General features: G+C 54.5%; 167 protein-coding genes, 1 tRNA gene and 8 riboswitches. Of the genes, 60 read left to right on the forward strand and 108 right to left on the reverse strand.

Annotated features, from left to right (window positions below):
• Positions 1 to 137: 137 nt before the first annotated feature.
• From WC562_06865 to nuoE, 4 genes are all read right to left on the reverse strand, one after another.
• Entirely contained in the window at positions 138 to 863 is a 726-nt protein-coding gene (locus tag WC562_06865; protein MFA5055870.1) for a hypothetical protein, read from the reverse strand.
• 174 nt (positions 864 to 1,037) lie between these two features.
• A complete protein-coding gene (locus WC562_06870; GenBank protein MFA5055871.1) occupies positions 1,038 to 3,167 on the reverse strand; it encodes an FAD-dependent oxidoreductase in 2,130 nt (709 codons plus the stop codon).
• Positions 3,164 to 4,918: an NADH-ubiquinone oxidoreductase-F iron-sulfur binding region domain-containing protein gene (locus WC562_06875; GenBank protein ID MFA5055872.1), complete on the reverse strand. Its 1,755-nt coding sequence runs from the start codon at positions 4,916 to 4,918 to the stop codon at positions 3,164 to 3,166. Before WC562_06875 ends, WC562_06870 begins: the two co-directional genes overlap by 4 nt.
• Entirely contained in the window at positions 4,918 to 5,391 is a 474-nt protein-coding gene (gene nuoE / locus WC562_06880; GenBank protein MFA5055873.1) for an NADH-quinone oxidoreductase subunit NuoE, read from the reverse strand. Before nuoE ends, WC562_06875 begins: the two co-directional genes overlap by 1 nt.
• Before the next feature lie 426 nt (positions 5,392 to 5,817).
• On the opposite strand from nuoE, the gene WC562_06885 reads away from it, so the two are divergent.
• Complete coding sequence (locus tag WC562_06885) at positions 5,818 to 7,137, forward strand: folylpolyglutamate synthase/dihydrofolate synthase family protein (protein ID MFA5055874.1); 1,320 nt, start codon at positions 5,818 to 5,820, stop codon at positions 7,135 to 7,137.
• A 51-nt stretch (positions 7,138 to 7,188) separates the two neighbouring features.
• Here the strand turns inward: WC562_06885 and WC562_06890 are convergent, their stop codons facing one another.
• Positions 7,189 to 7,338 carry a DUF3096 domain-containing protein gene (locus WC562_06890; GenBank protein MFA5055875.1) on the reverse strand — a complete coding sequence of 50 codons (150 nt, stop codon included), beginning with the start codon at positions 7,336 to 7,338 and terminating at the stop codon, positions 7,189 to 7,191.
• Between the two features lie 130 nt (positions 7,339 to 7,468).
• Positions 7,469 to 7,590, forward strand: a riboswitch (molybdenum cofactor riboswitch).
• A 174-nt stretch (positions 7,591 to 7,764) separates the two neighbouring features.
• Positions 7,765 to 7,884, forward strand: a riboswitch (molybdenum cofactor riboswitch).
• 222 nt (positions 7,885 to 8,106) lie between these two features.
• On the opposite strand from WC562_06890, the gene nuoF reads away from it, so the two are divergent.
• The 3 genes from nuoF (at position 8,107) to WC562_06905 (ending at position 13,130) form a co-directional block, all read left to right on the forward strand.
• Positions 8,107 to 9,828, forward strand: coding sequence for an NADH-quinone oxidoreductase subunit NuoF (nuoF, locus tag WC562_06895; GenBank protein ID MFA5055876.1), 1,722 nt, complete (start codon positions 8,107 to 8,109; stop codon positions 9,826 to 9,828).
• Positions 9,829 to 9,877: 49 nt separating this feature from the next.
• Positions 9,878 to 12,565 carry a formate dehydrogenase subunit alpha gene (fdhF, locus tag WC562_06900; protein ID MFA5055877.1) on the forward strand — a complete coding sequence of 896 codons (2,688 nt, stop codon included), beginning with the start codon at positions 9,878 to 9,880 and terminating at the stop codon, positions 12,563 to 12,565.
• Positions 12,566 to 12,674: 109 nt separating this feature from the next.
• The gene (locus WC562_06905; protein ID MFA5055878.1) at positions 12,675 to 13,130 is read left to right on the forward strand and encodes a ferritin family protein; all 456 of its coding nucleotides are present in this window, start codon (positions 12,675 to 12,677) and stop codon (positions 13,128 to 13,130) included.
• Between the two features lie 73 nt (positions 13,131 to 13,203).
• On the opposite strand, the gene WC562_06910 is transcribed toward WC562_06905, so the two are convergent.
• The 12 genes from WC562_06910 to WC562_06965 form a co-directional block, all read right to left on the reverse strand.
• On the reverse strand, positions 13,204 to 14,055 hold the full coding sequence (locus tag WC562_06910; GenBank protein MFA5055879.1) for a class I SAM-dependent methyltransferase: 852 nt from the start codon (positions 14,053 to 14,055) through the stop codon (positions 13,204 to 13,206).
• A gap of 108 nt (positions 14,056 to 14,163) precedes the next feature.
• Complete coding sequence (locus tag WC562_06915) at positions 14,164 to 14,706, reverse strand: C-GCAxxG-C-C family protein (protein MFA5055880.1); 543 nt, start codon at positions 14,704 to 14,706, stop codon at positions 14,164 to 14,166.
• A 28-nt stretch (positions 14,707 to 14,734) separates the two neighbouring features.
• Complete coding sequence (gene trsM / locus WC562_06920) at positions 14,735 to 15,466, reverse strand: DVU_1556 family methyltransferase (GenBank protein MFA5055881.1); 732 nt, start codon at positions 15,464 to 15,466, stop codon at positions 14,735 to 14,737.
• Positions 15,459 to 16,802, reverse strand: coding sequence for a DVU_1553 family AMP-dependent CoA ligase (locus WC562_06925; GenBank protein MFA5055882.1), 1,344 nt, complete (start codon positions 16,800 to 16,802; stop codon positions 15,459 to 15,461). The genes trsM and WC562_06925 overlap by 8 nt, the downstream gene beginning before the upstream one ends.
• Before the next feature lie 19 nt (positions 16,803 to 16,821).
• On the reverse strand, positions 16,822 to 17,226 hold the full coding sequence (locus WC562_06930; GenBank protein ID MFA5055883.1) for a NifB/NifX family molybdenum-iron cluster-binding protein: 405 nt from the start codon (positions 17,224 to 17,226) through the stop codon (positions 16,822 to 16,824).
• A gap of 45 nt (positions 17,227 to 17,271) precedes the next feature.
• Positions 17,272 to 18,672: a radical SAM (seleno)protein TrsS gene (trsS, locus tag WC562_06935; GenBank protein ID MFA5055884.1), complete on the reverse strand. Its 1,401-nt coding sequence runs from the start codon at positions 18,670 to 18,672 to the stop codon at positions 17,272 to 17,274.
• A gap of 11 nt (positions 18,673 to 18,683) precedes the next feature.
• Positions 18,684 to 19,763: an XdhC/CoxI family protein gene (locus tag WC562_06940; GenBank protein MFA5055885.1), complete on the reverse strand. Its 1,080-nt coding sequence runs from the start codon at positions 19,761 to 19,763 to the stop codon at positions 18,684 to 18,686.
• A gap of 36 nt (positions 19,764 to 19,799) precedes the next feature.
• Positions 19,800 to 20,435 carry a histidine phosphatase family protein gene (locus tag WC562_06945; protein ID MFA5055886.1) on the reverse strand — a complete coding sequence of 212 codons (636 nt, stop codon included), beginning with the start codon at positions 20,433 to 20,435 and terminating at the stop codon, positions 19,800 to 19,802.
• 6 nt (positions 20,436 to 20,441) lie between these two features.
• Entirely contained in the window at positions 20,442 to 21,566 is a 1,125-nt protein-coding gene (locus tag WC562_06950; GenBank protein ID MFA5055887.1) for a DVU_1551 family NTP transferase, read from the reverse strand.
• Positions 21,567 to 21,589: 23 nt separating this feature from the next.
• A complete protein-coding gene (locus tag WC562_06955) occupies positions 21,590 to 21,790 on the reverse strand; it encodes a DVU_1557 family redox protein (protein ID MFA5055888.1) in 201 nt (66 codons plus the stop codon).
• Complete coding sequence (locus WC562_06960) at positions 21,777 to 24,125, reverse strand: pyridine nucleotide-disulfide oxidoreductase/dicluster-binding protein (protein MFA5055889.1); 2,349 nt, start codon at positions 24,123 to 24,125, stop codon at positions 21,777 to 21,779. The genes WC562_06955 and WC562_06960 overlap by 14 nt, the downstream gene beginning before the upstream one ends.
• A 119-nt stretch (positions 24,126 to 24,244) precedes the next feature.
• Entirely contained in the window at positions 24,245 to 27,118 is a 2,874-nt protein-coding gene (locus WC562_06965; protein MFA5055890.1) for a molybdopterin-dependent aldehyde oxidoreductase, read from the reverse strand.
• Between the two features lie 74 nt (positions 27,119 to 27,192).
• Positions 27,193 to 27,314: riboswitch (molybdenum cofactor riboswitch) on the reverse strand.
• 174 nt (positions 27,315 to 27,488) lie between these two features.
• Here WC562_06965 and fdhD point away from each other — a divergent pair.
• Positions 27,489 to 28,184, forward strand: a complete 696-nt coding sequence (fdhD, locus tag WC562_06970; protein MFA5055891.1) for a formate dehydrogenase accessory sulfurtransferase FdhD — start codon at positions 27,489 to 27,491, stop codon at positions 28,182 to 28,184.
• A 170-nt stretch (positions 28,185 to 28,354) separates the two neighbouring features.
• On the opposite strand, the gene WC562_06975 is transcribed toward fdhD, so the two are convergent.
• From WC562_06975 to WC562_07010, 8 genes are all read right to left on the reverse strand, one after another.
• A complete protein-coding gene (locus WC562_06975) occupies positions 28,355 to 30,541 on the reverse strand; it encodes a molybdopterin-dependent oxidoreductase (protein ID MFA5055892.1) in 2,187 nt (728 codons plus the stop codon).
• A gap of 261 nt (positions 30,542 to 30,802) precedes the next feature.
• On the reverse strand, positions 30,803 to 30,940 hold the full coding sequence (locus tag WC562_06980; protein ID MFA5055893.1) for a hypothetical protein: 138 nt from the start codon (positions 30,938 to 30,940) through the stop codon (positions 30,803 to 30,805).
• 53 nt (positions 30,941 to 30,993) lie between these two features.
• Positions 30,994 to 31,530: a hypothetical protein gene (locus tag WC562_06985; protein MFA5055894.1), complete on the reverse strand. Its 537-nt coding sequence runs from the start codon at positions 31,528 to 31,530 to the stop codon at positions 30,994 to 30,996.
• A 39-nt stretch (positions 31,531 to 31,569) separates the two neighbouring features.
• The gene (locus WC562_06990; protein ID MFA5055895.1) at positions 31,570 to 33,249 is read right to left on the reverse strand and encodes an FmdE family protein; all 1,680 of its coding nucleotides are present in this window, start codon (positions 33,247 to 33,249) and stop codon (positions 31,570 to 31,572) included.
• Position 33,250: 1 nt separating this feature from the next.
• Positions 33,251 to 34,216 (reverse strand): formate dehydrogenase accessory protein FdhE, encoded by a 966-nt coding sequence (locus WC562_06995; GenBank protein ID MFA5055896.1) that lies wholly within the window; start codon positions 34,214 to 34,216, stop codon positions 33,251 to 33,253.
• Between the two features lie 26 nt (positions 34,217 to 34,242).
• Complete coding sequence (gene fdnG, locus WC562_07000) at positions 34,243 to 37,308, reverse strand: formate dehydrogenase-N subunit alpha (GenBank protein MFA5055897.1); 3,066 nt, start codon at positions 37,306 to 37,308, stop codon at positions 34,243 to 34,245.
• Between the two features lie 60 nt (positions 37,309 to 37,368).
• Positions 37,369 to 38,076, reverse strand: a complete 708-nt coding sequence (locus WC562_07005) for a cytochrome b/b6 domain-containing protein (GenBank protein MFA5055898.1) — start codon at positions 38,074 to 38,076, stop codon at positions 37,369 to 37,371.
• Position 38,077: 1 nt separating this feature from the next.
• The gene (locus tag WC562_07010) at positions 38,078 to 38,866 is read right to left on the reverse strand and encodes a 4Fe-4S dicluster domain-containing protein (GenBank protein ID MFA5055899.1); all 789 of its coding nucleotides are present in this window, start codon (positions 38,864 to 38,866) and stop codon (positions 38,078 to 38,080) included.
• Between the two features lie 93 nt (positions 38,867 to 38,959).
• Positions 38,960 to 39,081, reverse strand: a riboswitch (molybdenum cofactor riboswitch).
• 195 nt (positions 39,082 to 39,276) lie between these two features.
• Positions 39,277 to 39,397, reverse strand: a riboswitch (molybdenum cofactor riboswitch).
• A 451-nt stretch (positions 39,398 to 39,848) separates the two neighbouring features.
• Positions 39,849 to 39,969, forward strand: a riboswitch (molybdenum cofactor riboswitch).
• Between the two features lie 101 nt (positions 39,970 to 40,070).
• Positions 40,071 to 40,190, forward strand: a riboswitch (molybdenum cofactor riboswitch).
• A gap of 81 nt (positions 40,191 to 40,271) precedes the next feature.
• Here WC562_07010 and modA point away from each other — a divergent pair.
• The 7 genes from modA to WC562_07045 all read left to right on the forward strand — a co-directional run bounded on the left by modA (position 40,272) and on the right by WC562_07045 (position 46,557).
• Positions 40,272 to 41,078: a molybdate ABC transporter substrate-binding protein gene (gene modA / locus WC562_07015; GenBank protein MFA5055900.1), complete on the forward strand. Its 807-nt coding sequence runs from the start codon at positions 40,272 to 40,274 to the stop codon at positions 41,076 to 41,078.
• Positions 41,079 to 41,105: 27 nt separating this feature from the next.
• Entirely contained in the window at positions 41,106 to 41,792 is a 687-nt protein-coding gene (modB, locus tag WC562_07020) for a molybdate ABC transporter permease subunit (protein MFA5055901.1), read from the forward strand.
• A 52-nt stretch (positions 41,793 to 41,844) separates the two neighbouring features.
• Complete coding sequence (locus tag WC562_07025) at positions 41,845 to 42,924, forward strand: ATP-binding cassette domain-containing protein (GenBank protein ID MFA5055902.1); 1,080 nt, start codon at positions 41,845 to 41,847, stop codon at positions 42,922 to 42,924.
• A 382-nt stretch (positions 42,925 to 43,306) separates the two neighbouring features.
• Positions 43,307 to 43,440: riboswitch (molybdenum cofactor riboswitch) on the forward strand.
• Positions 43,441 to 43,513: 73 nt separating this feature from the next.
• Positions 43,514 to 44,395, forward strand: a complete 882-nt coding sequence (locus WC562_07030; protein MFA5055903.1) for a substrate-binding domain-containing protein — start codon at positions 43,514 to 43,516, stop codon at positions 44,393 to 44,395.
• A 21-nt stretch (positions 44,396 to 44,416) separates the two neighbouring features.
• Positions 44,417 to 45,145, forward strand: coding sequence for an ABC transporter permease (locus tag WC562_07035; protein MFA5055904.1), 729 nt, complete (start codon positions 44,417 to 44,419; stop codon positions 45,143 to 45,145).
• A 42-nt stretch (positions 45,146 to 45,187) separates the two neighbouring features.
• A complete protein-coding gene (locus WC562_07040; GenBank protein MFA5055905.1) occupies positions 45,188 to 46,267 on the forward strand; it encodes an ABC transporter ATP-binding protein in 1,080 nt (359 codons plus the stop codon).
• Between the two features lie 80 nt (positions 46,268 to 46,347).
• The gene (locus WC562_07045; protein ID MFA5055906.1) at positions 46,348 to 46,557 is read left to right on the forward strand and encodes a TOBE domain-containing protein; all 210 of its coding nucleotides are present in this window, start codon (positions 46,348 to 46,350) and stop codon (positions 46,555 to 46,557) included.
• 24 nt (positions 46,558 to 46,581) lie between these two features.
• Here the strand turns inward: WC562_07045 and WC562_07050 are convergent, their stop codons facing one another.
• From WC562_07050 to pdxS, 12 genes are all read right to left on the reverse strand, one after another.
• A complete protein-coding gene (locus tag WC562_07050; GenBank protein ID MFA5055907.1) occupies positions 46,582 to 46,998 on the reverse strand; it encodes a secondary thiamine-phosphate synthase enzyme YjbQ in 417 nt (138 codons plus the stop codon).
• A 101-nt stretch (positions 46,999 to 47,099) separates the two neighbouring features.
• On the reverse strand, positions 47,100 to 47,852 hold the full coding sequence (locus tag WC562_07055) for a dihydroorotate dehydrogenase electron transfer subunit (protein MFA5055908.1): 753 nt from the start codon (positions 47,850 to 47,852) through the stop codon (positions 47,100 to 47,102).
• The gene (gene carB / locus WC562_07060; protein MFA5055909.1) at positions 47,849 to 51,139 is read right to left on the reverse strand and encodes a carbamoyl-phosphate synthase large subunit; all 3,291 of its coding nucleotides are present in this window, start codon (positions 51,137 to 51,139) and stop codon (positions 47,849 to 47,851) included. The genes WC562_07055 and carB overlap by 4 nt, the downstream gene beginning before the upstream one ends.
• A 74-nt stretch (positions 51,140 to 51,213) precedes the next feature.
• Positions 51,214 to 52,296, reverse strand: coding sequence for a glutamine-hydrolyzing carbamoyl-phosphate synthase small subunit (gene carA, locus WC562_07065; GenBank protein ID MFA5055910.1), 1,083 nt, complete (start codon positions 52,294 to 52,296; stop codon positions 51,214 to 51,216).
• Positions 52,297 to 52,616: 320 nt separating this feature from the next.
• Entirely contained in the window at positions 52,617 to 53,942 is a 1,326-nt protein-coding gene (locus WC562_07070) for a dihydroorotase (GenBank protein MFA5055911.1), read from the reverse strand.
• Positions 53,943 to 53,944: 2 nt separating this feature from the next.
• Entirely contained in the window at positions 53,945 to 55,357 is a 1,413-nt protein-coding gene (gene pyrB, locus WC562_07075; GenBank protein MFA5055912.1) for an aspartate carbamoyltransferase, read from the reverse strand.
• Between the two features lie 36 nt (positions 55,358 to 55,393).
• Positions 55,394 to 55,942, reverse strand: a complete 549-nt coding sequence (gene pyrR / locus WC562_07080; GenBank protein MFA5055913.1) for a bifunctional pyr operon transcriptional regulator/uracil phosphoribosyltransferase PyrR — start codon at positions 55,940 to 55,942, stop codon at positions 55,394 to 55,396.
• A gap of 298 nt (positions 55,943 to 56,240) precedes the next feature.
• Complete coding sequence (gene tmk / locus WC562_07085) at positions 56,241 to 56,849, reverse strand: dTMP kinase (GenBank protein ID MFA5055914.1); 609 nt, start codon at positions 56,847 to 56,849, stop codon at positions 56,241 to 56,243.
• A gap of 271 nt (positions 56,850 to 57,120) precedes the next feature.
• Entirely contained in the window at positions 57,121 to 58,629 is a 1,509-nt protein-coding gene (locus WC562_07090) for a R3H domain-containing nucleic acid-binding protein (GenBank protein ID MFA5055915.1), read from the reverse strand.
• Between the two features lie 8 nt (positions 58,630 to 58,637).
• Complete coding sequence (locus WC562_07095; protein MFA5055916.1) at positions 58,638 to 59,561, reverse strand: hypothetical protein; 924 nt, start codon at positions 59,559 to 59,561, stop codon at positions 58,638 to 58,640.
• Complete coding sequence (gene pdxT / locus WC562_07100; GenBank protein MFA5055917.1) at positions 59,558 to 60,142, reverse strand: pyridoxal 5'-phosphate synthase glutaminase subunit PdxT; 585 nt, start codon at positions 60,140 to 60,142, stop codon at positions 59,558 to 59,560. Before pdxT ends, WC562_07095 begins: the two co-directional genes overlap by 4 nt.
• A gap of 54 nt (positions 60,143 to 60,196) precedes the next feature.
• On the reverse strand, positions 60,197 to 61,099 hold the full coding sequence (gene pdxS / locus WC562_07105) for a pyridoxal 5'-phosphate synthase lyase subunit PdxS (GenBank protein ID MFA5055918.1): 903 nt from the start codon (positions 61,097 to 61,099) through the stop codon (positions 60,197 to 60,199).
• A gap of 427 nt (positions 61,100 to 61,526) precedes the next feature.
• Between pdxS and WC562_07110 the strand changes: the two genes are divergently transcribed.
• From WC562_07110 to WC562_07125, 4 genes are all read left to right on the forward strand, one after another.
• Positions 61,527 to 62,438, forward strand: coding sequence for a hypothetical protein (locus tag WC562_07110; GenBank protein MFA5055919.1), 912 nt, complete (start codon positions 61,527 to 61,529; stop codon positions 62,436 to 62,438).
• Positions 62,439 to 62,618: 180 nt separating this feature from the next.
• Entirely contained in the window at positions 62,619 to 63,680 is a 1,062-nt protein-coding gene (locus tag WC562_07115) for a CARDB domain-containing protein (GenBank protein ID MFA5055920.1), read from the forward strand.
• Positions 63,681 to 63,892: 212 nt separating this feature from the next.
• Entirely contained in the window at positions 63,893 to 65,134 is a 1,242-nt protein-coding gene (locus WC562_07120; protein ID MFA5055921.1) for a thiolase family protein, read from the forward strand.
• Positions 65,135 to 65,265: 131 nt separating this feature from the next.
• Positions 65,266 to 65,341: transfer RNA gene (locus WC562_07125), tRNA-Lys, on the forward strand.
• Positions 65,342 to 65,366: 25 nt separating this feature from the next.
• Here WC562_07125 and WC562_07130 read toward each other — a convergent pair.
• Positions 65,367 to 67,811 carry a hypothetical protein gene (locus WC562_07130; GenBank protein MFA5055922.1) on the reverse strand — a complete coding sequence of 815 codons (2,445 nt, stop codon included), beginning with the start codon at positions 67,809 to 67,811 and terminating at the stop codon, positions 65,367 to 65,369.
• A gap of 253 nt (positions 67,812 to 68,064) precedes the next feature.
• Here WC562_07130 and pyk point away from each other — a divergent pair, with 253 nt between their 5' ends.
• The 5 genes from pyk (at position 68,065) to WC562_07155 (ending at position 73,470) form a co-directional block, all read left to right on the forward strand.
• A complete protein-coding gene (gene pyk / locus WC562_07135; GenBank protein ID MFA5055923.1) occupies positions 68,065 to 69,483 on the forward strand; it encodes a pyruvate kinase in 1,419 nt (472 codons plus the stop codon).
• A gap of 161 nt (positions 69,484 to 69,644) precedes the next feature.
• Positions 69,645 to 70,865: an acetate kinase gene (locus tag WC562_07140; protein ID MFA5055924.1), complete on the forward strand. Its 1,221-nt coding sequence runs from the start codon at positions 69,645 to 69,647 to the stop codon at positions 70,863 to 70,865.
• A gap of 58 nt (positions 70,866 to 70,923) precedes the next feature.
• Positions 70,924 to 71,523, forward strand: coding sequence for a response regulator (locus tag WC562_07145; protein ID MFA5055925.1), 600 nt, complete (start codon positions 70,924 to 70,926; stop codon positions 71,521 to 71,523).
• A gap of 79 nt (positions 71,524 to 71,602) precedes the next feature.
• Positions 71,603 to 72,226 carry a response regulator transcription factor gene (locus tag WC562_07150; protein MFA5055926.1) on the forward strand — a complete coding sequence of 208 codons (624 nt, stop codon included), beginning with the start codon at positions 71,603 to 71,605 and terminating at the stop codon, positions 72,224 to 72,226.
• A gap of 146 nt (positions 72,227 to 72,372) precedes the next feature.
• On the forward strand, positions 72,373 to 73,470 hold the full coding sequence (locus WC562_07155; protein MFA5055927.1) for an ATP-dependent 6-phosphofructokinase: 1,098 nt from the start codon (positions 72,373 to 72,375) through the stop codon (positions 73,468 to 73,470).
• Between the two features lie 24 nt (positions 73,471 to 73,494).
• On the opposite strand, the gene WC562_07160 is transcribed toward WC562_07155, so the two are convergent.
• The 5 genes from WC562_07160 to WC562_07180 form a co-directional block, all read right to left on the reverse strand.
• Positions 73,495 to 73,923: an amino acid-binding protein gene (locus tag WC562_07160; GenBank protein ID MFA5055928.1), complete on the reverse strand. Its 429-nt coding sequence runs from the start codon at positions 73,921 to 73,923 to the stop codon at positions 73,495 to 73,497.
• 68 nt (positions 73,924 to 73,991) lie between these two features.
• Positions 73,992 to 74,522 (reverse strand): 2-oxoacid:acceptor oxidoreductase family protein, encoded by a 531-nt coding sequence (locus WC562_07165; protein MFA5055929.1) that lies wholly within the window; start codon positions 74,520 to 74,522, stop codon positions 73,992 to 73,994.
• On the reverse strand, positions 74,512 to 75,267 hold the full coding sequence (locus WC562_07170; protein MFA5055930.1) for a thiamine pyrophosphate-dependent enzyme: 756 nt from the start codon (positions 75,265 to 75,267) through the stop codon (positions 74,512 to 74,514). Before WC562_07170 ends, WC562_07165 begins: the two co-directional genes overlap by 11 nt.
• Entirely contained in the window at positions 75,264 to 76,340 is a 1,077-nt protein-coding gene (locus WC562_07175; protein MFA5055931.1) for a 3-methyl-2-oxobutanoate dehydrogenase subunit VorB, read from the reverse strand. The genes WC562_07170 and WC562_07175 overlap by 4 nt, the downstream gene beginning before the upstream one ends.
• Positions 76,333 to 76,542, reverse strand: coding sequence for a 4Fe-4S binding protein (locus tag WC562_07180; GenBank protein MFA5055932.1), 210 nt, complete (start codon positions 76,540 to 76,542; stop codon positions 76,333 to 76,335). Before WC562_07180 ends, WC562_07175 begins: the two co-directional genes overlap by 8 nt.
• A gap of 322 nt (positions 76,543 to 76,864) precedes the next feature.
• Between WC562_07180 and WC562_07185 the strand changes: the two genes are divergently transcribed.
• The 6 genes from WC562_07185 (at position 76,865) to WC562_07210 (ending at position 82,629) form a co-directional block, all read left to right on the forward strand.
• Positions 76,865 to 77,809 (forward strand): magnesium transporter CorA family protein, encoded by a 945-nt coding sequence (locus WC562_07185; GenBank protein ID MFA5055933.1) that lies wholly within the window; start codon positions 76,865 to 76,867, stop codon positions 77,807 to 77,809.
• Positions 77,810 to 77,838: 29 nt separating this feature from the next.
• Positions 77,839 to 78,546, forward strand: a complete 708-nt coding sequence (locus tag WC562_07190) for a queuosine precursor transporter (protein MFA5055934.1) — start codon at positions 77,839 to 77,841, stop codon at positions 78,544 to 78,546.
• 146 nt (positions 78,547 to 78,692) lie between these two features.
• Positions 78,693 to 79,463: a 3',5'-cyclic-nucleotide phosphodiesterase gene (locus tag WC562_07195; GenBank protein MFA5055935.1), complete on the forward strand. Its 771-nt coding sequence runs from the start codon at positions 78,693 to 78,695 to the stop codon at positions 79,461 to 79,463.
• Positions 79,453 to 79,944, forward strand: a complete 492-nt coding sequence (locus WC562_07200; protein MFA5055936.1) for a Mut7-C RNAse domain-containing protein — start codon at positions 79,453 to 79,455, stop codon at positions 79,942 to 79,944. Before WC562_07195 ends, WC562_07200 begins: the two co-directional genes overlap by 11 nt.
• Positions 79,941 to 81,062: an acetoin utilization protein AcuC gene (locus WC562_07205; GenBank protein ID MFA5055937.1), complete on the forward strand. Its 1,122-nt coding sequence runs from the start codon at positions 79,941 to 79,943 to the stop codon at positions 81,060 to 81,062. The genes WC562_07200 and WC562_07205 overlap by 4 nt, the downstream gene beginning before the upstream one ends.
• A gap of 394 nt (positions 81,063 to 81,456) precedes the next feature.
• Positions 81,457 to 82,629, forward strand: a complete 1,173-nt coding sequence (locus WC562_07210; protein ID MFA5055938.1) for a CaiB/BaiF CoA-transferase family protein — start codon at positions 81,457 to 81,459, stop codon at positions 82,627 to 82,629.
• 201 nt (positions 82,630 to 82,830) lie between these two features.
• Here the strand turns inward: WC562_07210 and WC562_07215 are convergent, their stop codons facing one another.
• Entirely contained in the window at positions 82,831 to 83,379 is a 549-nt protein-coding gene (locus WC562_07215; protein MFA5055939.1) for a nitroreductase family protein, read from the reverse strand.
• A 166-nt stretch (positions 83,380 to 83,545) separates the two neighbouring features.
• Between WC562_07215 and WC562_07220 the strand changes: the two genes are divergently transcribed.
• The 5 genes from WC562_07220 to WC562_07240 all read left to right on the forward strand — a co-directional run bounded on the left by WC562_07220 (position 83,546) and on the right by WC562_07240 (position 93,551).
• A complete protein-coding gene (locus WC562_07220; protein ID MFA5055940.1) occupies positions 83,546 to 83,731 on the forward strand; it encodes a hypothetical protein in 186 nt (61 codons plus the stop codon).
• Between the two features lie 374 nt (positions 83,732 to 84,105).
• Entirely contained in the window at positions 84,106 to 86,247 is a 2,142-nt protein-coding gene (locus WC562_07225; protein ID MFA5055941.1) for a hydantoinase/oxoprolinase family protein, read from the forward strand.
• Between the two features lie 198 nt (positions 86,248 to 86,445).
• Entirely contained in the window at positions 86,446 to 88,641 is a 2,196-nt protein-coding gene (locus tag WC562_07230; protein ID MFA5055942.1) for a hydantoinase B/oxoprolinase family protein, read from the forward strand.
• A gap of 5 nt (positions 88,642 to 88,646) precedes the next feature.
• Positions 88,647 to 89,198 (forward strand): acetone carboxylase subunit gamma, encoded by a 552-nt coding sequence (locus tag WC562_07235; protein ID MFA5055943.1) that lies wholly within the window; start codon positions 88,647 to 88,649, stop codon positions 89,196 to 89,198.
• Between the two features lie 156 nt (positions 89,199 to 89,354).
• On the forward strand, positions 89,355 to 93,551 hold the full coding sequence (locus WC562_07240) for a leucine-rich repeat domain-containing protein (protein MFA5055944.1): 4,197 nt from the start codon (positions 89,355 to 89,357) through the stop codon (positions 93,549 to 93,551).
• A 47-nt stretch (positions 93,552 to 93,598) separates the two neighbouring features.
• Here WC562_07240 and WC562_07245 read toward each other — a convergent pair whose 3' ends face one another.
• Complete coding sequence (locus WC562_07245; GenBank protein MFA5055945.1) at positions 93,599 to 94,477, reverse strand: PAC2 family protein; 879 nt, start codon at positions 94,475 to 94,477, stop codon at positions 93,599 to 93,601.
• A 236-nt stretch (positions 94,478 to 94,713) separates the two neighbouring features.
• Complete coding sequence (locus WC562_07250; protein ID MFA5055946.1) at positions 94,714 to 95,445, reverse strand: MBL fold metallo-hydrolase; 732 nt, start codon at positions 95,443 to 95,445, stop codon at positions 94,714 to 94,716.
• Between the two features lie 264 nt (positions 95,446 to 95,709).
• On the opposite strand from WC562_07250, the gene WC562_07255 reads away from it, so the two are divergent.
• A complete protein-coding gene (locus WC562_07255) occupies positions 95,710 to 96,297 on the forward strand; it encodes a hypothetical protein (protein MFA5055947.1) in 588 nt (195 codons plus the stop codon).
• A gap of 93 nt (positions 96,298 to 96,390) precedes the next feature.
• Positions 96,391 to 97,569: a CaiB/BaiF CoA-transferase family protein gene (locus tag WC562_07260; GenBank protein ID MFA5055948.1), complete on the forward strand. Its 1,179-nt coding sequence runs from the start codon at positions 96,391 to 96,393 to the stop codon at positions 97,567 to 97,569.
• A 2-nt stretch (positions 97,570 to 97,571) separates the two neighbouring features.
• Here WC562_07260 and WC562_07265 read toward each other — a convergent pair whose 3' ends face one another.
• From WC562_07265 to WC562_07310, 10 genes are all read right to left on the reverse strand, one after another.
• A complete protein-coding gene (locus WC562_07265) occupies positions 97,572 to 98,528 on the reverse strand; it encodes an ROK family protein (protein MFA5055949.1) in 957 nt (318 codons plus the stop codon).
• 158 nt (positions 98,529 to 98,686) lie between these two features.
• Positions 98,687 to 99,247, reverse strand: coding sequence for a peptide-methionine (S)-S-oxide reductase MsrA (gene msrA, locus WC562_07270; protein ID MFA5055950.1), 561 nt, complete (start codon positions 99,245 to 99,247; stop codon positions 98,687 to 98,689).
• Between the two features lie 9 nt (positions 99,248 to 99,256).
• Positions 99,257 to 99,727 carry a GNAT family N-acetyltransferase gene (locus tag WC562_07275; protein ID MFA5055951.1) on the reverse strand — a complete coding sequence of 157 codons (471 nt, stop codon included), beginning with the start codon at positions 99,725 to 99,727 and terminating at the stop codon, positions 99,257 to 99,259.
• A 27-nt stretch (positions 99,728 to 99,754) separates the two neighbouring features.
• Complete coding sequence (locus tag WC562_07280) at positions 99,755 to 100,240, reverse strand: adenosine-specific kinase (protein ID MFA5055952.1); 486 nt, start codon at positions 100,238 to 100,240, stop codon at positions 99,755 to 99,757.
• Between the two features lie 30 nt (positions 100,241 to 100,270).
• Entirely contained in the window at positions 100,271 to 101,224 is a 954-nt protein-coding gene (locus tag WC562_07285; GenBank protein ID MFA5055953.1) for a hypothetical protein, read from the reverse strand.
• Between the two features lie 93 nt (positions 101,225 to 101,317).
• Positions 101,318 to 101,506: a hypothetical protein gene (locus WC562_07290; GenBank protein ID MFA5055954.1), complete on the reverse strand. Its 189-nt coding sequence runs from the start codon at positions 101,504 to 101,506 to the stop codon at positions 101,318 to 101,320.
• Positions 101,507 to 101,750: 244 nt separating this feature from the next.
• On the reverse strand, positions 101,751 to 102,143 hold the full coding sequence (locus tag WC562_07295) for a YajD family HNH nuclease (GenBank protein ID MFA5055955.1): 393 nt from the start codon (positions 102,141 to 102,143) through the stop codon (positions 101,751 to 101,753).
• 12 nt (positions 102,144 to 102,155) lie between these two features.
• Positions 102,156 to 102,575 (reverse strand): hypothetical protein, encoded by a 420-nt coding sequence (locus tag WC562_07300; GenBank protein MFA5055956.1) that lies wholly within the window; start codon positions 102,573 to 102,575, stop codon positions 102,156 to 102,158.
• A gap of 112 nt (positions 102,576 to 102,687) precedes the next feature.
• Positions 102,688 to 103,917 (reverse strand): SufD family Fe-S cluster assembly protein, encoded by a 1,230-nt coding sequence (locus tag WC562_07305; protein MFA5055957.1) that lies wholly within the window; start codon positions 103,915 to 103,917, stop codon positions 102,688 to 102,690.
• Positions 103,905 to 104,636, reverse strand: a complete 732-nt coding sequence (locus WC562_07310; protein MFA5055958.1) for an ABC transporter ATP-binding protein — start codon at positions 104,634 to 104,636, stop codon at positions 103,905 to 103,907. The genes WC562_07305 and WC562_07310 overlap by 13 nt, the downstream gene beginning before the upstream one ends.
• 131 nt (positions 104,637 to 104,767) lie before the next feature.
• On the opposite strand from WC562_07310, the gene nifS reads away from it, so the two are divergent.
• The 9 genes from nifS (at position 104,768) to cutA (ending at position 113,112) form a co-directional block, all read left to right on the forward strand.
• Complete coding sequence (gene nifS / locus WC562_07315; GenBank protein MFA5055959.1) at positions 104,768 to 105,943, forward strand: cysteine desulfurase NifS; 1,176 nt, start codon at positions 104,768 to 104,770, stop codon at positions 105,941 to 105,943.
• A gap of 22 nt (positions 105,944 to 105,965) precedes the next feature.
• Complete coding sequence (locus tag WC562_07320) at positions 105,966 to 107,030, forward strand: AIR synthase family protein (GenBank protein ID MFA5055960.1); 1,065 nt, start codon at positions 105,966 to 105,968, stop codon at positions 107,028 to 107,030.
• Between the two features lies 1 nt (position 107,031).
• Positions 107,032 to 108,087: a tRNA 2-thiouridine(34) synthase MnmA gene (gene mnmA, locus WC562_07325; protein MFA5055961.1), complete on the forward strand. Its 1,056-nt coding sequence runs from the start codon at positions 107,032 to 107,034 to the stop codon at positions 108,085 to 108,087.
• Between the two features lie 257 nt (positions 108,088 to 108,344).
• Positions 108,345 to 109,292: a cysteine synthase A gene (gene cysK / locus WC562_07330; GenBank protein ID MFA5055962.1), complete on the forward strand. Its 948-nt coding sequence runs from the start codon at positions 108,345 to 108,347 to the stop codon at positions 109,290 to 109,292.
• Positions 109,285 to 109,959 (forward strand): serine O-acetyltransferase, encoded by a 675-nt coding sequence (cysE, locus tag WC562_07335; protein MFA5055963.1) that lies wholly within the window; start codon positions 109,285 to 109,287, stop codon positions 109,957 to 109,959. Before cysK ends, cysE begins: the two co-directional genes overlap by 8 nt.
• A gap of 132 nt (positions 109,960 to 110,091) precedes the next feature.
• The gene (locus tag WC562_07340; protein MFA5055964.1) at positions 110,092 to 111,300 is read left to right on the forward strand and encodes a homocysteine biosynthesis protein; all 1,209 of its coding nucleotides are present in this window, start codon (positions 110,092 to 110,094) and stop codon (positions 111,298 to 111,300) included.
• Positions 111,301 to 111,648: 348 nt separating this feature from the next.
• Complete coding sequence (locus WC562_07345; protein MFA5055965.1) at positions 111,649 to 112,059, forward strand: NIL domain-containing protein; 411 nt, start codon at positions 111,649 to 111,651, stop codon at positions 112,057 to 112,059.
• The gene (locus WC562_07350) at positions 112,059 to 112,784 is read left to right on the forward strand and encodes a UPF0280 family protein (GenBank protein MFA5055966.1); all 726 of its coding nucleotides are present in this window, start codon (positions 112,059 to 112,061) and stop codon (positions 112,782 to 112,784) included. The genes WC562_07345 and WC562_07350 overlap by 1 nt, the downstream gene beginning before the upstream one ends.
• A gap of 1 nt (position 112,785) precedes the next feature.
• A complete protein-coding gene (gene cutA, locus WC562_07355; GenBank protein ID MFA5055967.1) occupies positions 112,786 to 113,112 on the forward strand; it encodes a divalent-cation tolerance protein CutA in 327 nt (108 codons plus the stop codon).
• A 63-nt stretch (positions 113,113 to 113,175) separates the two neighbouring features.
• Here the strand turns inward: cutA and WC562_07360 are convergent, their stop codons facing one another.
• From WC562_07360 to WC562_07390, 7 genes are all read right to left on the reverse strand, one after another.
• Positions 113,176 to 113,943 carry an ABC transporter permease gene (locus WC562_07360; GenBank protein MFA5055968.1) on the reverse strand — a complete coding sequence of 256 codons (768 nt, stop codon included), beginning with the start codon at positions 113,941 to 113,943 and terminating at the stop codon, positions 113,176 to 113,178.
• Complete coding sequence (locus WC562_07365) at positions 113,940 to 114,977, reverse strand: ATP-binding cassette domain-containing protein (protein MFA5055969.1); 1,038 nt, start codon at positions 114,975 to 114,977, stop codon at positions 113,940 to 113,942. Before WC562_07365 ends, WC562_07360 begins: the two co-directional genes overlap by 4 nt.
• A 69-nt stretch (positions 114,978 to 115,046) precedes the next feature.
• Complete coding sequence (locus WC562_07370; GenBank protein ID MFA5055970.1) at positions 115,047 to 115,550, reverse strand: hypothetical protein; 504 nt, start codon at positions 115,548 to 115,550, stop codon at positions 115,047 to 115,049.
• 134 nt (positions 115,551 to 115,684) lie between these two features.
• Positions 115,685 to 116,326, reverse strand: a complete 642-nt coding sequence (locus WC562_07375; GenBank protein MFA5055971.1) for a CocE/NonD family hydrolase — start codon at positions 116,324 to 116,326, stop codon at positions 115,685 to 115,687.
• Between the two features lie 148 nt (positions 116,327 to 116,474).
• A complete protein-coding gene (locus WC562_07380; GenBank protein ID MFA5055972.1) occupies positions 116,475 to 118,610 on the reverse strand; it encodes an alpha-amylase/4-alpha-glucanotransferase domain-containing protein in 2,136 nt (711 codons plus the stop codon).
• 73 nt (positions 118,611 to 118,683) lie between these two features.
• Positions 118,684 to 119,904, reverse strand: a complete 1,221-nt coding sequence (locus WC562_07385; GenBank protein ID MFA5055973.1) for a hypothetical protein — start codon at positions 119,902 to 119,904, stop codon at positions 118,684 to 118,686.
• A 19-nt stretch (positions 119,905 to 119,923) separates the two neighbouring features.
• Complete coding sequence (locus WC562_07390) at positions 119,924 to 121,279, reverse strand: hypothetical protein (GenBank protein ID MFA5055974.1); 1,356 nt, start codon at positions 121,277 to 121,279, stop codon at positions 119,924 to 119,926.
• Positions 121,280 to 121,886: 607 nt separating this feature from the next.
• On the opposite strand from WC562_07390, the gene WC562_07395 reads away from it, so the two are divergent.
• Genes WC562_07395 through WC562_07405 form a run of 3 tightly spaced genes read left to right on the forward strand, consistent with a single transcriptional unit; the run spans position 121,887 to position 124,824 of the window.
• Positions 121,887 to 123,269, forward strand: a complete 1,383-nt coding sequence (locus WC562_07395) for a glycosyltransferase (GenBank protein MFA5055975.1) — start codon at positions 121,887 to 121,889, stop codon at positions 123,267 to 123,269.
• Positions 123,270 to 123,281: 12 nt separating this feature from the next.
• On the forward strand, positions 123,282 to 124,487 hold the full coding sequence (locus tag WC562_07400) for a glycoside hydrolase family 57 protein (GenBank protein MFA5055976.1): 1,206 nt from the start codon (positions 123,282 to 123,284) through the stop codon (positions 124,485 to 124,487).
• A 34-nt stretch (positions 124,488 to 124,521) separates the two neighbouring features.
• A complete protein-coding gene (locus WC562_07405) occupies positions 124,522 to 124,824 on the forward strand; it encodes a hypothetical protein (GenBank protein ID MFA5055977.1) in 303 nt (100 codons plus the stop codon).
• Between the two features lie 147 nt (positions 124,825 to 124,971).
• On the opposite strand, the gene WC562_07410 is transcribed toward WC562_07405, so the two are convergent.
• The 4 genes from WC562_07410 to WC562_07425 all read right to left on the reverse strand — a co-directional run bounded on the left by WC562_07410 (position 124,972) and on the right by WC562_07425 (position 130,198).
• The gene (locus tag WC562_07410) at positions 124,972 to 125,952 is read right to left on the reverse strand and encodes a mechanosensitive ion channel family protein (GenBank protein ID MFA5055978.1); all 981 of its coding nucleotides are present in this window, start codon (positions 125,950 to 125,952) and stop codon (positions 124,972 to 124,974) included.
• Between the two features lie 28 nt (positions 125,953 to 125,980).
• The gene (locus WC562_07415) at positions 125,981 to 127,234 is read right to left on the reverse strand and encodes a glycosyltransferase (GenBank protein ID MFA5055979.1); all 1,254 of its coding nucleotides are present in this window, start codon (positions 127,232 to 127,234) and stop codon (positions 125,981 to 125,983) included.
• Positions 127,195 to 128,568, reverse strand: a complete 1,374-nt coding sequence (locus WC562_07420; GenBank protein ID MFA5055980.1) for a DUF5752 family protein — start codon at positions 128,566 to 128,568, stop codon at positions 127,195 to 127,197. The genes WC562_07415 and WC562_07420 overlap by 40 nt, the downstream gene beginning before the upstream one ends.
• 154 nt (positions 128,569 to 128,722) lie before the next feature.
• Positions 128,723 to 130,198 (reverse strand): trehalose-6-phosphate synthase, encoded by a 1,476-nt coding sequence (locus WC562_07425; GenBank protein ID MFA5055981.1) that lies wholly within the window; start codon positions 130,196 to 130,198, stop codon positions 128,723 to 128,725.
• A 334-nt stretch (positions 130,199 to 130,532) separates the two neighbouring features.
• On the opposite strand from WC562_07425, the gene glgP reads away from it, so the two are divergent.
• The 4 genes from glgP (at position 130,533) to WC562_07445 (ending at position 135,604) form a co-directional block, all read left to right on the forward strand.
• A complete protein-coding gene (gene glgP, locus WC562_07430; GenBank protein MFA5055982.1) occupies positions 130,533 to 132,677 on the forward strand; it encodes an alpha-glucan family phosphorylase in 2,145 nt (714 codons plus the stop codon).
• A 36-nt stretch (positions 132,678 to 132,713) separates the two neighbouring features.
• On the forward strand, positions 132,714 to 134,276 hold the full coding sequence (locus tag WC562_07435; protein MFA5055983.1) for a hypothetical protein: 1,563 nt from the start codon (positions 132,714 to 132,716) through the stop codon (positions 134,274 to 134,276).
• Between the two features lie 41 nt (positions 134,277 to 134,317).
• Positions 134,318 to 135,103 carry an SDR family oxidoreductase gene (locus tag WC562_07440; GenBank protein ID MFA5055984.1) on the forward strand — a complete coding sequence of 262 codons (786 nt, stop codon included), beginning with the start codon at positions 134,318 to 134,320 and terminating at the stop codon, positions 135,101 to 135,103.
• 96 nt (positions 135,104 to 135,199) lie between these two features.
• Positions 135,200 to 135,604 carry a PaaI family thioesterase gene (locus WC562_07445; protein ID MFA5055985.1) on the forward strand — a complete coding sequence of 135 codons (405 nt, stop codon included), beginning with the start codon at positions 135,200 to 135,202 and terminating at the stop codon, positions 135,602 to 135,604.
• Positions 135,605 to 135,861: 257 nt separating this feature from the next.
• On the opposite strand, the gene WC562_07450 is transcribed toward WC562_07445, so the two are convergent.
• Positions 135,862 to 136,119: a hypothetical protein gene (locus WC562_07450; GenBank protein MFA5055986.1), complete on the reverse strand. Its 258-nt coding sequence runs from the start codon at positions 136,117 to 136,119 to the stop codon at positions 135,862 to 135,864.
• Complete coding sequence (locus tag WC562_07455; protein MFA5055987.1) at positions 136,119 to 136,367, reverse strand: hypothetical protein; 249 nt, start codon at positions 136,365 to 136,367, stop codon at positions 136,119 to 136,121. The genes WC562_07450 and WC562_07455 overlap by 1 nt, the downstream gene beginning before the upstream one ends.
• A gap of 131 nt (positions 136,368 to 136,498) precedes the next feature.
• Here WC562_07455 and aroF point away from each other — a divergent pair, with 131 nt between their 5' ends.
• The 5 genes from aroF (at position 136,499) to WC562_07480 (ending at position 139,627) form a co-directional block, all read left to right on the forward strand.
• Positions 136,499 to 137,515, forward strand: a complete 1,017-nt coding sequence (aroF, locus tag WC562_07460) for a 3-deoxy-7-phosphoheptulonate synthase (protein ID MFA5055988.1) — start codon at positions 136,499 to 136,501, stop codon at positions 137,513 to 137,515.
• 49 nt (positions 137,516 to 137,564) lie between these two features.
• Complete coding sequence (locus tag WC562_07465; protein ID MFA5055989.1) at positions 137,565 to 137,783, forward strand: CopG family transcriptional regulator; 219 nt, start codon at positions 137,565 to 137,567, stop codon at positions 137,781 to 137,783.
• Between the two features lie 160 nt (positions 137,784 to 137,943).
• Positions 137,944 to 138,177, forward strand: coding sequence for a CopG family transcriptional regulator (locus WC562_07470; protein MFA5055990.1), 234 nt, complete (start codon positions 137,944 to 137,946; stop codon positions 138,175 to 138,177).
• The gene (locus tag WC562_07475) at positions 138,164 to 138,421 is read left to right on the forward strand and encodes a type II toxin-antitoxin system RelE/ParE family toxin (protein ID MFA5055991.1); all 258 of its coding nucleotides are present in this window, start codon (positions 138,164 to 138,166) and stop codon (positions 138,419 to 138,421) included. The genes WC562_07470 and WC562_07475 overlap by 14 nt, the downstream gene beginning before the upstream one ends.
• Before the next feature lie 18 nt (positions 138,422 to 138,439).
• A complete protein-coding gene (locus tag WC562_07480; protein ID MFA5055992.1) occupies positions 138,440 to 139,627 on the forward strand; it encodes a pyridoxal phosphate-dependent aminotransferase in 1,188 nt (395 codons plus the stop codon).
• 22 nt (positions 139,628 to 139,649) lie between these two features.
• Here WC562_07480 and WC562_07485 read toward each other — a convergent pair whose 3' ends face one another.
• From WC562_07485 to WC562_07610, 26 genes are all read right to left on the reverse strand, one after another.
• Positions 139,650 to 140,936, reverse strand: a complete 1,287-nt coding sequence (locus WC562_07485; protein ID MFA5055993.1) for a DNA-processing protein DprA — start codon at positions 140,934 to 140,936, stop codon at positions 139,650 to 139,652.
• Positions 140,933 to 143,011: a RecQ family ATP-dependent DNA helicase gene (locus WC562_07490; protein MFA5055994.1), complete on the reverse strand. Its 2,079-nt coding sequence runs from the start codon at positions 143,009 to 143,011 to the stop codon at positions 140,933 to 140,935. The genes WC562_07485 and WC562_07490 overlap by 4 nt, the downstream gene beginning before the upstream one ends.
• 159 nt (positions 143,012 to 143,170) lie before the next feature.
• Positions 143,171 to 143,581, reverse strand: a complete 411-nt coding sequence (locus tag WC562_07495) for an amino acid-binding protein (protein ID MFA5055995.1) — start codon at positions 143,579 to 143,581, stop codon at positions 143,171 to 143,173.
• Positions 143,582 to 143,844: 263 nt separating this feature from the next.
• Positions 143,845 to 145,155, reverse strand: coding sequence for a phenylacetate--CoA ligase (locus WC562_07500; GenBank protein ID MFA5055996.1), 1,311 nt, complete (start codon positions 145,153 to 145,155; stop codon positions 143,845 to 143,847).
• Positions 145,152 to 145,766, reverse strand: a complete 615-nt coding sequence (locus WC562_07505) for an indolepyruvate oxidoreductase subunit beta (GenBank protein MFA5055997.1) — start codon at positions 145,764 to 145,766, stop codon at positions 145,152 to 145,154. Before WC562_07505 ends, WC562_07500 begins: the two co-directional genes overlap by 4 nt.
• Positions 145,763 to 147,556: an indolepyruvate ferredoxin oxidoreductase subunit alpha gene (gene iorA, locus WC562_07510; GenBank protein ID MFA5055998.1), complete on the reverse strand. Its 1,794-nt coding sequence runs from the start codon at positions 147,554 to 147,556 to the stop codon at positions 145,763 to 145,765. Before iorA ends, WC562_07505 begins: the two co-directional genes overlap by 4 nt.
• Before the next feature lie 77 nt (positions 147,557 to 147,633).
• Positions 147,634 to 148,392: an ABC transporter ATP-binding protein gene (locus WC562_07515; protein MFA5055999.1), complete on the reverse strand. Its 759-nt coding sequence runs from the start codon at positions 148,390 to 148,392 to the stop codon at positions 147,634 to 147,636.
• A complete protein-coding gene (locus WC562_07520; protein MFA5056000.1) occupies positions 148,379 to 149,236 on the reverse strand; it encodes an ABC transporter ATP-binding protein in 858 nt (285 codons plus the stop codon). The genes WC562_07515 and WC562_07520 overlap by 14 nt, the downstream gene beginning before the upstream one ends.
• Complete coding sequence (locus WC562_07525; GenBank protein MFA5056001.1) at positions 149,233 to 150,315, reverse strand: branched-chain amino acid ABC transporter permease; 1,083 nt, start codon at positions 150,313 to 150,315, stop codon at positions 149,233 to 149,235. Before WC562_07525 ends, WC562_07520 begins: the two co-directional genes overlap by 4 nt.
• Positions 150,312 to 151,199 (reverse strand): branched-chain amino acid ABC transporter permease, encoded by an 888-nt coding sequence (locus tag WC562_07530; GenBank protein ID MFA5056002.1) that lies wholly within the window; start codon positions 151,197 to 151,199, stop codon positions 150,312 to 150,314. Before WC562_07530 ends, WC562_07525 begins: the two co-directional genes overlap by 4 nt.
• Positions 151,200 to 151,292: 93 nt before the next feature.
• Positions 151,293 to 152,486 (reverse strand): ABC transporter substrate-binding protein, encoded by a 1,194-nt coding sequence (locus WC562_07535; GenBank protein MFA5056003.1) that lies wholly within the window; start codon positions 152,484 to 152,486, stop codon positions 151,293 to 151,295.
• A 154-nt stretch (positions 152,487 to 152,640) separates the two neighbouring features.
• Positions 152,641 to 153,147 (reverse strand): methylated-DNA--[protein]-cysteine S-methyltransferase, encoded by a 507-nt coding sequence (locus WC562_07540; GenBank protein ID MFA5056004.1) that lies wholly within the window; start codon positions 153,145 to 153,147, stop codon positions 152,641 to 152,643.
• Positions 153,148 to 153,572: 425 nt separating this feature from the next.
• Positions 153,573 to 154,526, reverse strand: a complete 954-nt coding sequence (locus WC562_07545; GenBank protein MFA5056005.1) for an NAD(P)-dependent oxidoreductase — start codon at positions 154,524 to 154,526, stop codon at positions 153,573 to 153,575.
• A gap of 36 nt (positions 154,527 to 154,562) precedes the next feature.
• Positions 154,563 to 155,516, reverse strand: coding sequence for an NAD(P)-dependent oxidoreductase (locus tag WC562_07550; protein ID MFA5056006.1), 954 nt, complete (start codon positions 155,514 to 155,516; stop codon positions 154,563 to 154,565).
• Between the two features lie 4 nt (positions 155,517 to 155,520).
• Entirely contained in the window at positions 155,521 to 156,489 is a 969-nt protein-coding gene (locus WC562_07555) for an NAD(P)-dependent oxidoreductase (GenBank protein ID MFA5056007.1), read from the reverse strand.
• Positions 156,490 to 156,493: 4 nt separating this feature from the next.
• Positions 156,494 to 157,459 carry an NAD(P)-dependent oxidoreductase gene (locus tag WC562_07560; GenBank protein MFA5056008.1) on the reverse strand — a complete coding sequence of 322 codons (966 nt, stop codon included), beginning with the start codon at positions 157,457 to 157,459 and terminating at the stop codon, positions 156,494 to 156,496.
• The gene (locus tag WC562_07565) at positions 157,460 to 157,720 is read right to left on the reverse strand and encodes a SemiSWEET transporter (protein ID MFA5056009.1); all 261 of its coding nucleotides are present in this window, start codon (positions 157,718 to 157,720) and stop codon (positions 157,460 to 157,462) included.
• A gap of 352 nt (positions 157,721 to 158,072) precedes the next feature.
• Positions 158,073 to 159,554, reverse strand: a complete 1,482-nt coding sequence (locus WC562_07570) for an asparagine synthase-related protein (GenBank protein ID MFA5056010.1) — start codon at positions 159,552 to 159,554, stop codon at positions 158,073 to 158,075.
• Positions 159,555 to 159,591: 37 nt separating this feature from the next.
• Positions 159,592 to 160,269: a corrinoid protein gene (locus WC562_07575; protein MFA5056011.1), complete on the reverse strand. Its 678-nt coding sequence runs from the start codon at positions 160,267 to 160,269 to the stop codon at positions 159,592 to 159,594.
• Positions 160,270 to 160,278: 9 nt separating this feature from the next.
• Positions 160,279 to 161,811, reverse strand: coding sequence for a trimethylamine methyltransferase family protein (locus tag WC562_07580; protein MFA5056012.1), 1,533 nt, complete (start codon positions 161,809 to 161,811; stop codon positions 160,279 to 160,281).
• Between the two features lie 81 nt (positions 161,812 to 161,892).
• Positions 161,893 to 162,696 (reverse strand): dihydropteroate synthase, encoded by an 804-nt coding sequence (locus WC562_07585; GenBank protein ID MFA5056013.1) that lies wholly within the window; start codon positions 162,694 to 162,696, stop codon positions 161,893 to 161,895.
• 79 nt (positions 162,697 to 162,775) lie between these two features.
• Complete coding sequence (locus WC562_07590; protein ID MFA5056014.1) at positions 162,776 to 164,209, reverse strand: trimethylamine methyltransferase family protein; 1,434 nt, start codon at positions 164,207 to 164,209, stop codon at positions 162,776 to 162,778.
• A gap of 1 nt (position 164,210) precedes the next feature.
• Entirely contained in the window at positions 164,211 to 164,894 is a 684-nt protein-coding gene (locus WC562_07595; protein ID MFA5056015.1) for a vitamin B12 dependent-methionine synthase activation domain-containing protein, read from the reverse strand.
• A 655-nt stretch (positions 164,895 to 165,549) separates the two neighbouring features.
• Positions 165,550 to 167,226 carry an NAD(P)/FAD-dependent oxidoreductase gene (locus WC562_07600; GenBank protein MFA5056016.1) on the reverse strand — a complete coding sequence of 559 codons (1,677 nt, stop codon included), beginning with the start codon at positions 167,224 to 167,226 and terminating at the stop codon, positions 165,550 to 165,552.
• A 32-nt stretch (positions 167,227 to 167,258) separates the two neighbouring features.
• Positions 167,259 to 168,995, reverse strand: a complete 1,737-nt coding sequence (locus tag WC562_07605) for an FAD-dependent oxidoreductase (protein ID MFA5056017.1) — start codon at positions 168,993 to 168,995, stop codon at positions 167,259 to 167,261.
• A gap of 340 nt (positions 168,996 to 169,335) precedes the next feature.
• Positions 169,336 to 170,223: a DDE-type integrase/transposase/recombinase gene (locus tag WC562_07610; protein MFA5056018.1), complete on the reverse strand. Its 888-nt coding sequence runs from the start codon at positions 170,221 to 170,223 to the stop codon at positions 169,336 to 169,338.
• Positions 170,224 to 170,419: 196 nt separating this feature from the next.
• Between WC562_07610 and WC562_07615 the strand changes: the two genes are divergently transcribed.
• The 5 genes from WC562_07615 (at position 170,420) to pheA (ending at position 173,415) form a co-directional block, all read left to right on the forward strand.
• Complete coding sequence (locus WC562_07615) at positions 170,420 to 171,001, forward strand: two pore domain potassium channel family protein (GenBank protein MFA5056019.1); 582 nt, start codon at positions 170,420 to 170,422, stop codon at positions 170,999 to 171,001.
• 67 nt (positions 171,002 to 171,068) lie between these two features.
• Entirely contained in the window at positions 171,069 to 171,503 is a 435-nt protein-coding gene (locus WC562_07620) for a universal stress protein (protein MFA5056020.1), read from the forward strand.
• The gene (locus WC562_07625) at positions 171,503 to 171,910 is read left to right on the forward strand and encodes a TrkA family potassium uptake protein (GenBank protein MFA5056021.1); all 408 of its coding nucleotides are present in this window, start codon (positions 171,503 to 171,505) and stop codon (positions 171,908 to 171,910) included. Before WC562_07620 ends, WC562_07625 begins: the two co-directional genes overlap by 1 nt.
• Positions 171,911 to 172,579, forward strand: coding sequence for a TrkA family potassium uptake protein (locus tag WC562_07630; protein ID MFA5056022.1), 669 nt, complete (start codon positions 171,911 to 171,913; stop codon positions 172,577 to 172,579).
• 2 nt (positions 172,580 to 172,581) lie between these two features.
• On the forward strand, positions 172,582 to 173,415 hold the full coding sequence (pheA, locus tag WC562_07635) for a prephenate dehydratase (GenBank protein ID MFA5056023.1): 834 nt from the start codon (positions 172,582 to 172,584) through the stop codon (positions 173,413 to 173,415).
• Between the two features lie 52 nt (positions 173,416 to 173,467).
• Here pheA and WC562_07640 read toward each other — a convergent pair whose 3' ends face one another.
• From WC562_07640 to WC562_07700, 13 genes are all read right to left on the reverse strand, one after another.
• On the reverse strand, positions 173,468 to 174,298 hold the full coding sequence (locus tag WC562_07640) for an MBL fold metallo-hydrolase (protein ID MFA5056024.1): 831 nt from the start codon (positions 174,296 to 174,298) through the stop codon (positions 173,468 to 173,470).
• 106 nt (positions 174,299 to 174,404) lie between these two features.
• Entirely contained in the window at positions 174,405 to 175,967 is a 1,563-nt protein-coding gene (locus tag WC562_07645) for a radical SAM protein (protein ID MFA5056025.1), read from the reverse strand.
• Between the two features lie 120 nt (positions 175,968 to 176,087).
• Positions 176,088 to 177,101 (reverse strand): type I glyceraldehyde-3-phosphate dehydrogenase, encoded by a 1,014-nt coding sequence (gene gap / locus WC562_07650; protein ID MFA5056026.1) that lies wholly within the window; start codon positions 177,099 to 177,101, stop codon positions 176,088 to 176,090.
• A 52-nt stretch (positions 177,102 to 177,153) separates the two neighbouring features.
• Complete coding sequence (locus WC562_07655; GenBank protein MFA5056027.1) at positions 177,154 to 178,203, reverse strand: 2-hydroxyacyl-CoA dehydratase; 1,050 nt, start codon at positions 178,201 to 178,203, stop codon at positions 177,154 to 177,156.
• Complete coding sequence (gene eno, locus WC562_07660) at positions 178,200 to 179,486, reverse strand: phosphopyruvate hydratase (GenBank protein MFA5056028.1); 1,287 nt, start codon at positions 179,484 to 179,486, stop codon at positions 178,200 to 178,202. Before eno ends, WC562_07655 begins: the two co-directional genes overlap by 4 nt.
• Before the next feature lie 10 nt (positions 179,487 to 179,496).
• Positions 179,497 to 179,973: a TIGR00725 family protein gene (locus WC562_07665; protein ID MFA5056029.1), complete on the reverse strand. Its 477-nt coding sequence runs from the start codon at positions 179,971 to 179,973 to the stop codon at positions 179,497 to 179,499.
• Positions 179,974 to 180,051: 78 nt separating this feature from the next.
• The gene (gene pth, locus WC562_07670; protein ID MFA5056030.1) at positions 180,052 to 180,618 is read right to left on the reverse strand and encodes an aminoacyl-tRNA hydrolase; all 567 of its coding nucleotides are present in this window, start codon (positions 180,616 to 180,618) and stop codon (positions 180,052 to 180,054) included.
• Between the two features lie 23 nt (positions 180,619 to 180,641).
• Positions 180,642 to 181,079, reverse strand: a complete 438-nt coding sequence (locus WC562_07675) for a flavodoxin domain-containing protein (protein ID MFA5056031.1) — start codon at positions 181,077 to 181,079, stop codon at positions 180,642 to 180,644.
• Positions 181,080 to 181,350: 271 nt separating this feature from the next.
• Positions 181,351 to 183,351: an NAD-dependent DNA ligase LigA gene (ligA, locus tag WC562_07680; GenBank protein ID MFA5056032.1), complete on the reverse strand. Its 2,001-nt coding sequence runs from the start codon at positions 183,349 to 183,351 to the stop codon at positions 181,351 to 181,353.
• A gap of 28 nt (positions 183,352 to 183,379) precedes the next feature.
• The gene (serA, locus tag WC562_07685) at positions 183,380 to 184,969 is read right to left on the reverse strand and encodes a phosphoglycerate dehydrogenase (protein ID MFA5056033.1); all 1,590 of its coding nucleotides are present in this window, start codon (positions 184,967 to 184,969) and stop codon (positions 183,380 to 183,382) included.
• Between the two features lie 361 nt (positions 184,970 to 185,330).
• A complete protein-coding gene (locus WC562_07690) occupies positions 185,331 to 185,759 on the reverse strand; it encodes an HIT domain-containing protein (protein ID MFA5056034.1) in 429 nt (142 codons plus the stop codon).
• A gap of 98 nt (positions 185,760 to 185,857) precedes the next feature.
• Positions 185,858 to 187,666: a dynamin family protein gene (locus WC562_07695; GenBank protein MFA5056035.1), complete on the reverse strand. Its 1,809-nt coding sequence runs from the start codon at positions 187,664 to 187,666 to the stop codon at positions 185,858 to 185,860.
• 221 nt (positions 187,667 to 187,887) lie between these two features.
• On the reverse strand, positions 187,888 to 188,306 hold a 419-nt coding region (locus tag WC562_07700; GenBank protein ID MFA5056036.1), incomplete at its 5' end, for a hypothetical protein.

Consider the following 188,306-nt stretch of genomic DNA (forward strand, 5'->3'; position numbering starts at 1 on the left):
CATAAAATTACTCATATAGGTGATAATGAAATTGAATCGCTGCTGAGGAACCGCTCTTCTGGAATGTAGGTGCGTAATCATTTATCGGACTCGATTTTGCTTCTAGACTTCGATTCGATAGCTAAGCCGGGGTTCTTTTAGCTTTTCAATATGTATTCGCTCATTGTCGAGGAACGTATCTTGGAAATTTCAAGGAAGGACGAAACGCTGCGCAGCATGCGGTACATGTTCGCGGCCAGCTTGAAGACGTTCGATTTTCCGGCGCCGTAGAACAGTAACGGGTTGGTGTAGTGCTTAACGGATGGCCATGCCTCTTCAACTATGCCCTCGAACGGCGGCGCGTCGGGAGTCAGTGCTTTCAGGACGACATTGCGGATGTAGCGGGCGCGCGGCTGCATGGCCTCCGATACGGGCGACTGCGTGCCGTGCCAGCGTTTTATCCACTCTTCGCGCGGCAGCTTTTTGGGACGCTCCATCAGCGTTATGGCCATGAGAACCGGCGACCTCTGCCCGTCGGGCCAGTCGCGTTTGCGGAAGTGCTTGTTTCCGCCGTACTCCGTATAGATAGATTCTTCCACCTCATATGCCGCATACGTGAAAAAGCCCGACTGAAGTATCATCTCGATATCCTGATGCCGCGCGATATCATCGACCCACAGGGACAGCTCGGCGCTTATCTCAGGCCCCTTATAGAGTTTCGGCGCGGAGGAGCGCACGTTGGAGAACTCGTCGGCGATGTACATGGTGAGCTTTTTCACGCCGGCATCGTAGAGCCTGGGCTGAATCTTTTCCAGCAGAAGCTCTCTTGTTATTTGCCTGGGCTGGCCTTTGGGTGTCCACAGGATATAAATGATTTTTACCATGGGCGACCTCTAGCTAAAGTTTTTCTACTCTATATGAATATCGGGCGCGTGTCAATCCGTTTTTCATTCTCGCTGAAATATCGATTGAGCAAAGTCAATATCCGTAGATTCGCACAACGGTTTTCATCCCATCAAATACGATGCTACTGCGGAAGCTGGATTGTGTGGCGGCGCTTACAGCGGTACGGTGGTGCCCGGCGTTGGCGGCAGCTCCGTATCCCGTTCCGGCATCTGGCCCGGCAGCGGCGCGTGGACTATCTTCAGTCGCAGCTGGCACTGCATGCAGCGTCCGGCCTCGGTTACGGCCTGATCGAGGGTGAGGCTGCCTTCCTCTTGAATGAATCCGCGCAGGCGTTCTTTTGCCGGCGTCACCGGCCTCTCCACGCGCTTCTTGTAGGCGAAACCTTCTTCGCGTCCCAGGCAGGAGAAGTTGTTGTCGGAAGGGGCCAGCTTCTGGTCGATCTTGCCCTTGCCGCCCAGGTATTTATCGATTGAGGCGGCGGCTATCCTGCCCGCTTGAATGGCCTCGATGACGGAGGCCGGCCCGCTAACGATATCGCCGCCGGCGAAAACGTCCTTCCGCGACGAGACCAGCGTTTTTTCGTCCGCGACGATGCAGCCCTTCTTCATTGCTATAGAGAAGCCCATTGGCACGTCGGACGCCTGGCCGATGGCTGCTATCAACCTGTCAACCTCAATGACGAACTCGCTTCCTTCGATGGGTATCGGCCGCGCACGGCCGCTGGCGTCGGGCTCGCCCAGCTTCATGCGGATGCACTCCACGGAGAGCTTATCGCCGCCGGACAGCACCTTCTGCGGCGCCACCAGGTAGCTGATCTTTATGCCCTCGCTCACGGCTTCCGCGATCTCCTCGTCATTGGCCGGCATCTCGCTGCGCGTGCGGCGGTAGAGCATGGTGACCTTCTTCACGCCGATCCTCAGCGCGCACCTGGCGACATCGATTGCGACGTTGCCGCCGCCGACAACGGCGATCTCCTCGCCCAGGTCGACCTTGTCCTTCAGATTTATCGCCTTCAGCACGGATATGCCGTCGAGAACGCGCGGGTCTTCCTCGCCGGCGATGCCCATCTTTGTGCCGTTGGGGGCGCCCATGGCCAGAAAAACGGCGTGGAATCCTTTATCGAAAAGGCTGTCTATCGATCTGACCTTGGTATTAAGCTGAATGTTCACACCGATGTCCTCGATAGCCTTTATCTCACCGTCGAGGATGTTTCGCGGCAGGCGGTATTCCGGTATTCCGGTGCGCATCATGCCTCCGGCTGCGGGCAGCCTCTCGAATACGGTTACTTCATGACCCAGGGTGCGCAGGAACCAGGCCGCGGTCAGGCCGGCGGGGCCTGATCCGACTATCGCAACTTTCTTTCCGGTATCGGGCGCTATCTTGACCTTGGAGCGCCAGCGCCCGCTGTCCTGCTCGGCGGCAAAACGTTTCAACGCCCTGATTGCTATCGGATTGTTCAGCTCGCATCTGCGGCAGACCTCCTCGCAGGGGTGGTGGCAGACGCAGCCCAGAGTGTGGGGGAAGGGCACCGTTTCGCGGATGACCTCAAGCGCATCCTGGAACCGGCCCTCGGCGATGAGTCTGACGTAGCGCGGGATGTCTATACCTGCGGGGCAGGTGTTGCTGCAAGGAAGCAAAACCTTCTCGCGGTCGTCTGCGCTGAAATGTTTCTTGTCTTTGAGCGCTCCCGATGGGCAGACCTCCACGCAGGCCTCGCAGAACCTGCACGCGGCGTCCTCCAGCCTCTGTCCGTATGATGTGCCCACGTAGGTGTCGATGCCGCGGTTGATGAGCCCGATGGCCCCCACGCCGCGCACCTCCTGGCACATGCGGATGCAGCGCTCGCACAGGATACACAGGTTGGGATCGCGTATGAACAGCGGCTCGTCGAGCGTTATCTTGAACCGGCCCGGCTGCGGCTTGAATACGGGGAACAGGTCGCTCACGCCCACGTAATCAACGACCTTTTTTAGCGGCGAGCCCTCCTCCAGTTCCCCCCGGTATTCGCTCAATATCAGCCAGATGATATCCTTCCTCAGGTGTCGCAGTTTAGGCGTGTTTGTCTGGACTATCATGCCCTCCTGGGCCTTGGTGGTGCATGCGGGGTGGTATCCCGGGATGTGCTCTATCTCTACCAGGCACAGGCGGCAGGCGCCGAGGGGGGGCAGCTCGGGGTGGTAGCACAGGTTGGGAATGTAGATGCCGGCCTTGAATGCGGCCTCAAGTATGGTCTTGCCCTCGGCCACCTTTACTTCGGTTCCGTCTATGAATAATTTGATCATTCTATAGCCTTGAAATCGCAGGCATCGATGCATGCCTTGCATTTGATACATTTATCGTTATCGATACGGGCGAACTCCTTCTTCTGCCACCGGATCGCTCCCGCGGGACAGACCCTGGAGCACTGGCCGCACTTGGTACAGGCCTCTTCAATTACCTTGAATTTCGTCAGCGCCGTGCACACATGCGCCGGGCACCTGTGGTCGCGGATATGCTCAAGGTATTCGTCCATGAAATACCGTATTGTGGTCAAGGCGGGGTTCGGGGCGCTGTTGCCCAGGCCGCAGAGCGCCGACTCTTTGATGCTGGTTCCCATCTCCCTGAGGAAGGTGATGTGTTCCTCCTTGCCGCGGCCCTCCGTGATTTCCTCCAGCACCTCCAGTAATCGCTTTAGCCCCACGCGGCAGGGGACGCATTTTCCGCAGGACTCGGCCACGGTGAACGAGAGGAAATAGCGCGCGATGTCAACCATGCAGGTCTTCTCGTCCATGACGACGAAGCCGCCCGAGCCCATGATGGCGCCGGTCTGAGTTATCGTCACGTAATCGATGGGCGTATCGAGGAGCGATGCCGGTATGCATCCTCCCGAAGGGCCGCCTATCTGCACCGCCTTGAGCGGCACCTTTTTCTTGAGCATGCCGCCGCCCGCACCGTAAATTAGATCGTGTATCGGCGTGCCCATGGGCACCTCGACAAGCCCGGTGTTTTTCACCTTGCCGGCCAGGGCGAAAACCTTGGTACCCTTGCTGTACTGCGTTCCTATTGAGCTGAACCACTCCGCCCCTTTATTAATTATGTGGCTTATGTTGGCCAGCGTCTCCACGTTATTTATCACGGTGGGCTTGTCCCACAAGCCTTTCTCAACGGGGAAAGGCGGCCTTGGCCGCGGCATTCCTCTGTGCCCCTCGATCGAGGCGATCAATGCCGTCTCCTCGCCGCAGACGAAGGCTCCGGCGCCGCGCTTGACCGTGATATCGAACGAGTGTTTTGTGTTTAGAATGTTCTTCCCCAGATAGCCTTTCTGCCTGGCCTGCGCGATGGAGATATCCAGCCGTTCCAGCGCCAGCGGGTATTCCTCGCGGCAGTAGATAAAGCCCTGCGATGCGCCGATGGCGTAAGCGGCTATGATCATTCCCTCGATGACCGCCTGCGGGTCGCCCTCGAGTATGCTGCGGTCCATGAATGCGCCCGGGTCGCCCTCGTCCGCGTTGCATATCAGGTACTTCTCATTGCCCTTGGCGCTCCTGGCGAAGTCCCACTTTCTGCCCGTGGGGAATCCGGCGCCGCCCCTGCCGCGAAGACCCGAGTTCTTGATCTCTTCTATCACCTGCTCCGGCGTCATATTGACAGCCTTCTTGAGCGCCATGTATCCGCCGTGCGCTATGTAGTCGTCTATATCCTCAGGGTCGATCTCGCCGCAGTTCTTCAGAACGATACGCATCTGCCTGGCGAAGAACTGTTCGTAGTCACTGCCCGCAAGGAGCGTATGTACAGGATCGCTGTTAAGAAGGTGGTTCTCGACTATAAACGGCACGTCCTTGGGCTTGATGCATTCATAGGTCAGCCTGCCCAGTTCGGGGGTGATGATATCGACCAGCACGTCGCGAAACAGGCCCCGGTCACCGGTCTTGATTATCTTACATTTCTCGCTCAGGTTGTGGCGTTCCAGCTCTTTCCTGAACAGCTCCGCCACCTCGCGGGCGCCGGCCGAGATGCCGCTGGTTCCCATGCATATGAGAATTTTTGTGCTCATTATTTGGTCACCGCTTGCCGATACTTATCGATAAGTTTCTCCACGCTCTGAATCGTACAGCCGCCGTAAAATTCGTTGTCGATCATCACCACCGGGGCCATGCCGCAGCAGCCGAGGCAGGCCACTCGTTCCAGAGTGAACATGCCGTCCTTCGTCGTCTCTCCCACGGTCACGTCCAGCAGACCGGCGATGTAGTCGAGTATGGCCTTTCCGCCCATCACGTGGCAGGCCGTTCCCTGACACACCGTGATGATATGCTTGCCGCGCGGGGTGAGATGAAACTGCGCGTAGAAGGTAAGCACTCCGTAAATATCGATGGGGTAAATCGACAACTCTTCCGCTATCAGCGATACTGCTTCGCCCGGCACGTAGCCGTACTTGGCCTGTATGTCCTGCAGAACCGGTATAAGGATGCCCTTCTTATCGGGGTATTTACTTATCTCTTTCTTTATGTCCGATGCGCTAACTTTCATAAAGGCCTCTTAAAGGGACAAAACAAAAAAGTAGACGCAAGCGTCTACCCCAACTTATATGTTATATCGTCCGGAACTGCCGCAACCGCTACATGAACGCTCAGTTCATCCTTATACATTTCATTCCATTACATCAGTGAATTGTTACGGGATTATTACGATAGAAACGGGATAGGCAAATTGTACACTTTTATCGTCACATTAGCAAGGGGCCGACGGCAAACCCCAATGTGGTAAAAGGGTTGTTTTTCCTATCGGCGTTTTATGTAGGGGCGTATCGCGATACGCCCACGGCGGGCGGTCACAAGGATCGCCCCTACCCAGTGAATAAACCCCCCTTTACGAAAGGGGGACTAAGGGGGATTGTACCAGACAGGGGGTTGATCCCTGCATCTATTTCTTGACAACGATGCTATAATATCCCCCATGACTTACCGCGAGGCCCTGAAATACATCCTCAGCTTTACCGACTACGAGAAGCTCCCCGCCTCATCCTACACCGCCGCCAACTTCGACCTGCGGCGCGTGGAGGAGCTTCTGCGCCGCCTGGGCGATCCGCACCTGGGCCCGCGCACGGTGCATATCGCCGGCACCAAGGGCAAGGGAAGTACCTCTGCAATGATCGCTTTCGCGCTGACCGCCGCGGGCCGCCGCACCGGGCTCTACACCTCGCCGCACCTGCACACCTTCCGCGAGCGTATCCGTATCGACGGAGAGATGATAAGCGAAGACGATTTCGCATCGACGATCGAAGCTATCAAGCCGCACGCGGACGAGGTCAACAACCAGTCGACTTTTGGAAGACTGACCACATTCGAGGTGCTGACCGTCGCGGCCTTTGTATATTTCAAGAAACGTAATGTCGATTTCCTGGTGCTGGAGACCGGGCTCGGCGGACGCCTCGATGCGACCAACGTCGCCAGACCCGAGGTCTGCGTCATCACTCCGATAAGCATGGACCACACCGAGATACTGGGCCGCACCGTGGCCGAGATAGCGCGGGAGAAGGCCGGCATCATCAAGCCGGGCGCCATCGTCATCAGCGCGCCGCAGAACCCCAACGCCGCGGCGGTGATAAAGGAAACGGCAGCGCGGCTCAGGAACAGGCTCATAAACACGGGCGGCGACGTGAAATGGCGCAGGCTCGATTTCAACACCAGAGGCCAGGAGTTCGAGGTCACGACTCCCAAGGGCTCTCTTCGATATGGCATCTCGCTGCTGGGCAACCACCAGATTGAGAACGCGGCCGTGGCGGTAACCGCGCTGGAAGTCATGGGCGTTGACTACGAGTCGATATTCAGGGGGCTGGCCAACGTGCGCTGGCCGGGGCGGCTGGAGATTATTAAGGACGAGCCCATCGTCCTCGTCGACGGAGCGCACAACGCGGACTCGGCGCGGCGCCTGCGCGAGGCGATAGAGGAATACATACGCTACGACGATATGATACTGGTCATCGGGGCTTCATCCGATAAGGACATCGACGGCATGCTGCTGGAGCTTATGCCTCTGGCGAACAAGATAATCGCCACTAAATCGATGCATCCCCGCGCCCTGCCCGTGAACACCATCCTCAACGAGATAGAGAAGCTGGATCGCAAGGCTTCTTATTTCTCGAACGTGACGGATGCCGTCGGTCAGGCGCTGCAAAACGCGTGGCCGCACGACCTGATATGCGTGACCGGCTCGCTCTTCGTCGTCGCCGAGGCCATCGAGTATATCAAGGGCGTCAAGCGCGACAACCTATAAATCGTGTGGGGTGGGTTTAACGAAGTGTAACCCGCTACTTGCTATCTCCGATCAGAACGCGTTAATTACCCAGAGAACCCCTATGACAATAAAGTAGATGCCCACCACCCAGGCGATTATCTTCGGCTTCACTATAACCAGTATGCCGAACAGGATGCTGAGAATACCGATTACGAGGGTCCAAATATTAATGTCGTCCACGATACGCCCCCTTTCTCAAACTAATCTACGGCAGATGGTTTAAATCATTCTACAGGCATTTAAATCTTTGTCAAGTCGCGTATCCGAGAGTTGACACCCCCATTTACGTCGTGCTAAAATCACGGCGGTTTATTAAAAAGCTATCCGAGTTGCCCGGCCTAAACCGATAGAAAGGCACGGCAGGCGACCGATACGGCGCAGATGGAAACGTCTGCACCCCCCATTGCGGAAAGGAGAGCTGCCGATACTTTTATTTGTATTTGAGCGCCTCATCCCAATGAGGCGCTTTTTAATTTGGCCAAAATTGAATATGGACCCTTATAAACCTGCCGTTGAAGGCGGAAGCTTGCCCTGCTTTCCGCCTTCAACCATTTTAGCTTCCAAAATTGACTCTAGTCCTCAGTTCATGTTAAAATTATGAAAGTTTATTACAAAGCAATCCGAGTTGTCTGTACTAAACCGTTAAGCGGCATGGCAGACAGCCATTCGGTGCAGATGGAAACGCTTGCACCCCCCGTTGTGGAAAGGAAGGCTGAGTTTTGTTTTTGTTGTTATATAGCGCCTCTTTAAAATGAGGTGCTTTTTTTATTCCAATTGCAACTACCTCGATTTAGGAGATTCAAAGGAACTTTTTCAGGATCGATGCATTGGAATAGACATTATCTGTCATCGCGATAGTAAGATGATATCCGATAATTCAACGACAACGATGTATTTCCTGATTTAGTGCCAACGGCAGTCAGAACTGTTAAGGAGAGTAGATATATCATGATAGCTAAGCAGGCAGTAAACGAAATCGAAAGGCTGAAGGAGAGCTATCCCAGCAAATATTCGGCGCTCTTGCCGGCGTTGAGCCTGGTTCAGCGGAATCACGGCAATGTGCTAAACATGAAGGACATTCATGACGTTGCGGCACTGTTTGATGTCCCTGTCGGCAAGGTCTATGGTGTAGCGACTTACTATTCGATGTTCAACGTCGATAAAAAAATCGGGAAATATCACCTGCAGGTTGATACCAATATACCGGGCGTATTAGCAGGTGCAAAAGACATTTTAGCCCATCTCGAAAAAGTCCTTGGAATTAAAGCCGGTGAAACTACCGATGACGGATTATTCACTATTAGCGAGGTTGAGTGTCTGGGATCATGCGGTACCTGTCCCGTGATTCAGGTCAACGACGTGTACTATGAGAACATGACTACCACAAAGGTGGACCAGCTTATCAAATCATTACGCAAAGATGTGATGCCGGAACGGAAGGATGATTCGCACTTCGGGACGGTTTGCAACGTTCTTCTGAAGAACAGGGGTGTAAAAGACGCCACCTCGATAAAAACGGCTAAAGCCAATGGCGCATATCAAACCCTGGCCAAGGCAAAGAAGATGAAGCCGGAGGATATCCTTAAAGAGGTTAAGGACGCCGGTTTGCGGGGGCGCGGCGGCGCCGGATTCCCGGCGGGAATGAAGTGGAGCTTCCTGGCGAAAGATACAGGCAAGCCCGTATATCTTATCTGCAATGCCGACGAAGGGGAGCCGGGGACGTTTAAAGACAGACAGATCATGGAATACGATCCCCATCTGCTAATCGAGGGTATGGCGATTTCGGCGCTGGCCATCGGCGCAAAAACAGCCTTTATCTATATACGCGGTGAGTTCGGATGGATTGCCGATATCCTGGAGAAGGCGATTGCGGAGGCCAAGAAAGACGGCCAGCTTTCCGATTTAAATATAATCGTGCATCGAGGCGCGGGTTCGTATGTCTGCGGTGAAGAGACGGCGCTTATCGAATCCCTGGAAGGCAAGCGCGGACAGCCCCGCATACGTCCTCCCTTCCCCGCAGTCTCGGGTGTATATAATTCTCCCACCATAGTTAACAATGTTGAGACGCTGGCAAGCGTTCCGTTTATCGTGGATAAAGGGGCCGCGGAATTCAAGAAATTGGGATCCGAAAATAATTACGGATTTAAGCTGTTCGGCATCAGCGGGTGCGTGAACAAACCGGGCGTTTACGAGTATCCCATGGGGGTTTCTTTCAATGAACTCATTAAAGCCGCCGGCGGCGTCAAAGGAACACTGAAAGCCGCTATAGTAGGCGGACTGTCGGTCGCGATCATGAAGGCGGAAGAGCTAAAAGATTTGAAGATGGATTTTGATTCCTGCGCCAAGAAAGGCACCGGCCTTGGCTCGGGCGGGATCATGGTTATCAGCGATGATTTCTCTATTCCAGAGCTAGCCCTCCGTACGGCGAAGTTCTATGCGCATGAGTCGTGCGGCAAGTGCGTGCCGTGCAAGGAAGGTTCGTACATGCTGGTGAAAATACTGAAGAAGATACTTGCCGGCAACGGGACATCTAAGGATATCGATAACATCATCAAGATAACCAATACGGTGCGGGGAGGATTAAGCCTCTGTCCTACCGGCGAGGCATTCTCTGTTCCGATTGGCGCGATGGTTACTAAATTCCGCGACGAGTTCGAAGCGCTGATTTAAAGATTAGCGCGAATTGAGTTTATTTATCATATAGCGAGGAGAATAAACGATGAAGATCACAATCAATGGGATAACTTGTGAAGCAAAGGAAGGACAGACGGTGCTTCAGGCGGCCAGGGACAACGGGATTTATATCCCATCTCTGTGCTACCACGAAAGGACCGGCGTTGCCGGCAAGTGCCGTGTATGCGTTGCCGAGATTGAGGGCATGCGTGGATTACAGACTACCTGTTCCGTTGAGGCGAAGGACGGCATGAAGGTTGTAACCAACTCGGAGACCGTATTGAACGCCCAGCGTCTGGTCGTCGACCTGCTCTTATCCACAGGCAAACACGATTGTATTTCATGCGAAAAGAACGGCAATTGCGAATTGCAGAATGCGGCTTACTATCTGCATATCGAGCATCCGAGCATCCAGTATGCCGATATAGTGACGGATACGGACGATAGCTCGGCCTTTATTCAGGTGGAACGCAGCAAATGTATCTCATGCGGGCGCTGCGTCGCCGGATGCAACAATACCGTTGTTAACGAGGTGCTCGATTTCGGCAGCCGCGGGCATGGAACCGCCATCGTATTTGATACGAACAAACCCATGGGCGAGTCGACATGCGTGCAGTGCGGCGAATGCGTTCAGATGTGCCCGGTGGGCGCGCTCATCGAGAAGAAGTCTATCGGTAAGGCGCGGGCATGGGAGATCAAGAAGATACGCACCACCTGCCCCTACTGCGGAGTCGGGTGTCAACTTGACCTGCATACCAAAGGCGAGCAGATCGTTAAGGTCACCGGTGTGGAGGATGGCTCTCCAAACAAGGGTCAGCTTTGCGTTAAAGGGCGCTTCGGCTACGACTTCATTTATTCAGAGGACAGGTTAACGTCTCCCTTGGTTAAAGAAAACGGTAAATTCAGGGAGGCTGCCTGGGAAGAAGCCCTCGATATCGTAGCTAATAAGTTTAAGGAGATAATAAAGGAATCGGGCCCGGACGCCATAGCCGGAGTGAGCTGCGCCAGAAGCATCAATGAAGATTCTTATCAAATGCAGAAGCTCTTCCGATCGGTTATCGGCACTAATAACATCGATCATTGCGCACGTACCTGACACGCCCCTACGGTCGCCGGTCTGGCGGCCGCGTTCGGCTCAGGCGCAATGACCAACTCATTCAACGAGCTTGAAAGAGCAAAACTGATATTCTGCATCGGCACCAATATGACGGAAGCACACCCGGTTGCATCGTACTTCCTCAAGCGCGGGGTCAAGAAAGGCGCCAAGTTAATAGTGGCCGACCCGCGCAAACAGCCTCTGGCGGACAGGGCCGATATCTATGCCCAGATAAAGGTTGGTTCGGATGTGGCCTTCCTTAACGGTCTAATGAATGTTCTTATCGCGGAGGACCTGTACGACAAGAAATTCGTTAGTGAGAACTGCGAGAATTTCGATGACCTGAAAGCCAAGGTCATGGAATATCCTGTTGAGCGTGCCTCCGAGATATCGGGTGTGCCTGTCGAGACTATTCAGGAAATCGCTCGTACGATGGCAAAGGTTAAGCCAGGCATGCTGTGCTATACGCTCGGTATAACCGAACATACCTGCGGCAAGAATAATGTTATGTCGACAGCCAACCTTCAGATGCTGCTGGGTAACATGGGGGTCGAGTGCGGCGGCGTCAACCCGCTGCGCGGACAGAACAACGTTCAGGGCGCGTGCGACATGGGCGCCCTGCCGGTGGTTTTCCCGGGATACCAGGGCGTCACGGACCCCGCGATAAGAGAGAAGTTCCAGAAAGCTTGGGGCGTTGCGTCCTTACCGGACAAGCCGGGGCTCATGATCCCGGATATGATGGCCGGACTACCCACGAAGAAGGTCAGGGCATTCTACATTTTCGGCGAGAACCTGGCGAACACGGAGCCGAATATAAAGCATGTAGAGCATGAGCTGGAGTCGGCGGAGTTCATAGTGTGTAACGATATCTTCCCGACGGAAACGACAAGGTTTGCCGACGTAATCTTCCCGGCGGCGGCATGGTCGGAGGACGATGGCACATTCACCAGCAGCGAGCGCAGGGTCAATCGCGTTCGCAAGGTCAAGAGCCCTCCGGGACAGGCTAAGCCGAATTGGTGGATATTCAAAGAGATAGCTAAGAGGATGGGTCACAATTGGGAGTCCAACAGCGCCCAGGAGATATGGGATAATGAAGTATCCGTCCTGGCTCCGGCATACGGCGGGATTAAGTACTCAAGGATTGAAGGTGACGGACTGCAGTGGCCCTGCCCCAATGTAGAACATCCGGGGACAAAGTTCCTGCACAAGGATGGAAAGTTCTCGCGCGGCAAGGGCGCTTTCAAGGGCATCGAGTGGACGCCGCCGGCCGAGGTTGAGGATAAAGAGTACCCGTTCGTGCTCAGCACGGGTAGAAGGCTCTATCATTATCATTCGCGTACGCAGACGATGCGCACCGGATTGGACAAGATACTTTCGGAGGAGACGGCTGATATCTCACCTGCCGACGCAGCGAAGCTAGGTGTGAAGAATAACGAGTATGTGATTGTCTCGTCACGACGCGGATCCGTAAAAGTAAAAGCAAGGGTGACGGAGCAGATTCCGCCGGGCCTAGTGTGGATGGCTTTCCATTTCCGCGACGGCAATGCGAATTGGCTGACGAACAATGTGTTCGATCCTGATACCAAGACCGCGGAATACAAAGCCTGCGCTGTTAAGGTGGAGAAAGCGAAGAAGTAGCGCAGCCATTTAAAAAATTCGATAAAGCGTGATTTATCCGGCGCCCAGCCTGTAACGACTGGACGCCGGATGGTATTTAAGAACTACATGGCAAAGGAGGAGGTTAATCATGAAAAGCAAACTTGGTGACATCATCGGAAAAGCCATCCAGAATGAAGAAGATGCTAGGCTGTTCTATACCGATCTCGCGAAAAAGGTGAAGGATAAAGAGGCCAAAGAAGCCCTGACTTTTATGGCAGGGGAGGAGAAGAAACACAAGGATTTTCTCGTTTCATATCGGGACGGAAAGAATAAGAGCGCGTTGAAAATGGAGGATACCGTCGATTACAAGGTGGCCGAATACAACGAAAAGCCGGATATTAAAGGCGATCTGAAATCCAAGGACGTGTATCTAATCGCCGCCCATCGCGAACTCAACTCACACAATTTCTATAACGCGCTTGCAGAAGCGCAGCCAAAAGGTGAGGTCAAGGACATGCTGCTTACAATGGCCCAAGAGGAGCTCAAACACAAGGAAAAGGTTGAATACCTGTACTCGAACACGGCTTTTACTGAGGCTTGGTAATTAGCTGCTGAAAGACAGGAGTTCTGCTTAACGCATTATTGAGAAGGGGGAAGCATTAATGCTTCCCCCTTTTTTACTCTTGATTTTCTTTCCGCCACCAGATGAGAGCCCATTTCGACTGCCCTTCGTGAGTAAAGACAGACGAGTCTTGTTCTTCGACGAATTTACTCTTCAGAAATTCTCGCAGCTTCTTTTTTTCATCGGTGCTAAAGGGATCGGTTCGCCATTGTAGATCATCTATAGCTTCTTCAACACTCGAGAACTGAGCTTTGACCTTGCAGTAGAGAATCTCGACGTTAGCTTGGATGCCCATCTGAAAAAGCATATTGTAAATGTAAATATATCGCGCATGCCCTTTACCGTATCTGCCTATTGCCTTATAGGCTTCCCAGTCAAAAGGAAGATGCACGATTGGGGAAGTGAGAAAAGCCGCCTGTCTAGTGATGGCAACTATATTTGATAGAGCTTCTTTCATATCACCCGAGCTCAGCGAGCGTGAAGCTACTACGACATCATGATTGCCTACCTGCTTGTTGGCAAAGGCGTCCTGCCAGGAAGAGTTCAGGTATTGGATGTTGCTTAAGCCGCTGCTTTCGGCATCGGACCTCAATCGTTTCAGCATCTCCGAAGAAATATCGAGTGCAGTGACACTCGCTGCCTTCTTCGCTAGAGGAATAGTGAGCGTACCCGGCCCGCAGCCGATATCAAGCACCGTCCACCCGGGCCTGATTTCAATTCGTTCCAGCATTTGGTAGATATAATCATCCTTATCCCTTGTCTCGCCATCCTTAACGTGGTTAACCTTTTTACCGAATCGATCCGCTCTCCTGTTCCATAGTTCCTGCTGTGACGAGTTGTCTTTCAGGTGAGAGTGTCTTGATTCTTGTTGCCACATGGCATTCCAATCTATCGACTTGAAGTCCATAGCTTTCTCCATAAAACGCTATATCGGCATGTTTCTTAAGTACTATTTGATAGTTCCATCCCATCATTACTTTTATTTTGATGAACGATTGTCAATGACCCATCAGTATCACAACTTGCTCAGGATCTCCGCCACCTTGACGGCCGTGGCTCCCGTAAGCTTGGCGCACTTCTCCCGGGTTTCCTCTCCTTTATTACTCATGTAGTGCGTGGCGACCTCGTTCATGTCGAACCAGTTAAGCCCTGTGATCTCGGAGCAGGTGTTGCTTTTAAACATCGACTTGAACCACTGTGCCAGCTCGTGGCACGGAGCAAAGGCAGGCAGGATAGCCTCCAGGCCCTGGTCGATGCTGGACCGCCCTGTTCTGGCGTTGATGAGTACAAAACCCATGGTCAGAGCGCCGCAGGTCAACCCACAGCCTCCCCCTCCCTGAAGCCCTCCCACGGCTTTGAACCAGAAGTCGTCCCTGATCTCGAGGACATCCTGGAAGGCCTGAAATATAGATTGAGAGCAGCCGAAGGATTTCCTATAGTAATCATATGCCAACTCGCCCAGCCGCTCCCGCTCCTCTTCCGAGGTGAGGATATCCTTGACTCTCTCGTCAAAGAGCGCGGAGAAATTGTGTTTGGGGTCAGGTTTATCAGGTGCCATTATTGTCCCCTTTCATCTTCTGTCAGCATCATTTATCGACTTGAGATTTCTTCCACACAGACAGGTAATATCCGATCCTCACGTTCCTGAGTTCGTTTTGTATGCTGCATGCTTTATCGCAAGAGCCCACCAGCGATTCCCAGAATATGCCCATCGATCCGTATTTAATTATAAGTCCGGCGACGAATTCTTTGTAAACCTGCGTCTCGTCCTGCCACTCGATGAGTTGAAATCCGGCCGCTGTGACTTCTTGAATCGTATTTTCCCTTGTGGTGATACCGTTGATGCACGTAGCTATAGGCAGGCCGGAGAATTCTCCCTTCTTATCTCTCAAGTACAGGTCGCTGATAATCAGTTTCCCTCTCTGGGCAAGCACCCGGTGCATCTGCGCCAGAGCTAACGTCCTATCTTCCAGAAGGTTGAAAACACACTCGCAGATTACACCATTCATCGAAGCATCGGCATAAGGAAGCCGGCAAACGTCTCCAATCACCACTTCCAGATTGCTGTTAAGCCTCTTCGCTTTGACAGCCAGGTGCTCGGATATATCGATGCCAGACGACTGCATACCAAGGACGTCTGTCAGGTATTCCACGGTCTTGCCGCAGCCGCTGCCGATGTCCAGGATGTGGCTCCCCTCGGCAAACCCCGCGATTTTCATGGCTTTCTTCGTCAGCTCCAGTCCGCCCGGACGCAGGGCTTCGTTAGCGGCCGTCTGAAAGCCCTCGTTTTCATATAGTCTGATAGCTTTCTTACTCATCTTGAGCCCCCGGCCTTCGGTCAGCGATTGTCCTTTTCGCGGTGCCCTTCGATATCGGCAGTTGAGTGTCGAGTATATTCACGGCAACTTTTACACGTCCTCCGTCCAGGCCCTCCGCAACGGCGGGTATCTGATAAAGGGCTCTCTGCACCTCCTGGCTCAGCGCATCTTTGCCCGTCGGGTTCCCTTCTGCGATTAGTACATCAACTGTCAGTATCTCTTCCCCGTCATCTTCCGATAGTTCGCACTGGAAATTCAATACACCTTCGACCTGAAAGATTGCCTCATCCAGTTCAGCTATGGTGAGAGGCCTCCCCACGAGCTTCTTCATACCAGATACCCTGCCCCTGACAATGTCCATCTGCCGCAGCGTTGAGCCGCAGGGACATGTACCGGGAACGAAACGGCTCAGGTCGCCGATGCGGTAGCGGATCAGCGGCATGCCCTGGCGGGTGAGCGTCGTGAATACTATCTCCCCCGTCTCGCCTTCGGGAAGCGGCCGCCCCGTCCCCGGGTCGATGATTTCAAAGTACAGATCGGCTTCTCTCATGTGATAACACGATCGTGCTGCGCACTGCACCCCGCCGCCAAGGCCCATCTCCGTAGTCCCGTAATGATTGAACACCTTGCAGCCCCATGCGTCCTCGACCGCTCTGGAGATAGAATCGGGCACATGATCCGTCGTCAGCAGGACGCTTTTCATCAGGCCTTTAAGTCTCCCGCCGCTTCGATTACGGGCCATACGCAGGACATGTGTCGGAATCCCAACCATCGAGGTCGCCTTTTGCTTTAAAGCGACGTCGATCGCATCGGCAGCATTGTAGACAGGGCCATAAGGGATTGGATGCGCGCCCATCCTTGTGAGCGCTATCTTTAACAAGTCTCCCACACTTCCCGGCAACTCCCACGGCAGCAGGATCATGATTCTGTCGGATGGCCCGACCAGATTGCGCATGCCATAGTCAAAGAAGTCTATCGTTAGCTCTTGATCTTCTTTAGTAAAATAAAAGCGTTTCGGTTCGCCGGTCGTGCCCGAAGACTGCAGACTGACGATTCGCTCGATCTCCGTCTGTGGAGTGCAAAGCAGTCCATACGGATTAGCTCTGATATCCTGCGGATTAGTGAACGGCAGTTCCGCGAAATGCGTAAAATTGACGATTCCGTCCGGATCGATCCCTGCCAATTGCGAACGATAGAAAGCGCTTCTTTCCTTAGCCAGCGCCACTGTTTTGCGGAGCCGGGCCAGCTGATAGCTCTCGATGGCCTGCCGGGGCAGCGCTCCGGGCGGCAGGCCGATCTTTGCGGCGATCCAGTCATCTAACGGCGTCTTTAACATGAAACACCTGAATATATCTCTAAGCGTAATCCTTGTCGCCTTCACAGTTGGCAGGGCCGTGATTGTGTGTGTCCGGGTCGTATACTTCCCCCTTAGGCACCCGGATGATATCCAGCTTATATGTATCCATAAGATTCAGCGCATCCGCTGCGCTGCGGTTTGCTCCCATGTAGCGGGTTATCTGAGCCGCAGCCAGTTCTTCAAAGGCTTCTTTCTCAATAACGCCGCAGATGACCGCTTCACAATCCTGCTTCAGGATTTCCCTTACCATTGCCATCCCGATGCTTTCCTGACCTTCCGGGTTTTTAAAAGTCTCAAAGCTTCCGTCATCTGTTTCTGCAATCAATAGAAAAGTGCTTTCTTCGAAATTGTCCGGAATCAGGCTATCCATTTTAGCTCCATTGGCCGCAATTGCGATCTTCATTGGTTACATCCCTTCTCTTCAGGGTGCTCTGTCCGGAAGCCGATTCTAGATATCTGTGCTTTTCCCCCGGTACAGAGAATGCCCGTCCCTGCTCGTGATATTATACGCACAAAAAGGTATCGTCTTACCTTTATCGATAATTGAAACGCAGCAGTATTGCAACCGTTCTATGTCCAGGTTTTCAGCATCCTGGAAGGCCATGCAGGTGATACTGAGCCGGTAGTTCCTGATCCTGTCCAGGACGTTGTCCCAGCTATCCTGTTTCTTCGCGCCGTTCTCCGAGCCGCAGCATGCGGGACTATTCAGGATTCGCCATCTGTTTCTTACAAAACTTCGCGATTTCAATACAGATTCCATCCGGTCGCTTCCTCGACCGTAACAGCATGTGTTTTGTTTCTTACTGGAAGGTGTCAGTTTGCCGTCTTTCATATAAATGAAATCCCCGTGGAAAGAACATACGGAGCTTTCACAGTCGGAGGGCGCGAAATCGGCTACCTTAAGCAGGCCGTCCGTCTGTTCTTCAAGCGCTCTGAGCACTTCCGGCAGCGTAAACCTGTCCTTGTCCTCGGGCGGAACCGGATATCTGCCAAAATAGCTGATCGGCTGGAAATGCACTCCCCTGATCACCGGCATCCCTTTCAGGGCATAACGCACGATGTCTCCGATATTATCGGTGTTGATCCCCGGCACAAGAGTCGGCACGAGTACGACCCCCAATTGCTGGCGACCGCAGGCCTCGATGGCTTTCTCTTTCGCTGCAAGCAAGCTCTTCCCGCGCAGATGCTGATATATCTCATCCTTCGTTCCGTCGAACTGTAGAAACACCCAGCTCAGGCCAGCTTCTTTCAAGGCTTGTACATAGTCGTGATCTTCGCCAAGCCTTATGCCGTTGGTATTCAACTGAAAGAACGTGTATCCCAGCGACCGCGCGGCCCTGATGATATCCGGCAGATCATCCCGCATAGTAGGCTCACCGCCGGAAAGCTGGATGTTGCTTTTGCCGGTCGTGTCCCGGACCATTTTCATCTGATCCATCAGCTCTTCTAAGGTAAGGTCTTTGACAGGGTCGTCGCTTACGGCATTGGCAAAGCAGATTGGACAACCGAGATTACAGCGCTGTGTAACTTCTAGTAAAGCGCAGCATATCTGCTGGTTGTGGCTCGGACATAAACCGCAGTCGTACGGGCATCCCTTATCGATCTCTGTCAGACATACATTCGGATGCTCCGGCATCTTGAGCTGCTGCCAGGCCAGATAGTCGGGTTCGCCGCGCCAGATAACGGTCTTGAAGTCTCCATGTTCTTTACAGGTCTTTCTCAGGTAGACGCAGCCGTGCTCCCTGACCCGCTCGGCAGGAATACGTTTCAAGCAGACCGGACAGACGCTCTGCGTCCGGCCGATTATCTCTTCCGTCTGCTGCTTCTTTATATCATGTACTGAAGTCATAACCTTAATCCTTACCGACTTTTTACAGACTCGATCAGCACACTCATGTCACCACCGCAGACCATTCCTTCATCGGCAATACAGCCATTCAAATCGAAGTTCTGGATCAGGTATCCTCCCTTTCTGATAATATCCCGTGCGCTTTGAATCACTTTGCCTTCAGCCAATCCACCGCCTACACTACCCAGGATTCTTCCGTCAGCCCACACCAGCATTTTGGCTCCAGCCCTACGCGGAGCGGACCCTCTCGTGGAGAGCACCGTTGCAAGCGCTCTTTCGCCATTTCTTCCAAGGCTCAATGCTTCTATGACGTCCCGGTCGAATTCCGTCCACATAATCCTGGCGGACTCCCGGCCCATTTTAGGGTTCTCAAGCCGGCGGTAGCTGATCACTTGCCCGAGGATTGATATCGCGAGCTCTCCCGGCGTTACAGCACCTATATCCAGTCCGATAGGTGCATTTACCTTCTCAAGGATTTCGCGGGGAGTTCCCTCGCTGATTAACTGTTCTTTTACACCCTCGACCCGCCGCCTTGCCCCGATCATCCCGGCATAGGCCCATGGCTTCTTGGCAACCTCACGCAGACAAATCAAATCATGCCGGTGTCCTCTGGTCACAATCACTACATAAGTATACGGATTGAACTGTAGAAGTTCGAAAGACTTTTCAAAGCTTTCGCAGATGACCTGATCCGCATCAGGAAAGCGCTCCGCATTCGCAAATTCAATCCTGTCGTCAACCACGGTAATAGAAAAACCGAGCTTTGCGCCAAATTCGCATAACGCTTTGCCGATATGTCCCCCTCCGAAGATGATCAGTCTTGGTTCAGGGAAGAAAGGCTCCGCCACCAGTAGTTTCTTATCCGATGTACTAACAATTTGCAGTTCGCCTGTAGCCAGGGCCTGTTGAATTAATTGCCTTGTTTCGAAGCTGACTCTGACATTGGAACGCGGCGTCTCTAGATCGGCTTCTGTATAATACGCCTTCTTCGACTGGCTCTTTCCACTCTGCTTGGAACCACCCAGTGTCGTTAACATTACAATCTTCTGACCTGTATTCAGCTTTTCGAGTATGTCCTTGTAAATACTCATGTCGAATTCCTCCGTTGTGGTGAGCGCCCGTTACGGCTATGATATCTTATCTCTCAGACTAGACATCAAGCTGCCTAAAGCCATGTTCACCGTGACCACACGATAACTTCCGTTGTTTTCTCGAATGATATTGACCGCGGCATGGTCCTGCGGGATGGAGAAAAGCTCTTCGAGCGGCCGCTGCATAAGGTGGCAGAGTATAACGCGGTTGACGCCGGCATGCGCCACGATCACGAGGTCGCCCTCCGTTTCCTCTGCGACTTTAGTGAAGGCGGGAAGCGCTCTCTTTTGCAGATCGGCGAAACTCTCGCCGCCCGGGGTCCGGTAGTTGGCGATATCCCTACCCCTCTGTTCGTATTCTTCCGGATGCTGGGCCTGGATTTCCTTAATAGCTCTCCCTTCCCATGTCCCCAGGTTTATTTCCCTGAACTCTTTTATCTTCTCGATCCGGCAATGATGGTCGTTGGCGATCAATGAAGCAGTGTTTACCGCCCTGACAAGATCGCTGGTAAAGACCGCTTTAATCGGAAAAGATGTGAATGCCATGCAGAGCTTCTGCGCCTGATTTATCCCGAGAGGGCTCAGGTCGGGATCCTGCTGCCCGAGGTAGCGTTTCTGCTGATCGATCCCGGCAGCTTCGGCATGTCTTACTAAAAAAATTCTCTTCTCCATCGGCGTTTATCTGTTTTCCTTTAAAATATCTTCGATCTTCAAGCCCAGGATGCTTTCGATCTGCTTCTGAAGCGCCATAGCCTGTCCGATTCGTTCCCTTGCGCCCTGCCGAGCGGCTTCTTCGTCAAATCCTTTTAAGCGAGACTCGAGTTTTTCATCGAGGGAAACGGGCCGGCGTCCTATCACCAGTTTATCCGCCAGATAGACGATCGATGTTTCGCTGATCTGGTTGCGGTGCTCAGGTGCAAGTATCATATGGGAGCCAATAACTGCTGCCACCTCGGGGTATCCCAGCCGGGCGACTAGTTGGCTGCCCTTGCTTGTGTGCTCCTTTTCTCCTTTGGCTATATCATGCAGCATGGAAGCCGCCATCACTATTCCTAAATGAAGCCTGTATCCTCTGCTGTTCAGATATTCGGCAATAGCGCAGGCTATTCCCGCAACGGCCTGGACATGTTCCAGAACAGGCTGAGGCGTCCGGTGTTCCCGCAGTATTTCTTGGCATTGCTTGCGGGTGGGGAAAGGCGGCATTATGCCCTTAATCGCTCTCTGATAATCTTCTTCCGAATCCAGGTCGATCAAAATACCCTCATCGTCGGCCTGAATCTCAGCGCTGTTAAGGGCTTCTCTTTCCAACAACTCTTTTAAGCCTCCTTCAGGTTCACATGCCAGGATGCGATCCCGCAGCTTAGCGGAGATTAGGGGCGGATGCCCTCTATTTTCACGATATACCGGATATATCACTTCGAACGAGCTTCCTTGATACGCTCGAAGCATATTGCGAACTGTCTCTGACGACAAAAAGGCATAGTCTGCCGGTAATAAAAAGAATGCTTCGACTTCGCTTTCCAGCGACCTTACTCCCGCTTGAACGGATGTGTACATACCCTGATCATAATCTGGATTCATGATTTTTTTTACGCCTAAGCTAGTAAGGACGGGTATCAGCAAATTCGCTCTATGTCCGACGACAACATGAATATCCTCTATGCCGGCCTGCCGAAATGTGTAAACGGATCTTTCGATTACTAGTGAAGAAGCTATTGGTAGAAGAGGCTTAAAGAAACCTGCTCTGGATGAATAACCAGCCGCAGGAATCAATGCTGCTATCTTCTTTAACTTCTGTTCCATTGTGCATGCTGTTTCGCGTCGATTTACTTGTCTTCCAGCTCAATTTCCAATTCATGCATTTTGCCCAATGCCAGATCCTCAGAAACGAAGGCCTGTCCGCACTTAGGGCATCTTAAAAGCTCGGCATCGAATTTAATACCCTGGTACATGAGCTTTGTCTTGGTCCTGGCAAGAGGAAGCTGACATTTTTCGCAGATAATCTTCTCATCGTCATTTTGTTTCATTATCGTCAGTTTCCTCTACAATCTGTATTCGGTGGCTGTACGTCTTATAAACCTTATAGCTGTCGCCGCTTTGCTCATATTCAACCCAGTATGTTACGTGGCCGATTTTGAGGTGGGCTAGACTGTGCCCGGCCCCTTTGTCAATGAACTTAACGCCGTTCGTCTCAGCGTGATGTATGACCTGTTTGATCTCGTTAAGGAGGATATACCGGTCATCCATCTTCTTTTCAACGTCATCGCCGAGTATCAGCTTGATTTTCTCATGTTCCTGTCTCTGACTTTCCATCTTTTCGCCCCAGAATGTTTCCATCATCGTAGCCTTAAGCTGTCTCCTGTTTTCAAGCCTTCCGGATCGGGTAGGCGGTGTCTTGATGGCGCCATCCGCGCTCCCCTCTCCAAATATCATGTCCAGAAGATGCCAGGTCGGCTTTCCATTACCGGCAAAGTCGTCACGGCAGTTCGGGCAATAGGTCACGTAATCTTTAGCGCTAGCGCTCACTCGCTCATCCCTTATCTCCTGAGCGAGCTTCGGATTCACCGTCGAGATCAGCCCGCCGTAGCTGCAGCACTGCGCATACCTTCCGTTCATCTTTAGCTCTTCTATGGCGTACCCCATGTTGGCGAGCAGATTCCTGACGCTCTTCTGCACATCCGGCACATAGCGGCTGGAACAGGGATCATATAAGGCCATCTCGACGCCATTCCCTTTGCGATACCCATCAGGAAGGCCCTGCTCGTTGATGATATCCCATAAGGACTTCACCGGGACATCGTCAAGATATTTAGTGAACATCTTGTGGCAAGTCGGACACGCGAGTATGACTTCAGGTTTGCCGTGACCTTCCCAATTCTCCCTGAACGTCCGGATATTCTTTTCCAGGATGTCGGTTCGTCCGGACCAATCCGCCGGCGCGCCGCAGCATCCCAGGTACAGCCCGACGCCATCCTTTACTCTTTCCGTGAGGTAGCGATAGGTATTCATCACATAGCTTGGGTCTGATGCGCCCAGCTGGCAGCCGGGGAAGAACCAGTACTTGCTTTTAGAGACGCCGGGTTGGCTTCTGACCAGAAAAAAGTCATCGCCGGCGGAAAACTCCATATCCCGCAGCCAGAAATCATGAAAAGCGGCAGGCATCCTGCCGTCGGCAACGACTAACTTCCTGAGTTCGGTACATACGAGTCCCATATCTAATTCGGTAGGACAAACCTCCTTGCATAGGCCGCATAGACTGCAGGCGTTCAGCTGGTGCTTCCTTCCATGTGCCAGGCGGCCGCCTCCGGCCCCATATGAAACCATAGGCATGGAATACCATTTGACGAATTCATCGATATATACTTTGGGATAGCTCCCGTAATTATTAAGATAGAGGCACTGTCTGTCACATTCCATGCACTCGCACAGCAGGCATCTGGAAGCCTCTTCATGCGCTTCCTCCTTGGTGTACCCCGATATCAGGTCGGAAGGAACAATGGCCTGTTTCTTCTTTTCCCCGGATGTGTTGGTATAGAGACAGGTATCTGTAGAGAGTTCGTTTTCCCTGTTGTGATACAGCGATGTATTTTTAAGATAACGTTCAATAGACCTGGAGGCCTGCAAACCCTGCAAAACCGCAACGATAGAGGAATATTTTTTATCGCTTGCAGCGGGGATGATGAATACACCTTTTTGCAGGGTTTCAAAAGTCACTTTGTACTCGGGGCGAGCTTCGTCTTTCGGGCGCAAACCTGCGAATTCGGCTGACTCGCTGCCCGCTGCTATGAAGATAGCAGCGAAGTCGAGATTATCCAGGCTTTTTATCTCGGTATTCGGGATTACCTCCACCTCTTCGTCATCAAGCCTGCGAATTTCCTCGTCCAGAATCTGCTTAGGCAGTATCGATGGATCAATATCCCTGAGCCTTCCACCAAGCTTTGAGGATTTCTCATACAGAGTCACCGGATATCCCCTGCGCGCGAGGTCGAGTGCGCAGCTCATTCCGCTCAAACCGCCGCCGATTACGCAAACCCTGTGTCTCTTCTTTACAGCCGCGTAACCACCCGCATCCTTCGATTCAGAATAGTCGACGACGGCTTTTTCCAGCAGCCGGATTGATAGAGGATCATCCAATTTTTTTCGGATGCAGCTTCCCTTGCATGGCTCATCGCACACTCTGGAGATAATGCCGGGGAACAGCACCTTCCTGGCATACATTCTGTAGGCTTTGTCGTAATCACCTTCGCGGATGTTCTGCATAAGAAAACGGACGTCAACATGAACCGGGCAAGCCGCTTGACAAAAAGGTGGCTCTTCCTGAATACACTTATCTTTGTATTTAGCTATCTCATCGATGTCCATATGACAAGTCCCCGATAATTACACTGGGAAACACCAACAATCAGACTGCAAGCGAACTCACAGTCTGATTGTTATAATAACGCGTAACTTTGATACGATAAGCTTCAGTGTAAGGAGTTCTATTCCTCTTTCCTGATTCCGCCCTCAACGCTGATGTCAAAGCCGGTCCCCTGCTTCGGGCGATCCGCCATATACTGCATCCTGTCCTTGAACTCCATTCCCAGCCAGTACTTCTTAGGTTTGCTCTCCTTGCCGGCCTCTTTATCCTGAAGAACCTTCAGTACCTTCGCAGGCTTAGCCGGAAGCTCTCTGATCCTGACTCCCGTTGCATTGTAAATGGCGTTAATAACTGAAGGGAATCCCGTTATGAAGCACTCCGCGCAGCCGCTGGAACCGAACGGGCCTTTCGGCCTCGGCGTCTCGATGAAGTTGAGCTCTATATCATCGGGGACGTCCTCAATGAAGGGGATGCCGAGTTTTACTATGTTGACGTCCTTGGCCGGATCGTCGAATCCTTCGGAAAGTGCGTGGCCGATGCCCTGCGCGATACCGCCGTAAGCCTGGCCCTCGACGGCCAGCCTGTTGCCGATGACGCCGACATCGAAACATCCTGTTACTTTGAGCACCTTCGTTTTGCCGGTTTTAACGTCCACTTCAACCTCTGACAGGTATACAGCATAGTTATACTCGGGATTGGGATCTCCCAGGCCGTTGTTCGGGTCTATGTCTACCGTTGTGCCGAGCGTAGGATAATTGCCGCGATATTTGGTTGGGATCCCTTCCTTCTTCATCTCGTCGTAGGTGCGGTAGGTCCCATCCGGCTTGCGCATGGCGTCCATCAGCTGTTTGGCCGCGTTGATGATGGCATTTCCTGCCATATAGTGCTGGGTGCTTCCGGCAGATGCTCCCGTGTTGGGGCACATTTTTGTATCGCTCATGACCAGTCTGATCTGGTCCGGCTTTATGCCAAGAGGCCTCAGCGCCTCATGCGTCAGCGCAACCGATCCGATGTCGCCGCCCTGGCCTTGATCCTCCCAGGCGTTATAGTTGGTGATGGTGCCGTCCGGATTCAGTTCCAGGTCCACATCGGACTGGTCGCCCATACCTCTGCCTACGCTGTATCCGCCGCAGTTGATGCCCACTCCGCGTTTCTTCTCGGCGGTGGATTCTTTCTTGGCCCTCTTGAGCGCTTCCTCATACTTGGGGCGCATCATATCCATCAGTTTGACCATCGGATATACCGACAGCTTATTACCGGTGATACCCAGGTCTCCCTCTCTGAAGACGTTCTTGTAACGGAATTCAAAGGGGTCTATTCCCGACTTTTCCGCAAGCTCCTCGACCAGTTGCTCGTGCGCGGCATATGCCTGCATGGCGCCGAATGCCCTGAAGGCTGTAGTAAACGCATGGTTGGAGCAGGTGCACATCGTTACTCCCTGTATGTTGGGAATCGAATACGGCCAGCCCATGAAACGTATGCCTTTTTCTATCAGAAGGCCGGCGACGTCGGCATAAGCGCCGTGGTCATAAAGCAGTTCATACTCCATGGCTGTTATCTTGCCGTCTTTATCGCACCCCATCTTAATATTGGTGAAGCCCGGGGCGCGTTTCCCCGTGCATACGGTGTGTTCGGCATAATCGAGATCTAGACAGACGGGGTAGCCGTCAACCGCCATTGTTGCGACGGTTATCCAGGCAATTGTATTCCCCGAGAGCGAGTAGCCGAAGGTGGCGCCTACGGGGTTGTTTAGGATTCTCATCGGGCCCAGGGGCAGACCCACGCCGCCCATACAGCAAGCCGCAGCGGCATGGACCAGCAGGCTCTTGCACTGAACGGTATAAACACCATCTTCATCTTTGTATGCAAGCAGCGTCTCCGGCTCCAGAACGGCATGAGGCTGGCGCGGGCTGTAGTAGCTGCCTTCAGCAACGAACGCGGCCGTCTTCATTGCATCTTCGGTCTTTCCTTTGATGATGGGCTGCATCACGTAGAGGTTGGGGAAACCTTCAAATATCTGCTTGGCATCCTCGGCAACCGCTTCCAGACCGGTCATGTATGCCGGCAGTTCCTCAAGGTCCACCTTGACCTTCTCGGCAGCGGCGCGGGCGTGCTTTCTGCTGTCGGCCAGGACGATGGCATAGACATCGCCGTACTGGTATACCCTGTCCTCCACCAGTATCGGACGCTCGAACATATTGCCTTCATAGCGGGCGGACATTATATTCAAGTTGAACATCTTGTTGTCGCCCTGGACGTCTTTGCGGGTGACAACCTTGACCACGCCCGGCATCTTCTCTGCCTCTGAAACGTCGATGTTATTAACCTTCGCGCTCGATACCTTCGCTATGGCTAATGCCGCGTGATAGGCGGTGCCCGGCGGCATCTTGTCATTAACATCCGATCCGTAATCGCAGGTGCCGGTGACCTTGGCCAGCGCCGTAGGCCTTGGATAAGCGGTACCATAGATACGGCCGTCGGCAGGTATCTTAAACTCAAGGTCTTTCATGGTCATTTCGCCGCGCAGCACCTTTGCGGCTGCCATGACCGCATCTACCAGGGGTTTGTAGCCGGTGCATCTGCATGCATTGCGGTTCTTCTGGAACCAGGCCCTGACCTCCTGCCTAGTCGGATTGGGGTTTGTGTAGAGCAGGGCCTTGGCGGAGACGATAAATCCGGGAGAACAGAAACCGCACTGCGCGCCGCCATAGACCATCCAGGCCAGCTGCAGAGGATGCAGATTGGTTGGCGTCCCAATTCCTTCAATGGTCACGATATCTGAAAATTCCTCAACCTTATCCATTTTCTTGGTGCAGGATTTTACAACTTTTCCATCAACGAGCACCGAGCAGGTGCCGCACTGGCCCACTCCGCAACCTATTTTCGTGCCCGTCAGTCCAAGGCCGCGCAGCATATCGGCCAGCGAATCGCCGGGTTCACATACTATCTGGCGTTCCGCTCCGTTGATCCTGAGTATCATTTTTCTTAGTGCCATGCTTTATCCTCCTTACAGATACTTACTTAGTTAAATAAAAAGCGCCTCCATGGAAGGAGGCGCTTAAACGCACACAAAGCTATTGCAGCTCTCCTTTCCACAATGGGGGGTGCAGGCGTTTCCATCTGCGCCGTATGGTTGCTCGCCATGCCTTCTTATATGGTTTAGGCGCGGCAACTCGGATAGCTTTTTAACAACTGTAATGAATTCTAGACTACTTCGTGAGTGCTGTCAACCAGCGTTGACTCAAATTACGCCCATGTGTTACATTGCAGTTCAGTGTTAAGATCGAAACTAGGGGACAACATGTCGGATATATCTGGAAACAATCTTTTATAGGAAGAATCCTTCGTTTTATTGCAAAAAACCTATGCATTTCGATGAATTGAAAATACTAAAAGTCATTGGTGGCAAAATAATATCACGATCGGATGCTGTTATTCGCGAATCTGAGGTTATTATAAAAATCGATGGCAGGATGCACCGGCAGTTGAGTTGTTTGATTGAGAATCTCGAAGAACTTACGCTGGGACATCTGTTTGCCGAAGGCATAGCCTCTCCGTCCGATATCGATATCACTGTTGATGGCAATACCATATCGGTATACCGTAAACGGTGTTCCAGGGCGCAGAAGCCGGCCATTATCGAATCTAGATTACAGGTTACCGATGACCAGATTCTGAGATGGATCAAAGAACTAGACCGGAACTGCCCACTGCATACAAGAACGGGGTGTACTCATATAGTTGGCATAGTTTACAACGATAGCATCTTTTTCGTCGAGGATATTAGCAGACACTGTGCTATAGATAAGGCCATTGGCGCGGCTGTTAGGAAAGGGATTGATCTTTCGGGTTGCGTGATCGTGACTTCCTGCCGCCAGACAATATCGACAATGAGAAAGGCGATAGCGGCAGGCATTCCGATAGTGGCCAGTCTCGCCGCGCCGACAACGCTGTCTGTTAATGAGGCTTTAAAATATGGTGTGACGTTAATCGGGTTCGCGCGCGGCAACGAATTCAACATATACTCTCATCCGGAACGAGTCGTTCCCTGTCGTCGTTGAGACTATGTAAATCAGAGGTTTTAACTTGCCAGGAAAACGTCTCATCACTCCGGTGTGCTGATAGTTGGAAACGTACAACCAATCCCCTTAATCATAGCTTGAGGTGTAAAGTTCATGAGTTCGCTAACGGATTTCTTGAAGGAAGCCTCTATAAAGTAAAAGCCTGATCCCTAAGCCTTATACACCCTGCACCTCTGCCCGCGCAGGATGAAGTTGCCGCTCACCGGGTCGCAGTAATCCGGATCGTCATCCGAGATGGCGTTTACATTCGAACGCCATATACTGTCGACCGACTCATCCTCGGGATACCACCAGCCATGTTCCGCCTGAACAACGTCCGGCTCTATGCCCTCGAAGAGTTTGCACTTGAAGGTAGCCCGGCCTATGGCCGTCTCGATCCACAGCCAGTCGCCGTCCGCGATGCCCATCTCCGCGCCCTTCCGCGGATTAAGCTGAGCCCTCGGCTCCGGCTCCTTCTTGCGGATTGCATCTATCTGGCGGCCCTGGGAATTGTAGTAGCGGCGGTTGCGCGTTCCCGCTATCAGCTTCATGGGATACTCCATCGCCGCCTTCTCCGCATCCATCGCCCCGACCTGCGGCTCCTTCCAGTAAGGAAGCGGGTCTTGGCCCATCCTCTCCAGTAACGTGCAGTACAGCTCGAACTTGCCGGTGGGCGTGCCGAAGCCTTTCGTCAGATATTTGCGCTCGCGCGGAGCCGGGTTGTCGTAACCCTTGCCCTCCATGAACCGGCCAAAGGTAACGCCCATGGGCTCCAGGCGATAGTCGTAGAACTCCTCGATCGTTGTCCAGGGCCAGTACTTCTCCTGCCCTAACCTCATACCGAGTTCGCGCCACATATAGTAGTCGGTCCTGCGCTCGAACAGCGGCTGCACTGCGGCCTCGCTGCCCTGCAGGGCCAGCGCATAGTTGCCGCCCTGCAAGCTGGCCTTTTCGAGCCAGCAGGCGGCCGGCAGCACGTAGTCGGCGAACCGGCACGTCGGCGACATGAACGTCTCCATGACGACATGCAGATCGAGGGCCATCATCCCTTTGGCGATCAGTCTGCCGTTGGGCATACTGAGCAGCGGGTTCTTGGCCAGGGTGATCAGAGCCTTTATCGGATACGGCTTCCCGCTGACCATGGCGCGGTACACCATCGGAGCGTGCGCCAGGCCGGTGACCCACGGCGTGGAGAGAGGCCGCTCCCGCACTCTGTTGATATTCTCCTCCATGGCCTCGAAGGTCGTCCACGAATACAGCTTGAAGCGCTCGCCCCCCATAAGCTTGGCCCTCTGCTGCGGCGAGAGCCGTATCTCTCGCTCCATATCGGCGTCGACGCGATACTTGGGATGAGGCTCCATCATACTGTCGCCACCCGCCACATCGATGTTGCCGGTTATCGCCGCCAGGATATACCTCGCCTGCAGGGCCGGGGTGCAGTTGGCCTGCTCCTCGAGTCCGGTGGTATGGAATATCTGGCTCGGCTTCACGGTGGCGTACATGCGGGCCGCCTCTCGTATCTTATCGGCGGGAACGCCAGTTATCGACTGCGCCCATTCGGGAGTGCAATCCTTCACCCGCTCGGCCACATTATCGAAGCCGTAGCACCACTCCTGCACGAATTCCTTATCGTACAATCCCTCCGCGATGATGTAATGTATCATGGCCATGAGCAGCGCGCCGTCCGTTCCCGGCCTGAGCTGCAGCCAGATATTGGCCTCCTCGGCCACGCCGGTGCGCCTGGGATCGATCACGATGAGCTTGAGCCAGACCTTGGTGGCCTCTTTGATCACGTGCCCCAGCATGGGGCCGGCCTGCGTCGGGTTGGCGCCGATGAGCATGAGGCACTTGGTCTCCGGGCGCAACGTCGGCATATATATCATCCATCCGGACATGAGATGGCTCAGCACCATGCCTATGCCGCAGCTATGCGGTCCGAGGAAGTTGGGGCTGCCGAACAGGTACTGAAATCGGGTACGGTACTCCTCCCCCGTATTCTGCTCGCCGGACGAGGTTATGGCCAGCGCCTCGGCCCCGTACTCCGAGCGGATCTTATCCAGCTTGGCGGCGATCTCGTCCAGAGCCTGCTCCCAGCTTATCCGCTCCCACTTCCCCTCGCCGCGCTCTCCGGCGCGCTTCAGCGGATAGTTGAGCCGGTCGGGGTGATAGAGATAGTCGGCGGCGGCGTTGGAGCGGGGACAACCTGCGATGACCGTATCCCGCATCTTGGCGAACAGGGAATCCTTTTTCACATCGCCGCGGTAGTAGCCTATGACCCTCCCATCCTCCACCTCAACCTTATACCGGCAGTGGCTGGCGCAGAAGCCGCAGACGACCTTCTTTATCTCCGTAACCATCTCACACCTCCGATTCGTCCGAACACCCTGAACGACCTATATTCACATTACTACCGTTGTAAAAACACGAGCCATCCATGTAATCGACGTCTTCAGCAACTATAGACTAACATAAAGTAGTTATGGAAAACAGTAGAATCACTGGTAGCACAATGACAATTTTCGTGAAATCAGACAGATAAGAGCAGCCTTTTGGGAATTGACATGAGCTTGATGAACAGATATATGGTCGACTAGCCGATCATTAAGTCTAGCGGGCGCTCAGTGTCCGAAGGTGCAGAAAGAATCGAGTCCAAGCAATTTGGCCGTCCCCGATATCGTAACGCCGTAGAAGATGACAGGTTTTTTCAGTCCCAGGAAGTTGCCGAGTGTGCCGTTCGCGGCGGTTGTTCCCGTCACGAGAGCGATGTCGCCCCATGCAAGATTATCATCCGTCTTCTCAGGCCCGTCGATTATGATGCCGAATTTCTCTTGCCGATGTTATCGGGATCCATATCCGTGACCTTCATCTCAAACTTTTCGGACAGGGCGCGTATCATCCCGGGCTGGAATCCTACGAAAGCTATCTTGGGACGTCCGTATCTCTCCTCGATCGTTTTCACCAGTTGAAGGCTGCAACGCTTGGGCTCATCGTCCCTGCAATGAACGGTCTTGTCTGCAAGACCCAGATGCCTCATCACGGCATTGAGCGTGGATATAAACACCGCCCGCCTGAAGTTATTGTTCAGTTCCATGGACATGATCTCATCCAGCGTTCCATGAAAGTTGCCTGCCATATCCGTGAAGGCGTGTCCGGACGAGTCCAAAAAGTCCGCCTGAATCATGACCTCCTTGCCTTTTAAAAGGGGGTAATCCTCATCTTCGGGGTTTCCGATGGCCTGTGAGGGACTGAGGGGATTCGCACGGATCAATACCGGCTGATTATTCAGCCCTTTTGACGCAATAATCTCGGAGAACTTCTCTCTGATTGTGTTGTAGAAATCTTCCATCGTCTATCTCTCGTTCGATGGTCAAAAACGCCAAGACATTCATCGTCCGAAAGCGCATTTAGGGAAGCGGCAGGTCTCACACTGCAGGCACAGCCCTCCGTGTCCCAGCGCTGCCAGGTCCAGTCGTGTGATGGACAGCCCAGCCAGAAGCCGCGGCAGCAGGACATCGAACGCCGTCGTTTTGAAATATAGGGCGCAAGCCGGCACCCCAAATACCTGCACCTCGCCGATGCGTCCCAGCAGTATCATGGCGCCCGGGATTACAGGAGAACCATATATCAGATCGGTCGCGCCAGCATCCACCAGTCCCTGTCTTGTGACGTCATCCGGGTCGACGGACAGACCTGCCGTCGTTATCAGCAGGTCGATCCCTTTGGCGCATAGTTCTTTTGTCCCTCTGCATATTTCGTCCCGGTCATCGGGCACGATGCGTGATTCCACGATCCGTCCCTGGTAGGCCTTTATCTTTGAAGAGATGATCGGGATGAACTTGTCCTCCGTGATGCCTTCAAATATCTCGGTGCCTGTGACCAGTATCCCCGCTTTAGATTTGCGCAGCGGGAGCACCTTGAAGAGAGAGTCCTCGGCCAGGATCGCCATGGCGGTGCGGAAATCGGAGGCTGGCAGATAAAGCGGGATGGCGCGCGTGCTGGCGACCTCCTCGCCCTTAGCCACAGGTGAAAAACCTTTCTGGGATGCACCCATTGCTCCCGGAACGTTATTGAATCGTTCTAAGCGCTCTTTGTCGACGATCAGCAGGCCGTTGCGGGCAGCGGTGATTCGAATCCTGCCCTCCCTTGGCGGTCCCTGGAAGGTTGTGCCCTCTCCCGCCATCGCCTTGGCAAACGCCATAGCCGCTTCGTTCTCGTGAACCCAATCCGCGCCTACTGCATTGTCTTCGATAACATAGATATTGCGGCGGCCCATCTGCTGCAAACGGCACATATCGCCTGCGCTGATCTCCTGGCCGCTCTTGAGGGCCGGGCCTTTGCTCTCACCGGGAATGATTTCGGTCATATCATGAAGAGCCGTCTTTCCTACGGCTTGTTCTATCGATACAGTCTTAAGGAGAGGTCCGCTGAAAATTGACGCGGGGTCGAATGCAACGGATTCGTACGGCGCTTCTCCCTGGCATCCCCGGCAGACTGCACCGTCCTGCACGGGATAGGCTTCTCCGCACGTACTGCAGATACCTATTATTCCCTTCGAGTGTTTTCCTAGATAAACGGACTTTATCTTTATGGGATGAAGCGTGTAGATACTGCGGCCCGCCAGCCGTATCTGCTCCTTGAGAATGGCGTCATTCTGCTCACGCTTTCCCTTGAGTTTCAGAAACCACGCTTGAATTTCTTTCCAGTCTTTCAGTTTGTCTGCATCGAGATAGACGCGAACGCCTTCGCCGGTGTACTTGTCGTAGAGGCTTATAGCATAGCGTCCCAGGTTGATTACCCTGAGCCAGCCGTTCCCTACGGTGCACGGTGTGAGAAGCTGGACCGAGTCCGGCAGACAGGAGAAAGTCTCGCAGACAACGTCGAACAGTACTCCCTTGGCGATTTTTTCCATGGCCATATCCACCATGATGCTGCCGATGATCACTCCCGGGGCCGCATAGCCGTGGAAGGATTTGATACGTTCGAGAAACTCTTCGAATGTATATTGTCCTACATGCTCGATGGGGGATGTGGCGTGTGTCTGCTTATTCTTTTTGTGGCCTTCCATCTCATTCTCCTGATTCAGTAACCATATTCCATGCGCAAACGGCGATCGGGGTGAATCCCTTGTCCTGCGCCAGTATGTCTAAGTATATCAGACCGGGGGCAACCGCCTCCGTAGCGGTCTCGGTACTTGCTCCAAGGTCCGTGCCAACGATGTATCTCTTACACTCGGGACAGGACTCGGCCCATTCCTTATTTCGGCCTTCAATATAGTCTAGCTGCTTTCCCTTCTTACCTTCGTAACCGCAATATGGACATTCCGTCCTCTTGAAGCGCCATTCATAACCGCAGAGAGAACATCTCAGCCACCTCTGGCCTTCTTTACCATGAAGGAAGCTTAATTCGGGAGACGACCCGCATATTGGACAGTAGCCCTTAAACCACGGCATTTCTTTGATAAGGTCATGGAATCTCTGAGCCCTTTTCTCGATGAAAGGTTTAGATATCTGAATCAGCAGGAATCGCAGCATATTGGGCTGAATGCCGAGCCGTGAAGCTGTACCATCCAACTCATTATCTTCACCCGTGAAAATCGCCAAAAGGCAATCCTTGACATCGATTTGGCCGGTATCCAGAGCTTGCGTCAGCTTTGTGATTTCCGGCCTTATTTTAGGAAAAGATCTCTCTAAAGCCGAGGCTGAACGCTTCATAGTCTCTCCCCATGTGTCGATAAGTGAGGCGATGGTTTCCGTTTTCAGCATCGGCTCTCCCTTAGCGAACTGCTCCTTGTCCGGCGCTGAAACATCGATATCAGTACGACTGGAAATCTCAGCCTTAATATATTCTCTTTCAATAAGGAGTTTTTTGAAAGGGTCCAGTATGGACTTCAGGGATGGAATCTCTTTAATCCTCTTATCAAAGACTTTTTCTATCCTTCTTACTGCTTCTTCCGGTTTGACCTCTTTGCCCATGAATATCTCCTGACCAGATAAAAGATGCCCCACTTCGTCGAAGTGGGGCATCTTCTTCATTTATTCGTAAACCCCGTACGGTGTGATTATATTTTTCTCACGTTTACCATGAAGGCTTTATACTCAGGGGTCTGTGCGTTTCCATCGCCGACGGTCGCCGTAAGCAGGTTGACGGAGTCGCCGCAGTTCTTCGGGAAAAGCCATCCGTAGTTGAATGGTATGCCTACCTGATGAACTACCTTGGCATTGCCGTTATGGTCCTTCATGTTGTGAGGCTTGAAGCGCTTGGTCACCATGGCCACGCATTCAAGGGAGCCGCGAATCGATTCTACGACTACCTTTTCACCGTTCTGGATGCCTTTCTCCTGCGCCAACTCTTCGCTCATCTCCACATAGACCTCCGGTTGAAGCTCTGTAAGGCGAGGCTGCCATCTTGTATATGCACCGCTACACCAGTGTTCGGTACAGGAGTACGAAGTAGCTACAATCGGGAAATCGGCACTTGCGCTGCGAATCTCATCCATATCGCTGGAGAATAGCTTGATTATCGGGCTGTTCTGCTGCGAGGACATGATATTCTGCTCCAACGGGCTCTCCCTGGGCTCATAGTGTTCAGGGAAAGGTCCGTCAGCCGGGCCATCGGGGCCATAAAGGGAGCCAACGCCGTCCGTCTTCATAATGAAGGGAAGCTTGCCGGCAGGGTCACCTGCAGGAGCTCCGCCGCCGTCCACGACATCGCCGACCCAGGCACTGCCGTTCCATTGCAGCAGGGGTCTGGCCGGGTTCCAGGGGTTGCCTGCGAGATCCACCGACGCGCGGTTGTATATTATGCGCCGGTTATACGGCCAGCAGAACGACCAGTTGGGATAGAGTCCGAGGCCCGTCGGGTCATCCAAACCCCTTCTTTCCATCAAGTTGGTGCCGTCCTTGGTGAAGGAGCCGCTGTAGAGCCACAGACCGCATGACGTCTTCCCTGAATCGTCGAGATTTCCGAAGCCCGGTACAAGCTCACCTGCTTTGTAAGTTGTGGTGCCGATAGTAGTGTCTTCCAGGAAAAATCCGTTCAGTTCATTTGCTGCCTTTAGGGGGCTCCATGAGCCGTTATCGTCATAAGCTTCCTTCATTCTGAGATTCTTTATGGGCTCCGGGAATGTGCCTCCCTCGCTTTCATACAGTTCCTGAAGTTTCAATATCAGCCTGTACATGATCTCTCCGGTATAGAGCGCATCCCCGGGAGGCGTAGCAGCCTGGTATTTCCATTGCATCCAGCGGCCGCTATTGGCCTGACTTCCTTCCTTCTCAACGGACGCCGCGGCGGGAAGCAGGAAGACCTCTGTCTTGACTTCGCTTGGGTCTACGTTGGGCCCCTTCCAGAAGGAGGCCGTCTCATTATCAAAGATATTAACGTGCATCAGCCAGTCAAGGTTCTTCAAAGCCGCACGTACCTTGTTGGAGTTGGGATTGCTGACCGCGGGGTCGGTGCCGACGGTAATGTAGCCTTTCACATTTCCTTTATACATCTCGTCGAACATGGTCATTGTAGATGCATCTTGGGAATCATCGACCTTGGGCACCCATGAGAAGGCGAAGTCATTGTCCGCAGTCGCGCTGGAGCCGAACCATGTCTTGAGCTGACTGACTATATACTTCTTATAGTTCTTCCACCAGTTGATGGATTTTGGCTCTCCCGTGACCGTGTAGCCCTTGGCAACATACTCGGCCAGTGTCTGCTGCCCGGCCTTAGGCGCCTTAAGATATCCCGGCAGATAGTGATACAGCAAAGCCATATCTGTAGATCCCTGAACGTTGGGCTCGCCTCGTAGAGCATTGACTCCGCCGCCGCAGATGCCGATGTTGCCAAGGAGTAACTGTATTATGCCGAAGCACCTGATATTCTGTACCCCTGTGGTATGCTGGGTCTGACCAAGGGCATAGCACATGGTTCCGGACTTGTCCCTGACGCTGGTAGAAGAGTACAGCTCGTAAACGGTGAGCAGGTCATCCTTTGATGTCCCGGTGATAGCCGAGACCGTGTCCAGATCGTAGCGGGAATAATGCTCCTTCAGCTTCTGGAATACCGAGTTGGGATCATCAAGGCTGGCGGCCTTCTCTGTGACGTTGTTGCCATCCCTGTGAATCTTCCACAAGGATGTGTCGTATTTCCTGGTGGCCGGATTATATCCGGCGAAGAGCCCGTCATTAAAGGTATATGTGTCGGGAACTTTGAAAAGGGCATTGGTGTAGTTCTCCACATACTCTTTGAAATACTTGTTGTTATCGATGATGTATTTGATCATCCCGCCGAGGAAGGCGATGTCGGTGCCCGATCGCAGCCGGCAATAGACATCCGCCTTAGCAGACGTTCTGGTGTATCTGGGATCGACATGGATTATCTTGCCGCCACGTTCCTGGGCCTTCAGCGCCCACTTCATGGCGACGGGATGATGTTCCGCCATGTTGCTTCCCTGGATCAGGATGACGTCTGAATTTCTCAGATCGATGTAGTGATTGGTCATCGCGCCGCGTCCGAACGACTCTGACAGAGCCGGTACAGTCGGGCCGTGTCAGACACGGGCTTGGTGGTCTATATACACCAAGCCCATGGCCCTCGCTAAGGTAACCATCATCCAGCACTCTTCTGTGTCTACGTTGGAGCTGCCGTGAAAAGCTACCGATTCAAGCCGATTTACCGTCTTGCCGTCACTATTGGTAGCGATGAAATCGGCATCTCGATTGTCTTTTATCTTTCGTGCTATCTGGGTAAGAGCCCAGTCCCAGTCCTTCTCTTCCCACTTATCGCTGTAGGCGGCGCGATATTGCACCTTTGTCAGCCGGTGTTCATTAGCTGCCGATGTCTCGTAGATGTTTGCGCCTTTGGGACAAAGGGTCCCCTCGCTGATGGGATGGTCCGCATCTCCCTCTACGTGGATAATCTTTCCATCCGAGTCCGTATAGCAGAGCACACCGCATCCCAATGAACAGTAGGAGCAGATTGACGTCGTCTGTTTGGCACTTTTTACCTTGTTGGCCCGCGTCATGTCCATGGCGTAGGCTTTAGCTGCACTGGCGTTAATGCCGAGGGATGCCAGCGTCAAGCCTCCGGCCACGGCGGCGCTGGACCCTTTTAAGAACTGCCGTCGTGTTACTTGCATTCATTCCCCCCTGTTTTTAATATGCTTAATATCATTGATTAAATGACAATTGACTTCACATTATTTCTTATGCTTGGTAACCTCGTCGTACCATTTTTTATGGTGCGATTCGGCGTAATGGGCGGATACTTTTCCGTTTACCATGGACCAGAAGATGCCGCGCATCTTGGGATGGAACACCGAGAGATAAACGTGAACCAGGGCCATGGCAAGCAGCACCACCATACCAAGGGCATGGAATGTGCCCGCCCACATAAAGGCTCCTGATGTCTTGAAGAACATCATGATTATCCCCGTGATAACCATAAGTGCGCCCGCTCCAAGCACCAGCACCCACCACATCTTCTGCCCGGTGTTCATATGATCCTGAGGAGGCATCTTGTCCTCTTTGCCGAAGAAGTAGTATCCCACCGCCGCCTTGGCCCATCCGATGTCGTCTTTGCCCCATTTAAAAGCGAACTTTATCCCTTCCATGGAGCCCTTGGGGTTGAGGACGAAGAATACGCCCGCCCATACGCAGACGATTATCGCAGCCCAGTGATGTAGAAGGGTGGTGATACTGCCCTCCGCCGCGCCGCTGAACGCGGGGACGAAGAGTATAAGTCCTGTAATGAACAATATGGTCCAGGTAATCGCCGTGACCCAGTGCAATATTCGAACCTGCTTGGAATATCGTGTCAGCACTTTCTCGCCTGAACCGGGTTTTGGCCCAAAAATAACTTCGGATGCGGGAGTTGAGCCGGGCTTTGCTTTAGCGCTAGTCGTCATTTTATTCCCCCTTGCTCTTCAGTTGAATCTTTCTCTTAGCAATGATGTAGTTGAGCCCCAGGCCCAGCACGGCAGCGCCGGCCACGGCCCATCCCAGAGGCCTTATAACGTCCTGCCATGCGGTGGCTGCCACGGTTATCTTCGGATCGACCGGCAGTCCGTAAACGCTGGGCTCATCTTCAAGGACATAAAGGACATGCAGTCCGCCGAGCTCGTTCTCGCCGTACAGGTTTGCTTTAGGAGACTTAGATTTGAGAGCGCTCACCCTTGCTTTGCCGAGCGCCAGCATCTCGCTGCGATCCCCGAATTGCAGCGCCCCTGAAAGACACGTCTTGACACAGGCAGGGAGATCTCCCTCCACTACGCGGTCCTGGCACATGGTGCACTTGGTTGTGTGCCTGATGCCTATTGGGCTGCCGCTGGGGCGGGGTACGTTGAACGGGCAAGCCGCCACGCAGTAGCCGCATCCGCTGCATTTGTCTTTATCATAGGCTACAAAACCCATGTCGTGATAATACAGCGCCTTCGTCGGGCAAACCTCAACGCAGCCGGCTTCGGTGCAGTGCATGCAGCTTTGCCGGCCGAACAGCCAACGGAAGTCCCCGTCGTCGCCCACTTCGATAAATCTCATCTTAAGCCAGGTGTTGGGAGATAGATCGGGTGGATTCTCGATGGTACCTCTATTCGTGGTTTTCTCGCCCGGGAGCTGATTCCACTCCTTGCAGGCAATCTGGCATCCACGACAGGCTGTGCATTTTGAGGCATCGTACAGAATAGCCTTTTCCGCCATTATTTCCCTCCGTTACTCTTTCTATATGACATAACCAGTCGTTCTAATTTCACAAAAAAAGCGCCCCTCTGGAAGGAGGCGCTTAAACGCACAAAAAGCTACAATAGCTCTCCTTTCCACAATGGGGGGTGCAGGCGTTTCCATCTGCGCCGTATGGTTGCTCGCCATGCCCTTTTATATGGTTTAGGCGCGGCAACTCGGACAGCTTTTTAATAAACCGCCTTAATCTTAACTCTAAGTTAAGGGTGGTGTCAATCTTAATTGAAGGATGGGATGTAAATTCAAACTTGTATTAATGCTGAAGGCGGAAGCCAGGGCAGACTTCCGCCTTCAACGGCAGGTTTAAGGGTCTTATTTAATTTGGTTAAAATAAAAAGCGCCCCGTTGCGGTAGGCGCTTAATAGTAAACGAAGCTACTAGCAAGCTCTCCTTTCCGCAATGGGGGGTGCAGGCGTTTCCACCTGCGCCGTATGGTTGCCCGCCATGCCTTTTTTGCGGTTTAGGCCGGGCAACTCGGATAGCTTTTTAATAAACCGCCGTGATTTTATCATGACAAAAGAGATGGTGTCAACCGTCGTCTACGCCGGATAGTGTAGTATCATAGTTTAAGGAAGATCTCTTGAATTTTTTCGATTGTCCCTCAAGTCAATTGATAGAAGATGCGTGATACCAACGCCATAGATAGAGCCTTTCGGGGGGGGCACCGCAGGACGAGACCGGTTAGTTGCTTCCAGCTATCTGCTAGTGTAGACCGTATAAGCTATTGAGCGATCATTTGAACGCTTCTCACTCTATTTTGTAGAATAGTGGTTCAGGTATAATCACAGGCACACAGATATTTTCCTAATTCTGGTAATTTAGCTCTGTGATTTGGTGCCAAACCTTGCATAATCACCTAAATACTTGGCACACTTATCTTGACGCTCTCCCTTGTTTATACAAGTTGACAATGCTTACAATGTCGTCTAGAATTTACCTCGGTTGTCTGTAAGCTATCCGAGTCGTTGCGCCTAAACCAAACGCGAAGGCATGGCAAGCGACCTATATGGTACAGATGGAAACGCCTGTGCCACCTGCTGGGAAGGAGAGCATACGGGCATGGCGTATTGCGTAAGCGCCTTTGTGAAAGGCGCTTTTTTTATTGGCATCGCTATGCTGTCGTAGGCGCCTCTCTTCCCGAGGCGCTTTTTTGTTGGCTTAAAAATTGAATATGACGCTCCGAGCCTCATCTCCTAACGGTTTACCCTATGGAGACCGGCCGATGGGTATCGATGGAAACGCCGATGCCTCCCGTGTTTTGGAAAGGAGGAGATAAACTTTTTACGAGCATTTTTATTGAAAGGCGCCCGTGATAAAGTGTCTTTTACTGTGGTTGTTTATTGATAAAAAAGAAAGAGAGCTAAAAATGGCTGTTATTAAAAAAACAAGCTTCATCCTGTCCTTATTGACAGCGTTGATGATATCAGCAGTAGCTTTAACGGGATGTTCGAGCACATCAAATACGGAGACCGAGCCGGTTACAATCAACCTGGCTGCAGCCGCCAGCCTTACCGATGTTATGGAAGAGGTTAATGCACTGTATATGCAACAAAATCCGCACGTGACAATCGTGCCCAGTTATGCCTCGTCCGGGACACTGCAGCAACAGATTGAGCAAGGAGCCCCTGTCGATATATTTATGTCGGCGGGCGCTTCTCAGATGAATACACTACAGAATAAGCAATTGATCGTCAATGATTCGCGCAGAGACCTTTTGAACAATACGATTGTCCTGGTCGTTCCCGATGAAAGCACGCTCGGCATCCACAGCTTCGATGATTTGCTCGGAGATGGCGTGAGTACAATAGCCATCGGTGATCCGGAGTTCGTGCCGGCGGGCAGATACGGCAAGCAGGCCCTGGAGTTCTACGATATGTATTCGCAAGTGCAGTCGAAGCTTGTTCTCTGTTCCGATGTGCGCCAGGTACTGACCTATGTGGAGAGCGGCAATGTCGATGTGGGCATAGTCTATGCGACGGATGCCATGATATCTGATACGGTCCATGTGGTCGCCAAGGGCCCCGATGAAGTGAACTCAACCATCGTTTACCCTGTGGCTCTCATTAAGGATTGTGAGAACCCCGACGCCGCCGAGGAATTCGAGGACTTCTTGTTCAGCGACGAGGCGGGAGAGATTTTTGAGGAGTATGGCTTCACACTGGTCGGAAATTAACTCTGGTTTGAAGTTTAGACAAAAGTTGTGAATGAATATCTAACGCCGCTGTGTGTATCTCTGAAGACGGTGTCCACCACGATGGTGGTTACCGTTATCCTAGGTATCCTGGCGGCGCGCTGGATGGCAAGATATCACGGTAGGCTGAAACCATTGATAGACGGCATCTTCATCCTTCCTCTGGTATTGCCGCCGACGGTGGTTGGGCTGGTTCTGTTGCTGACGTTCGGCAAGAACGGTCCCATGGGGCAACTGTTTTCTCTCCTCGATACGACCGTGGTCTTTTCATGGCCGGCTACCGTGATATCCGCCACGGTGGTGTCCTTCCCGCTGATGTACATGACGGCCAGGTCCGCTTTTGAACTGGTGGATCGTGATATTGAAGACGTCGCCCGCACCCTGGGCGCTGGCAAATGGCATGTCTTCCGCACGGTCACATTACCCCTGGCGCGACCGGGAATAATCGCAGGGGCAGTTCTGTGTTTCGCCCGGTCGCTCGGTGAGTTCGGCGCCACCCTGATGCTTGCCGGCAATATTCCCGGTAAGACGACGACGCTGCCCGTAGCTATTTACTTTGAAATCCAGGCCGGCCATATGGATCAAGCCCTGTATTTAACGGCTATAGTGATCTTCATAAGTTTTACCTCGCTTGTTTGCCTGGCTTACCTGAGGACACCGAGGCGAAAAACGAAAACTGTTCCGGAGATAGTTTAATCTAGATGAATAAGGTAGACGTTGGCAATACTTTTCAATCAGGTGGTGCATCTTGCTAGAAGTTAAAATAAAGAGGGCACTGCCAGGCTTCAGCCTGGACGTCGGTTTTTCCGTTGACGGAGATATACTCGGCATATTGGGGCCGTCCGGATCGGGAAAAACAATGACGTTGAAGTGCATTGCGGGGCTTATCCAACCGGATGAGGGTTTAATAAAACTAAATAACAGAGTTCTGTTCGATTCGTCAAAAAGTTTAAATTTGTCGCCGCAAGTTCGGAAGGTGGGTTTGGTATTGCAGAACTACGGTTTGTTCCCGCATCTTACAGCCTCCAAGAACATCGCCTACGGGATTAGAAATAGCACTCGTTCGGAAATAAACGATAGAGTCAGTGTATTGATAGAGAAAATGGGGTTGAACGGTCTCGAACATCGTTATCCAAGGCAGTTGTCCGCGGGTCAGCAGCAGCGTGTGGCTATAGCGCGCGCCCTGGCCCCCGGGCCCGAGGTGCTGCTTATGGATGAGCCGTTCTCCGCCTTGGATTCCGTAACGAAGGAACAAATGGAACTCGAGCTCCTGGGAATACGGGATTTCTACAAGGGCAGCATCATCTTGGTGACGCACAATCTCGCTGAGGCCTATCGTTTAAGCTCTAGGCTGGCGATATATGAATCGGGCAGGATAGCCCAGTGCGACCACAAGGAAAAAATCATCTGCAGCCCGGCAAGCCGCAAGGTGGCTAAGATGCTGAAGATAAGAAATTATCTGGATGGTTTCGTCAGCGACATAAGTGATTCCAGCGTATGGGTCACGATTCCTGAACTGAATACCAGGCTGATGGTATCAGCCAATGGACGTAATCGTCTAGCAGCGAACCAGCGAGTCACCATCGGCGTATTCCCGGACTATGTCCGCATTGAGGAAGGACCCGGACAAAATGCGCTGCTGAGCTCGCTTGACTATATGAACAATTCGGTCTCCACCGTCAACTACCGCTTCAGTTTGAAAACGGTTTCCGGCAGGGGTGTTTCTATCGAGACCGTGCTGCCGAAGTCGGAGGCACGATTCCTTTTGCCCGGACAGGAGTGCTATCTATATCTGCCGCCGGATCATGTCGCCGTCATAGACAGTTGACCCCCGTTCGATTTGCGGATTGACATCGTTCCACTGCCAGTCAATGTAGCACAGCAATTTAACGTTCGGACTTTCGTCATTTGGGAGCACCAATAAAAACATCAATCTTCGCTCAAGCTCCCGGGCAAACGGTTCGCCGAATCCCTTTACGACAGATATGCCTCGTTATATATGACGATCGGCAACACAAAGCAGTCGTCTGCCTTGTAACACGCCGCCCCTACGAAGAGCTGGGGTTATCCAAAGGGAGTGAAGCTTCCTAAACATTCAAGGCCTCTGCTGCACACGTATTCTAGGGCTCCATGCTGGTTTCTCTTAGTTACTTCATAATCAGACTGGTTTGACACTCATTTTACATACGTGTTAAAATCGCTTCGCATTTGCTCAACAAGCTCTCCGAGTTGGCGGCCTAAATCTTTAAGTGACATGGTCTCCAGCCGGCAGGCGCGAGCCTCGAGGGTGCGAAGGGAAACCTCCACACCTCCCGTTTTGGAAAGGAGGGTATATTATGGATAGTCTGTTGCATTCTACATAGGCTCCCCAGTTTCACGATATACCAGCACATTTTGTACAAGATGGAGGATAAATAATGAAAAGGTTTGCCATATATATACTCACAGTAGTGTTGATCGCGAGCGTAGCGGTGACCTGCTTCGCTTGCTCCAGCTCCACCGACACCGAAGATCAGAGCGGACAATTGCTGCCCAAGCAGGAAAGGTTCCGAGTGGCTACTACTACAAGCCTGTACGACACCGGCCTCTGGAGCCTGTTGGAGCCGCTGTTTGAAGAAGAATACAACGTAGAGATGGATGTTCTATACGCCGGCACCGGCATAGCTATTGCGTACGGGCAGAACGGCGACGTTGACGCCCTGACCGTGCACGATAAGTCCAGAGAACTGACGTTCGTCGCGGACGGCTACGGTGTCGAGCGCGTCCCGTTCGCTTACAACTACTTCCTTATCGTAGGGCCGGAGGACGACCCTGCGGGCATAGCCGGCATGTCGCCCGAGGAGGCATTTGCCACACTGGCCGAGTCACAGAGCGCCTCCTTTGTTTCCCGTGGCGATAACTCGGGCACGCATTCCAAGGAGAAGGCCATCTGGGCCTCCGCCGGATACACGTACAGCGACATTCAGGGCTCCGGATCCTGGTACATTGAGGCCGGGATCGGTATGGGCCCTACGCTTGCAATGGCCAGCGAGGAACAGGCCTATACTCTAAGCGATATGGGAACATACCTGGCTTACAAGGGCGATATCGAGCTGGTTCCGATAGTGGATAGCGGCAGCATCTTACTGAATGTCTACTCGGTTATCGCATGCACGGAAGCGACAAGCCCCACAATGGCGCAGAACCTGGTAGACTTCTTAACATCGGATGAGATTCAGCAGAAGATCGGCGAATACGGCACCGACGAATACGGCGACAGCCTGTTCACGCCGTGCGCCGGCAACGAGCCTAGCAACTAATGATCGGGAGACTCAGAATTATTGGATAGTATCTGGAACCAGTTAGTCTCTTTAGGCTCTGAGACATGGAGCGCAGCCGGGAGGTCGCTGTGGTTCGCAGCGACCTCCTGTGTCATCTCCGTTCTCATCTGCTTTCCTCTCGGAAGCCTTATCCATTTTCGAACATTCCGCGGCAAAGGTTTACTGGTAAGCGTACTGCAATCCCTGTACTGTATGCCGACCGTTCTCGTCGGCCTCATTATTTTTTCTCTGCTGTCGCGCGCCGGCCCACTCGGCGATCTCGGATGGCTCTTCAGCCCCAAGGCTATCATCTTCGGACAGGCTTTGCTCATATCTCCTATTATGATGGGCCTCGTAATCTCCGCGTACAGCGGCGTCGATAAATCGGTAACTGAGACAGCGACTTCTTTAGGCGCCTCAAGCATACAGATGGTCATAGTGGCGGTAAGAGAGGCAAAGTACGCCATGCTGACAATGGTAATAATAGGATTCAGTCGCGCTATATCCGAGTTGGGGATATCGATGATGGTGGGCGGAAACATTAATTTCTATACCAGAACCCTTACCACCGCTATCTCATTGGAAACACAGAAGGGTGAGATTGAAAAAGCCTGGGCTATGGGGATACTTCTGCTTCTGATCGCGCTCGTTATAAATATCACAATATATTCCTTGCAGAAAAGCGGGAGATTAAAGCGCTGGGGCGTATTCCGATTGCTTTTGGATAGAATCAGGGCCTGGGGAGGCTGATTTACTGTAATTTGTAAATTGTAGAGACGGGATTCATAAAAGATGACTTTTCTGCAAATCTCAGACCTATGTAAAACATATAATGAGCGCAGCATCCTGAGAGGCGTCAACCTGTCCATCGATAAGGGGTACGCCTACGCCGTTATCGGCCCGACCGGCGCCGGCAAGACCACGCTTATCAGGCTCATCGATCTGCTCGACACACCGTCGTCCGGCCGGATATTGTTCGACGGCGTCGATGTAACCCGTTCCGGTAAGTCCAGAAACAGCACACGCCGCAGGATGGCGCTGGTTCAGCAGAAGCCTATCGTTTTCAAAATGAACGTTTTCGGCAACATAGCCTGCGGTCTGAAGTGGAGGCGCGAACAAAAACACGCCATCCGAAGTAAAGTCGATGAGGTGCTGGGATTGGTCGGCATGGGAGACTATAGGGACAGGGACGCAAGGACGCTTTCAGGCGGCGAGATGCAGCGCGTGGCTATAGCACGGGCCCTTGTAATCGAGCCGGAGCTTCTCCTTCTGGATGAACCGACCGCCAACCTGGACCCTGTTTCGGTATCCAAGATCGAGGACGTATTGGCGCATATAATCAAGAAACGAAAGACCACCGTCCTGATGTCGACCCACGATATGCCGCAGGGACAGCGTCTGGCGGATAAGATCGCCGTGCTCATAAACGGCGAATTGCTGCAGGTCGGCAGCCCGAACGAGATATTTTGCCAGCCCGCCGACAGGAAGGTGGCCGAATTCGTAGGCGTCGAGAACATACTGCCAGGCACAGTCGCCGGAAAAGAAAACGAACTGGCGATTATCAACGTAAACGGAGAGGATATCCAGGCGATTACCGATTTGGCCTACGGTGAAAACGTCTTTGTTATGATACGTCCCGAGGATATTACTTTCACACGAACCAGGGATGCCTCCAGTGCGAGGAACGTCTTCGAAGGCAGGATCAACAAAATCGTGCCGCTCGGCCCGCTGACACGGATTGAGCTCGACTGCGGTATGCCGCTGCTGGGAGTCGTTACCACAAGGTCGGCAAGCGAGATGGAACTGACAATGGGTTCCAAGCTGTTCGCCAGCTTCAAGGCCACAGCCATCCACGTGATCAAGCGCGCGTAATTGTCCAATGTCCCATATCCATTGACATTATCACGCTTTGTGCTATCATAGTTTCCTCACAGTGGACAAGGAGGAAAGTCATGAAGATCAGCGCGCGCAACGTATTAAAGGGAAAAGTGAAACAGGTTAAGACGGGAGCGGTCAATTCCGAGGTTATTGTGAAGACGGCTAACGGCGACGAGATTGTATCTATAATAACCAACGAGTCGGCAAAGAACCTCAAGCTGGCCAAGGGCAAGGCGGTCTACGCCGTGATCAAGGCTTCAAACGTAATGATCATGACCGACTAGCTGCTGCCGAACTCAGAAACCCACCTATTCACCCACGATTTGCAGGATGATCTCCCGCGAGCGCGGGCGGTTATCGAAATCGACTACGATTATCTGCTGCCACGTGCCGAGCAGCAGCGCCCTGTTGGAGAAAGGAACGACGAGCGACGGCCCCAATGTCGACGCCCTTACGTGCGAGTAGCCGTTGCCGTCGCCCCAGCGCTCGTCGTGTTTATATTGCATATCACGAGGAACGATGCGCTCCCACATCCCCTTGAAATCGCTCACCACCCCCGGCTCATACTCGATGGTGGTCACCCCCGCCGTCGAGCCGCTGATGAAAACAGTCACTGTGCCGGATTCGACGCCAGCTTGAGAAACGATGCGTTCGACATCGGACGTGATATCGACGACGTCGAACTCGCCTTTCGTACGTATCGATATTCTCTCTGTTACGACCACTATCAACCCCCTGACCCCCAATCTTGGGGGAGGAAAAAACTGGGGGACACCCCCAGTTCCCCCGGCAGGAGCTTCTCCTGCACCTCTTTTTCAAAGGCTATTTAAAAAAGCAGCTCATCCAACTCGAACACAGGCCCCTCATCGCACACGCGCTTCATGCCGTGCCTGGTCTTTATCGAGCAGCCGTTGCACAAGCCGAATCCACACCCCATCCTGGCCTCCATGGACACCTGAATGCGCCTGCCTTTAAGGATTTTCATCTGCGACATGGCCTTATACATGTCCGCCGGACCGCAGGCGAATACCTGATCCGTATCATCGATCAATTCGCTCAACACATCGGTGACCATGCCCTTCTTCTCGATCAGGCCGTCCTGAGTCACGGGGATGAAATCGACACCCGCTGGGATAAGCTTTTTCGGATAGACCTGCTTCGCGGTCTTTGCGCCGAACAGGAGCGTCACTTGTCGACCATCGGATACGGAGCGCTCAGCGAGGAATATAAGCGGAGCTATGCCGACCCCGCCCGCCACCAGCAGCAGGCGCTTCGAGTCGACAGAGAAACCGCGCCCCATCGGGCCCAGGATATCGATGTGTTCGCCCTTCTTGCGCTGCGCCAGCCACTCCGTGCCCGCACCGACCACCTCGTACAACAGCGCGATCTCGCCCTTATCGTTCATGCGGTGGACGCCGAGAGGACGCCGTAATATCCTGTCGTTCGTCCCGCTGGCGCGTACCATGACGAACTGACCGGGCTGAGCCGCCTTTGCGACCGAGGGGGCTTTAGCCCAAAGCAGGTATATGTTAGGCATGACCTCGGCGTTCGATTTAACTACCGCATCGACGGGTTTCATTTGACCGCCTCGCGTTTCAGGTAGTCGCGCATGCGCTGAACCGAGAATGTCTGCTCTCCGTTCTGTATCGCGTTGACCACAGCCCGGATGGTATCCAGCGATGTGTAACAGGGGATGCGTTTCTCTATGGCCGTGCGTCTTATCTCGAACCCGTCGCTCTTGGGGCCGCGCTCGCCGGAATCCGTATTAACTATGCCGCGCAAGGTTCCGTCGCGGATGATATCGACGATATTGGGATACCCCTCGCTGAGCTTCTTGCTGATGAATGTCACAGGAATACCCACCGCCTTGAGCAGCGCAGCCGTCCCCTCCGTGGCGTAAAGCTTGAAGCCCAGCTTATGCAGGTCTTTGATTATCGGCAGCGCCTCCGGTTTGTCCTCGTCCGAGATGCTGACCAGCACCGCCTTCTCGGGCGGCAGCATCAGGTCCGCGGCCATCAGCGCCTTGGCCAGCGCCGCGGGAAACGCGTAATCCACCCCCATGACCTCGCCCGTCGATTTCATCTCAGGGCCGAGGTATCCGTCCACACCCCCGAGCTTGGACATGGAGAACACCGGCGCCTTCACCGCGAATAGCTTCTGTGTCGGCCATAAACCGCCCTCGTAGCCCTGCTCCTTGAGGCTCTGTCCCAGCATAACCCTGGTCCCCACCTTCACAATGGGAACGCCCGTGACCTTGCTGATGAAGGGCACGGTCCTGCTGGCGCGCATGTTGGCCTCAAGAACGTACACCGTCGAAGTGCCGTCCTCCTTGCGCATGATAACGAACTGTATGTTCACCATGCCCCTGACCTTGATGGCCAGGCATATCTCGGTGGTGTATCGTACGACTGTGTCTACCTCCTCTTGCGACAGGTTCAGGCCGGGATAGACCGCCATCGAATCGCCGCTGTGCACGCCGGCACGCTCGATGTGCTCCATGATACCGGGTATGAGCACCCGCTCCCCGTCCCCTATGGCATCGACCTCGCATTCCTTGCCTTCGAAATACTTGTCGATGAGCACCGGGCGCTTCGGGTCGACCTCGATGGCGCGGTTCATGTAATGGATAAGCTCCGTGGCGTTGTGCACGATCTCCATGGCCCTGCCGCCGAGGACATAGCTCGGGCGCACCAGCACCGGGTAGCCGACGGCCTTGGCCACGTTCAGCGCGCCCTCGACTGTTGTAGCCGTGCCGCCCGGCGGCTGCGGTATGCCGAGGCGCGCCATCAGGTCCTCGAAGTTGTGGCGGTTCTCGGCCTGATCTATAGCCTCGGCGCTGGAGCCGATTATGGGCATACCGGCGCGATGAAGAGGCTCCGCGAGATTAATCGCCGTCTGGCCGCCGAACTGGACGATGGTGGGAGGGGCCTTACCGTCGACGGTCTCATTCTCCAATATGTCCCTGACGCTCTCCTCATCCAGCGCTTCGAAGTAGAGACGCGTCGAGGTGTCGGAGTCGGTGGAGACGGTCTCCGGATTGGAATTGATGATGATGCTGCTGTATTTAGAATCCTGCAGGGCCCATGCCGCGTGCACGCTGCTGTAGTCGAACTCTATACCCTGACCGATGCGTATCGGCCCGGAGCCGATGACCACGGCCTTGTCGCCCTTTATCGGCTCGGCCTCGTTCTCCTGCTCATACGTGCTGTAGAAATAGGCGGTCTCGGCATCGAACTCGGCGGCGCATGTATCGACCATTTTGTACACGGGTGTTATCTTCCATTCATGGCGCTGGTCCCTTATCTGCTCCGGCAGCCTGTCGGCCAGCGTGCCGATCTGAACGTCCGAGAAGCCCGCGCGCTTGGCCTCGCGCATTATGGTCGGCGTGAGCGGCTCCGAGAGGAGACGTTTCTCCATGCGGATGATGTTCGCGAATTTATTGGTGAACCACGGGTCGATGGCCGTCTTGATCGAAAGTTCATCGGGGGTCATGCCCTTGCGCAGAGAGGCCATCATGGCCCACAGGCGCAGGTCGCCGGGCCAGAGCATATCGTCGCCCTTGCCCCAGTCGGGAGGTTCCCAGAGCAGCGACTTCCCGCCCACCTCGAGCGATCTCACCGCCTTCTGCAGCGCGGCCTCGAAGGTGCGCTCGATGGCCATGACCTCTCCCGTGGCCTTCATCTGGGTGCCTATCTTGCGGTCGCCGGCGGCGAACTTGTCGAAGGGCCAGCGCGGTATCTTGACCACGCAGTAGTCCAGCGCCGGCTCGAACGCCGCCATCGTTTTTCCGGTGACCCGGTTCGGTATCTCGTCCAGCGTCCTGCCCACCGCGATCTTGGCGGAGACGCGGGCGATGGGATATCCCGTGGCCTTGGATGCCAGCGCCGAGCTGCGGCTGACGCGCGGGTTGACCTCGATGACATAGTACGGGGGCAGGCCGCTGTCCAGCTTTTCGATAACTTCTTTGCTGCTGCCGCCCGGAGGCCAGTGCTTCGCCACCATCTTGTGCGGAGCCATGGCGAACTGGATGTTGCACCCGCCCTCGACGCCCAGCGCCTTGATTATCTTGATGCTCGCCGTGCGGAACATCTGGTGCTCCCTGTCGGTCAGGGTCTGCGTCGGCGCGACGACGATGCTGTCGCCCGTATGCACGCCCATCGGGTCGATATTCTCCATGTTGCAGACGGTGATGCAGTTGTCGTTCCCGTCCCGCATCATCTCGTATTCGATCTCTTTCCATCCCACCAGGCTCTTCTCGATGAGCACCTGGTGCACCGGGCTCACCGCCAGCCCGTTGGCCGCGATCGCCTTGAATTTCTCCATCGTCGAGGCGTGTCCGCCGCCGCTGCCGCCAAGCGTGAACGCGGGGCGTATCACCACCGGCAGGCCTATCCTCTCCACCGCCTCCGTCGCCTCTTTCAAGCTCTCGGCGATGATGCTCTCGGGAACGGGTTCGCCGATCTCCTCCAGCATTTCCTTGAACAGTTCGCGGTCCTCGGCTTTGCGTATGGTATCGATGGGCGTGCCGAGTGAGCGAACGTTATATTTATCCAGGATGCCGGCGTTGGCCAGATCGACCGCCATGTTGAGGCCGGTCTGCCCGCCCAGCGTCGGCAGCAGGCCGTCGGGGCGCTCCTTGGCTATGATGCGCTCGATGACCTCCACGGTTATCGGCTCGATATAAACGATATCCGCGATGCCCTCGTCAGTCATGATCGTGGCCGGGTTGGAGTTCACCAGGATCGATATCACGCCCTCCTCGCGCAGCGCCTTGCACGCCTGCGTGCCGGCGTAATCGAACTCCGCCGCTTGCCCGATGATGATGGGCCCCGAACCGATGACCAGCACCTTATTTACGTTCGCCATTCTTCCCCCAATTATTTTTCTTATCGACTATATATACGATCGTCGCCGCGTACTTTTTCGATATGAAATCCTTCTCACGATCCCTTTATCATCTTTACGAACTCCTCGAACAGGTTCACCGAGTCCATCGGGCCCGGCGAGGCCTCCGAGTGATACTGGATGGTGAATATGCGGTGTTCCTTGCTGCACAACCCCTCCACGGTGCCGTCGTTGATATTGATATGGCTCACCGTCAGCCCGCCCTTCACCGAATCGGCGTCGACGGCGTAGCCGTGGTTCTGCGCTGTAATGTGTATACGGCCCGTCTCCGTATCTTTCACGGGATGGTTGCCCCCCCTGTGTCCGAACTTCAGCTTGTAGGTCTTAGCCCCGAAGACGTGTCCCAGTATCTGGTGCCCCATGCAGATGCCCATTATCGGCTTCTTGCCGATCAGCGCGCCGACCGTTTTCTCCAGGTAGGGTCGGTCCGGAGCGCCGGGGCCGGGGGAGAGCAGTATGCCGTCGGGCTTTAGGCCAAGAATGTCCTCCGCCGATGTGTCGGAGGGCACGACGGTGCACTCGCAGCCCAGCGCGCTGAGGTGGCGCATGATGCTGTATTTGACGCCGCAGTCCACGACGACCACGTGGCAAACGGGTTTCCCTTTATACGAACCCTCCCACTTGTACTTTTTCTTGGCTCCGACGAGGCTCACGAAATCGCTCTTGTCGTACTTCGGCAGCTTCTTAATCTTTTTCAGCGCGCTGTCGGGAGATTCCGAAGTGATCATCCCCGGCATCACGCCCTTGTCCCGCAGGTGCCGCGTCAGCGAGCGCGTATCGAGATTGCATATGCCGGGTATGCCGCCGGCCTTGAGATAATCATGCAGGGTGGAGCCTATCTGCGAGTGGCTGGGGGTGTCGCACGGCTCGCGCACTACAAAGCCGGCCACCTTGATGCCATCCGACTGGAAATCCTCCCTGTTGATGCCGTAGTTGCCGATGATGGGATAGGTGCAGACGACGATCTGTCCGACATATGATGGGTCGGTGAGCATCTCCTGATAGCCCATCATGCCGGTATTGAAAACGACCTCGCCGTGCGCCGGCACATCCGCCCCGAACGACGTCCCCTCATAAACCGATCCGTCCTCAAGCACCAGGTTGATATTCTCGCTCACGCGCACCCCTTTCTATTTATGAACTTGCAGACCACTGATAGATTCAACCCCCTGTATCCCCCAATCTTGGGGGATTTTTAAAAAAGGATAGGGGACACCCCTAAAACCCCGTCAGGAGACGAGTCTCCTGTATCTCTCATCGAACACCCCCTCGGCTTTGTAGCTTCCCTCTCTTTACGAAAGAGAAGGCTAGGGTGAGTTCGAGGTGTCCCGTAGGGGCGCTGCTTGCTGCGCCCTCTTTATCGGGCAGGGCAAGCCCTGCCCCTACGGGTTCGTGTTCATTAGGGCGATCACATCCTTCCGGTTCCGGAAGGACGCCCCTACGCCTTAACAACGAACCCCTCATCTTTATAAACCACACGGCCGCCGTATACGGTGGCCATCACTTTTCCTTTCAATTTCTCGCCGGCGAGCGGCGTATTCCTGCCCTTCGATGCGAACTTCACCGGCTCGACAACCCATTCGGCATCCGGATCGAAGATGGTCACGTCGGCCGGGACGCCGACCTGCAAGGTGCCGATGTCGCCCCCCGCCAGCTGGCGGATGCGCGGCAGCGCCCGCGCCGGCCCCGACGTGAGCCTGGCCACCAGCGCCGGCAGGTCGATATCGCCGCGGTGCACCAGCGACATCGCGGAGCCGAGCGCCGTCTCCAGCCCGCTAATGCCGAACGCCGCCGTAGCGAAACCGCCCGACTTTTCGGACCTGGTATGCGGGGCGTGGTCAGTGGCCACGGCGTCGATAACGCCCTCCTTCAACGCGGCGACAAGGGCTTTAACGTCGCGTTCCTTCCGCAGCGGAGGGTTGACCTTGGCGTTGCTGTCGGCTTTCGCCTTGTTCGACGGTAACGCGACGCGCTCTTCGGTCAGCGTCAAATGGTGCGGCGTGGCCTCGGCCGTCACCGCGAACTTGCTGGCTTTGGCGCGGCGCATGAGGTAAACCGAGCCGTACGTGCTGACATGCGCTATGTGCACGTGCGCGCCTGTCATCTCCGACAGGGCTATGTCGCGCGCCACGATTATCTCCTCGGCGGTCTCCGGTATCCCCTTGAGCCCCAGCCTGTCCGCAAGCTCGCCCTCGTTCATCACGCCGCCCGCGCTCAGCTCGGCGTCCTCGCAGTGCTCGATAATCGTCAGGCCGCATTCGACGGCGGCTTCCAGCGCGGCGCGCAGCACCTTGTACTCGGGCACCGCGCTGCCGTCGTCGCTCAGCGCCACTACTCCGGCATCGGCCATCGCTTTAATGTCGACGATATCCTGTCCGGCGCGTTCCTTCGTTATGCAGCCGATGGGCAGCACGCGGACGACGCCGTCCTGCGCCGCCTTCCCGCGCACCAGTGCGACCATTTCCGCGCTGTCGATGGGCGGATTCGTATTGGGCATGGCGCACACCGTGGTGAACCCGCCCCTGGCCGCGGCGCGGGTGCCCGTAGCAATGGTCTCCTTCTTCTCGCCGCCCGGCTCGCGCAGGTGGCAGTGCAGGTCGATGAAGCCGGGACAGACGATAAGGCCTTTGGCATCGATGATTAAGTCAGCCCCGGTCGACGGTTCGGCGATACGGCTGCCGGCGATGAATATATCGCCCACCGCATCGACCCCGGATGCGGGGTCGATGATGCGCCCGCCTTTTATCAGTATCGACTCGGCCATAACTAACGCTTCTTGGCCTCCCTGAAGGCATACTGGCTGGGCGCGAAGCCCTGCGCTCGTGCCGCGGCCTCGGAGCCGAAGACCATCAGGTTCTCCGGCCTTATCTTGTCCAGCATATAGCTGTCCGAGCTGTAGTATTTCTTATGCTCGGCCGTGCCCTCGTGCCATTTGGCGCTGGCGATGTAAGGCGCCTGCGCCTCGTATTCGCAATAGACGCATCGTAATATCAGCGGACGCCCCTTCAGCACCCTGTACTTGTGATGGATATAGCCCTTTTCCGTCTTCTGGTTGGTGACGCACCTGTTATTGGTACAGTTGACATCGAAAACCTGGCCGTACGGTATCTCGACCGTCTTCGACCGGACATCCGTTCCCCCCTGAGGAACCTTGGCCGTCTTGGCCCCGAGCAAGAGCGATATCAGCGCCATCCTTATCGGCACGCCGCTGGCCACCTGCTTGAAATACATGCTGCGCGGGTCCTCATCGACCTCGTAGGCCAGCTCGTCGATGCGCGGCAGCGGGTGCATGACCAGCGCCTCCTTGAACTGCCTGTCCTTCAGCATCTTTTTATCGACGACGGGGTAATCCGAGTCCTTTCCCTCCGAGCCGTCCTCCAGCCGCTCCTTCTGCAGCCTGGTGATATACAGGGCGTCGATGCCCTTCTTCATTTCCACCTCCAGCCTGACGTCGGGCATATTGGTCAGCTGGTGCGGGTTGCTGGGGGTCACATATATGGCATCGAGACGCGAGTACTTATTCTTCACCTCTTTCGCCATGTCGTCGTAGCGCTCGAACACGCCGCCGTAATCGCAGGTCAGCTTGCGTATGACATGCTGCGGCAGGCTCAGTCCGGCCCCGGTGCGGAAGTGGATGCTGGCCCCGAAGCGCGCCAGCGCGTAGGACAGGGAATGCACCGTGCGCCCGTACTTCAGGTCGCCCCAGAGCGCAATCTTGAGCCCCTTCAGGCTCTTGCGCTGGCTTTTTATGGTGTACAGGTCGATGAGCGTCTGCGACGGGTGCTCGTGGCCGCCGTCGCCGGCGTTGATCACCGGCACCCCGGCGTAGTCCGCCACCACCCTGGCCGCCCCCTCCCACGGGTGCCGGATAGCGATGATATCGGCATAGCTGCCCACCACCCGCGCCATATCGGCGATGCTCTCCCCCTTGGAGAGCGACGTGTTGCCTATATCCATGACGGAGATGACCCTGCCGCCGAGGCGGTGCATGGCGGTCTCGAACGACATCCTCGTCCGTGTGCTGGGCTCAAAGAAGAGGCTGGCCAGTATCTTGCCCTGGCACAGGTGCGACTGCTCGCGCAGCGAGGCCGCCATCTCATCGGCGGTGGAAAAAACGGCCTCTATCTCACGGTTCGACAGATCATCGATGGTAATAAGACTCCTGTTCGCCAGGCTCATAGCCAACTCCTTTCGACGACGTACGGCCGCGCCACTCTATTCCTTGACCAGACCGTTCGTTACCAGCAGCACCGCATCGCTCCCGTCGATCTCCTTGAGCCGCACCAGCACCTTCTCTCCCGCGGCCGTCGGTATGTTCTTGCCCACGTAATCGGCGCGGATAGGCAGCTCCCTGTGGCCCCTGTCCACTAGTACGACGAGCTGGATCGACTGCGGGCGTCCGAAGTCTATCAGGGCATCCATGGCGGCCCTGACGGTCCGGCCCGTATAAAGGACATCATCGACGAGGATGATGCGTTTCTCTTCAAAATCCGGGGGTATATCGGTGGGGCGCAGGGGCGTTACGCTCTCGTGGAATGAGAGGTCGTCGCGGTGCAGCGTTATATCGAGTGCTCCGACGGTGCTTTCCTTGCACTCCAGTTTGCCGATGAAGGAGGCGATGCGCTTGGCTAAGGGCACACCGCGGGTGTGAACGCCGATGAAAAGTAAATCTTCGCAGCCGCGGTTCCTCTCCACTATCTCGTGCGAGATGCGGGTGACGGCGCGCCTGATGTCCTGCTCGTCCAGCAGTACTTTTTCAGGCATAAAAAATCCCCTCTGCCACGGATATGGTAAGGGGATATAAAGTTTTAGTTATATGGTTCACTGCGTACTCCCTTTCCAGTCTCACAGGGCTGGTATTAAAAGGTTAACCGCTAAATTTCAGGTAGTATATCACTTATTTACCGGGGGTGCAAGCGAATTTTGGCGGATCGACAGCCATTAGAAAAGAGGTACAGGATTCTTCCTGACGGGGTATTAGGGGTGTCCCCTAATTTAATAAATTTCCCCCAACGTATGGGGGACTAACAGGGGGTTCGGATATCACATCTCTTAAAATCATCTACCGGTTGGGCAGCAGCCCGACCACCTTATCCCAGATGATCCTCTCGATCACGTTCTTGGGAAGAGACCCGTCAACCACCATCCATAGATTGGGGTCGGCCTTAACCATCTCAAGGTATCCCTGCTTCACCCGCTGGTGAAAAACGAAATCCTCCAGCTCAAAGCGGTCCTTGTTGCGCTTGCGGGCCAGGGCCTGCCCCACATCCGTATCGAGGAATATTATCAGGTTCGGCTCCAGCCCGCCCGTGGCGATGTTATTAATCCTGTTTATCAGGTCGAAATCGAGGCCGCGGCCGTATCCCTGGTAGGCGATGGTCGAGTGGTAGAAACGGTCGCAGAGAACGACTTTGCCTTCTTTAAGCGACGGTCGGATGACATTGTTGACCAGCTGCACGCGCGAGGCGTTGAACAGCAATAGCTCGGCAACCGGATCGCTGTCCGCCTCGCCCTTGAGCCACTGCCGCACCTCGCGGCCAAGCGGCGTGCCGCCGGGCTCCTGCGTCAGGATGACCGGCACGCCGGAAGCGCGGATGTTCTTGAACAGCGCCCTGGACTGGGTGCTCTTGCCGCACCCTTCGCCGCCTTCAAATGTTATGAATAATGACAATTGCGACTCCTTTTTACATTGTCATTGTCCGACTTGGTCGGACAATCCAGAAAAGGCGAATGCCATTCGCCCTGATATGTTATCAACCCCCTGCATCCCCCATATTTACTACTGTCATTGCCCGACTTGATCGGGCAATCCAGGCTTCTGGATCATCCGGTCAAGCCGTATGATGACATAGGGGACACCCCTAATACCCCGGCAGGAGAGTATCTCCTGCACCTCTTTTCTTTTCCCCTCTCTTTACGAAAGAGAGGGTCAGGGTGAGGGACTACCCGTGATAAATTCTAACACGCCGGCGCGGCTCGCGGCCTGTGCTTTTCGACCTCAGATCGAACCTCTCGGCAAGCTGATGCTGCATCATCCTGATATAGGAATTCTGCGGGCTGAGCTCAACCTCCTCCTGCCTGCCCTGCGCCACCTGTGATATGGCCTCCTCCGCCTCCTTCATCGCCGGGCTGGAGGAATCCTCGGGCTGCCTGATATCGAATATGTTCATGAGAGACTGTTCCATCTGCGATATCCGGTTGTTCTTGAGAACGTATATCGATATGCCAAGCGCCTCCGCGTCGTGGAGCGGCTGGGGCTTCCTGCGATAGTAGCTCTTGGAGGTCATGACGAGCGTTGCATCCTTGACGCTGTTGGTGATCTCTACCTTGATGCCCAGCTTATCCAGCGTCTGCTCCAGCTTGCCGCGGTTGATGCCGAAGGGGTATATCCTGGCGTCGCTCTCGGTACGCTCCCTCCTGATTTCCTGCCTGGGCGCGACCGCCGCGGGCTTCGTCTGCTCGCGCCGCACCTCCTCGTTCTCATCCACCCAGCGCAGCTCCGGCAATATGGGCCGCCCGCGCAGCATTGAGTCGACAACTTCCGCCACGTCGGCATGAACCGCTACGTGATACCAGTCCTGGATCTCGACAACTATATCGAAGGTGGGAGGAGCCTTGCGCTCCAGTACGGACTTGCGCGTGCCGCGGCGACGCGCCTCCTCGTCGCCCAGCGTAACGCTCTGGATGCCGCCCACCAGGTCGGCCAGCGTGGGGTTCATGATCAAATTATCAAGGGTGTTGCCGTGGGCCGTAGCTACGAGCTGAACGCCGCGCTCGGCTATGGTGCGCGCCGCCTGCGCCTCCAGCTCGGTGCCTATCTCGTCGATGACGATGACCTGCGGCATGTGGTTCTCCACGGCCTCGATCATGACGGCGTGCTGCAGGCTGGGGGTTACCACCTGCATGCGGCGCGCGCTGCCTATGGCGGGGTGCGGTATGTCGCCGTCCCCGGCGATCTCGTTGGACGTATCGACGATGACGACGCGCTTTTTCAGGTCGTCGGCCAGGACGCGGGCCATCTCCCTGAGCATGGTGGTCTTGCCCACGCCGGGACGGCCCATGAGAAGGATGCTCTTGCCCGACTCGATCAGGTCGTCGATGAGCTTGATCGTGCCGTAGACCGCCCGCCCCACGCGGCAGGTGAGCCCCACTATGTTGCCGTCGCGGTTCCTGATGGCCGATATGCGGTGCAGCGTTCGCGCGATGCCGGCCCTGTTGTCGCCGCCGAAAGCCCCGATGCGGCTGACCACGTATTCGATATCCTCAACCGTGATCTCTCTATCGGTAAGCGTGACCTCGTCATCCGGGTAACGCGCCTGCGGAAGACGTCCCATGTCCATGATCACTTCCAGCAGGTCGCCGCGTTCCCTGCGCTTCTGTATCGGCTGCGCGACATTAGGAGGCAACCTGTCCAATAAAGCGTCAAGATCGTCGGTTATTCTCTGAAACATCCTTCACCTCACGCGCGCATGGGCATGAACCTTGGTTCTTCAACCCTGATCGCGTTCTCCCTAAACATCGTCTCGAATTTTATCTTCTGCTCGAACAGCGAGCCCTCCAGCAGGCCGCGCATCTGCCACTGTGCGACGGGGACTATACAGAATATCTGAGCCCTGCCTTCAAGCAAGTTTACAGCATGGCTGACCAGCCATTCCAGTCCCGCGCCCTCTATATGGCGGAAGATTATCTCGAAGCAGCCCGCCCGCCTGGAGACCGAGACCCGCAGGTAACCCTCGAGCGCGCTTTCCCTGTACACGACGAACTCCGTGCGGCGCTCAAACCACGAGCAGCGCCCCGACCTGTCCTGCCATTCTCCAAACGTTAACCCCTCCGCGCTCTTGACGGCGGGCGATGACACGGCGTTGTACAGGCTGTAAAGGGGGTTCTCCTCTCCCTCTGACAGAACGCGTATCGCGTACCGCTCCGGCGCCTGCACAGGACCGGGCACGGAACTGCCTACAAATTTATATATGTAGCAAGTATTATAAGAGCTGAACCCGGCGCGCCTGGCGACATCGATCAAGTTGCCGTTAACGGATAGGTTGATGAAAAGCTTGCGCACGCCCCGCTTCCCCGCCGCGGCGCTCACGTATTCCAGAAGGGCCTGGCAGTTCCTCTCGTCGCTCACCTGCAGATAGTCCACGTACCATATGCTCGACGACCTGTTGCTTTTAACCGATATCAGGCTGTCGATGCGTCCGTCCTCATCCGTGACCCAGGTGCGGCGCCGACCCTTGCCGGGAAGCCAGTGCTCCAGGAAGACCTCCGGCGAGAAGAATCCGCCCCTGCCCGGCACCTCGCGGGAGATGGCCTCGTTGGGACGCTCGAGCGGGGACGGGAACAGGCAGGACAGAACATCGGTACGATATATCGCTCGTATCATCGCTTCACGCTATTACGAACTATATCCAGAAAATAGTCATGTAATCGCAGATCACCGGTGAGCTCGGGGTGAAAGGACAGCGCTATCATATTGCCCTGTCTTGCCGCTACTGCGGTGCCGTCGGCCAGACGCGCCAGCACCTCGACGCCGGGGCCGGTTCGTTCGATGAACGGCGCCCGGATGAACACCCCGTGGTATGTTTCCTCCCCGATCGCAGGGATCGACAAGTCGGCCTCGAAACTGTCTATCTGCCTGCCGAAACCGTTGCGGCGGACATCTATGTCCATCACATCGAGCGCAGGGGCACCTAAATCGGCGGCCCCGCGGGACATGACTATCATTCCGGCGCAGGTTCCCATAACGGGAAGTCCGCTTCTTATGAGCTTTCGCAGCGGAGCGGTCAGGCCGTAATCCCTCATCAACCTCGCCATCGTAGTGCTCTCACCGCCGGGTATGACGAGCCCGCTGAGACCATCGAGCCCTTCCTGCAAACGCACCTCGCAGGGCTCAACCTTCAGGCGACTCAAGCAGGCGATATGCTCTTCGAAAGCCCCCTGAAGGGACAGCACCCCGATTTTGATTACTTTATCTTTCGGCAAAGGGCTCAAATTCTTATTACCGTCTCGATGGAATCGCTACCAGCCCCTGGTCGAAAGGAGGCTGTCCTCCGCTATTTTACCGATTTCCAGTCCGGGCATGGCTTCGCCCAGCCCTTTAGATACTTCGGCGATTATCTTCGCGTCCTGGAAATGGGTGGTAGCTTTTACTATGGCCTTGGCCCTTGCCTCGGGGTTGCTTGATTTGAATATCCCTGAGCCGACGAACACGCCCTCCGCCCCGAGCTGCATCATCAACGCCGCATCCGCAGGGGTCGCTATGCCGCCGGCGGCGAAATTCACGACCGGGAGTTTGCCTTCTTCCCTGACCTCCGTCACGAGAGACAGCGGCACCCTCATCGACTCCGCCTCCATCACAAGTTCATCTCTGGCCATATCCTTCAATCTGATGATGCCGTCCGTGACCGCCCGCATATGCCGCACCGCCTCCACGATGTTCCCTGTGCCAGCCTCGCCCTTGGTCCTTATCATGGCCGCGCCCTCGTTGATGCGGCGCAGGGCCTCGCCCAGTTCGCGGCACCCGCACACGAAAGGAACTTTGAAGTGATGCTTCCAGACGTGGTTACTCTCGTCAGCGGGCGTAAGCACCTCGGATTCGTCTATATAATCGACGCCGAGCGCCTCCAGCACCTGCGCCTCAACGAAATGCCCGATGCGGCACTTGGCCATCACCGGTATCGAGACCGCCTTCATTATGGCTTCTATAACCTGCGGATCGGACATGCGGGCCACGCCGCCCGCAGCTCGGATATCGGCGGGCACGCGCTCCAGCGCCATCACGGCGCAGGCCCCGGCCTCCTCGGCTATCTTTGCATGCTCCGGAGTCACGACGTCCATGATCACGCCGCCCTTGAGCATCCGGGCCAGGCCCGTCTTTACCTTCCAGGTTCCTTTTTCTGAATTGTTTTCCTTAGCTTTCACAAGGATATTCTACTATCAGGGATAGCGTAATGCAAATATCTCGGCATCAATTCAATAGATATCGAAAACAGATCGGCGAAAAAGAGGTGTCCTTCCGCGGAAGGGCTGGGGGAATCGGGGGTGTTGTAAGGGCTTGATTAATCAAGCCCTTACGTCTAAATCCCCCTTTATAAAAGGGGGACTAAGGGGGATTTGGGGTAAAGGGGGTTGATTAAGATTTTTTCAGCAGTCTCGAGAAAGGTAATACGCTATCCGATGTTCCACACAATCCTTTCAACATTCCGGGTTTGGAGGAAAGGCGATTATAAACTGTCTCTACTATACACACGCCCCTTTTTAAAGAAACATCAATTACTTGATTAATGCATAAAACGGAGAAATTTGCCGCTTACCATATTGACAAGTCATTGTAGACATGTGGTTTAATATGGGCAGCAAAAATATAAAAAGGGAGAAAGGAGCTGGCATGAGGATGAAGAGGTTCTCTTTGTTATTGCTTACGCTTGTTATGGTAGCAAGCTTTGCCGTAGTAGGCTGCGGCGGAGGCGGCAACGGGGAGCCGACGCCTACCGCAACCGCTACATCCACCTCGGAACCTACTGCTACGGCAACCGCCACTCAAACGTCTGAGAGCGGATATTGGGAGATAGACTATAAGGCGGTCGAGGGCTCCTACATAGTGCTGAACTACTCCGCCGCAGGCATAACCCCGGTGAAGAAAGTAATAGAATTCGACGAGTCCTTCGGGATCAGGTTCACCATGCAGATAAGTAAAACGGTTGTTGACGGCAAACGTGAGGTCACAATACAGGCAGCTGACTGGGTGTTCCCCGAGTTCGAAGTAGAAAGCATCATGACCGGAATTGACATGGACCTGCTTATGCCTCTGGATGAAGATGCCACGGGTTGGCTGTATGTAGAGGACGGCGCCGGTGATGTTGATATGAGTTCTGAAAGCACAGCCGGCGAAGAACCTATACAGGTGGATACCACCGGCGATGGAACCATGGACCCGGCAGGTTCAATGCTGATACCGCTGGTCCTTCTCGGCGTTTTTGACACATCGGTAGGCCAGGAAGGAGAGCTTCCCTTTGGCCTTATCTTCACTACAGGCCACAGTGACAGTATTGTTCACATAACAATGAATAAGAAGATGGATGGTGCGACTATTGAGAGCGACGGCGTCCCGTTTGAGAAGGACGGTGGTGTAGCTGATTATGTAGGCACTGCGGGTACCATCACAACCACAGGCACCGGCGAGTGTCTGGGGATAAGACTGGTGGGCGTCCGCATCGACTTCCAGACGGAGATCAAGCTGGTTATAGAGCCGGTCGACTAAACTAATCTGAGCTAATTTTGGTTTAAAACCGCCTCATCTATTATACGATGAGGCGGTTTTTTTATTGCTCTTGGGAGGCCGATTCACATACATCCAACTGATCGTTATCCATTCGTGCGCATTGACAAAGGAATAAAATTAATGCTTAACTAAACACACGATTTCACAAGAGGAGGCAGGATGAGGAGAAAGACTGTTCAACTGGTGCTGGCAATCGTTGTACTAACAAGTATAGCTATAGCCGGGTGCGGCGGCAGCGGCGGCGAAGCGGAGTTCGAGCTTTCCAGCCTGATAATCGCTCCCCCTTCCCCATTTGTTAATCAGGATATAATTGTATCTGTAGATATAACTAATACAGGCGAGGCAAGCGGAGATTACACGGCTATCCTCGTGATTAACAGTGACGCGATCGAGAGCAGGGAAATATCACTGGAACCGGATGAGAAACGAACGGTAACATTCACCTATACGCCTACGGTCGCCGGCTCATACTATATCAACATTGGAGGACTAAACGGCATACTGCAAGTACAGAATGAACCTGCAGGTTACTGGTCAACAAACTATAAAGTTACGGGCGGCAAGGTTGTACTCCTCTTTTCCTTATTCGGCGCAACGCCTGAACTCAGGGAAGTATCTTTATCCGAACCACACATCGGAACATTTACACTTTTGGTCAACATGAACTCAGACAACGGGAAACGTGAGGTTATAATTCCAAAAGACTCATGGTATTTCGAGCCCATCTTTGTGGAGAACTGCGTTACAGGCGTGGATATGACTGTAGATATTAGCTTGAGCGGCGACGGCTCAGGCTGGCTTTACACACAGGATAGTGTTGGAGATGTGGATGTAAGTTCGGAGAGTGTATCGGGAAGAGAGCCTGTCCAGGTGAATATTGTCGGTGACGGCACTATGGATTCCGCGGGGTCTATGCTCCTGAACATGCCGCTGCACGGATTTGCTGCGACAACGGCGGGACAGAGTGTAAACTTGCCGTTTGATCTGATATTTACTACAGGCAATATTTACAATAACGTATCCAGGCCCGGCAAAGGCATAGACGGCGCAGAGATGGAAAGCAGCGGCATTCCATTCACTGAAGACGGAGGGCCGTCTCCCTACGTTGGAACAAGCGGAACGATTACTACGACGGGCACGGGAGACTGCCTCAATTTGAAGTTGGCGGGATTTGAGACCGATTTTCAAGCGGAGATATACCTGGAATTGACGCCTGAATAACAAAATTACATCCTGAGAATAAAAAACCCTCCGCAAAACCGCGGAGGGTTTTTTAATTAACTTACATAATAAATAGTGCCTCTGCATAAATAAACCAATTTTTAAATTTTAATGCATAAACTATTGCTAAAATATTTATTATATAGTAAAATAACATACTATTAGGTAATTTTACCCATCATATTTGCCAGAAGCGAAGGAGGAATGCATCCGTGAAAGAGTTGCAGGAAGCAGTGGTTGTTGAGGCGGTTCGTACGCCCGTAGCAAAAGCCAATTGGAAACATAAGGGAACGGAAGGCGCATTCAGTGATGTATCATCTCATATTTTAATAAACTCCGTAGTGACCGCGCTGGTTGACCGTATAAAGCAAAAGAGCCCTAAATTCAATCCATCCGAGATCGAGGACTGCGCGGTCGGCTGCCACTCCGCCATCGGCGAACAAAGCGTTATCGGCAGGATGGCGGTTTTAATTTCCAACCTGCCGGAAGAAGTCTCCGGATGGACGGTGACCAGGTACGGATGTGAAGGCCTCCAGGCCATAATGTCCCAGGCGCAGGCTATAATGAGCGGCTGCGGCGATATCATGATAGCCGCGGGTGTGGAAAACATGAGCAGATATCCCCTGATGTCCCCCCTTGAGGCCGCGCTTAAGAGCGGCTACCCCATGAAGCCGCACCCCAACTTTGAGAAAAGGGGCGGATTCGTCATGATGGGCACTGCCGCCGAGATGATAGGCAACAAGTACAATATCCACAGGGAAGAGATGGATCGCTTCAGCCTGGCAAGCCACCAGAAGGCGGTCAAATCAATAAGAGAGACCAAGTGGTATGAAAAGAGGGTGGTGCCTATACACATCTCCCCTAATGGACACGCGGGCAGAACGGTGATATGCGACGAGGCGCCAAGGTCTCTGGCCATCGATGACCCGGAAACGGCCTGGCAGATGATGGAAGAGTTGCAGCCGCGTTTCAAGGACGGCGGGGAGATAACCGCGGCCAGTTCTGCGACCATGGCTGACGGCGCAGCAGCGGTCATGCTTATGTCAAAACAGAAGGCCAGCGAACTGGGTCTTCAGCCTATGGCCACTATACGTTCCATGGCCGTGGCCGGCAGCGACCCGCACTACCACCTGCTGGCGCCTATACCCGCAGCCAAGAAAGCCCTTAAACGCGCCGGAATCGAGATGGAAGATATCCAGGTGTTGGAAATACTTGAATCCTTCGCCGCGTCCGTACTCGCTTTCTGCAAGGAATTTGGCATCGCCTACGACGACCCGAGGCTGAATCCGACAGGCGGAGCCATCGCGCTGGGCAACCCGATAGGTTCCGGCGGCGTGCTGTACTTCACCGAGATGGTGCACTGGATGGTGCGCAACAACCTCAGGTGGGGACTGGAGTGTATCTCTGGCGTACACGGGGTCGGGGCCGCCGCCGTGGTGGAACGAGAAAGTTAATAGAAATAATCGACATATTCGGGGGTTGCGCTGGCGAGACAGGCAGCCCCTTTATTTTTTACTAATGAATCGATGAGACGAATTATCGACTATTGAAGCTTTACGCCTGTGATGTTACAATCATTTGCTGTGGGCCGCTAGCTCAGTTGGCAGAGCACCGCCCTTTTAAGGCGGGTGTCGGGGGTTCGAGCCCCCCGCGGCTCACCAAGTATTTCTGAAGCGATACAGCAGACTAACCGCAGAGCAACCTCACCGTGGCGATATTCCCCGGCATTAACAGATGTACGACGCCGTTTTCGACATCCAGTCGATTCAGATCACGCTCCCTTGCATCACACAGATACGCATCGACGGCCGTTCGATCCCGCATGCTTATCGCCACCTGCTTTCCGGTTCCCGCATATGTTATCAGACGCACGATAATGCCCTCGCCGCGCGAGGCGGGCTTTACGGCGGCGACAGTGACATCTTCACGGTCAGTCGTCATAAGTCCGTTCACCTGCGCCCGCAGCGAATTCATGTCATCGTCATTCGACACGCCTTGTGCCATCGACAGAACATCGATTCCGTTCTCGCGCCAATCGCCCGATACCGTGAAAAGCAGCGCGTACTCGAAAATGTAGCTGGAACGCTCGTGCCCGGTAGCCGGCATGGCGGGGATCGGTATCAGGCCGTACATCTTCTCACGCACAGCGTTGCGCAGCGCTATAACCTCCACACGTCCCGTCTCATCGCACGATACCGCCCCGGGCAGTGCCGGCAGCAAGGCGACACCGCTATCCGACACGCGGTCGCGCACGTGGACAAAGCGCTGCATCAGCCAAAAAGTGGGATCATACCATTTCTTAAGAGGACGATCTACGACACCGCCGGGAACATCCATCGTCAGCGAATCGGGTGAGAGGCCCGTGTCAAACCTGACGCAGGCCGTACGCTTCTCGGCAGCCCGGCCCTCTACACTCATCCGTATCACGGGCGAATCCTTGAGAAATAACATGCGGCGGCGGATGCTTTGTCCATCTAGATCGACCACGCAGGAAACATCCAACATGCCGTTATGCTCGCGGACATCGAGTTGTGTCGCGCTCCGGCTGGCCTTGCCGACTTCCTTGAACAAGCCGCCCCAGAACTCGTGCCCCATGCGCCACAGCCCGCCGCGGTCATTGTAGCTGATCAGGTCGTTCGAGGGGCCGGCAAGCAGCGGCCTCTGCGTATCCGGATGCCATGCGTCAACGATGCAGCCGCCCGCGTTTTCATCGAGTCTTACGACGTAATGTTTAGTGCGGATATCGAGGATACCGCCGTCCCTGATGTATTCAGGCAGCGACCCGCCCGCGATGGAAAACGTCGAGGACTGCTCCCCCGCCAACTTAGCGATAGCAGCCTTTGCTACACTAGCGACGTCACGGAGCCACGGCACCTGCTCGGCCTCGACGGTGGAATCGGGCGAAGTGCCCGTGATGAAATCGTGATGGTTGGAAGCAGCGATATGCCACCACGAAGCGTGCAGGTCGGATTCGATTGTATCGACCGCGCCGGCGTTACGCGGCAGCAGCGCCGCACCCTCGGCCAGACAGAGCATGTCGGCAGCATCATGGCAACGCTTCTTCAGCGTAGGCCGCGAAGAATAGAAACCCATCCAGTATGGATTCGGATCGAAATCTAATACGGGAAGGCGATCCCTGCAGCAATCGACCAGCGATAAATAGTCATCGAGCCCGGCGTTCAGCGCCCAGGTGCCCGTCGACGGGTAGTGCGCACGGTTGTAACGGTCGAGCAACGATACCAGCCCCGGGATCGGGCCTACGAAATCGCCGCCTACCGGGCAGCACAGATACGGAGTGCGGCCGCATGCGGAGAGGCGGGCGGCAAATCTGCCGATCTTGGATGCGACATTGCGGTCGGAACGATCGGGGAACGCCGTGGGGAAGATGTAGACGCGGGCCACCCCGCGATAGGACAGCATGTCCCCCTGCGAGTAGGTGAAAGCGTTCCAGTGGCACAGCACCTCGCTGCCGTCCGGACCGCGCCAGACGAAATCCAGCGTGCGCTCTTTGTTCATCAGCAGGTCGGCGCTGGAGCCGGGCCGCGGGAAATGCCCCGGAAGCTCTATATCGGCTCCCGGATAGAACATTCCGTCGATGCGCGTGACGGCTGCCATATCGAATCCGGCAGAACGGAGCAGTGAAGGCAACGCGGGCGAGTGCCCGAAGCTGTCCGGGAAATATGCCAGCTTCGGCTCCTGCGTCATGCCGTTCGTGCGCAGCCATTCCTGCCCCAGCAGGAAATCCCGCAGCAGGGCTTCGGTGCGGGGTATCATTGTATCGGCGGTGGTAACCCCGCTGTTGGTCAAGCGCAGGCGTCCCTCATTGACCAGCTTAACGATCGCCTCACGCTTATCCGGACAGTTGTCCCAGTACATACGCAGGAAGAACATGCACTCCACGGAGTAAATGCGGCTAGGCTCTTTCTGCAACTCCTCAAGCGCGCTATCCAGACTGCGCCGCACCAGCCGCTTGAAATACGTCCCCGATGTGAAGCGCCAGTTCGGGTCCCAGTGGCTGGACTCGGGGAAGAATATGACTTTCTCGGCGTCGGGCGGTATGCCGAGCCTGCGTCTCAGCGAAGCTTCGCGCTCTCCCGGGAGGTGTTGTCGAGTTTTTACTTCAGGCGGCATAGAATTTTTCTAAAAACAATACAATCGAATTTCCACATTATACACGCTATTTTTAAAAGGTGACACCCCCGATTCGTATCTGCTATTCTGAATCATCCTTCGTAAGGAAGAGGAATCTCGACGGGATATTTCAGCGTACGCCTCCGCACGACAAGCTGCGAAATAATCCCGCTACACTCGACAAAGTGCTTCCACTGAGGCTACAATTGTGCTATCATTCATTTTCCTCCAATAGATTCACGGCAGACAAATTATGGATAGAAAAACAAAAATAGTTTGCACAATAGGGCCTGCCAGCAGGTCACGTAAGACCATTGAGAAACTGGCGAAGGCCGGCATGAATATGGCCCGCATCAATCTCTCGCACGGGACGCTCGAAGAGCATGCCAAGGCCATCGGCGAGATCCGCAACGTGGCGCGCGAGTTGAGACTCCCCATCGCCGTTCTGCTGGACCTACCCGGCCCCAAGATAAGGACCGGCGCCCTGAAGAACGGCATGGTAACACTCAAAGAGAATAGCTCCTTCGCCCTGGTCAAGGAGAAAATAAAGGGCGATGAAACAAGGGTATCCGTGAACTCCCCGACCTTCTTTAAGGATGTCAGGGCGGGAAAATCGATCTTCGTGAACGACGGCGCTATCGAATTGAAGGTCGTGTCCGCTAACGCGAATAAGATACAGTGTAAGGTCATCGTGGGCGGAGAACTGACCGAGAACAAGGGCGTGAACCTGCCGGGCGTGAAGCTCAATTTGCCCTCGACCGTAAGCGCGAACCAGGAGCAGATGGCTTTCGGTGTGGAACATGGCGTTGATTTCTTCGCCGTCTCCTTCGTGTGCTCGCCCTCCGATATCGCGGAGCGCAGGCGCTTCCTGCACCGGATGGGTGTTAACGTCCCTCTCATCGCAAAGATCGAGAAACCTGAGGCCATAAAGAAGATCGACAGCATAATACGCGAGGCCGACGGCATCATGGTAGCGCGCGGCGATCTGGGTATCGAAATGCCTCTTGAGGAGGTGCCGGTAATCCAGAAATCGATAGTCCGCAAATGCAACAACATGGGTAAACCGGTGATCGTAGCCACACAGATGCTCGAAAGCATGATAGTTTCATCCCGGCCCACGCGCGCCGAGGTCAGCGATGTGGCCAACGCCATATTCGACGGCGCCGATGCGGTCATGCTCTCCGGCGAGACGGCGGTAGGCAAATACCCGGTCCAGGCCGCGGAGATGATGTCCAAAATAGCCGCCGAGACCGAGTGCGCTCTGCCGTACGAGCAGATACTGACGGAGAAGCGCAAACACGCCCAGGCCCAGACCGATGACGCAATAAGCTATGCCGCATGCGCCATATCGCAGCAGATCGGCGCAAAATGCATCGTGGCTTATACGCGCAGTGGCAGCACTGCTCTGCGCGTGTCGAAATACAAGCCGAAAGCTACGATACTGGCCATCACACCGGATGAGCGCACGTTCAGGAGACTGGCCCTGAGTTGGGGCATAGAGCCGTACTTGGACAGGGCGGCCAGGAACGTAGATGCGATGTTCCTTCAAGCGGCCAGGCTCTCGGTGAGCACCGGGCTGGCCAAAAGCGGAGACTTTATCGCCGTGACCGCCGGCATTCCCACGGGTGTTCCCGGCAGCACCAACATGATAAAGGTGCACCGGATCGAATGAAAAGAGGCTCTGGAGAAATTCTCCTGACGGGGTTGCGGGGTTGTAGGGGCAGACCTGTGTGTCTGCCCACAGCGGGCGAACACATAGGTTCGCCCCTACCCGGCGATCAACGTAAGGGGATACAGGGGGTTGATCCCCGGATTTTTTAAATAGGGAGCGACATGAGAGTTCTAGCCATAAACTGCGGAAGCTCAACAATTAAATTCGACCTTTTCCATTTCAGCGACAAACCGAACGGCATAGACCGGCGCATAGCCCACGGCATCGCGGCCGGCATCGGCTTTGGCGGGGCCATCAGCTTCACATCCTCATCGGACGTGCAGATCATAAAAAAAGTGAAACTGACCGATCACAGCGACGCCACGAAAAAGGTGATGTACCTGATGGCGCAGAACGGACTCACGACCTCCGGAAAACCCACCGCCATCGGACACAGGGTGGTGCACGGAGGAAACCGTTTCATAGATCCCGTACTCATCGACGACGATGTGATTAAGGCGATAGAGGATGTGAGCAGTCTGGCGCCCCTGCACAACGAGCCTTCGCTGATTACGATGAAGGCCATGAGGGCAAGAGTAAATCCCGCCGTCCCTCATGTAGCGGTCTTCGATACGGCCTTTCACCGCTCAATGCCGGAGCGCGCCTGGCGCTACGCCATACCGTATGACCTGGCGGACAGGCACGGCATACGGCGATACGGGTTCCACGGCCTGGCCCATCGCTACATGAGCGAGCGCTACGCCGCCATCGCGGGCATGCCGCCGGAATCGCTGAAGCTGATAACGCTCCAGCTGGGCAACGGCTGCTCGGCGGCGGCCATACAGGGAGGACGCCCCATCGATACCTCCATGGGATTCACCCCGCTGGAGGGTCTGGTCATGGGTACTCGCAGCGGAGATATAGACCCGTCGCTGGTTAACTATATAGCGCGATGCGAGAATATCAGCTGCGACCAGGTGGAGGATTTGCTCAACAAGAAGTCCGGCCTGCTTGGCATCTCAGGCAAATGGCGCGACATGCGCGAACTGCTGAGGGACGAGGAAAAAGGAGTCGCCGCCGCGGCTCTGGCCATCGACATCTTCTGTTACCGTGTGCGCAAGTACATCGGCTCCTACCTGGCCGCACTGGGCGGGGCCGACGCGGTAATCTTCGGGGGCGGCATCGGCGAGTTCGCGCTCTCGGTCAGGGCGCGCATCCTGGAAGGAATGGAATGGTGCGGACTGAAGCTCGACAATAAAAGCAATGAGGAAGCGGTCGCCGTAGAACGGTGCATCAGCGCCGGCGGTTCCGATATCAAGGCATTTGTTATTCCCGTCGACGAGGCATCAGTCATCGCCCGCGACACGATGGACTGTATAAAGCGAACAGCAGATGAGAAGTGAATATGTATAAACGGATATTGTTTCTTGACAGCAGGCTACCGTAGCAGAGGAGGATAGAATGAGCGCTGTAGGCAAAGGAAAGATACTTCTCATAGAAGATGATAGCGGATTCAGACGCACGTATACAGATGTGCTTGTGGCTGAGGGGTATACGGTGGTTACCGCCGAGGACGGCGAGCAGGGGCTGGCCATGGTCAGAACTGAAAAGCCCGATGTGGTTTTGCTGGACCTTATACTGCCCAAGCTCCCCGGATTCGAGGTGCTGAAGAGCATCCGGGCTGACGACGAGATCAAGGACACCATAGTTCTCATAATGTCCGTGCTGGGAGAACAGACTCAAATAAAAAAAGGCCTGGAGTTGGGCGCTAACGACTACACGGTTAAGGGTTTTTATAAACCAAATGAAATATTAGGGAAGCTCCAGACATTGCTTACACAGCCCGGCGCAAAACAGCAGGCCGACGTGTATAATCTCTTCGTCAAGGACAACAGGGGCGACGTGTCAAAGCTACGCGGTAATGTAGGCTGGTCCAAGCCGTTCACATGTGCGGTCTGTAATGAGGAGATGCAGCTGGTTCTTACCCCGGATTATGCGCGCTCCGACGCGCATTGGTTCTCCGCACATTTTTCATGCCCGGTATGCGGAAGGAAATTCTAACGCAGAGGCGTTTTCACTATAAAGTAACGGATAAAGCTGCCCTAAAAATCTGCCTGTTTATCTTCGCAAAGGAGGAGAAATGAGCTCCACCGGTAACTATAAGATACTCTTAATAGAAGACGACAGCGCATTAAGACAAACTTATTCAGATATGCTTGTGGCTGAGGGGTATACGGTGGTTACCGCCGAAGATGGCGAGCAGGGTTTGGCCATGGTAAGAATCGAAAAGCCCGATGTTGTCCTGCTGGACATTATCCTGCCAAAGCTCCCGGGGTTTGAAGTGCTGAAGAGCATCCGGGATGACGCCGGGACAAAGGATACGATTATTCTCGTCCTTTCGGTGATGGGAGAACAGAGGCATATACAAAAAGCCATAGACCTGGGGGCCAACGGCTACGCGATTAAAGGCTCCAATACACCTAGTGAAGTTCTGGAAAAAATACGGACATTGCTTGCGCCGCCGGAGATAAAGGAGCAAGTAAAGGAAGAAGTAAAGGAATATGCTAAGTCCTACAATGTCTTTGTTAAAGGAGATAGGGGTGATATGCTGGAGCTTGCGAAAGATATCGGCACTACCAGGCTGCTGGTATGCAAGTCCTGCGGGAGGGAGAGGCAGTTGGTTCTTACTCCGGATACTTCTCGCTCCGACGGGCACTGGTTCTCTGCGCATTTCGCCTGTCTCAATTGCGGCGAGGTGTTTTAAGAATTAGAGAGGTGCAGGATATGAATCTCCTGACGGGGGAACTGGGGATGTCCCGTAGGGGCGCCGCTTGCTGCGCCCTTCTATCGGGCAGGGCAAGCCCTGCCCCTACTAAGCCTAAATAACGATACAAAGTTGGAGATCCGCTGATGGTTAAGAACAAAAGCATCGCTATTATCACAGGAGGAGGAGACTGCCCAGCTACCAATGCAGTAATCCGGGCGGTTGCCAAGAAAGTCATATTGGAACACAAAATGGAGGTCATCGGCATCGAGGACGGCTACGAGGGCATGATCGAAAACCGCTTCCGAAAGCTTGAGTACGGCGATGTTTCGGGAATAGTCACGCTGGGGGGCACAATACTGGGGACATCGAACACAGCCAATCCGTATCGATATCCCGTAAAGTCAGGGAAACAGATGAAATTCAAAGACGTGTCGCGGGCGGCCATAGACAACCTTAAGAAGTTGAATGTGGAATGCCTTGTATGTATAGGCGGCGACGGAACGTTGTCGATAGCCGACAGGCTCTTCAGGGACGGCCTTCCCGTCGTCGGCATCCCGAAGACGATAGATAACGACCTGCTGGGCACAGATATCACCTTCGGCTTCGATACCGCCGTTTCTATCAACACCGAAGGCATCGACAGGCTGCACACGACGGCACAGTCGCACCACCGCGTCATGATCCTTGAGGTCATGGGTCGCTACGCCGGGTGGATCGCCCTGCACGCGGGCAGCGCAGGCGGCGGCGATATTATTCTCATCCCGGAGATACCGTACGACATCGATATCGTGGCTAAGAAGGTCCTGCAAAGAAGCAAACTCGGCAAGAGATTCACGATTGTGGTCGTCTCCGAAGGGGCCAAGCCCAAGGGTGGGGACATTGTGGTGCGAAGGGTGGTCAAAGAGAGCACCGACCCAATTCGCCTTGGCGGCATCGGATTCGTTCTGGGATCCCAGATCGAGAAAGCCACGGGCCTGGAGACGCGCGCTGTTGTCATGGGGCACCTGCAGAGGGGTGGCACGCCGACGTCCTTCGACAGGGTGCTGGCGACAAGGCTCGGCACCAGGGCCGTCGATATGGTGAAAGATAAGAAGTACGGCTATATGGTGGGGATTCAGAACGGCTCGCTCGTCGATGTACCGTTGAAGGAAGTTGCCAGGGGCAGGAAGCTCGTTCCGCTGGATGACCCGCTGATAAAAGCGGCCCGGTCGGTAGGTACCTGTTTCGGCGACCGGTTATAAGCGAATGATTTATATACGGTCGTTCTATAAGCTGTAAATCTCTTCCCCGAAGGTATGAATCCAGTTCTTGTGCAGTATCTCCAACGCCGCCTCTGTCTTATCAACTCCAAGGATTACGATGGGCTGCCAGTCCTCGCCGCGGCCCAGGAACGGGTAGAAATAGTGAACGTTTATCTTGGCATTCTTGAGTGGCTTGAGCACGGCGCGCATTCCTCCGGGGTGGTCCGGGATCTCGAAAGCGATGACCTCGTCGATATGGGTCTTGTAGCCGTTGCTCTTGAGGACGTTGGCTGTTTTCACTGGGTCGTCGGTGACGAACCTGACAGTGCTGCTCTTTGATGTGTCGGCCACGGAGATTGCTCTTATGTTTATGCCCTCATCGCCCAGGCACTCGCTTATGCCCAGAAAAGTGCCGGGCACGTTGTCCAGTGTTATTGATATTTGTTTTACCATCTTCCGACCCCCTGATACCCCGATATTTCAACCGTCGTGTAGGGGCAATTCATGAATTGCCCCTACGATTAAATCGAATTATATCCCGCGTTGATCGCCTTTTCGTTGACGGCGATGAGCTTGGTTTTATTCTTCAGGCCGATCTTAAGACCCTCGATGATTCCTTCCAGCGACACGATGCCGCTCTTCTTGATGTAAGCGCCCAGCATGACCATGTTGGCCGATTTGGCGCTGCCCAGCTCCTTGGCGATGGCGTCCGCGGCGACACGAACGACTTCTACGTCATCGCGCGACGTATTATCCTGTATCAGCGACGAGTTAAGGAAGAGCACGCCGCCCGCTTTTATCTGGTTCTGAAACCTGGTCAGCGAGGGGCGGTTCATGGCGATGACGAAATCCGGAGACGACGCTATAGGCGACGCGATCTCCTCATTTGATATAGCCACGGTGCAGTTGGCCGTGCCGCCGCGCACCTCGGCGCCGTAGGACGGCAGGTAGGTCACATGCCTGCCTTCGGCCATGGCCGCCTGCGCCAGCGTCAGCCCCATGGAGATGACGCCTTGGCCGCCGAAACCTGATATCAGCGTCTTAACCAGCATCCTGCTTACCCGTCCTGTCGAGAATTATGCCGAGAGGGAACTCCTTGGACATGACCTCATCGATCCACTTCCAGCTCTCGGCGGGGCTCATCTTCCAGTTGGTGGGACAGGGAGAGAGTATCTCCACCATAGAAAAGCCCTGGCCGTCGAGCTGGGTCTGGAACGCCTTGCGTATTGCCTTCTTGACCTTCTTTATGTTCGCCGGTGTGCTCACGGCGACGCGCTCGATGTAGGCCGCGCCCTTCACCAGCGCCAGCATCTCGCTCATCTTTACGGGATATCCTTCGAGCCTGCCCTCGCGGCCAAGGGGCGTCGTCGTCGTCTTCTGCCCCGACAGCGTGGTCGGGGCCATCTGTCCGCCCGTCATGCCGTAAACAGCGTTGTTGATGAAAATGGCGGTGATGTTCTCGCCGCGGTTGGCCGCATGTATCGTCTCAGCCGTTCCGATGGCCGCCAGGTCGCCGTCGCCCTGGTAGGTGAAAACGAACGTCTCCGGGCTGGCCCGTTTCAACCCTGTGGCGACAGCCGCGCCGCGTCCGTGCGCCGACTCCGCCATATCGATATCGAGATAGTTATAGGTGAACACAGCGCATCCCGGAGGCGGTATGCCGACGGCCTTGTCCCGCAGGTTCATCTCATCGATGATCTCGGCGATGATGCGGTGCACAACGGAATGCCCGCAGCCGGGACAGTAATGAAATACCGCCTTCTTAAGCGACGCCGGGCGCGAATACACCTTATTCATTTCTTACCCTTAAGTCCCTTCTGGTAGTAGACTCGCGCGATGGCGCGCTGCAACTCGGCGGGCGTGGGTATCACGCCGCCGGTGCGCCCGTAGAACGAGACTTCGGCAGAACCGTTCAGAGCCAGCTTCACATCCTCCAGCATCTGCCCCATGTTCATCTCTATATCAAGGAAATGCTTCTTCTTTTTAGCCAGCGAAGCGATGGCTTCGGACGGGAACGGCCACAGCGTTATCGGGCGCAGCATGCCCACCTTGAGCCCCTCTTTACGGGCGTTTTTTATCGCGCCCCTGGCTATGCGCGCGGCTATGCCGAAGGCGATTACGACGAGCTTCGCATCGTCGATCATAAAGGCGTCGTACGCTACCTCGTCGCGCTTTATTATCTCGTAGCGCCGGAACAGGCTCCAGTTGAGTTCTTCAAGCGACGCCGGGTTCGATGTAAATGTTTTTACGATACGGCTGGGACGGCCTTTGGCCCCGCGCAGGGCGTCCTCGCGCACCGGCAGATCCTTTGACGCCTCATACTTGAATTCCACGGGCTCCATCATCTGGCCCAGCACCCCGTCGCCCAGTATCATAACCGGCACCCTGTACTTGTCGGCGAGATCGAACGCTTTATGCGTCATGTCCGCCAGCTCCTGCACTGATGAAGGGCCGAGCACTATAGTGCGGTAATCGCCGTGCCCGCCGCCGCGCGTAGCCTGATGGTAGTCCGACTGCGCCGCCGCTATGCTGCCAAGGCCCGGCCCGCCGCGCGACATGTTGACGATGACCGCGGGCAGCTCGCAGGCCGCCAGGTAGGAGATGCCCTCCTGCTTCAGGCTGATGCCAGGGCTTGAGGATGAGGTCATGGTCCGCACCCCGGCCAGGCTGGCGCCGAAGACCATATTTATAGCGGCAAGCTCGCTCTCGGCCTGGATGAAGGTGCAGCCCTTCTTACGGCCGAGATGCGCCGCCATGTACTCGGTGAGCTCGTTCTGCGGCGTGATGGGATAGCCAAAGTAGCACTGGCAGCCGGCCCTTATCGCCGCCTCGCCTATGGCGCTGTTGCCGTCCATGAGCACTTTAGTCACGGTATACCTCTATCGCCGCCTCGGGACAGACCAGGGCGCATATAGCGCAGCCGCTGCATTCGCCGCCCTTTACACACGCCGCGAATCTGTAGCCGTTGGCGTTCAGTTCATCAGAGAGGCTGATAATGTCCTTAGGGCAGAACAGTACGCAAAGCTCGCAGCCCTTGCAGTATTCCCGGTCTATCTCTATATAGCCTTTCATAATTAGATGTCTATTGTATAGTTAAAGCCGCCCGTGATGCAAGCTCTCGCACGGGTAGGGAGTAGTAGCGTGTAGGGGCGGAAAATCTTTCGCCCCTACCCTATAACCAACGTCTGGGGGATTATCTCAGGGGGTTCGGTAAATATCCCCGCGGCATGCCGAAAATATAAGATCCACTAATACAACGAGCGGGCGAGATAACCTCGCCCCTACACCATCATCCTAAAATTGGATAGCAAAGGGGGTTGGATATTTACTTCAAAAAGCTTACTATTATCAATATCGATGATTATGCTAAAATTGGGAAACAGATTGATGAGCCATGAACGTTAACGCTCCGCGCCCCGCTGAACTGCATATCGAGACCCTGAAATGGGGGAAGATTACGTGGGTTAACGTAGAGAAGCCCTCCGGCAGGGACATGCATTACCTTGCCAAGAATTATCTCTTCCACCCGTTGGAGTTGGAGGACTGCCTGTCCCGGACGGAGCGTCCCAAGATAGACGAACATGAAAATTACCTCTTCATAGTGGTGCACTTCCCGGTCTACGATAAGAAAACTCTGGTTACCGTTCCCAGCCAGGTTTCGATATTCATTGCCGCCGACCTGCTGGTGACCGTGCACACGGGCGCCCTCAAACCCCTATCTCACCTGTTTAACGATTGTCAGAAGAACGAACCGGCACGGGATGAAAACATGTCGCGCAGCACGGGATATCTTCTCTATCGCATACTGGACCGACTTGTCGACTACTGCTTTCCTATCGTCCGCAAGATAATAAGCAACGCGGAGGAACTCGAGGAAAAGCTGTTCAGCAACCCCGACAAGGATTCGGTGCGCGAGATATCTATACTTCGCCGCGACATCATGTCAACCCGGCGCATCATCCGCCCGCAGCGCACCATCCTTAAATCGCTGGAGATAAAGGACTATACCTTCCTGAAAGAGGACCTGGACGTTTATTTCGGCGACATCGGAGACCATATCGGCAAGATAACCGAGACCCTGGATGAATACGACGAGGTGGTGGAAGGGCTCAACGCCACCAGCGATTCCCTGTTCTCCCATCGCACGAACCAGGTGATAAAGATACTCACTCTGCTGGGAACTATCATCCTGCCCATGCTGGTAATACAGGGGCTCTACAGCATGAACGTGCCACTGCCCCTGCAGGATAGCCCGTGGGCTTTCCTCATAATAATACTTGTCACGATAACGGTATCGGCTTCTATGATAATTTACTTCCGCTATCGGCACTGGATATAGCCTTATCGAAAGTCTTGAGGAAAAACTCGTTGGAATCCAAATACTCTCACCGCTTCATAATAGTCAGCGCCGTCTTCATCACCTGTCTTATTACGGCGAACATAATAGCAGTTAAGATTATCCAGTTCGGTGGAATCTTCCTTCCCGCCGCAATCATCGTCTTCCCTGTAAGCTACATATTCGGCGACATCCTCACCGAGGTATACGGCTACCGAATGGCGAGAAAGGTAATCTGGCTCGGATTCTTCTGCAATGCCATTGCGGTGCTTTTCATCTGGCTTGGAGGTTTGCTCCCCTCAGCGCCCTTCTGGGAAAACCAGCAAGCGTACAACACGATACTTGGATTCGTGCCGAGAATAGTCGCTGCCTCCTTCGTTGCATACCTTGTCGGCGAATTTGCCAACTCATTCGTACTGGCCAAGCTTAAGATAGCGACAAAGGGGCGCTGGCTCTGGACGCGAACCATAGGCTCTACCATAGTAGGGCAGGGACTCGATTCGGTAGTGTTTATCGTTGTCGCTTTCGTCGGCACCGCATCGTTCGATCCGATGCTCATCCTGTACCACTGGCTGATAAAGACAGCATATGAAGCATTGGCGACACCGTTCACATATTGGATCGTGGGTTACCTGAAGAGAAAAGAAAATATTGACACATACGACTATAAGACCAACTTCAATCCGTTTCTGGTGTTCCCTTTCAGCCTGCTGACCAGGCGCAAAGCTAGCGAACAATAGGTAGGGGCGCTCCTTCCTGGGAAGGACTGCGCCCTTCTATCGGGCAGGGCAAGCCCTGCCCCTACCCGTCAACCAACGTATGGGGGATTAACAGGGGGTTCGGAGAATAGCTCCACCCGACAATAAGAGGAAGTTGTATAAACCTTATGGAACTTGAGATACTTGGAGCCCATAACTGCGAATCAGAGAGCGCCAGACTCACCTGCCTGCTGGTCGACGGCGTCCTCGCCATCGATGCCGGCGGCCTGACATCGGCGCTTTCTATCGAGGAGCAGCATCGCCTCAAGGCCGTTCTCATCACGCACCACCACTTCGACCACGTCCGGGACCTGGCCACGCTCGGCATGAACTTCTGGACGGCCGGACCGCTGCCTGTATACGGACTGGAGTCTTCTCTGCAAACTATCTTGAGCAACATCCTCAATGGCGTAATGTACCCGGACTTCACGTCCAGGCCCTCCCCCGATAAGCCCGCGTTCAAATTCCACCCCATCGCGCCTGGCAAGGCCTTCTCGATAGGCGGCTATTCGATCACGCCTTTCCTGGCGAACCACGGCGTCCCGGTGGCGGGATACCAGATCGCCGGCGTTGATGGAAAGAGCTTTGTGTACACCGGCGACACGCATAGGCTCGCTGAGTCGACATGGCAGAGCCTGTCACCCAGGCTCATCGTGACCGAGGTCACAGTGCCCGATATGTACGAGAGCATGGCCAGGGAATCGGGACATCTCACACCCAGACTTTTGAAAGAGGAATTGCTAGCCTTCAAGAGGATACACAGATATATACCGCCCGTAATCGCCGTCCACATCAGCCCGCACCTGGAGGACGAGATTCAAAAGGAGATATCCCGCGTCGCAGAGGAACTGGGCACCGAGATCACCTGCGGATACGAGGGTATGAGAGTTGTCATCTAATGAGCCGCGACCGAAGTTTATCGTCGACGCCAATGTGGGGAAGCTGGCACGGTGGCTGCGGATGCTGGGCTATGATACCATATTCGCAAGCGATATTGACGACGGAGAACTCGTAGACATCGGTTTAAAAGAAGGGCGTGTGTTGCTGACCAAAGATACTCAGCTTATGCTCAGGCGAGCCGTCGCCAGCGGCAAGGTAAAAGCACTGCTTACCACGGAGGACGATCCGAAGAAACAGATGCGTATGGTGATAGCGGAGATGAAGCTGGACAGGGAACGCGAGTTCACGCTCTGTCTGGAGTGCAACGTGCCGCTCGCGCCGAGGAGCAAGGACGAGGTGCGCGACCTGGTTCCGCCATACGTTTTTAAAACGCAGTCCCAGTATTACCAGTGTCCAGGCTGCGGCAGGATATACTGGCGTGGAACCCACTGGGAACATATGAGTAAAGTTCTAGGAATACTGATGGAGGATGAAGCATGAGAAAGGCAGCATTTGTATATGATAAGCTGATGTCGGCGCACGTCCTTCGCGATGACCACGTTTTCAAGCCCAGCCGCCTTCAGCTTACCTATGAGCTGCTCAACAGTTACGGCGCGTTCGACGGCTCTAAACCGGTGAAGCCCAGGACGGCCGAGGAAACCGACCTGATACTTTTCCATAATCCCGATTACGTGTCCGCCGTCCTCGACATCGGCAACGGCGTCGACCGCAGGGACGCGCTGCTTGAATACAATATCAGCCACTACGGCGACAACCCTCCCTACAACGGGATGTATGAGGCGTCTGCGCTTGTGGTGGGAGCATCCCTGACCGCCGCGGACCTCGTGATCAGAGGCAAAGCCGATGTGGCCTTCAATATCTCCGGCGGACTGCACCATGCCATGCCGTCGCGCGCCTCCGGGTTCTGTACTTTCAACGACGCCGCCATAACCATAAAACACCTGGTCAACCGGGGCTATCGCGTGGCCTACGTCGACATCGATGCGCATCACGGCGACGGCGTGCAGCATGCCTTCTATGACAGCAACGAGGTTCTCACCATATCGATGCACGAATCTGGAAGATACCTTTTTCCGGGCACAGGCGAAACGGATGAAATCGGACGAAACCTGGGCAAGGGATACAGCGTCAACCTGCCTCTTTTCCCGAAGACGGACGACGATATCTATCTCTGGGCTTTCAGGGAGATCGTGCCGCCCCTTATAAAGGCGTTCAAGCCGGACGTGCTCGTGACGCAACTCGGCTGCGACACCTACTATATGGACCCCCTGACCGACTTCATGCTCACGACCGACGGGTATACCAGCCTGGTCAGGGAACTGGGGCAACTGTCGAACAAGTGGGTGGCGCTGGGTGGTGGCGGCTATGATATGGACGCGGTCATCAGGCTGTGGACGCTGGCCTACGGCGTCATGCTCGAGCGCGAGTGGCCGGACGAGATACCGGCGGATTTCCGCGATAAGTACGGGATCAAGAAACTGCGCGATGGCGACAAGCCCCATGTCGACGAGGATATGTTAACGATGGCTCGCCAGTTCGCCAAACTTGGCGTGGATGATATCAAACACAACGTCTTCCCCATCCACGGACTGAAATAGCACTTAGGGCGAGATGACCTCGCCCCTACATCTGGATTGCCCGATCAAGTCGGGCAATGACACGGGGTAAAAAGAGGTGCCCCGATTCATCGGGGCCGGTCTTTCCATGATATTTGAGATATATAGAAGGATTAGGGGTGTCCCGTAGGGGCAGACCTGCGTGTCTGCCCATTGTGGGCGACCACGAGGGTCGCCCCTACCTGGTGACCAACGTATGGGGGACTAACAGGGGGTTCGGATAATCGACCGCCTCATGCTTCGACAATGAGAGATGCTATTCATCCTAATCACACTAATTCTCCACAATCAATTTTAGGACCCGCTTTCTAAAGTGCTGCAGTCATGCAGGGCAATGTTATATAATTAGCGGCGGCATATTTCAAGAGGAGTCAGTATGGAACAAACGAAATTAGCCCTTGATGGAATAAAGATACTGAACATGTGCTGGATAGGCCCCGGCGCTTTCTGCACTGAGATGCTGAGCGACCTGGGCGCCGATGTTATCAGGGTTTCCGACGTCAACCAGGCTGAGGGAGCTCTGGCCATGATGGTGTTTAATCAGTGGCCCGGCCTGCGCAATTGCCGCACATTCAGCGTAAACCTCAAGAGCAACGCCGGCAAAGAGGTCTTCATGGACATGGTCAGGAGCGCTGACGTTATTATGGAGGGCTTCCGTCCGGGCGTGGTCAAGCGCCTGGGCATTGATTACGACACGCTCAAAGGGATCAATCCGCGAATCGTGTACGTGTCGCTGTCAGGCTATGGGCAGGACGGCCCCTACCGCGACCTGGTCGGGCACGAACTGAACTACATATCCATCAGCGGTTTGTTAAGCCTTACCGGGCCTAAGGGCGGTAAGCCCTCTATTCCGGGCACGGTTGTCGCCGACTGGTCCGGGGGCATGTCGGCTGGCATCAGCATCCTGGCGGCGCTGCTGGCGCGGGAGCGGAGCGGGCAGGGTCAGTTCCTGGACGTCTCAATTACAGACGCGATAACGGAAGTGACATCGGTACAGAGCAACCCTTATTTGTACAAGCACGATGTTGTCCCGCGCAGAGGCGAGACCATCTGGAACGGGAAGTATCCCTGGTACTTTGTCTACGAGACGAAGGATGAGAAATACGTCGCCATCGCCACGCTGGAGCCGAAGTTCTTTGCAACACTATGCAAACTGCTCGACTGCGAGGAATTCATACCCTATCAGTTCGATGAGGGCGCCAAGCGGGACGAGATGTTTGAATTCTTTGAAGCTAAATTTAAGTCCAGGAACCGCGATGAATGGGTGCAACTGCTGATGTATCAGGAGACGTGCTTCACGCCGGTGCTCGACATCGACGAGTTGGAATCCGACCCGCAGCTGGTCGCGCGGCGCATGATCCTGGAATCAGAGCACCCTGTTGTGGGCCGTCTCAAACAGATCGGCTCGATGCACAAGCTGTCCGACTCCCCGGTGGAGGTGAGGAACTGGGCCACCAGCTTCGGGCAGCATACGGATGAGATCCTGCATGAAATAGGCTACAGCGACGATCAAATCAAGGAATTGCGGCAGACCGGCGCTGTTGGTTAGACCGCCGAGAGATTTCAAGAGAGGTGCCCCGATTCATCGTGGCTGGTCCTTCCATGATATTGAGTTATATGGAAGGATTGGGGTGTCCTGTACGGGCAGGCCTTGTGCCTGCCCGCTGTGGGCGACCACGAGGGTCGCCCCTCCCCTGTGACCAACGTATGGGGGACAGACAGGGGGTTCGGGCAAAATTGTCTTAAATCCCTACCTCTGCCCGTACTTTTCGTGGAAAACAATCTCGCTTAATTCCTTGCGGCCGGGACCTCTAGGCTGTTCATCGGGATAGCCCATAGGGATAAGCTCGACAACTCGAACGTTGGCCGGCATCTGAAGTATCTGCTCCGCCTTCTTTGCGTCGAAATAACCTATGTTCACGGTGCCCAGCCCCAGCGCATGCGCCATCAGCGTGAGGTTCTGCGCCGCCAGCGCGGCGTCGAACATGAACCAGTCCCCCTTGTCCGTGACGGCCTCCCCCTTCTTGATGCCGGCCCGGCCCGTCTCGGCGCAGAGCGCCAGCACCACGGGGACGGTGCGTATAGCCTCGGCGGCGGGGTTTGTGGACGACAACGTCTCGGCCAGCTTCAGCTTAGTCTCGCGATCCCTGACCACTATCCATCGCGCGCACTGCGTGTTGGCCCAGGACGGCGCCCAGCGCGCGGCTTCCAGTATCGTCTCCAGGTCTTTATCGTTGATGGCATCCGGTTTGTATTTGCGAACGCTGCGCCTTCCTTTTATCGCTTCCATCAATTCCATAAATCACCTTCCTCTGATAGAATCACCATCAGATTATAACCAATTCGAATCCGATTTTTAAACCCGCCAAAGCAGTATCAATATTACTTGTGTATTGCGTCCCGCCTGAATTGGCCGTATAATTGCTCAATCCATCGACGGTCGCGGATGGGAACAGGAGAGAGACATGGTGAAACAGGTAGAAAAAAGCGGCAAGGTATATCACGTTTGCGAGTTCTGTAACTGCGCCTACACCGAAGAAGAATATGCGAATCAGTGCCAGGAGTGGTGCAGCGAGTATCACCGCTGCAATATGAAGATAATGAAACACCGCATCGACCTTGAAAAAATCGACCAGGAGGAAGAGTCCTAGCCGCTAATCCCCACTTCGACCCTAGCTCGATACTGCGTATAATTCCCCCGTTTCCTTCAATTAGCGCTGTTGCGCCACCTTATCGTCATTGCGAGAAGTACTTCCATATAGCTCTATCATGGAAGGACGCCGTGGCAATCTCTTTTCTTGCGGTACGGGAAAAGCGTGAGGTTGCTTCGTCCGTCCACAGAGTGAGTTTCGCGGAAGGACTCGCAATGACAGGACGTGAATGACGGAACGCGCGAGGCGATCGAAAAATCGCTCATGTCTTGAGATGTACAATCCCATCGGATATACTTTATACGGTTTGTCCAATCGACCGCATAGGGTCAATTCAAGCATAGTCTTTTAGTTCAATTCCGCGAGGAGGATCAATGGTTAACAAGGTTGAAATAATCGCCAGCGACGCCGGCGGCACCATGACCGACATGATCGTCGTGGACAGCGAGGGCAGCTTCTCCATAGGCAAGGCCGCGACCACGCCGCACGACCAATCTCTGGGTTTCTTTGAATCTTTAAGCGATGCCTTCGAATACTGGGGCGTCGATTTTAATAAAGAAGCGGCTCAAATACTTCCCGCCGTCGATGCCGTCGTATACGCGGGCACGGCTATGCTCAACGCCCTTCTCACCGAGACCGGCAGGAAGATAGGCGTGGTAACGCAACGGGGGGATGAGGATGTATTTCTGCACGAGCGCAGCCGCCAGACCTGGGCCGGATACTCTTACCAGGACGTTTTGCACCACGTAACGCATCGCCACAACCGCCCGCTGGTCTCGCGCCGCATGACCAAGGGCGTCACCGGCCGCATCAATATGTTCGGTTTTGAGGCCATATCGCTGTACGAGGACGACGTGCGTAAGGCCGTGACCGAGCTGCTGGACGAGGGCGCCGAGGGCATCGCTGTGTGCCTCTGGTTCTCTTACATGAATCCGGCACACGAGTTGCGCGTGAGCGAGATCGTCGCCGAGATACTGAAGGAACGCGGCGTCGACATTCCGATATATCTTTCGCACAAGATCGCGCCCATCATGCGCGAGCAGAGCCGCCTGAATACGGTGGCGCTGCATGCACTGGCTGTGGACCCGGGGCGCGAGCAGTTATTCAAGATCGAGACGATGCTCAAGGGCAAGGGTTATAAGAATCCGCTCCAGATAGTGCTGTCGCACGGCGGCGTGGCCAACATCCGCTACCCCAGGCTGCACGAGGCCTGTTTCTCCGGGCCCATCGGCGGCCTGCTCGGGGCGCGCTACCTGGCGAACACGCTGGGCATCGATAACTGGGTCTGCTCCGACATGGGCGGCACAAGCTTCGATGTGGGGCTGATACGGCACGGCGAGCCGATAATGGACCGAGAGGTGGTCATCACGCGCCGGCTGTTCAATATCCCGACGCTGGTCATGGATTCGATAGGCGCGGGCACCGGCATGTATGTAACCATCGATCCCATCACCCGGCGAATAACCCTGGGCCCGGACAGCGCCGGAGCCGACCCCGGCCCGGTGTGTTACAACATGGGCAACGAGACGCCCACGGTAATGGACTGCTGCCTTATCATGGGTATCCTTAATCCCGATAATTATCTAGGCGGCAAGATGAAGCTGGACAAGCAGCACGCCCTGGATCGCATCAAAGCGACGTGCTCCGATGTCCTGGGCGTCGACCCGTACTATCTCGCCGAGGGCGTTTATAAACTGATTAACAGCGCCATGAAGGAGCATATACGCATGGTGCTGCTGACGCGCGGCTACTCCCCCGCCGACTACTGCCTGCTTAACTACGGCGGCGCGGGCCCCATGCACCTGGCCGGATACAGCGAAGGCATGCCCTTCAAGGGCGTGGCCACCGTTCCCTGGGCCGCGGCCTTCTCCTCCTTCGGCGCCGCCTGCGTCGATCTGGGCCATCGCTATCAGAAATCGACGGGCGCGCTGATACCGTACGGCGCCGATGACGGCTGGAAGATGATGATGGCCGGTATTATCAACGCCGGCTGGGATGAATTGGAGAAGGAGGCCGCCGCCGACCTGGCCGCCGAGGGTCTGCCCTGGGACAAGGCGAAACTTCAAACGATCGCCTATATGTGTTACCGCGGCCAGATGGAGGATATCGAGGTGCCCTCGCCGACGCCGCGGCTCAACAGCCCCAAGGATGTGGACGACCTCATCGCCGCGTTCGAGAGGATATACGAGAAGGTTTACGCCGGCGTGGCCAAACACGAGCGCGCCGGCTATCAGATAACGGAGCTGGGGCTGACGGTGACCGTGCCCAAGATAAAACCGAAGCTGGTGAAACGACCTCTGGAGGGGAAGGTGCCGTCGAGCGACGCTGTCAAAGGGAAACGAGAGGTTTATATCGACGGGAAGTGGCAGTCGGCCACTATCTACGATATGGATAAATTAAAACCGGGCAACGAGATCGACGGCGCGGCCGTGATCGAAGCCCCGGCAACCACGTTCTTCGTTCCGCCGGGCCGTCACGTGCGCATGGATGAATGGTCCATCTTGTGGCTGACGTAGAACCGACTTGTAGGGGCGAGGTCGCCTCGCCCGCTATGGATTCCGATTTTCGCCGGAATGACAAATCGATAAAGAGAGGTACAGGAGAGAAGTCTCTCCTGACGGGGTTTTAGGGGTGTCCCCTATTTTCTTAAATATCCCCCAAGACTGGGGGATATCAGGGGGTTGAACGTTATTTCGACACTCGAGGAGAGATAGATGCAGACGACGAACAAGGGAATAGGTGAGAAGGGCGCGACCCTTATTAATATGTTGAACGAGGGCGACCGGCTGTACAAAGAGACCGGCTGCTATCATGGCATCGAAAAGCCGAATTTAATGAAGGACGATCCCATCCGCTACGAGATCTTCCACTCGCGGGTAATGTCTGCGTTGATCTCGGGGCGCGAGACCACACGCATGATCTCAGGCTCGCCCTTCGTGCGCGAGGTGGCCGAGCTGTGCATCGGGCTGTACACGCCGGAGGGCGACAGCGTGGCGCAGTCGACGGGCATCCAGGTGCACGTGCGCTGCATGGGCGAGAACATCAAGTGGATGATCAGGAACAACTGGGAGGGAGAGGTCGGCATCGCCGACGGCGACCTGTTCCTCTGCAACGACAGCGTCATGGGCGCCATGCACCCCGCCGATGTTTATGATATTCTACCGATATTTGTCGACGGCGAGCTCGTCGCCTGGGTCTCGACCGTTATCATGGAGGTCGATATCGGCGCGGTGAGCCCGGGCTGCATGCCCACGGCTAACGTTGAGAGATCGACCGACGGCCTGCGCTGGTGCGGCGAGAAGATCGGCTCCAACGACAGGCTGAGGCGCGACTTCGAGGTCAAGATCGAGATGAGCCTCGATATGCCGGATATCTTCCTGCTCGACCGCAAGGGCGCCATCGCCGCCAACATCCGCGTGCGCGAGGAGATAAAGAGCCTCATCAAAGAGTTCGGCGTCGACTATTTCAAACGGGCCATGCGCGAGCTCATCGAGGAGGAGCGGCGCAATCAGATCGCGCGCATCAAGCAGAGGACGGTGCCCGGCCGCTACCGCGACGTCGTCCCGCTGGAATATTACATGAAAGACCAGCCGGTGACCTGGGTTCCCGCGCGCAAGGATTTCATGCGCCTGGTGCCCATCGAGATGAACATCACGCCGGAGGGTAAGCTGATACTTGATTTCGATGGCGCCGGAGAGTGGGGCTGGCATCCCTTCAACGCCTATCCGGCATCGATATGGGGCGCCTTCTCGGTGACGCTGGTGCAGACGCTGTGCTACGACGGGCGTGCCAACCTCGGGTCGCTCCTTCCCTGCGAGATCAACGCGCCTCTCAATACGATAATGAACCCGGCCGAGCTGCGGCGGCTGGCGACATCGACGCTGTGGGCCCCGCTGCTCGATATCTTCGGGCTGTGGTACGGTATGCTCAGCTCGGCCTACTATTTCCGCGGCTTCCGCGAGGAGATGTTCAACCTGCGGTCTTCTGCGGGATGGCAGATGTACGGCTACGACCAGTACGGCATCAAGCGCCCGCTGATGCTCTCGCCGCTGGGCAACTTCGGGCCGGGCGCCACCGGCGTGTGCGACGGGGTGGAGAACTCGGGATGGGTTGCTACGCCGGAGACGGACATGGGCAACGCCGAGATATGGGAGATGTTCGTGCCCTACCTTGAGGGCGCGCGGCGCTACGAGCCGTACTCTATAGGCTACGGAAAGTTCCGCTCCGGGATGGCGATCTCCCAGGTCTATATCATGAACGGCAGCAGCCAGGCTATAGGCTCCGGGGCCGTGGGCTGCTCGCACGACCGCCTGATCCCCAACCTGGGCATGTTCGGCGGCTATCCCGGCGGCAAGCGGAGCACATTCTTCGCGCGCTATGACGATATCAAGGATGTCATCGCCAGGCGGCAGCCGCTGCTTCAAGAATTCGGCCATCCCAAGGAGTTCGGCAAGGACTTCCCCGGCGAGATGCGAAAGGTGGACTATACGCTGCCGCCGATGGAGATAAAGGACTGGGACTGTCTCATAACGATAAACGGCGCCGCCGGCGGGCTGGGAGACCCTATCGAGAGGAAGCCCGAGTCGGTGAAGGCCGACCTGGACAACTTCCTGGCCACGCAGGAGATCGCAAAGAACATGTACTGCGTTTCGGCGGGCTTCGACGAAACTTCGAAAGAATGGAGTATCGACGATAAGGCAACGCAGAGGCTGCGCAAGTCGAAGCGGCAGCAGCGCCTCAAGCGCGGCGTCCCGGTAAAAGAATGGTGGCAACAGCAGAGGCAGCGGGTGCTTGCGCGCGACCTCGATCCGATGCTCATCGAGATGTACCAGAGCAGTATGAAGATGAGCCCCGGATTCACGCGGGAGTTCAAGGATTTCTGGGCGCTGCCGGAAGATTACGGTATGTGAGGTTTATGATGTCATACGAGATAAACGATCTGAAAGAGATGTTCGACGGGACGCTTCCCTGGTACAAGGTCAAGGAGATAATGAGCCGTCCCAAGGATGACGACCGTTTCGATAAGTACATCCAGATACTGCAGGAGCGGGTCTCATGGCCGGAGCGTATACTGATGCCGCTGGGAGAGCACCTGTACATAGTGCAGAAAGGCGGCGAGCGCATCGTCAAGTGCGATTGCGGGCACGAGTTTGGCGACTGGCGTAAAAACTGGAAGCTGGAGAGCCTGATATATTCCCGCGACGATGCCAAAAAGCTGGGCGAGATCTACCCCGGCATACGCTGCCCCGACCCCAAACTGAACGAGGTGCGCGAATACTATTGCCCCGGCTGCGCCGCACTGCTCAAAGTCGAGAGCGTCCCCGTGGGATATCCAATCATCTTCGACGCCCTGCCCGATATCGACGCCTTCTACCGCGAGTGGCTGGGGCGGCCGCTTCCGGACGAGAAGAAGTTCGAATTCAAGGACCTGAGTCCGGAGGTGACTAAGGGGTGGGGAAGAGAGTAGCATCATATTAAAAGTCGACTTCAAGAGGCGCGTCGTATCACGACGCGCCTCTCTTTTTTTAAGTAATTTTAACCTTCATTGATTGACCTTTTTACAACTACAGGCTATACTGTCCACAATTGGAGTGCTGCTCTATAACCCCAAAAGGCAATTGATATGAAGAGGCTGTTGGTTGTTTTACTGCTAGCCGCTATTATAGTAGGTTCTTGCATCGCGGTATTTACCGGCAGTCCTCTACAGGTATCAGCAGATGATCCCGTCATCACCTTCCCCGATCCCGGCCTTGATGCAGCGATTCGGACAACCATAAACAAGTCGACAGGCGATATATATCAATCGGATTTGGATGGGCTTACATATTTAGATGCCCAAGTTATGAATATCAGTGATTTGACCGGCCTTGAACACTGCACTAACCTGAGCACCCTCTACCTTTCTAACAATCAGATAAACAATATCAGTACGCTGTCAAGCCTCTATAGTTTACAGGAGCTATCCCTTAATAATAATCAGATAGGCAATATCAGTATGCTGTCAGGATTAATTAATCTGCATCAACTTTTTATTGATAGTACCAATATAAGCGATATCAGCCCTCTATCAGGCCTTACTAACCTGCAGTGGCTGTGTGCTGAAGAGAATCAAATTGCCGATATCTCTTCCTTGTCAGGTCTAACTAACCTCCAAAAGCTATATCTCGGGAGCAACCAGGTAAGCAACCTATCTGTGCTATCGAGCTTAACTAACCTGCAATGGCTTTACCTTGGGGATAACGGACTGACCAATATAAGCTCACTCCCGGTGATTACCAATCTGCAATTCCTCGACCTTGGGAACAATCAAATAAGTAATATAAGTGCGCTGTCAGATTTCACCAGCCTGCAGGGGCTTTACCTTGGGAATAATCAACTGAGCGATATCATAATGATATCGAGTCTTAGCAACCTGCAAGATCTTTCACTTGGAAACAACCAGATAGACAATATCTCTGCGCTATCAGGGCTTAATAGTCTGCAGACCCTTAATATCAATGACAATCAGATAAGCGATGTCAATGCTCTGTCCGGTCTTAGCAATATGCAATACCTTGACTTTCAGGATAACCAGATAGGCAATATCAGCGCGCTGTCCGGGCTCACCGACCTGCAAACCCTTCTGCTTTCCGATAATAATATAAGCGACATATCTGCATTATCCGGTTTCGCCAGTCTGCAAACCCTGTTTCTTAACAACAATGATATAAACAATATAAGTCCGCTCTCAGGCCTCGTTAGTATTCACGGTCTCGAGCTCAGAGCGAATCAAATAGTGGATATCCAGCCCTTGGTGAACAATAGCGGACTTGACTCCGGCGACTATGTTGTACTTGGAGCCAACCCGCTAAGCGCCGCCTCAATAAATACATACATTCCTGCCCTTAAGGATCGAGGCGTTACTGTTTATTACTCGCCTCAAACGTTGAATATCACCAACGCTTCAGCGAATATGTCCGGTTTCAGCATCTATGACCCCGCGGAGAAAATAAACAATCCCTGTGCCGGAGAGGATACATATGTCTATATTGAAATAAACGAGGAAGGGTCCAGGCTCAACGGCTCCTCAATATCGTCGGCGGATGGGATAGTTACCGAAAGCCTGTTCTATCTGGATAACGAGAGCATTGCAATGCATGATTCGGAGGAATTCCCTGACCATGGTTTCCAAGTAGTGGTTAACCCTTACCTAACCTATAACGTTTCAATAGATGATTTCGAGGGCGAGGTCGACCTGGCTCAAGTGGAGCTGACACTGCAAAGTGGCACAATCAGTAGCATGTTTGTTTTTCTTGCTATTGGAGACGGTGTTGCCCACAATATAACTATAACCGCAGCGGTAAATGGCAGCGACATACAGAGCACAACACCGATAACTGTAGAGGCTAGAGCTCCGATCTCGGAGGCATGGGTGGACGATGACTTTGATGCCTCAACTCCAGGCTGGGGCTGCGACCATTTTGCAAGTATCCAGGACGGCATAGATGCCGTGTCCGGCTCAACGGTGCACGTGGCGGAGGGAATATACTATGAGAATATTGTGCTTAAGGATGGGGTTGAGCTGCTCGGCGCGGATATGAACTCAACAATCATAGATGGAATGCAGAACGGCTCCGTTGTTACGGCGATCAATTGCGGTAATACCACAAAGCTTGAGGGATTTACCTTAACCAACGGCAGCGGTACTGATGAATCGTTTTATAGATTAGGTGGAGGGATGTACAACTATAACGCCTCACCTACAATCACCAACTGCATCTTCAGGGATAACTCGGTAGGTCACAAGACTTACGTGAATGGTGGAGGAATGTACAATGACGCCTCCTCACCCACGATTACGAACTGTATTTTTCAGAACAATGTCGCAGGCTCTGTTTGTTTTAGCAATGGTGGAGGGATGTACAATAACGTCTCCTCACCCACAATTACGAACTGTATTTTTCAGAACAATGCCGCAAGCTCTGATTATTGTGAAAGCTATGGCGGAGGAATGGCTAACGATAAGTCCTCGCCCATAATTACGAACTGTGTTTTCTGGGGCAATTCGGCCAACGACGGCGGCGGCGGTGTAATACATAATAGTGGCTCCTCGCCCACAATTACTAACTGTATCCTGTGGTATGATTCGCCCAATGAAATTGCTAATTACGGCACAGGTGCACCTATTGTTACCTACAGCAATGTGCAGGGCGGCTACTCTGGAACAGGCAACATCAACTCCGACCCTCTCTTCATGGACGCGGCAACGGGCGACTTCCATCTGAGCACAGGCTCGCCGTGCATCGACGCCGGCAGCAACTCTGCGCCGTCCCTTCCGAGTCTGGACTATGAAGGCGATCCGCGCATCCTGCCGGTATGGGGCACTGTGGACATGGGGGCGGATGAATATATACATCCCGCGCCTTCCTGCGACTCATGGGACGTCCAATACAGGATAGTGGGCGGACAGATAACCATGAATTATTCGGCCGCCGGGATTACACCTGTTAAGAAGATAGTCCCGCTCTCTGAGGAACACGGCGGATATATGACCTTCAAGTTCTGCAAGGAAGCTAATAATGGCGGCAGGCTTGTCGTCATTCCTCAGGACAGCTGGTACATGGAGAATATCACGGTTGAGAATGTTATGACCGGCATTGATATGAATCTCTCAATAAGGCTTGATAGCGACGCATCGGGTATTCTGTACGTCGATGATAACATCGGTGATGTGGATGTCTCTTCCGATAGCGTTTCCGGCAGGACGCCCGTTCAGATAGACACAATCGGCGATGGAACGATGGACGTCGCAGGCTCCATGCTCATCCCTATGACGCTGGTCGGCGACTTCAACACCTCTGTTGGACAAAGCGGAGAACTGCCCTTCGGCATGACCTTTACAACGGGCAATACCACCAACGTTGCACACATACCTATTAATCCAAAAATGGACGGAGCTACCATGTCAAGCGAGGGCGTGCCGTTTGCGGAAGAAGGTGGTGTTGCCCCTTACGCAGGGACAAACGGCACCATCACCGCCACGGGAACCGGCGACTGTCTGGGAATAAGGTTGGTGGGGATCCGTATCGACTTCCAGTTTGAGATGAAGCTGGAGCTTGAGCCTGTACCTCCGAGCGACTTCTATGGCGATGCTGACCAGGATGGTGCGCTCTCCATCGGGGATTACTCTTACCTCAGACTAATGCTCTTCAATAAACAGCCCTTCAACCCTGGCGGTGACGTAGATCAAGACGGTACGCTTTCTATCGGGGATTACTCTTACCTCAGACTAATGCTCTTTAACAAACAACCTATAGTGAACAAGTATGAATCCTCCTATGACTTCCTACACGGCGTGGGCTCCAACAAGTGGGCCAAGAGCAAAACGATTGATTCAGTCTCTCCTGTCGACCACTTCGATAACGAATCCGGATGGACCGAAGCCGGCGACACGGAATACAACAACATCGCCACCACCAACGGCAACGTATATACTATCACAGGAACGCCCGGTCTCTACTCCGCGCTACAATGTAAGTTCACACTGTATGAGAACCCGGGTGCAATAACCAGCATAGGGGTTACGCTCAACGGCTCGGCGGAGACAGACGGCGATGCTCTTCAGCTATGGGCTTGGAACTTCGATTCCGGCTCATGGCGGCAGATCGGCAGCGACTTTTCTATGACTACAAATATCGAATCTTACACGGCGTGGACAGCCTGGGGTAAGGTGTACGCGGATTATATCGACGGCGACGGCTATATGTATATACTGGCGAACTTGAATAATGCCGACCAAGACATGAATGTGGATTACATCAAGCTAAGCGCGGTATGGTAGCAACCAACACGGGGATACATCGCGACACGCCCTATACGGATTAACAGCTAATGCCCGTCCTTCTGTTCTCCCTGGTCCTTAAGGAAGCGCTCAATGTCCTGCAGCAACTCGTCGCTGGGATGCTCGGGCAGCTGGTCCTCCCCGGCGGTCTGCTCGGCAAGACGCTGGAAATAGTCGATGAGCCCGCTGGCCTCATCCCCGAAAGAGTCCTTCAACTGATTTATCTTATCCTCTATCTGCTTATCGGAATCTTGCGCCCACTTGTCCATGTCGGCAAGGTCGATCTCCAGGTCCGAAATCTGGGTCAGCACTTCAAGCACGGCCTTGGAGGAACGCGGATTGGCGACGTGGGTGGTATAAATTGGAATCTCGCCCAGCAGGCAGATGCCTTCGATGTTCCTGTGCTTGGCCGCTCCCAGGAGCAGGCCGTTCATGCCGCTTATGCTCCCCTCTTTAAGTTGGTTGACATTGTACAGTGCCAGTTCAGCGAGTAACTCGCTGCTGGTCACGGCGGCCGAGACCTTTGGTTTCTTAGTGTGATGGATATGTGTCGGGGCGGCGGCAAAGGTATGCACCCGCTTTACCTCGAACTTCTCGGCGATATCTAGGACGAAGTTGGCCAGCAGGTAGCCGTTGGCGGCTGGCTGTGCCTCTCCCGTGAAGATGATCCAATCCCTGGATCCTTTGCCCTCTGCGAAGTAGAATTTGTTTTCCGGGAACTGGAACTCCTTAACCACGCTGTTCTGAACAAATACGCCGTTCAGATCGAAGAACTCCTCCGGCGAGATGAAACCGAGCTCTTCAGCATTCAGCTTCTCGATGAGATACTTGGCCGCGATTATGGCCACGCCACCCATGCCGGGCCAGGCCGCGATGAGGTACGGATCCCGAAGCTTCGGCTCTTTGAAATATATGATCTCTTCCATCTCTGGCACGTTAATGCTCCATTACAAGAATTCTGACCAGGGGAGCCTCAACCCCCTGTATCCCCCATACGTTGGCAATCAGGTAAGGGCTTGATTAATCAAGCCCCTACGGCCCCACAATCCCGGCCCCGATATATCGGGGCACCTCTTTATATCGATGTGTAAGGCGATTGATCTATAATCCCCAGCTATTGGGTGCCGTGAAGATAATCGAGGGATACCTCTCTTATTATACGCTACAGCATTGAGAAATAGCTCATCTTTACCATAGCGAAGTTCTTCTGCACCTTGTCCCTGCCCTGTATTATCGATCCCAGCTCGGTGCTGTGGCCGGGCAGTACGTACTCGATATCAAGCTCCATCAGCCGCTCGATGCTCTGCTTTAATTCCTGTCCGTCGCCGCCGAAATCCGTCCGTCCAACGCCGCCATAGAAGAGCAGGTCGCCCGTGATGACCAGTCGTTTCTCCGGCCAGTATAGCGAGAGCGACCCCGGTGTATGCCCCGGCGTGTTTATCACCCGGAGCGTAAGCTGTTTCCCCAGGTTCAACTCTCCGTCGACCAGATAGAACGACGGCTCGAAAAAGACCGACTCCCTGGCCTTCTGGGACATATATTCGAAAACCGATGCCAGGTATTCCGTCTCCTTTTCGTGCAGCGTGACCAGCGTTTCGTCGGGAACACCCGCCTTCTTTCTGCTCAGTTGCACAAGTGCGCGGCTGGCCTGGAAGTGGTCCCAGTGGCCGTGGGTGTTTATTATCAATCCGATATCCTCGGGCTTGATCCCGTCCTTGCCCATGCCCTTGAGTAGCGTGTCCAGACAGGGCTCCTTCATCTCGTTCATAACGTGTCCGGGGTCGATCAGCACATGCGGACGGTCGCCTTCCAGCGCGCCGGTGAAGACGTAGGTGTTGCAGTTGTTGCCCTTGCCCTGCCATATGTAGCAATGTAGGTTGTCGAACAGTTTCATAAATCAGCTAATCTCGCAACAAGGTTTTGCCTAAAGGTAATTTCCCGAACCCCCTGCTAGTCCCCCATACGTTGGGGGACTTAAAAAATCGGGGGTATCCCCCGATTTCCCTCGGCAGGAGCTTCTCCTGCATCTCTTACAGTGCCATAGATGTTCAGTTCGACTTATCGTCTGATTCCATCAGGGGAAACGAACCTCTTTGTCATCACACTAAAGAATAGTATAATTGATATGCGTTAATTTAGCCAAGTTGCAGAGGATGAAATGGGAGAGATGAAGAGCGCCTACGATAGGGCCATGGAGAGGGCCGGCAAGCTGGGGAAACTTTCCCCGGATGAGATGAAGAAGCAGGAGGATGAAAGACTCCTCACCATCGGCAAGGCCATTGCGGACAAGTATCTTACCCATGGCTCTACTCAGATCCTTAAGGACGACATCGAGAAATTGCGTGCCGAGGACAGGTCTCTAGTCGGCAAAGGGGCGCGGCTGGGGCTGGCTGGATCGCTAAGCTTCGACAAAGGCGTGACGATGGAGTCGGTCGACCGTGTCGCTGAGGGATTGACGGCGCTGGCGGCCGATAAGAAGGGTGCTATCGACGAATCAATCGACGGCGTAAAAAAGCTGCTTGAGGAGATGGAGGCCGCGCTCGACACTACATACAGCAAAGAGTACAGCCATCTGGAGAGCGAGAGGCGCGTGCTGCTGCAGGGGGTGGGGATATCGGGCAGCGCGGTGGCTGGTGTTAACGTCGAAGGCAGTGCCGCCTGGCGGAAGATCGAGGAAGCGCTGCGCGAGCAATACAACGCGAAGCTGGAGCCGCTCAAGCAGAAGCTGGCGGAAGCGGTCGCATAGCTGAATCGCGGCGTTGACAAGGGATAACAGCCTGACTTAAGATGCAACAGGTTTGTGCTTAAAAATAATTCGGAGGAGAGTTGACTTATGGTAATGGCACTGGAAGGTATCAAGATAATTGACCTGACCCGACTGGGACCGGGCCCGTTCTGCGTTATGCTGCTGGCTGACATGGGCGCCGATGTGATAAAGGTCGAGGCCGCCGGCGGGCGCGCCTCAATGACCATCGAGACCATGGAGGACGAGACCGCGGAGCGGCGGCGCGTGTTCAACGCCGAGGGGCGCAACAAGCGCGCCATCGGGCTTAACCTGAAGACGGAAGAGGCCAGGCAGGTTCTCTATAAGATGGTCAAGGACGCCGATGTCGTCGTTGAGGAGTTCCGCCCCGGCGTGCTGCAGCGCCTCGGCTGCGATTACGACACGTTGAGCAAGATAAATCCGCGCATAATCCTGTGTTCGATCACGGGCTTCGGGCAGGACGGGCCGTACGCACAGCTTCCCGGCCACGACCTGAACTATATTTCGATAGGTGGAGCGCAGGGCATGATCGGCCCGCGCAACGGCCCGCCGGTAATGACGCTGAACCTCATCGGCGATTATTCCGGCGGCAGCTTTCAGGCGGCGCTCGGCATCTGCATGGCGCTGCTGGCGCGCGAGCGCACCGGCAAGGGGCAGCACGTGGATATCTCCATGACCGACGGCGTCGTCTCACTGATGCACGGCGAGGCGGCGGGCTACTTCGATACCGGCCGAGTCCCCACCCGCGGCGACATGCTGGTCATCGGCGGCGCCCCGTTCTACGGCGTGTATGAGACCAAGGACGGCAAATACATCACCATCGGCGCGCTTGAGCCGTGGTTCTGGAGCAACCTGTGCGAGCTCATCGACCGCAAGGACCTGCTGGCCTCCGAGTGGGACTGGAACAGGTGGGCCGAAATCACCGAGGACTTCAAGAAGATTTTCAAGACCAAGACGCAGAAGGAGTGGGTCGAGCTGCTGCGCACGAAGGACGTCTGCGTCGCTCCGGTCTATACGCTCGACGAAACCTTCCAGGACCCGCAGATACTGCACCGCAATATGGTCATAGAGATGGACCATCCCAAGATAGGCAAGGTGAAGCAGGTGGGCATCGGCATCAAGATGTCCGATACGCCGGGCAAGGTGAAGAGCCTGGCGCCCAAGCCGGGCGAGCACACAAATGCGATTCTGAACGACTTGGGATATTCCAAAGAGGAGATCGCAAAGCTGAGGGAATCGGGCGCCGTAGCCTAGCTTTAGCGTGACAGTTCGCTGAGCGCCAGGGCCACCGCTCCCAGCGGCCCGGCGTCATATCCCAGCGATGAGACTTCAACGCGGACCGCCTTCGCCGAAAGCTCGAAGGCGCGCTCGCGTACCGTTTTCCTGGCCGGTTCGAGCAGCATATCGCCCATGCGTGAGACCCCGCCCGAGATGACCACGAGCTGCGGATTAAAGATATTGATAAGGTTGGACAGCCCTACCCCGACGTAGAAGCCAAGCTGCTCAATGAGCTTTTTAGCCAGTTCATCGCCGTCCTGAGCCGCAAGGAAGATGCCCTTGGCGGTGACCCTGCCGTCGCTTCCCTTGGCGTACCTGGGAATAGTCGTTTGAATTCCTTCCGCCATCTTCGCTTTAGCCTCGCGCTCCAGCGCCGAGCCCGATGCAAGCGTCTCCCAGCAGCCTCTGTTGCCGCAACCGCACAGCGGGCCGTTGACGTCTATTGTCATGTGACCGATCTCTCCGGCGGCGCCGGAGGTCCCCCGATATACCTGACCGTTCGTCACGATGCCGCCGCCGATGCCGGTGCCCAGGGTCACGCAGATGAAATGGTCGCATCCCGCCGCTATGCCGAACTTGTGTTCAGCCAGCGCAGCCACGGTAGCGTCATTATCAACAAAGGTCTTTATGCCGAGTTCTCGTTCGAGAATGTCTTTGAGCTTGATGTTACGCCAGCCTGGCAAATTGGGTGAAGTCGTGATAAGGCCGGTTTCAACATCGATTATGCCGGCGGCGCCTATGCCCACGGCCGCGATCTTGCTGCCGGAGGAGACGGCCTTCACGGCGTCGACGATGCGCTTGATGACGGCGTTTGGGCCCTCGCTGGCGCGCGTCTCTTTGAGTTCGCGCTTTATAATATTGCCGCAGTCGTCGGCAAGCACGGCATCAATCTTGGTGCCGCCTATGTCCACGCCCACGTTCAGCTTCTCTTTCATGATAACGCTAAGGATAAAACATAATCTGCGGAAGGTCAATCGAGTAGGGGCGAGGTCTTCTCGCCCGCCATGGATTCCGGCTTTCTCCGGAATGACGGTTGGGTATTCCCGTAGGGGCACAGTCCTTCCATGATATTAAAGTATATGGAAGGATGCCCCTACGCTATCAATTTATCGCCATACTGCTTACGGAGCTTCGACAACTTCGGTTCGATAACGGCGCGGCAATAGGGCTGTGAGCCGTGATGTGCATAGTAATCCTGATGATAGTCCTCCGCCGGATAGAATGCGTCGAGTGGAACGATTTCGGTGACGATCGGACTGCTCAAAATCTTCGACGAATCGAGCTCTCGAACCTTTTCCTCGGCGATGCTTTTCTGTTCGTCGCTGTGATAGAAAATCGCCGAGCGATACTGCGTGCCGACGTCGTTGCCCTGGCGGTTCAGCGTCGTCGGGTCGTGAATCGAGAAAAAGACGTCGAGGATATCCCGATACGAAACGACCTTCGGATCGAATGTGACCTGGACCGCCTCGGCTTGACCCGTCCCCCCGCTGCACACCTGCTCATAGCTCGGGTTTTGCACCGCCCCTCCCGTATAGCCGGACACGACGCGCTCGACGCCCTTGAGCTCCTTGAAGGCGGCCTCCAGGCACCAGAAGCAGCCGCCGGCGAGGGTGGCTGTTTCGTTAGCTTGCGATTTGGCGTTGCTGTTGCCGATGTCTCTCTCCTACTTCAGGTTGTAGACGAAGTTGGCCGCCTCTTCGCGCTCGGTCCAGCCCTTCTTGCGGTAGAATGAGCGCCGGTATGACTCGCGCGACCTGCTGTTCAGCAGCAGCAGCCTGGAACAGCCGCGCTTTTTGGCCTCTTCCTTCGCCGTCTCCAGCAGCTTTGTGCCTATGGCGTTGCCGCGATAAGATTCGTCGATGAACAGCTCGGAGAGGTAGCCCTCCGGCCCGTCGAGAAAGAGGTAGGGCAGCCAGTGCGCCCCTAAGTAGCCGACGATTCCGCCGTCAGCGTTCTCCGCCACATAGATGGAGTGGCTCTTGTCGGCATGGCAAAGCTTGATGTGCTTCGCGATGTTGACAGCAGTCATATTGTAAGGCGTATGAGTCGTGTAAACGGACATGTCGGCCTTCTTAAGCAGTTCGGCGATGCCTTTCGCATCTTCAATATCAGCTTTTCTGATTTTTACACTCATCGATTTCCTTTTCCAGATTAGTCGATTCTATAGTTTGTATCCGATCTTCCTGAGGAACTCCTTGCGTTTGGACTTATCACCTTCGGTCTCGGCCTTTCTGGCGCTGTATCCGTCGATTACGCCCAGGATACCCCGCCCCTGCTCGCTCTCAGCCACGATCACCTGGGTCGGGTTGGCGGTGGCGCAGAAGACATGGCAGACCTCCGGAACCACCTTCACGGTGTTCAGTACGTTCAGGGGGAAGTAGCCTTCGCCGAGCATAATGATGAAGGAGTGTCCGGCGCCCAGCAGCAGGGCGTTCTTCTTTGCCATTTTTATCAGTTCCTTTTCGGTTCCCGAGGCGCGCACCAGCGTGGGGCCGCTGGCCTCGCAGAACGCCAGGCCGAACTTGATGCCCGGCACGGCCTGCACCAGCGCCTCGTGTATATCCTCAACACTCTTGATGAAGTGCGTCTGTCCCAGGATAAAATTCATACCCTCCGGTTTGTCGATCTGAACAAGCTTAAACTCCATATAGCACCTCTCATTGATATGATTGAACGATTATATATTACCACTCCAGCCGGACAGCCGGGTCCAGAGCCACCACGCCGCATAGGCCTTGAGGTTGGCGTTGAGCGGCTGGCTGTGCGCCGAGGAGCACTGATACCAGTCGACTCCTTCCTGATGCGAGTTCTGCCACTCGACGGCCCAGTTGCCGCCGTCGTAGTCGCAGCTGTCGGTGACGTATCTGTCGCCGAAGTAGTTGCCGTCCGGGTCGTAGCTCTCTATATCCTCGAAGTCATATAATATCTTGTTGTTCGCTACGCAGTAGTCCATGATCTGCTGGTTTCGAATGTGCAGGTTGCCCTCAAGCCCGGTGCCGTCGGTGTGGCCCGTCATGTAAACAAAATGGACACTTGGATAATCATCCTCAAGTCCGCTCATGAGACCGAGATAGGTATCGATATCATCGGATGAGGCCCCGCTCACCTGTCCGCACCATGACCACATGACCACGTTCGTAGACGGGTGAGAATCGAGATAGCTTCTCGTGGTCGACTCCCACGCCGTGAAGCTCGGGTTGCCCAAATCGCTGGCGGACCCCAGCCCGCCGTCCTTGAGCTGCAGAGCGCTGCCCGAGCCGTCTCCGTTCCACGCGTACAATTCCCCGGCGAACCCTTCGAGGCCTGACATCCCCGTGGTTATCTGGCTGCCGTGCGATGTGTGGCCGTATGCGATACCCAGGATGTTCTTGGCTTGCGTTATCCAGTCCGGAGATATCTTGCTGATATCGGTGCAGTTATGGTCGATGATTATCGGCGAAGGATACTGTTGAGTTGCCGGCGGTATGATGAAAGTTGTGCTATACGGGGTGACGGTCGGCGTGCTCGTCTGTACGGTCGCGGTCGGCGTCGCTTCTTCGATTACATTCCCACCGTCGTTTTTACATGCAGCGATGGATGCAACGCTTATCACGATGATTGCTAAGGCTATTGCGGATAGGATTTTTTTCATGTAGTATCCCTTCGATGTGAACGACTATTCTATATTGTCATTGCCCGACTTGATCGGGCAATCCAGGGAGGGCGAGGTCTCCTCGCCCCTACATCATTTCTGCTGGCTTTTCAGCTTCCCTTCCGCCTCCAGCTTCTTGTATCCCTGCCAGGAGGGGCACCAGCTGCCGTGAACGGGGGAATTCATGACTTTGTAAAGCTTCCCGTCCTTATGCTCCCTGGCATAGTTGCACAGGTGGCATCGTTCACAGACATGACCCATGGTCCTGTGTATGGCATTCATGACACTTCCCTCCTTTATGCAGGTCGCTATGATTGGTGAGGTTATATCATTACATAATTTAAGTCAAGGGGCTGTTGCTCACACCCAAATCCTGATTTAATGCATGCAAGCCGCTGAGGAGGACTCACCTTTTCGTCATCAACCCCCTGCTATCCCCCAATCTTGGGGGATATTAAAAAATAGGGGACACCCCTAGAACCCCGGCAGGAGAAAACCCTCCTGCACCTCTTTCACGGGAGCCCTCTTAACCCTCTTCTTTCGACTCATCGTTACCTAACAAAGCTTTGAGGTTCTCGAAAGGCTTGTACGTTGAGCGCGACTGTCCGCCTGCGCCCGTTTGCGGAGGCACATAGCCGTGGGCCTGCAGCGACCTTGTGTGGGCGTTGTCATGGCAGTAGATGCAGAGCAGCTCCCAGTTGCTGCCGTCCTGGGGATTATTGGTGTGATCGTTGTCCTTGTGATGTACCGTTAGCTCCTTGAGCTGCTTGCCGGAGAACTCGCGGCCGCAGTGAGAGCAGATGTGGGGCAGTATCTTGAGGGCCTGGCCGCGATAGCTCTGGTCCCACTTCACGCGCTCGCGCCGCACCTGCGCTTCGAGCCGGTTCATTTTGTCGGAGTCTTTTTTAGCGGGCGACATATGGCAAGATTCCTACTTCCCCGCTTCCTTCTGCGCTCTTCGAATCGCCTTGAGAAGCTCATCGTCATTCGTCCGGGCGGGCGGCGTGTGAGCGTCCTTCCTGGATTCCTTCTCCACCTCGGCCTCGTGCGCGTCCTTCATCTCGTGGAGAACTTTGACGGAGTAAGTTTCGGGGTCGCTGTCGATTAACTTGTGGTGCTCTTTGCACAGAAGTATCGAATTATAGTAAGTGATACGCTGGGGGAAAGCATCGACGTATCGCGGGTCGTTCGGCGTCTCGCCCACTATGTAGCACTCATCCCCGGTCGCGGTGAGCCTGCCGTCGACGTAGGTAAGGAGCTTGGTGTTACACCTTCTACCGCCGTAATCGTAAGAGCAGCGGCTGCCGGCCCTCGTCCAGAGTAGTTTTCTATCGCGGTCTGATATGTTCATTTATTTGTTCAACCCCCTGAATCCCCCATTCTTGGGGGAACTTAAAAGGAATTAGGGGACACCCCTAACACCCCGTCAGGAGAGCTTTCTCTCCTGTACCTCTCTTTTTAAATTACATAGCGTCCTGCTCGCTCAGGTCGGTGGCGCGCTGTATCTGCGCCGCCAGGTCCGGAGGCAGCCCCTCTATATCGACGCTGAGGAAACCTCGCACTATAGTCGATACCGCCTGATCGCGGGAAAGGCCGCGCGCCATGAAATATTCTATCTCCTCCTCGGCGATCTTGCCAACGGCCGCCTCGTGCGACAGATCGACTCCGGACACCGTGCCCTCGAGCTCGGGTATGGCATGGATTTTACCGCTATCGCCTAAGATAAGGCCGCGGCACTCCAGATGACCCTTGCACTCGGCCGCCTGCCCGGATAAGAAGCCGCGCGCGATAATCGTTCCGCCCATGCTTATAGTGCGCGATATAATCTCGGCCCGGGTCTGCTCGGCCTGCAGCAGCACGCGCGAGCCGACGTCGAGGTGGCTGCCCTCATGCGCCACCAGCACGCTGTTGAAGCGGGCGCGGGCGTTCTTGCCCTTGCACCAGGCGGTGGGATACATCTGCATGGTGCGCACCGGCTTGAGACAGATGTAGTTGCTCATATAGACGGCGCCCTCCTCAAGCGTTACGCCGGTGCGGGGACGGATGGCCATCTTGGGCGCCCAGTTGTGGATCATGGTGAAGCTGAGCTTTCCGCCCTTCTTAACATAGAACTCGGAGACGCCAATGTGCATGCCCTCGTCCTCGACGGGAGCTACGGTGCAGCCGGTGATGATATTAAGCTCGGCTCCTTCTTCAACGATAACGATATTATGCACGTTCTGCGCCAGCCCGTGCTTGGCGATGTATAAACATGACTGCACCGGATATGTGGCCTTGACGCCCGGCGCGATGTGGACATAGTAACCGTTGAAGGGATGGGCATTGGCGTGCCTGGTGAACTCGTCCGCCTCCGGATTGATCAGCTTCCACCAGTAGTCCTTGAGCCAGGGGTGCGCCTCCAGGGCCATATTCGTGCCCAGCACTTCGACTCCGTCCTGTTCGGTCGTGCTGTGCACCACGGAGTGATCCACCTGTATGAAGGTGCCGGCCCGCGATTTGGCGTCATCCACCATGACCCCGACCTCCCCCATGCGTCCCTTGGCCTCCGCCGAGAGCTTCGCCGGGTCTTTCTGATAGGGTAGTTCCTCTGATTCAAAGACATAGCTGCCGAGATCGACCTTTGTCTCCGGTGCGGGGACGGCCGCCGCTTTGTTATCTTTATCGCTCTTGCTGTTCTTTGCTACTTCTGACATGCTGCACACCCCTCATAGCCGTGACTTTTGATGCTGCTCAGTATCTCGCGCGGATTGCCGCGGCACCAGATGCCGCCGTTGAGTAATACGCAGGCGCGGTCCGGCTCCACATAATCGAGTATATGTCCCGTATGCGTGATGATAAGCCCCGAGCTGGTCCTGCTGCGCAGCTGGTCCTTGTGCAGCAGCTCGTTTATCATCTGTCCGATGAGGACGATGTTCACAAGGTCGACGCCGGAATCAGGCTCGTCGAGCAGAACAAACTCCGGGTCCTGCGCCAGCAATTGCAGCAGCTCCGACCGCTTGACCTCGCCGCCGGAGAAGCCGTAGTTAACCTCGCGATCGAGGAACTCCGTCATGTTCGATTTCTGCGCCAGATCTTCCACCGATGGCGCATCCTTCTTATCGCCGATGCAGGCCTTGACCATGTCTTTCAGCTTAACGCCGCGGACAACGGGCGGGCGCTGGAACAGCAGGCCGATGCCCTTCTTCGAACGCTCATCAACCGGCATACGGGTTATGTCCTCGCCTTTGAAGACGATCCGTCCTCCGGTTATCTGATATCGCGGGAACCCCATCAGCGCCATGAGCAGCGTTGTCTTTCCGCCGCCGTTGGGCCCGAACAGCACAAGGGTCTCGCCGATATCGATGGTGAAGCTGATATCTTCTATTATCTGTTTATCGCCTACTTTTACGCCGAGATTCTGGACTTCAAGCATAGCGCACCTCCGAAGGACACTATTTTATATCGCCTGCGATATGAATACAATGATATTTGTCACATTATAGCCTATGTGAGGCGGAAGCGAATATACTATATAATATCGATGTTAATAGAGCAGGTTATTTTATGATTGAGAAGAATCAAGCAGCGACAAGAAGGGTTTACCTCGATTACGCGGCCACGACGCCGATGCACCCGGACGTGGTGCAGGCCATGATACCGTATATGAGCGGCATGTTCGGCAACCCGTCCAGCGGGCACTCCTTCGGGCAGGAGGCCAGGGCGGCGGTTGAGGACGCGCGCGTGCAGGTAGCGCTGCTGCTCGGATGCACCAATGACGAGATAGTCTTCACCAGCGGCGGCACGGAGTCCGACAACCTGGCGATCAAAGGGATAGCTTATGCCAACCGCGATAAAGGTAACCATATAATCACAACGTCGATCGAGCACCCGGCCGTCCTCGAACCTTGCCGTTTCCTGCAAGCTCAGGGCTTCGATATCACCTACCTGCCCGTCGATAAATACGGCCTCGTCGATGCGAAGGCTGTTGAGAAGGCGATTACTAAGAAAACGATCCTTATTTCCGTGATGTACGCCAATAACGAGGTCGGCACGATCGAGCCTATAATCGAAATAGGACAAATCGCAAAATCGAGGAGTATCTGTTTCCATACCGACGCGGTGCAGGCGGTGGGCCACGTGTCCATGAACGTCGATGAATTGAGTGTCGACCTGCTTTCGGTGTCGGCGCACAAGCTCTCCGGCCCCAAGGGCGTAGGCGCACTGTACGTTCGGGAAGGGACAAAGATAACGTCATTCCTGCACGGCGGCGAGCAGGAGCATGCGCTGCGCGCCAGCACCGAGAACGTCACCGGCATCGTTGGACTGGGCAAGGCGGCTGAGATAGCGCAGGGCGAACTCGCGAAGGAGCAGAAGCGGCTTTCCCGGCTCAGGGACAGGCTGATAAAAGGCCTCTTTGACGGAATCGACGGGGTGCGGCTCAACGGCCATCCTAAACTGAGGCTGCCCAACAACGTTAACGTCAACTTCGAGCACGTCGAGGGGTCGGCTGTGGCCTCGCACCTTGATATGGCCGGGGTCGCGGTGTCAACAGCGTCGGCCTGCCAGACCGGGCACAAGGGGCCTTCGCACGTGCTCATGGCCATGGGCTACACGGAGGACGAGGCGCGCAACTCCGTGCGCTTCAGCCTGGGACGCGAGAGCACCGCGAGCGATATCGACTATGTCCTGGAGATATTGCCTCCGATAATCAAGAAGCTGCACAAGGCATCGCGTAAATAATATAGACTCGAGGATTGGAATAATGACTGAACTGCCAGAGATAGGCAAGATATCGCCCGAGATATTCAGCGAGTTGATTTTCCCGCGGCTGGGCGCCAAAAGCGATAAGGTGCTGGTGGGGCCGCAGCACGGCGTCGATGTCGGCATCGTTGAAATCGGGAACAAGGCGGTGTCGCTGACCACGGATCCGGTGTTCATCGTGCCGGAGTATGGATGGGAGCGCGCGGCCTGGTTCGCCATACATATCCTGGCCTCGGATTCGGCGACCAGCGGGCTCAAGCTGGCGTACATGTCGATCGACCTTAACCTGCCGATGGAGATCACAAGGGAACAGCTCACGATAATGTGGGATACCATGCACCGCGAGTGCAGGAAGATCGGCATCACCATCGTCACCGGACATACCGGCCGTTACGAGAACTGCCACTACCCCATGGTCGGCGGGGCCACGGTAATCGGAGTCGGCGGCAAGAACGAATATGTAACGCCTAAGCTGGCTCGTGCCGGCGACAAGATAATAATCACCAAAGGCCCGGCCATCGAGGCCGTCGGCATACTGGCCACGATGTTCCCCAAGCTAATCGAAAAGGAGTTCGGCAAGGCCTTCAGTAAAAAGGCGGAGAAGATATTCTACAAGATGTCCGTTGTCGAGGACGCGATGACGGCTATAGACATCGGCGTCAGGGATAAAGGCGTGACCGCCATGCACGATGCTACCGAGTGCGGCATCTGGGGCGGCCTGCACGAGTTCGCCCAGGCGGCGGGGCTCGGCGTCAGGGTCGAGAAAGAGAAAATCGTCGTCGAGGATTGCGTAATGGAGATATGCTCCTATTTCGGCATCGACCCGTACGCCTCGATAAGCGAGGGCACTCTCATCGCCGCCTGCAAGCCGAACAAGGCTCAAACTGTCGTAAACGCCTTAACTCGCAAGGGAATAAAATCGTCGATCGTAGGTGAGCTGACCGACCCGAAGCAGGGCATGGTTCTGGTTGAGAAGGGCAGGGCGAAGAAGCTGAAGCATCCTATAGTCGACCCGTTCTGGAAGGCTTTCTTCGACGCGCTTGAGAAGTACGGGGGCAAAGGGTGATATGTCGCGGGTAGTTGTTGGGATGAGTGGCGGGGTGGATTCGTCCGTGGCCGCCGCGCTGCTTAAAGAACAGGGATATGATGTCGTCGGGCTGACTATCCGTGTCAAGCCTGCCGGCGGCTCGGACGACGACGTTCGAGTGGCGCAGACTGTGGCGAAGAAGCTGGGGATAGCGCATCACACTGTCGATTGCCGTAAACTGTTCGATAGAGAGGTCGTTGATCACTTCTGCGCAGAGTACGGCCGCGGCCGTACTCCGAACCCGTGCGTCAGGTGCAACGAGCGCGTCAAATTCGCCGTCCTCTTCGACAAGGTGCGGGAGATAAACGCCGACTTCGTCGCTACCGGCCACTACGCCCGCATCGAAAAAGACGAAAGGTCAAAGAAGTATCACCTGAAGAAGGGGCGCGACAGGGTCAAGGACCAGTCGTATTTTCTTTATTTCCTGCGCCGGGATGTCCTGGAGCGCATCCTTCTGCCGCTGGGGGGAATGAAGAAGGAGGACACGCGCATCCTGGCCAGGGCGTTCGGCCTCGCTTCCGCCGGAAGGGAGGAGAGCCGCGACGTGTGTTTCGTCGCCGGCGGGGACTACCGGGGATTCGTGGGAGCGCGCATGCCCCAGGCGGACGAGACGGGCCCAATACTGGACAGGGACGGGAATATCCTCGGCACGCATCGCGGCATACTGTCTTATACCATCGGGCAACGGAAAGGCATGGGTATTTCAGCGGGGGAACCGTTGTACGTGACCGGTATCGATGTTAAGCGCAACGCAATAATCGTCGGCAACAAATCAGATGTGTACGGCAACGAGCTTGTAGCGTCGAACCTGAACTGGATCGAGTCCGACGCGCCGAAGAGGCCGATAAATCTCAAGGCTAAGATACGCTACCGCCATCGTGAAGGAGAGGCTGTCGTCACTCCGATGCCAAACGGCGAGGTAATCGTGAAATTCGCACGGCCGCAGATGGCGATAACGCCGGGGCAGGCAGTCGTCTTTTATCGCGGTTCTGTCGTCATGGGGGGAGGCACCATCGAGCGGGCGGGCGGCGCGTAGGGGCGATTCACGAATCGCCCTTTGTCATTGCGAGTCCTTCCGCGAAACTCGCTCTGTGGAAGGACGAAGCAATCTCGTGGCGCGCCAGGTCGTAAAAACGATGAGATTGCCACGTCGTCCTTCCACATACCACAATATCATAGAAGGATTCCTCGCAATGACAGTAGTGGATACCGGGGGATAACAGGGGGTTGACCTTGATACTATGCTACATATGGTCTAAAATGATAGCCTGACTTTGCAAGGAAGGTTATAAGATGAAGCGCATCGCTAAAAATGTAACTGAGGTGGTAGGGAATACGCCCCTTGTCAAGATATGGGAGACAGAGCGGGACATAAAGGCCGAAGTCGCGGCCAAGCTGGAGTATTTCAATCCCCTCTCCAGCGTTAAGGACAGAATAGCCAGGGCTATGATCGAGGCCGGCGAGCGTGACGGCTTGATCAAGAGGAATACGACTATAGTGGAGCCGACCAGCGGCAATACCGGCATCGCGCTGGCCGCCATATGCGCCGCTAAAGGCTATAAGCTTATAATAGTCATGCCCGAAACAATGTCGCGCGAACGCCGCAGGCTGCTTCAGGCCCTGGGCGCCAATCTTGTACTGACTCCCGGAGAGCAGGGCATGAGCGGCGCCATCGAGGAGGCAAACAGGATAACCGGAAGATCCCCGAATTGCTACATGCCGAACCAGTTCACAAATCCGGCTAATCCGCGAGTGCACCGAGAGACCACCGCCGAGGAGATATGGCGCGATACGGACGGCGAGGTTGATATAATCGTCGCCGGCGTTGGAACGGGGGGAACGATCACGGGCGTCGGCGAGGTGCTGAAGCAGCGCAGGGAGCACCTAAAGGTGATCGCGGTGGAGCCGGCTGGCTCGCCCGTGCTCAGCGGAGGGACCGCCGGCCTGCACGGCATTCAGGGCATCGGCGCCGGATTTGTGCCCGCCGTTCTCAACCGTAATATTATCGACGAAGTAATCGCCGTGAAAGAGGAAGACGCGATAGAGACGGCTCGCCGCCTGGCGCGTGAAGAAGGCATACTGGCCGGCATATCGTCGGGGGCGGCGGCATGGGCCGCGCGGCAGGTAGCAAGCAGGCTGAAGAACAAGGGCAGGCTAATAGTGGTGATACTGCCCGACGGCGGCGAACGCTATATGAGCACGACGCTGTATCAAATCGACGAAGCTGAAAAGCGTGGTTAGTTTGTTCAGGGAAGATTTAAAGACCATATTCGCAAAGGACCCGGCGGCCAGGAACGCCATCGAGGTGCTTTTCTGCTACCCCGGCCTGCATGCGATATGGAACCACCGCGTGGCGCATTTCCTGTGGCGCAATCACATGCGGCTGCTCGCCCGGCTGATATCGCATACCGCCCGTTTCTTTACGGGCATCGAGATACATCCGGGGGCGACCATAGGCAGGAGGTTCTTCATAGACCACGGCATGGGTGTGGTCATAGGCGAAACTTCCGAGATCGGCGATGACGTCCTGCTCTATCAGGGCGTGGTGCTCGGCGGTACTACGCACGATAAGAAGAAGCGCCACCCGACACTGGGCAACGGCGTCGTCGTGGGAGCCGGGGCCATACTGCTGGGCGATATAGTTATCGGGGATGAGGCCCGAGTTGGGGCCGGCTCGGTTGTCGTCACATCAGTCGACTCTAAAACGACGGTCGTCGGCGTGCCCGCGCGCGTCGTTCGCAGGGGGCGGCCGGAGGAGGCGCTGGAGCACGACAGGGAGGCGATAAAGGTCATGCTCGCGGAGCAGGAAGGCATGCTGGACAGGTTGGCCCGCATCGAGGGGATGCTGAATATTAAGAACGACGATAAGGATAAGGTCGGTAGCGACGACCACATGGCAAGAGGATAAATGGTAGGGGCGAGGTTGTCTCGCCCTATGGATTTCGGTCTTCACCGGAATGACGGGTACGAATTGAGGACGATATGTAGGGGCTTGATTAATCAAGCCCGCAATTAATGGAGCCTAGCGAAGGAGCAATAGATGGCCAAGACTATAGCTGAGATCAACGAAAAGATAAAGAAAGGCCAGGCGGTCGTGGTCAACGCCGAGGAGATCATCGACCTGGTTGCAAAGAAGGGCGTCGAAAAGGCGGCTCGCGAGGTGGACGTTGTAACCACCGGCACCTTCGGCCCGATGTGCAGCTCCAGCGCTTATTTCAACCTGGGTCATACCAAACCCCGCATCAAGCTCGGCGGCGGCAAGGTATATCTGAACGACGTTCCTGCTTACACCGGAGTTGCCGCCGTCGATATCATCCTCGGCGCCACTGCCATGCCCGACGACGACCCGCGCAACAAGGTGCATCCCGGCGCCTTCAATTACGGCGGCGGCCATGTCATCGAGGCGCTTGTGGCGGGCAAGGACGTAAGGCTTTCAGCCGTGACCTACGGCACCGACTGCTACCCGCGCAAGAAACTGGAGAGCCGGGTTAAGCTCAAGGATATGAATGAGGCCGTGCTCTTCAACATGAGGAACGCCTATCAGAACTATAACGTGGCGGTGAACCTGTCGGACAAGACTATCTACACCTATCTAGGCGTGCTCAAGCCGAACATGGGCAACGCCAACTATTGCTCGGCGGGACAGCTTTCGCCGCTGCTCAACGACCCGTTCTACAAGACCATCGGCATCGGCACCAGGATATTCCTGGGCGGCGGAGTCGGCTACGTGGCCTGGCAGGGCACGCAGCATAGCCCGGCCGCGCTCAGGGGAGATAACGGCGTGCCTAAGAGGGGGGCGGGGACGCTGGCCGTCATCGGCGACCTCAAGGGTATGAGTCCTAGGTGGCTGGTGGGCACCAGCATGCTGGGCTACGGTCCGACCATGACCGTGGGCATCGGGGTGCCGATACCGATACTTAATGAGGAGATACTGCGCTATACAGCGGTGAAGGATGACGAAATCTACGCCGCAATAGTGGATTATAGCGGCGCTTACCCGCAGCGCAATCCGGACATCGTGGGCGAGGTAAGCTACGGCCAACTCAAGAGCGGGCTTATCGTAGTGCAAAACAAGAAGGTGCCCACCGCCTCGCTTTCCAGCTACCCCCGCGCGCTGGAGATAGCTAACACGCTAAAGGAGTGGATTGCCAAAGGGCAGTTCCTGCTCACGGATGCGGTGGCTCCGCTGCCCGGCGCCGATTCCGGGCTCTCGGCGAAACCGTTCAACGAACGTCCCATCGAGGAGTAGGGGCGAGGAGACCTCGCCCGTTACGGTTTCCGGTTTTTACCGGAATGACGGAGACGCCACGTAGGGGCGAAAAATTTTTCGCCCCTACACAAATCCTCCTAAATCCCCCTTTACGAAAGGGGGACTAAGGGGGGTTGAAATGCAGGGGGTTCAACGAAACTTAAACGTCGACCTTTAAAAAAGAGATGCAGGAGAAGCTCCTGCCGGGGGAAATCGGGGGTGTCCCCCGAATCCCTCACCTCCCCCAAGATTGGGGGATACAGGGGGCTGAATATAATTATGGGTCGACTCAATTGACGATAAACAAGCGGTCGAGTTGGATAAACCGACCCTATGCGAGGTTGAGAGATGGTTATTAAGAGAAGAGTGGTGCTTCATTTCCCCGCGCGGCGGGTAGACCAGCCGGTGATCTATAAGCTGGTCAAGGATTATGACCTTGTGCTCAACGTGCTCAAGGCATCTATCATGCCCAACGAGGAAGGGCGAATGGTGCTCGAGCTGTCAGGTGCTCGGGACAACTACGATAAAGGAATAAAGTTCCTCCAGACCGCGGGGGTGAAGATACAGTCGCTGGGTCAGGACGTTATACGGAACGATAATCGCTGCACCCACTGCGGAGCCTGTATAGCCGTGTGCCCCAGCGGCGCGCTGTCCCTTGACCACAAAACCAGGATGGTCAAGTTCGATCCGGCGGAATGCACCGCTTGCGAGCTCTGCGTGCTGGCCTGCCCGCCCCGGGCCATGGAGGTCTACCTTTAGTGGGCCAGCTGCGCATCTACCACAACTGGGTCAAGTATTCCGACCTGGTTTCATTTCGGGTCGCGGATAAGGAAAGCGATGTTCAGATAAGCGCTATGGGCGACTTCCGTGTGGAGGCGCAGGCGGAGATTAAAAGATGCCGCTCCGAGCTTGAGCGCTACATAGAGCAGAACCTGGAGTTCCTGGTCACGCTGGACCCGATAGACGTCTCCGAAGACGCTCCCTCGATCGTAGCGATAATGGCAAGCGCCGCGAAAAAGGCCGGTGTGGGACCCATGGCCGCCGTAGCCGGGGCTATAGCCGAGGACATCGGCCATGTGCTGATGAAGCGCTCGGCCGAGGTAATCGTTGAGAACGGCGGCGATATCTTTATCCACATCAGGAAACCGAGGAGAATCGGCATCTTTGCCGGAAACAGCCCGCTAAGCGGTAAGCTGGCCATCGATATAGAACCGGACGATATACCGCTCGGAGTATGCACCTCGTCGGGAACAGTGGGCCACTCACTGAACTTTGGAGTAGCCGATGCCGTTGTCGTCATCTCGCCTTCGACCGCCCTGGCCGACGCCGCAGCTACCGCCGTGTCAAACATCGTCCAGTCGGCGGATGATATCCCGGCAGCGATAGATCTGGCTCAATCGATCGATGGTGTCACCGGCGTCGTGATTATAGTCGGGGACAAGCTCGGTGTGTGGGGGCAGGTTAAGCTCTCCAAGGTGGATTGACATGTCGGCTGAAAAACATATCGTAGTCTTCATAACAACTGAGACGCAGGCTCAAGGACAGGAGATTGCCGACGCGCTACTAGCCGATAAGCTAGCGGCCTGCGTTAATATCGTGCCGGAGGTTCATTCCAGGTTCTGGTGGCAGGGCAAGATCGACTCCGCGGATGAATCGCTGCTCATCGTAAAGACAAAGGCGTCTCTGCTCGATGATGTCGTCGCGTTGGTTAAAAGCAGGCACAGCTACTCCGTGCCCGAGATAATCGCCCTGCCCATCATCGGCGGTAATAAGGATTATCTCGATTGGATAGATGAATCGACTTGTAAATAGACGGGCTTGATTAATCAAGCCCCTACATTTATCTACGACGTTAAATACCCGTTTTCAAACCCGTTATTCCACCCGCCTGCGCACCATCATTGTGGCGAAGATGACCATCACCACCGCGATGCCGCCCAGGACGGCAAAGGAAGGCCAGAGATCGCTCCAGTTGTATCCCTCCAGGAACAGGCTGCGCACACCTACGATGGTATAGTCTACCGGGTTGAAATTCGTCACCGTCTGGAGCCAGCCCGGCAATAGCTCTTCCGGCATCATCATCGTGGAGAGAAACATCAGCGGCAGGGTAAGAAGATTCGTCGTCGCCATCAATGTTTCCTGCCTCTTTACCAGGAGCGCCACCCCGTTGGAGAAAGCGGAGATGCCCAACCCCAGCAGGGCTATGAGCAGCAGCGCCAGCAGCGCCCCGCCCGCGCCCGTTGCGATATCCACACCCATGATCACCCCGATGATCAGGATGATGGCGGCCTGAACCAGTAGAACAACCACGGTTGCGATGACGCGGCCCAGTATGATGGAGACGCGTGTCACCGGTGTAGCCGACATCCTGGACAGAATGCCCGTGTCTATGTCCATTATCGTGCCCATGCCGGAGAACACCGCGCTGAAGAGACCAGTCATCACCAGCACGGCCGGGGTGAAGAACTGCAGGTAGCTGGTGCCTCCTGCGAACATCGCGCTGCCCACGGATTTGAATATCTCGGGGAAGAGCAGAAGGAACAGTATCGGCTGGGCCATGCTCATGAACAGGAAAACCGGCATGCGGAGGCGCGTCCTGATATCGCGCAGCGATATGTACCAGGTATCTTTAAGAGCGTTCATCTTACTCTCCTCCGATTACTCATGCGGTGCATTTGAGCAAAGGTGGTGCGCGTGCCCTCCTGGGCGCGTATGGTGCGTCCGGTATATTTCAGGAACACGTCGTCCAGCGACGGCCGCGATATGGACATGGTCCTGACCGCGATCCCCTGCGCGTCCAGAACCTGCATGATTCCGGGCGCGGCAGAGCCGCCGTCTTTCACGTAGACCGCCAGATCGCCGTCCGCGGGCTTGGTCCCGATAACAAAAGGCTTGCCCGTCAGGACTTCCTCCGCACGTTTTACCAGTTCCTTGCATGCCTCAGGGTCATCGCCCGCGGGAGAAATCGACACAACGTCGCCGCCGATGGAGCGCTTGAGCTCGTCGGATGTGCCCATGGTGATTATCTTGCCCAGGTCGATGATGGCGATGCGGCCGGCCAGTTTGTCGGCCTCCTCCATGTAGTGCGTGGTCAGAAATATCGTCATGCCCAGCTTCTGCACCAGCTTTTGGATGTACTCCCAGATATGCGCCCTGGTCTGGGGATCGAGCCCTGTGGTCGGCTCATCCAGGAACAGTATCTGGGGGCGATGTATAAGCCCCATGGCCAGATCCAGCCTCTTGCGCATGCCGCCGGAATAGGTTGAGACCATCTTGTTCCCGTACTCGGTCAGGCCGACGATTTCGAGTATGTTCTTCACGCGCCGCTTTATCGTGGCATTATCCAGACGGTAGAAATGGCCGTACAGCGTCAGGTTCTCGCGACCGGTAGCGTGCTCGTCCACGCCGACGTCCTGCGCGGAATACCCGATGCGTTTGCGCACCTCGGCCGGGTGCCTGGCTACGTCGAATCCGGCCACCATGGCCTTCCCCGAAGTGATCGGCAGCAGCGTGTTCAGCATCTTGATGGTGGTGGTCTTGCCCGCACCGTTGGGACCCAGGAAGGCGAATATCTCGCCGGCCTTGACCTCGAAGTCGATGCCGTCAACGGCCTTGGTATTGCCCTTATATACTTTGGTCAGCTTGCGCGTCACGATGACGCTTTTCTCTCCAGTCATATCGTTTGCTCCCGTCATAACCTTCATCGATTCAAAACTATTTCCACATTGGAAATATAATCACATAGATCAAACCGTTTTCATAGATGTCGTTATCTTGCGAAGGAGTGTCAGCAGGATAGCCCTCTCCTCCGGCGTCAAACAGACCAGCACCTTTTTTATCCCCTGCGCCTGCATATCCTTCATAGCTTCATGCAGCCGGCGCCCGTCATCGGTCAGCGTCACCCTGACAACCCTCCCGTCAGCGGTATCGGGCAGCCTTTGCAGGATGCCTATACTTTCACCTGCATCCACCATCCGCGACGTCGTAGAAAACGGCAGCGAGAGGATTTTGCTCATCTCCCCCATGGTCGGATTGGCACCCCGATACAGAACGCCCCCCATGCGGCTGAAAGCCAACGGATCCATTTCAGGATGGAAGCTCTCCCCACTCTTCAGTCTTTTGAACCGGGTCATTAGACTGAGCATCTCCGGGGTAGGGGCCGGTCTGGCACCGGCAAGCATTTCGTCCAGGTATTCTATAAACTGACCTACCTCGGAAGAGGAAAGCTGCTCGTTCATATTCTTTGCCATCGCGATTCCGATAAAGATATTTCCAAAATGGAAATATATCATTGATTCGATGTATTGTCAAGCGCCGGTTTTGTATATGTAGCAGGGTCAGGTTCGTCCTGCCCGGATAATAAAGGGCGCAGCAAGCGGCGCCCCTACGTCGTAAATGTTTTGCTGAAAAAGAACGCGACTCTTTCCGCCAGTTTCGGCTCGTATCCGCACCAGAAGTGGTCCGCACCCACGACAAGTTCCTGCTCCGAGTTTTCGTCGAGCTCACTGCAGAAGGAAATGAAGCGATCGGTGGGGGTGAAGTCGTCGTAGCTCCCCGAGGCCAGGAGCAGCGGTTTTTCGCAGTCGGTGAGAAATGTGAAATCGAACATCTCAAGGGGCGGCGATATGGCCGCGATGGCCTTAACGCGTTCGTCGTTCCAGCAGGCGGGCAGCGAGAACGCGGCGCCCGCCGAGTAGCCGCACAGGCCTATGCGTCCCGCGTCGATCTCCTGTAACGTCGCGATGTACTCAATCGCTGATTTTGCGTCCTCCCCTTCGCCCCGCCCGTCGTCGTAGCGCCCCTGGCTGCGGCCCACGCCGCGGAAGTTGAACTTGAACGCCGCGACCGAGGCATCGACGAGCGCATTGCAAACGGCGTCGACGACGTTGTTGTCCATGCTGCCGCCGTAGAGCGGGTGCGGATGGCAGACGACGACGCATGGGAAAGGCCCGTCGCCGTTCGGCAGGTACAGGACACTTTCCAGCCTCAGGTCTCCGCTTTGGAATGTGATTCGTTGTTTTAGCATGGTTAAGAGCTAGTCAACCCCCTGCTGTCCCCCAATCTTGGCCCTTCCATGATAAGACTATTTAGAAGGATTCTGCGGAAGGGAAATTCTAAGGTTGAGGGGACACCCCTAATACCCCCCGTCAGGAGACTTTGTCTCCTTTACCTCATTACTCAGGCTGCCACTTCAGGTTCAATTCCCACTCCTGGCCCGGCTCTATTGCGATGTCCCAGCCCAGGATAAAGCAGCTTCCCTGGAAGGTGAGCTCAAAGCCGTCCTCGGAATTGGTCACGCACTCGATGGGATAGCGCCGGAGCTTCATCGACCTGTCGGCGGTCATCAATATGTCGATTCCGATGTGCGGGTCTGAGATGCGCAGTCGGTCGATGTTTGAAATATCGTCGGTTCTGGCGAGCGGCTTGCGTTCGCCATTTGCGGTGTAGGAGCAATGATTGCAGTGCGCGTCCTCGGTCAACGCCAGGTTCCACTCCGAGGCGAAGGTAGTTTGTATCGTCGCACCGGATGTGTTGGTCAGCAGGTATGTGACCTCCATCTCCTCCGAACCGGCAGTAAGCGATATCGTCTTCTCAACGCGAATTGTCAGTACCTCGTCACCATGTTTCACGTGACCGTCGCGTACCAAGTGCGTTGTAACGCAGTTCGATTTCTTCCGTGTTGAGCACTCGTATGTTTTCCCGACGAAGTCGCCGCATTCCTGATAGTCGCCGCGCAGCAGGCTGTCGACGGTCGTGTCGGCGGGCAGGAAGCGGTCGATGAGAGAGGCCCGCCTGTAATTGTCGTAGAACAGCAGCTTGTCCAGGTCCTCCTGTTTGCTTTTGATGATGTCGTGTATGTTCTTGACCCTGCCGTCGTCGGCCTGGCAATTACCTTCCCTGCGTATGCGCTCGGCCTCGATGAGGTCGCGGTGGTAGGCCTCGTCGCGCCGCGTCATCACGGCTCCGAGGTTGTGCTGCGGACGGCGCAGGTCCCATTCGAAGATGGAGCCGCCATCGTTGGGGTCGATATAAACGTTCTGCTTGTCACTCTCTATGAGAAGCTCTTCCTGAGCGTCGCTGTCGAAGTCTGTCGTCTCGTGGACGATGAAAGGCTTATTATCGAACAGGATTTCGTCGGCGGCGTTCTCGGCAGAGATCAAGTGGCGAAAAATGCCGTGACGTATGTGGCCGAAGTATATCCCGCCGAAGACGCCGTGCCAGTAGGGGCAATTGCACTGGGCGCGCCACAGCTCGTCCAGCCCGGCGTCGGATTCGCATAGCTCACGCGCTCGGTAGACCTTATCGTGAGCGCGCAGCATCTTCTTCTGCATCGAGTTAATCTCGGGGTATTTGGCCATGAAGCTGCGCCAGAAGCCGGCGTGCACGTATCTTAAAATATCGTCCTGATTCTCGGCCTCCAGGTCTTTCAGCAGGTGCCCGTAGTCGTAAGATACGGCGGGCGGCAGTGACCACTCCTGCATCTCGGAATACGAAGCGGTGGGCAGATATACCCTGCCGAGCGGCGGGTGCTGCTCCGCGTATTCGCCGAGGGGGATGGTGCGCAGCCAGTCGCTGTTCTCCTCGACGGCGGTGAAGAACTGCTCCATCCAGCCGTCCTCCCAGCAGTGCTTGTAGGTCCCGGGCCACAGCCCGAACTTCTCGCCGTCGTCGCCCATCATGATTATCCTGTCGCCGCCCTCCTCGGCCAGTGATTTCAGGTATTCGATAACGTCTTTTACCTGCCACCACGGTATGAGATAGCGCAGTTTCTTGCTGCTGGCGAATACCTTGACGGGGCGCCCTTCTTCCTCCGTAACGTAGTATCCGAGCATATCGCCGTCGTATAAGCCCACCGTCTTGAAGTGGTTGTCATCGACAACGGTCCACTTGATGCCGGCTTGCGCCAGCGTCTTGGGCAGCTGCGGCTCCCAGACACGCTCGGCGAGCCACATACCGGTCGGCTCGTGGCCGAATCGCTCTTCGACTGCCGCGCTGAGCCTGTTTATCTGTCCCAGCTTGTCGCTGTCCGGTATCATGGGCAGTATCGGCTCGTAGTAACCGCCGCTCATGATCTCGACCTGGCCTCTTTTTACCAGCGCCGCGATGCGGTCGATGAAGTCGGGTCGGTTCGCTATGAGCCAGTCGAGCAGACATCCGCTGTAATGCAGCGAAAGCCTGATGCCGGGGTGGTTTTCCAGAGCTTCGACTAGCGGCAGGTATGATTGGTTGTATGCTTTTTCGAAGACGTAGGAGAAGTTATCGCCCGGCTGGTGGTTGTGTATCGCTAATCCCAGATAGATTTTATGCATTCATTTGCCTTTTTGATTTATTACTAACCTTGTCGACAGGTTTATAGTATAAGCGATATTACAGGATGATACATCAGGACTGCGCGGTCGTCATCTTGGAATGGTTGTTGACATAGGCTTCGCGCCGCCTGTCAATCTCTCCTGAATATTGCCACTGCAGAGATTTATTTTTAATTTCGCGTTGAAGCTCCTGCGCCTGATCGAGTACGTCCTTGGGCAGCTTCTCTTTGATGGTTATGATGCATTCCATCAGCATCCTGACGCCGCGATCTATCATGTCTGGGTCCCAAACGGGCCGGCAGCCGGCGCCCCGGTACTGATCGCTGTGCAGTCCCTGGTCCAGCAGATTCCGCGCGTAACGGAATTGGGCGCTCTCGTCTTGAGTGCCGCTTATCGCGTCGATGGCGAGGTTTGTTAGCTGCCACTGTAGCTTGTGCAGATCGTTGTCCGTATCGTGCCAGTTCCGGTATGGTGCTCCCTTTGCCATTTCTTCCTCACTGGTGTGATACGAAGAAGGCAGCGGTTCTACCATTTCTATATGTTTAAACGCGATCATCAGGTCCGATATCGTGCACGTGCCAATAGCGCGGCTCTTATAGATATCGCTGAGAAGCTTGCCCAGGCCCGTGCCCTGGCATCCGTAAGCTTCTCCGTCGCTGCCGGTCAGCAGATATTCATGCCGTTTAGTGCGTTCGCCCAGCGCGTCGATGAAGCTGTTTACGTCTTGGTATGCTCCCTGCGTTAACTTGTGACTGAAAGCGCGTTCCCTGAAAAACACACAGAAATCCTTCAGTCCGTTGATGTTATAAATCTTGTCGCAAGGGGCATAGCCTAAATTACCGTTAATGGATATTTCGTCGACAATTATCCACCGGTAGCCAAGCTCGGCGATGATGTGAGCCACATCCTTGCTGTAGCACATCTCGGGGGGGAAGAAGCCGGAGGGCTTGTAGACATCGCCGAAGTATTTGCGGTTGACCTCGGTATTGAGCTTTATCTGGCGGACCATCTCGGAGCGCGGGATAAGAGGCAGAACGGGATGATACATTGCGCTGGCGGTCATCTCTATCTGTCCGCGTTCCGCAAGTCTTCTCAGCCCGCTGATGATATCTTGCAGCCCGTATCTGTCCAGTTGCTCCGTCAGTGAGGCGTTTATATTCAGCGTGATTCTGGTGCACTGATTATGGCTCAGTATCTCCACCAGCTTGCGGTAACACTCGCCGGCGGCCTTCCTGATGCCTTCCTCCGTCTGTGTCGGCGGTTGATAGATGTGCAGGAAATTAGCCCAATACATCCGTCCAGCCCTCCTTCTACTACGGTGTCATGAATATCTCATCAACGATTTTGTTGGATATATGACGCGCCGCCGCGACTTTGTAGTAGAATTCCCTTTTAATTTTGGGGCTGCAATTGCTCATACTGATAGCTTTATATGCGTTCAGGACAACTTCACGCTGCTTTGTTAAGCCTCTGTGTATCAGATTGGGATCCCACCAGGGTCTCCTGCTGGCCCACCAGAATTGATCGCTGTGCATCGCCGCGTCCAATAATGTCCGCGCGTTGTCCGCGTATTGTTTCGCCGTATTGTCTTTAGCCACCGCGACGGCTTTATTAACCATCGCCATGGCGATTTCCATATGTTCCCACAGGTATTGATGTATTCTGTTGTCCGGGCTATTCCATAACGGGTATGGGTTTCCCTCCTCGATATCCGAAAGCTCGGTGCTCCATGAAGACGTCCTGGGCTCTATGGTCTCGCCGCGAGGGAAGATATCGAGCAGTTCGCTTATGGTTACGGCCTTGATATCCTTGCCTTCGGTCACTTCCCTTAATTGCAGAAAACCGTCGTGCTGTCCTGCCGTTATCCTGGACTGATCATGTCCCGGACCAGATGCGGCTGGTGCTGTCGGCTTGCTTGCGAATTTATTCGGGGCGTCTGCGTCACGCTCGAGCGACTGATAAACCTTTGCCAGGAAAATCTTCTCCCACCCCTGTATATGATGACCGAAGGTTTCCGCGTCCATGGCTGTGACGACATATATATCGCCTTTGCCCTTTTGAGATTTCTGCACTTGCTTCAGATGCTCGATGAATCCGGGGGCATCTATGTTGTGGAAACTTATTTTATTGCTGAGTATGTTATCGCGGAAGAAAACGGCGACCTTGCTCCCTTTGACGTCGATTTGATGGATAACATTCGTTGGCCAAGGTACGGGACACGCGACGCCGCTAAGGATAATCCAATGATGCCCAGAATCGACTATAGGCTTCATTATTTCTTTGCTATAGCACATCTCGGGAGGGAAAAAGCCTTTGGGTTCATAAACTTTTTCCAAGAGATGTTTATTGGTCTTGTGGTTCTGGCTGATCTGTCGTTCCATCTCAGATTGAGGTATCAGCGGGAGGATGGGGTGATATATGCCTGAACCCGTGAACTCCACCTGGCCCCGCCGAGCCAATTCCTTGATACCCCTGAGAACGTCGTTGTATCCGTGGTCATACAGCATCTCTGTAAGCACGGCGTTTATGTTTATGGTGACCTTGGCATGAGGAAGATCGGTGAACAGTTCCACCAGCGGGCGGTAGGATTCAACGCAGACCTTTCGCAGCACCCAGTGCAGTTGAGTTGGCGGCTGGTAGAAGTGCAGCAATGGAGCCCAATAAATCAAACTAGACCTCCGAGTCGGATATGACAATTATATATAAAAGCAGCCCAATAATGCAAAAGCAGGAATCTTGTTATACCGATTTAGGTTCATTGGCATTATTAATCTAACCTATTAAATTTGGTAATACTACAAGAAAGACTGGATGCCGTCAAGTCTTGCGAGATAAATAACGATAAAGGACGAGGTTTTTTCCAAAAGCAGTTGCAAAATTATTTACGTTGGAGTATATTAATGATTCACTAGGGCTGAATATCATCCGTGTAACTTATTCTGACCCATATGTCTGTTAGCGCATGGTTTTAGGAATCCGCTTCTCCAAGCGTTAACGGCTGGATGATTAGCGACATTCTATCTGTGACGTATATTGTATCGGAAGAACTGTATTGCAGTTTACATTCTCTTAATATACGTCTGTTATCATGATAGACGGGCATGGGCTTGAAATGCTAAATTTCTATGGCAGTATCCAGCCGATGGCTTATGTGAAAAGGGTAGGGCCGCATCAGGCCGGAACCCGTTGGCATGGTGCTAAGAGTTTTTCAATAGAACGTTCAATACGCGGATACGAGTCGCGAGAGCCCGTCGCTGATATCAAGAGAGGTGCAGTATGATTCAGGGAAGAATAACGCCGCAAAATACGGAATTCGTCATACTTTGTTTTGAAGGCCCGGATCAGTACTCGCTGGCGGGAGGTCTGGGTGTTCGCGTTGCTAATCTTTCAGCGACACTGGCTAAGATGGGCTTCCAGACGCATCTGTTTTTTATCGGCGACCCGTCGCTTGATGCTGTCGAATACAGACAGAACGGAAAGCTGGTGCTTCATCGCATGTGCCAGTGGATCAGCAAATACCATCCAAACGGCGTCTATGAGGCGGAGGAGGCCAAGCTCTACGATTATAACGAGTCCATACCGCGCATCGTAAAAGACGAAATCGTTAAGCCCGCAGCGGCCAAAGGAAAGCTGGTGGTGGTTCTCAGCGAGGAGTGGCATACCGCCGAAGCACTGTGCCGCCTCAGTGATTACCTATATTACGATGGGCTCAGGGACAAGGCGATAATGTACTGGAATGCCAACAATCTCTTCTCTTTCCACCGCATCAACTGGGGTCGGTTGGGTTACGTGTCGACCATCACTACTGTCAGCCGTTATATGAAACATCTTATGTGGCGCATGGGTATGAATCCCATCGTGATACCGAACGGCATACCCAGGGACCTGTTGCGCAAGGTAGATGATGAGATGTCGACCAGGCTGCGTGAGGCTATAGGAGCCGATCTCGTATTATGCAAAGTGGCCCGATGGGACCCGGATAAACGGTGGGACAGCGCTGTGGAGACGACGGCGAGGCTTAAAGAAAGGGGAATCCACACCGTTCTTCTGGCCAGGGGGGGGATGGAGCCTTACGGGAAGGAAGTTTTGGGCAAGGCTCGTTCTCTGGGTCTGGTGATCGGTGAGGCTTATACCGATGATAATTCATTTGAAGGCTATGTTAATGCGCTGAGTAAGGCTTCATATGCCGATGTCATCGATATCAGATTCCACGTCCCGATAGACTTCCTGCGCATCGTATATCATGCGTGCGATGCCGTGCTGGCGAACAGCGGTCACGAGCCTTTTGGCATCGTAGGTTTGGAAGCCATGGCCGCGGGCGGCATCGCCTTTGCGGGATGCACGGGCGAAGACTACGCTATACCGTTCGTAAACTCCTTCGTACTTGAAACGCCCGATCCCATGGAAGCAGTAGGCTATCTTATGTATCTGAGAGACTATCCCGAGGAGGGCGTACGAATAAGGGAGGCGGCCAGGCGCACAGCGCGGTATTTTACGTGGGAGGCGGCGGTGCTCAATCTCGTACGTAAGTTGGAGAACCAGGCGCGCATCAAGGGAGTCCTGGGCGGTGTGCCTACACCCTCGGAGCCTCAGTTTGCCATATCAAAGCTGCCGCCGGAACTGGTGTCTACTGCGATGAAGCGGAATTATAACAGGTAGACTGAGGCTGATATGGCTCGTGATTTAGTAATGTATTGCGTGGCGCACCAGCCGAGGCGCCTTAAATTGCCGGCTCAGCCCATCCCCGCCAATGCCGATATCGAGGATATAGAGCGCTGTCTGTTCGATGAGGCGATGAACGAGCGTTACCTGCACAAGGTAGCTAACTGGTGCTACTATCCGGCCACGGAGATGTTTCTCGACCTCGTCGAGGGCGGGATGAAGATGTCCCTCGGTTTTTCCGTATCCATATTAAGGCAGTTGGAAAGCTGGGACCGGAACCTGTTCGAGATGTTTCAGAGGCTGGTGGCGCATCCCAATGTTGAGCTTGTCGATGTTGAGCCGTATCACAGCTTTTTACCGCTATGCGACCTGGAGGCATTCGTCAAGCGAATGACGAAGTCGCGCGACGAGTTGAAGAAGGTTTTTGGCAAGAGACCCGTGGTAACTGATACTACCGAGATGCTGATGTCCAGCGGAATTTATCAAGCCCTGAGCGAAGCGGGATTCAAAGGAGCGTTGCTCGACGGCCGCCCGTGGGTGATGGAGTGGCGGGAGCCTACTCATCTCTATCACATGGGCAGGGATATGGCGCTTCTGGCCAGGCATTACGACCTTAGCGACGACGTCGGCTATCGCTTTTCCAACAGAGGGTGGTCTGGTTTTCCATTGTACGCCGATTCCTATGCGCACTGGCTCAGGGAGACCTGGGGCGACTTTATTGTGCTGGCCTGGGATTACGAGACCTTCGGCGAGCATCACTCCCGCGACACGGGCATCTTCGAGTTCATGAGGCACTTGCCGGATGAAATGGCCAGAAGGGACATGCGGACGCTGACGCCGAGCGAGATAATCGACAAGTATAGTGACCGGAGCTATCATCTGCCGTTGCCGGCGTTCCCCTGCACCTGGGCCGGCACCGGAGGCATGGAGTTCTTTCTGGGTAACGCCGCTCAGCAGGCCGTGTTTCAGTTGATGCTGCTGGCTTATAACAAGGCTCTGCTTACAAAGAATAGAAAGATTATCGATATAGCTATATGGCTGCTGCAGTCGGACAACCTACATCTAATCCAGTGGTTCGGCAGGTACGGTGCGGAGGCTGAGGTTTCGGCCTATTTTACGCCACAGGAATGGTGGCGTCTGGGTCCTAACGGCATAGTATGGGAGATCCAGCAGGTATATAAGAATTTTATCGGTGCTCTGGACGCGTATCTATAGTTGGAGCAAGAGGTGGAAAGGAGGAAGCGCTGATATGACTAAGATACTAAAGGAACATGCCGAGAGGCGGCTGGCCAATGTGCCTGATAAGTATGTGTTCTGGTGCAATGACGGCTGTGTTATACACAGTATAAGAGAATTAAAGGAAGCCCTGGAGTTTATGAGCGATGAGACTTACGCTTATCATGCCAGTAAAGAGAAAAACGATTTCAGCAACTGGGTTAAGGACATAATCGGAGACGAAAAACTGGCAAGAGATTTATTCAAGTCATCCAATAAACGTCAGGCCGCTGATTACGTGAAAACCAGGGAGACGTTTCTGCTAGGTAAAATCTAGCGGGTTCGGATTATCTTTTACTTTCTTTCACAAACCACGAACACACCAAAATCGTAGACAGCTTTTACTGCAGAGGTTTCGTACCTCATCCTTTTCGTCGCGGCCTGTATTCTGCCACTTAGCACTTATACGTTGCGAATATTCCAGTCACTGCTTAGTCGCATCCGGTTTGGTGTCGCCAAAATAGACCTTCATGTGCGGCCAGGGTATCTCTATACCTTCATCATCGAAGGCCCTCTTTATTCTCTTTCTGATTTCTCCCATGACATCCCATTGCATAATCGGTTTGGTATCGCCGAGAATCTTTAGATCGATGCCGGAATCCCCCAGGTTGTCGACCCTTAGCACTTGGGGAGCCTTGATAATGGATGGCTTCCAGAGGGGCTCTTCAGCCATCTCCTTACATACGCGGTTTATCACTGCAATAGCATGGTCTAGATCGGTTCCATAGGATACGGAGATATTCAGGTTTACCCGTGACCATTCCTTGGTGAAGTTGGAGATAATTCCACTCTCTCCATTGGGTATAAAGTGGACGATCCCGTCCAGGTCTCTCATTACGGTGCGTCTCATGTTTATCTCTTCCACTACGCCGCTTATGCTGCCTATCCTGACTACATCGCCGACGTTATATTGGTTTTCCATGATGATGAACAGTCCTGCGATCAGGTCGCGGATGAGATACTGGGCGCCGAAACCGACAGCAACACCCACGATGCCGAATCCTGCTATGAGAGGTCCGATGTTGACACCCAGTTCAGACAGTATCATGAAGAGGGCTATAACCAGTATCAATATGCCGCTGGTAACCACGAAAACCTTGGAGAGGGTCTTTGTCCTCTTCGCCTGCTCCTCTTTGGCTTTGCTGCTCCATTTGCCTTTGCCCATCGTTATCTGCATGGCGTGAGGAATGGCTTTGCGTAATGCAAGATATAGTAATGTAGAGAAAACGATGATAAGCAGGATTCTCACGCCGTGATCTATAAACCAGTCCTTGCCATGAGTGGCAAACCAGTCGTCGGGCACGAGTTCTTTGGCCGCAAAATATAAGGCGGCGACGATGATTAACAGAATAACGGTCCATATAGAGTACGATTTTAGTTTGTGTTTAAGATTTTTTCTTTCCATTTTTTACCTCTAGCAGTTGTCTCTTAGATTATAACTCTATAATATCGCCAGAGTTCTCCAGCGAAAGAAAGATCAGCAGGTAGTCTCTAAGGTGCCTCGTTATAAGGAAGTTTTGCCTTACATGCTCCCTGCCGTTTTTACCGAGCCAGTTCGCGTATTCAGGATTAGCTAGAAGCTGTTTTATCGCGTAGGCTGTCCCAGGTATCCCGTGCGAGAGAAGCCCGGTGAATCGATTTCTCACTTGCAGCGGTATGCCGCCTACGGCCGATGCCACCACGGGCCGGGCTTTCCACAGGGCTTCGCTCACGGTTAGCCCGAAGCCTTCGCCCAGAGATTTCTGAACTATCACGGTCGATGCCCTCTGCAGCGCATTTATTTCGATATCGCTTCCCGGAGGAATCAGCAATACATGGATGTCCGGATTGTTTCCCGCTACTTCCCGCACCTCGGCCAGAACTTTATCCGATTCCGGGTCGTCCGTGGCGGTGCCGCCGCCCAGCACCAGCCTGCAATCTATGTTTTTCTTTACCATCTCAAAGGCGCGTATCAAGCCGACCGGATCCTTCAAATAGTCGTATCTTGATATCTGGGTAATTATCGGCTTGTCTCTCGGCACGCCGTATTTGGATAGAACCGAGTCCACGGTTTCAGCCGGCAGATCCCTGTTCTTGTCGCTCAGCGGGTCGATTGAAGGCGGGACGAGGAACTGCCTGATAGGCAATTCAGTGGAGAACGCTGGCGCCGAGAAAACGCTGGCGTCGTATTGTACTACCATTGGCAGCAGGAATTCCCACACCGCCGGATTCGGATGCGAGATGTCGATGTGGCATCTCCATATCCATTTCCCTCCTAATTCATTTTTGCGGGCGATAAGGCCTATCGGCTGCGGGTCGTGGATGTAAACGAAATCGCCGTTAATTTCCGTTTCCTGTATGTTTCTATCGGTCGTCTCCTGAAAATATGCGAAGTCAACAGGCGTAATTTTCTCCTGCCTGCCATGGAGCGCGTTGTGGAATCTCTTTGTCACCTGGAAAAATTCGTCGTTGCCCTTTATCACGTTCCAGCGCGCGTCCACGCCGAGCTGAGAGCACAGCGGTATCATGCGGCTGAGTATCTCCGCCACGCCGCCGCCGCTGAAGGTGGAGTTGATGTTCTGGATAACCTTGCCGGAGAGCTTGTCGGCGAGGTAGCGCAGTTCGTCGATGGCGCTCTTTCCGATGACAGGCTCGTATTCGGCGATGCTTATTTTATGCGTTTTTCGACCAGTTGTATTAGCGCTGATCGCAGTCCCTCCAAGCTATATGTATACGGGTCAAGCCTCGCGATATCCCTGCTGAGCTCGGTCTCGTCAAGGTTCTCTTCGAGCCACGTAGAGAAGTCGTTGGAGCCCTTACCGAGCCTCATCCTCGACTCGAAGACATGGTAATACAAAGAGTTCAAGCTTATCTTGCGCAATGTTTCGACGAATTCCCTGAGATCCTCTGCCTGATACGGCGTTGGCAGGATGACGCTTACCGACTTCATAAAATGGAACTCTTCCCCGTCCATGGCGCTTCTGCCTATACAGGAGGCATCAGACATATTCTCCTCGATTATGCCGATGATTCGATCCCTCAGCGCTCCCAAGGAGGTGAATTCAAAGGTATCGACGCTGGCAAGCTTCTCTCCCAGGATATCGTTGCCTAAGGCATCGCTCACCCAGACGGCGAAGTCGTTACTGGGCTCCGGCGTTAGATAATGGTGCTCTTCTAAGAAGTGGTGCGTGTGGTAGTAAATCACCGAATCAGGTACCGATCTCAGATTTTCCAGCAGCCCGCCCAGCGTTTTGGCTTTCAATCCGGTTAGCTCGGTGAGGTTCAGCCGGCTGTTGAACAAGAAGGGAGTTTTGGCCTTCTTCAACTGTTGTCCGTATACCGTAACCGTGTTGAGCATTAGTTTCTTGTTCGGAATAACCAGGAGATGCTCATCTGTCGTCGTTATACTGGTATTGCTCCAGTTTATCTCAACGACGTTTCCCGATTCGCCCGACTCCAGCGTGATATAGTCACCGGGTTTTATGCGCTCCGTCATGCCGATCTGAATCCTTGCGGCCGCGTTCGTCAGCGGCTCCCTGAAAGCAAGCGCAACGGCTATTATGACTACCGCCATGATAAGAAGAAGAGGGCTCAGCGGCACAACCCAGATAGTTAGAAGCATTATCAAGCAGAATATGGTTGCAGCGATCCTGATTGCGTTGATGGCAAAGACGGCTGCGGGATTAGGTGCTTTTATTCTTCTCGCGTACAGTCTTATCAATTTTTCACTTAAGCTGATGACGACCCACGACAGGTGTATGACAAATGCGGTGGATATGAGCTTACTGGCGATATCCTTAACATTGACGGGAGCTATCGATGACTGTATTGCTATATATACTCCTAACAGAAGGAACCAGTACAAGAAGGGCCCGTGGGTGACTTTCAGTACGATTCCTTTTCCCTCCCATCGCGACTTGGCCTGCCAGCGCTTGAGCCTGGCATACGTGATACTTCTCAGCCATAGACCGACGGAACAAGCAGCGAGAAATAGCAGTACCGGCTTCGCTATCTCTATCCAATTATCCTGTAGCCACTCCATCCGTCGAATCCCTTATTCTACCAATCCTTTTAACGCTAACCGATGTATAACTTCCCGATGAGCCCGTCTACCTCGTCCGTTAAATTGAGAAAATAATGCTCTGCGCTTTTAGTCTGAATCGATGTAGGGCCGTCTGAACAGTAAGTGATTCACTTTATCCACCGAATTCCAGCTTGGCCAGCTCAGTCACTATATCCGCGGCCCATTTGTAGATGTTATTCTCCTTGACTATTTCACGCATCTTTCGCATGCGTTTTTTCTGCTCGTCTTCCGGCATCTCTATCGCCGTTTTGATAGCGTCGGCCAGCTGATCGGTAGCGTAGGGATTTACAAGCAGTGCGTCGGAGAGTTCACGGGCGGCGCCGGTGAACTGGCTCAGAATAAGCACGCCGTCCTCATTGCAGCGGCTGGCAACGTATTCCTTAGCCACCAGGTTCATTCCGTCGTGAAGCGAACTAACTATACAGAAACCGGCCATTCTGCGCAAAGCCGTAAGAGTAATCTGATCTTCCAGGTTCTTGACATACACTATCGGCTTCCAGCGTCCCGTCGCATATTTCCAGTTGATAGCGGCTACCATAAAATCTATTTCTTCGTTAAGCTTCTGGTACGGACTTACCTTTACGCGGCTTTCCACTCCAGCCTGAATGAACACAACCTTGCCCTGGTACTGCGGATATTTCTCCAGAAAACGATCCAGCGCTTTCAACCTGTCCGGGATGCCTTTGGTGTAGTCGATCCTGTCCATACCTACTCCGATGATCTCGTCGTATATGCCCAGATCGTTCTTTAACGTCTCTATCTCGTTGCTCACTGCATCCGATGGGGCGTCCTCGCTCAGTTGCTCATAGTCCACGCTGATCGGGAACGGCAGCACCGCGGTTTTCTTGCCTCCGTATGTGATCTCATTCTGCTCTTTGTCTATTCGCGCCTCCAGCATCCTGTCCACAGTGTCCATGAAATTGAAGCAATCGTAGCGAATGTGAAAACCCATGATGTCATTGCTGAGGAGACCGGCCAGCACGTCTTCCTTCCAGGGGCATATCCGGAAGGCCTCCGGATTGGGCCACGGTATGTGCCAGAACTGTGCGGTGATAATGTTCGGGTTCCTTTCCTTCAGCATCTTCGGCAGCATGGCCAGATGGTAATCCTGGATAAAAACAAAGGCCTTTCTATCGCCCACCTCGTCTATTACGCTGTCGGCGAATCGTGCATTAACCTTAACGTAAGTGTTCCAGTCGGCCTCATCGAAGATCGGACGGGTATAGACTATGTGGCATAAAGGCCAGAGACCGTTATTGGCAAAGCCGTAGTAATAACCGTTCTGCTCCTCTTTTGAAAGCCATATTCTCTTAAGCGAATAGCGCGGCTTATCCGGCGGTACGCCAACCTTGTTCTGCTCGTCTACGACTTCCCTGTCGGCATTGCCGCTGCCGTGTGCGACCCAGGTTCCGCCGCACGCTTTCATAATAGGGTCCAGGGCGACGGTGAGCCCGCTGGCCGGCCTTTGTACCGTTATCCTTCGCTGCAAGTAATTGTGTATGTAGGGCTCCCGGTTAGAAACCACAATAAACAGGTAGCCTTCCAATTTCTGCTTTACCAGATCTTTGAGTTCTTCTTGTGTCCACATAAGCGCTTCTCCCAAACTTGGTATTCTTGTGAGAATAGGCTAATCGGGGTCGCCTCAACGGTATCATTACGTATGACTACATAGCGAGTGTTATCTACCATACATAATATGCGAGACCTTGTCAACCATCTTGCATGAATGGTCAAGTTGATTTAAACCGGTCGATTCTAAACTTGCGACAACCGGGCTGAATGGTTTTAGCCTACGGGCCCATGAAGCGTTGCAGCGGTTCGGTGCATCGTTGAGACAAACATATTTAATCATGACGCCATGTGTATTTTTTTCATCGATATGGTAACATACATCTAGTCATTTTTCGGGTGGAAAATATTGTATGGACAACGTAACGCCTAAACTTGAGTTGCCGCATAGCCTATCCGGGCTCAACGAGCTTGCATATAACCTGTGGTGGAGCTGGCATTCCGACGCCAGACAGCTGTTTCGCGAGCTGGATTATCAGATATGGAATCTCAGCTCCCATAATCCGGTGAAGCAGTTGCAGCAGATGAAGTATTACCGCAAGGAAGCGGCGGCCAAAGACCTCAAGTACACCGATCTATATGATTCGGTAATGGAGAGGTTTCATGCCGACATGGAGTCCGAAAAGAAGTGGTTCGCCCAGAAGTATCCCGAGCAAGCGAACAGGCCGATAGCATTCTTCTCTGCCGAGTTCGCCATTCACAATGCCCTGCCGATATATGCCGGAGGGCTCGGTGTCCTGGCCGGCGATATCTGCAAGGAGGCCAGTGATCTGGGCATTCCTCTGGTCGGCGTCGGGTTCATGTATCCCAGCGGATACTTTTCTCAGCGCATATCCGTTGACGGATGGCAGGAGGAGGATCACAGGCAGCTCAATTTCAGGGAAGCCCCTATCAGAGCAGTAAATGATTCGGAGGGGCGTCCGCTCAGGGCCAGTGTGCAATTGGGAGACAGGCAGGTCTCGATCGCCGTCTGGCATGTAGGCGTGGGGAGCGTGGATCTTTATCTTCTGGATACGGATGTGGAGGAGAATACCCCTTCCGATCGTTCCCTGGCCTCGCAACTCTATGTCTCCGACTGGGAGTGGCGCATTCAGCAGGAGATCGTGCTCGGGATCGGGGGCGTTCGTGTCTTAAGATTGCTGGGCAAGGAGCCTGTACTGTGGCATATTAATGAAGGGCATACTTCCTTCATGATAGCCGAGCGTATCAGGGAGGAGGTGGAGAGAGGGATGCCTTTCGATGAGGCGGTGAGAAAGATCAGGGCCTCCACTATCTTCACGACTCATACGCCGGTTCCAGCAGGCCATGACGTGTTTCCCGTTTACCTTGTCGATAAGTATCTGAACAACTACTGGGGGCTTTCTGGTATAGATAGAGATAAGATCCTTGAGTTAGGCAGGGAGGAAACTACGGGCGATCGCGCCTTTAACATGACGGCTTTCGCCATAAGAATGTCGCAGAGCACAAACGGTGTCAGCAAGCTTCACGGCGGCGTGGCCAGGAAGATGTGGCTTGACCTCTGGCCTGACTTGAGCGAGGATCAAGCGCCGATCTCATCCGTAACTAACGGTGTCCATATACCGACATGGCTGTCTCCGGAGATGGGCGAGCTGTTCGACATGTATTTCGCGGAGGACTGGGCTCAGAGGCAGGATGATCCGGATATGTGGCAGGACGTGTGGAAGATTCCCAACCGCGAGTTCTGGGAGACCAGGCTGGATCTTAAGAGGAAGCTTATGGGTGCTATGCGGGCACGCGCGCAGAAGCGGTGGGCCATCGGCGGCGCGGAAGCGCAGCAGCTGCTGTCCATGGGTACGCTTTTTCACCCCGAGGTGCTGACAATAGGCTTTGTGCGCCGCTTCGCGACGTATAAGCGGCCCGATCTGCTCTTCAGGGACGTGGAACGTCTGATGTGCATGGTAACAGATCCCTGGAGGCCGATACAGATCATATTCGCCGGTAAGTCACATCCGGCGGACACTAACGCCAAACAGCTTCTACAGAGCGTTTACAAGCTGGCCACGGACAGGCGTTTTCACGGCCGCATCGCATTTGTTGAGGACTATGATATGCATATAGCGCACTACCTGGTTCAGGGCGTTGACATCTGGCTGAACGTTCCGCGCCGTCTTAAAGAAGCAAGCGGGACAAGCGGGATGAAGGCGGCGATAAACGGCACGCTTAACCTCAGCGTGCGCGACGGATGGTGGGAGGAGGGATACAACGGCAGGAACGGCTGGGCAGTTGACGGCGGCCCGGAGCGGGCATATTCGGAAGATGAGGATAACGCGGACGCGGAATCGATATACCGTCTCCTGGAGGAGGAGATAATACCGTTGTTCTACGCCAGGGATCGCACTATGCTGCCGCACAAGTGGATAGAGAAGTCAAAGGAATCGATTTGCTCAATCACACCGCAGTTTTCGGCCAGGCGCATGATGAAGGAATACGTCGATAATATCTATATACCCGTAATCAAGGCGCAGTCCGGTGCGTAGACACCGAATATGTGCTGTTATTAAGGTTGGTGCAAAATGAAGAATGTTATCGCCGTATTACTGACAGCCTTTATCGCTATCGGCTGCTGTGGCTGCAGCGCGCCTTACAGCGGGATACCGGCGCAACCGATACCCAACGACGATTTCTACCCGCTTGTGACCGGGGATATGCTGTTTATCCGCAATATCGATTTTCCAGACGGCTACAGCAATCAACTCGATTATCTGGCTGTTCCCGATAGTCCGTTCCTGGCTCCGAACGGTAGGAGCAACATGCATAACGATGCCTACATGACCGATGCGTATGAGGTCGCCGGGCCTCTCGGCATCGATGTCGAAGTCATTTCCATGTATCGAGGGTTGGCCGAGTGCGCCACGGTGACATTCGACAGCAAGGGGCGCATCTGGACGGTATGCGCCAACCTGAGCCTGCCCCAGCTTCTCCTGCTCGATGCTGATACCTTGAGCGAGCTGGCCGCCTACCCGCTGCCGCCGCGCTGGGAGCACTGGCAGGACGATCCGATAGGCCCGTACCAGGATACATCGGGAGGGGCTTACTTCTGCCTGGACGATCAAGATCGCGCCATCATCGGGACGAACAACCACAGCATTCAAATAATCGCCTATGACGAGGGCAAGCATGCGTTCTATCAGGTGTGCGAATATGATCTCGGGAGCTATGTAGTGCCCAAGGATTTGCCGGCTCGGGACAAGGTCGGCGCGGCGCTCCCGGACTGGGACGGCCTGCTCTGGTTCGTGACGCGCTATGGTGTTGTCGGCACGATAGATATGGAGAGCGGCAGTATTCGTACCATCGAGCTTGAGGGAGAGGAGATACAAAACTCCTTCACAGTAGGCGAGGACGGCGTGTACATTATCTCGGATTACACCATGTATCGGTTCAGCGCCGATGCCGATGGATTACCCGTCGTCGACTGGAGTGTTGGATATGATCGCGGAACGCAGGTCAAGCTCGGCATGATCAACCAGGGTTCCGGCACAACACCGACGCTCATCGGCGACATGGTGGTCATAGCCGACAACGCTGATCCGAGGATGAATATTATATTTCTGAAGCGGTCAGACGGTTCGGAAGTATGCCGTATTCCGGTGTTCTCCGATAACGAGAGCTGCACGGAGAACTCGCTCATCGGGCTGGCGCGGGAAGGGCAGGACGGTATCGAATATTCCATTATCGTGGAGAACAACTACGGCTGGGAGAATATCTTCTCCGGCGTCGACGGGCGTTCTCCCGTAGGCGGCGTGGTGCGCGTCGATGCGTTGCCCGATGGCAGCGGCGGCTACGAATGCGTGGAGGTCTGGAGCAGCCCGGAGCGTTCGCCGACGTGCGTGCCCAAGATGTCGCTGGCTAGCGGGCTTATCTACCTGTACACCAAGGAGCCGCGCGACGACAGGCTGGACGCGTGGTACTTCACCGCCGTGGATTTCGAGAGCGGCGAAACCGTTTTCAAGGTTCTGACGGGCACCGGCCTGGGATACAACAACAACTACGCGCCGATAACGCTGGGCCCGCAGGGCGGCACGGCTTACATCGGCACTTTGAACGGGCTGGTCTCGATTCGGGATGCCGCTGAATAGAAGGTCGAGTTACCAGTGAGTTTTTTCTATATGGGGGCAACGTGATTCTGGACAGGTTTTCTTTAGCGGGTAAGATGGCGATAGTGACCGGTGCCGGGAGGGGTATAGGTAAGGGAATTGCAATTGGATTTGCCGAGGCGGGGGCCGACTTGATTTGCGTTGACATCACATCCGACCAGGCGGAGGCTACGGCAGGCGAAGCGCGGAAGATTGGCCGTCGGGCGCTGGCTCTGGAATGCGATGTGCGGGAAGGCGAGCAGATCGAGAGTGTAGTGGCACGGGCGAAGAAGGAGTTCGGTCGTATTGACATCCTGGTGAATAACGTCGGCGGCAGTAACTTCAAGCCAGCCTTGAAGACCGGTCAACGCGCATGGGAGGCCATAATGCACCTGAACCTCACAGCTACCTTCCTTTTTAGTAAAGCGGTGGCGCCGGTTATGCTGGAACAGAAGTCGGGGGCGATCGTTAATATATCTACTCGCGATTCCGTTATCCCGTGTCCGGGTATGGCGGCCTACGGCGCGTCCAAGGCTGGTGTTAATTCCTTGACTTTGACGCTGGCCTGGGAACTGGCGCCGTATGTACGAGTGAACGCTATCCTGCCCGGCGCAGTGTGGACGGAGGGCAGCGGCCCGGTGCTGGATGCAGTGAAGGACAGGATAATAGCAGGAACTCCGATGAAACGCTTGGGAAAACCGGAGGATATAGCGCTGGCTGCTCTCTATCTGGCATCTTCGGCATCGGACTGGGTGACAGGCAGGCTGTTCGAGATCGACGGCGGCATTGAGTTTGTCCATCTAACCGCTGGCGAGGTGTCGAATCAGTAGCGGATTGTATCCGACATGCGAATCCGGCGAAATTGCAGTCTGGAGAAGCGGCAACATCTTTAGATTCCATTTCAGCTATTATAGACGAGGTGTTTAATGGCAGATATTAATGAGATGCGCAAGAAGTTCGACGAATCGCCGTGCGCGACTCACCTCGGCATGAAGCTTGTCGAGCTGTCGAAGGGGTACGCCAGGGTCGGTATGGAGCTTAAGAAGGAGCATCTGAACTGGGAGAACATGATACACGGCGGCATCGTGGCTACGGTTCTCGACCAGGCCTTCGGCTGCGCCTGCAATACACTCGATAATATCCATGTCGCAGTCCAGATGAACATCCATTTCATGAAGGCCCCGGCAGTCGGCGAGACGATATACGCCGAGTCGAAAGTCCTGCACGCGGGCAAGCGCATGGGGACATCGGAGATGAAGGTCTGCGATTCGAAAGGCGTTGAGATCGCGCGGGCGACCGGCACAACGGTGTGCATCGGGCCTCGCACATAGGTCGATAAAGCTATATCAACCCCCTGTTATCCCCCAATCTTGGGGGATTTTTATTTTGTGATAGGGGACACCCCTAAAACCCCGGCAGGAGAAAACTCTCCTGCACCTCTTATCGAACGCCCCCTCGGCTGTATCGCTTCCCCCTCTTTAATCAAAGAGGGGGACAAGGGGGAGTTCGAAACATTCATATTTCGGTAATCGTGTAGGGGCGAATGGCCATTCGCCCGCAGCGGGCAGACACGCGGGTCTGCCCCTACTCAGAGGTTTTGATTCTTCTTTTTCTTTCCCTCGGATACGCCTATGAAAAACAGGATTATTCCAACGATAGCCAAGACAACACAGAGTGGTGACGCAATAAGACACCACGTCATTCCTTCATAATTATCGTCCATAGCTAAAGAATACGAAAAGAAGAAAAACAAATAGGCGGCTATAGAACCAACAAAGAACAGAATGATACCGATAACTTTCTTTCTATCTCCTGGATGAGTACCCCTCTCTGGTTTGTTCGCCATTACCTGTCCTCTTTGGGAGTTCCCTCTTCCAGGCTCTTCTGCTTCTTGGCTTGGTTTCTGCCTTTATAGTACATAGTTGATCCTATTAATACCAACGGCAAGCTTATCCAGAATACAGCGCCTGCAATCACAGCCAAAGGTAAATAGTCTGGGTTGCTATCAGAAGGTATACATACAAATATTGCACCGACAAAGAAGAAAATGCCTACTATCCCTATCCAAAATATAACTTTACCAGCGGTTTTCATATTGCCTTCGCCTGTAGTATTTGCTAATCCTAAACTAGGAGTTATCGCATGTCAACAATATCGTCGGGAGGTATTGCACACCTGTTATTCAGCGTATAATATATTCATATTTAGAAAGGGAGTGAGCACGCATGATCGTTGAGATGAAAAGAGGGGCTTCGCAGCAGGAAGTAGATCAGGTTGTTGAGAGGGCTCGCTCCTTTGGCTTTGACGTGCAGTTGAACCTGGGCACTGAGAAGGTGGTCGTCGCGGTTCTGGGCAGCGACACGGGCAAGGTGCAGACTGATGTCTTCGCCGTGCTGCCCGGCGTGCAGAGCGTTACCCGCGTCATGAAGCCGTACAAGCTGGTCTCGCGGGAGTTCCATCCCCGTCCCAGCAAGGTGAACGTGTCCGGGGTCGAGATAGGCGGCCAGCGCATAGTGGTCATGGCCGGGCCCTGCGCCGTGGAGAGCGAGTCGCTGCTGATACAGATTGCGGCGGCCGTGCAGGAGTGCGGCGGCCTCATCATGCGCGGAGGTGCCTTCAAGCCGCGCACCTCGCCGTTCAGCTTCCAGGGCCTGGGTGAAGAGGCACTCGAAATGCTTACCAAAGTCAAGCGTGAATTCGGCCTGCCCATCATAAGCGAGATCGTCGATGCGCATGATATAGAGCTCATGGTGAAGCATGTCGATATCATACAGGTCGGCGCTCGCAATATGCAGAACTTCTCGTTGCTCAAGGAGTTGAGCAAGCTGAAGCACCCCGTTCTGCTCAAGAGGGGTCTTTCCGCTACCGTTACCGAGTGGCTCACCGCCGCCGATTACCTCATGGCTGGCGGCAACCGCCGCGTGATACTGTGCGAGCGCGGCATCCGCACCTTCGAGGACAGCATACGGTTCTCCATGGACATCAGTTCGATACCGGTGGTAAAGAAGGCAAGCCACCTTCCAATAGTCGTCGACCCCAGCCACGCCGCTGGCCATTCGGCCTACGTGCCCAGTATCGCTAAAGCCGCCATCGCCGCCGGGGCCGACGGCCTGCTTATCGAAGTGCACCCCGATCCGGCGCAGGCGCTGGTCGATGGTTTGCAATCGCTCAACATACCGTCATTCAAGAAGCTGATGTCCGAGCTAAAGCCGATCGCCGAGGCGGTTGGACGTTCCATGTAGATAGTGGTAAAATAGCGCAGGCGAATCGTAGAGAGGAGGCGTAAAGTCGATGGTAAAAAGCGTAACTGTCGAACTTGATGTCGAGTTACTTGAGGCGCTGCAGAAGAAGGCAGCGAGTACATCGTGTTCTCTCTCTCAACTGGTGAACATGGCTGTAAGGGAATTCATCGTCGATGACGAGGAACTGGCTGCGGTAGGTGAGGGGCAGCCCGAGCCGGTGATCAGCTACAGCGAGGCGTTGCAGGAGCTGTCCTCTCCAACCAATTAGGTTGCTGGATCGCAAGCGATTTTGTATGAAATACACCCCGTGAAAAGGGGCCTTTTGTGACTATCTCCCCAAAACTTTTCCTTCTCTTTAACTCCCGATGTCACCTTGACGTTTTGACGTTAAAACGTTATAATGTCGCCGATAGCATGGGGGTGAATTTATGACATCAACTATGAAACGGTCGACAATTTATCTTGATCCCGATTTGCACAAGGCATTGCGGTTAAAGTCGGTGGAGACCTCCCGCTCCATATCCGACCTTGTTAACGAAGCGGTGCGAGTGACCCTTGTCGAGGATGCCGAGGACCTGTCGGCCTTCGATGAAAGGGTAAAAGAGCCTTTGATCAGCTACAGCGATATGGTGAAAAGGCTGAAGGAAGATGGCCGCATATAAGGTCTTCTTTCGTAAATCCGTCCGCAAGGATTTCGAGTCAATACCAAAGAAGGACTTGCAGAGGATCCTCAAGCGCATCGAGAAGCTCGGTGATGATCCGCGGCCGCACGGCTGCGAGAAACTGGCGGATAAAGACCGGTATCGGCTGCGTCAGGGGACATATCGTATCGTTTACTCGATCCAGGATGACGAGATCACTATCTGGGTAGTGAAGGTCAACCATAGAAAAGATGTCTACAGATAATAGATTAGGAGTGTCATCGTGGCTATCTCCAAAAAACTCAAGAAGCAGATGTCCGAGGGCGGGTGGATCAGGAAGATGTTCGAGGAGGGGATCGCCCTCAAGAAGAAATACGGCGAGGAGAACGTATTCGATTTCTCGCTGGGCAACCCCATCATCGAGCCGCCGCCGCAGTTCCACAAAGAGCTGCGCAGGTGGGCCGATAAGCCCCTCGCAGGAATGCACCGCTACATGCCCAACGCCGGCTACCCGGAGACGCGCGCCTCGGTGGCCAAATATCTCGCCTCGCAGACCGGGCTTCAATTCTCGTCGACCGACGTCATCATGACGTGCGGCGCCGCGGGCGGCCTCAACGTGGCGCTGAAAACCATCGCCGAGGCGGGCGATGAGGTTATCATCTTCGCTCCGTACTTCGTCGAGTACGTTTACTATATCGACAACGTGCAGGGCGTGCCCGTGATCGTTCCCACCGATAGCCGCTTCATTCCCGACCTCAAGGCGCTGGAGAAGAGCATCACGAAGAAAACCAAGGCCGTCATCATTAATTCGCCCAACAACCCCACGGGTGCGGTCTACGGCGGCGAGGTGCTCAAAGGCATCGGCGAGGTGCTGCGCAAGAAGGAAGCGGCGCTCGGCACGGAGATCTATCTCATCAGCGACGATATCTACCGCCGCCTGACGTACGACGGCGCGGACGGCCCGTATGTGTTCCCGTACCATCCGCGGTCGCTGGTGGTCACATCCTACTCCAAGGACCTGGCGCTGCCGGGCGAGCGCATCGGCTATATCGCGGTAAACCCCGCTTGCGACGGGAGGGATGAACTAGTTGGCGGGATGGTGTTCTGCAACCGCGTGCTGGGCTTTGTGAACGCGCCTGCGCTGATGCAGAACGTAGTGCGCGACCTGCAGGAAACCACTGTCGATATCGGCGAATATGTGAAGAAGCGCGATATGCTGTATAACGGCCTGACGAAGATGGGATACTCCATAGTGAAGCCACAGGGCGCGTTCTACATCTTTCCCAAATCTCCGGTTGAGGATGAGATGAAGTTTATCGACGCTCTGCTCAAGCAGAACGTGCTTGTTGTGCCGGGACGCGGCTTCGGCGCACCGGGTTACTTCCGCATTTCCTATTGCGTGGATGACCGCGTTATCGAGGGGGCTCTGCCGCGGTTCAAGAAGGCGGCGGAGGAGTTTGGGTTGGGGTAGTGGGGTGATTGGGTTGCACATTCTATTCTAATAAAGAACGCTGTGATTTAAGCCCATATCTTATAGGCTTGGTGTGTTTTTCCATTATACCCTCATTTACTAATCTCTGAAGCCACTGTTTCGCTTGACTTTTCGATACCTGCAAAGCAGTTGCCAATTGACTATCGGTCATGGGCATTTTCATTTTTATTACCAAGTCCCGTACCTTCGCAAATAGTTCATCGGCAGGTATCAATGGTGATTCTACAGATAGGGAGGTGGGGGGATTATTAACGGGAGATAAAATTTGTGATGCTTCATAGGAATTGGACTCCTCTTGAATTGAAAAACGGAGTTCACTTTGAAGGGAATCATGATTTCTAAAACTCGTCTTAGTCAATAGTAGTTCTGCTAAAGCCTCCGGCGTGTCAGGATTTGGCCAAGGCAATGCTCCCATACTTTGGAGGGCCTCCAGTCCCCGCCCAACTTTTCCATTTGAGCGAACGTAGATGGGGACGAGTCGGCGTTTTTGAAGTTGCTCGATCGCACCAGCCCAAGTACCACCTTGCTTGTACTCTGCACTGACAACAAGCGCGGCATCCGCGAGTGCGTAGATCAGCTTGTTGCGCTGCATAGCATGTCCTACATTGAACCCAGCTATAGGATCATAAGGCGATATTAGCACCAGTTGTCCATCCATCAAGAGGTCCCGGTTTTCGCGATTCAGGGCTGCTTGTTCCAAGCTGTCGGCCAATATCCCCACCACCTTGCCGGTACCTTCCAGAGCGCCGCGCATGGCGGCTTTATCAATTCCGCGGGCTCCTCCCGAGATAAGGGTACGTCTCGCTTTGGCAACAAGCTGTCCGATGCCTTCGGTATATTCGACCAGGGTATCATCTACATATCGTGAACCAACTACAGCTAATCCGCCTGTTTCAAGAATCGTCGCTTCTCCACAGCCGTAAAGAATAGGCGGCGCATCGTCTTTAAGGCGCGTCTTCAATTGCCTCGGATACTCGGCATCGGTGTGGCTCATTACCCATATTGCCCGTGTTTGCCAGTGCTCTATTACTTGGCTCAGGAGGAAACCGCGGTCCAGCAGTCGTTTGAGACGGTTGCTGTCAACAAGATGTTGACATTCTTTTAGCAATTCTTGCGAATCGGGGGTAAGCAGATCAGCCGGCTGCTGTTGCTTTTCTATCAGGAGCCGCTCCAGCCGATTGTATTCGCCCAGTGACAATAAATCGGGGGAAGGTTCACCACGCCCCGCAAGTAGCGGTGCTGTCAATAGCAAGATTGCTTGTGTGTTGGGGAGAATTGAGATCCTCATCTCTCGTGTCCTGTAAGCGCAAGTGCCAGAGGCCACACCTCGCTGCTGCCATGTGAGCGTAGCAACCATGCTGCAACAGTCAATGTCCAGCGCGAATCTACCATGTCATCTATGAGTAATACTGGTCCGTTTGGTAGATGTTCTATGGTGATAGCCAAAGACCCATCAATATTGTGTGCCTGCTGTGTACTGTTTGCCATTGTCTTTTGCTCCGGCCGATCAGCCGTTTTTTTTAGTACTGCCTCGAAGGGTAGACTCAAAGCTACAGCTAGCCGCCGTGCGAATTCTGGTACCAAATCAGGATGTCGAAGAGATGGGATGCTGGTAACCCAGGTAGGCGCGGGTTGTGGATTCCACTCCCGTACCAGACTTACACAGGCCTTTACCAATTCATTCGAAAAATGCCCGTCCCTGTACTTCCCCTGTCGTACCAAGTTACCCCACCCAGCGTCTCCCCAGATGCAAAGCACCTTGCCGGGCTGTGCCTGAATACCGGCGGCAATTCGTCCACTAAGATTATACTGCGGCATCCCGCCCGCTGGCCATTGCTTGCGTGGCTCAATCGGCAAAATAGTTCGGCGAAGAAATGCGACGGCTTCTCGAACTAGTACTGGCTCCGTCGTCGTCGGTAGTGGCGGCAATGATGGTGGGCGGATTGTTCCAAGCTTTCCATCCAATGCCTGAATTAGAAATTTCATATGTCCCGATTTCAAATTCACGTAGTCTTGGATCTGCCGTTGTTCTTCGTGTCGTAGCTCGGTCAACCGCTCCGCTCTTTGCCAAAACTCATCACTAAGGTTGGCTGCCGTCAGTTGCCATTTTGTGCCCTGCTTGGCGATAGGGGCGGGAGATTCCAACGAGAGGAGCTGAATAGTCTTCTCGATCCGGCCCTTGCTGAGATTGATTCTTGCCATAAGCTCTGGAACCGAAAGACCCCGTGGCGCTGCTTCTAATACTTCTAGCATACTACTGACCTCTTCTCTTGTTGGGAAAGCACTATTAATAAAATAGTCGTTGATGTCTGTTTCTTCCTCGCCGCTAAGAAGTACTCCATAAGCTGCGTCTAGTGCCCGGCCTGCTCGTCCGACCTGTTGGTAATATGCTACCACCGAACCGGGGGTTTGGTAATGGATTACGAAGGCCAGATCTGGCTTGTCGAATCCCATTCCCAGTGCCATTGTGGCTACTAGTGCTTTCACTCGGTTATCCAGCAAGGCTTGCTCGAGTTCAGCCCGCCTTTCGCCCGTCTCGCTTGTATAGGAGTTCACGTTCAAGCCACGCGACCGAAGCCATTCTGCTACTTGTACAGCGTCGCGAACTGTAAGGGTATAGATAATTCCGTGGCCTGGAAGGGTAGCCACCTGTGCAGCCAGCCAAGCCAGACGTTCTGATTGATTTGGCAGGCGTATTGTTTGTAGAACGAGCGATGGCCTATTCAGATCGCCACGCGAAACATACAGATTCGGCCCGAGCACCGTTCTTAAATCGTCCATCACACGGTTGTTCGCGGTAGCTGTTGTGGCCAGCAGTCGTAGATTCGCAGGCAATGTGCGCACTATTCGCTCCAACAAGCGATAGTGTGGTCGGAAATCGTGTCCCCAGTCCGAGATGCAATGTGCTTCGTCAATTACAAGCAAGGCGATCTGCCCTGCGATGCCCGCCAGCACTTCGGTGCGAAAGTGCTCGTTTGCCAACCGCTCAGGCGATATCAGCAAGATGTCAATCTCATTGCGTTGAATTGCTGTCTCGACGTTTGTCCACTCGTCCTGATTGTCGGAGTTTATAGTGACCGCTCGTACGCCCATCCGCTCTGCCGCTGCAATCTGGTTGCGCATCAATGCCAGCAACGGCGAAATGAGCAGAGTAGGTCCTGCTCCCCGTTCGCGCAACAGCTTGGTGGCGATGAAGTAGACAAAACTCTTGCCCCAGCCGGTTTTCTGTACCACTAGCAACCGTGTTTCTCGGCCCTCCACTACACGGCGGATAGCTTCTTCTTGGCCTTCCCGAAATTCGGCATCAGGGAGACCTGAACCAAGCTTAAGGAGTTTAATGGCTCTGTTTCTTTCAAATATCACTTACTGTCTCAGTAATACGCTGTGCGGCGTGTATAACGTTGTTTTTGATCTAATACGAGTATGAAAGCATTATATGCCTAGTAGACATTAGAGTCAAATGCCTTGATAAGCAAACGAGTCATAAATATGACTTAAATGGAGACCTAAAACGGAAGATTCTTACTTCCCTGCCAGCTGCGCTTTGAGTATGGCCTCCGCTTTATCGATGTTATCCGGCTTGAAGACCACGGTGGCCTTTGACTCAGCGCCGCGCTCGAAGTAGGCGTAGAAGTATTTGATATTGATACCGGCCGCGGACAGCGGTTTGATGACGCTGTTGAGGAGCCCGCCGGGGACGTCGGGGATGTTATAGGCCAGCAGTGCGTCGGTGCGCGCCGTGAAGCCAGCCTGCTTGAGGGAGGTCAGCCCTTTGTCCGCGTCGTCCACTATCATGCGCACTATGCCGAACTCCGCGGTCTCGCTGACGGAGAGGGCTAATATACTGACCTTGTCCTTTTCCAGGGCTTCGAGGATGGACTGCAGGTGCCCCGGCTGGTTCTCCGCGAATACTGATATCTGCTTTCTTCTCATTTGATTCCTCCACGGGCTTTATTTAATTCTGTCATTCTGAACAATAGGGCGAGGGCACCTCGCCCCTACAACGGGATTTAATGTAGGGGCGTATGGCCATACGCCCGTTGGACACCCCTAAAACCCCGTCCCCGATTCATCGGGGTACCTCTATTTGACCCTGTCATTGCGAGGAGTCCTTGTTAAAAATGACGACGCGGCAATCTCATCGTTCTTCTAGCGGAGTGTAAAAGAGATTGCTTCGCTCCGCTCGCAATGACGATTTATTTTTTAAGCTCACTGCGGTCGAACACGCGCTTGGCCTTGCCCTCGGTGCGGGTGATGGTGCGCGGCTCCACCAGCTTGATGCGCGGCGATATGTTCAGCACGCTCTCCATCTCGGCGCGCAGCTTCTTCTCCAGCGCCTCCATCTTGCCGACCTCGTCGGAGAAGACGTCCTCGGAGACCTCTACCCATATCTCGAGCTCGTCGGACTTGAAGCCTTCCTTGCGGTCGACAACGATCATGTATTGCGGCTCGACGCCCTCGACATCGAGGAGCACGCTCTCTATCTGTGACGGGAATACGTTTATGCCCTTGATTATCAGCATGTCGTCGCTGCGGCCCATGATCCGCGACATCCTCGCCATCGTCCTTCCGCACTTGCAGGTTTCCGTGTTCAGGCTGACCAGGTCCCTGGTGCGGAAGCGGATAACGGGCTGGGCCTCCTTGGTCAGCGTCGTTATCACCAGCTCGCCCATCTGGCCGGGAGGCATGTGCTCCCCCGTCTGCGGGTTGATGACCTCGGCCAGGAAGTGATCTTCCCAAATATGCATGCCGCACTTGTGCTCGCATTCCACCGATACGCCGGGCCCGATGACCTCGGTCAGGCCGTAGATGTTTATCGCGGAGATGCCCAGTTTCGTCTCGATCTCGTTGCGCAACTGCTCCGACCAGGGCTCGGCGCCGCACACGCCCAGGCGCAGCTTGGTTTCCTTGAAATCGAAGCCCATCTCCTTTGCCGTTTCATACAGGATTATTGCGTAAGAAGGAGTGCATGTTATTACGGTGGTTCCCAGGTCTTGTATCATCATCAGCTGTCGCTTGGTGTTTCCGGTACTTGACGGGATCACCATCGCGCCGAGGCGCTCGCCGCCGTAGTGGAAGCCAAGACCGCCGGTGAACAGGCCGTAGCCGTAGGCGTTCTGCATGACGTCGTCCTTGTGCATGCCGGCGGATGCCAGCGTGCGGGCCATGACCCCGGCCCACATATCAACGTCGCCCTGGGTATACGGCGCGATTATAGGCTTGCCCGTCGTGCCGCTCGATGAGTGGATGCGCACCACCTTTTCCATCGGGACTGCCGTCAGGCCGAAGGGATAGTTATCGCGGAAGTCCAGCTTGCTGGTGAAAGGCAGCTTCGTGATATCGGCCAGCGTCTTAATATCGTCGGGCGCTACGCCTTTATCCTTGAAGGCCTTTCGGTAGAACGGAACCTTCTCGTAGACCTCTTTCGCCTTAGTCTTTAGCCGGTCGAGCTGAAGCTTCTCCATCTCCGACCTTGGCATGGTCTCGATCTTTTCATCGCGCATCATTGCTTGTGCTCCTTTGCCTGTATAGCAGCTTCGGCCTCCGCTCTGGCCTTGAGGAAAGCTTCTATACTGGATTTCATGAATTTCTCCGGCAGCCTGCTCTTCATCGTCTCGGTCCATGCCGCGGCGGGCAGTTCAAGGAATGCCGAGAGGAAGCCGAGCATGGCCATGTTGACCGCGCGGGGGTTATTCACCTCGCCGGCTATCCTGTCGGCAGGCACCAGATAAATATTTTCGCAATATTGCGAAAGGATATTCTTTATCGTATCCCATTTGGGATAGGGTGTGTCGCCGGTGACGGCCGAAACCGGGGTCACGGTCGAATCGGCGACGATGGCGGCTCCCTTAGGGCTGAGATAGGAGGCCCAGCGCGCCGCCTCGATCTGCTCGAAGGCCAGCAGGTAGTCTACCCCGCCCTTCTTTATCATGGGCGAGTAAACTTTTTTGCCCCAGCGCACGTGGCTCACCACGCTGCCGCCGCGCTGCGCCATGCCCAGCGAGTCCGTCTTCTTCACATCGTATCCGTTGACCATGCCGATCTCGGCCATACCGTCGCTGGCAAGTATCACGCCGTAGCCCCCGACGCCTACCATGAGGACATTTATATCTTTCATCGCTTAGCCTCCGCGATGGCGTCGTTGGGGCATACCTGGGTGCAGACGCCGCAGCCGTTGCAGAAGCCGGGGTCGATGCAGGCCAGTCCGTCGGACACCGTTATCGCCGGGCAGCCGAGCTTCAGGCAATCAAGGCAGCCGCTGCAAACGTCGGAGTCCACCGCGAGCGGCGCGCCCTTCTTTTTCGTCGCCAGCGGGCACGCGCCGCGCACGATTATCACCGACGGAGCGTTATTTGCCGTGCATCGTTTTATCGTCGTCTCTATGGCCTTCATGTCGAAGGCGTCGACCACGTTGACGTCCTTGATGCCGATTCCCTTCACCAGAGATTCGATATCTACCGCCGTCGTCTTTTCTCCCTTGGCGGATATCCCGGTGCCTGGATGTCCCTGATGCCCGGTCATGGCCGTCGTATTGTTATCGAGTATGATCACAGTCGTCGTTCCCTGGTTATAAACAACGTCGATGAGCCCGGTGATGCCGGAGTGCATGAACGTCGAATCTCCGATCACGGCCACGACCTTGTTCGAGACTCCGGCCTTCTCCAGCCCCAGCGCCTGCCCGATGCTGGCCCCCATGCATGCGCACGTGTCCAGCGCGGCCAGCGGCGGGTACACGCCCAGCGTGTAGCACCCGATGTCGCTGGTGACTATGATGTCGTTCCTGGACAGCTCGATCCCCGATCCCTGGGTGCGCACCCCTAGTTGGCGCAAGGCGTACTCGGTGGCCACGTGGGGGCAGCCGGCGCACAGCTGCGGGCGGCGGGCGGGGAGTTTGACCGGTTGAGGTTCGGCTTTTTCGACGGTAGTCGTCGACTTCAGAATTCCGGCTTTAACAGCACCTGCCTCGACAACCTCCGGGTTCAGCTCGCCGATCACGGGTATGAAGCTCTTGCCCTCGACCGCTATGCCGAGCCGGCGCACCTCGTTCTCTATATAAGGGTCGATCTCCTCGACCACGATTAACTTCTCCACTTCCGCGGCGAACTTCCTGATCAGGTTCACCGGCAGCGGGTATAACGTCGTCAGCTTCAAATGCGAGGCGTCCTTGAAGACCTCGCGCGCGTACTGATATGCCACCCCGTTCGATATCACGCCGAGCTTCTTGTCGCCCGGTATGATCTCGTTGAAGGGGAACTGCTCCACGTAGTCCTGCAGTTTGGCGATGCGTTCCTCCATGGCCACGCGCCTGACGCGGGCGTTGGAGGGCACCATGACGAACTTCTCCGGCCAGCGCTTGAATGCGGCCTTGTTCAGGTCGGCTTTTCGTTCTCCGGTGACGTCGACGACCGCTTTGCAGTGCGAGATGCGCGTCGTTGAGCGGAACAGCACCGGCGTGTCGAACTGCTCGCTGATGTCGAAGGCGATACCCATGAGGTCGTAGGCCTCCTGGCTGTTCGTGGGCTCGATCATGGGCACCTTGGCGAAACGCGCGAAGTGGCGGTTGTCCTGCTCGCCCTGGGAGCTGTGCTCGCCCGGGTCGTCGCAGGAGATGACTACGAGCCCGCCGACGACGCCCGTGGTCGAGGCGGCGAAGAACGGGTCGGCGGCCACGTTCAAACCGACGTGCTTCATCGATACCAGAGTGCGCACCCCGGCGTAGGATGCCCCCATGCCCACCTCAAGCGCCACCTTCTCGTTTATAGCCCACTCGGCGTAAACGCCGTCCATCTTGGCTATGTTCTCCAGTATCTCGGTGCTGGGGGTGCCGGGGTAGGCCGTGGCCACCGCCATGCCGGCGTGGTATGCGCCGAGGGCTATAGCTTCGTTTCCCGATAATAATTGTTTCATGTTATATTGCGACCGTTCTATATTGTATCACTTTGATATCAGAATAGGGCAACCACGGGGGGATTGCCCCTACAAATTTACGCTACGCTCTTGCCCAGATATGCCTGCCGCACCCTGTCGTTGCCGAGCAATTCCTTGGCAGTCCCCTCGATGGTGATAGAGCCCCTCTCCATCACATACCCTCTGTCGGCTATCTTGAGCGCCGCGTTGGCGTCCTGCTCCACGAGCAGTATAGTCAGCCCCTCATCCCTGAGCCTGACGATCAGCTTGAGTATATCGCGCACCAGATTCGGGGCAAGGCCGAGGGACGGCTCATCGAGAATTATCATCCTGGGCGACGACATCAGGGCGCGGCCGATGGCCAGCATCTGCTGTTCGCCGCCGCTCAGGCTCCCCGCCTTCTGCTTGAGGCGTTCTTTGAGTATGGGAAACATCTTGTACACCGATTCCAGATTATCCTGGACCTCCTGACGCCGCATGAACCACCCGACGTACCCCAGGTTGCCGAAGCGCCTCCTCGAGCATTGCACGTAAGCGCCCATGGTCAGGTTATCCTTTACGGACATGGCGCTGAAGATGTGCCGGCCCTCGGGAATATATGCCAGGCCGAGATTCACTATTTTGTGGGAAGGCATCCGGGATATCTTTTTTTCGTCGAGCCGTATATCGCCGCTTTTGAGCGGAACGACGCCGGATATTGCGTTCAAGAGGCTGGTCTTGCCCGCGCCGTTGGACCCGATTATGGTCACGATCTCGCCGTCATGCACCGTCAGAGAAACCTCTCGGACCGCGGTGACCTGCCCATAGGCGACCGATGCGTTGTCAATCCTCAGCATCGTCAGTCTCCTCGCCGAGATAGGCGGCGATCACCTTTTTATCCTTCTGCACCTGGGCTGCGGTGCCCTCGGCTATCTTCATGCCGCTGTCCAGCACGATAATCCATTCCGCTATGCCCATGACAAGCGGCATATCGTGTTCCACCAGCACCACCGTTATTCCCATATCTCGAATACGCCTGATGAGTTCGCTAAGCTCACGTTTCTCCAACGCGTTGAGTCCGGCGCCGGGCTCGTCCAGCAGTATCAGCTTCGGTTCAGTGGCCAGCGCCCGGGCTATGGCCAGCAGCTTCTGCTGGCCCAGCGGCAGGCTCAAGGACTTTTGATCGGCGTGTTTCCCCAATCCCACCATATTGAGGTATTTCATGGCGTTGAGGTTGATCATCTCTTCTTCATGACGGGCTTTCGGCAGCCGCAGCGCCGCGGCGAAGAACCCGTACTTGCTGCGGGGGTGTTGTCCGGTCATTATGTTTTCCAGCACGGTCATATTGCCGAAGAGGTTGACGTGCTGGAAGGTGCGCGCGATGCCCAGCGCCGTTCTTTTATGTGCCGGGGCGTGGTGATGCAGCCTATTCTTGAAGAGCTTGTGCTGTTTCATCTGCGGCGGGACGGCTTTTGCGTACCAGGGGGCGTATCTTAGCGAATTGCCGTTGAATATAATATCGCCAGACGTCGGGCGGTATACGCCGGCGATAAGATTAAATAGTGAGGTTTTCCCCGCGCCGTTGGGGCCTATTATCGCGGTTATCCTGCCCGTCTCTATCGCGATATCGACATTATCGACGGCGACCAAGCCTCCGAAGGCCTTGATCAGGTTTTTGGTCTCAAGTATCGGCCCGCTCATGGCTCGGTCTTTCTCCATAATCGCGCAAGAGGCAATCGGCTGAGGAAGTATTTAACTTGTTCGGGGAAGTCTTTCTTCATCCTCTTCATTATGGCGGGCAGGTCGCGCCAGTTGATTTTCAGCCACATTGTGCCGGACTTGATGGCTACAAAGAGCCCTTCCGGCATCAGTATCATTACCAGCATCAATATCAGGCCGTAGATTATGATGTCCAACTGAGGGAACTTGTTAAAGCCAAGCAAGACTTCATCGCTCAGGAATCGTGTTGTTCCGGCGCCGAAGATGGCGCCCCATATACTGGCCAACCCTCCGATGACCGCCATGACGACGAGCTTCACTGAGGCCAGGAAGTCGAACGACTGCGGGCTTACATGCCTGAGGTGATGCGCGAAGAGACTGCCGGCAAGGGAGGCGTAGACTGCACTTAGCACAAAAATCTTGACTTTAAACTGGGTCACATTTATGCCCAGCGACTCGGCAGCGGCCTCGTTGCCGTGGATTGCCCGCAATGCTCTGCCGGTGCGTGACCTGACGATATTCTGGGAGAGAAAAAGAATGGCAAGACAGAAGAACCAGACGAGAAAATAACGCTTGAAGCTGGTGTCAAAAGAGAATCCGCCGATGGATAGATAGGGAATACCGGACATGCCGTCGGGGCCGCCGGTGAATTGAACCATCTGGTTGAAAAGGGTCCACATGATAAGGCCTATGCCCAGTGTGGCCATCGCCAGGTAGTTGCCGCGCAGCCTGAAGATGGGATAGCCTATTATGTAGGCAAATGTGCCGGTAGCTATGGCGGCTATTACCATAGCAAGCCAGGGATTCAGGCCGTGGGTCTTGCTAAGAACGGCCGAGAAATAAGCGCCCAGGCCATAAAAAGCAGCCTGGCCCAGTGATACCTGTCCCGTGTAACCCATGAGCATGCACAGTCCCACCGTGATCATGGTGCTGATGCCGACGAATATCATTATGCTGGTGTACTGGCCGAGGAACCATTTGAAGGGAACCAGCGCAAGAAATATTATCAGCGCAGCAACCGCGAGCCAGCTCCATTTTTTCTTTGCCCAGGCCAGTATCATGCCGCCCTCTCCGCTGCCGCCAGTTTCCCCGACCGTATCAGCAGTATCAGTAGCAGTACTACCAGCGCGATAACGTCTTTATAGGCAGAGGTGAACGGGCCCCAGTTAAAGCCGACGGCCAGGCTCTCGATGATGCCCAGCATTATGCCGCCGATAACTGTGGCGATCGGGCTCATGAATCCGCCTACGGCTGCGGCGACGAAGCCTTTAAGCCCCAGCATGACGCCCATGCCATAGCTGGCCATCGCCATTGGGGCTATCACTACTCCGCCGATGCCGCCTATGGCTGCGGCGATTATGAAGGCGATAAGCGCCATGGCTTTAGTATTGATGCCGACCAGGCTGGCAGCCTCAGGATTAACGGCGCAGGCCCGCAGCGCTTTCCCAACCATGGTGTGTGAAAGGAACAAATACAGCAGTATTGTTACCAGGAAGGTAATTCCGATTATCCAGAGTGCCTGTGGTTCTATGTAAGCGCCGAGGAATGAAATCGATCCGCGGCCAGTAAAAGGAGTGGGGCTAACGGCATTCACGCCGAACTGGTTGCCTGCGATACCCCTTATGAAGATCGCTGCCCCGATCGTGATGATAATAAGGCTTATTACAGATGCCCGCCGCGCCGTTCGTATCGCCAGGATATACATGAGGGCGCCGACGCCAGCCGCTATCAGTATCGCGATTATTAAGGCTAAGGGGACAGGTAGACCTGCTTCAACGGCCAGTACATATGATAGCATGCCGCCCAGCATGACAAACTCGCCCTGGGCGAAATTGATAATCTGTGTGACGGAATAGATAATGGTAAAACCAAGCCCTATCAGGGCGTAGATACTGCCCTGTGTCAGGCCGGACATGAGATATTGAACAAACTGATCAGCAGACATTTAAAAAGTTCCCAAAGCCACGCGGCAATAAAAAAGGGGGAAAGCTCAGCTTCCCCCCTCATAATATCAATAGTCTAGAGCACAGTCAATTTCTTACTGAGACACCGTCCATGTCCCATCGACTATCTCAATCAGTGCCAGTGAGCCCGGCTGCATGCCGAGGTGATCGGTCGCGGACATGGTGAAAATGCCGCTTATGCCGACGAAGTTCGATATCTGTTCAAGGTTGTCTCTGATGGCAGCTCTGGCATCGGCGAGGCTTAAGTCCTCATCCAAGTCCTCCAGAGCTTCAACTACCAGATACAGTGAATCGTAGGCGTGACCGCCGAAGGTGCTGATGCTTTCACCGGGATACTCAGCCAGGTACTCATCCCTGTACTCAGTGAGGACATCCTTCTGCGGGTCGCTTGCCGGAACCTCGTCTACAACGAGTAGCTTGCCGGCAGGGAAGATAACGCCGTTTGCGGCGTCTCCCGCTGCATCGATGAAGTCCTGGTTGGCGATTCCATGGCTGCAGAAGAGCGGTATTGTGAACTGAAGTGTCTGCATGTCTTTTGCCACTACGGCTGAGGCCTTGTCCGTATCCCAGCATATAACCGCCTCTGCGTCCGTACCCTTTATATGGGTGAGCTGGGATATCATGCTGGTGTCGTCCGATCCGAACGTCTGGTTGTCCACAAGCGTAATGCCATAGGTGGCTGCTTCAGATTCGAGGTATGTTTTGCCGCCCTGTCCGAATCCCGAGGTTGAAGTTATGATGGCGACCTTAGTGACGCCGATGCTCTGAAGATATACGTAAATTTCGGTGACTACCTGTTTGTCCGTTTGCGGGGTCTTGAATACCCAGTATCTTTCCGACACCGGCGATGTGATGCTGGCGCCTGCTGCGCAGGATACTAGAGGTATCTGAGCAGTGGTTACAATATCAATGATGGCCATGCTGTTTCCGGTGCCGGTCGGGCCGATGATGGCCAGCACTTCGTCCTCTTCGATAAGTTTAGTGGCCAGCGTGGCGCACTTGGTGGAATCGGTCTCGTCGTTGTAGATGATTACTTCAAGCGGATGCCCGTTTATACCGCCGGCATCGTTGATTTTATCAACGAGCATCTCAACGGTATACTCCTCAGGGACTCCCAGGTTGGACTGGGCGCCCGTAGTGGAGAACAGCGCGCCGATCTTATAGGCTTCTTGATCCTCATCAGTCCCGCCGCCGCAGCCGATAGCACACGTTGCAACCAGTGCTAACGCCATGACGACGAATAAGGATAATTTCAGATAATTTCGCATTTGACCTCGCTCCTTCTAATAAAATTTGCAGGCTTTGGCCTGCTTTAGAGCGCATTGAGGTGTCGCCGATTTTCCGCGCCCACAGGTAGAGAGTATAGCACAGAAGAAAATACGATGCAACGGCGCGGGTTTACGATGAGTATAGCGGCCTTTTTTATTGTCGCTCAGCTTCCAGGTCGAGCAGTTTCCTTTTGAGGCGAAGCCCGGCGCTGAAGCCGGTCAGCCCGCCGTCTGCGCCGATGACACGGTGGCAGGGCACGACGATTGGAAACGGGTTGCACTTCAGCGCCTGTCCCACGGCGCGAGCGGCTTTCGGCTTGCCGATGCGTTGTGCTATCCATGCGTAAGTTCGTGTCTCGCCGTACGGGATGGCGCGTGTCGCTTCCCACACCGCTCGCTGGAACGGTGTCGTATCGTCGAGGTCGAGCTTATCATTGAATATGATTCGCGCGCCGCGCGCGTACAGTTCCAGGCGTTGCGGCAGGTCGCTGAAGCTCTTGGCCGATTCGATAGCATTTGGGAATTGCCGTGCCGCGCTTTCTATCGCTGCTCGTCGGGATGCGTGAATCGAGATGCAGAGCAATCCTTTTTCGGAACCGACGACCAGTATCTGTCCGAGGGAAGTATCGACGATAGTGTAGATAATAGCGTTGGTGTTCATCACATCAATTATAACGCTTTCGAATTCTTTGAGATGTGCGTCCAGGTCGTGTCCGGTTTACTATTTTATGGCTGGTGATTCCTCTCTTTTCCATAACTACTCTATGTTAGTCTATAATTGCTGAGAATATCGGCTATATCGACAGTACATAACCTGATGTCGCGCAGGCGGAGCATGGCTGGCGGTACCTGGATGACGCGTCGAACGACAGTATATGGCGGTCGAATATCAACGCCGTTCTCGATGGTGACCCCGATTTGTGCGATGAGGTATCGGCAACTTCATCTTCCGCGGGCAGCGGTGTAAGGAGTATCGCGCCGATTGACTGAACGTCGTTCCTTAATTGTCGAATTTGTTAATTTATATGTAGGGGCACAGCATGCTGTGCCCCTACGTTTGTATCGGGTGTTAATAATGGTAGACCGTTATTTTTTATTCTTCTTGTAGTAGGGCGATTGCCGCAGCACGTACCACATGGCGATGGGGCGCACCAGCGGCACGATAAACCTTATCGGCCCCATCATCTTGGGCAGTTCTTTCAGGAATACCGGGAAGGGATGCTGCTGGTAGTTCAGCAGTTTCTGGCTTTCCGTTGTATCGAGCCAATCCGTGTAGGAGGCGTCTGAACCGAATGCTTCCTCCGGCAGGGTGCCTACGCCCATTGCCCCCATCATACCGCCGATGAAGTCGCCGTAGTATATCTGGCTTTCCTTTCCGCCGCCGATGAGGAGTGTCTTACCCCACACATCGTTCGAGGCCGCCGCGTTGGCCAGCGCCAGCCCGGCGTCTTCAGGGGCGAGGAACTCTATGCGCGTCTTGAAGGGAAAGGCGAACATCTTCGGTGTCACGCCGGCTATCGATATTGGCGGCACTACGGCGAAGCGCATGACGCACCAGTCGAGTCCCGATTCGGCGCAGAGCTTCTCGCACTCGATCTTGTGCTGCGTGTAATTGTCCGTCGCTTCCACGGGATCGGTCGCTTTCCGGGGCGGCTCCAGGTGCTGGGTGTTGCCAAAAACCGTGAATGATGAGGAGAATATTATCTTCGCTTTCGGCGAGACTTTCTTCATCGCCACTATGAGTCTCTGCGTCCCGCCCACGTTGATATCACGTGCCATTTCGGGCTTGGTGTCGGTCAGCGGGGGCAGGAGAAAAGCCAGGTGAATGACAACGTCGATGTCTTTAACGGCGGCGGCCAGGTCGTCGTCTTTCCTTATATCGCCCCAGAAGATTTCGACCTTGTCACGCAGCTTGCCGGCCTTTTTCTCGTTGTTTCCAGTCCTTACGTCGAAGCATCTTACCTGGTGGCCCTGTTCCAGCAGCCTCCTGGTAGCATTGCCGCCGAGATTGCCTAACGCGCCGGTGATAAGTACTTTCATCTTCAGCTCCTTTATCGTTTTAGGCGATATAATAAACTAAACAGTCTTTTTCTGCGATTTGTAATACGGAGATTTGCTCAGCACAAACTTCCTGATGAGCGGTCTGAGCATCTTAGACATTTGATACTTGTATCCCAGCGCCGAGGGCATTTCCGCGACGTACTGCTGAAAGGGAAAACGCTGGTATTTCAGCAGGCGCTGGCTTTCTTCGGTATCCATCCAGTCGGTGTAGAAAGGCTTGTTGGTGAAGGCCTCGTCGGGGGGCATCCCGATGCCGGCGCCGTCCATTAGCCCTGTGAGGTATTCCTTGTAAAGGAACTGTCCTTTCGGGCCGCCGCCGATAAGTAGTATCTTACCGAACGCTTCGTTGCAGTTCACGGCGTTGGCCACCGCCAGCCCGACATCTCTCGGGTGTACATACTCGATGCGGGTATTAAGCGGAACGTCGAACATCATCGGATCGACCTGTCCCATCAGCGGCACGGCTCCGAACCTCAGGATAGCCCACTGAAGGCCGGACTCCCGCACCATACGCTCACACTCCGCTTTGTGGTGTGTGTAGTTGTCGGTGGGGCATACCGGGTCGTCCCAGCGCCGCGGCGGTTTCATGTCATAGCACGGGCCGTAGACGCTGATCGATGATGAGAATATCAGCTTGGGCGGCGAGGAGAGAGCTTTTATCGCGTTGAGCAGATTCTGGGTGCCGCCCACGTTTATCTCTTTGGCCCAGTCGGGGTTCTTCTCGCTCGTGGGGGGGATGATATATGCCAGATGAACCACTACGTCGTGGTCCTTGACGGCGTTAGCGACATCGTCCGGACGGCGCAGGTCGCCCCAGACGATATTGACCTTGTCCTGAAAGCGCTTCGCCGCTTTGGCATTGGCCTTGGTCTTGATATCGAAGCAGGTTACTTGATGTCCCTGTTCGATTAATGATTCCAGCGTGTTTGAGCCGACATTTCCGAATGCGCCCGTAAGCAGTACTTTCATTATCTCACCCCTTCTGTTGTTTTTCCAGGAAAGCCTTGTAGTACGGCGACTGGTCCAGTATAGCCTTCCTTATCGTCTCCCGCTGCGATATTATATCACCCCTCTTGGCCCCAAGTGCGGCGATCCGGTATTTTATCCAGTCTTCCATGGTGTGCTGCTGATATTTGAGGAGTCGCTGGCTCTCGCCGGTATCCAGCCAATCGGTGTAGGAGGCATCTTTACCGAAGGCTTCCTTAGGCAGAGCATCTAGGCCGATGATCTCCATCTGACCGCTTATGAAATCGCCGTAGCATATCTGGCATTCTTTCCCGCCGCCGATTAGCAATATTTTGCCCCATATGTCTTTGGAACTTACGGCATTGGCCATAGCTGTGCCGGCATCCCTGGGGTCGAGAAACTCTGTTCGAGTCTCGAAGGGGAAGGCGAACATCTTTGAGGTTATGCTGGCTGCAGATGTAGGCGGCACAAGGCTGAAGCGCATAACGCACCAGTCGAGTCCGGATCCGGCGCACAGTTTCTCGCATTCAATCTTATGAAGTGTGTAGTTATCGGTGGCCTCCACGGGATCGGACACCTTCCTTGGCGGTTCAAGGTGTTGCGTGTTACCGAAGACGGTGAATGAAGAGGAGAAAATTATCTTGGAATTCGGCGAGACTTTTTTCATGGCTTCGATGAGCCTTTGTGTCCCGCCCACGTTGATGTCCCATGCCAGTTCCGCCTGCTCGTCGGTCACCGGCGGCAGAACAAACGCGAGGTGGATGACAACATCTGTGTCTTTCACTGCATCGACGAGTTCGCTACTATTCCTAATGTCTCCCCATAAAACTTCAACCTTATCAACTATTCTGCCGGCCTTTTTTTCATTGGCGACGGTATTAACATCGAAGCATCGCAACTGATGGCCCTGCTCCAGCAGTGCACTGGTAGCGTTGGTTCCGAGATTGCCGAATGCGCCGGTTATCAGCACTTTCATAAAACTATTTCTTTTCTTGGCTCTCAAGGAATGCCTTGTAGTACGGCGACTGGTCCAGCAGTTCCTGACGCAGCTTGGCCTGACTGGCCATAAGCTCGTCCGTTTTCGGGCCGAGCCAATCTAACCTGTCCTTGATGAAATCATCGAATGTGCGGTGCTGGTAATTAAGCAATGCCTGGCTCTCGTTGGTATCGATCCAGTCCGGGGTAGCCGGCAGGTTGCCGAAGGCCTCCTCCGGGAATTGGCCGATGCCCATCGCATCCAGGGAGCGTTGTATGTAATCGCGGTAACGGAACTGGTTTCTGGAGCCTCCGCCGATGAGCAGGATTTTGCCCCAAACCTTCTCCGACTTGACTGCGTTGGCGACGGCCAGGCCGGCATCCTTGGTATGAATGAATTCCATTCGGGAATCAAGCGCGATATAAAACAGCATTGGGTTGGGCGTAAACTGTATGCTGGCCACGTTGGCGAAACGCATGATGCACCAGTCGAGGCCGGATTCCTGCACCAGTTTCTCGCACTCAACCTTGGTGCGGGTGTAGTTGTTCGTGGGATTCACCGGATCGGTTACCCTGACCGGGGGCTCCCTGTCCTGAGTATAACCGAATACCGTGGTGGATGAAGCCAGGATTATCTTGGGTTGCGGCGACAGCTTCTTCGCCTCGTTGACAACGTTCTGTGTTCCGCCTACGTTCACCTCACGCGCGAGATCCGGATTGACCTCGCTGGCGATGGGGATTATAGCCGCCAGGTGCGCGACGACGTCTTGACCCTTTACCGCGGCCGCAACGTCGTCCGCGTTGCGTATATCGCCCCAGCACAAATCTGCCTTGCCCTCGAATTCCCTGGATTTTGCTTCACTCGCCTCAGTTTTAACATCGAAGCACCTCACTTTCTGGCCCTGTTCCAGAAGGCTTCTTACAACGTTGGTGCCTATGTTGCCGAATGCGCCGGTGACTAATACTTTCATTTAAGTTCTCCTGTCTCTCCCGTATCTTATTTTTGCATAGAGGAGGGTGCATGTAAGTACGGCCGCTATCGCGTTCCATACGATTATCGGAATGTCCTTAAGAAAAACGCCGTAGCAAAGCCAAAGCAGAATGCCGGCAAACAGCATGGTATTAAATACAATGCTTATGTCGTGGGCGCTCCTGGTTCTAAATACACGAACGAGTTGTGGGACGAAGCTGAAAGTTGTCAACGCTCCCGCGATATAACCTAACCAGACCAAAACCTCTCCTTGATAGAATTCATCAATTATATCACCAGGCGGTGGCGAAGTCCCTGCTCCTATTTACGCACTTACTAATAAACATCTGCTCCGCGCACAACATATCTACCAGCGCATCAAGCAGCCTGATATGAATCTAATTTACTGTCATGCGGGCCACAAATTTAACGGGACGATTTTGCTTTAATTGCGAGTAAACTTTACGCCAAGCGTCAATTGTTGTCAACCGCATTTATAGAGAAGGAGAAGAAATGAACGATTTCGCGGGGGAGCAAGCTATTTTTATGATGGAACAAAACAGGGTTGATTCACGAATCGCCTTTGTGGAAACAAACGCAATCGTGCCCCCGGATTATACGCCGGCTCGGCGCAGGAAGAAATCGGGGCGCAGCGGGTCCCAGCGTCCAACCAGCCTGTCGTAAACCGGGTCGGGAAAAGTCTGCTTGAATATCCTGTAGTAATATAGCTCCTCGACGGAGGCCAGCCACGGGGTAAGCTTGTCGTGGTTGAACTCCGCCAGCTCGGCCTCGGATATATGCTTCTCTGCCTGCTGGCGCATGATGTATGCCACGCCGGAGCCCTGCGCGAAGAACCTCTTCGTCTGGTATATGATGTGTTCCGGCAGGCATCCCTCGAACGCCTGGCGTAGTATCCACTTTCCGTTCTGCTCCTCGCCATGTATCTTGCATTGCAGTGGTATCTTAAGGCTGAAGTCCATCACTTTTGCATCTAGGAAAGGCGTGCGGCTCTCGTAGCCGTTGGCGGCGTTGAGCCGGTCCAGCCGCTGCAGGGCGGTATTGTGGGCTACATTGATGAGGTTGTCGATAATTTTGGCTATCTCCTCCCAGTTCTTACCCTTCTTATACTGTCCGTCATAGCCCGCGAAGAATTCGTCCGCTCCCTCTCCCGTTAGCACGCACCTGGCCTGCGGGCTCACGAACCTGCCGGCCAGGAAGTTGGCGATGGCCCCGTGCACGCAACTCTCCTCGTACATCTCCTGGTGGTGTATCGCCAGCGGCAGTATCTCGTTTATCTCGTCTTCGCCGAACATGAGGATGTTGTGCTTCACTCCCAGGTATTTACACACGTCTTTAGCCAGGGGCAGGTCTTGTCCCTGCTCCATGCTGACCGTGAAACACTCGATGTCCGGTTTTATCTCGTGCGCCATATAGGTGATAAGGCTGCTGTCCAGCCCGCCGCTTAACAGAATGCCCTTAACGGCGCCGTCCTTCATCCGCTTCTCCGTGGCCTCCATCAGCAGTTGCCTGACCACCTTCTTCGCCTGCTCGTAGTCCTCGAACTCCGGGGTCTCCACCGCTTCATGCCGATCGTATCTATGAAATCCCGTCTCGCTGGAATAGACGTATCCGGGAGGGAACTCCCTGACATCATCGGCGATGCCCACCAGCGCCTTGGCCTCCGAGGCAAAGCATAGATTACCATGCCTGTCGTGGCCGTAGTAGAGCGGCTTGATGCCGGCCCAGTCGCGGGCGAGTATCATCCTGCCGCCATCGGATATAGCGCAGGCGAAGTCGCCGTCGATTTTTGTGGCGAAACGTGTGCCGTATCTATCGTACAGGTCAAGCACTGCCCGGGCGTCGCTCTTATCCGCTTTTTCGTCGTTATATATTCGGCCGTCGAGTGCTACAAAGACGCCGCCGTCGCTTGCCGAGTGAGCGCCGTCCACGCCGCCGACGTTCAGCTCGTTGCAGCCGATGTTCACGCCGCTCTGCCTGCTGATGCGGGTATCATGCGGGCCCCTGTACTTAATACTGTTGAGCATTAACTCGAGCTTACCGTTATCATTCCCCTGAATTCCTGCTATTCCAGCCATTTTGAGTTACCATTCCTTCTTTTAAGTGTTTGGTCGCTTATCGCCACTGTTCCAGCTTCTTTATCGCATCGAATCCATCTACACAATACGCGTCCGCGCCTATCTGTTTTGCGAAATCCTCTGAAACCGCCGCTCCGCCGATGAGCACCTTGACGCTGTCCCTGACACCGGCGGCCTTCAGCGCCTCGATGACCTCGCCCATAGTCACCATCGTCGTCGTAAGCAGCGCGGAAAGGCCGAGATAGTCCGGCTTGTTCTCCCTGACGAATTCGACGATCTTCTCCGTCGGGATATCGATGCCGAGGTCATACACTTCGTAGCCGGCTCCTTTTAGCAGGATGGCTACGATGTTCTTGCCGATGTCGTGGATATCACCTTTAACCGTCACTATGGCGAATTTGCCCTTCGTTTCCACATGGGACGCTTCGAGGTGCGGCTTCAGGGTATCCATTGCGGCGCCCACCGCTTCGGCCGAGGCCAGCATGTCGGGCACAAAATACTCCTTGGTCGCGAACTTCTCCCCGACAACCTCCATGCCGGCGGTGAGCCCGTCCTTAATGATCTTATCCACGGGAATATCGGCCTCTATGGCGGACTGGGTCAGTTCCAGCACCGCGGGTTTCCCCACCATATCATCATCGATTCCGTCGTCTTCGCTGGTCTTTCTCCCCTGGATAACGTTCTCCTTTAGATCTTTTATTATTTCCTCGCTCATTATCCCTCCCTATTTGTAAGTGTTAAGCCTCGGCAGGATGCCGGGCACCTCGTCGAAAATTCTTTTTGTTGTTGCTTCATCTATATGCTCTACCGGCATCGCCAGCAAATCTTGAGTTCTCTTACAGGCCAGATTGAATACGCCGTCGTTATTGCCTTCTCCCTCAAAGGGATAGGGTTCGGAGAGCAGTCCGCCGCGCATCGCCTTGCGGATGTAGCTGATATAAAGCTTCTGCGGTGTCGCCGACACCTTCCTTATCTGCTCCAGCGTCTCTGTAACCTCTGCCTCATCGATCATCGGCTGCCTGAGGAAGAATTTCAGCATCTTGAAATGCGCGTCGTCCAGCACCGCCTGCGGCAGGCAGAACACCGAGTTGCAGTCGAGCAATCCGTAGGCGCAGTGCAGATACTGCGGCCCGCTTAGCATAACCAGTATGTCGGAGAACAGGCGCTCGACGGAAGACTGCTGTCCCGGCATCTTGGGGTCGCACACCCCGGATGTGGAGTAGTTCGGCAGCTTGTATAAGCGCGCCAGCTGTGTGCAGTCCACGTTGTACTGGCTGGTCTCCACCGCGCCGTAAGAGTCGCTAAGGGTGTCCATGCGGGCCCGCACCGGGACGCTGCCGTAGAGCACCGGAGTTCCCGGATTGACCAGCTGGCTCAGGGTTATCCCCGCCAGCACCTCGGCGTTGATCTGTGCCAGGATGCCCGCCTCCTTGATAGGCGCCGAGCTTCCGGCCTGTGGTGAAGAGGAGACTACTATGGGCAGCCCGCGCCTGCATATCTCGATGAGAGTATCGGTTGTGTCGTCTACGAACTGCAGCGGGCTCTTGACCAGGCAGGTTATGAAAGAGATAATCGGATTTTCCCTGAGAGCCTCTTTCCCCCCGGCGATGATCTCTGCCATCCTTACCACGTTGTCCATCTGGCTCAGGCTGGTCAGCCCGGCCATGACATGCTTGGTCATGTTGTTCAACGAGGCGAAGAACTTATTGACGTCCTTGTTCGCCTCTGTGATGTCCGTGTCCTGGATGTTCACGGTTCTAATATATCCGTCGACGGTTTCCAGCAGTCCGCAGACGTGCGCGGAATCGCACAGGTCGGCCACAGTTCCACGTCTTGGATGGAACTCCGGCACGACTATCTCCGTATTCGGGTCGGATTTCTTAGCATACGTCGCTGTTTTAACATCGAGCCAGATATTGGTCTCGGAGCCGGTTATGAGGAACACCCTGGGCTCGTCGCCGCGCATGATAATCGCATTGTCCGGGTTCCTCGCCCCCAGCTTCACTGTCTTCGGCGCGTCGTCGACGGCCTTGAGAACGAGCCGCTCCGGTATCCTTATCGACCAGGTCTCGTGGTCGGCGCTGTCGACGCTGGTTACCTCGGCGCCGCTGCCATGGAATATATTCGCGGCCTGTTTGTTGAAGCACAACAGTCCCGGATCGCGCAGTATCTCCATGGATGCATTGTGTATGCGCTCCACCTGCGCGGCGCTCAGCCTCTCCAGCGGCCTGTGGATCAGTGTTCCTTCTCTTGGCATTCTAACTTCCTCGATTCCATCCGGAGGCTTAGTTGTTTCCTGTGAAGTATCGAAGTCGGGTCTGGATATGTGTTTACACGATTATTCCACCAGCAGGCCCTTTCTGTGAGCCCTGATGTATTTTCTGCACCCCTGGTCGTTACCTGTAAGCATGTCGCCGACCCGCACCAGGCTCATCATCCTGGCGTCCAGCGGGTCGAGTATCGCCGCGTCCAGTCCGGCTCCTGCCGACATCAGCATGAACGACCGGTTTACCATGCCGCGGTTGGGCAGCCCGTACGATATGTTGCTCAAGCCCATCACCGTTTTGGCCGACGGGAACCGCGATTTTATCCGCTCGATGGTCTTCAGCGTGACCATTCCCTGCGATGTGTCCACTGATATGGGCAGCACCAGCGGATCGAAGTAGATGCGATCCTCGCTAACCCCCAGCCGGCCCATGTGCTCCATTATCGTCTCTGCGGCCTCCATGCGTTCCGCAACAGCGCGGGGGATGTTTCCTTCTTTCATGATCAGCGCTACTACTGTCGCATTCCATTCAACAACCAATCGCCCGATGCGCTCCAGCTTTTCAGGCTCGGCGTTCACCGAGTTTATCATAACCTTCTCGCCGCGGTATCTCTTGAGGGCGGCCTCGACCATGTCCGGGTCGTCGCTGTCGATACAAAGCGGCTTATCGACGGCCTCCTGCACCAGGTCGATGAGCCATTCCATGGCGGCTGTCCCGTCGCCCGTTCCGCTTACGCCGGCGTTCACGTCGATGTAGTCGGCTCCGGCGTCGGCCTGCTTCTGCGCCAGACCGGTCAGGAATTCTTTATCCCTGGAGGCGATGGCCTGTCCCACCGATTTGTTGGTTGCGTTTATCCTCTCACCTATGATCAGCATATATATTCAACCTCGTTTTTGTACCGGTTCGACCGAATTCGTATCGCAGGCCCGGTGAAACTCGAAACGTTATCGGTACTCAGTCTATTATTCCCGGCATATCCTTTAATACCTTCTGACGCACTCCGTCCGGCAATCGGTACCCCGGCGCGCCGAGTATCTTGTTGACCCTCTCCCTGGCGCGAACGGCTGTGTCCCGTCTTCCTGCGGCCTGCCATTCCTCAAGGTGCTCTCTGTCGCTCAAAGAAGGCTGGTAGTGCTCCTGCCGCATGTACTTGCGCGTATGCTTTGTCTGCACGAAATGACCGCCCGGGCCTATCTCTTTGATGAGGTCGAAGGCCAGAGTGTCGTCATTAACCGTTATGCCTTCCACAGCGCGCATCACCATGCCGATGATCTCGTCATCGGTAACATACTTTTCAAGGCTGACGCTCAATGCGAAATCCAGCAGCCCGGCGGCGTCGTGGATGTAATTCGCACCGCTGAGCGCGCACAATAGCGTCGTAAGCGCCGATTCGTAGCCGCACTGCGCGTCGACCATCTTGGAGTCGGACATGCCGGCGGTGGCGTAATACGGCAGCCTGTAGAACTGCGCCATCTGGGCGCTGGCGGCGTTGGATAGCCCCATCTCTACGGCTCCGGTGATGTACTTGAAGTCGCGGAAATCGCTTACGGATGCCACCGACCCGAATATCGCCGGTGCGCCCGGGTTCACCAGCTGGGTCAGGCACACCTCGGCCAGAGAGTCCGCCGTCTGTATAGCCACATTGCTCGCCAGCGTCACCGGAGATGTCGAGCCGCACAGCGGCTCGGCGGGAAGCGCGATCGGGATGCCTGCCCTGGCTACATCTACGATCATGTCTCCGTACTTGTCGTCTATCTTGAGCGGGCTGATGGCGCATAAGATTATCGATATAAATGGTTCCTGTCTGAGCTTCTGCGGCGATCCGGCGATGGTCTCCGCCATTCGAATGACCTGCTCGATTCCGTCGTGCGTGTACACGCCGCCCATGATATGCTTCGTCGTGTTGTCCAGCCCGGCGAAGAATCGATTGATGTCGACATCCTCGATCTTTACGTCGTCGGGATATGTGGGCAACAGGAAGAAGTGAATATTATCGAGATGATCGACGAGCTTGGCGATATCCTTCAGGTCTTTGAGTGTGGAGCGACGCCTGTCTCCGGTGGTACCATCGATGATGTTGAGGGCGGTGCCGCCGGTGCCGGCGTAGACGCGCGCATCGCCTAAATGTAGGTTGTGTTCAGGATCGCGGCCGTAAAGAATGATGTCGGATGGGGCTCTGCTCACAAGATCCATGACCATTTCACGCGGCATCTTTACAATGCGCTCCTCGACCTTAGCTCCGGCTTCCTTGAAGTATTTAAGGGCCTTATCCGAGTTTACCTGTACGCCCACCTCCTCGAATATCCTCATCACGGTGTCGTGGATACGGGCTATATCTTCTTCTTTAAGCGGCTTGTAACTGCCGCCGGTAAGTCCTTTTCTAGCCAAATTACCTCCTATTAGTACAGTCCTGATTGGTGCAAAACCGGCAGGGAGACACCCTGAGCCTGCGCTTTTCGGTCCAGCCTATGCCGATAATGCCGGATATGGATTTGCGTGGCGTCATCAAGCATTCGTCACTAAGGTTAACACCTGCAAGGCCCCCATCCAGATTCTTAAAAATAAGCTTCTGTTGTTTGATATCCCAATCGCAATATCCCGGGCTATACCGCATTGTTATCTCCGCCTCCGCCTTATTTGCGATGCGCTGAACCTCGTCCTGGAAACAGCCCGCCAACTGCTCGACCGCTTCGGAGCCTATAGAATCGAGTATCATGGCTTTTACCATGTACCCATCTTTTGTCAGCTTGGCCATTCGCTCCTCCAGCTTAGGTCCGATACTGCATATAAAAATCGCGGCCTGTTCGCAGGGGTACAGTACCCAGCTCAACACATCGCTTGTCACGGTCATTTTTGCACCGTTAACAAGGGTGACCCTGGGGCGGCGGATGCGCTGTACATCCATTATCTGATATGTGCAGGAGGGCTCGATCAGCCGGCGGGATTCTTCTATACTCTCTTCTATCAAAGCAACTATTGAAGGCCTCGGTTCATCGCTGTTCCGGTAGCCCAGGCGGCGACATATCTGTTTTTTATCTACACTTATATTGAGGGTGGCAACGGTTGCGTCCATGATATATCTCCTCACTCATCATCAAATCGAAAAACACAATTATTTGAAAGTCAGATAACTTCCAAACTGCCATCGAATGATTAACCTTCCTGCTTTCGGCCCTGATCTTTTCATCAGTTATAAAACAGCTAACGTTCGATAATCAATAAGATACCCTTACTGTTTTACATGAAGAATCGAATCCGCCTTGGTCCACAACGCCCTCTAAGACGCCGTTTCTTGCCTGCCGCACCGGCGCTCGCCGGCGGGAGGTTTTTTTACCGGAGCCACTGGAGTGGCTTTGCTTAGCGGGGTATTTATGGGAGGGAGGATTACTGAGGGATGGTAGGGGACGGCATTTGCGGGGCTTATTATTTGAGGTTGTTGCTGAGGGTGGATAGTTTACGAAGGATGCTTAGTACGGATCCAGTCATACCAACGGCAAAAAATTTACTCAGTGAAACATCACATTTATTATATAGTAAGGTATTTGACGTGTCAAGTTGAATACTGCCTGGAAACTCCAGAATGTCTGAATGTAAAAGGCTGTGCATTTCAGCTGGATTTATAGCTGCTTATTTTGTTTCAGTGTGCATACTTGTTTTGGCGAACGGTCGTTAATAAAAAGCAAGCCCGCAAAAAGCGGGCTTGCATAAACACGCTCTGTTTTTAGTTTCTATTTCATATATGTCGCGTTGAATTTCTCCATCTCTTTAGTCGGCTTCCACCACTTCTTGGCGCCCAGGTCCTCGGCAACTCTATTGGCTGCCAGGTATCCGGAGCCTCCAAGCACAAGACCGCCGGGATAAGAGGACACGCCGCCTACATACAGCCCTTGTATCGGAGTGCGGTGGTTGGAGCAATCAAGGTTAGGCCTCATCGAAGCCAGCTGGGTCGGGCGATAGTCTCCGTGCTTGATCGCGCCGCGCTTCATATTGGGGAAGCGTATCTCGATGTCCACGGGGGTCTCGGCCAGCTCGTTGATGATATTGTCCTTCGTGAAGTTGGGGGCAACCTTCTGCCACTTCTTCAGGACGGCTTCCTTGATTTCGGGGCCTCGCTTATCCCAGTTGCCGCAGTCGCCGTCTATGGCATAAGGCGCGTGCATCTGGAAGAAGGAAACCTCTCCGCCCCACGGGGCGCGGACCAGATGCGGATCCCAGAAGCTCTCGCACGTGGCGTGGCCGCCCATGAGCTTTGTATCCAGCTTGCCGCCGATTACGGTCTTGAAGTGAGCGAGAAGCTGATCCATGCTCTCGAAGCCGAAGATGGTCAGGAATGACTCGCTGGCCCAAGGTTCTTCAGCTTTGTAGACCGGCTGCTCATGTGTTGCCAGATGCAAGGTATAGAAGCTCCACTTATCATAGACCCATCCCTCTACGGCTTCCTTCAGCGTGCCGGGAAGGCTCTTGGGCTCTAAGAATTGCAGGAACGTCGTCTGCGGGTCCAGAGTCGAAACGACCGCCTTGGCCTTGATCGTGCGGCCCTCGAGCGTTTCCACGCCGACGGCCTTGCCGCCCTCCATGATTATCTTTGTTACTTCACACCTGTCAAGTATGGTACCGCCCGCCTGAACGATCTCGCGGCCCATGGCGCCTGCGAACTTATGCGAGCCGCCGAAGCAGTAGCATTTGTTCATGCCGCGGCACAGCAGCAAAGGTACAAACAGGCCGGTGCCTGTCTCGTTAGGATCGATACCCCACATGCAGGATATGTAAAGCAGGAAGGCGCGGATCCTGTCGTTCTCAAAGTTGCTGGTGATGATCTCCAGCGGGCTCATCTCGGCTATCTCCGCCAGTTCCTTGCCGATATCGGTCTGTTCCAGAAGCATCATCAGGTCCATGGTGGACATTGCGGGTATGTATGTCATCGGTGCGATAAGCTCATCGACCATGCGTCGATAGCTTCGCATAATCTTACCGAAAGTCACAGCGTCCTTGTGGGAATAGCGCATAAAGGAATCGCGTGTATCCTCGATCATGCGTGTAAGTAATAGCGATTGGCCGTCTTCAAAGACCATGGCAGCCTGCATGTTCGGTTTGACCCAGGACATGCCGTGAGTATCCAGATTAAAGTCTTTTATCACCGGCATATAATCGACCATCATGTGGTAGATTACATGGTCGTTGGAGTAGTAACACGGCCAGAGTATCTCGTCCGTGGACAGCCCGCCGCCAATCTCGTAGCGGCGCTCGATAACGATTACCTTTAATCCTGCCTTGGCAAGATAGGCGGCTGTCATGAGTCCGTTGGGGCCACCGCCGATGATGATGACATCGTAGGTGCTCTCGAATGGATATTCAGGTATCACATCACCGAGTAACAACTGGTGGTCAAATTTCTTATTTTCCATTGTACCTCCTTCTATATCTCCGCCTATCTTTCCTAATCAGGGACCTTTCCCTGTCTTGGCACCGCCGATATCTTGCCCTTCTCAGGGATGTAGTAAGGTGCCGGGTACCACCAGTCTCCGGGCTCGACGATCCCGTCTTCGATGAGCATGTGCATCAGATTATAGCCGCAGGCCATGAGGCAAAGGCCTCCGGGGTGCGCGGCCGACTGGTGCACCATATAAAGGGCATCGATTCCGGGGACGCGGTAGCGCGCCATCTCGGGTATGGGGCGCTCGTTCCACCACTGGTCGCGGCAGTGTCGCGCGCCGTACCAGCAGCCGCCGATCATTCCGGTATTGCGGAACTCCTGCTCCCACGGTGTAAGTACCAGGTGTTCCACCAGGTCGTCTTCCAGGTTCTCCACTACGCAGCTGAAGGCGTCGCGGAAATACTTCTTCAGCTTCTCATTGACGTGGTTGGGATGTTTCTCGTCGTTCATGCCGTCCGGACCGTCGGTATGATACTCGGGCGGAGGCACATAGAACTCGATGGAACTCTCCACAAAGAGGCCGGGCCTGGAGCACTGATTATGGAAAACGGGGTCCATAATCTTATTGCTGCCGGCCCAGAGCCATATGATCTCGTCATAGGGGACGGTCGGGTTGCCCTGTTTGCCCATGCAGTCCGCGACATGGTTATAATATAGTTCGCGAGAGTCCATGGGATAGGAAACGCCGGTCTGCTCGGCTTCCTTGTACTTTGCCCTGTAGCGAAGCTTGTTTTTGGTTATGAAATAGTTGCAGTATATAGGGCCGCCCTTGAGATTGATATCGTTGACCTTCTGAGATAGTGCCGGGTCAACGTTATCCGGTCCGATGAGCTCGTTGAATGTATGTTTTATTTCGGCGGCGCTGATAACGCACTTGTTAGCCCAGATGGTCTTACATTTAATTGCGGCGTCCTCTCTAACATGTACGCCGAGGGCGCGGCCATCCTTAATGATTATCTCATCTACCGGGCAGCAGGTGCGGAATACCGCCCCGTGTGCTATGGCGCAGCGGATCAGTGCGTGATAGTATCCATGCATACATCCCATGGGAACGACGCCCGTGGTGTAAAGTACGGAGGCGACCACGCTCTCAAAGGCGGGAATGGCCATGCCTTCCATGTGTCCGGCGGCGCCTGACATCCAGGCTATGTATGACTGGAACACCTTGAAGGGCTCGGTCTCCATCCATTCGTCCATCAGGTCGAACTGTGTCCATTCCATCAGATCCGGTGTGTATACCTGGGGCATGTGTTTCTTATAGACCTGCATGAATGGAATCGTTTCCGCTGTATTTTCAATATATGACGGATGGGGCGGGGTCCAGAAGGTAGCGCGAAGCAGCTCCCTCATGCAACCATTCATGGCGCCCGATAACAGCAGCCAGCCCTCCAGGTCTTTGCCTGAAGCCTGGGAAACTCCGCTCTTACATAACAGCCCCATGAACTTCCCGGACGAGAAATCTCCGCCGCTAAGCTTCTGTGCCGACCAGTCAAATCTCGCCCCGTATTTCCATAATTCAAGCTGTTCCCATCCCGGGGCCGCACCTCCATATAATGCGACGGGATGCGGGCTGATGTTAATACCGGCTCTAACGTCGGTGTCTTCCTGCGCGCCGCCGCACTCCGGCCTTTCTTCAAGAACGCAGACGCTAAGGCCGCTTTTCGCGAGATAGGCCGCAGCTGTTGTGCCGTTGTGTCCGGCACCTACAATGACAACGTCATACCTTTCTTCCGTGGTCATAGACCCTCCTTTCTTGGGGATGCCATAAATTTTATATACCTGTCTCCGACTGGTCAAGAAAAGTTAATCGTTGCGTATTTTCGGAATTGGTGGGTAATTTCAAGACACTGGTAAACTATATAAGCTAATAATGCTTAAAATTAATTAATTTGAGGCCTGAAACAGTAGGTGTGTTGCATCTTTGATATTTATTGTTGTGGTTGTTATCGAGCGGTTGTTCGGGGACTTAGGCCTGTTCTTGGATTTTATTATGTTGAATTATAAATAATCATGAGTCTGCGTTGGCGCGTTAGGTTTTTTGGCTCTATTTAAATAGTATAGTAGCTTTCTTGCTGCGTAATTACACGTATTCCTTTTCAACTATATCTATCCATGTACGATACGGGAATTCGATTCCGGCTTTATGTGCAGGGATAGCATTACCTAATCCGATATTCGGGCGAAAGAAATTGTAGTAGACTAACCAGCTGTTCACAATTAAGTTTGCGCTTTCAATTTTCTTAATGCTTCTGAGGGTCTTATTCCTTTTTCGCAGAGGACCAAAGAAAATATCTATATAATTAGCCTTGGGGTGGATATTGCCCGTCGTTTGTACGTGCATCGCATCAGAGCCGAAGGCCAACTCAACTCCTTCCGTATATGTTCGCAGTCTGTTTGTGATGATCAATCCCGGTATTTCGCTGTTTCTTTCCATTGCACTACTGAAGGCTGATTTGATGTCTTTCGCGGTTCGAGTATGGGTTACATAGGAAGTTAATAAGAATCTGCTCCATGTATCCATGACATCCCATATAAAGGCGTTTTCCCCTTCGATTTGCAGTACCGTTTCATTAGTTATCCAGAATGGGCCGTGTCCCAGGAGTCCGCTCACTTTTTTAGTTTGTCTTTTTGAATATAGCTGTTCTGCAGTAACCGCCATTTTTGAAAATTTTATTATCCATTCATAGATGGTGGAGTTCGATATAGTACTGCCGAAGGTTTGCAGTAGATGCGTTCTGATCGCGTTCAGAGACATGCCTTCGTAAAACATGCCCAGCGCCGAGGCTATTTGGACCGAGGGGGTTCTCATATTGGGCGGGGAGTCGTTGTCGGCGAACTTGCGCTGGCAGTTCTTGCAGAATCTGCGTTGGATGTTATGATAGCTGCCATATTTGACAGTCTGATTTGAGCCGCAGTATTTGCATTTTATGCCTGAGGCCGATTTAGTCTGGTTTTTATGGCTTGACATTGACATGTGTGTCTCGTGATTCGTGTTTGTGTCGCGAAGAGAAGGATAATCTAATTATCCTTGGATGTCAACCACTAGCGAATACATACGTTGTAATATTAACTGGGCATATAGAGGAAAACCATTGACATCGGATGAATGGAGGGTTACAATTCCGCCCAATGATTAACGAGTTCTCTTTGAGAGGTGATCAGAAATGACGGAAGAGAAAAACCCGAAACCAAAAGGTCGCCCAGGAGATAGAATAATACACAAGAGCCGCAAGGCAGGTACGAGGCTTAGGCTTGTTCCTAGAATGCCTGCGATCCTTGTATTTACTAAGGACTTAGTGATACACACTCCCTTTCTTCAGATGTTTATCTTGTTAATATTTGTTTGGCTTGGTTTGTCTGTTGGAATATACTTTGCTGAGCATAATGCGGAAGGAACATCCATAATAACGTACGGTGATGCGCTTTATACTGCTCTTGCCGGCTTCTCTACATCCGGTATTGCCGCAATGCCGGTAACACCCTGGGGAAAGATATTTTGTGCTTTTATGATGGTAATCGGCAGCGCAATATTTTTCGGCGCAATAGTTGCCGCAATAACTGTGTACTTCATGCGTCCGCTTCAACGTCCCAAAAAGCAACTGATATCGACTATTGAATATAATCTGGAACAGCTTGAAGGACTTTCCATAGAAGAACTAGAGCTTCTTAAAGAGACAGCAGATAATCTCATTAATGTTCAAATTAAACAGAATAAAACTAAAACGAAGGAATCGGATAGCCAATAGCATTGCAGTATTTTTTTATAGGCATTATAATATGCCTCTTGGGAAAACAAAATCAGGAGATTAATCTGTGCCATTAGCCAAGTTTCTTGTACCTGTCAGCGGCGGCAAGGTGGATGATGATACCGTACGTCTCGCCTGTACCATAGCTCAAGCGACGAAGGGCAAAGTCTTTGTGATTTACGTGATAGAGGTGGCTCGTACTCTGCCGCTTGACGCAGAGTTGGAGGTCGATAATAAAAAGGCCGAGGAGCTACTGGCAAGGGCTGAGAAGATCGCGGAGACCATCGGATGCCCGGTGGAGACGGAGATACTTCAGGCCAGGGAAACCGGTCCCGCTATAGTGGATGAAGCGATAGAACGCGGTGCTGACGTGGTAATAATGGGCTTGAGATACGAGAAACGTTTTGGTGATTTTGACATGGGAAAAATCATTCCTTACATATTGCGCAATGCGCCGTGCCGTGTGCTGGTATGGCGAGAACAAATGGGTGAGGGCAGCTAGTGAAAGTAGTAATAATGGGATGCGGCAGAGTCGGCGGCATGCTTGCAGGTATGCTCGATGAGGCAGGACATCAGGTGACGGTCATCGATGTTGATTCTTGGAGTTTTCGATGGCTGCCCCGCTCCTTCAATGGGAAGGCATTGGTCGGCGATGGGACAGATGTTGAAACCTTGCGGACGGCCGGCATTGAAGAGGCCGATGCGTTTGTGACCACCACTCAGGGGGATAACCGCAACGTTATGGCCGCGCAGGCGGCGAAGCACATCTTTAAAGTGCCGAAGGTTGTCTGTCGTATTTATGACCCGTTACGTGAGGATATATACAAGTCGCTGGGACTGGAAACGACGAGTCCCACAAAGATCGGAGCGAATGTGCTTATGAATATAGTCCTCGGCAAAGGGGGTTAAATGTACATCATCGTAGTTGGCGGGGGGAAGGTCGGGTACTTTCTTTCGCTCGCATTGTTAGGCGAAGGCCATGAAGTGCTTATAATAGAGCAGGATCCTAACAAGTGCAAGGTAATCGCAGAGGATCTTGGCAGCGTTGTTATGCGCGGCGACGGATGCGAGGTGCGCACGCTTGAGGACGCCGGGGCAAACAGGGCTGATCTTATGGTTGCGGTTACCCACAGGGATGAGGTGAATCTGGTAGCGTGTCAGGTGGCCAAACACCGTTTTGGAGTCAAACGTACCATTTCCCGCATCAGCAACCCCAAAAACGAGGCTCTATTCAAACTGCTCGGCATTGACGTAACTGTGAGCAGTACCAATCTCATACTGGAACACATAGAAGAGAAATTACCCACGCATTCGATGTCCCATTTGCTGACGCTTGAGGATGGCAATCTCGAAATCGTAGAAGTGAACGTTCAGCCCGACTCCTTAGTCGTTGGAAAGAAGATAAGCGATATCGTTCTGCCGGCGAATAGCCTTATCTGTCTGATAATCAATTCTGTTAAAGGAGCGCAAGTTCCCGTGGGGAGTTCTACAATCGCGGCCGGAGACCACATCATCGCCGTGACGCAACCCGAGTATGAGGCGCAGTTGAGATCCGCGTTGACTGGATCAACAGGATAAATATGTCTAAGAAGATCGCATATCTGGGGCCGCCGGGAACATTTGCTGAAGAGGCGGCCCTTGTTTTTGACAAGACGGCACGGCTGGTGCCCTTCCCGAGTATCCGGGCGGTGGCTAATGCCGTCTCTTTGTCTGTCGCGGGGGTGGAAGAAGGCGTCGTGCCTATCGAGAACAGCATTGAGGGTTCCGTGACGGATACGCTTGACCTGCTTATTCACGGGTCCGGCGTGATGATAAAGTGTGAGCTGGTTCTGCCGATAAGGCATAACCTTACTGCTAAACCGGGCATTAATATCAACGATGTAAAGGTACTCTACTCCATACCGCAGGCTCTGGGTCAATGCCGCGATTTCGTAGCGCTTCATTTTCCAAAGGTGCCCGTGGTGGCGGCGCTGTCCACGGCGGCGGCGGTCGAGGAAATGATGGCTTCATCTCAGCCGGCGGCGGCTATAGGCACCGCCCGCGCCGCCGAGATATACGGCGCGACCATTCTGGCCAGCGGCATTCAGGATAAGGCCAGCAACGAGACGCGTTTCGTTATTCTTGCCAAGGAAGACCACGCGCCGACCGGCCATGATAAGACTTCTCTCTGTTTTACGTTTTCCGACGATCGCCCCGGGGTGCTGGTTGAGGTAATGCAGGTATTCTCGCAAAAGGGAATCAATCTGACAAAGGTTGAGTCGCGTCCTTCCAAGGAGATCCTGGGGCGGTATATCTTCCTTATCGACCTTGACGGACATCGGGAAGACGCCGTTGTTAAGAAAGCGCTGGATGAAGTCCGCACCAGGACTTCGATGCTGAAGATATTCGGTTCCTACCCTCGCTGCAATAAATGACGGGGGCTGTTTACCCCCCTGCTGCTTGTCTCCAAATAAGTCGACTGTTTTGTTATATTGTTATGCTGGAGCCGGTGTTATTTGAGAAAAAGACATCGCCCAGCTGCTGCGCCAGGAGCACGGATGCCTTGGTTCCTGTGCAATGGGATACGCCAACGCGCTGCACCCCCATCTCCAGCAGAGAGGCTGCGGTCATCAAAATCCGTTCTTCGCCGGCCTGAATCAGGTGGGTCCCTCCGATTACAGTATTGATCTCGTTCACCCCGGTTATTTGCTGCGCGTGGCGCAGTGTGTTTATCATACCGCGATGGGCGCAGCCGAGGATAACAACCAGTCCCGCATCCGTTTTGATGACAAGGGCCTGGTCGTCGGTGAAAGTGTCGGGGACAACGCCGGATTCGGTCTTCACGATGAAATGGGGCTCTATAGACTCGTATTCAGTGACCATCGGTATCTCCCCGGTGGTGACGATTTTGTCCGTGATCCAGACCGGCTCTTTGCTCAACCTGAAAGAAGCTCCCGCGGATTCAAGCTCTTTCCTTTCATACGGTATGCCGATATACGAGTCCGTTTGGCCGAAGCGGGCATTTTTGTTATCGAAAACGTCCGGGTGCGCGATGACCTCGATCTTTCTCCCCGCTTGAAGGAGAACGCCCTTCAGTCCCCCCGTGTGGTCGAAGTGTCCGTGGCTCAGCACTATCTTATTAATGGATGACAGGTCGACACCCAGTTGCCTGACGTTGTGCGGCACCGTGGAACTGGAGCCCGTGTCGACCAGTATTTTTATGTCCTTTGTTTCTACGAGGATGCTCAGTCCCCACTCCGCCAGTACACCGGGCATTCCGGCGGTGTTCTCGCTGAGCGTCAGTATTCGTATTGACACAATAGCCTCCCTGAATGGTGTTGAAGATAGCCAGGCCGATGTCGTTCTGCGAGCGGGCTTCTATGGTTGCGATAACTTTATCGTGTCGAAGGCTTATTGATATTTTCTACGTCCACTGCCAGGCTGTCCTCTTATCGGAGGTCTTCCGCGCGATTAGACCTTTCTCCGCCAGCGTTCCCAGTTCCTGTTCTGCGATGTTCAACGGGGTGCCGGTCTTAGCCGATATCCTTTGTGCCAGGTCTGACAGCGCGTTCGATCCGTTCCGTGAGTGGCCTGTCTGCTCGATAATATCGAATTTCAAAAGATTCCATATGAAATCGACGCTCACTTTGCGATGCAGATGTTCCATACACTCCGGATCTCCCTGCGCGGCCCTTTTTCGTATGTCGTCCATAGCGTATGTAATGGCCTGGTCATACTCGTTGCTGAACTCCATGACCTGAGCCGGGCTCATGTCCGGGGTGCGAGTTATCGGTTTATTGGCGTCATATTTGGCCCAATCGCGCGACAGGATTTGGAGGCCGTAATCCTCGGGGTTATCGTAGAGTTCGGTGCCGGGTAAAGGCGACAGGATGTGAAAGCCGTATTTGGCGCCGTATTTTTCGTCGAGCTCGTGGGCGAAATCCATGGACTGACGCGCCGTCTCAGGAGTCTCGCCCGGCAGACCAAATATGAAAGAGTTGAACACTTTTATGCCAGCTTCCGTAGCTATCCTGGTGCCGTTTCTTATAGTGTCCGGGGTCGTGCCCTTCTTTATCGTCTTCAATATCTCCGGATTGCCTGACTCGGCGCCGTAGAGCAGCCATTCGCAGCCGGCCTCTCTCATCAGGCTCAGCATTTTCAGATTGACCGTGTCGGCTCTGGCGAATACATTCCATGCTATCTTAATGTTTCGTTTTATGATGCCGTCACATATCGCTTTCGCGTGACGCTCGTTGAGGGTGAACGTGTCGTCGACGATGTTTATCTTTCTAAATCCGAACACCTTATTAATCTGCTCGATCTCGTCCAGCACCAGTTCTGGGTCGCGGAAGCGGACGCGGCGTCCGAACAGGCGGGGCCCGGAACAGAATATGCATTTGAACGGACAGCCCCTGCTGGTGATGACGGTGCAGGGGGCGTCGAGGGCCTTATATTTGGAGAGGGGCAGCAGTTCTCTGGCGGGGAGCGGAAGCTCGTTCAGGTCTTCGATGAGGGGGCGCGGCTCGGTTTTTACCACTGCGCCGTTGCTGCGGAATGCTATCCCCGGCACCTGATGGTAATCCCCGCCCTTCTCGATCGTTCTCACCAGCTCCACCAGGGTTCGGTCACCCTCTCCGGTGACTATAAGATCTATCCAGGGGGCTTTGAGCAGGGTTTCTTTGAGAGCGAACGTAGCGTGCGGACCGCCGAGCATTGTCACGATGTTCGGATCGTAATTCTTGCATACGTGCATGATGCGGGAAGCCGTGGGATAGTTCAGTGTGACGCAGGTGGCGCCTACTATATCCGGCTTGAACTGCTCAAGCTCCCTTCTCAGTTTCTCCGGCGTGTATTTTGAGACCAGATGATCCATTATCTGGACTTCGATACCTTCCTTCTGCAGGGCGGCTGCCAGGTAGGCCAGCGACAGCGGAGGGATAGGGTTCTCTTCCAGCGGATAAGGGGTGCTTAACAACAGGACACGCATATTTCGCCTCGATTATTAATTTTTAGCGCATCTATTATATCTTAAGTCGCGGTTTTAGCCAAACGCCCTTACATCTAGGATATAACAGATATGGAATATGTAAATTTGTATAAATTTATTTTAAAGCCCCTTGCCGGCGATGTATTTCACCAGGTCGGCGACGCGGCAACTGTAGCCCCACTCATTGTCGTACCATGAGACGACCTTGATCATATTATCCGCGATAACCATCGTTGACAGTGCGTCGACGATTGAACTGGCCGGGTTGCCCTTGAAGTCGACGCTCACCAGCGGCTCTTCACAGTATACCAGGATATTTTTAAGCGGGCCCTCGGCCGCCTTTTTCAGCGCGGCGTTCACGTCCTCCGCCTTGACGTTTTTCGACAGTTCGGCTACAAAGTCGACCACGGATACGGTCGTTGTCGGCACGCGGTAAGCCATGCCGTGAATCTTGCCCTTAAGCTCCGGCATTACCATAGTCACCGCTTTGGCCGCGCCGGTCGTGGTCGGGATGATGCTCATGCCCGCGGTGCGCGCCCGTCGCAGGTCCTTGTGAACCTGGTCGAGGATGCGCTGGTCGTTGGTGTAGGCATGAATCGTTGACATCAGGCCTTTCTCTATGCCGAACGTTTCATGGAGCACCTTAACTACCGGAGCGATGCAGTTGGTGGTACAGGAGGCGTTTGAAATAATCTTATGCTTGGCCGGGTCATACTGCTTCTCATTAACGCCCAGAACGATGGTGATGTCTTCTTCCTTGGCCGGAGCGGAGATTATCACTTTTTTGGCTCCGCCCTTCAGGTGGGCGGCTGCTTTGGGGCCGTCGGTGAAAAGGCCGGTGGATTCCACTACTACCTCGGCTCCGTATTTGGACCATTCTATCTTGGAAGGGTCTCTCTCGGAGATCACCTTTACAGCTTTGCCGTCGACGACTATGGCATCTTCTTTGGCTTCCACCGTGCCTTTGTATATCCCGTAATTGGAGTCGTATTTGAAAAGATGGGCGTTGGTTTTGGTGTCGGCGAGGTCGTTCACGGCGACTACTTCCAGGCTGCCCGCGTGGTTTTCAATAACTGCCTTCAGTACCTGCCTGCCGACCCGTCCGAATCCGTTGATACCTATCTTTGTTACCATTACACCCTCCTTTGATTTTGTCGATTTCTTTAAACAACTGATTAAGAATTGCTCAACTTCCTGTGTCTCCATTAGAGGGCAAACACATGGGTTCACCCCTGCTTCGATTCTTATCGCGATGGTTCTTTACTACATCGAGGAACGCCTCTAGTCGCGTTTTAAGGTGCTGTGTCAGATTGTATTCGTTATTGCCTTCAACAGTCAACATTGGCAGCTTGATATGTTCGCGTATTACGATGTCTCCGATGCCGCGGTGGCAGAACGCCTGGACGTAGTGTATAACACCGTCCACGCGGCGTCTCTCAAGCTCCGGCAGTATATCTTCGATCCGCTGCGAGAGTGAATAAGGGTATGTATATTTACAGTATTGCTCACAGAGGGAGCTGCATTCGTTCGGCATGGCGAACTGGCGCTGTATCTCGTTGAAAACGATGCGCGCGCCGCAGCGTTCCAGGAATCGGTAGAGGTCTCTGCCGAAGACGGACGGCACGCCTATGTATGCCAGCCGGATCATGTCATCGCCGTAAGGTTTCCTCGATCGGCATTCGCTTAACAATCGATTCAATCCGTTCTCGTACTCGCTCACGTCGCCGTTGAAATCGGAGGCGGATACCAGCCAGAAGTGGTTCTCGAAGCCGCTGACGAAGCCTTCTTTCCAGGTCATCTTGTCGAGCTCACGCGCCAGCGAGCGCGGCCGTTCGAGTTCTAATCGCACCTTTTCCGCCTCATCGACCGTGGCGCCGAGCGTTTTGGCCAGCGATTCTAGGCAGGCCTGCATGTGCAGCAGGTTGGGGTTGTCAGGATAGGCGAACGGTATCGCGTTCACGCCCTTAAGCTTGAGCACCTCCATGAGCATCTGCGTGTTGGAGCAGTCGCCGTTGGTGACACAGATCACCGGGTCGATGCCCCGCTCCATAACAGTGCCGTATATCCCCTTGATCCAGGTGCAGCAGTTGATGGGGAAGCCGGCGCGCTCGGCCTTTGTCACTAAGCGCTCCGGGTTGGGGTCGGATATGAAGACATTGTTGAGGTCGATGGGCTGGCAGCCAGCGGCCAGCAGGACCTCTGTCGGGACCGTTGTTGTTATGCCGATGGTTTTCATTTTCCCAGGTTATATAGCGCGTTCATTCCGGGGAAGCGGGCGTGGTCTCCCAATTCGTGCTCTATCTCCAGCAGCCGGTTATATTTGACCGAGCGCTCGCTGCGGCATGGAGCACCCGCCTTGATAAGCCCCGTGTTCTTGGCCACGGCCAGGTCGGCGATGAAGGTGCTGGCCGTATCTCCCGAGCGGTGGCTTATGACCGCCGTCCATTTCGCATCCTTGGCCATGTCGATGACCCTTAGCGTCTCGGTCAGCGTTCCTATCTGGTTCATCTTGATGCAAATAGAGTTGGAAGCCTTGTCGCTGATGCCTTTGGCCAGCAGGTCGGGCTGTGTGGAATAAAGGTCGTCGCCGACTATCTGCACCTTGCTTCCAAGCTTGCCCGTCAGCAGCTTCCAGCCGTCCCAGTCCTCCGGAGCCATGCCGTCCTCGATGCTGATAATGGGGTATTCTCCGGCCAGCCGGCCGTAGTATTCCACCATCTCGGCGCTGGTAAAGGAGACTCCTTCTTTTGGCAATACGTATTTGCCGTTTTTATATAGGTCGACACTCCTGGAGTCTATGGCGATGAAGCAATCTACCCCCGGCTTATATCCGGCAGATTCTATGGCGTCAACGAGGAATTGCAAGGCTTCCCGATTCGATTTAAGGGAAGGCACAAAGCCGCCTTCGTCTCCGACGCCGGTGTTGAGCTTCTTGTCCATGAGGAGCCAGCCTAACTTCTGATATATCTCGGCGCACATCCTGACGGCTGTACTAAATTTAGATGAGCCTAAGGGCGTTATCATGATCTCCTGCACATCCATGGAATCGATGGCATGTCTCCCCCCGTCTATCATATTCATCATCGGAACAGGCAAGGTATTAGCTTCTTCACCGCCAATGTAGCGATATAGAGGCATTTTATGAAAAGCAGCTGCGGCGCTGGCAAGGGCCAGGGAGACACCAAGTAAAGTATTTGATCCGAGTTTGGATTTCCTGGGTGAGCTGTCCAGATCTATCAAACGCCTGTCTATAGCCTCCTGGTCGCGTACGGTCATACCGATGAGCGCGGGCTCGATAATTTCATCTATGTTGCTGATTGCTTTGAGCACGCCGAGTCCGCAGAACCGGTTCTTATCGCCGTCGCGCAGTTCCACGGCTTCGTGGGTGCCGGTGGGCGCTCCGGAAGGCACCGAGGCGTGGCCGGTGGTGTCGTCGGTGAGCCTTGCATCCACCCATAATGTCGGATAACCGAGAGAGTTCAGTATTTCCCTGGCGATCAATGCTTCAATAGAGGCCATTTTCCCCTCCTTATCCGATGCCGTCTAAGGCTTTCTCAACGGCGTCCGATGCATCTCTGGCGATGATAATCGAGACTTCCTTAGATTTACCGTTGGCAAGTTTCCATGTGCCGAGGCCTATAACAGGTATTTTCTCCTGCAGAGCGTAGGCTATCTCCGAGAGGGTTCCGTATTTCCCGCCGATGGCGATGGCCGCCTGTCCCGTTCGTACGACGATGGGGTTCCTGGTATAACCCATGCCGGTGAGTATAGGTATGTCGACATGCGGGTTGGCATCTTTGCGGTTGTTGCCCGGCAGGATGCCGACGGTGAGCCCCCCTTCGGACTTGGCCCCGCGGCATGCGGCCTCCATTACGCCGGTGAGACCGCCGCAGATGACGACAGCGCCGCGCCTGGCCAGCTCGCGGCCTACTTCCTCGGCGAGCCTGGCCTCTTTGGCGCTGCACTTGCTGGCGCCTATCACGGAGATGAAAATCCTGTCCTTCAAATCAATAGCCTCTATATCTGGGTGAAGGCGATTATAGCATTCCTTAAGTGTTTGTGGCAAATAAGATGCCGCGCCGTCCTAGTTGTATCGATTCATAGCGGCCTCGAGGCCTTCGCTTAAGATGCAGTCGACTGCGTCGGCAACGGTCGCTATGGCTTGATCGATGGCTCGCCTGTCCTCCGGCGGGAAGTTGCTCAGCACGTACGATACCTCGTCATTGTCCGGCCGCCCGATGCCGACGCGGATGCGGGTGAAAGCGTCACTTCCTATGGAGCTGATAATCGAGGCCAGGCCCTTGTGGCCGCCGGAGCCGCCCTGCGGGCGTATGCGTATCTTGTCCACAGGCAGGTCCATATCATCGCAAATTACGATGATATCGGAGACAGAGGCTTTGAAGCGGTGCATCAGTTGCGATACCGCCTGACCGCTGAGGTTCATGAAGGTGGTTGGTTTGGCCAGCACTACCGCCGTGCCGTCGATGTCGCTTATGCCGAATCTGGCGCGCATGCTGCGATCGCGCCACCTGCGTTCTTTGATCTCGATCCTGTGGCGGCGCGCGAAATAATCGAGGCATCGGAAGCCCACGTTATGCCGGTTACCGGCATAACCTTTACCCGGATTCCCGAGCCCGATTATAAGTTTCATAGTATCAAGACTGCGTCCTGAGATTAGCCCCCGGCAAGTTTCTTGCCCAGGACTTTAAGCTCGGCGATATCCTCCGGCGTCGGTTTTCCCTTGGCCATCACGCCATCTCCTACTTTTTTCAGGCTGTAGGCAAAGGCAATGCCGTCCAGGACATCCAGGGCCTTTCGTTTGCCCATGCCGCTGCTGGTGAACGTGCAGTAGGGCTTGTCCTTCGTTTTCTCGCGGCACTGGATGAGCGTCCGGTCGAAGAAGTCCTTCAACGCTCCGGATATGTATCCGAAGGTCGTCTGTGAGCCGAAGGCCACGGCGTCGCATGATATGAGATCTCTCTCCGTTGTGTCGGCTGCCTTTTTCATAACCACGGTCGCGCCGTTTACGGATTTGGCCCCTTCAGCCAGGGCATTAGCCATCTCCTCTGTATTGCCTGTCTGGCTGGAGTAAACTATAAGTACTTTGGTCATCAGGTTAGCTCCTCTCTAAAGCTGTCGATATTATCGAATTACTATTATATCAACCCCCTGATATCCCCCATTCTTGGGGGATTCAAAAAATGATAGGGGACACCCCTAATACCCCGTCAGGAGAGATTTCTCTCCTGTACCTCTCTTAAAGTAACCTCTCCATCTGCAAGGGAAGAGGGCTAAGATGAAGATTCTCAACTCGCACAGCCACAATTCTCAAGAATCCGTATAAACCTGTCTGGATTCTGAGAAAATCATGTAAGGTGCCCTTTTATTTGATCAGCTTGAGGAATTCATCCTCGCCGATTATTTTAACACCAAGCTTTCGCGCCTTTTCCAGCTTCGAACCGGGATCGGCGCCCGCCACTACGTACGTCGTCTTCTTGCTTACGCTCGATCCCACCCCTCCGCCGAGCGCCTTTATGCGCGTCTCCGCCTCGCTTCGAGTAAATGATGCGAGCGTTCCGGTTAGCACGAACTGCTGTCCTTTGAACGGCAGGTCTTTCTTCGCGCCTTCGCGTTCCTTCAAAGCGACGCCTGCTTGCTCCAGCCTCTCGATTATACTACGGTTCACAGCTTTTTGGAAAAAGGCTACGATGCTACCCGCTATCTTCGGGCCGATAGCAGGTATCTGCGTCAGTTCCTCTTCGGTTGCTTGCGACAGCGCGTCGATGCTGCCGAAGTGGTTTGCCAGTATGTCTGCGATCTCAGCGCCCACATGCCTTATGCCCAGCGCAAAGATGAGCCTTTCTAAAGATCGACCCTTGCTTTCATCGATGGCTTCGAGCATGTTATTTGCGCTCTTCTCTTCTATACCGTTAATGGTCAGGAGCTGTTCTTTGGTCAGGTAATAGAGGTCGGATGCGTCCTTTACCAGCCCATTTGATATGAGGGATGCTGCTATCTTCTCGCCGACGCCGTCTATATCCATTGCGTTGCGCGAGACGAAGTGCTCGACCAGACGGTGCAACTGCGCCGGGCACGACGCGTTTGTGCACCGCGCTGCGGCCTCGTCCGCTGATTTGTACACCTCGCTGCCGCATGAAGGGCAACGGTCGGGCATGACGAATTCTTTTTCCTCTCCGGTGCGTTTCGATATCACGGGGGCCACGATCTCGGGAATCACATCGCCGGCCCGTTGCACTATCACCGTGTCGCCGATGCGCAGACCTTTGCGCCTGATGTCCTCCTCGTTATGCAGCGTCGCCCGCTTGATCGTAACGCCGCTCACGGAAACAGGCTCGAGAATAGCGTATGGATTGAGGCTTCCGGTGCGGCCCACATTTATGCCTATGTCGAGAAGCTTTGTCGTTGCCTGTATCGCGGGGAACTTGTAGGCCACAGCCCAGCGCGGGTCGTGGCCTACCGCACCCAGCGTCTCCTGCAGCGCGAGGGAGTTGACCTTGATGACGACGCCGTCAGCCTCGAAGTCGAGTTTCTCGCGCCAGTCGCACCAGCGGTGGTAATATCTGGTAGCCTCATCAATGTTTGCGGTCTTAGCGCTGTAGGGACTTATGCGAAATCCAAGCGATTTGAGGTACTCCATCATTTCCCAGTGCGTAGCCGGCGCCTTGACCGACGGGTCGTCGATATAGCCTATGGCGTAGATGTATATATCGAGAGGGCGCCTGGCCGTGACGCGCGGGTCCAACTGTCTAAGCGACCCGGCCGCCGCATTGCGCGGGTTGGCGAACAGCGGCAGTTCCTCCGCGGCGCGCTCCCTATTCAGCTTTTCGAAGCCTTTCTTGGAAAGGTACACCTCGCCGCGCACCTCGAATTTCCGCGGGGCGTTTTTGGGCACGGCCAGCGGTATGCTCTTGATTGTGCGCAGATTTTGCTTGATGTCCTCGCCGCGGAAACCGTCGCCGCGGGTGGCGCCTCTCATTAACTTGCCATCGACATATGTCAGCGCCACGGCGAGCCCGTCCATCTTAAGTTCGCAGACGAAGTCCATGGCCTGGTTTGGAACCAGATTCGAGATTCTCTTGTGCCAGGCGAGCAGTTCATCGTCGGAGAAGACGTTGGCCAGGCTGAGAAGCGGTTTTGGATGCTCGACGGTTCCGAACTCGGCGAGGGGGGCGGCGCCCACGCGCTGGGTGGGGGAGTCGGGGGTGATCAGCTCCGGATGCTGTTCCTCCAGACTGCGCAGGTCGACCATCATGCGGTCGTATTCGGCATCGGATATCTCCGGGCTGTCCAGAGCGTAGTAACGATAACTATGATAGCTGAGCCGCTCCCGCAGCTCAGCTATCTGTTTTTTTGCTGTTTCGATGTCCGGCACGAAGGTTCAACTCCGGCGATTAGAACTTAACCAGCTTCATTGTATATACTTCGGGCAGTTCCATAAGTTTCTTAAGAACAGCTTCGTTGACGGCTTCATCGACATCCAGTATCAGCAGGGCCTTGCCTCTAGGTTCCAGCCGTCCCAGATGCATGGCGCTGATGTTGATATCGGCGTTACCGAGTATGGTGCCTACCGAGCCGATAAGGCCGGGGCGGTCCTTGTGATCGCTGAAGAGGAAGTACCCCTCTCTGGGAATGATGTCGATCCAGAAATCGTTGATCCTGACGATATGGGGCTCTCCCCTGATAGCCGTGCCCGCGACAGTGACGGTTGCGGCTGATGTTTTTAGCTCCACCGTGATTACATTAGTATATACTTCGCATGCCGGGTCTGTTGTCTCGCTGATCTTCAAACCGCGGCGTTGAGCTATCATATTGGCGTTTACTAGATTGACGCGCTCCTCGACGGTGCCCTCGAGCAGGCCGCCCAGGATATTGGCCTTGAGCGCCGAAGTATCGCAGCCGGCGATCTCCCCTTCGTATTTTATGTTGAGGCCCTCCATCTGCCCTTCTCCCAGCTGATAGAGCAGCTTGCCCATCGATTTGGCAACACCTATGAACGGGCCGATGATGGCCAGTGTGGCGGCCGGTATCCTGGGGATGTTAACGGCATAGCGCACCGGTTTATTGTTTAGAACGGCAATAATCTCTTCCGCTACGTCGGTTGAGGCCAGTATCTGTGCCTCGGCTGTGGACGCGGCCAGGTGCGGGGTAACGATGATCTTCTCGTTCTTAAGCAGCGGGTTGTCCGCAGGGGCCGGCTCCTTGGTGAACACATCTACCGCAGCTCCGGCGATCTTGCCGTCCTGCACCGCCTTGCAGAGCAGTTCCTCATCGATGATGCCGCCGCGGGCGCAGTTGATGATACGGACGCCGGGCTTCATCTTGGCGATTTCCTTCTCGCCTATAAGCCCTTTGGTCTTGGCGGAAAGAGGCGTATGCAGCGTAATGAAGTCCGACTCGGCGAGTATCTCATCGAGGGTGACCATCTTAACGCCGAAGTTGGCGGCGAACTCAACCGAAACGAAGGGATCGTGCGCTATGACCCGCATCGCCAATCCGACGGCTCGTTTAGCCACCTCCGAACCCACGTTGCCGAAACCTACGATGCCCAGGGTCTTGTTCCTGAGCTCGGTGCCCATGTATTCTTTGCGTTTCCACTCGCCGGCCCTGAGCTTCTGGTTGGCCTGCGGTATGTGGCGCGCCAGGGCCAGAATAAGGCCGATGGTGTGCTCGGCCGCAGAGATGGTATTGCCTGTAGGGGCGTTCACGACCATGATACCGTTCCTGGTTGCGGCGTCCAGGTCAACGTTGTCCACGCCGACGCCGGCGCGTCCGATCACCTGGAGCTTCTTGCCCGCATCGATGATATCAGCCGTTACCTTGGTCTCGCTTCTCACGGCGATGGCGTCGTACTCTCCGATAATGGCTTTTAGTTCGTCCTTGGAAAGGCCTGTTTTAACGTCAACTTCCGCGTATGCTTTAAGCGCCTCCACGCCCTCTTTGGCGAGGGGGTCGGCGACTAGTATCTTGAATTGGTGACTCATATATCCCCCTTAAAAATTTGGAATGACAAAAGTATTATTGTGGATATTTGCAGAAGCTCTCCCTACGAAGCCAGGCTCGAGGGAGAGCCGGCTCCAATTCCCCCCGTCTTCATCCTTGTTTGTCTAAAAGCTTCTTTCATGATGACATCTATATCGGACAATCCCTATGGTGTCGATTCGATTGTCGGTATACGGTTACATTATAGCCGAAATCATTTCTATTAAAAAGAGTATGCGGTGGAGGTTTTCTGTTAATCGAATTCACCGGGGACTAATACAACATCCTACTTTTGCGAGATCGGAGGATTGGTTTTATCCGGTAAAAATTCTTAGTCCTGTCTGTAATCGTTTTTCACGGTTGTCAATCATTCAAACCTTGGCGCAGCAGGGAAGCTATCTGCTCCAGTTCTTCGATAGTCTCAGGAGTGTCGCCGTGTCCGAAACGCAGAGTCACGGAGTCGTCCCGATAGCGGGGAACCATATGTAGATGGAAATGGGATATAGTTTGTCCCGCGGCGGCTCCGTTTGCCTGTATCAGGTTCAGTCCGCTAGGACTTAATTGTTCCATGATTGCTTTAGCTATGGAGACCGCTACGGCCATTATGCGGGCTCCGGTATCTGACGGCATGGCGTAGATGTCTTCGATATGCCGTTTAGGCAGCACAAGTACATGGCCTGGAGTGGCCGGGTACAGGTCCATAATCGCCAGTATCTCATCGTCTTCCTGAACCACAACGGGGCTTAACTCATGCTTAACCATCTTGCAAAATGGGCAGTTGTTGTTACTCATGCTTGTTTTACCTCATCCTTAGTATAGCAGACGGCAGTGATGACCACGGCTTTCCTAACAGATGTCGATGAAGAATTATTCCCGGCATACTTTGTGGATCAAAGAGAAATGGCTGCCAGACTATCGAGAATGCTCTGCAGCTTTGATTCGAAGTCCCGCAGCTTCTTAATCTCGATATTGACGCTGTCGGCCTGCTGTGTCCGCCGGGTGTGAGCTTCCTGAATAGCGCCCAGAGTGGCTTGGGATACCTCCTCCAATTGCTCGTCTAGGTTCAAAGAAAATCGGCGGAACGTCTTATCCACATTTTTTATTGTTGCCCATCGCAGATTTTCGATATTATGCAGCGTTATGGCCTCTATATCCTGCTGTAACCATTTCTTGATCCTTCGGACGGCCATGCTCCTGGGGAGTATACGCTCGAATATTTCTCTAGGGATGGGGCTCATGGCGGCGCTCCAGTTCTCGGTTACCCAAGAAGGCTTACTGGTCGTCACTATTCTTTCGTCACCTTTACCCGGAGAATACGGTATTTCAAAGAGCTCAGCTGCTGTTCGCCATATTGTCTCGGCCAGATCGTTTGCCTTTTCTTGGTGAGAGCCTAGTATGTCCTGCATGCTCTGGTTGACCAGTCCCGATATTTTGGCCAAGCTTCCGCTGAACAGGTCCGGGATTATATCGGACAAGCGAGCGCTAATATTCTTCTCTATCAACTCGGTGCCGGCGGTATTTTCCAGTGTTTCTGTGAGAATCAGGGATAACTCTCTACGATTCTTCTCTAATTCCGCTGCGCACTCCTGTTCCAGCGTTTCGATAAGTCGTTTCTGGTCTCCAGCAAGAAGGTCATGTGCCAGCTCCCGTTGCCGGTCTATTTCCTTGATTTTCTGATTGAATGTTGCCAGCCTCTGTTCCAGGTCCTCTAAGGGAAGTGTGAGGGAACGCTGTTTCAAGCGAATTTGGAGCAGGCCTTCGCCAATAATGTCACCGGCCTTTCTGGCTATAGCCAGGTTCAGGGTCTGTATCTTCTCCAGGTTGAGGAACTCGACCAGTGAATTCTCCAGCTTTGAAATGCCGCTATCCGCTAATTGCTGGCCGTTGTCCTTCAGCTTCGCCTCCAGCCCGCGGCGTGCCGAGATGCTGAAGATCGGTTCGCTGCTGTCGAGCCCCGCCTGATCCTGCAGCACCTTCTTGAGAAACTCGACTGCTACCTGACGCTCTTTTTCTGAAAGATAATCAACCTTGTTCATCAGGAAAAATGTTTTTACCACCTTATCCCGCACCGTCTTCAGGAACTCTATCTCTACCTGGGTTATAGGCGGGTCGGCGGATACCAGGAACAGCGCCGCGTCGCATTGGGGCAGGAAATTCACGGTGGCCTCGGTGTTATGCTGGAACGTTGAGCCGATACCCGGCGTGTCGATGAGAACCACGCCTTTCTGAAGTAGCGGCGAGGAACACGCTACTTCAACATGCGCCACGCAGAGATGGTTCTTAGAGTTACAGTCCTCGGTAACGTACCGGGAAAGAAGCTCCCTGGCCTCTGCCGCACTCTCAGGGACAAAATCGTGAACGTTGCCGTCCAGGAAAACCACTCTGACTATATGGGTCGCTCCCCAAAATAGAAACGTCGGGACGGATGTGAGTGGAACCACGGCGGAGGGCAGCAGCTCCTCTCCCAGCAGGGCATTGAGCAGGGTGCTCTTCCCTCGTTTGAATTGTCCCAGCACTGCGAGGTGGAAACGGGCCGTAGAAAGCCGCTCCTCTAAGGAGGAGAGATGATTGCGTTCGGATGCGAATTCATCGCCGAGGCCGTCGAGTAGGGCTTGTGCGTCCTTGAGCACGGAAATCAGCGGCGATTCATTTTCGCGAATGGCGTTTAAAGTGTCTGCCCTTATATTTTCGTTCTCCATAATGTAACCTTTTAAAATTACCGTCAGGCAGAGATGTAAAAAAACCTTGCTATAAATAACATAGCCTCTACCTGCAAAGCCAGTAGAGGCTATCATCCCGTTGATTGGCGGGCACTTCGGGATCGCTCCCGGGCGAGCATCATCGCCTTAACTGTTTTTATGATAACAAAAATACAATATGCTGTAAATGTTTTGGAATCGGCGAAATAATTTGGATAAACCTATTGGTTATATATACCGGTTTTATTTCTCAGGGCTTCGAAGAGAGGTTTATCCTGTTTTTCGAGTATGGAGTTAACTTCGCGGAGTGCCGCGATGTAATCGGATACCTCGTTGCCTTTGATCTGGACGCCGCAGTCCTTGGCCAGGGAATCGATGATGGAGAACATCTCTTTCCTGATGAGGCCGTAGAGTTCCTCGCCCTGGATGTGGGCCACGGCTCTGGCCAGGGCCAGGGAAACGGAGAGTATGGCGTTCATGCCCAGGTTCTGCTTGCGCTGCATGGCCGTTGTGGAGGCCTCCGGGTCGTTGGCGGCGAGCTTGCCGCGTTCGGCGGCCAGGTCCCGTTCCAGTTTCAGCAGGGTGGTATCGATATCTCTCAGGGAGAGAGTGGTCAGATTTTTGCCCTCGAAGTGAGGGG

It is taken from the genome of Dehalococcoidia bacterium, from assembly GCA_041649635.1.
In the GTDB taxonomy this organism is placed as follows: Bacteria; Chloroflexota; Dehalococcoidia; order E44-bin15; family E44-bin15; genus JAYEHL01.

What these genes read in the sequence shown, in the direction of transcription:
- WC562_07575 (MFA5056011.1), bottom strand. Translation starts at nt 160,269, where the DNA reads ATGAGCGAGGAAATAATAAAAGATCTAAAGGAGAACGTTATCCAGGGG.
- WC562_07320 (MFA5055960.1), top strand. Translation starts at nt 105,966, where the DNA reads ATGACTGAACTGCCAGAGATAGGCAAGATATCGCCCGAGATATTCAGC.
- WC562_07045 (MFA5055906.1), top strand. Translation starts at nt 46,348, where the DNA reads ATGAAGATCAGCGCGCGCAACGTATTAAAGGGAAAAGTGAAACAGGTT.
- WC562_06945 (MFA5055886.1), bottom strand. Translation starts at nt 20,435, where the DNA reads ATGGAGAAGAGAATTTTTTTAGTAAGACATGCCGAAGCTGCCGGGATC.
- gap (MFA5056026.1), bottom strand. Translation starts at nt 177,101, where the DNA reads ATGGTAACAAAGATAGGTATCAACGGATTCGGACGGGTCGGCAGGCAG.
- WC562_07360 (MFA5055968.1), bottom strand. Translation starts at nt 113,943, where the DNA reads ATGAACGCTCTTAAAGATACCTGGTACATATCGCTGCGCGATATCAGG.
- pyrB (MFA5055912.1), bottom strand. Translation starts at nt 55,357, where the DNA reads ATGAGCCTGGCGAACAGGAGTCTTATTACCATCGATGATCTGTCGAAC.
- WC562_07675 (MFA5056031.1), bottom strand. Translation starts at nt 181,079, where the DNA reads ATGACCAAAGTACTTATAGTTTACTCCAGCCAGACAGGCAATACAGAG.
- WC562_07130 (MFA5055922.1), bottom strand. Translation starts at nt 67,811, where the DNA reads ATGCCGCCTGAAGTAAAAACTCGACAACACCTCCCGGGAGAGCGCGAA.
- WC562_06990 (MFA5055895.1), bottom strand. Translation starts at nt 33,249, where the DNA reads ATGGAAGGCCACAAAAAGAATAAGCAGACACACGCCACATCCCCCATC.
- WC562_06930 (MFA5055883.1), bottom strand. Translation starts at nt 17,226, where the DNA reads ATGAAGATCGCAATTGCGGCCAATGGAGCTAAAATGGATAGCCTGATT.
- WC562_07260 (MFA5055948.1), top strand. Translation starts at nt 96,391, where the DNA reads ATGGCACTGGAAGGTATCAAGATAATTGACCTGACCCGACTGGGACCG.
- WC562_07580 (MFA5056012.1), bottom strand. Translation starts at nt 161,811, where the DNA reads ATGCCAAGAGAAGGAACACTGATCCACAGGCCGCTGGAGAGGCTGAGC.
- WC562_07220 (MFA5055940.1), top strand. Translation starts at nt 83,546, where the DNA reads ATGGTGAAACAGGTAGAAAAAAGCGGCAAGGTATATCACGTTTGCGAG.
- WC562_07550 (MFA5056006.1), bottom strand. Translation starts at nt 155,516, where the DNA reads ATGAAAGTACTGCTTACGGGCGCATTCGGAAATGTCGGCTCAAACACG.
- iorA (MFA5055998.1), bottom strand. Translation starts at nt 147,556, where the DNA reads ATGAAACAATTATTATCGGGAAACGAAGCTATAGCCCTCGGCGCATAC.
- WC562_07010 (MFA5055899.1), bottom strand. Translation starts at nt 38,866, where the DNA reads ATGGCGGAAAAGGCTATTCTGTACGATGCCTCAAAATGCACAGCCTGT.
- WC562_07545 (MFA5056005.1), bottom strand. Translation starts at nt 154,526, where the DNA reads ATGAAAGTACTTATCACCGGCGCGTTAGGCAATCTCGGCGGCAATGCT.
- WC562_07285 (MFA5055953.1), bottom strand. Translation starts at nt 101,224, where the DNA reads ATGAAAAAAATCCTATCCGCAATAGCCTTAGCAATCATCGTGATAAGC.
- WC562_07210 (MFA5055938.1), top strand. Translation starts at nt 81,457, where the DNA reads ATGGAACAAACGAAATTAGCCCTTGATGGAATAAAGATACTGAACATG.
- WC562_07530 (MFA5056002.1), bottom strand. Translation starts at nt 151,199, where the DNA reads ATGTCTGCTGATCAGTTTGTTCAATATCTCATGTCCGGCCTGACACAG.
- WC562_07470 (MFA5055990.1), top strand. Translation starts at nt 137,944, where the DNA reads ATGACATCAACTATGAAACGGTCGACAATTTATCTTGATCCCGATTTG.
- WC562_07520 (MFA5056000.1), bottom strand. Translation starts at nt 149,236, where the DNA reads ATGAGCGGGCCGATACTTGAGACCAAAAACCTGATCAAGGCCTTCGGA.
- WC562_06910 (MFA5055879.1), bottom strand. Translation starts at nt 14,055, where the DNA reads ATGGACTTCAAGTCGATAGATTGGAATGCCATGTGGCAACAAGAATCA.
- WC562_07505 (MFA5055997.1), bottom strand. Translation starts at nt 145,766, where the DNA reads ATGAAAGATATAAATGTCCTCATGGTAGGCGTCGGGGGCTACGGCGTG.
- WC562_07455 (MFA5055987.1), bottom strand. Translation starts at nt 136,367, where the DNA reads ATGAAAACCGCTGGTAAAGTTATATTTTGGATAGGGATAGTAGGCATT.
- WC562_07525 (MFA5056001.1), bottom strand. Translation starts at nt 150,315, where the DNA reads ATGATACTGGCCTGGGCAAAGAAAAAATGGAGCTGGCTCGCGGTTGCT.
- eno (MFA5056028.1), bottom strand. Translation starts at nt 179,486, where the DNA reads ATGGCCTCTATTGAAGCATTGATCGCCAGGGAAATACTGAACTCTCTC.
- WC562_07150 (MFA5055926.1), top strand. Translation starts at nt 71,603, where the DNA reads ATGAGCTCCACCGGTAACTATAAGATACTCTTAATAGAAGACGACAGC.
- WC562_06865 (MFA5055870.1), bottom strand. Translation starts at nt 863, where the DNA reads ATGGTAAAAATCATTTATATCCTGTGGACACCCAAAGGCCAGCCCAGG.
- WC562_07610 (MFA5056018.1), bottom strand. Translation starts at nt 170,223, where the DNA reads ATGTCAAGCCATAAAAACCAGACTAAATCGGCCTCAGGCATAAAATGC.
- WC562_07515 (MFA5055999.1), bottom strand. Translation starts at nt 148,392, where the DNA reads ATGCTGAGGATTGACAACGCATCGGTCGCCTATGGGCAGGTCACCGCG.
- WC562_07090 (MFA5055915.1), bottom strand. Translation starts at nt 58,629, where the DNA reads ATGTTTCAGAGAATAACCGACGATCTTGACGCTTTATTGGACAGGTTG.
- WC562_07240 (MFA5055944.1), top strand. Translation starts at nt 89,355, where the DNA reads ATGAAGAGGCTGTTGGTTGTTTTACTGCTAGCCGCTATTATAGTAGGT.
- WC562_07250 (MFA5055946.1), bottom strand. Translation starts at nt 95,445, where the DNA reads ATGAAACTGTTCGACAACCTACATTGCTACATATGGCAGGGCAAGGGC.
- WC562_06960 (MFA5055889.1), bottom strand. Translation starts at nt 24,125, where the DNA reads ATGGACATCGATGAGATAGCTAAATACAAAGATAAGTGTATTCAGGAA.
- WC562_07570 (MFA5056010.1), bottom strand. Translation starts at nt 159,554, where the DNA reads ATGGCTGGAATAGCAGGAATTCAGGGGAATGATAACGGTAAGCTCGAG.
- WC562_07420 (MFA5055980.1), bottom strand. Translation starts at nt 128,568, where the DNA reads ATGGAGTGGCTACAGGATAATTGGATAGAGATAGCGAAGCCGGTACTG.
- WC562_07595 (MFA5056015.1), bottom strand. Translation starts at nt 164,894, where the DNA reads ATGGACGCAACCGTTGCCACCCTCAATATAAGTGTAGATAAAAAACAG.
- WC562_07435 (MFA5055983.1), top strand. Translation starts at nt 132,714, where the DNA reads ATGAAGAATGTTATCGCCGTATTACTGACAGCCTTTATCGCTATCGGC.
- fdhD (MFA5055891.1), top strand. Translation starts at nt 27,489, where the DNA reads ATGCATTTCGATGAATTGAAAATACTAAAAGTCATTGGTGGCAAAATA.
- WC562_07345 (MFA5055965.1), top strand. Translation starts at nt 111,649, where the DNA reads ATGGTTATTAAGAGAAGAGTGGTGCTTCATTTCCCCGCGCGGCGGGTA.
- WC562_07540 (MFA5056004.1), bottom strand. Translation starts at nt 153,147, where the DNA reads ATGAACACCAACGCTATTATCTACACTATCGTCGATACTTCCCTCGGA.
- WC562_07110 (MFA5055919.1), top strand. Translation starts at nt 61,527, where the DNA reads ATGGGCAGCAAAAATATAAAAAGGGAGAAAGGAGCTGGCATGAGGATG.
- WC562_07465 (MFA5055989.1), top strand. Translation starts at nt 137,565, where the DNA reads ATGGTAAAAAGCGTAACTGTCGAACTTGATGTCGAGTTACTTGAGGCG.
- serA (MFA5056033.1), bottom strand. Translation starts at nt 184,969, where the DNA reads ATGAGTCACCAATTCAAGATACTAGTCGCCGACCCCCTCGCCAAAGAG.
- WC562_07155 (MFA5055927.1), top strand. Translation starts at nt 72,373, where the DNA reads ATGGTTAAGAACAAAAGCATCGCTATTATCACAGGAGGAGGAGACTGC.
- WC562_07340 (MFA5055964.1), top strand. Translation starts at nt 110,092, where the DNA reads ATGGCCAAGACTATAGCTGAGATCAACGAAAAGATAAAGAAAGGCCAG.
- WC562_07310 (MFA5055958.1), bottom strand. Translation starts at nt 104,636, where the DNA reads ATGCTTGAAGTCCAGAATCTCGGCGTAAAAGTAGGCGATAAACAGATA.
- WC562_07095 (MFA5055916.1), bottom strand. Translation starts at nt 59,561, where the DNA reads ATGATACGAGCGATATATCGTACCGATGTTCTGTCCTGCCTGTTCCCG.
- WC562_07655 (MFA5056027.1), bottom strand. Translation starts at nt 178,203, where the DNA reads ATGAAAACCATCGGCATAACAACAACGGTCCCGACAGAGGTCCTGCTG.
- WC562_06975 (MFA5055892.1), bottom strand. Translation starts at nt 30,541, where the DNA reads ATGGTTACGGAGATAAAGAAGGTCGTCTGCGGCTTCTGCGCCAGCCAC.
- WC562_07295 (MFA5055955.1), bottom strand. Translation starts at nt 102,143, where the DNA reads ATGTCGCCCGCTAAAAAAGACTCCGACAAAATGAACCGGCTCGAAGCG.
- WC562_07070 (MFA5055911.1), bottom strand. Translation starts at nt 53,942, where the DNA reads ATGGCCGAGTCGATACTGATAAAAGGCGGGCGCATCATCGACCCCGCA.
- WC562_07140 (MFA5055924.1), top strand. Translation starts at nt 69,645, where the DNA reads ATGAGAGTTCTAGCCATAAACTGCGGAAGCTCAACAATTAAATTCGAC.
- WC562_07255 (MFA5055947.1), top strand. Translation starts at nt 95,710, where the DNA reads ATGGGAGAGATGAAGAGCGCCTACGATAGGGCCATGGAGAGGGCCGGC.
- glgP (MFA5055982.1), top strand. Translation starts at nt 130,533, where the DNA reads ATGGACAACGTAACGCCTAAACTTGAGTTGCCGCATAGCCTATCCGGG.
- WC562_06870 (MFA5055871.1), bottom strand. Translation starts at nt 3,167, where the DNA reads ATGATCAAATTATTCATAGACGGAACCGAAGTAAAGGTGGCCGAGGGC.
- cysK (MFA5055962.1), top strand. Translation starts at nt 108,345, where the DNA reads ATGAAGCGCATCGCTAAAAATGTAACTGAGGTGGTAGGGAATACGCCC.
- WC562_07040 (MFA5055905.1), top strand. Translation starts at nt 45,188, where the DNA reads ATGACTTTTCTGCAAATCTCAGACCTATGTAAAACATATAATGAGCGC.
- WC562_07205 (MFA5055937.1), top strand. Translation starts at nt 79,941, where the DNA reads ATGAGAAAGGCAGCATTTGTATATGATAAGCTGATGTCGGCGCACGTC.
- WC562_07195 (MFA5055935.1), top strand. Translation starts at nt 78,693, where the DNA reads ATGGAACTTGAGATACTTGGAGCCCATAACTGCGAATCAGAGAGCGCC.
- WC562_06905 (MFA5055878.1), top strand. Translation starts at nt 12,675, where the DNA reads ATGAAAAGCAAACTTGGTGACATCATCGGAAAAGCCATCCAGAATGAA.
- WC562_06940 (MFA5055885.1), bottom strand. Translation starts at nt 19,763, where the DNA reads ATGAGTATTTACAAGGACATACTCGAAAAGCTGAATACAGGTCAGAAG.
- WC562_07030 (MFA5055903.1), top strand. Translation starts at nt 43,514, where the DNA reads ATGAAAAGGTTTGCCATATATATACTCACAGTAGTGTTGATCGCGAGC.
- WC562_07235 (MFA5055943.1), top strand. Translation starts at nt 88,647, where the DNA reads ATGATGTCATACGAGATAAACGATCTGAAAGAGATGTTCGACGGGACG.
- carB (MFA5055909.1), bottom strand. Translation starts at nt 51,139, where the DNA reads ATGGCGAACGTAAATAAGGTGCTGGTCATCGGTTCGGGGCCCATCATC.
- WC562_07560 (MFA5056008.1), bottom strand. Translation starts at nt 157,459, where the DNA reads ATGAAAGTATTAGTCACCGGCGCATTCGGCAACATAGGCACCAACGTT.
- WC562_07185 (MFA5055933.1), top strand. Translation starts at nt 76,865, where the DNA reads ATGAACGTTAACGCTCCGCGCCCCGCTGAACTGCATATCGAGACCCTG.
- modA (MFA5055900.1), top strand. Translation starts at nt 40,272, where the DNA reads ATGGCTGTTATTAAAAAAACAAGCTTCATCCTGTCCTTATTGACAGCG.
- aroF (MFA5055988.1), top strand. Translation starts at nt 136,499, where the DNA reads ATGATCGTTGAGATGAAAAGAGGGGCTTCGCAGCAGGAAGTAGATCAG.
- pyk (MFA5055923.1), top strand. Translation starts at nt 68,065, where the DNA reads ATGGATAGAAAAACAAAAATAGTTTGCACAATAGGGCCTGCCAGCAGG.
- WC562_07500 (MFA5055996.1), bottom strand. Translation starts at nt 145,155, where the DNA reads ATGATGCGCGATGAAAAGATCGAGACCATGCCAAGGTCGGAGATGGAG.
- WC562_07450 (MFA5055986.1), bottom strand. Translation starts at nt 136,119, where the DNA reads ATGGCGAACAAACCAGAGAGGGGTACTCATCCAGGAGATAGAAAGAAA.
- WC562_07145 (MFA5055925.1), top strand. Translation starts at nt 70,924, where the DNA reads ATGAGCGCTGTAGGCAAAGGAAAGATACTTCTCATAGAAGATGATAGC.
- pyrR (MFA5055913.1), bottom strand. Translation starts at nt 55,942, where the DNA reads ATGCCTGAAAAAGTACTGCTGGACGAGCAGGACATCAGGCGCGCCGTC.
- WC562_06995 (MFA5055896.1), bottom strand. Translation starts at nt 34,216, where the DNA reads ATGAAGAAGATGCCCCACTTCGACGAAGTGGGGCATCTTTTATCTGGT.
- WC562_07170 (MFA5055930.1), bottom strand. Translation starts at nt 75,267, where the DNA reads ATGAATAAGGTGTATTCGCGCCCGGCGTCGCTTAAGAAGGCGGTATTT.
- WC562_06915 (MFA5055880.1), bottom strand. Translation starts at nt 14,706, where the DNA reads ATGGCACCTGATAAACCTGACCCCAAACACAATTTCTCCGCGCTCTTT.
- WC562_07405 (MFA5055977.1), top strand. Translation starts at nt 124,522, where the DNA reads ATGACTAAGATACTAAAGGAACATGCCGAGAGGCGGCTGGCCAATGTG.
- WC562_07245 (MFA5055945.1), bottom strand. Translation starts at nt 94,477, where the DNA reads ATGGAAGAGATCATATATTTCAAAGAGCCGAAGCTTCGGGATCCGTAC.
- WC562_07230 (MFA5055942.1), top strand. Translation starts at nt 86,446, where the DNA reads ATGCAGACGACGAACAAGGGAATAGGTGAGAAGGGCGCGACCCTTATT.
- mnmA (MFA5055961.1), top strand. Translation starts at nt 107,032, where the DNA reads ATGTCGCGGGTAGTTGTTGGGATGAGTGGCGGGGTGGATTCGTCCGTG.
- WC562_07215 (MFA5055939.1), bottom strand. Translation starts at nt 83,379, where the DNA reads ATGGAATTGATGGAAGCGATAAAAGGAAGGCGCAGCGTTCGCAAATAC.
- WC562_06875 (MFA5055872.1), bottom strand. Translation starts at nt 4,918, where the DNA reads ATGAGCACAAAAATTCTCATATGCATGGGAACCAGCGGCATCTCGGCC.
- WC562_07115 (MFA5055920.1), top strand. Translation starts at nt 62,619, where the DNA reads ATGAGGAGAAAGACTGTTCAACTGGTGCTGGCAATCGTTGTACTAACA.
- WC562_07615 (MFA5056019.1), top strand. Translation starts at nt 170,420, where the DNA reads ATGACGGAAGAGAAAAACCCGAAACCAAAAGGTCGCCCAGGAGATAGA.
- WC562_06925 (MFA5055882.1), bottom strand. Translation starts at nt 16,802, where the DNA reads ATGTTAAAGACGCCGTTAGATGACTGGATCGCCGCAAAGATCGGCCTG.
- pth (MFA5056030.1), bottom strand. Translation starts at nt 180,618, where the DNA reads ATGAAACTTATAATCGGGCTCGGGAATCCGGGTAAAGGTTATGCCGGT.
- WC562_06950 (MFA5055887.1), bottom strand. Translation starts at nt 21,566, where the DNA reads ATGGAACAGAAGTTAAAGAAGATAGCAGCATTGATTCCTGCGGCTGGT.
- WC562_07695 (MFA5056035.1), bottom strand. Translation starts at nt 187,666, where the DNA reads ATGGAGAACGAAAATATAAGGGCAGACACTTTAAACGCCATTCGCGAA.
- WC562_07225 (MFA5055941.1), top strand. Translation starts at nt 84,106, where the DNA reads ATGGTTAACAAGGTTGAAATAATCGCCAGCGACGCCGGCGGCACCATG.
- WC562_07385 (MFA5055973.1), bottom strand. Translation starts at nt 119,904, where the DNA reads ATGTATTGGGCTAATTTCCTGCACATCTATCAACCGCCGACACAGACG.
- WC562_07425 (MFA5055981.1), bottom strand. Translation starts at nt 130,198, where the DNA reads ATGTGGACACAAGAAGAACTCAAAGATCTGGTAAAGCAGAAATTGGAA.
- trsS (MFA5055884.1), bottom strand. Translation starts at nt 18,672, where the DNA reads ATGACTTCAGTACATGATATAAAGAAGCAGCAGACGGAAGAGATAATC.
- WC562_07280 (MFA5055952.1), bottom strand. Translation starts at nt 100,240, where the DNA reads ATGGAGTTTAAGCTTGTTCAGATCGACAAACCGGAGGGTATGAATTTT.
- nuoF (MFA5055876.1), top strand. Translation starts at nt 8,107, where the DNA reads ATGATAGCTAAGCAGGCAGTAAACGAAATCGAAAGGCTGAAGGAGAGC.
- WC562_07365 (MFA5055969.1), bottom strand. Translation starts at nt 114,977, where the DNA reads ATGACTGGAGAGAAAAGCGTCATCGTGACGCGCAAGCTGACCAAAGTA.
- WC562_07380 (MFA5055972.1), bottom strand. Translation starts at nt 118,610, where the DNA reads ATGCATAAAATCTATCTGGGATTAGCGATACACAACCACCAGCCGGGC.
- WC562_07690 (MFA5056034.1), bottom strand. Translation starts at nt 185,759, where the DNA reads ATGAGTAACAACAACTGCCCATTTTGCAAGATGGTTAAGCATGAGTTA.
- WC562_07370 (MFA5055970.1), bottom strand. Translation starts at nt 115,550, where the DNA reads ATGGCAAAGAATATGAACGAGCAGCTTTCCTCTTCCGAGGTAGGTCAG.
- WC562_07410 (MFA5055978.1), bottom strand. Translation starts at nt 125,952, where the DNA reads ATGGAAAGAAAAAATCTTAAACACAAACTAAAATCGTACTCTATATGG.
- WC562_07555 (MFA5056007.1), bottom strand. Translation starts at nt 156,489, where the DNA reads ATGAAAGTGCTGATAACCGGCGCATTCGGCAATCTCGGAACCAACGCT.
- WC562_06985 (MFA5055894.1), bottom strand. Translation starts at nt 31,530, where the DNA reads ATGGAAGATTTCTACAACACAATCAGAGAGAAGTTCTCCGAGATTATT.
- WC562_07645 (MFA5056025.1), bottom strand. Translation starts at nt 175,967, where the DNA reads ATGCGTGTCCTGTTGTTAAGCACCCCTTATCCGCTGGAAGAGAACCCT.
- WC562_07495 (MFA5055995.1), bottom strand. Translation starts at nt 143,581, where the DNA reads ATGAGAAGAAAGCAGATATCAGTATTCGCGGAGAACCAGCCGGGGCAC.
- WC562_07160 (MFA5055928.1), bottom strand. Translation starts at nt 73,923, where the DNA reads ATGGTAAAACAAATATCAATAACACTGGACAACGTGCCCGGCACTTTT.
- WC562_06965 (MFA5055890.1), bottom strand. Translation starts at nt 27,118, where the DNA reads ATGGCACTAAGAAAAATGATACTCAGGATCAACGGAGCGGAACGCCAG.
- WC562_07535 (MFA5056003.1), bottom strand. Translation starts at nt 152,486, where the DNA reads ATGCGAAATTATCTGAAATTATCCTTATTCGTCGTCATGGCGTTAGCA.
- trsM (MFA5055881.1), bottom strand. Translation starts at nt 15,466, where the DNA reads ATGAGTAAGAAAGCTATCAGACTATATGAAAACGAGGGCTTTCAGACG.
- WC562_07305 (MFA5055957.1), bottom strand. Translation starts at nt 103,917, where the DNA reads ATGTCAGAAGTAGCAAAGAACAGCAAGAGCGATAAAGATAACAAAGCG.
- WC562_07585 (MFA5056013.1), bottom strand. Translation starts at nt 162,696, where the DNA reads ATGCTGATCATAGGTGAGAGGATAAACGCAACCAACAAATCGGTGGGA.
- WC562_07165 (MFA5055929.1), bottom strand. Translation starts at nt 74,522, where the DNA reads ATGCTGGTTAAGACGCTGATATCAGGTTTCGGCGGCCAAGGCGTCATC.
- WC562_07180 (MFA5055932.1), bottom strand. Translation starts at nt 76,542, where the DNA reads ATGAAAGGCTATATAGAGATAGACCGGGAATACTGCAAGGGCTGCGAG.
- nuoE (MFA5055873.1), bottom strand. Translation starts at nt 5,391, where the DNA reads ATGAAAGTTAGCGCATCGGACATAAAGAAAGAGATAAGTAAATACCCC.
- WC562_06955 (MFA5055888.1), bottom strand. Translation starts at nt 21,790, where the DNA reads ATGAAACAAAATGACGATGAGAAGATTATCTGCGAAAAATGTCAGCTT.
- WC562_07485 (MFA5055993.1), bottom strand. Translation starts at nt 140,936, where the DNA reads ATGAGGATCTCAATTCTCCCCAACACACAAGCAATCTTGCTATTGACA.
- WC562_07400 (MFA5055976.1), top strand. Translation starts at nt 123,282, where the DNA reads ATGGCTCGTGATTTAGTAATGTATTGCGTGGCGCACCAGCCGAGGCGC.
- WC562_07475 (MFA5055991.1), top strand. Translation starts at nt 138,164, where the DNA reads ATGGCCGCATATAAGGTCTTCTTTCGTAAATCCGTCCGCAAGGATTTC.
- WC562_07630 (MFA5056022.1), top strand. Translation starts at nt 171,911, where the DNA reads ATGTACATCATCGTAGTTGGCGGGGGGAAGGTCGGGTACTTTCTTTCG.
- cutA (MFA5055967.1), top strand. Translation starts at nt 112,786, where the DNA reads ATGTCGGCTGAAAAACATATCGTAGTCTTCATAACAACTGAGACGCAG.
- WC562_07605 (MFA5056017.1), bottom strand. Translation starts at nt 168,995, where the DNA reads ATGACCACGGAAGAAAGGTATGACGTTGTCATTGTAGGTGCCGGACAC.
- WC562_07395 (MFA5055975.1), top strand. Translation starts at nt 121,887, where the DNA reads ATGATTCAGGGAAGAATAACGCCGCAAAATACGGAATTCGTCATACTT.
- nifS (MFA5055959.1), top strand. Translation starts at nt 104,768, where the DNA reads ATGATTGAGAAGAATCAAGCAGCGACAAGAAGGGTTTACCTCGATTAC.
- WC562_06885 (MFA5055874.1), top strand. Translation starts at nt 5,818, where the DNA reads ATGACTTACCGCGAGGCCCTGAAATACATCCTCAGCTTTACCGACTAC.
- WC562_07375 (MFA5055971.1), bottom strand. Translation starts at nt 116,326, where the DNA reads ATGCTAAAACAACGAATCACATTCCAAAGCGGAGACCTGAGGCTGGAA.
- WC562_07445 (MFA5055985.1), top strand. Translation starts at nt 135,200, where the DNA reads ATGGCAGATATTAATGAGATGCGCAAGAAGTTCGACGAATCGCCGTGC.
- WC562_07275 (MFA5055951.1), bottom strand. Translation starts at nt 99,727, where the DNA reads ATGAGTGTAAAAATCAGAAAAGCTGATATTGAAGATGCGAAAGGCATC.
- WC562_07265 (MFA5055949.1), bottom strand. Translation starts at nt 98,528, where the DNA reads ATGAAAGAGAAGCTGAACGTGGGCGTGGACATAGGCGGCACCAAGATT.
- WC562_07290 (MFA5055954.1), bottom strand. Translation starts at nt 101,506, where the DNA reads ATGAATGCCATACACAGGACCATGGGTCATGTCTGTGAACGATGCCAC.
- WC562_07055 (MFA5055908.1), bottom strand. Translation starts at nt 47,852, where the DNA reads ATGAAACCCGTCGATGCGGTAGTTAAATCGAACGCCGAGGTCATGCCT.
- WC562_07005 (MFA5055898.1), bottom strand. Translation starts at nt 38,076, where the DNA reads ATGACGACTAGCGCTAAAGCAAAGCCCGGCTCAACTCCCGCATCCGAA.
- WC562_07600 (MFA5056016.1), bottom strand. Translation starts at nt 167,226, where the DNA reads ATGGAAAATAAGAAATTTGACCACCAGTTGTTACTCGGTGATGTGATA.
- pheA (MFA5056023.1), top strand. Translation starts at nt 172,582, where the DNA reads ATGTCTAAGAAGATCGCATATCTGGGGCCGCCGGGAACATTTGCTGAA.
- WC562_07300 (MFA5055956.1), bottom strand. Translation starts at nt 102,575, where the DNA reads ATGAACATATCAGACCGCGATAGAAAACTACTCTGGACGAGGGCCGGC.